This is a genomic window from Cellulosimicrobium sp. E-16, from assembly GCF_049913115.1.
Lineage (GTDB): Bacteria > Actinomycetota > Actinomycetes > Actinomycetales > Cellulomonadaceae > Cellulosimicrobium.
The window spans coordinates 3023518-3254203 of record NZ_CP183974.1; the positions used below are offsets into that span (position 1 = coordinate 3023518).

General features: G+C 73.5%; 181 protein-coding genes, 2 tRNA genes and 3 rRNA genes (2 of these 186 running past the window's edge). 63 read left to right on the forward strand and 123 right to left on the reverse strand.

The window, feature by feature from the left end:
• The 6 genes from ACN9MS_RS13430 to ACN9MS_RS13455 all read right to left on the reverse strand — a co-directional run.
• Nucleotides 1–177, reverse strand: the 5' end (the start) of a protein-coding gene (locus tag ACN9MS_RS13430) for a glutamate-5-semialdehyde dehydrogenase (protein ID WP_426309040.1). 1170 nt of this gene lie to the left of the window's left edge; only the first 177 of its 1347 coding nucleotides appear in the window; its start codon is at nucleotides 175–177; the stop codon falls past the left edge of the window.
• A gap of 53 nt (nucleotides 178–230) precedes the next feature.
• Entirely contained in the window at nucleotides 231–1358 is a 1128-nt protein-coding gene (gene proB / locus ACN9MS_RS13435) for a glutamate 5-kinase (RefSeq protein WP_426311896.1), read from the reverse strand.
• A gap of 148 nt (nucleotides 1359–1506) precedes the next feature.
• Nucleotides 1507–3027, reverse strand: coding sequence for a GTPase ObgE (gene obgE / locus ACN9MS_RS13440; RefSeq protein WP_426309041.1), 1521 nt, complete (start codon nucleotides 3025–3027; stop codon nucleotides 1507–1509).
• Between the two features lie 93 nt (nucleotides 3028–3120).
• Nucleotides 3121–3378: a 50S ribosomal protein L27 gene (gene rpmA, locus ACN9MS_RS13445; protein WP_047234735.1), complete on the reverse strand. Its 258-nt coding sequence runs from the start codon at nucleotides 3376–3378 to the stop codon at nucleotides 3121–3123.
• A gap of 86 nt (nucleotides 3379–3464) precedes the next feature.
• Complete coding sequence (rplU, locus tag ACN9MS_RS13450) at nucleotides 3465–3785, reverse strand: 50S ribosomal protein L21 (protein ID WP_047234734.1); 321 nt, start codon at nucleotides 3783–3785, stop codon at nucleotides 3465–3467.
• A gap of 229 nt (nucleotides 3786–4014) precedes the next feature.
• Nucleotides 4015–4221, reverse strand: coding sequence for a dodecin family protein (locus ACN9MS_RS13455; RefSeq protein ID WP_047234741.1), 207 nt, complete (start codon nucleotides 4219–4221; stop codon nucleotides 4015–4017).
• Between the two features lie 196 nt (nucleotides 4222–4417).
• On the opposite strand from ACN9MS_RS13455, the gene ACN9MS_RS13460 reads away from it, so the two are divergent.
• Entirely contained in the window at nucleotides 4418–5059 is a 642-nt protein-coding gene (locus tag ACN9MS_RS13460; protein WP_426309042.1) for a protein-L-isoaspartate O-methyltransferase family protein, read from the forward strand.
• Here the strand turns inward: ACN9MS_RS13460 and ACN9MS_RS13465 are convergent.
• Genes ACN9MS_RS13465 through ACN9MS_RS13480 form a run of 4 tightly spaced genes read right to left on the reverse strand, consistent with a single transcriptional unit; the run spans nucleotide 4999 to nucleotide 11394 of the window.
• The gene (locus ACN9MS_RS13465; RefSeq protein WP_426309043.1) at nucleotides 4999–5688 is read right to left on the reverse strand and encodes a thymidine kinase; all 690 of its coding nucleotides are present in this window, start codon (nucleotides 5686–5688) and stop codon (nucleotides 4999–5001) included. The two genes, ACN9MS_RS13460 and ACN9MS_RS13465, sit on opposite strands and share 61 nt — an antisense overlap.
• 55 nt (nucleotides 5689–5743) lie before the next feature.
• Nucleotides 5744–7243: a 5'-nucleotidase gene (locus tag ACN9MS_RS13470; protein ID WP_426309044.1), complete on the reverse strand. Its 1500-nt coding sequence runs from the start codon at nucleotides 7241–7243 to the stop codon at nucleotides 5744–5746.
• A gap of 51 nt (nucleotides 7244–7294) precedes the next feature.
• Complete coding sequence (locus ACN9MS_RS13475) at nucleotides 7295–7906, reverse strand: GNAT family N-acetyltransferase (protein ID WP_426309045.1); 612 nt, start codon at nucleotides 7904–7906, stop codon at nucleotides 7295–7297.
• Nucleotides 7903–11394: an Rne/Rng family ribonuclease gene (locus tag ACN9MS_RS13480; protein ID WP_426309046.1), complete on the reverse strand. Its 3492-nt coding sequence runs from the start codon at nucleotides 11392–11394 to the stop codon at nucleotides 7903–7905. Before ACN9MS_RS13480 ends, ACN9MS_RS13475 begins: the two co-directional genes overlap by 4 nt.
• Nucleotides 11395–11926: 532 nt before the next feature.
• Here ACN9MS_RS13480 and ACN9MS_RS13485 point away from each other — a divergent pair.
• Genes ACN9MS_RS13485 through cydC form a run of 4 tightly spaced genes read left to right on the forward strand, consistent with a single transcriptional unit; the run spans nucleotide 11927 to nucleotide 18197 of the window.
• Nucleotides 11927–13441 (forward strand): cytochrome ubiquinol oxidase subunit I, encoded by a 1515-nt coding sequence (locus ACN9MS_RS13485; RefSeq protein WP_426309047.1) that lies wholly within the window; start codon nucleotides 11927–11929, stop codon nucleotides 13439–13441.
• Between the two features lie 39 nt (nucleotides 13442–13480).
• A complete protein-coding gene (gene cydB, locus ACN9MS_RS13490) occupies nucleotides 13481–14593 on the forward strand; it encodes a cytochrome d ubiquinol oxidase subunit II (protein WP_389279723.1) in 1113 nt (370 codons plus the stop codon).
• A complete protein-coding gene (cydD, locus tag ACN9MS_RS13495) occupies nucleotides 14590–16356 on the forward strand; it encodes a thiol reductant ABC exporter subunit CydD (RefSeq protein WP_426309048.1) in 1767 nt (588 codons plus the stop codon). Before cydB ends, cydD begins: the two co-directional genes overlap by 4 nt.
• Nucleotides 16353–18197, forward strand: a complete 1845-nt coding sequence (gene cydC, locus ACN9MS_RS13500) for a thiol reductant ABC exporter subunit CydC (RefSeq protein WP_426309049.1) — start codon at nucleotides 16353–16355, stop codon at nucleotides 18195–18197. The genes cydD and cydC overlap by 4 nt, the downstream gene beginning before the upstream one ends.
• A gap of 86 nt (nucleotides 18198–18283) precedes the next feature.
• Here the strand turns inward: cydC and ACN9MS_RS13505 are convergent, their stop codons facing one another.
• From ACN9MS_RS13505 to ACN9MS_RS13515, 3 genes are read right to left on the reverse strand one after another with little or no spacing between them, the layout of a single operon-like run.
• Nucleotides 18284–19687: a dipeptidase gene (locus ACN9MS_RS13505; RefSeq protein ID WP_426309050.1), complete on the reverse strand. Its 1404-nt coding sequence runs from the start codon at nucleotides 19685–19687 to the stop codon at nucleotides 18284–18286.
• A complete protein-coding gene (locus tag ACN9MS_RS13510; RefSeq protein WP_426309051.1) occupies nucleotides 19684–20217 on the reverse strand; it encodes a hypothetical protein in 534 nt (177 codons plus the stop codon). The genes ACN9MS_RS13505 and ACN9MS_RS13510 overlap by 4 nt, the downstream gene beginning before the upstream one ends.
• Nucleotides 20214–21701: an APC family permease gene (locus tag ACN9MS_RS13515; RefSeq protein WP_426309052.1), complete on the reverse strand. Its 1488-nt coding sequence runs from the start codon at nucleotides 21699–21701 to the stop codon at nucleotides 20214–20216. Before ACN9MS_RS13515 ends, ACN9MS_RS13510 begins: the two co-directional genes overlap by 4 nt.
• Before the next feature lie 225 nt (nucleotides 21702–21926).
• On the opposite strand from ACN9MS_RS13515, the gene ACN9MS_RS13520 reads away from it, so the two are divergent.
• Nucleotides 21927–22868: an NAD(P)-dependent oxidoreductase gene (locus tag ACN9MS_RS13520; RefSeq protein WP_426309053.1), complete on the forward strand. Its 942-nt coding sequence runs from the start codon at nucleotides 21927–21929 to the stop codon at nucleotides 22866–22868.
• A gap of 79 nt (nucleotides 22869–22947) precedes the next feature.
• Here ACN9MS_RS13520 and mutM read toward each other — a convergent pair whose 3' ends face one another.
• The 6 genes from mutM to coaD all read right to left on the reverse strand — a co-directional run bounded on the left by mutM (nucleotide 22948) and on the right by coaD (nucleotide 26783).
• Complete coding sequence (mutM, locus tag ACN9MS_RS13525) at nucleotides 22948–23901, reverse strand: bifunctional DNA-formamidopyrimidine glycosylase/DNA-(apurinic or apyrimidinic site) lyase (RefSeq protein WP_426309054.1); 954 nt, start codon at nucleotides 23899–23901, stop codon at nucleotides 22948–22950.
• A complete protein-coding gene (gene rnc / locus ACN9MS_RS13530; protein ID WP_426309055.1) occupies nucleotides 23894–24658 on the reverse strand; it encodes a ribonuclease III in 765 nt (254 codons plus the stop codon). Before rnc ends, mutM begins: the two co-directional genes overlap by 8 nt.
• A gap of 5 nt (nucleotides 24659–24663) precedes the next feature.
• Complete coding sequence (gene rpmF, locus ACN9MS_RS13535) at nucleotides 24664–24858, reverse strand: 50S ribosomal protein L32 (RefSeq protein WP_021482203.1); 195 nt, start codon at nucleotides 24856–24858, stop codon at nucleotides 24664–24666.
• A gap of 2 nt (nucleotides 24859–24860) precedes the next feature.
• Nucleotides 24861–25379 (reverse strand): YceD family protein, encoded by a 519-nt coding sequence (locus tag ACN9MS_RS13540; RefSeq protein WP_426311897.1) that lies wholly within the window; start codon nucleotides 25377–25379, stop codon nucleotides 24861–24863.
• Between the two features lie 307 nt (nucleotides 25380–25686).
• The gene (locus tag ACN9MS_RS13545; RefSeq protein ID WP_426309056.1) at nucleotides 25687–26259 is read right to left on the reverse strand and encodes a hypothetical protein; all 573 of its coding nucleotides are present in this window, start codon (nucleotides 26257–26259) and stop codon (nucleotides 25687–25689) included.
• A 23-nt stretch (nucleotides 26260–26282) separates the two neighbouring features.
• Nucleotides 26283–26783, reverse strand: coding sequence for a pantetheine-phosphate adenylyltransferase (gene coaD / locus ACN9MS_RS13550; protein ID WP_426309057.1), 501 nt, complete (start codon nucleotides 26781–26783; stop codon nucleotides 26283–26285).
• Nucleotides 26784–26870: 87 nt separating this feature from the next.
• On the opposite strand from coaD, the gene ACN9MS_RS13555 reads away from it, so the two are divergent.
• Nucleotides 26871–27614 (forward strand): GNAT family N-acetyltransferase, encoded by a 744-nt coding sequence (locus tag ACN9MS_RS13555; RefSeq protein ID WP_426309058.1) that lies wholly within the window; start codon nucleotides 26871–26873, stop codon nucleotides 27612–27614.
• A 172-nt stretch (nucleotides 27615–27786) separates the two neighbouring features.
• Here ACN9MS_RS13555 and rsmD read toward each other — a convergent pair whose 3' ends face one another.
• The 3 genes from rsmD to ACN9MS_RS13570 form a co-directional block, all read right to left on the reverse strand.
• Nucleotides 27787–28419 carry a 16S rRNA (guanine(966)-N(2))-methyltransferase RsmD gene (rsmD, locus tag ACN9MS_RS13560; RefSeq protein ID WP_426309059.1) on the reverse strand — a complete coding sequence of 211 codons (633 nt, stop codon included), beginning with the start codon at nucleotides 28417–28419 and terminating at the stop codon, nucleotides 27787–27789.
• Between the two features lie 111 nt (nucleotides 28420–28530).
• Nucleotides 28531–30789, reverse strand: a complete 2259-nt coding sequence (locus ACN9MS_RS13565) for an ATP-dependent DNA helicase RecG (protein WP_426309060.1) — start codon at nucleotides 30787–30789, stop codon at nucleotides 28531–28533.
• On the reverse strand, nucleotides 30786–32672 hold the full coding sequence (locus ACN9MS_RS13570; RefSeq protein ID WP_426309061.1) for a DAK2 domain-containing protein: 1887 nt from the start codon (nucleotides 32670–32672) through the stop codon (nucleotides 30786–30788). The genes ACN9MS_RS13565 and ACN9MS_RS13570 overlap by 4 nt, the downstream gene beginning before the upstream one ends.
• Before the next feature lie 322 nt (nucleotides 32673–32994).
• Here ACN9MS_RS13570 and rpmB point away from each other — a divergent pair, with 322 nt between their 5' ends.
• Together rpmB and ACN9MS_RS13580 are read left to right on the forward strand one after the other, a co-directional pair.
• Nucleotides 32995–33186, forward strand: coding sequence for a 50S ribosomal protein L28 (rpmB, locus tag ACN9MS_RS13575; RefSeq protein ID WP_024840757.1), 192 nt, complete (start codon nucleotides 32995–32997; stop codon nucleotides 33184–33186).
• A gap of 176 nt (nucleotides 33187–33362) precedes the next feature.
• A complete protein-coding gene (locus ACN9MS_RS13580) occupies nucleotides 33363–33878 on the forward strand; it encodes a GNAT family N-acetyltransferase (RefSeq protein WP_053371462.1) in 516 nt (171 codons plus the stop codon).
• A gap of 9 nt (nucleotides 33879–33887) precedes the next feature.
• Here the strand turns inward: ACN9MS_RS13580 and ACN9MS_RS13585 are convergent, their stop codons facing one another.
• The gene (locus tag ACN9MS_RS13585) at nucleotides 33888–34919 is read right to left on the reverse strand and encodes a thiamine-phosphate kinase (protein ID WP_426309062.1); all 1032 of its coding nucleotides are present in this window, start codon (nucleotides 34917–34919) and stop codon (nucleotides 33888–33890) included.
• Between the two features lie 64 nt (nucleotides 34920–34983).
• Between ACN9MS_RS13585 and ACN9MS_RS13590 the strand changes: the two genes are divergently transcribed.
• Complete coding sequence (locus ACN9MS_RS13590; protein WP_426309063.1) at nucleotides 34984–35538, forward strand: DUF3515 family protein; 555 nt, start codon at nucleotides 34984–34986, stop codon at nucleotides 35536–35538.
• 24 nt (nucleotides 35539–35562) lie between these two features.
• On the opposite strand, the gene ACN9MS_RS13595 is transcribed toward ACN9MS_RS13590, so the two are convergent.
• The gene (locus ACN9MS_RS13595) at nucleotides 35563–36732 is read right to left on the reverse strand and encodes a D-alanine--D-alanine ligase family protein (RefSeq protein ID WP_426309064.1); all 1170 of its coding nucleotides are present in this window, start codon (nucleotides 36730–36732) and stop codon (nucleotides 35563–35565) included.
• 208 nt (nucleotides 36733–36940) lie between these two features.
• Between ACN9MS_RS13595 and ACN9MS_RS13600 the strand changes: the two genes are divergently transcribed.
• The 4 genes from ACN9MS_RS13600 to ACN9MS_RS13615 all read left to right on the forward strand — a co-directional run bounded on the left by ACN9MS_RS13600 (nucleotide 36941) and on the right by ACN9MS_RS13615 (nucleotide 41993).
• On the forward strand, nucleotides 36941–38371 hold the full coding sequence (locus ACN9MS_RS13600; protein WP_426309065.1) for a hemolysin family protein: 1431 nt from the start codon (nucleotides 36941–36943) through the stop codon (nucleotides 38369–38371).
• Nucleotides 38368–39399, forward strand: coding sequence for a hemolysin family protein (locus tag ACN9MS_RS13605; RefSeq protein WP_400555061.1), 1032 nt, complete (start codon nucleotides 38368–38370; stop codon nucleotides 39397–39399). Before ACN9MS_RS13600 ends, ACN9MS_RS13605 begins: the two co-directional genes overlap by 4 nt.
• A 97-nt stretch (nucleotides 39400–39496) precedes the next feature.
• On the forward strand, nucleotides 39497–40687 hold the full coding sequence (locus ACN9MS_RS13610; protein ID WP_426309066.1) for an acyl-CoA dehydrogenase family protein: 1191 nt from the start codon (nucleotides 39497–39499) through the stop codon (nucleotides 40685–40687).
• Between the two features lie 154 nt (nucleotides 40688–40841).
• Complete coding sequence (locus ACN9MS_RS13615) at nucleotides 40842–41993, forward strand: trans-sulfuration enzyme family protein (RefSeq protein ID WP_426309067.1); 1152 nt, start codon at nucleotides 40842–40844, stop codon at nucleotides 41991–41993.
• Between the two features lie 16 nt (nucleotides 41994–42009).
• On the opposite strand, the gene ACN9MS_RS13620 is transcribed toward ACN9MS_RS13615, so the two are convergent.
• Nucleotides 42010–42351 (reverse strand): DUF6191 domain-containing protein, encoded by a 342-nt coding sequence (locus ACN9MS_RS13620; protein WP_426309068.1) that lies wholly within the window; start codon nucleotides 42349–42351, stop codon nucleotides 42010–42012.
• Between the two features lie 228 nt (nucleotides 42352–42579).
• Here ACN9MS_RS13620 and ACN9MS_RS13625 point away from each other — a divergent pair, with 228 nt between their 5' ends.
• Nucleotides 42580–43242 (forward strand): AMIN-like domain-containing (lipo)protein, encoded by a 663-nt coding sequence (locus tag ACN9MS_RS13625; protein WP_426309069.1) that lies wholly within the window; start codon nucleotides 42580–42582, stop codon nucleotides 43240–43242.
• Nucleotides 43243–43275: 33 nt separating this feature from the next.
• Here ACN9MS_RS13625 and ACN9MS_RS13630 read toward each other — a convergent pair whose 3' ends face one another.
• From ACN9MS_RS13630 to ACN9MS_RS13655, 6 genes are all read right to left on the reverse strand, one after another.
• Nucleotides 43276–44334: an NAD(P)H-dependent glycerol-3-phosphate dehydrogenase gene (locus tag ACN9MS_RS13630; RefSeq protein WP_426311898.1), complete on the reverse strand. Its 1059-nt coding sequence runs from the start codon at nucleotides 44332–44334 to the stop codon at nucleotides 43276–43278.
• A gap of 20 nt (nucleotides 44335–44354) precedes the next feature.
• The gene (locus ACN9MS_RS13635; RefSeq protein WP_426309070.1) at nucleotides 44355–45080 is read right to left on the reverse strand and encodes a lysophospholipid acyltransferase family protein; all 726 of its coding nucleotides are present in this window, start codon (nucleotides 45078–45080) and stop codon (nucleotides 44355–44357) included.
• Nucleotides 45081–45112: 32 nt separating this feature from the next.
• Nucleotides 45113–45718: a response regulator transcription factor gene (locus ACN9MS_RS13640; RefSeq protein WP_205206099.1), complete on the reverse strand. Its 606-nt coding sequence runs from the start codon at nucleotides 45716–45718 to the stop codon at nucleotides 45113–45115.
• On the reverse strand, nucleotides 45715–47019 hold the full coding sequence (locus tag ACN9MS_RS13645) for a sensor histidine kinase (RefSeq protein WP_426309071.1): 1305 nt from the start codon (nucleotides 47017–47019) through the stop codon (nucleotides 45715–45717). The genes ACN9MS_RS13640 and ACN9MS_RS13645 overlap by 4 nt, the downstream gene beginning before the upstream one ends.
• A gap of 76 nt (nucleotides 47020–47095) precedes the next feature.
• Nucleotides 47096–48412, reverse strand: a complete 1317-nt coding sequence (gene murA / locus ACN9MS_RS13650; RefSeq protein WP_426309072.1) for a UDP-N-acetylglucosamine 1-carboxyvinyltransferase — start codon at nucleotides 48410–48412, stop codon at nucleotides 47096–47098.
• A 259-nt stretch (nucleotides 48413–48671) separates the two neighbouring features.
• Nucleotides 48672–49712 carry an adenosine deaminase gene (locus ACN9MS_RS13655; RefSeq protein WP_426309073.1) on the reverse strand — a complete coding sequence of 347 codons (1041 nt, stop codon included), beginning with the start codon at nucleotides 49710–49712 and terminating at the stop codon, nucleotides 48672–48674.
• 168 nt (nucleotides 49713–49880) lie between these two features.
• Here ACN9MS_RS13655 and ACN9MS_RS13660 point away from each other — a divergent pair, with 168 nt between their 5' ends.
• The 3 genes from ACN9MS_RS13660 to ACN9MS_RS13670 all read left to right on the forward strand — a co-directional run bounded on the left by ACN9MS_RS13660 (nucleotide 49881) and on the right by ACN9MS_RS13670 (nucleotide 53362).
• The gene (locus ACN9MS_RS13660; protein WP_426309074.1) at nucleotides 49881–50309 is read left to right on the forward strand and encodes a MarR family winged helix-turn-helix transcriptional regulator; all 429 of its coding nucleotides are present in this window, start codon (nucleotides 49881–49883) and stop codon (nucleotides 50307–50309) included.
• 131 nt (nucleotides 50310–50440) lie between these two features.
• Nucleotides 50441–51931 (forward strand): MATE family efflux transporter, encoded by a 1491-nt coding sequence (locus ACN9MS_RS13665; RefSeq protein WP_426309075.1) that lies wholly within the window; start codon nucleotides 50441–50443, stop codon nucleotides 51929–51931.
• Between the two features lie 72 nt (nucleotides 51932–52003).
• A complete protein-coding gene (locus tag ACN9MS_RS13670; protein ID WP_426309076.1) occupies nucleotides 52004–53362 on the forward strand; it encodes a lytic polysaccharide monooxygenase in 1359 nt (452 codons plus the stop codon).
• A gap of 88 nt (nucleotides 53363–53450) precedes the next feature.
• Here the strand turns inward: ACN9MS_RS13670 and lpdA are convergent, their stop codons facing one another.
• Nucleotides 53451–54857, reverse strand: a complete 1407-nt coding sequence (gene lpdA, locus ACN9MS_RS13675) for a dihydrolipoyl dehydrogenase (RefSeq protein ID WP_426309077.1) — start codon at nucleotides 54855–54857, stop codon at nucleotides 53451–53453.
• A 357-nt stretch (nucleotides 54858–55214) separates the two neighbouring features.
• Here lpdA and ACN9MS_RS13680 point away from each other — a divergent pair, with 357 nt between their 5' ends.
• The 4 genes from ACN9MS_RS13680 (at nucleotide 55215) to ACN9MS_RS13695 (ending at nucleotide 61241) form a co-directional block, all read left to right on the forward strand.
• Nucleotides 55215–57701 carry a leucine--tRNA ligase gene (locus tag ACN9MS_RS13680; RefSeq protein WP_426311899.1) on the forward strand — a complete coding sequence of 829 codons (2487 nt, stop codon included), beginning with the start codon at nucleotides 55215–55217 and terminating at the stop codon, nucleotides 57699–57701.
• A gap of 107 nt (nucleotides 57702–57808) precedes the next feature.
• Nucleotides 57809–58891 carry a DUF808 domain-containing protein gene (locus ACN9MS_RS13685; protein WP_426309078.1) on the forward strand — a complete coding sequence of 361 codons (1083 nt, stop codon included), beginning with the start codon at nucleotides 57809–57811 and terminating at the stop codon, nucleotides 58889–58891.
• 36 nt (nucleotides 58892–58927) lie between these two features.
• Entirely contained in the window at nucleotides 58928–60235 is a 1308-nt protein-coding gene (locus ACN9MS_RS13690; protein ID WP_426309079.1) for a hemolysin family protein, read from the forward strand.
• A gap of 94 nt (nucleotides 60236–60329) precedes the next feature.
• The gene (locus ACN9MS_RS13695; RefSeq protein ID WP_426309080.1) at nucleotides 60330–61241 is read left to right on the forward strand and encodes an LLM class flavin-dependent oxidoreductase; all 912 of its coding nucleotides are present in this window, start codon (nucleotides 60330–60332) and stop codon (nucleotides 61239–61241) included.
• Between the two features lie 73 nt (nucleotides 61242–61314).
• Here the strand turns inward: ACN9MS_RS13695 and leuD are convergent, their stop codons facing one another.
• Together leuD and leuC are read right to left on the reverse strand one after the other, a co-directional pair.
• Nucleotides 61315–61953, reverse strand: coding sequence for a 3-isopropylmalate dehydratase small subunit (gene leuD, locus ACN9MS_RS13700; protein WP_426309081.1), 639 nt, complete (start codon nucleotides 61951–61953; stop codon nucleotides 61315–61317).
• 57 nt (nucleotides 61954–62010) lie between these two features.
• Nucleotides 62011–63492 (reverse strand): 3-isopropylmalate dehydratase large subunit, encoded by a 1482-nt coding sequence (gene leuC, locus ACN9MS_RS13705; protein WP_426311900.1) that lies wholly within the window; start codon nucleotides 63490–63492, stop codon nucleotides 62011–62013.
• Between the two features lie 161 nt (nucleotides 63493–63653).
• Between leuC and ACN9MS_RS13710 the strand changes: the two genes are divergently transcribed.
• The 3 genes from ACN9MS_RS13710 to ACN9MS_RS13720 all read left to right on the forward strand — a co-directional run bounded on the left by ACN9MS_RS13710 (nucleotide 63654) and on the right by ACN9MS_RS13720 (nucleotide 65818).
• On the forward strand, nucleotides 63654–64373 hold the full coding sequence (locus tag ACN9MS_RS13710) for an IclR family transcriptional regulator (protein WP_024840729.1): 720 nt from the start codon (nucleotides 63654–63656) through the stop codon (nucleotides 64371–64373).
• Nucleotides 64374–64664: 291 nt separating this feature from the next.
• Nucleotides 64665–64832 carry a hypothetical protein gene (locus ACN9MS_RS13715; protein ID WP_168731655.1) on the forward strand — a complete coding sequence of 56 codons (168 nt, stop codon included), beginning with the start codon at nucleotides 64665–64667 and terminating at the stop codon, nucleotides 64830–64832.
• Nucleotides 64833–64834: 2 nt separating this feature from the next.
• Nucleotides 64835–65818 (forward strand): PH domain-containing protein, encoded by a 984-nt coding sequence (locus tag ACN9MS_RS13720; RefSeq protein ID WP_426309082.1) that lies wholly within the window; start codon nucleotides 64835–64837, stop codon nucleotides 65816–65818.
• 199 nt (nucleotides 65819–66017) lie between these two features.
• Here ACN9MS_RS13720 and ACN9MS_RS13725 read toward each other — a convergent pair.
• Nucleotides 66018–66090, reverse strand: a tRNA-Glu gene (locus tag ACN9MS_RS13725).
• Between the two features lie 99 nt (nucleotides 66091–66189).
• Nucleotides 66190–66261: transfer RNA gene (locus tag ACN9MS_RS13730), tRNA-Gln, on the reverse strand.
• 201 nt (nucleotides 66262–66462) lie between these two features.
• On the opposite strand from ACN9MS_RS13730, the gene ACN9MS_RS13735 reads away from it, so the two are divergent.
• Both ACN9MS_RS13735 and ACN9MS_RS13740 read left to right on the forward strand, forming a co-directional pair.
• On the forward strand, nucleotides 66463–67242 hold the full coding sequence (locus ACN9MS_RS13735) for a class I SAM-dependent methyltransferase (protein WP_426309083.1): 780 nt from the start codon (nucleotides 66463–66465) through the stop codon (nucleotides 67240–67242).
• The gene (locus ACN9MS_RS13740) at nucleotides 67239–67877 is read left to right on the forward strand and encodes a hypothetical protein (RefSeq protein WP_426309084.1); all 639 of its coding nucleotides are present in this window, start codon (nucleotides 67239–67241) and stop codon (nucleotides 67875–67877) included. The genes ACN9MS_RS13735 and ACN9MS_RS13740 overlap by 4 nt, the downstream gene beginning before the upstream one ends.
• Before the next feature lie 30 nt (nucleotides 67878–67907).
• Here the strand turns inward: ACN9MS_RS13740 and ACN9MS_RS13745 are convergent, their stop codons facing one another.
• Nucleotides 67908–68834 carry a LysR family transcriptional regulator gene (locus ACN9MS_RS13745; protein ID WP_426309085.1) on the reverse strand — a complete coding sequence of 309 codons (927 nt, stop codon included), beginning with the start codon at nucleotides 68832–68834 and terminating at the stop codon, nucleotides 67908–67910.
• 70 nt (nucleotides 68835–68904) lie between these two features.
• Between ACN9MS_RS13745 and ACN9MS_RS13750 the strand changes: the two genes are divergently transcribed.
• Nucleotides 68905–70092 (forward strand): YeiH family protein, encoded by a 1188-nt coding sequence (locus ACN9MS_RS13750; protein WP_426309086.1) that lies wholly within the window; start codon nucleotides 68905–68907, stop codon nucleotides 70090–70092.
• A gap of 83 nt (nucleotides 70093–70175) precedes the next feature.
• Here the strand turns inward: ACN9MS_RS13750 and ACN9MS_RS13755 are convergent, their stop codons facing one another.
• From ACN9MS_RS13755 to ACN9MS_RS13775, 5 genes are all read right to left on the reverse strand, one after another.
• Nucleotides 70176–70970 carry an HAD family hydrolase gene (locus ACN9MS_RS13755; protein ID WP_426309087.1) on the reverse strand — a complete coding sequence of 265 codons (795 nt, stop codon included), beginning with the start codon at nucleotides 70968–70970 and terminating at the stop codon, nucleotides 70176–70178.
• Nucleotides 70967–72469, reverse strand: a complete 1503-nt coding sequence (gene gltX, locus ACN9MS_RS13760) for a glutamate--tRNA ligase (protein ID WP_426309088.1) — start codon at nucleotides 72467–72469, stop codon at nucleotides 70967–70969. Before gltX ends, ACN9MS_RS13755 begins: the two co-directional genes overlap by 4 nt.
• A 66-nt stretch (nucleotides 72470–72535) precedes the next feature.
• Nucleotides 72536–72820, reverse strand: a complete 285-nt coding sequence (locus tag ACN9MS_RS13765; protein WP_426309089.1) for a hypothetical protein — start codon at nucleotides 72818–72820, stop codon at nucleotides 72536–72538.
• 2 nt (nucleotides 72821–72822) lie between these two features.
• A complete protein-coding gene (locus tag ACN9MS_RS13770) occupies nucleotides 72823–73605 on the reverse strand; it encodes a fumarylacetoacetate hydrolase family protein (RefSeq protein WP_426309090.1) in 783 nt (260 codons plus the stop codon).
• A 67-nt stretch (nucleotides 73606–73672) separates the two neighbouring features.
• Nucleotides 73673–74563 (reverse strand): methyltransferase domain-containing protein, encoded by an 891-nt coding sequence (locus tag ACN9MS_RS13775; protein WP_426309091.1) that lies wholly within the window; start codon nucleotides 74561–74563, stop codon nucleotides 73673–73675.
• A 140-nt stretch (nucleotides 74564–74703) separates the two neighbouring features.
• On the opposite strand from ACN9MS_RS13775, the gene ACN9MS_RS13780 reads away from it, so the two are divergent.
• From ACN9MS_RS13780 to ACN9MS_RS13790, 3 genes are all read left to right on the forward strand, one after another.
• Nucleotides 74704–75921: a heparan-alpha-glucosaminide N-acetyltransferase domain-containing protein gene (locus ACN9MS_RS13780; protein ID WP_426309092.1), complete on the forward strand. Its 1218-nt coding sequence runs from the start codon at nucleotides 74704–74706 to the stop codon at nucleotides 75919–75921.
• 9 nt (nucleotides 75922–75930) lie between these two features.
• A complete protein-coding gene (locus ACN9MS_RS13785; protein WP_426309093.1) occupies nucleotides 75931–76935 on the forward strand; it encodes an aldo/keto reductase in 1005 nt (334 codons plus the stop codon).
• A gap of 61 nt (nucleotides 76936–76996) precedes the next feature.
• Entirely contained in the window at nucleotides 76997–77377 is a 381-nt protein-coding gene (locus ACN9MS_RS13790; protein ID WP_426309094.1) for an MmcQ/YjbR family DNA-binding protein, read from the forward strand.
• Nucleotides 77378–77392: 15 nt separating this feature from the next.
• Here ACN9MS_RS13790 and ACN9MS_RS13795 read toward each other — a convergent pair whose 3' ends face one another.
• Together ACN9MS_RS13795 and ACN9MS_RS13800 are read right to left on the reverse strand one after the other, a co-directional pair.
• Nucleotides 77393–78325, reverse strand: a complete 933-nt coding sequence (locus ACN9MS_RS13795) for a hypothetical protein (RefSeq protein WP_426309095.1) — start codon at nucleotides 78323–78325, stop codon at nucleotides 77393–77395.
• A 29-nt stretch (nucleotides 78326–78354) separates the two neighbouring features.
• The gene (locus ACN9MS_RS13800; RefSeq protein WP_426309096.1) at nucleotides 78355–79431 is read right to left on the reverse strand and encodes a hypothetical protein; all 1077 of its coding nucleotides are present in this window, start codon (nucleotides 79429–79431) and stop codon (nucleotides 78355–78357) included.
• Nucleotides 79432–79642: 211 nt separating this feature from the next.
• On the opposite strand from ACN9MS_RS13800, the gene ACN9MS_RS13805 reads away from it, so the two are divergent.
• Nucleotides 79643–80656, forward strand: a complete 1014-nt coding sequence (locus ACN9MS_RS13805; RefSeq protein ID WP_426309097.1) for a 3-methyladenine DNA glycosylase — start codon at nucleotides 79643–79645, stop codon at nucleotides 80654–80656.
• Here the strand turns inward: ACN9MS_RS13805 and ACN9MS_RS13810 are convergent.
• Nucleotides 80634–81104 (reverse strand): peptidoglycan-binding domain-containing protein, encoded by a 471-nt coding sequence (locus ACN9MS_RS13810; protein ID WP_426309098.1) that lies wholly within the window; start codon nucleotides 81102–81104, stop codon nucleotides 80634–80636. The two genes, ACN9MS_RS13805 and ACN9MS_RS13810, sit on opposite strands and share 23 nt — an antisense overlap.
• A 124-nt stretch (nucleotides 81105–81228) precedes the next feature.
• Between ACN9MS_RS13810 and ACN9MS_RS13815 the strand changes: the two genes are divergently transcribed.
• Nucleotides 81229–82038, forward strand: a complete 810-nt coding sequence (locus ACN9MS_RS13815; RefSeq protein ID WP_426309099.1) for an aminoglycoside 3'-phosphotransferase — start codon at nucleotides 81229–81231, stop codon at nucleotides 82036–82038.
• A 77-nt stretch (nucleotides 82039–82115) separates the two neighbouring features.
• Here ACN9MS_RS13815 and ACN9MS_RS13820 read toward each other — a convergent pair whose 3' ends face one another.
• Nucleotides 82116–82511 (reverse strand): isomerase, encoded by a 396-nt coding sequence (locus tag ACN9MS_RS13820; RefSeq protein WP_426309100.1) that lies wholly within the window; start codon nucleotides 82509–82511, stop codon nucleotides 82116–82118.
• Between the two features lie 144 nt (nucleotides 82512–82655).
• Between ACN9MS_RS13820 and ACN9MS_RS13825 the strand changes: the two genes are divergently transcribed.
• Complete coding sequence (locus ACN9MS_RS13825) at nucleotides 82656–83444, forward strand: helix-turn-helix domain-containing protein (protein WP_426309101.1); 789 nt, start codon at nucleotides 82656–82658, stop codon at nucleotides 83442–83444.
• Between the two features lie 9 nt (nucleotides 83445–83453).
• On the opposite strand, the gene ACN9MS_RS13830 is transcribed toward ACN9MS_RS13825, so the two are convergent.
• The 3 genes from ACN9MS_RS13830 to ACN9MS_RS13840 form a co-directional block, all read right to left on the reverse strand.
• Complete coding sequence (locus ACN9MS_RS13830) at nucleotides 83454–84047, reverse strand: YdeI/OmpD-associated family protein (protein WP_426309102.1); 594 nt, start codon at nucleotides 84045–84047, stop codon at nucleotides 83454–83456.
• Between the two features lie 105 nt (nucleotides 84048–84152).
• A complete protein-coding gene (locus ACN9MS_RS13835) occupies nucleotides 84153–86288 on the reverse strand; it encodes a phosphatase PAP2 family protein (protein WP_426309103.1) in 2136 nt (711 codons plus the stop codon).
• Between the two features lie 176 nt (nucleotides 86289–86464).
• On the reverse strand, nucleotides 86465–89968 hold the full coding sequence (locus ACN9MS_RS13840; RefSeq protein ID WP_426309104.1) for a GH92 family glycosyl hydrolase: 3504 nt from the start codon (nucleotides 89966–89968) through the stop codon (nucleotides 86465–86467).
• A 469-nt stretch (nucleotides 89969–90437) separates the two neighbouring features.
• Here ACN9MS_RS13840 and ACN9MS_RS13845 point away from each other — a divergent pair, with 469 nt between their 5' ends.
• Complete coding sequence (locus ACN9MS_RS13845) at nucleotides 90438–93170, forward strand: DEAD/DEAH box helicase (protein ID WP_426309105.1); 2733 nt, start codon at nucleotides 90438–90440, stop codon at nucleotides 93168–93170.
• A 44-nt stretch (nucleotides 93171–93214) separates the two neighbouring features.
• Here the strand turns inward: ACN9MS_RS13845 and ACN9MS_RS13850 are convergent, their stop codons facing one another.
• Together ACN9MS_RS13850 and ACN9MS_RS13855 are read right to left on the reverse strand one after the other, a co-directional pair.
• Entirely contained in the window at nucleotides 93215–93640 is a 426-nt protein-coding gene (locus ACN9MS_RS13850; protein WP_426309106.1) for a carboxymuconolactone decarboxylase family protein, read from the reverse strand.
• A gap of 69 nt (nucleotides 93641–93709) precedes the next feature.
• A complete protein-coding gene (locus ACN9MS_RS13855; protein ID WP_426309107.1) occupies nucleotides 93710–94636 on the reverse strand; it encodes a GNAT family N-acetyltransferase in 927 nt (308 codons plus the stop codon).
• A gap of 105 nt (nucleotides 94637–94741) precedes the next feature.
• Here ACN9MS_RS13855 and ACN9MS_RS13860 point away from each other — a divergent pair, with 105 nt between their 5' ends.
• Together ACN9MS_RS13860 and ybaK are read left to right on the forward strand one after the other, a co-directional pair.
• Nucleotides 94742–95467, forward strand: coding sequence for a VIT1/CCC1 transporter family protein (locus ACN9MS_RS13860; RefSeq protein WP_426309108.1), 726 nt, complete (start codon nucleotides 94742–94744; stop codon nucleotides 95465–95467).
• A 25-nt stretch (nucleotides 95468–95492) separates the two neighbouring features.
• The gene (gene ybaK, locus ACN9MS_RS13865; protein WP_426309109.1) at nucleotides 95493–95996 is read left to right on the forward strand and encodes a Cys-tRNA(Pro) deacylase; all 504 of its coding nucleotides are present in this window, start codon (nucleotides 95493–95495) and stop codon (nucleotides 95994–95996) included.
• A 101-nt stretch (nucleotides 95997–96097) separates the two neighbouring features.
• Here the strand turns inward: ybaK and ACN9MS_RS13870 are convergent, their stop codons facing one another.
• On the reverse strand, nucleotides 96098–96496 hold the full coding sequence (locus ACN9MS_RS13870) for a YccF domain-containing protein (RefSeq protein WP_047232538.1): 399 nt from the start codon (nucleotides 96494–96496) through the stop codon (nucleotides 96098–96100).
• Between the two features lie 109 nt (nucleotides 96497–96605).
• On the opposite strand from ACN9MS_RS13870, the gene ACN9MS_RS13875 reads away from it, so the two are divergent.
• Nucleotides 96606–97352 carry a YggS family pyridoxal phosphate-dependent enzyme gene (locus ACN9MS_RS13875; protein ID WP_426309110.1) on the forward strand — a complete coding sequence of 249 codons (747 nt, stop codon included), beginning with the start codon at nucleotides 96606–96608 and terminating at the stop codon, nucleotides 97350–97352.
• Between the two features lie 73 nt (nucleotides 97353–97425).
• Here the strand turns inward: ACN9MS_RS13875 and ACN9MS_RS13880 are convergent, their stop codons facing one another.
• Complete coding sequence (locus ACN9MS_RS13880) at nucleotides 97426–98475, reverse strand: lipoate--protein ligase family protein (protein ID WP_426309111.1); 1050 nt, start codon at nucleotides 98473–98475, stop codon at nucleotides 97426–97428.
• A gap of 56 nt (nucleotides 98476–98531) precedes the next feature.
• Complete coding sequence (cimA, locus tag ACN9MS_RS13885; protein ID WP_426309112.1) at nucleotides 98532–100190, reverse strand: citramalate synthase; 1659 nt, start codon at nucleotides 100188–100190, stop codon at nucleotides 98532–98534.
• Between the two features lie 337 nt (nucleotides 100191–100527).
• Here cimA and ACN9MS_RS13890 point away from each other — a divergent pair, with 337 nt between their 5' ends.
• The gene (locus ACN9MS_RS13890) at nucleotides 100528–101121 is read left to right on the forward strand and encodes a hypothetical protein (RefSeq protein ID WP_426309113.1); all 594 of its coding nucleotides are present in this window, start codon (nucleotides 100528–100530) and stop codon (nucleotides 101119–101121) included.
• 105 nt (nucleotides 101122–101226) lie between these two features.
• On the opposite strand, the gene ACN9MS_RS13895 is transcribed toward ACN9MS_RS13890, so the two are convergent.
• Nucleotides 101227–102360: a branched-chain amino acid aminotransferase gene (locus tag ACN9MS_RS13895; RefSeq protein ID WP_426309114.1), complete on the reverse strand. Its 1134-nt coding sequence runs from the start codon at nucleotides 102358–102360 to the stop codon at nucleotides 101227–101229.
• 208 nt (nucleotides 102361–102568) lie between these two features.
• Nucleotides 102569–103612, reverse strand: a complete 1044-nt coding sequence (locus tag ACN9MS_RS13900; RefSeq protein ID WP_087469417.1) for a 3-isopropylmalate dehydrogenase — start codon at nucleotides 103610–103612, stop codon at nucleotides 102569–102571.
• Between the two features lie 131 nt (nucleotides 103613–103743).
• On the opposite strand from ACN9MS_RS13900, the gene ACN9MS_RS13905 reads away from it, so the two are divergent.
• Complete coding sequence (locus ACN9MS_RS13905) at nucleotides 103744–104961, forward strand: ROK family protein (protein ID WP_426309115.1); 1218 nt, start codon at nucleotides 103744–103746, stop codon at nucleotides 104959–104961.
• Between the two features lie 67 nt (nucleotides 104962–105028).
• On the opposite strand, the gene ACN9MS_RS13910 is transcribed toward ACN9MS_RS13905, so the two are convergent.
• The 13 genes from ACN9MS_RS13910 to ACN9MS_RS13970 all read right to left on the reverse strand — a co-directional run bounded on the left by ACN9MS_RS13910 (nucleotide 105029) and on the right by ACN9MS_RS13970 (nucleotide 120973).
• Nucleotides 105029–105568 (reverse strand): ASCH domain-containing protein, encoded by a 540-nt coding sequence (locus ACN9MS_RS13910; RefSeq protein WP_426309116.1) that lies wholly within the window; start codon nucleotides 105566–105568, stop codon nucleotides 105029–105031.
• A 288-nt stretch (nucleotides 105569–105856) separates the two neighbouring features.
• Nucleotides 105857–106882 carry a ketol-acid reductoisomerase gene (gene ilvC / locus ACN9MS_RS13915; RefSeq protein ID WP_426309117.1) on the reverse strand — a complete coding sequence of 342 codons (1026 nt, stop codon included), beginning with the start codon at nucleotides 106880–106882 and terminating at the stop codon, nucleotides 105857–105859.
• A 120-nt stretch (nucleotides 106883–107002) separates the two neighbouring features.
• Complete coding sequence (ilvN, locus tag ACN9MS_RS13920) at nucleotides 107003–107527, reverse strand: acetolactate synthase small subunit (protein ID WP_426309118.1); 525 nt, start codon at nucleotides 107525–107527, stop codon at nucleotides 107003–107005.
• Nucleotides 107528–107533: 6 nt separating this feature from the next.
• Nucleotides 107534–109447, reverse strand: coding sequence for an acetolactate synthase large subunit (locus ACN9MS_RS13925; protein ID WP_426309119.1), 1914 nt, complete (start codon nucleotides 109445–109447; stop codon nucleotides 107534–107536).
• A gap of 436 nt (nucleotides 109448–109883) precedes the next feature.
• Entirely contained in the window at nucleotides 109884–110891 is a 1008-nt protein-coding gene (locus ACN9MS_RS13930; RefSeq protein WP_426309120.1) for an ABC transporter permease subunit, read from the reverse strand.
• Nucleotides 110888–111871: an ABC transporter ATP-binding protein gene (locus tag ACN9MS_RS13935; RefSeq protein ID WP_426309121.1), complete on the reverse strand. Its 984-nt coding sequence runs from the start codon at nucleotides 111869–111871 to the stop codon at nucleotides 110888–110890. Before ACN9MS_RS13935 ends, ACN9MS_RS13930 begins: the two co-directional genes overlap by 4 nt.
• A 120-nt stretch (nucleotides 111872–111991) precedes the next feature.
• Complete coding sequence (locus tag ACN9MS_RS13940) at nucleotides 111992–113845, reverse strand: alpha-glucosidase (protein ID WP_426309122.1); 1854 nt, start codon at nucleotides 113843–113845, stop codon at nucleotides 111992–111994.
• Nucleotides 113846–113864: 19 nt separating this feature from the next.
• On the reverse strand, nucleotides 113865–114911 hold the full coding sequence (locus tag ACN9MS_RS13945) for a DUF4037 domain-containing protein (RefSeq protein ID WP_426309123.1): 1047 nt from the start codon (nucleotides 114909–114911) through the stop codon (nucleotides 113865–113867).
• A 108-nt stretch (nucleotides 114912–115019) separates the two neighbouring features.
• The gene (locus tag ACN9MS_RS13950) at nucleotides 115020–116003 is read right to left on the reverse strand and encodes an NAD-dependent epimerase/dehydratase family protein (protein WP_426309124.1); all 984 of its coding nucleotides are present in this window, start codon (nucleotides 116001–116003) and stop codon (nucleotides 115020–115022) included.
• Nucleotides 116000–117796: a class I adenylate-forming enzyme family protein gene (locus tag ACN9MS_RS13955; protein ID WP_426309125.1), complete on the reverse strand. Its 1797-nt coding sequence runs from the start codon at nucleotides 117794–117796 to the stop codon at nucleotides 116000–116002. Before ACN9MS_RS13955 ends, ACN9MS_RS13950 begins: the two co-directional genes overlap by 4 nt.
• Nucleotides 117793–119097, reverse strand: a complete 1305-nt coding sequence (locus tag ACN9MS_RS13960; protein WP_426309126.1) for a cytochrome P450 — start codon at nucleotides 119095–119097, stop codon at nucleotides 117793–117795. The genes ACN9MS_RS13955 and ACN9MS_RS13960 overlap by 4 nt, the downstream gene beginning before the upstream one ends.
• Complete coding sequence (locus ACN9MS_RS13965) at nucleotides 119094–119885, reverse strand: glycosyltransferase family 2 protein (protein ID WP_053371414.1); 792 nt, start codon at nucleotides 119883–119885, stop codon at nucleotides 119094–119096. The genes ACN9MS_RS13960 and ACN9MS_RS13965 overlap by 4 nt, the downstream gene beginning before the upstream one ends.
• The gene (locus tag ACN9MS_RS13970) at nucleotides 119882–120973 is read right to left on the reverse strand and encodes a 3-oxoacyl-ACP synthase III family protein (RefSeq protein ID WP_426309127.1); all 1092 of its coding nucleotides are present in this window, start codon (nucleotides 120971–120973) and stop codon (nucleotides 119882–119884) included. The genes ACN9MS_RS13965 and ACN9MS_RS13970 overlap by 4 nt, the downstream gene beginning before the upstream one ends.
• A gap of 128 nt (nucleotides 120974–121101) precedes the next feature.
• Here ACN9MS_RS13970 and ACN9MS_RS13975 point away from each other — a divergent pair, with 128 nt between their 5' ends.
• The gene (locus ACN9MS_RS13975; RefSeq protein WP_426309128.1) at nucleotides 121102–122421 is read left to right on the forward strand and encodes a cytochrome P450; all 1320 of its coding nucleotides are present in this window, start codon (nucleotides 121102–121104) and stop codon (nucleotides 122419–122421) included.
• A gap of 52 nt (nucleotides 122422–122473) precedes the next feature.
• Here the strand turns inward: ACN9MS_RS13975 and ACN9MS_RS13980 are convergent, their stop codons facing one another.
• Nucleotides 122474–123148: a 4a-hydroxytetrahydrobiopterin dehydratase gene (locus tag ACN9MS_RS13980; RefSeq protein WP_426309129.1), complete on the reverse strand. Its 675-nt coding sequence runs from the start codon at nucleotides 123146–123148 to the stop codon at nucleotides 122474–122476.
• 81 nt (nucleotides 123149–123229) lie between these two features.
• Nucleotides 123230–124948 (reverse strand): dihydroxy-acid dehydratase, encoded by a 1719-nt coding sequence (ilvD, locus tag ACN9MS_RS13985; RefSeq protein ID WP_426309130.1) that lies wholly within the window; start codon nucleotides 124946–124948, stop codon nucleotides 123230–123232.
• A 92-nt stretch (nucleotides 124949–125040) separates the two neighbouring features.
• Between ilvD (ACN9MS_RS13985) and ACN9MS_RS13990 the strand changes: the two genes are divergently transcribed.
• Complete coding sequence (locus ACN9MS_RS13990; RefSeq protein WP_426309131.1) at nucleotides 125041–125607, forward strand: hypothetical protein; 567 nt, start codon at nucleotides 125041–125043, stop codon at nucleotides 125605–125607.
• Between the two features lie 76 nt (nucleotides 125608–125683).
• On the opposite strand, the gene ilvD (ACN9MS_RS13995) is transcribed toward ACN9MS_RS13990, so the two are convergent.
• Nucleotides 125684–127549 (reverse strand): dihydroxy-acid dehydratase, encoded by a 1866-nt coding sequence (gene ilvD / locus ACN9MS_RS13995; protein WP_426309132.1) that lies wholly within the window; start codon nucleotides 127547–127549, stop codon nucleotides 125684–125686.
• A 320-nt stretch (nucleotides 127550–127869) separates the two neighbouring features.
• On the opposite strand from ilvD (ACN9MS_RS13995), the gene ACN9MS_RS14000 reads away from it, so the two are divergent.
• Nucleotides 127870–128475: a DoxX family protein gene (locus ACN9MS_RS14000; protein ID WP_426309133.1), complete on the forward strand. Its 606-nt coding sequence runs from the start codon at nucleotides 127870–127872 to the stop codon at nucleotides 128473–128475.
• An 88-nt stretch (nucleotides 128476–128563) separates the two neighbouring features.
• On the opposite strand, the gene ACN9MS_RS14005 is transcribed toward ACN9MS_RS14000, so the two are convergent.
• Nucleotides 128564–130195, reverse strand: a complete 1632-nt coding sequence (locus ACN9MS_RS14005; RefSeq protein ID WP_426309134.1) for a peptide MFS transporter — start codon at nucleotides 130193–130195, stop codon at nucleotides 128564–128566.
• A gap of 51 nt (nucleotides 130196–130246) precedes the next feature.
• Between ACN9MS_RS14005 and ACN9MS_RS14010 the strand changes: the two genes are divergently transcribed.
• The 3 genes from ACN9MS_RS14010 (at nucleotide 130247) to ACN9MS_RS14020 (ending at nucleotide 132587) form a co-directional block, all read left to right on the forward strand.
• Nucleotides 130247–131626, forward strand: coding sequence for a cryptochrome/photolyase family protein (locus ACN9MS_RS14010; protein ID WP_426309135.1), 1380 nt, complete (start codon nucleotides 130247–130249; stop codon nucleotides 131624–131626).
• 107 nt (nucleotides 131627–131733) lie between these two features.
• Entirely contained in the window at nucleotides 131734–132102 is a 369-nt protein-coding gene (locus ACN9MS_RS14015) for an ArsR/SmtB family transcription factor (protein ID WP_047232516.1), read from the forward strand.
• Nucleotides 132099–132587, forward strand: a complete 489-nt coding sequence (locus tag ACN9MS_RS14020) for an SRPBCC family protein (RefSeq protein ID WP_426309136.1) — start codon at nucleotides 132099–132101, stop codon at nucleotides 132585–132587. Before ACN9MS_RS14015 ends, ACN9MS_RS14020 begins: the two co-directional genes overlap by 4 nt.
• Before the next feature lie 124 nt (nucleotides 132588–132711).
• On the opposite strand, the gene allB is transcribed toward ACN9MS_RS14020, so the two are convergent.
• The 8 genes from allB to ACN9MS_RS14060 all read right to left on the reverse strand — a co-directional run bounded on the left by allB (nucleotide 132712) and on the right by ACN9MS_RS14060 (nucleotide 143348).
• Nucleotides 132712–134076, reverse strand: coding sequence for an allantoinase AllB (gene allB / locus ACN9MS_RS14025; protein ID WP_426309137.1), 1365 nt, complete (start codon nucleotides 134074–134076; stop codon nucleotides 132712–132714).
• A 42-nt stretch (nucleotides 134077–134118) separates the two neighbouring features.
• Nucleotides 134119–135894: a glyoxylate carboligase gene (gcl, locus tag ACN9MS_RS14030; protein WP_426309138.1), complete on the reverse strand. Its 1776-nt coding sequence runs from the start codon at nucleotides 135892–135894 to the stop codon at nucleotides 134119–134121.
• A gap of 43 nt (nucleotides 135895–135937) precedes the next feature.
• Nucleotides 135938–136822: a 2-hydroxy-3-oxopropionate reductase gene (locus ACN9MS_RS14035; RefSeq protein ID WP_426309139.1), complete on the reverse strand. Its 885-nt coding sequence runs from the start codon at nucleotides 136820–136822 to the stop codon at nucleotides 135938–135940.
• A 73-nt stretch (nucleotides 136823–136895) separates the two neighbouring features.
• Nucleotides 136896–137702 (reverse strand): hydroxypyruvate isomerase family protein, encoded by an 807-nt coding sequence (locus ACN9MS_RS14040; RefSeq protein ID WP_426309140.1) that lies wholly within the window; start codon nucleotides 137700–137702, stop codon nucleotides 136896–136898.
• A gap of 202 nt (nucleotides 137703–137904) precedes the next feature.
• On the reverse strand, nucleotides 137905–138735 hold the full coding sequence (locus ACN9MS_RS14045) for a bifunctional allantoicase/(S)-ureidoglycine aminohydrolase (RefSeq protein WP_426309141.1): 831 nt from the start codon (nucleotides 138733–138735) through the stop codon (nucleotides 137905–137907).
• Between the two features lie 81 nt (nucleotides 138736–138816).
• Nucleotides 138817–140163, reverse strand: coding sequence for a DUF6986 family protein (locus tag ACN9MS_RS14050; protein ID WP_426309142.1), 1347 nt, complete (start codon nucleotides 140161–140163; stop codon nucleotides 138817–138819).
• The gene (aceB, locus tag ACN9MS_RS14055; protein ID WP_426309143.1) at nucleotides 140163–141809 is read right to left on the reverse strand and encodes a malate synthase A; all 1647 of its coding nucleotides are present in this window, start codon (nucleotides 141807–141809) and stop codon (nucleotides 140163–140165) included. The genes ACN9MS_RS14050 and aceB overlap by 1 nt, the downstream gene beginning before the upstream one ends.
• Nucleotides 141810–141851: 42 nt before the next feature.
• Entirely contained in the window at nucleotides 141852–143348 is a 1497-nt protein-coding gene (locus tag ACN9MS_RS14060; protein ID WP_426309144.1) for an NAD-dependent malic enzyme, read from the reverse strand.
• A 131-nt stretch (nucleotides 143349–143479) separates the two neighbouring features.
• Between ACN9MS_RS14060 and ACN9MS_RS14065 the strand changes: the two genes are divergently transcribed.
• A complete protein-coding gene (locus tag ACN9MS_RS14065) occupies nucleotides 143480–144292 on the forward strand; it encodes an IclR family transcriptional regulator (protein ID WP_426309145.1) in 813 nt (270 codons plus the stop codon).
• A gap of 91 nt (nucleotides 144293–144383) precedes the next feature.
• Here the strand turns inward: ACN9MS_RS14065 and pucL are convergent, their stop codons facing one another.
• From pucL to ACN9MS_RS14125, 12 genes are all read right to left on the reverse strand, one after another.
• Entirely contained in the window at nucleotides 144384–145325 is a 942-nt protein-coding gene (gene pucL / locus ACN9MS_RS14070) for a factor-independent urate hydroxylase (RefSeq protein ID WP_426309146.1), read from the reverse strand.
• Between the two features lies 1 nt (nucleotide 145326).
• Nucleotides 145327–145695: a hydroxyisourate hydrolase gene (uraH, locus tag ACN9MS_RS14075; protein ID WP_426309147.1), complete on the reverse strand. Its 369-nt coding sequence runs from the start codon at nucleotides 145693–145695 to the stop codon at nucleotides 145327–145329.
• Nucleotides 145692–146189, reverse strand: a complete 498-nt coding sequence (gene uraD / locus ACN9MS_RS14080; protein ID WP_426309148.1) for a 2-oxo-4-hydroxy-4-carboxy-5-ureidoimidazoline decarboxylase — start codon at nucleotides 146187–146189, stop codon at nucleotides 145692–145694. Before uraD ends, uraH begins: the two co-directional genes overlap by 4 nt.
• 333 nt (nucleotides 146190–146522) lie before the next feature.
• Nucleotides 146523–147128 (reverse strand): GNAT family N-acetyltransferase, encoded by a 606-nt coding sequence (locus ACN9MS_RS14085; protein WP_426309149.1) that lies wholly within the window; start codon nucleotides 147126–147128, stop codon nucleotides 146523–146525.
• Nucleotides 147129–147132: 4 nt separating this feature from the next.
• Nucleotides 147133–148638, reverse strand: a complete 1506-nt coding sequence (gatB, locus tag ACN9MS_RS14090) for an Asp-tRNA(Asn)/Glu-tRNA(Gln) amidotransferase subunit GatB (protein WP_426309150.1) — start codon at nucleotides 148636–148638, stop codon at nucleotides 147133–147135.
• A complete protein-coding gene (gene gatA / locus ACN9MS_RS14095) occupies nucleotides 148635–150176 on the reverse strand; it encodes an Asp-tRNA(Asn)/Glu-tRNA(Gln) amidotransferase subunit GatA (RefSeq protein WP_426309151.1) in 1542 nt (513 codons plus the stop codon). The genes gatB and gatA overlap by 4 nt, the downstream gene beginning before the upstream one ends.
• Nucleotide 150177: 1 nt before the next feature.
• Nucleotides 150178–150474, reverse strand: a complete 297-nt coding sequence (gene gatC / locus ACN9MS_RS14100) for an Asp-tRNA(Asn)/Glu-tRNA(Gln) amidotransferase subunit GatC (protein WP_426309152.1) — start codon at nucleotides 150472–150474, stop codon at nucleotides 150178–150180.
• Nucleotides 150475–151056: 582 nt separating this feature from the next.
• Nucleotides 151057–151173, reverse strand: a 5S ribosomal RNA gene (gene rrf / locus ACN9MS_RS14105).
• A gap of 95 nt (nucleotides 151174–151268) precedes the next feature.
• A 23S ribosomal RNA gene (locus ACN9MS_RS14110) occupies nucleotides 151269–154375 on the reverse strand.
• Between the two features lie 458 nt (nucleotides 154376–154833).
• Nucleotides 154834–156355, reverse strand: a 16S ribosomal RNA gene (locus tag ACN9MS_RS14115).
• Together the 16S, 23S and 5S rRNA genes form the textbook arrangement of a ribosomal RNA operon.
• Nucleotides 156356–156989: 634 nt before the next feature.
• Nucleotides 156990–158663, reverse strand: a complete 1674-nt coding sequence (locus ACN9MS_RS14120; RefSeq protein WP_426309153.1) for a 5-oxoprolinase/urea amidolyase family protein — start codon at nucleotides 158661–158663, stop codon at nucleotides 156990–156992.
• Nucleotides 158660–159442, reverse strand: coding sequence for a LamB/YcsF family protein (locus ACN9MS_RS14125; protein WP_426309154.1), 783 nt, complete (start codon nucleotides 159440–159442; stop codon nucleotides 158660–158662). The genes ACN9MS_RS14120 and ACN9MS_RS14125 overlap by 4 nt, the downstream gene beginning before the upstream one ends.
• A gap of 82 nt (nucleotides 159443–159524) precedes the next feature.
• Between ACN9MS_RS14125 and ACN9MS_RS14130 the strand changes: the two genes are divergently transcribed.
• The gene (locus tag ACN9MS_RS14130; protein WP_426309155.1) at nucleotides 159525–160112 is read left to right on the forward strand and encodes a GNAT family N-acetyltransferase; all 588 of its coding nucleotides are present in this window, start codon (nucleotides 159525–159527) and stop codon (nucleotides 160110–160112) included.
• Nucleotides 160113–160231: 119 nt separating this feature from the next.
• Here the strand turns inward: ACN9MS_RS14130 and ACN9MS_RS14135 are convergent, their stop codons facing one another.
• The 15 genes from ACN9MS_RS14135 to ACN9MS_RS14205 all read right to left on the reverse strand — a co-directional run bounded on the left by ACN9MS_RS14135 (nucleotide 160232) and on the right by ACN9MS_RS14205 (nucleotide 186973).
• Nucleotides 160232–161125, reverse strand: a complete 894-nt coding sequence (locus ACN9MS_RS14135) for a hypothetical protein (RefSeq protein ID WP_426309156.1) — start codon at nucleotides 161123–161125, stop codon at nucleotides 160232–160234.
• Between the two features lie 110 nt (nucleotides 161126–161235).
• On the reverse strand, nucleotides 161236–166818 hold the full coding sequence (locus ACN9MS_RS14140; protein WP_426309157.1) for a ThuA domain-containing protein: 5583 nt from the start codon (nucleotides 166816–166818) through the stop codon (nucleotides 161236–161238).
• A 104-nt stretch (nucleotides 166819–166922) separates the two neighbouring features.
• Nucleotides 166923–167822 carry a sugar phosphate isomerase/epimerase family protein gene (locus ACN9MS_RS14145; protein ID WP_426309158.1) on the reverse strand — a complete coding sequence of 300 codons (900 nt, stop codon included), beginning with the start codon at nucleotides 167820–167822 and terminating at the stop codon, nucleotides 166923–166925.
• 215 nt (nucleotides 167823–168037) lie between these two features.
• Nucleotides 168038–169267 carry a substrate-binding domain-containing protein gene (locus ACN9MS_RS14150; protein ID WP_426309159.1) on the reverse strand — a complete coding sequence of 410 codons (1230 nt, stop codon included), beginning with the start codon at nucleotides 169265–169267 and terminating at the stop codon, nucleotides 168038–168040.
• 134 nt (nucleotides 169268–169401) lie between these two features.
• A complete protein-coding gene (locus ACN9MS_RS14155) occupies nucleotides 169402–170484 on the reverse strand; it encodes an ABC transporter permease (protein ID WP_426309160.1) in 1083 nt (360 codons plus the stop codon).
• The gene (locus tag ACN9MS_RS14160; protein WP_047234093.1) at nucleotides 170481–171527 is read right to left on the reverse strand and encodes an ABC transporter permease; all 1047 of its coding nucleotides are present in this window, start codon (nucleotides 171525–171527) and stop codon (nucleotides 170481–170483) included. The genes ACN9MS_RS14155 and ACN9MS_RS14160 overlap by 4 nt, the downstream gene beginning before the upstream one ends.
• The gene (locus ACN9MS_RS14165) at nucleotides 171524–173176 is read right to left on the reverse strand and encodes a sugar ABC transporter ATP-binding protein (protein WP_426309161.1); all 1653 of its coding nucleotides are present in this window, start codon (nucleotides 173174–173176) and stop codon (nucleotides 171524–171526) included. Before ACN9MS_RS14165 ends, ACN9MS_RS14160 begins: the two co-directional genes overlap by 4 nt.
• Entirely contained in the window at nucleotides 173173–174420 is a 1248-nt protein-coding gene (locus ACN9MS_RS14170; protein ID WP_426309162.1) for a Gfo/Idh/MocA family protein, read from the reverse strand. Before ACN9MS_RS14170 ends, ACN9MS_RS14165 begins: the two co-directional genes overlap by 4 nt.
• Before the next feature lie 271 nt (nucleotides 174421–174691).
• On the reverse strand, nucleotides 174692–175693 hold the full coding sequence (locus ACN9MS_RS14175; RefSeq protein ID WP_053369958.1) for a sugar phosphate isomerase/epimerase family protein: 1002 nt from the start codon (nucleotides 175691–175693) through the stop codon (nucleotides 174692–174694).
• A 41-nt stretch (nucleotides 175694–175734) separates the two neighbouring features.
• Nucleotides 175735–176457, reverse strand: a complete 723-nt coding sequence (locus tag ACN9MS_RS14180) for a hypothetical protein (protein WP_426309163.1) — start codon at nucleotides 176455–176457, stop codon at nucleotides 175735–175737.
• 256 nt (nucleotides 176458–176713) lie between these two features.
• Nucleotides 176714–181741 carry a ThuA domain-containing protein gene (locus ACN9MS_RS14185; RefSeq protein ID WP_426309164.1) on the reverse strand — a complete coding sequence of 1676 codons (5028 nt, stop codon included), beginning with the start codon at nucleotides 181739–181741 and terminating at the stop codon, nucleotides 176714–176716.
• A gap of 223 nt (nucleotides 181742–181964) precedes the next feature.
• Complete coding sequence (locus tag ACN9MS_RS14190) at nucleotides 181965–183137, reverse strand: Gfo/Idh/MocA family protein (protein ID WP_426309165.1); 1173 nt, start codon at nucleotides 183135–183137, stop codon at nucleotides 181965–181967.
• A gap of 110 nt (nucleotides 183138–183247) precedes the next feature.
• On the reverse strand, nucleotides 183248–184315 hold the full coding sequence (locus ACN9MS_RS14195; RefSeq protein WP_378234596.1) for a substrate-binding domain-containing protein: 1068 nt from the start codon (nucleotides 184313–184315) through the stop codon (nucleotides 183248–183250).
• A gap of 100 nt (nucleotides 184316–184415) precedes the next feature.
• Nucleotides 184416–185429 (reverse strand): ABC transporter permease, encoded by a 1014-nt coding sequence (locus tag ACN9MS_RS14200; protein ID WP_426311901.1) that lies wholly within the window; start codon nucleotides 185427–185429, stop codon nucleotides 184416–184418.
• Between the two features lie 23 nt (nucleotides 185430–185452).
• Nucleotides 185453–186973 carry a sugar ABC transporter ATP-binding protein gene (locus ACN9MS_RS14205; protein ID WP_426309166.1) on the reverse strand — a complete coding sequence of 507 codons (1521 nt, stop codon included), beginning with the start codon at nucleotides 186971–186973 and terminating at the stop codon, nucleotides 185453–185455.
• A 409-nt stretch (nucleotides 186974–187382) separates the two neighbouring features.
• Between ACN9MS_RS14205 and ACN9MS_RS14210 the strand changes: the two genes are divergently transcribed.
• From ACN9MS_RS14210 to ACN9MS_RS14225, 4 genes are all read left to right on the forward strand, one after another.
• Nucleotides 187383–188564, forward strand: coding sequence for an ROK family protein (locus ACN9MS_RS14210; protein ID WP_426309167.1), 1182 nt, complete (start codon nucleotides 187383–187385; stop codon nucleotides 188562–188564).
• 70 nt (nucleotides 188565–188634) lie between these two features.
• On the forward strand, nucleotides 188635–189300 hold the full coding sequence (locus ACN9MS_RS14215; RefSeq protein WP_426309168.1) for a ThuA domain-containing protein: 666 nt from the start codon (nucleotides 188635–188637) through the stop codon (nucleotides 189298–189300).
• A 40-nt stretch (nucleotides 189301–189340) separates the two neighbouring features.
• Nucleotides 189341–190255: a dihydrodipicolinate synthase family protein gene (locus tag ACN9MS_RS14220; protein ID WP_426309169.1), complete on the forward strand. Its 915-nt coding sequence runs from the start codon at nucleotides 189341–189343 to the stop codon at nucleotides 190253–190255.
• Nucleotides 190252–190710 carry an NUDIX hydrolase gene (locus ACN9MS_RS14225; protein WP_426309170.1) on the forward strand — a complete coding sequence of 153 codons (459 nt, stop codon included), beginning with the start codon at nucleotides 190252–190254 and terminating at the stop codon, nucleotides 190708–190710. The genes ACN9MS_RS14220 and ACN9MS_RS14225 overlap by 4 nt, the downstream gene beginning before the upstream one ends.
• Nucleotides 190711–190768: 58 nt before the next feature.
• On the opposite strand, the gene ligA is transcribed toward ACN9MS_RS14225, so the two are convergent.
• Nucleotides 190769–193186: an NAD-dependent DNA ligase LigA gene (ligA, locus tag ACN9MS_RS14230; RefSeq protein WP_426309171.1), complete on the reverse strand. Its 2418-nt coding sequence runs from the start codon at nucleotides 193184–193186 to the stop codon at nucleotides 190769–190771.
• Between the two features lie 7 nt (nucleotides 193187–193193).
• Nucleotides 193194–194231 (reverse strand): helix-turn-helix transcriptional regulator, encoded by a 1038-nt coding sequence (locus tag ACN9MS_RS14235; protein ID WP_426309172.1) that lies wholly within the window; start codon nucleotides 194229–194231, stop codon nucleotides 193194–193196.
• A gap of 113 nt (nucleotides 194232–194344) precedes the next feature.
• On the opposite strand from ACN9MS_RS14235, the gene ACN9MS_RS14240 reads away from it, so the two are divergent.
• Nucleotides 194345–195298 (forward strand): alpha/beta fold hydrolase, encoded by a 954-nt coding sequence (locus tag ACN9MS_RS14240; protein WP_426309173.1) that lies wholly within the window; start codon nucleotides 194345–194347, stop codon nucleotides 195296–195298.
• Nucleotides 195299–195316: 18 nt separating this feature from the next.
• On the opposite strand, the gene ACN9MS_RS14245 is transcribed toward ACN9MS_RS14240, so the two are convergent.
• Entirely contained in the window at nucleotides 195317–195898 is a 582-nt protein-coding gene (locus ACN9MS_RS14245; protein WP_426309174.1) for a M15 family metallopeptidase, read from the reverse strand.
• A gap of 196 nt (nucleotides 195899–196094) precedes the next feature.
• Between ACN9MS_RS14245 and ACN9MS_RS14250 the strand changes: the two genes are divergently transcribed.
• Complete coding sequence (locus ACN9MS_RS14250) at nucleotides 196095–197318, forward strand: sensor histidine kinase (protein ID WP_426309175.1); 1224 nt, start codon at nucleotides 196095–196097, stop codon at nucleotides 197316–197318.
• Complete coding sequence (locus tag ACN9MS_RS14255) at nucleotides 197315–198058, forward strand: response regulator (RefSeq protein ID WP_426309176.1); 744 nt, start codon at nucleotides 197315–197317, stop codon at nucleotides 198056–198058. The genes ACN9MS_RS14250 and ACN9MS_RS14255 overlap by 4 nt, the downstream gene beginning before the upstream one ends.
• Before the next feature lie 103 nt (nucleotides 198059–198161).
• On the opposite strand, the gene adhE is transcribed toward ACN9MS_RS14255, so the two are convergent.
• Nucleotides 198162–200906, reverse strand: a complete 2745-nt coding sequence (adhE, locus tag ACN9MS_RS14260) for a bifunctional acetaldehyde-CoA/alcohol dehydrogenase (protein ID WP_426309177.1) — start codon at nucleotides 200904–200906, stop codon at nucleotides 198162–198164.
• Nucleotides 200907–201116: 210 nt separating this feature from the next.
• Here adhE and ACN9MS_RS14265 point away from each other — a divergent pair, with 210 nt between their 5' ends.
• Nucleotides 201117–203345 carry a prolyl oligopeptidase family serine peptidase gene (locus tag ACN9MS_RS14265; RefSeq protein ID WP_426309178.1) on the forward strand — a complete coding sequence of 743 codons (2229 nt, stop codon included), beginning with the start codon at nucleotides 201117–201119 and terminating at the stop codon, nucleotides 203343–203345.
• Nucleotides 203346–203352: 7 nt separating this feature from the next.
• Here ACN9MS_RS14265 and ACN9MS_RS14270 read toward each other — a convergent pair whose 3' ends face one another.
• The 4 genes from ACN9MS_RS14270 to ACN9MS_RS14285 all read right to left on the reverse strand — a co-directional run bounded on the left by ACN9MS_RS14270 (nucleotide 203353) and on the right by ACN9MS_RS14285 (nucleotide 208637).
• Nucleotides 203353–203688, reverse strand: a complete 336-nt coding sequence (locus tag ACN9MS_RS14270) for a hypothetical protein (protein ID WP_426309179.1) — start codon at nucleotides 203686–203688, stop codon at nucleotides 203353–203355.
• A 482-nt stretch (nucleotides 203689–204170) separates the two neighbouring features.
• Nucleotides 204171–206648: a glycoside hydrolase family 65 protein gene (locus ACN9MS_RS14275; protein ID WP_426309180.1), complete on the reverse strand. Its 2478-nt coding sequence runs from the start codon at nucleotides 206646–206648 to the stop codon at nucleotides 204171–204173.
• Nucleotides 206645–207418 (reverse strand): HAD family hydrolase, encoded by a 774-nt coding sequence (locus ACN9MS_RS14280; RefSeq protein WP_426309181.1) that lies wholly within the window; start codon nucleotides 207416–207418, stop codon nucleotides 206645–206647. The genes ACN9MS_RS14275 and ACN9MS_RS14280 overlap by 4 nt, the downstream gene beginning before the upstream one ends.
• 169 nt (nucleotides 207419–207587) lie before the next feature.
• On the reverse strand, nucleotides 207588–208637 hold the full coding sequence (locus ACN9MS_RS14285; protein ID WP_426309182.1) for a hypothetical protein: 1050 nt from the start codon (nucleotides 208635–208637) through the stop codon (nucleotides 207588–207590).
• Nucleotides 208638–208798: 161 nt separating this feature from the next.
• Here ACN9MS_RS14285 and ACN9MS_RS14290 point away from each other — a divergent pair, with 161 nt between their 5' ends.
• On the forward strand, nucleotides 208799–209227 hold the full coding sequence (locus ACN9MS_RS14290; protein WP_378217038.1) for an ester cyclase: 429 nt from the start codon (nucleotides 208799–208801) through the stop codon (nucleotides 209225–209227).
• Here the strand turns inward: ACN9MS_RS14290 and mnmA are convergent.
• Together mnmA and ACN9MS_RS14300 are read right to left on the reverse strand one after the other, a co-directional pair.
• Nucleotides 209200–210390: a tRNA 2-thiouridine(34) synthase MnmA gene (gene mnmA, locus ACN9MS_RS14295; protein WP_426309183.1), complete on the reverse strand. Its 1191-nt coding sequence runs from the start codon at nucleotides 210388–210390 to the stop codon at nucleotides 209200–209202. The two genes, ACN9MS_RS14290 and mnmA, sit on opposite strands and share 28 nt — an antisense overlap.
• Nucleotides 210387–211658 (reverse strand): cysteine desulfurase family protein, encoded by a 1272-nt coding sequence (locus ACN9MS_RS14300; RefSeq protein WP_426309184.1) that lies wholly within the window; start codon nucleotides 211656–211658, stop codon nucleotides 210387–210389. The genes mnmA and ACN9MS_RS14300 overlap by 4 nt, the downstream gene beginning before the upstream one ends.
• 214 nt (nucleotides 211659–211872) lie before the next feature.
• Between ACN9MS_RS14300 and ACN9MS_RS14305 the strand changes: the two genes are divergently transcribed.
• On the forward strand, nucleotides 211873–212919 hold the full coding sequence (locus ACN9MS_RS14305; RefSeq protein WP_426309185.1) for an aminoglycoside phosphotransferase family protein: 1047 nt from the start codon (nucleotides 211873–211875) through the stop codon (nucleotides 212917–212919).
• 70 nt (nucleotides 212920–212989) lie between these two features.
• Here the strand turns inward: ACN9MS_RS14305 and ACN9MS_RS14310 are convergent, their stop codons facing one another.
• From ACN9MS_RS14310 to ACN9MS_RS14320, 3 genes are all read right to left on the reverse strand, one after another.
• On the reverse strand, nucleotides 212990–215125 hold the full coding sequence (locus tag ACN9MS_RS14310; protein ID WP_426309186.1) for a PhoX family protein: 2136 nt from the start codon (nucleotides 215123–215125) through the stop codon (nucleotides 212990–212992).
• Between the two features lie 238 nt (nucleotides 215126–215363).
• The gene (locus ACN9MS_RS14315) at nucleotides 215364–216371 is read right to left on the reverse strand and encodes an electron transfer flavoprotein subunit alpha/FixB family protein (protein WP_426309187.1); all 1008 of its coding nucleotides are present in this window, start codon (nucleotides 216369–216371) and stop codon (nucleotides 215364–215366) included.
• A gap of 13 nt (nucleotides 216372–216384) precedes the next feature.
• Nucleotides 216385–217200, reverse strand: coding sequence for an electron transfer flavoprotein subunit beta/FixA family protein (locus ACN9MS_RS14320; protein WP_426309188.1), 816 nt, complete (start codon nucleotides 217198–217200; stop codon nucleotides 216385–216387).
• 111 nt (nucleotides 217201–217311) lie between these two features.
• On the opposite strand from ACN9MS_RS14320, the gene glgX reads away from it, so the two are divergent.
• The 3 genes from glgX to ACN9MS_RS14335 all read left to right on the forward strand — a co-directional run bounded on the left by glgX (nucleotide 217312) and on the right by ACN9MS_RS14335 (nucleotide 222860).
• Nucleotides 217312–219681, forward strand: coding sequence for a glycogen debranching protein GlgX (gene glgX / locus ACN9MS_RS14325; protein WP_426309189.1), 2370 nt, complete (start codon nucleotides 217312–217314; stop codon nucleotides 219679–219681).
• Between the two features lie 84 nt (nucleotides 219682–219765).
• A complete protein-coding gene (locus ACN9MS_RS14330) occupies nucleotides 219766–221520 on the forward strand; it encodes an FAD-binding dehydrogenase (protein ID WP_426309190.1) in 1755 nt (584 codons plus the stop codon).
• A 107-nt stretch (nucleotides 221521–221627) separates the two neighbouring features.
• Nucleotides 221628–222860, forward strand: coding sequence for a hypothetical protein (locus tag ACN9MS_RS14335; RefSeq protein ID WP_426309191.1), 1233 nt, complete (start codon nucleotides 221628–221630; stop codon nucleotides 222858–222860).
• 53 nt (nucleotides 222861–222913) lie between these two features.
• Here the strand turns inward: ACN9MS_RS14335 and ACN9MS_RS14340 are convergent, their stop codons facing one another.
• Entirely contained in the window at nucleotides 222914–223918 is a 1005-nt protein-coding gene (locus ACN9MS_RS14340) for a type IV toxin-antitoxin system AbiEi family antitoxin domain-containing protein (RefSeq protein WP_426309192.1), read from the reverse strand.
• A 183-nt stretch (nucleotides 223919–224101) separates the two neighbouring features.
• The gene (gene glgP, locus ACN9MS_RS14345; protein ID WP_426309193.1) at nucleotides 224102–226708 is read right to left on the reverse strand and encodes an alpha-glucan family phosphorylase; all 2607 of its coding nucleotides are present in this window, start codon (nucleotides 226706–226708) and stop codon (nucleotides 224102–224104) included.
• Between the two features lie 171 nt (nucleotides 226709–226879).
• Between glgP and ACN9MS_RS14350 the strand changes: the two genes are divergently transcribed.
• Nucleotides 226880–228967: a maltotransferase domain-containing protein gene (locus tag ACN9MS_RS14350; protein ID WP_426309194.1), complete on the forward strand. Its 2088-nt coding sequence runs from the start codon at nucleotides 226880–226882 to the stop codon at nucleotides 228965–228967.
• Nucleotides 228964–230686 carry the 5' portion of a maltose alpha-D-glucosyltransferase gene (gene treS, locus ACN9MS_RS14355; protein ID WP_426309195.1) on the forward strand. 71 nt of this gene lie beyond the right edge of the window, so 1723 of the gene's 1794 nt are visible here — the first part of the coding sequence; the start codon lies at nucleotides 228964–228966; its stop codon lies off the right edge, out of view. Before ACN9MS_RS14350 ends, treS begins: the two co-directional genes overlap by 4 nt.

Here is a 230686-nt window from a genome sequence, read left to right on the forward strand (position 1 = left end):
AGCGGCGTCCTTGGTCGCGCGCGTAGCCGTGGCCAGCGTGCGCGAGGCGACCTTGGCGCGGCGCGCGACGTCCTCGACGGCGGTCGCGACGTCGGTCGCGGTACCCGCTGCGGCGGGACCGGCGGGCTGGGGCACGGCGGCGCCCGCGACGACGGGCGCGTCCTCGGTGGTGGTCATGGACCGAGCCTACGTCGATCGACCTCGCGCCGGGGGCGCCGTCCGACGGCCGGTCAGCGCGCTCGCTTGCGGACGAGGACGAGGTCGTCGCGGTGCACGACCTCGCGGTCGTAGCCCTCGCCCAGCTCGGCCCGCAGCTCGCCCGTCGACCGGCCGAGGAGGTCCGGGATGTCGCGGGACTCGAACGCGACGAGACCGCGGGCGACCACGCGCCCGTCCGCCGTCACGAGCTCGACCGGGTCCCCGGCGTCGAACTCCCCCTCGACGGCCGTGATCCCCGCGGGCAGGAGCGACGCGCGCCCTCCCTGCACGGCCTTCACCGCGCCGTCGTCGAGGACGAGCCGACCGCGCGTGCGCGCGGCGTGCGCGAGCCAGAGGCGCCGGCGCGTCGTCCGCTTGCCGGTCGCGGCGAACCACGTCCCGACGGCGTCGCCCGCGAGCGCGGCGGCGGCGTTCTGCGCCTTCGTCAGCACGACGGGGATGCCGGTGCCGGTCGCGATGGAGACGGACTCGAGCTTGGTCAGCATCCCGCCGGTCCCGACCGCGCTCCCCCGGCCCGTGACCTCGACACCCTCGATGTCGGCAGCCGAGGTCACCTCGGCGATCCGCCGCGTGCCCGGGCGCGACGGCGGTCCGTCGTAGAGGCCGTCGACGTCCGTGAGCAGGACCATCGCGTCGGCGCGCACGAGGTGGGAGACGAGCGCGGCGAGGCGGTCGTTGTCGCCGAACCGGATCTCGTCGGTCGCGACGGCGTCGTTCTCGTTGACGATCGGCACGACGCCGAGGTCGAGCAGCCGCTCGAGCGAGCGCTGGGCGTTGCGGTAGTGCCCGCGGCGCACGGTGTCCTCGGCGGTGAGCAGCACCTGCCCGACGCGCAGCCCGTGCCCCGCGAACGCCTCCGTGTAGCGGGCGACGAGCATGCCCTGCCCGACCGAGGCGGTCGCCTGCGCCGTCGCGAGGTCGCGCGGCCGGCTCGCGAGCCCCAGGGGCCCGATCCCCGCGGCGATCGCGCCGGACGTGACGAGCACGACCTGGCCGCCCGCCGCGCGTCGCGCCGCGAGGACGTCGACGAGCGCGCGCAGGGCGGTGAGGTCGAGGTGCCCGTCGGCGCCCGTGAGCGAGGACGAGCCGATCTTCACCACCACGCGGTGGGCGGAGGCGATCTCGGAGCGGGAGGACAGCGCGTTCACGCGTCCATCATCGCCGCCCGCCGCCCCCGGGCGCGCAGGATTTCACGGACCAGGACGCCCCGGGACCTGCTGTGGGCATGGAATGGGCCCGGTCCCCTCGTGGGGACCGGGCCCATTCCATGCCCACAGCGGACCAGCGTCAGTCCGCGTCGGGGTCCGTCCACGTGCCGGCCTCGCGCTCGGTCCACAGCTCGCGGCGCGCCTCGGCCTTGGCGTCCATGCGCTCGTGGTGCTCGCGGCGCTTCTCCGTGCGGGTGGGGCGCAGGCGCTCGTCGAGGCGGTTGTCGGAGCCGCGCGGACCGCCGAGCAGCTCGGAGCCGGTCATGAGCGTCGGCTCCCAGTCGAAGACGACGGCGTTGGCGTCGGTGCCGATGCGCACCTCGTCGCCCCCCACGGCCCCGGCGGCGAAGAGCTTCTCCTCCACGCCCAGGCGGGCGAGGCGGTCGGCGAGGTAGCCGACGGCCTCGTCGTTGCTGAAGTCCGTCTGGCGCACCCAGCGCTCGGGCTTGGCGCCACGCACCTCGAACCAGTAGTCCGTGGCCCCGCCCTTGCGCGTGACGGTGAACCCGGCCTCGTCGACGGCGCGCGGGCGCAGCACGACGCGCGTCGGCTCGGGCGCGGGCGCCTCGGCCCGGGCCTTCTCGACGAGCTCGGCGAGCGCGTAGGTCAGCGGGCGCAGGCCCTCGTGGCTGGCCGTCGAGATCTCGAAGACGCGCAGGCCGCGCGCCTCGAGGTCGGGCTTGACGAGGTCGGCGAGCTCGCGCGCCTCGGGCACGTCGATCTTGTTGAGCACGACGAGCCGCGGGCGCTCGGTGAGCGGCACGCGCCCGCCCTCGATGTCGAGGTCCTGGGCGTAGGCGGCGAGCTCCGCCTCGATGACGTCGAGGTCGCTGATCGGGTCGCGGCCCGGCTCGAGCGTCGCGCAGTCGAGCACGTGCACGATCACGGCGGTGCGCTCGATGTGGCGGAGGAACTCGAGGCCGAGCCCCTTGCCCTCGCTCGCGCCCGGGATGAGGCCCGGGACGTCCGCGACCGTGAACCGTGCCGAGCCGGCCTGCACCACGCCGAGGTTCGGCACGAGCGTCGTGAACGGGTAGTCGGCGATCTTGGGCCGCGCGGCCGAGATCGCGGCGACGAGCGACGACTTGCCGGCGCTCGGGTACCCGACGAGCGCGACGTCGGCGATGGTCTTCAGCTCGAGGACGACGTCGCGCTCCTCGCCCGGCTCACCCAGCAGGGCGAAGCCCGGCGCCTTGCGGCGCGGCGACGAGAGCGCGGCGTTGCCGAGGCCGCCGCGGCCGCCCTCGGCGACGACGTACTCCGCGCCGTCGCCCACGAGGTCGGCGAGGACGGTCCCGTCCGTCGCCTTGACGACGGTGCCGTCCGGCACGCGCAGGACCAGGTCGTCGCCGTTCGCGCCGTCGCGGTCGTCGCCCATGCCCTGCGTGCCCGACGTCGCGTGCCGGTGCGGCGAGTGGTGGTACTCGAGCAGCGTGGTGGTCTGCGCGTCGACGACGAGGCGTACGGTCCCGCCGTCACCGCCGTTGCCGCCGTCGGGGCCGGCGAGCGGCTTGAACTTCTCGCGACGGACCGAGGCGCACCCGTTCCCGCCGTTGCCGCCGGAGACGTGCAGGACGACACGGTCGACGAAGCTGGCCATGGAACGATCCTCTCAGAGGTGGGTGTGCATGAAACAGCAGGAGGGGCGCACCGCGTCGGTGCGCCCCTCCTGCTCGAAGCCTGTGGCTGTCGCTCAGCCCTCGACGGCGACGATGTCGATGACCTTGCGGCCACGACGCGTGCCGAACTGGACCGCACCGGCGGCCAGAGCGAACAGCGTGTCGTCCTTGCCGCGGCCGACGTTCTCACCGGGGTGGAAGTGCGTGCCGCGCTGGCGGACGATGATCTCGCCCGACTTGACGACCTGACCGCCGAAGCGCTTGACGCCGAGGCGCTGGGCGTTCGAGTCGCGACCGTTGCGCGAGGAGCTCGCGCCCTTCTTGTGTGCCATGACGAACCTGCTTTCGTGCTGGTTGCTGAGGGAGGGTGCCGGTCGGCGCGGGGCGGCCCGTGGCCGCTACCTCGCGCCGGGCGAGGTCACTTGATGCCGGTGACCTTGAGGCGGGTCAGCTGCTGGCGGTGACCCTGACGACGGCGGTAACCGGTCTTGTTCTTGTACCGCAGGATCGTGATCTTCGGACCCTTCTCGTCCCGCACGACCTCGGCGGTGACCTTGACCTTCGCGAGCTTCGCCGCGTCGGTGGTCACCTTCTCCCCGTCCACCAGCAGGAGAGCGGGCAGCTCGAGGGACTCACCGACCTTGGCGGACACCCGGTCCACCACGACGATGTCGCCGACGGAAACCTTCTCCTGACGGCCACCGGCCTTGACGATCGCGTACACCACGTTGCTGCTCATCTCTCCTAGTCTTGGCGTGCTCGTCACGGCGAGTTCGTCTTGGAGACTCCGGCCACGCCGCGGCGTGCGAGTGCGAGTCGTCCGTGGGCACACGGGACCGGCGCGCCTGGGCGCGCCGACGTTCAAGACTACGGAAATCGGCTGGGCAGGTCAAATGGCGCGGGCCGTGACCGCGCGCACGCCCACCCGTGCGCCACGGACCCGTCCCGCCGTCTTCCGACCGCCGTCCTTACTCGAGGACGAACGTGATCTCGAGGACGACCTGCCAGGTCGTGATGCGCCCGTCGACGATGTCGACCTTCTGCTCCTTGACCCACGCGCCCGAGACGTTGCGCAGCGTGCTCGCCGCACGCTCGACGCCGATCTTGACGGCGTCCTCGAAGCTCGTGTCCGACCGCGCGCTGATGTGCGTGATCCGTGCCACCGTGCCGCTCATGCCGGGCTCCCCCGTCCGGGGCGGGCGCACCGACGCGCCCGCGCACCCGTCGAGCATCCCGCCGCGCGTGCGCCCTCGCCACCGGGAGAGGTCCGGCCGCGCCCGTCGGGGTCCGACCTCACGACCGCCGACGGCCGCGACGACGGAGGGCGCGTGGGCGCGCGGCCGTGCCTACGCTGGCGGTGGAGGTGGTCGCATGCGCCCGGCAGACCCGCCCGACGGCGCGCGCCGTCGCGGGCACGACGCCGTCGCCGCCGCGATGCGCGCGCTCGACCGCCGCGCGTTCCTCCCCCGGGCGCAACGCCGCTGGGCCGGCCAGGACCGCCCGCTCGCGATCGGGCACGGCCAGACGAACTCGCAGCCCTCGACCGTCGCAGCGATGCTCCGGCTGCTCGACGTCGCCCCCGGCCACCGGGTCCTCGACGTCGGCGCCGGCTCCGGGTGGACGACGGCGCTGCTCGCCGTGCTCGTCGGGCCGTCGGGCGGCGTGCTCGGGCTCGAGCGCGACCCCGACCTCGCCGCGTGGGGCGCCGCGAACCTCGCGACCGCGCACGTCCCCTGGGCGCGCCTCGAGCCTGCACGGCGCGGCGTCCTGGGCACCCCGGGCGAGCAGTACGACCGGGTCCTCGTCTCCGCGGCGGCCGACGCGCTCCCCCAGGCCCTCGTGGACCAGCTCGCGCCGGACGGCCGGATGGTGGTCCCGGTCCGGCACACGATGCTGCTCGTCGAGGCCGACCCGGGCACGCCGGGCGGCGCCCGGGTGAGCGAGCACGGCTCCTACTCGTTCGTCCCGCTCGTCGAGGACCCGCCGGGTCCTCCGGGTTCGCCCGCCGGCTGAGCCCGCCACGGCGCCGCGGGCAGGTGCACGCGGCACCGCGCCTCGTAGCTCTCGGCGCCGCCGACGTGCGCGGCCACGGGCACCAGCGGGTCGCGCGGCCCGTCGTCGGCCGTCGCCGCCGGAGCCACCCGCACGTGGAACGCCGCGTCCTCCCCGCACACCGCGCACACGGCGGTCAGCTTGTCGACGCGCTCGGCGAGGGCCGCGAGCGTGGGCAAGGGCTCGAACGGCCGCGCGTCGAACGTCACGTCGAGGCCCGCGACGACCACCACGAGCCCGTCGTCCGCGAGGCGCTGCACGACGTCGACGAGCTCGGGCCCGAAGAAGTGGGCCTCGTCGACCGCGACGAGGTCGAGCGGGCCGCCGTCGTGGACGAGCCGCGCGAGGTCGGCCGCGTCGCGCGCCGTGCGCGACGGGATCGCCAGACCGGCGTGCGAGCTCACCGTGCCCGTGCCGCGCCGCGTGTCGAGGACGTGGCCGACCACCTCGACGCGGCGCCCCGCGACCTCGGCGCGTCGGACCCGACGCAGCAGCTCCTCGGTCTTGCCCGCGAACATCGGGCCGCACACCACCTCGACCCGGCCGCCCGCGCGGGGCGAAGGGTCCGGGAGACGTGCGGCGCCGCTCATGCGAGCAGTGAACCACCGGAACCCGACGGCGCGCGACGCGGGGCCGGTGCACCGGTCAGTGGTGCCGGGCCGAGCCGTTCGACGACGGGCGGACGGGGAGCGGCTTGGGCTCCCCCGCCGGGCCGAGCACCGACACGCGGTCGGGCGCCCCCGGGCGCGCGACGTCCCGACGGCTGAGGAGCGTGGTCCCGGTGGGCGCAGAGTCCTCGGCGTCCGACGGACGGCCGGCGGGCTCGGGGCTCGTCGCCCGCTCCGGCCCGGCCTCGCCGTCCCGCGGGGCAGCAGGAGCGGGGGCGGCGGGAGTCACGGGACCGGGGACCGGCTCGGGACGCTCGGCATCACGCGCCGGCTCGGCGGGCGGCACGACCGTCGACGCCCCGGCGAGACCGGCGAGACCCGCACCACCGATGCCCGGCACGGAGCGCACGAGCGGGAGCTCGCGCGTGCCGGTCCCCCGGGCGCGGACCTCGTCGCCGCGCGCGGGCGCCGGCTCCTCCTCGGCGTCGCGCTCGCCCGTCGGCGCGGCCGGTGCCGGCGGCGTGGCCACCTCGCGCCGCGTGGGTGCGGGAGGCACGGCGTCGGCCGGACTCGGGCGCCGGGTGTCGAGCGTCGGGTCCGCGGGCAGGACGCCGCGGTTGAGCTCGCCGTAGGGCACGTGGACCGACGGGGCGACGCGACGGGTCGCCTCCACGACGGCGCGCTGGTCGTCGAAGAAGATGTGCGGGCGCAGCACCTCCAGGACGCCGTCCTTGTCCACCCCGCCGAGGAAGAACGCGTCGTCGACGGTGACGCCCCACGACGACAGCGTCGCGACCGCGCGCTCGTGCGCCGGGGCCGAGCGCGCCGTGACGAGCGAGACGTGCACGCGCGGCCGGTACGACGGGTCGGTCGCGTTCCGCTCGCGCTCGACGACCTGCACCCGGTGGATGCCGACGAGCAGCTCGCGCAGCGGGCCGCGCCCGAGCGGCACGTCGGCGTTGAGCGCCTCGTGCTCGCGGAACGAGGCGAGGCCGCCGTCCTGGAAACGACGCTCGGACGAGTCGTCCGCGAGCACGCCGTCGAAGTCGAACGCGATGCGCAGCTCGTCGCCGGCCTCGTCCGCGAACGTCGGGTCCAGCACGTACCCGGCCGGCAGGCCGAGGTCGACCGCGTCGCGCACGGAGCGCTCGTCGGCCGAGAGGAACAGGTCGACGTGCAGCGGGCGGATGAACTCGTGCGGGCTGCGGCCCTGGCGGAACACGGCGCGCGTGATGTCGAGGTCGTGGTGCCGGATCGAGCGCATGACCCGCAGGCCCGTCTCGGGCGAGTTGCGCGACATGACGATGACCTCGACGAGCGGGTCGTCCGCCGCCGGCGCCAGGTCGTTCAGCGCGAGCAGGCGGCGCACGAAGCCGAAGGCGACGCCCGGGGCCAGCGCGTCGTCGCGGTGACGCTCCTGGAAGTCGCGGTACGCCGCCTCCCCCTGCGTGCGGAACACGCGGTCGGACTCGGTGAGGTCGAACAGTGCGGACGAGGCGACGCCGACGACGAGGCGGCCCGAGAGGTCGTAACCCATGGCGGCATGATGCCAGGTGCAGGTGACGGGGACGAAGACGCCCCGGAGCCGTCAGGCCCGGGCGGCCCACTCGCGGCGCAGGACGCCCAGGACGACGGCGTCGTGCCGCACGCCGTCGACGACGCGGGCGTCGCGGAACCGGCCCTCCTCGACGAGGCCGAGCGCTCGGGCTGCACCGAGCATCGCGGCGTTCCCCGACCACGTCGCGAGGTCGAGGCGGACCCAGTCCGTCACCGAGAACAGGTAGGTGATCCACGCGCCGAGCGCGTCGCGGCCCAGGCCTCGGCCGCGCACCGCGGGGTCGTACAGGCCGATCCCGACCCGCGCCCACTGCGTCTCGGCCGACTCCCAGTACCAGGAGCACGTCCCGACGAGCCGGTCCTCCTCGTCGGCGACGACGACGCGCCCCGGCGGGAGGCCGTCGTCGTCCAGGCCGTCGGCGCGGGCGGCCTGCGCGGCGGCCGTGCGCGCGAGGCGCGCGACCGCGGCGTCGGACGCGGCGTCGTCGGGCACGGGGTAGTACGGGCCGTCCCATCGGTGCCACTCGTGCTCCGGGCGCAGCCACGCGCGGTAGGCCGCGAGGTCGTCCGCGCGCCACCCGCGCAGGCGGGTGCGCGCCCCGGCGGCGTACAGCGGTACGCCGCCGGGTGCAGCCCCGGTCACTCCTCGCCGGGCTCCGTGCGCGCGTCGTCGCCGACGACCGGCGCGGGGGCCGCGCCGTCGTGCTCGTGCTCGTGCTCGTGCTCGTGCTCGTGCTCGTGGGCGTGCGCCGCGGCCGCCGCGATCGTCGCGAGCGTGGCCTTCACGGCCTCGCGCGCCTCGGACGAGACCTCCGGCAGGACCGGGACGGCCGGCTGCGGGAGCGTGATGGCGGAGTCCTTGCCGGCTGCGGCGGTGGCGGTGCCGCGCTTGCGGCGCGACCGCGAGCGCCCGGCCTCGGCCGGCTCCTCCGCGGCCGCCGGGCCGCTGCTCCCGCCGTGGTCGTGGCCTCCACGACCGTTGCCGCCCGACTTCTCGATCGGGTCGGTGTGCACGATGAAGCCGCGCCCGTGGCAGTGCTCGCACGTCTCGCTGAACGCCTCGACCAGGCCCTGGCCGACGCGCTTGCGCGTCATCTGCACGAGCCCGAGCGAGGTGACCTCGGCGACCTGGTGCTTGGTGCGGTCGCGGCCCAGGCACTCGACGAGGCGACGCAGCACGAGGTCGCGGTTGGACTCGAGCACCATGTCGATGAAGTCGATGACGATGATGCCGCCGATGTCGCGCAGCCGGAGCTGGCGGACGATCTCCTCGGCCGCCTCCAGGTTGTTGCGCGTCACCGTCTCCTCGAGCGTGCCGCCCGAGCCGGTGAACTTGCCCGTGTTGACGTCGACGACGGTCATCGCCTCGGTGCGGTCGATGACGAGCGAGCCGCCGGAGGGCAGCCAGACCTTGCGGTCCATGCCCTTGGCGAGCTGCTCGTCGACGCGGTGCACGGTGAAGACGTCCTGCGTGCCCGTCCACTTGGAGACGCGCTCGCGCAGGTCCGGGGCGAGCTCCTCGACGTACGACGAGATCTCGCTCCACGCCCCGTCGCCCTCGACGACGAGCGAGCTGAAGTCGTCGTTGAAGATGTCGCGGACCACGCGGATCGCGAGGTCGGGCTCGCCCTGGAGCAGCGCCGGCGCCGAGGCGCTCTTCGACTTCTTCTCGATGGCCTCCCACTGGCCGCGCAGCCGCTCGACGTCGGCCCGCAGCTCCTCCTCGCTCGCACCCTCGGCGGCGGTGCGCACGATGACGCCCGCGCCGTCGGGCACGACCTCCTTGAGGATCTTCTTGAGGCGGTTGCGCTCGGTGTCCGGGAGCTTGCGGCTGATGCCCGTCATGCCACCACCGGGCACGAACACGAGGTAGCGGCCCGCGAGCGTGATCTGCGACGTGAGGCGCGCGCCCTTGTGCCCGATCGGGTCCTTGGTCACCTGGACGAGCACGGAGTCGCCCGACTTGAGCGCCTGCTCGATCCGGCGCGGCTGGCCCTCGAGCCCTGCCGCGTCCCAGTTCACCTCGCCCGCGTACAGCACCGCGTTGCGGCCCTTGCCGACGTCGATGAACGCGGCCTCCATGCTGGGCAGCACGTTCTGGACGCGGCCCAGGTACACGTTGCCCGCCATGGACGCCTGCGACTGCTGGGAGACGTAGTGCTCGACGAGCACGCCGTCCTCGAGCACGGCGATCTGCGTGCGCCCCGCGCGCTCGCGCACGACCATCGACCGCTCGACCGCCTCACGGCGCGCGAGGAACTCCGCCTCGGTGATGATCTGACGGCGACGACCGGCGTCGCGCCCCTCACGGCGACGCTGGCGCTTCGCCTCCAGACGCGTCGAGCCCTTGAGCGCCGTGACCTCGTCGGCCAGGCTGCGCTCGCGCGGCCGCGAACGGGTCGAGGAGCTCTCGCCGCTCTCACCCCGTCCACCGCGGCGGCGGCGACGCCGACGGCGGCTGCCGCCCGCCTCGTCCTCGCCGGACTCGGCGTCGGCGGCCTCGTGCTCGGGCTCGTCGGCCTCGGCGGTCGCGCCGGCGTCGGCCGGCTCGTCACCCTCGGCGGGGGCCTCGTCGCTCTCGTCCTGCTCGCGACCGGAGTCGGGACGACCGCGGCGACCGCGGCCACCGCGGCGACGGCGGCGGCGGGGACCGGAGTCCGCGTCGTCGGACGCGGTCTGGTCCTCCGGGGCCTCGGGCTCGGCCTCGTCCAGGTCGGCGAAGTCCTCCGGGCCGAACGTGTCGTCGGGGAGCTCGATCCCCTCGGCGACGAGCTCCGACTCGATGGCCTCGATCTCCTCGACGGCGGCGGCGTCCTCGCCCGTGAGAGCGACCTCGACCGTCACGTCCTCCGTGCGCTCGGACGCCACCGGGGCAGCCGCGGACTCCTGCGGAGCCCGCTCGCGCGGCTCGGCCGCCACAGGGGCCTCCTGGGCCACGGGGGTCGGCTCGACGTGGCGCGGCGGACCGGCCGGGCTCTGGGCCCGGCGGGGACGACGCGGCGCGGCCGCGGGGTCGGGCGCCTGGAAGAGCAGGGCGGTCGTCGCGAGCCGCGGCGAGCTCGTGCCCGCGCCGGTGGCGGCGGGCGAGAGGGGGGCCTCGGGTGCGGCCGTGGGTGCCGGAGCGTCGCTCGACGTCGCCCCGGCCGCCTGCTGCGGCTCGGTCGGGGCCTCGGCGGGGGCGGCCTTCGAGGTGGCGCGGCGCGAGCGGCGCGCGGGCTTCTTCGGCGTCTCCTCGGAGGTCGCTGCGTCCGGCTCGACGAGCGGCGTGGTGGCCTCGGCCACGACGGGCGTGGTGTCGTCTGCCGTCGTGACCGGAGCCTGCGCGTCAGCGACCTTCGCGGTCGGGGCCTTCGCGGTCGGGGCGCCGGCCGCGGAGGTCGCGCGGCGCGAGCGGCGCGCGGGCTTCTTCTCCACGGCAGCCTCGGCCGCGGCCTGCGCAGGCTCGGTCGGGCCGGCGGGCTCCACCTCGGGCGCCGCGGGCGCGGCGACGTCGTCCGCCGGGGCCGCCTTGCGCGACGTCCGGGTGCGCTTGGCCTTGCGCGGCGCGTCGGACGCGCCGAGCAGCGCGTCGGCGTCCGGGCCGGTGGCCGCGGGCGCCGCCTGCTCCACGGCGGGGGCCGCGCTCAGCCCGAACTCCGAGAGCACGTCGAGCGGGGCGTCGGGGGCGGCGGTCGCGGGCTTCTTCGCGCCGCCCTGGGCGCGGCGCGCGGTGCGGCCACGGCCCTTCGGGGCGGTCGCCTCGGGCGCAGGCTCGGCGTCAGCGGGCGCCGGGGCGTCGGAGGACGCCGCGTCTGCGACGGGGGCCGCGGGGGCGTCGGCGGCAGGCTCGACGGTCGCGGACGTCGCGCGGGTCGCGCGGCGCGATCGGCGCGCGGGCTTCTTCTCGGCTGCGTCGGGAGCCGCCGCCTCGGCGACCGGCGCCGGGTCGGCGGGTGCCGTGGGCGCGTCGGCGGGGGTGGTCGCAGCCTCTGTCGGCGCGGCAAGGGCCTGGGGCGGCGCCGCGCTGCGGGTGGCGCGACGGCGGGCGGGCTTGCGCCCTGCGGTGGTCGGGCTCTCGGCCCGGTCGTGGGTCGCGGCGGCGTCCGCCGTCGACTCTGAGGGGGTGCTGTCGGAGGTGCTGTCGAGCGTCACGCGTCGTGCTCCTGCTGCCACAGGGACCGCCCCGCACCGTGCGGCCCTTCGGGGCGGTCGGTCGTCGCTCGTGACGAGCGCACCGGAGCGCGTCGTCCGGCGACGGAAGTCGTCGGCCACGGCCGCGGTCCGCGTGCGCGGCGCGGGCGCCTGCCACCGGGCCCTTCGCCCCGGTCGGCGCTCCGACTGCCGCGGTCCGCTGGTGCCGCGATCTCGTGCTCGTCGGGAGGGCGATGCGGAGCCCACCCGGCTCCGCCCAGTATCGCACAGGGGCGCGAACGAACCTCGGCGACACGCACCGCGCCCCGGGCCGCGGGTCCCGGCAGATCAGGACCATGGTCCCGGAGGCTTGTGAACATAGTCACAAGCGGCGTGTTTTCAGCACTTGGCGTCATCTCCCGCCCTGCCGATGGGGCAGATTGGGCCTACCGTCGGAGCACGGGCGGTCCTCCTCCGGACCGTTCTGACCGGCGTCGTAGCTCAGCACCTCCCCCTGAAGCCCGCCGACCCGTCGGCCCCCCGAGGAGCGCACGTGGAAGCCCTGGATCTCGCCCGGTGGCAGTTCGCCATCACGACCGTCTACCACTTCATCTTCGTCCCGTTGACCATCGGGCTGGCGCCCCTCGTCGCGATCATGCAGACGGCCTGGGTCCGCACCGGCAACGAGCGGTGGCTGCGCCTGACCAAGTTCTTCGGCAAGCTCCTGCTCATCAACTTCGCCCTCGGCGTCGTGACGGGCATCGTGCAGGAGTTCCAGTTCGGCATGAACTGGAGCGAGTACTCGCGGTTCGTCGGCGACGTGTTCGGCGCCCCGCTCGCGATGGAGGCGCTCGCCGCGTTCTTCATCGAGTCGACGTTCCTCGGGCTGTGGATCTTCGGCTGGGACCGCCTCAACAAGAAGGTGCACCTCGCGTGCATCTGGGCCGTGGCGATCGCGACCAACCTCTCCGCGTTCTTCATCCTCGCCGCGAACTCGTGGATGCAGCACCCCGTGGGCGCGGTCTTCAACCCCGAGACCGGGCGCGCCGAGATGAACGACATCGGCGCCGTCCTCACGAACAACACCCTCTGGGCCGCGTTCCCGCACCAGATCACGGCGACCTTCCTCACCGCGGGCACGTTCGTCACGGGCATCGCCGCCTGGTGGATGGTCCGGCTCGTGCGCACCAGGAAGGCCGAGAACGTCGAGCTCGCGCGCGACGTCTACCGCCCGGCGGTCACGCTCGGCGTCATCGCCATGCTGGTCGGCGGGATCGGCGTCGCCGTCTCCGGCGACATCCAGGGCAAGATCATGTACGAGCAGCAGCCCGGCAAGATGTCGTCCGCCGAGGCGCTGTGCCAGGGGCAGGAGGCCGCCGCGTTCTCCATCCTCACGATCGGCGACCTGTCGAACTCGTGCGAGAACGTCACGCACCTCATCGAGATCCCGGGCCTCGCGTCCTACCTCGGCACCGGCCACTTCTCCGGCCCCGAGTCCTACCTGCCGGGCGTCGAGGACGTCCAGGAGCAGATGACCGAGCGCTACGGCGACGTCACGGCCGCCGGCGACCCCGTCACGTACACGCCGAACCTCGCGATGACGTACTGGTCCTTCCGGCTCATGATCGGAATGGCCGCGGGCTCCGTGCTCCTCGCGCTCATGGCGCTGTGGCTCACGCGCAAGGGCCGGGTCACGGACAACACGTGGTTCGCGCGCGTCGGTCTCATCGCCATCCCCATGCCGTTCCTCGCCAACTCGTTCGGCTGGATCTTCACCGAGATGGGCCGCCAGCCGTGGGTCGTCGCCCCGAACCCCACGGGCATCGACCAGATCCGCCTGCTCACCGAACGGGGCGTGTCGACCGTGGTGAGCCCCGGCGTCGTGCTCACGTCGATGATCGTGTTCACGCTCCTGTACGGCGCGCTCGCCGCGGTCTGGTTCACGCTCATGCGCCGCTACGCGATCGAAGGCGTGCCGCTCGTCGTGCACGACGAGTCGCCCGAGGCGCAGGAGCCGCCCGACGACGGCACCGAGGCCGCAGACCGACCGCTGTCCTTCGCGTACTGACGCGCCCGGACCCGTCCAGAATCTCAGGAGAACACCACCGTGGATCTCGCCGTCGTCTGGTTCGTGCTCATCGCGGTCCTGTGGACCGGCTACCTCGTGCTCGAGGGCTTCGACTTCGGGGTCGGCATGCTGCTGTCGATCCTCCCGCGCGGTGACAAGGAGCACCGCGAGAAGGAGCGCCGCGTCCTCATCAACACCATCGGCCCCGTCTGGGACGGGAACGAGGTCTGGCTGCTCACCGCGGGCGGCGCGACCTTCGCCGCCTTCCCGGAGTGGTACGCGACCCTCTTCTCGGGCTTCTACCTGCCGCTGCTGCTCATCCTCGTCGCGCTCATCGTGCGCGGCGTGGCCTTCGAGTACCGCGGCAAGATCCGTGACGAGGGCTGGGCACGGCGCTGCGACGTCGCGATCCAGGTCGGGTCCTGGGTGCCCGCCGTGCTGTGGGGCGTCGCGTTCGCCAACCTCGTGCGCGGCGTGCAGCTCGACGCCGACCACCAGTTCGTGGGCGGGTTCTTCTCGCTCCTGTCGCCGTTCGCGCTGCTCGGCGGTCTCGTCACGCTGAGCCTGTTCCTGCTGCACGGCTCGGTGTTCGTCGCCCTGAAGACCGATGGCGAGATCCGCGCCCGGGCACGCCAGCACGCCTCGGTCTTCGGCGTCGCGGCGCTCGTCCTCGCGGGCGGCTGGGCCGTGTGGGCCCAGGTCGCGTACTCCGTGCCGTGGACGTGGGCGGCCGTCGTGCTGGCCGCCGGCGGCCTCGTCGCGGCGCTCGTCGCCAACCGCCGGGGCGCCGAGGGCTGGGCGTTCACCGCCTCCGCGGTGACGATCGTCGCGGCCGTCGTGCTCATCTTCGGGTCGATGTACCCGGACGTCATGCCCGCGGTCGACCCCGCGAACTCCCTGACGATCCACAACGCGTCGTCCACGGACTACACGCTCACGGTGATGACCTGGGTCGCGGTGATCCTCACGCCCCTCGTCATCGCCTACCAGTCGTGGACCTACTGGGTGTTCCGGCGCCGCCTGTCGACCAAGGACATCCCCGCGCCCGCCGGCCTCTCGCTCAAGAAGGTCCGCGAGGCGGCGTTCGGCGGGGCGTCCTCCGGCGGCTCGGCGGGCCGCGACCTCGGGACCGGCGGGTCGGGAGACGCGTGAAGCCGCTCGACCCGCGGCTCCTGCGCCACGCGCGGGCCGCGCGAGGGTACGTCGTCCTGACGGCGGTGCTGGGGTTCGCCACGGCGGCCCTGGTGGTCGCCCAGGCCGTCGTCCTCGCGTCCGTCCTCGCGCCGGCGATCCAGGGGACGGCCGACCTGGCCGACCTCGGGCCGCGGGTCGGGCTGCTCGCCGGGGTCGTCGCGGCCCGGACCGCGACGTCCTGGGCGCAGGAGCGGTTCGCGCTGCGCGCCGCGACCCGGACCGTGGCCGAGCTGCGCGAGCAGGTCGTCACGCACGCCGTGGCTCTCGGGCCGCGGTGGCTCGCGTCGGGGCGCGGCCCCGAGGTCGCCACGCTCGCGACCCGCGGGCTCGACGCCCTCGAGCCGTACATGGTGCGCTACCTGCCCCAGCTGCTGCTCGCCGCGACCGTCACGCCCGCGACGCTCGCCGTCGTGCTCGGCCTGGACTGGGTCTCGGCCGTGATCATCGCCGTGACCATCCCCCTCGTCCCGATCTTCATGACGCTCGTCGGGCGGCTCACCGCCGGGACGTCGGAGCGGCGCCTGGTCGTCATGCAGCGGCTCGGCGCGCAGGTCCTCGACCTGCTCGCCGGCCTGCCGACCCTCCTCGCGTTCGGCCGCGCGCGCGGCCCGGAGCAGCGCGTGCGCGCCCTCGGCGAGGCCAACCGGCGCGCGACCATGGGCACGCTGCGCATCGCGTTCCTCTCCGGCATGGTCCTCGAGCTCCTCACGACGCTGTCCGTCGCGGTCGTCGCGGTGGGCGTCGGCCTGCGCCTCGTGCACGGCGGCATGGAGCTCGAGCCCGCGCTCGCGGTGCTCGTGCTCGCGCCCGAGGTCTACCTGCCGCTGCGTCAGGTCGGCCTCCACTTCCACGCCTCGACCGACGGCATCGCCGCGGCGGAGCAGGCGTTCGCGGTGCTCGACGAGGAGGCCCCCGAGCCGGGGACGACCCCCGCGCCCGCGCTCGTCGGCACCGTGCTGGCCCTGCAGGGCGTGAGCGTCCGGGCGGGCGATCGCGACGTGCTCGCGCCCGCCGACCTCGACCTCACGCTCCGGTTCGGCGGGTCGGGCCGCGTCGTGGCCCTCACCGGCCCGAGCGGGGCGGGCAAGACGACGACCGCGCTCGTCCTCCTCGGCCTCGTCCGCCCCGACCAGGGCTCGGTCACCCTGACCGCTCCGGGTGCCGGGCCGCTCGACCTCGCCGACGTCGACCCCGCGACGGTCTGGCCCCAGGTGGCCTGGCTCCCCCAGCGCCCGGCGCTCGCCCCGGGCCGTCTGCGCGACGTCGTCGCCGGCGGGCTGTCGGTGAGCGCCGCGGACCTGGACCGCGCGGCCCGCACCACCGGGCTCGACGCCGTCCTCGCGACCCTTCCCGACGGCTGGGACACCGAGATCGGACGCGGCGGCGTCGGACTCAGCGTGGGCCAGCGCCAACGCGTCGCGCTCGCCGCAGCACTGCTCGGCGACCCCGCGCAGGTCCCGCTCGTCGTGCTCGACGAGCCGACGGCCCACCTCGACGCCCGCGGGGAACAGGTCGTGCTCGACGCCGTGCGGGCCTTCCGCGACCAGGGCAGGACAGTCGTCGTCGTCGCGCACCGGGCCTCGCTCGTCCGCGCCGCGGACGACGTCGTCGAGGTCCGCTCGGCGGCGCTAAACGACCGGCCGGCTCTCGCGGACGGCGGGCCCGAGGACGCGGTCGAGCTCGCCCCCGCCACCGCGCCCGTCGAGGGGAGGCACCCGTGACCGGTCCTCGTGCTCGCCTCGCGGACGACCCGCTGTGGCGCGCCGTCGGGCTGCTCGACGTGCGCTGGCGTCGCGTCGTGTGGGCCGTCGTGCTCGGCACGCTCTCGCTCGGGAGCGCCGTCGGCCTCGCGGCCGTCGCCGCGTGGCTCATCGCGCGCGCCTCGCAGATGCCGCCCGTCCTCACGCTGTCCGTCGCGGTCGTCGGCGTCCGCGCGTTCGGCATCTCGCGCGGGGTGTTCCGCTACCTCGAGCGCCTCGCCTCGCACGACGTCGCGCTGCGCGGCATGGCCGCGCTGCGCGCCAACCTCTACACCGCGCTGGCGGAGGGATCCCCGGGTGCGCTCGTCGGACTGCGGCGCGGCGACCTGCTCGCCCGGGTCGGCGCGGACGTCGACGCGGTGGGCGACGTCGTCGTGCGCGCGCTCGTCCCGGCGGGCGTCGCGCTGGCGATCTCCGTGGGGTCCGTGGTGCTCGTCGGGGCGTTCCTCCCCGCCGCGGGCGTCGCGCTCGCGCTGTGCCTGCTCCTCGCCGCGGTCGTCGCGCCGTGGCTCTCCGCACGGTCGGCGCGTGAGGTCGAGGCGCGCGGCGCGACGACGCGCGCGGCGATGACCGCGACGACGCTCGAGATCCTCGAGCAGTCCGGCCCGCTCGCCGTCTCCGGACGTCTCGACGCGCGCCTCGACGACCTGCGCGCGACGGACCGCGCCCTCGCCCGCGTGACCGACGACGGCGCCCGCCCCGCCGGGGTGGCCGCCGGGATCGCCGCGCTCGCGGTCGGCCTCGCGGTGCTCGCGTCCCTCCTGCTCGGCATCCCTGCGGTGACGGGCGGGACGCTCGCGCCCGTGGAGCTGTCGGTCATCGTGCTCACGCCGCTCGCGGTGTTCGAGGCCGCGAACGCCCTGCCCGCCGCCGCCGTCCAGCTCCACCGCTCGCGCCAGGCAGCGGCACGCGTCGTCGCGCTCCTCGACGGCTCCGCACCCCGCGTCACCGCGACGGCCCGCGCCGCGGACGGTTCCGTCCCCGGTCCGGCGGAGCCGTCGTCCACCGGGCAGACCTCGCTCGCGCTCGACGACGTCGCGGCGGGCTGGCCGGGCGCGGCGCGCGTCGTCGTGGCGGGCGTGGACCTCGACCTGCGCCCCGGGCGCGCGGTCGCGGTCGTCGGACCGTCCGGCGTCGGCAAGACGACGCTGCTCGCGACCGCCGCCGGGCTCGTCCCCGCGCTCGCGGGCCGGGTGACGCTCGACGGGACCGAGGCGAGCGCGCTCCCCCGCGAGGCCGCGGCGCGCGGCGTCGTGCTCGTCACCGAGGACGCGCACGTCTTCGACACGACGGTGCTCGAGAACCTGCGCGTCGCGCGGGGCGACGTCACGGCCGAGGAGGCCGCGACGACGCTGCACGACGTCGGCCTGGACACCTGGCTCTCCGCGCTGCCGGACGGTGTCGAGACGCTGCTCGGCCCGGACGCCACGACCGTGTCCGGAGGCGAGCGTCGTCGTCTGCTCGTCGCGCGGGCGCTGCTGTCGCCCGCACCTCTGCTGCTGCTCGACGAGCCGGCCGAGCACCTCGATGCGGCCGGCGCCGACGCGCTCGTGCGGCACCTCGTCGCGACGACCCGCGCGCCGGCGGCCGCGTCGGCCGGAGGTGGCCGGCGCGGCGTCGTCCTCGCGACGCACCGGCTCAGCGCGCTCGAGGCCGTCGACGAGGTGCTGCTCCTCGGTGTCCCCGACGGTGCGCCGGACGATGCTCCGGCTCGCGTCGTCGCGCGCGGGACGCACGCCGAGCTGCTCGGGCTCCCCGCCTACCGGTGGGCGCTCGACCAGGAGGCACCCGCACCGGGGTAGCCCCGAGATCGACCCGTACGGTCGAGATCGCCCCTCTGAGGGCCGATCTGGTGACGTACGGGTCGATCTCGGACGGTGTCAGCGCGTCAGCCCTCGCCGAGACGCGCGAGGAACAGCGCCTCGCCGACCGCGAGGGTCTCGATCTCGCTCGGCGCGACCGACTCGTTGGGCGCGTGGATGAGGCACGCCGGCTCCTCGACGCCGAGGAGCACGATCTCCGCGTCGGGGTACTGCCCGGCGAGCACGTTGCACAGCGGGATCGAGCCGCCCTGCCCCGCGGTCACCGTCTCGCTCCCGTACGCGTCCGCGAGCGCCGCCGTGAGCGTGTCGAAGACGTGCCCGCTGGTGCGGGCCGCGAACGGCTGCCCGACGGCGTCACGCTCCACGCGCACCCGCACCCCCCAGGGCGCGTGGGCCTCCAGGTGGGCGACCAGCTTGTCCTGCAGCTCCTGAGCGTCCGAGCCCGGCGGGACGCGCAGGTTGAGCCGCGCCGAGGCGCGGGGCTGGATCGCGGCGGCGGAGCCGACGACGCTCGGCGCGTCGATCCCGAGGATGGTCACCACCGGGCGCGCCCAGAGCCGGTCGGCGACGCTCCCCGTCCCGACGAGCCGGACGCCGTCGAGCACGCCCGCGTCGTGACGGAACTGGTCCTCGTCGTATGCCACGCCGTCCCACGTCCCGTGCGCGACGGCGGCCGGCACGCCGTCGATCGTCGTGTCGCCGTTCTCGTCGCGCAGGCTCGCGAGCACCGCGACGAGCGCGGCGAGAGCGTCCGGTGCCGCCCCGCCGAACATGCCCGAGTGGATCTCGCCCTCGAGCGCCTCGACGTGGACGACGACGTTCGCCGCACCGCGCAGCGTCACGGTGAGCGTCGGCAGGCCGAGCTCGGCGTTCCCCGTGTCCTGGATGAGCATCGCGTCGGCGGCGAGCGCCCCCGGGTTCGCCTCGACCCACTGGTCGAGGCCGCCCGTCCCCTGCTCCTCCGAGCCCTCGACGACGAGCCGCACGCCGACCGGGTAGTCCTCGCCACCGAGCGCGCGCAGGGCACGCAGCGCGGTGAGGTGCGTGACGATGTTCCCCTTGCAGTCGGCGGCACCGCGCCCGTAGAGGCGACCGTCGCGCTCGGTGAGCTCGAACGGCGGCGTCGTCCACGCGGCGTCGTCGAGGGGTGGCTGCACGTCGTAGTGCGCGTAGAGCAGGACGGTCGGTGCGCCGTCGGGGCCGGGACGGTGCCCGAGCACGACCTGCGACCCGTCGGGGGTGACCTCGAGGCGCGTGTCGATCCCCTCGGCGCGGAACGCGTCGGCGACCCACCGCGCGGCGCGCTCGCACTCGGCGCGCGGGAAGAGGCGCTCGTCGGCCACGGACGGGATGGCGACGAGCGTGCGCAGGTCGTCGAGCGCGCGGGGCACGAGGCCCCGTACGGCGGCACGCACCTCCTCGACGTGACCGGCGCCGTCGGGTCGTGCTCCGGTGCCCTGCTGGCTCATGCGTCCTCCTCGGTCGGGGTGCCGTCGGCGCCCTCGGTGGCGTCGCTGCCCGGCTCGGTCGTGCGGCCGGGGTCGAGGTCGAGCGAGTCGACGTAGGCGTCGAACTCGTCGAGCTGGTCGGGGCAGTAGACCTCGATGACGAGCCGGTCGCCCGCGAGGCGACGCTCGTCGAGCACGGACGGGCGCAGCCCCGGTCCGGCCGCCCCGTTCGCGGCGCCGAGGTTCGCCGTCGCCTCGACGAGCGCCGCCGGGTCGGTGCAGAAGCCGCCGCCGTCGTCGCCCAGGACGTCGGCGATCGTCTCCTCGCTGAAGGCCGTGATCCCGATCTCGGCGAAGCGGTCGTGCAGCTCGGCCGCCTTCTGCTCGGCCTCGCGCGCGTCGCGGTGGGACCGCACGTTGTCGAAGACGATCAGCATGACCGCGCCGAGTGCGACCAGCAGCAGCGCGGCGGCCGTGTACGTCACCCACCGCTTGGACGAGACCGGCTCGGGCTCGTGCACGGGGACGTGGTCGGGGCGTGTCGAGGTCATGCCGCCTCACCCTCCCCCGCCTCGTCCGCCGCCGCGATGGCCGCGGCCTCGGGGTCCTTCCAGGACGGCTTGCGCAGCAGGTAGAACAGCGCCGGGACGAGCAGGCCGATGATGCCGAGTCCGCCGCCCACGATGAGCACGTACACGCCGACGTTCCCGCTCGAGAACTGGGCGGGCGGCACGAACCCGATGATCATCGCGGCCACCGACGCGCAGAACCCGACGACGCACAGGAGCGTGAGCGCCGGGGCGCGGTAGCCGCGCGGGTGGTCGGGTGCGCGACGGCGCAGCCGCACGGCCGCGATGAACAGGAGCAGGTACATGACGAGGTACACCTGCGTCGTGATGACGGACAGGATCCAGTAGGCGCTCGACACGTCCGGGATGAACGCGTAGAGGAGCGCGATCCCGGTCGTGACGATGCCCTGCGTGACGAGGATGTTCTGCTGCACCCCGTGCTTGTTGAGCCGCTGGAGGAACGGCGGCAGGTAGCCCTCCTCGCGCGCGACCGTGAGCAGGCCCTTGGACGGCCCGGCGAGCCACGTGAGCATCCCACCGAGGGACGCCGCGATGAGCATGAGACCGAGGATCGGCGTCAGCCAGCTCACGCCGAAGTTGGCGAAGAACGCGTCGAACGCCTGCATGACGCCCGCGGTGAGGCTGAGCTGGTCGGCCGGGATCACCCAGCTGATGGCGACGGCCGGGAGGATGAAGATGAGGAGCACGAGCCCGATCGCGAGGAACATCGACCGCGGGAACTCCGTCGAGGGCTTGCGCAGGCTCGTCACGTGCACCGCGTTCATCTCCATGCCCGCGTAGGACAGGAAGTTGTTGACGATGAGCACCAGGGACGCGAGCCCCGTCCAGGCCGGCAGCAGGTGCTGGGCGTCCATCGGTGCGGCCGACGGGTTGCCCTGGCCGAGGAACACGATGCCGAGCACGACGAGGATCGCCGCCGGGATGAGCGTGCCGATGATCAGTCCCCAGCTCGACAGCCCGGCGACCGTCTTGGTGCCCTGCGAGGAGAGCCACACGCCCGTCCAGAAGAGCACGACGATGACGATCGCCACGTAGAGCCCGTTGCTCGCGAGGCTCGGGTTGATGACGTACGCGAACGTGCTCGCGACGTACCCGAGCAGGCTCGGGTAGTAGAAGATCGTCATCGCGAACTGGCACCAGATGGCGAGGAAGCCGAGCGGCTTCGAGACGCCGTCCGCGACCCACCGGTACACCCCGCCCGACCAGCCGGACGCCAGCTCGGCGGACACGAGCGACGTCGGCAGCAGGAACACGAGCGCCGGGACGACGTAGAGGAACACCGCCGCGAGGCCGTAGACCGCCATCGTCGGCGCGGCGCGCAGGCTCGCGACCGACGACGTGATCATGAACGCGAGCGTGAGCCAGGTGATGTAGTTCTTCGGCGTCCGTGCCGTGATCGCCGCGCGCACCTCTGCGTGCGTCGGCGCACCCGTGGACGAGCCCATCCCCACCCCCGAAGCCGTGACCCCGCGGGGCCGACCGGGACGGCGCGCGGAGGGCGCGTCGTCGGAACATCGCGAACATATCGCCGGGGGCCAGGTCGCGCCTGCGGAAGCGCAGGTGGGAGGGCCGAGCGCACCGGAGAGGCGACCGGCACGGTGATACGTTCGCGAGGCGGTCCGTCCCGCGCCGGGAGGCCGCGACCTCGACGGACGACCCCGGGAGCAGCGTTGAAGATCCTCGTGCCCAGCACCATCGCCCTCGACGTGCGCGGCGGCCCGGGCGACGAGGTCGTCGGCTACGACGCCGCGGCGCCCCTGAGCCCCGCGGACGCCGACGCCGAGGTGCTCGTGGCGTGGGCGAACACCCCCGCAAACCTCGCGGACGCCGCCGCGCGGCTCACCCGCCTGCGCTGGGTCCAGACGCTCGCGGCCGGTCCGGACGCCGTGCTGGCCGCCGGGTTCCGGCCCGAGGTGACCATCACGTCGGGCCGGTCCCTGCACGACGGCCCGGTCGCCGAGCACGCGCTCGCGCTCGTCCTCGCGGCGGTGCGGCGGCTCGACGTGCTCGGGGAGGCGCAGCGCGAGCACCGGTGGGACACCGCCGTCAACCGCGCCCAGGCCGACCCCGCGACCGCCGCGCGGTACACGCTCGACGGCGCGCGCGTGACGGTCTGGGGGTTCGGCTCGATCGCGGCGCGCCTCGCGCCGCTGCTCGCCGCCCTCGGCGCCCAGGTGACCGGCGTCGCGGGCAGCCGAGGCGAGCGCCACGGCTTCCGCGTCGTGACGGACGACGACCTCCCGGACGTCCTCGCGACGACCGACGTGCTCGTCTCCCTGCTCCCCGCCCTCGACGCGACCCGGCACGCGTTCGACGCCGCCCGGATCGACCAGCTCCCCGACCACGCGGTCTTCGTCAACGTCGGGCGCGGCGCCACGGTCGACGAGGAGGCGCTCGTCGCGGCGCTGCGCGACGGCCGTCTGGGTGGTGCCGCACTCGACGTCACGGAGAGCGAGCCCCTGCCCGCCACGTCACCCCTGTGGGACGCACCACGCCTGATCCTCACGCCGCACGTCGCGGGCAACCGCCCCCAGCGCGCGTCGGACCTCGTGAACGCCAACCTCGACGCGCTCCGCGCGGGCCGCGAGCTCCGCAACGTCGTCCCCCGCTGACCCGCTGAGTGCATGAAATAGTCGCGTCCGAGTCGATCGGGCGCGACTATTTCATGCACTCAGCGGAGCCGGGGGCGGGCTACCAGCGGCCGTTGCGCGGGCGCGGCTGGCAGCGCGGGCACGTGTACGACGACCGGTTCATGAACTCGTCGCGCCGGACGGGCGTGCCGCACCGGGGGCACGGCTCGCCCTCCTGCCCGTACACCGCGAGCGAGCGCGAGAAGTAGCCGGACTGCCCGTTGACGTTGACGTAGAGCGCGTCGAAGCTCGTGCCGCCCTGGGCGAGCGCCTCCGTCATGACCTCGGCGGCGGCGTCGAGCAGGCGGTGCGCCTCCGGGCGGCGCAGCGTGTCGGTGGCGCGCGCGAAGTGCAGCCGGGCGCGCCACAGCGCCTCGTCGGCGTAGATGTTGCCGACCCCGGACACGACGGTCTGGTCGAGCAGCGCGCGCTTCACGCCGGTCCGACGACGGCGGATCGCGTCCACGACGTCGTCGCGCCGCAGGGCGGGGTCGAGCAGGTCGCGGCCGATGTGCGCGACCGGACCGGGCACGGCGGCGAGGTCGGAGCCGAGCCCGCCCGGCGCGCCGTCGGGAGTGGGCACGAGGTCCTGGACCGAGAGGTGCCCGAACGTGCGCTGGTCGACGAAGTCGAGCGCGAGAGCGCCCGCCGGACCGGCGCCGTCGGGCTCGAGCACGAGCCGCACGCGCAGGTGGGGCGACCTCTCGCCGAGGCCGGGCCCCGAGCGCACGAGGAGCTGGCCCGACATCCCGAGGTGGGCCAGCAGGGCGGCCGCGGGGCCGTCGTCGGGCCCGTTCGTCGACCCGGCCTGCGCCAGCGGGAGCCACAGGAACTTGCCCCGGCGCACGGCCGCGTCGAGGCGCTGGCCCAGGAGCTGGTCCCGGAAGTCGGCGGGGCCGCCGTCGTGGCGCCGCACGCTGTAGTCGCGCAGCACCTCGACGTCGACGACCCGCGCGCCCAGCACGTGGCGGTCGAGACCGTCGCGGACGGTCTCGACCTCGGGCAGCTCAGGCACCGGTGTCCTCGACCGCCTCCGCCGTCACCGTCGCCGTCGCGTGCTCGTCGGACGGCCGCGACTCCGCCCGCTCGGTCGCCAGGGCCCGGTAGGCGCGCTCGGCGGCCTCCTGCTCCGCGTACTTCTTCGCGGTCCCGCTGCCGGTCCCGTAGAGCCGGCCGTCGAGGTGCACGTACGACGTGAAGACGCGTGCGTGGTCGGGCCCGACGGCGTCGCTCGAGTAGGAGGGCGCGCTCAGCCCCGCGGCCGCGGCCGCCTCCTGGAGCGACGTCTTCCAGTCGAGCCCCGCGCCGAGCCCCGCGGCGGCCGACAGCGTCGGCTCGACGAGCCGGAGCACGAGGCCGCGCGCGGGCTCGAGCCCGTGGCTCAGGTAGACCGCGCCGATGATCGCCTCGACCGTGTCCGACAGGATCGAGTCCTTGTCGTTGCCGCGCGTGCGGATCTCGCCCTTGCCGAGCAGCACGTACTGGCCGAGGCCGAGCCGGCGAGCGATCGCGGCGAGCGACTTCTGCGAGACGGTCGCGGCCCGCATCTTGGCGAGCTCGCCCTCCGACAGGTCGGGGTGGCGGCGGTAGAGGGTCTCCGTGACGACGAGGCCCAGGACCGTGTCACCGAGGAACTCGAGACGCTCGTTCGTGGGGATGCCGCCGTTCTCGTGCGCGAACGACCGGTGCGTGAGCGCAAGCACGAGAAGCTCGGGGTCCAGATGGACCCCGAGCTTCTCGAGAAGACCGGATGCCGGTGCAGCCGGTGCCACGCGCCTCAGCCTGCGTGCTCGGTGCGCAGCGCCTCGGCGTACTGGCGGCCCTTGTAGGTACCGCACGTCGGGCACGCCGCGTGCGACAGCTTGTCGCCCTTGCACTGCGGGCAGGTGGTGAGGTTCGCGGCGGTCGTCTTCCACTGCGAACGACGCGCACGGGTGTTGCTGCGCGACATCTTGCGCTTCGGAACAGCCACGGCTAGCTCTCTTTCGTCTCGTCGGACACGTTCGAGGTGTCGAACATGCTCTCCAGCGCCGACCAACGAGGGTCGGCAAGGTCGTGCGTGTGCCCCGGGTCGTCCGCCAGACGCGCCCCGCACTCGGAGCACAGCCCCGGGCAGTCCGCTCGGCACACCGGACTGAATGGTAGTGCAGTGACGACCGAATCCCGTAGCGCGGGCTCGATGTCCGCGAGGTCGCCGTCGAGGTCGTAGACGTCCTCGGCGTCCTCCAGGTCGTCGCCCGACTCGTGGGCCGCCTTCGCGCGCTCGGGGTAGGCGAAGAGCTCCCCGAGCTCGACCGTGACGTCCTCGCGGACCGTGTCGAGGCAGCGCACGCACTCCCCGACCGCGTGGCCCGACACCGTGCCCGAGACGAGCACGCCCTCCATGACCGCCTCGAGACGCAGGTCGAGCTCGAGCTCGCTGCCCTCGGGGATGCCGATCACGGCGGTCCCGAGGTCGGCCGGCGCAGGCACGGTCCGGCGGACCGTCAGCATGCTCCCGGGTCGCCGACCGAGCTCGTGCGTGTCGAGCACGAGCGGCGACGTCTTCTCGGCGGTGATGGCGGACTCCAGGATCGCCAGGCCGCGGGCGTGGGCGCCCGCGGACGGATGGTCAACGATGGTCGGGGGCCGACGGCCGCTCGACGGCGACTGCCAGGCACAGGCCGACGCGTGACGCGCCGAGCCAAACATCGATCTTACGTCACGCGACGGCCCGACCGCCACCTGCCCTCCGCGCCCGAAGAGCCGGGATCCCGACGTCGGGACGACGGCCCCACGGATCGGTCGCGGCCCGCGACCCTCAGCGCCCGGCGCGCTCGCGCATCGTCGCGGGGAACGGCGACTCCTCCGCCTCGCCGACCCGGTCCCCGAGGCGGTCCGCGAGCTTCGCGCGCCCACCCTGGACCTGCGCGAGCAGCTTGCCGAGGTCGACCTCGAAGTCCGCGAGCCTGCGGTCGCAGTAGTCGTCGGCGTCGCGCCGGAGCACGGCCGCCGCCTCGTCGGCCTCGTCGACGATCTCCCGGGCCCGCGACTCGGCCTGGACCACGACCTGCTCCGCCTGCACGAGCTCGATCGCGCGCGCCCGCGCCGTCGTGAGGATCTCCTCCGCCTGCCGGTGCGCGTCCTCGAGCACGGCGTCCGCCTGGGCGAGCACCTCGTCGGCGTGCGCGAGCTGCTCCGGCAGCGCGCCGCGCAGCTCGTCCAGGAGCGCGACCGCGTCGCCCTTGTGCACCAGCACCGACGCGGACATGGGCATCGCCCGCGCCGACTCCACGAGGTGCGCGAGGTCGTCGAGGATCGCGTTGAGCCCGACCTGCGCCTCCTGCGTCGCGTGGTCCTCGTGCGTCACCCGTCGGTCCTGCTGCTCGCTCACGTACCCGGTCCTTCCCGTCGTGCTCACCTGCTGCTCCCCTGCACCCGTGCCAGCGCCGCACGGACGGCGTCCCCGACCCCCGGGGGGACCAGGTCGTCGACCGGCCCCCCGTAGCGCGCGATGTCCTTCACGAGCGACGACGCGACGTGCAGGAGCGCGGCGTCGCCCGCGACGAACACGGTCTCGACGCCCGCCAGGTGCCGGTTCATGAGCGCCATCGGCAGCTCCGCGTCGAAGTCCGCGCCACCGCGCAGCCCCTTGACCACGGCGCCCGCGCCGATCTCCCGGCAGAAGTCCACCAGGAGCCCCGGCACGACCTCCACGCGGACCCCGTCGAGCCCGGCGTCGGCGACCGCCGCACGGGCCAGCGCGACCCGCTCGTCGACCCCCAGCAGCGCCGACTTCGACGCGTTCCGCGCGACGCCGACGACGACCTCGTCGAAGAGCGCGCGGGCACGTCGGACGATGTCGAGGTGGCCCAGGGTGATCGGGTCGAACGACCCGGGACAGACGGCTGTGGTCACCTCGTCACGGTAGTACACGAGGCCGTGCGGACCTCGGCGGCACGACCGGGCGGGCGCGGATCGGCGTCGCGCGCGACGATGGTCCGCGTGACCGCCCCGGAGGAACCCGCCGTCGTCCCGCTCACGACGCCCGAGCTCGTGCGCTCGCTCCACCGCGACGTGCTCGCGCCGTCGTTCCCGCCCGCCGAGCTCGTGGACCTCGACGAGCTCCTCGACGACCACGCGAGCGGACGTCTGCGCAGCCTCGGGGTGGTGGAGGACCGCCGTGTCGTCGCCGGCGTCGTCGGCGAGTGGTTCCCCGACGCGCGCGTCCTCCTCGTCCTCTACCTCGCCATCGCGCCCGGTCGGCGCGGCGGCGGGGTCGGCGGGCGGCTCGTGGCCGCTGCCCTCGACGACTGGCGCGCCCTGGACCCGCTCCTCGTCGTCGGGGAGGTCGAGCACCCCGCGCACCACGTCGGCAGCGAGGCGCACGGCGACCCCGTCGCGCGGCTGCGGTTCTACGCGCGCCTCGGCGCCCGCGTCCTCGCGCTCCCCTACTTCCAGCCCGGCGACGGCCCCGGCGGCGAGCGCGTGCCCGCGCTCCTGCTCGTGTCGTTCCCCCTCGGGCGGGGCACCCCCGACGTCGTCCCCGCCGCGCCGCTGCACGCGTTCCTCGCGGAGAACCTCCGCGCGAGCGAGGGCAGCCTGGCGGACGACGCCGCGACCCGCCGCCTGCTCGACGCCGCGTCCGGAGACCGCGTCGCGCTCGTCGACCCGGCCGACCCCGCCGCCCTCGCGGCCGTCCCCGTCGGTCTCCTCGCCCCTGACGAGGCCCACGCGCCCCGCGCCTGACGGCGGCGTCCGCCGAGGCCACCCGCCCGCCGAGGAGCGCTTCAGCAGACGACCGCCGCCCGCTGAACACGTGGTGCTGCCCGTTCCGCGCCGGGGACGAGCGACGGCCGCATGCTCGGCCTGAGCGAGGGCTCTGTCCCGGCAGGGCGAGGTCCTCCGGCGTGGTGGCGCGCTACGTCTCGTCGGGGAGCTCGGGGCCGACGAAGTACACCGCCGTCTCGCCGTAGTCCTTGTGCGCCACGAGCTCCCAGCCGGTCGGCCAGGTCGGTTCCGGGGTGCGGGTCGAGCGCTCGACGACGACGACAGCGGCCGGGTCGAGGACGCCGGGCACCGCGAGGTGGGCGAGGACGCGCTCCAGCGCCTCCGCGGTCACGTCGTACGGCGGGTCGACGAGCACGAGGTGGTACGGGCCGTGGCCCGCGCGACCGGCCGGTGTCCCGTCCGCGCCGCCGAGGGCCGCCCGCTGCGTCGCCTCCGCCGCCACGCCGGCGACGAACGTCTCGGCCGGCTGGGCGACGACCCGGACGCCGCTGAGCCCCAGGGCGGCGACGTTGCGTCGGGCGACGTCGGCGGCGACCCGGGCGGAGTCGACGAGCGTCACGTCGGCAGCGCCGCGGCTCGCGGCCTCCAGACCGAGCGCGCCCGAGCCTGCGTAGAGGTCGAGCACGTGCGCGTCGTCGACGACGCCGAGGTGCTCGAGCCGCGAGAAGATCGCCTCCCGCACGCGCTCGCTCGTCGGGCGGGTACCGCGGGGCGGGACCTGCAGAGTGCGCCCGCCGACTGTTCCCGCCACGATCCTCGTCACGCGCCCACCCTACGCACGGGCCGAGGGTCGCGACGCACGCGGCACCCCGCCGGGACGCACCTTGCCGGGGCACGCCCGGACGGCGGCGCGCGGAGCCGTCGCCGTCCCCCGTCACGCGCGCTCGAGGAACTCCTCGCGCTCGGGGTCGAGCTGGTCGCGGATCGCGTCGGCGAGCGCCGGGTGGCCGGTCAGGTCGGGATCCTCCGCCACGACGACGGCCGCGTCGGCACGCGCGGTCGCGATGACGTCCGCGTCCTTGACCACGCGCAGGAGCCGCAGCGAGCTCGCGCGCCCCGACTGCGCGGCGCCGAGGACGTCGCCCTCGCTGCGCAGCTCGAGGTCGACGGTCGCGAGCTCGAACCCGTCGGTCGTCCGGGCCAGCGTCTCGACGCGCGTCGCGGCGGGCGTGCCGGGCTGCGCCGTCGAGACGAGCAGGCACAGCCCCGCCGCGGAGCCGCGGCCGACGCGCCCGCGGAGCTGGTGGAGCTGGGAGATGCCGAACCGGTCCGCGTCGAGCACGACCATGACGGTGGCCTCGGGCACGTCGACCCCGACCTCGACGACCGTCGTCGAGACGAGCACCTGGACCGCGCCCGACGCGAAGTCGGCCATCACGGCGTCCTTGTCCGCCGGCGGCATCTGCCCGTGCAGCACCCCGACCTCGAGCCCCGCGAGGCGCGGGTGTCCGCGCAGCTCCTCGGCGACCTCGAGCACGGCGCGCAGGGGTGCGCGGTCCGACGAGTCCGGGGCGTCGGGGTCGAGGAGGAAGTCGGGCACCTCGTCGAAGTCGTCGGTCCCCTTCGGCGGTCCTTCCGCGTCCGGCTCGTCCGGGTGGATGCGCGCGCACACCACGTACGCGCGGTGCCCGGCGTCGACCTCCTCGCGCACGCGCGCCCAGGTGCGCTCCATCCACGCCTCGTTGCCGGCCGGCACGACGTGGGTCGTGATGCCGGCGCGCCCGGCCGGGATCTCCGTGAGCGACGACGTCTCGAGGTCGCCGAACACGGTCATCGCGACCGTGCGCGGGATCGGGGTGGCCGTCATGACGAGGAGGTGCGGGGCAGTCCGCGCCTTGGCCCGGAGCGCGTCGCGCTGCTCGACGCCGAACCGGTGCTGCTCGTCCACGACGACGAGGCCGAGGTCGGCGAACTGCACGTTCTCGGACAGCAGCGCGTGCGTGCCGACGACGATCCCGGCGGCGCCGCTCGCGGCGTCGAGCAGCGCCTCCTTGCGCGCCGCCGCGCCGAGCGAGCCGGTGAGGAACGCGACGCGCGTCCCGTGCTCCGCGCCGCCCAGGAACCCGCCCTCGGCGAGCGGTCCGAGCAGCGCGCGCAGGGTGCGCGCGTGCTGCGCGGCGAGCACCTCGGTCGGGGCGAGGAGCGCCGCCTGCCCCCCGGCGTCGATCACCTGGAGCATGGCGCGCAGCGCGACGACCGTCTTGCCGGAGCCCACCTCGCCCTGGAGGAGCCGCTGCATGGGCCGCGCGAGCGCGAGGTCCGCCACGATCTCCTCCCCGACCTCACGCTGACCCGTCGTCAGCGTGAACGGGAGGGCGTCGTCGAAGTCGGCGAGGATGCTCGGCTCCCCCGGTCCGCGGGGTGGACGGGCCGTCGCGGGCTCGGCGGCGGCACGGGCCCGGCGCTGGGCGAGCGCCGCCTGGAGGACGAACGCCTCCTCGTACCGCAGCCGGTCGCGCCCCCGCTGCCACTGCTTCTCGTCGTAGGGCTCGTGCACGTCGCGCAGCGCCTCGAGCCGCGTCCCGAGCCCGTGGCGCTCGCGGACGGCGTCCGGGAGCGGGTCCGGGACGTCCTCCTCGCGCAGGGGGTCGAGCACGGTGCGCACCGCGGGCTGGATCTTCCAGCTCGGGATGCTCGCGCTCGCGGGATAGATGGGGATGGGCCGGCTCGCCTCGAGCACGGCGCTCTCGGCGTCCTCGGCGTCGTCGTCGACCCCGATGATCTTGTAGTCCGGGTGCGTGAGCTGGCGCGTGCCCCGGTACAGCCCGACCACCCCCGTGAAGAGCCCGTGCCGCCCCGGGGCGAGCCGCTGCTCGTGGTAGCGCAGGACGTTGGGGCTCTTGGCGAAGAACGTGAGCGAGAGCTGCTGCGGGCCGTCGGTCACGACCGCCTCGAGGATCGCGCCCGCACGGTTACGCATGCGTCGGACCGTCGCGCTGCGGACCTGCGCGACGATCGTCACGTGCTCGCCGAGGGCGAGGCCGCCGAGGTCGGTGAGGCGGCCCGGGTCCCCGTAGCGACGCGGGTAGTGCCGCAGGAGGTCCCCCACGGTCTCGAGGCCCAGCTTCGCCAGCGGGCCCGCGCTGCGCGTCCCGACCGCGCGGGTCAGCGGCTCGGACAGGCGGTCGCTCATCCCTCGGCCCCCACGGTGACCTCGATGTCGTCCGCCGCGGCCTCCGGTCCCTCGACGGCGAGCGTGACGACACCGCCGTCGCGCCCCGAGCGCAGGACCACGACCTCGGCGCCGTCCCCGGTCGCGTGCGCCGCGAGCGCGTCGAGGGCCGCGCCCGGCACGTCGTCGTCGGCGAGCACCGTGACGAGCGCCCCGAGGAGAACCCGGATCGGTCCGAGCAGGTCCGTCAGTCGCTGCGCCAGCGCCGGGGCCGGCACGCCCGCGGTGTCGAGGCGAGCCCACCGTGCGGCGTCGAGGGCCGACCGGGCCGCCTCGAGCCGCTGCGCGCCACCGGGCTCCACGAGCTGCGCGGCGGCGAGCGCCACCGCGACGTGCAGGTCGGTCACGGCGGGCAGCACCTCGAGCGTCTCGACCCCGTCGTCGCGCAGGGTCGCGCGCAGGGAATCGACGTCGTCCTCCCGCAGGTCCGCGCCGGGCAGGAGCGCGACGTGCGACGCGCGGGCGTCGACCGCGACGCGGTGCAGGGCGGTCAGGTCGAGGGGGCCGGGAGCCTCCCGCAGCAGCACGACGGCCCCTGCCCGGGCGAGGTCCGCGACGAGCGCGGGCGCCGTGGTCACCGCGACCACCCCGGGGGTGTCGGCGACGGCGGACGCACCGGTCCGGGCGTCGTGCGCCCCGGCGGCAGCGGCGTCCGGGGCGTGGCCCGGCTCGTGGGGTCCCGGGAGGTGGCGGACACGCACCTGGCGCAGTGCGACGTCGGCACCGGCCGTGGACGGCACGCGGACCTCGTGGCCGTCCCGCGCGGACCGCAGGGTCGCGAGCGTGGCTCGCCCGACGGCGACCGCGGCCATCGGGTCGTCGGTGTGGACGTGCGCCTGCCAGAGGCCCGAGCCGTCGTCGCCCGGCCCGCCCACCACGACGACGGAGTCGCCGATCCGCGCGAGCTCCGCGCGGAGCGGCTCGGCGGGGTCCCCGACGGCCACGCCTGCAGGGTGCTCCGCACCGCCCACCGGGACGTCGACCACGTACATCACCTCGAACTCGCCCCCCTCGTGCCTGGACCGCGGTCCGGCGCCCGCGTCACCGGGCGAGCCCGGCACCGGCACCATGCCGGCCATCATGCCGAGCACCTCCGACACGCCCGCCCCGGCGGGCGCGGCGTCGTCGGGCGCGCCGGGCGCGGACCCCGGGGCGGACGCGGCGGCCGAGGGGTCGTTCCCGGCGACACGGGCGTCGAGCGCCGCGACGAGCGCGCCGAGGACCAGCACGAGGCCGAGGGCTCCGGCGTCCAGGACCTGCGCCCGGGCGAGCACGTCGAGCTCACCGGTGCTGCGCAGGGCCGCGGCACGCGCCGCGTCCCGGGCCGCGGCCGCGACCACCGCGGGCGAGGAGGCGCCGGGCCCCTCCGACGCGGTCGCCGCGGCGCGCGCCGCGGCGTCGGCCGCCGTGAGGATCGTGCCGGGTGCGGGACGGGCGACCGCGCCGCGCGCGGTGCGGGCGGCGCGCTCGAGGCCCGCCGCGAGGGCGGCACCGGTCACGGTCCGGTGCTCGGCGAGCGCGAGCGCGATCCCGCGGAGGTACTCGCTGAGGATGACGCCCGAGTTGCCGCGCGCCCCGACGAGCGCGCCACGGGCCAGCCGCACGAGCAGGTCGCCGGCGCCGCCCGCCGCGCCCGCCTCCGCGGCCCCCGCCGCGTCACCGCCCGGCAGCGCCCGGACGGCGTCGACGAGCGTGAGGTACATGTTGGTGCCCGTGTCGGCGTCCGCGACGGGGAACACGTTCACGCGGTCGAGCGACTCGCGCGCGGCGGCGAGCGCGCGGACGCCGCCGCGGCCCCACGCGACGACGACGGCGGCGTCGACCACGTCGGCTCCGGGGCTCACGTCGGACCGGCTCCTCGCGCTCGGGGGACGACCGGACCGGGCGGCCGGACGGTCGGACGGCACCGTGGGCCGTCGGGACCACGGTAGTCAACCGCGCGCGGCGTCGGGGCGCGCGGTGGGCCACCCCGGGCACCCGAGGGTGTGACGAGCGCCCGGTTTGAGCTCAGGCCCTCGGATCGGCTACCCTGACGAGGTTGCCCGGGTGCTTCGCGCGCCCTCGACACCGTCGAGGAGCCGCCGAGGAACACCGGGCGAGACACCCTACAGACCATTCAGGACGTCGCCGCTGCGTGCGCGACGTGCACGACGATCAGGAGAAACCGTGGCTGCCAACTGCGACGTCTGCGGCAAGGGCCCGGGCTTCGGGCACAGCATCTCGCACTCCCACATCCGGACGAAGCGCCGCTGGAACCCGAACATCCAGCGCGTGCGCGCCGTGGTCGCGGGGACGCCCAAGCGTCTCAACGTGTGCACCTCCTGCCTCAAGGCCGGGAAGGTCACCCGTCCCGCCTGAGCATCGCGAGACTTCCTGACGAGAGCGTCTGCCGGATCCCGGCAGGCGCTCTCGTCGTCTGTGCGCCTCGCACCCCGGCCCCGGCCGCGTCATGCCGCTCCCCGAGATGCGGAGATCTCCTGAAGATCAGGACAAACCGGTTTGGCGGATCCGGGCCGCGGTGGCAGTCTTTGTGCATGGTGACGGAACTGAGCGAGGTAACCATCCGCCCGGCCGCTCCCGCGGACGCGAGCGCCATCGCGGCCGTGCACATCGCGTCCTGGAGAGGCGCCTACGCGGGCATCGTGCCCGACGAGTACCTGGCCTCCCTGGACCACGACCAGCGTGAGCAGCACTGGGTCCAGAGCCTCGCCACCCCCGGCGCCCGCACGTGGCTCGCCGACGCCGACGGCCGCACGATCGGCTTCGCCACCCTCGGCCCCAGCCGCGACGAGGACGCCGAGCCGGGCGACCTCGAGATCTTCGCCATCTACCTGGACCCCGAGTCCTGGGGCCGCGGCGTCGCGCGCGACCTCATGCGCACCATGCTCGGCGAGGTCCGCCCCGGCACGACCGTCACGCTCTGGGTCCTCGAGGACGCGGAGCGCGCGCGCCGCTTCTACCGTCGCCACGGCTTCACGCCGGACGGCGTCGAGCGCCGTGACGACATCGGCGGCAAGGACCTCACCGCCGTCCGCTACCGCCGGGGCTGACCGCCGCGCTCACGCGCGGAAGTGGTCCCACCCGGTCGCGCGGTGCGCGACCCGGCCGTCGATCAGCACGCCGGCGCTGTCACCGTCCACGGTGCGCACCGTGCCGATCGCCCGGAACCCGTCGGGCACGCCGGCGTCGGCGGGGAACGTCGCGAGCAGCGCGTGGTCCTCGCCTCCCGACAGCACCCACCCCTCGGCGCGGTCGCCGACGTCCGTCCGTGCGTCGCCGTCCGCCACCCCTGCGCCGTCCCCGCTGACGCCGTCGAGCGCAGCGGATGCCGCGCGCAGCCGGTCACGGTCCGCGCCCAGGGCGGCGAGCTCGAGGTCCACGACGACGCCGCTCGCCCGCGCCATCCGGCCCGCGTCCCGCAGCAGCCCGTCGGACACGTCCATCATCGCGGTCGCGCCGGCGTCGGCGGCCGCGGGACCCGCGGCGAGCGGAGGGTCGGGACGCAGGTGTGCGACGACGAGCGCGTCGTCGAGGTCCGCCCGGTCGGCGTCGAGCAGCGCGAGACCCGCCGCTGACCGGCCCAGGCACCCCGCGAGGGCGACGACGTCGCCCGGCCGGGCGCCGGAGCGCAGCACGGGGGCGCGGCCCTCGAGGTCCCCGTGGACGGTGACCGCGACGACGACCTGGTCGCCCCCGGACAGGTCCCCGCCGACGACCGCGGCCCCGAGCGGCGTGCACGCGTCGGCGAGCCCCCGCGCCAGGCCGGTGACCCAGTCGACCGGCAGGTCGCCGGGCATGACGAGCGACACGACGAGCGCCGCGGGGCGCGCGCCCATGGACACGACGTCGGCGAGGTTCTGCACCGCGGCCCGCCACCCGACGTCGTACCCGGACGACCAGCGCCGACGGAAGTGCCGGTCCTCGACGAGGACGTCGGTCGACACGACGTAGCGGCCGTCGGGCGCCGCGACGACGGCGCAGTCGTCCCCCGGTCCGACGAGGGTGGTCGGCGCGGTGGGCAGCAGGGGGAAGATCCGGGCGAGGAGCGCCTCCTCGGGCACGTCGCGGACCAGCAGGGGCGTCTCGCTCACGCCGCCACCCTAGTCGCCGCCCGGGCGGTCACGGGCACCCTCCGCGGGCCGCTACGGTGGTCGCGTGCTCGACGCCGTCCCTCCCGCCTCGCCGTCCACCTCCCCCGGTGCGCGACCGCCCCGCCGCTCGCGACCCCTCGCCCGCGCCCTCGCCGTGCCGGCGCTCCTCGGCGTCGTCGCGGCCACGGCCGCGTGCGCGCCGCGCATCGGCGTCCCGGTGGCGGACGACGCCCAGAACCCGCTGTGCGCGGACGTCGTGCTCGCGCTGCCGGAGACCCTCGGCGAGGACCTGGCGAAGGTCGGCACGACGAGCCAGGCCACCGCGGCCTGGGGCGAGCCGGGCGCAGCGGTGACGCTGCGGTGCGGCGTCGAGGTGCCCGGGCCGACGACGACGGCGTGCCAGAGCGTCGAGTCCGAGGGCGGCACCGTGGACTGGCTCGTGGTCGAGGACCAGGGCACGTGGACGTTCACGACCTACGGTCGCGACCCCGCGGTGCAGGTCGTCGTGCCGCCGGCGGTGACCGAGGGCCACTCGACGGCGTTCATCTCGGACCTGGGTCGCGCGGTCATGGAGGTCCCGCAGACGCGCGCGTGCGTCGGCACGACCGACGTGGGCTGAGCCAGCCGGGCCGGTGCAGACGGGTCAGCGCAGGCCGGTGGGGCGCTCGAGCGCGAGCGCGACGAGCTCGTCGATGAGCTCGGGGTAGCTCAGACCCGACTTCTCCCACATGCGCGGGTACATCGAGAACGGCGTGAAGCCGGGCATCGTGTTGATCTCGTTGACGACGACCTGCTCGTCGGGCGTGACGAAGACGTCGACGCGCGAGAGGCCCTCGGCGCCGACCGCCTCGAACGTGCGGACCGCGATCTCGCGCACCCGCTCGACCAGGTGCTCCGGCAGGTCGGCGGGGCACGACAGCTCGACCCCGGCCTCGTCGAGGTACTTGGCCTCGAAGTCGTAGAAGTCGTGCGCCTCGCCCGTCACGACGATCTCGCCGGGCAGCGACGCGCGCGGACGCGCGCCCCCACGGCCTCCGAGGACGGCGCACTCGATCTCCCGGCCGACGACACCCGCCTCGACGATCACCTTGGGGTCGTGCGCCTGCGCGGCGGCGATGGCGGCGGGCAGGTCCGCGAGGTCGTCGACCTTGGAGATGCCGAGGCTCGACCCGGCGCGCGCGGGCTTGACGAACACCGGCAGGCCGAGGGCGGCGACGGTCTGCGTCCACGCCTCCGGGTCGCGCTCGAACGCGCCCGGGCGGATCACGGTGTACGGGGAGACGGGCAGCCCCTCGCCCGCGAGCACGAGCTTCATGAAGTGCTTGTCCATGCCGACGGCGGACGCCAGGACGCCCGCGCCGACGTAGCGGACGTCGGCGAGCTCGAGCATGCCCTGGAGCGTGCCGTCCTCGCCGTAGGGGCCGTGCAGCAGCGGGAAGACGACGTCCACCTCGCCGAGCACGCGCGGGACGTCGCCCGGGGTGAGGACGCGCAGCTCCCGGCGCCCGGTCGACAGGGGCAGGATCACCTCCTCGCCGGTCGGCTCGACCTGCGGCAGGCGCCCTTCCGTGATCTCCCAGCGCGCGGGCTCGTCGGCCGCGAGGACCCACTCCCCCGTCGGCGTGATCCCGACGGGGACGACGTCGTAGCGCGACCGGTCGATCGCGCGCAGGACGCCCGCGGCGGTCGCGGCGGAGATGGCGTGCTCGCCCGAGCGGCCCCCGAACAGCACGAGGACGCGGGGCTTGCGGGGCGCGCCGGTGGGGTGCTCGTCGGTGGACGGCACGGACCGGTCGGGGCTCTGGCTGGACATCGCGGACGACCCTACCGGACGCCTGCTCGCGCACCTGACGCGCCACCGGGAACGATCCGGGGACGTCCTGCGTTGGGAGTGCCGTGGAAGACACGACTCTCGAGGCCCCCGCGGCCGACGACCCCGACCATAGTCCCGGCCGCACCGACCCCGGCAGCGAGCGGACGCGCGAAAGCGTCCCCGACGACCGGAGGGCGGTGCGGGCACGATGACGACCTTCCTCTCCCTCCTGCTCGGGCTCCTCGTGGTTCTCGCGATCACGGCGGCGACGGCCTACTTCGTCGCCCAGGAGTTCGCCTACATGACCGTCGACCGCTCCCGCCTGGGGGCCAAGGCGGAGGCCGGCGACGAGTCGGCCCGGCGCGCGCTCGCCGTCACCCGGCGCACGTCCTTCGTCCTGTCCGGGGCCCAGCTGGGCATCACCGTGACGGGCCTGCTCGTCGGCTACGTGGCCGAGCCCCTGATCGGTGAGTCGCTGGGCACGATGCTCGGCGGCGTCGGCGTCCCCACGGGCGTCGGCGTGGCGGTGGGCACCGTCCTCGCCCTCGTGCTCTCGACGATCATCCAGATGCTCTTCGGCGAGCTGTTCCCCAAGAACCTCGCCATCGCGCGGTCCGAGCCGCTCGCGAAGGGCCTGGCGCGCTCCACGACCGCCTACCTCACGGTGTTCGGCTGGCTCATCGCGGTGTTCGACAAGGCGTCCAACGCCCTGCTGCGCCTGCTGAAGATCGAGCCCGTGCACGACGTCGACAACACCGCGACCGCGCGCGACCTCGAGCACATCGTGGCGGACTCGCGCGAGAGCGGCGACCTGCCCGACGAGCTGTCCGTGCTCCTCGACCGCATCCTCGACTTCCCCCAGCGCGACGTCGAGCACGCGATGATCCCCCGCTCGCGCGTCGGCACGGTGCGGCCCGAGGCGACCGTCGCCGAGGTGCGCGAGCTCATGGCCCGCGCGCACACGCGCTACCCGGTGGTCGACGAGACGGACCAGCCGCTCGGCGTCGTCCAGCTCGCCGACGTCCTCGCGACCGGTCTGCCCGACGACGCACCCGTCACCGACCTCATGCGCCCGGCCGTCGTGCTGCCGACGACCATGACGCTGCCCGACGCGCTCGGGCAGCTCAACTCCACGCGCAACCAGCTCGCGTGCGTCATCGACGAGTACGGCGGATTCACCGGCGTGCTCACGGTCGAGGACCTCGCCGAGGAGCTCGTGGGCGAGATCACCGACGAGCACGACCCGGAACAGCCGGTCACGGTCACGGCCGAGGACGACGGCGTGTGGGTCATGGGCGGCGACGTCCACGTCGACGAGGCGGAGCGCGCGCTCGGCCACGACCTGCCGCGCGGCGACCACGAGACGGTCTCCGGGCTCCTCATCTCCCAGCACGGCGCCCTGCCGCGCGCGGGCGACACGATCGAGGTCCCGCTCCCGGACGACCCTGCCGACCTCGTCCACGACGAGCCGGTGCACCGCACGCTCGTCGTCGACGTCCTGTCGGTCGAGCGGCACGTGCCGCGCCTCGTGCGCGTCCGGCTGGTCGAGCAACGGGGCGACGCCCCCGCCGCCGACGACGCACACCGCACCACGCACGAGGCTGCCCGCCCGACGGACGCAGCGGAGGAGACCCGATGAGCAACCCCTGGGTCGTCGTCGTGGCGACCGTCGCGATCATCGCGCTCAGCGCGTTCTTCGTCGCCGTGGAGTTCGCGCTCCTCGGCGCCAAGCGGCACCGGCTCGAGGACGCCGCACCCACGAGCCGAGCGGCGCGCGCCGCGCTGCGCAGCTCGAACGAGCTCACGCTCCTCATGGCGGGTGCGCAGCTCGGCATCACGGCGTGCACGCTCGCGCTCGGCGCCATCACCAAGCCGGCCGTGCACCACTGGCTCACGCCCGTCTTCGAGACGTGGGGCGCGCCCCTGTGGGCCGCCGACGTCGCGGGCTTCGTGCTCGCCCTGATCGTCGTGACGTTCCTCCACCTCGTCATCGGCGAGATGGCGCCGAAGTCGTGGGCGATCGCCCACCCGGAGCGCTCGGCCACCCTGCTGGCGCTGCCGATGCGCGGGTTCATGTGGGCGTTCCGCCCGCTGCTGCGCTGGCTCAACGCGCTCGCGAACCGCTGCGTGCGGGCCGTGGGCGTCGAGCCGGTCGAGAACGTCGAGGGCGGCGGGCAGGACGCCGCGACCCTGCGGCACCTCGTCGAGCACTCGGCGAACGTCGGCGCGCTCGAGGCGTCGTACCGCGTGCAGATCTCGGGCGTCATCGAGCTCGAGACCCTCACGGTCGACGCGCTCGTGCCGGTCGAGGGCCACCCGACGTCCGTCCCCGCGACGGCCACGGCCGCGGACGTGCGCGCGGCGTCCGCCCGGTCGGGGCACCTGCGCATCCTCGTCCAGAACGGGAGCGTCGTGCCGAAGGTCGTGCACGTGCGCGACACGCTCCTGGAGCCGGACGCCCGGCCCGCCGGGGAGCTCGCGCGCCCCGGGTTCGTGCTCGCGTCGGGGACGACCGTGCACGCGGCGCTCGCGCGCATGCGCGAGTCGAGCGAGCAGCTCGCGATCGTCATGGACGGCGAGCGGTTCGTCGGCGTCGTGACGCTCGCCGACGTGCTGCGCCGCATCCTGCCGTCCCCGGAGGAGCCGGCGCCGGTGCTCGTCGGCTGACCGGCTCGCCGGCCGACCGGCCCGGCGTACGGTGGAGGGGCCTCGGCGACGCACGTCGCCGGGGCCTCTCGCCGTCCGCCCCGACCGAAGGCAGGCCATGTCCACGCCCGTCGCTCCGCCGTTCGCTCTGCCGTTCCCACGACTGCGCACCCTCCTCACCGACGACCTGCTCGACGCCGTCCGCGGCCGCGCGGCGGGCTACGACCACGACAACGCGTTCTTCGACGAGGACCTCGCCGCGCTGTCCGAGGCGGGGTACCTGCGCGCGCTCGTGCCCACGTCGTTCGGCGGCGCCGGGCTCGGCCTGCGCGAGGTCGCGCACGAGCAGGCTCGGCTCGCGGGGGCGGCGCCCGCGACGGCCCTCGCGGTGAACATGCACCACGTGTGGACCGGCGTCGCGCGCTACCTGCACGAGCGCGGCGACGCCTCGCTCGACTGGCTGCTCGAGGAGGCCGGTCGCGGCGAGGTGTTCGGCTTCGGGTACTCCGAGGGCGGCAACGACCTCGTCCTGCTCGGGTCCCGCACCGAGGCGCGACCGGACGGCGCGGGCGGCTACACGTTCCACGGCCGCAAGATCTTCACGTCCAACTCGCCCGCGTGGACGCGCCTGGGCGTCCTCGGGCGCGACACGGTGTCCGACGACGCGCCGCGCCTCGTGCACGCGTTCGTCCCCCGGGACGCCGGGGTGGAGGTGCTCGACGACTGGGACACGATGGGCATGCGGGCGTCGCAGTCCCGGTCCACGGTGCTCGACGGCGCTCATGCGCCCGCCGACCGCGTCGTCCGGCGGCTCGCGCCCGGCCCCACGCTCGACCCGCTCGTCGTCGGGATCTTCACGACGTTCGAGACCCTTCTCGCGTCCGTCTACACCGGGATTGCGGAGCGCGCGCTCGAGCTCGGCGTCGCCGCGGCGCGCCGCCGCACGTCGATGAAGAACGACGGGGCGTCGCTCGCGCAGGACCCGGACATCCGCTGGCGCCTCGCGGACGCCGCGCTCGCGCTCGACGCGGTCTGGCCGCAGATCGACACCGTCGCAGGCGAGCTCGACGCGCTCGTCGACCGCGGCGCAGGCTGGTTCCGCGCGACCGCGGGGCTCAAGGTGCGCGCCACGGAGACGGCGAAGACGGTCGTCGACCAGATGGTGCGCGTCGCGGGCGGGTCCAGCTACTTCGCCGGGAACGAGCTGGGCCGCCTGTACCGCGACGTGCTCGCCGGGATCTTCCACCCGTCCGACGACGAGTCCGCGCACTCCACGGTCGCGCAGTCCCTCCTGGGCCCGCTCGACTGACGGGTCCACCCAGCGCCGAGCAGGCGGTCCTGGCTCGTCCCCGGCCCCGCGACGAGCCAGGACGACCTGCTCGTCCGGCCAGGATCGCCTGGCCGCACGGTCAGAGGGTGGTTGTTCGGGGCACGCGTCGTGCAGCCAGGCGTACGCTGCCGCCATGAGCGACCCGCACGTCCCTGCCGCCCTCTCCCCCGCGACCGTCGCCGTCGCCGCGGGGCGACCCGAGCGGACGCAGGGCGCGCCCGTGAACCCGCCGATCGTGCTCTCGTCGACCTACGTCTCGCAGGGTGTACAGCAGCCCGGTGAGCTCCTGTACACGCGCATCGACACCGAGACCTGGCACCCGTTCGAGGAGGCGCTCGCCGCGCTCGAGGGCGGCGACCACCCCGGCGTGGCCTTCGGGTCCGGGATGGCGGCGATCGCGGCGGTCTTCTCGGTCGTCCCGGCCGGTGGCAAGGTCGTCCTCCCCCGGCACGCCTACCAGGTGACGCTCGGCTTCGCCGACGACCTCGCCGTGCGCGCGGGCGTCGAGGTCGTCCGCGTCGACGTCGCGGACACCGACCAGGTCGTCGCCGCGCTCGACGGCGCCTCGCTCCTGCTCGTCGAGTCCCCGACGAACCCCATGCTCGAGGTCGCCGACCTGCCCGTGCTGCTCGCGGCCGCTCGCGAGCGGGGCGTCCTCACCGCGGTCGACAACACGTTCGCGACCCCGCTCGGGCAGCAGCCGCTCGCCCACGGCGCGGACGTCGTCGTGCACTCGGTGACCAAGTACCTCGCCGGGCACTCCGACGTCGTCCTCGGCGCCGCCGTCGCGCGCACGGCCGAGCTCACCGCGACGCTGCGCGCCTACCGGACGCTCCACGGGTCGATCCCCGGCCCGTTCGAGGTGTGGCTCGCGCTGCGCGGCCTGCGCACCCTCGCACTGCGCGTGGAACGTTCGCAGGCGAACGCGGCGGAGCTCGCCCGGCGCCTCGCCGACCACCCCGACGTCGTCGAGGTGCGTCACCCGAGCCTGTCCACGGACCCCGGGCACGAGCGCGCGTCGCGCCTCATGACCGGGTACGGCTCGATCCTCGGCGTGCGGCCGCGAGGGGGCGCCGCGGGCGCGGACGCCGTCGTCGGTGCCGTGCGTCTGTGGGTCCCCGCGACGAGCCTCGGGGGCGTGGAGTCGAGCCTGGAGCGGCGCCGCAGGTTCGCGACCGAGTCGCTCACGGTTCCCGAGGACCTGCTGCGGCTCTCCGTGGGCATCGAGGACGTCGAAGACCTGTGGCGGGACCTCGACCGAGCGCTGCGGGCACCGGCCGGCTGATCTCCCCCGAGGCGCGCTACCGCGCCTCCGCGTCCGGGCGCGCGGGCCGCGACGGGTCCGTCGGGACGTAGAAAACGCCGCCGTCCAGGTCGACGTCGAACGGTAGGCCCTCGGCGGGGCGCTGCACGATGTCGAGGCGCTGGCGCTCCTTCTCCTCCGTGAGGTGCGTGCGGCTCGGCTGGAAGATCTCGACGATCTCGCCGAACATGCCCGACGACGCGCTCTCGCCCCCGCCCGCGTCGCGGCGGGCGCGCGCCTCGGCGCCGGAGGTGAACCGCGTGATCCCGACGACGAGCAGCACCGTGAGCGCGACCGCGACGAGCACGCCCACCACGTCTGCGCCGATCCCCTGCCCCATCCTCCGAGCCTAGCGTCGACCACGTGGGCGGGGCCACGACGGCCAGGACCCGCGCACGCCGGACCTGCGAGACGACGGCGAATCTCGCCGAGACCCCTCCGTGACCGGACCGGGACCTCACCGTGGCCCGCCCGCCGCGCGAGCGTGACCTGCGGTTTCTACGATCGGTCCATGACGGCACGAGCAACGAGGCAGACAGACCGTGGCGACCGAGGGCGGCGCGGCGCCATGACGTCACCGCGGGCCGCGACGGCCGTCGTCGGGCTGCTGGCGCTCTCGCTCGCCGCGTGCACCCCCGGCGGCACGGACGACTCCCCGTCGCCGTCGGACACCACGACGAGCGGCTCGCCCACCCCCACGGACTCGCCGACCGACGCCCCGGGAGAGAGCCCGACGGACGACTCCACGGCACCGGCCGACGACGCGACCGAGGCACCGCTCCCGTTCCCGGCGAACACCGAGCCGGACACGCAGGACCCGTCCGCGGACGCGGCCCTCACCGTGACGGACATCCGGGTCGGGCACCACGACGGGTACGACCGGGTCGTCTTCGAGCTCGGCGGGACCGGGACGCCCGGGTGGCGCGTCGAGTACGTCGACCAGCCGGTCGACGACGGGAAGGGCGACGTCGTCGCGGTCGACGGCGACGCCTACCTCCAGGTCATGATCTCTGGCTCGGGGTACCCGATGGACACGGGCGTGGACGAGTACGCGGGACCCAACCCGGTGCGCGCGGGCGACGACGGCGAGGTCGAGGAGGTCCTGCTGCGCGGGGTCTTCGAGGGCTACACCCAGGCGTTCGTGGGCGTCGACGACGAGCGCCGCCCGTTCCGGGTGTTCTCGCTCGAGGACCCGACGCGCGTGGTGGTCGACGTCCGCGACGACGACTGACGCGGGCCCGCCGCGTCGGGGTGCCCGACGCCCTCAGCGCTCCGCCGAGATCCCCTCGGCCTTCTGCGGCCGGGCGAGCAGGCCGCGCGCCATCTCGTCGACCGGCATGCCCTCGTGCAGCACCGCGACGACGCCGGCGGTGATCGGCATCTCGACACCGACCTTCTGGGCGAGCTCGAGGACCGACCGGCACGACTTGACGCCCTCCGCCGTGCCGCCGGTCGCGGCGATCGCGTCGTCGAGGCTCAACCCCTGGCCGACGTGCTTGCCCAGCGTGTGGTTGCGCGACAGCGGGGACGAGCACGTCGCGACGAGGTCGCCCATGCCCGCGAGGCCGGGGAACGTCTCGGCGTCCGCGCCGAGCGCGAGGCCCAGGCGCGTGATCTCGACGAGGCCGCGCGTGATGACGGTGGCGGTCGTGTTGTAGCCGAACCCGCGGCCCTGGGCGATCCCCACGGCGAGCGCGATGACGTTCTTCACGGCCCCGCACAGCTCGACCCCGACGACGTCGCGGTTGGTGTACGGGCGGAAGTACGACGACGAGCAGGCCCGCGCGACGTACCGCGCCACGTCCTCGTCGACGCACGACACGACGGTCGCCGTCGGCTGGCGGTGCGCGATCTCCCGCGCCAGGTTCGGTCCGGACACCACGGCGACGCGCTCGGGCGGCAGCCCGAGCGACTCCGCGACGACCTCGCTCATGCGCCGGTCGGTGCTCAGCTCGACGCCCTTCATGAGCGAGACCGCGACGGCGTCGGGCTCCAGGTACGGGCGCAGCTCGGCGAGCGTCGTGCGCGCGACCTGCGAGGGGATCGCGACGACCACCAGGCCCGCCCCGGCGAGCGCGTCGCGCGCGTCGGTCGTGGCCCGGATGCCCGCGGGCAGCTCGATGCCCGGCAGCCGCTTCTCGTTCCGACGGGAGAAGTTCACCTGCGCGGCGACCTCGGGGTCGCGACCCCACAGGCGGACCTCGCAGCCGGCGTCGGCGAGCACGGCGGCGAACGTCGTGCCCCAGCTCCCCGACCCGAGGACCGCGGCGACGACACGCTCCGCGGCGGGGACGTCGTCGGCGCCGAGCGGCGCGGGGCTGATCTCGACGGTCTGGTCCCCGCTCACCGGCGGCGCTCCGAGCCCGGGTGCTGACGCAGGTCGAAGCGCTCCGCGGGCGCCTTCGCGCCGCGGATCTCCTCGAGCTGGCGCGTGATCGCCGTCATGATGCGCTCGGTCGCCTCACGCAGCGTCGCGGTGTCCTGCGGGCGGTCGTAGAGGTCGGACAGGTCGACGGGCGGTCCGGCGTGGACCGCGACCCGCTTGGGCGGGATCGGCTTGAACACCTTGCCGTACGGCGCGAGGAGCTGCTCGGCGCCCCACTGCGCGATGGGCACGACGGGCGCGCGGCTCGTCAGGGCGAGCCGCGCGACGCCGGTCTTGCCGACCATGGGCCAGCCGTCCGGGTCGCGCGTGAGCGTCCCCTCGGGGAAGAACACGACGCACTGCCCCTCGTCGAGCCGAGCCGTCGAGTCGACGAGCGACTGCGCCGCGCCCGCCGTGCCGCGGTGCACCGGGATCATGCCCGTGCTGGTGAGGATCCGGCCCAGGACCGGCACCTTCCACAGCGACGCCTTCGCCGTGATCTTCGGCGCGCGACCCTGGTCGTAGAGGAAGTGCGCGAGCGTCACGGGGTCGACCTCCGTGACGTGGTTCGCCGCGGCGATGAAGCCGGTCGGGGGCAGGTTCTCCGCACCGCGCCAGTCACGGCGGGTGATCGCGAAGAGGATCGGGCGCAGGAAGAACGCGAGGGTCCTGTACGCGCGCGGGGTCTCGGGCAGGCTCGGCACGGTCACCGAGCCTACCGGGCGCGGCCCTCCGCTCAGATCCAGCCGTGCCGCCGCGCCACGTGCGCCGCCTCGTGACGGTTCGCCGCCCCGAGCTTCGCGGCGGCCGACGACAGGTAGTTGCGCACGGTCCCCGGGGCCAGGTGGGCGCGCGTCGCGATCTCCTCGACGGGCGCGCCGTCGGCGGCGAGCTCGAGCACGTCCGCCTCACGGGCGGTGAGCGGGCTCGCGCCCGCCGCGATCGCCTCCGCGGCGAGCTCGGGGTCGACGTACCGACCGCCGTCGCGCACCTGCCGCACGACGTCCGCGAGCACGCGCGACGAGACCGTCTTGGGCAGGAACCCGCGCGCACCCGCCTCCAGCGCGCGCTTGAGGTAGCCCGGCCGGCCGTGGCTCGTGACGATCACGACACCGCACGACGGCAGGTCGCGCGCGAGGCGCTGCGCGACCTCGACCCCGTCCAGGCCCGGCATCTGGAGGTCGAGCACCGCGACGTCGGGCTCGTGCTTGAGCGCCGCCGCGACGGCCTCGGGCCCGGACGCGGCCTGGGCGACGACGTCGAGGTCGTCCTCGAGCGCCAGGAGCGACGCGACGGCGTCGCGGATGAGGTTCTCGTCGTCGGCGAGCAGGATGCGGATCACGCGCGCGTGGTCCTTTCGGGGGCAGGAGCGGGAAGGTCGCGGTCGGGCTGCCGCGCGGGCGCGCCCCGGGCCGCGCCGTCGTCGGGCACGCGCGCGACGAGGCCGAACCTCCCGCCGTCGAGCCACGTCCGCAGGCTCCCCCCGGCGCCCTCCAACCGCTCGCGGAGCCCGACCAGCCCCGAGCCGCGCCCGTCCCCCGCGCCAGCGGGTGCGCCGTCGTTGACGATCTCCACGACGCTCGACGTGCCGTCCCGGTGGACGGTGATCGTGCAGGTGCGCGCCGTGGAGTGCCGCACGACGTTCGTCACGGCCTCGCGCACGGCCCACGCGAGCGCCTCCTGCGCTGCGGTGCCGACCGGTGTCTCCTCGCCGTGGACGGTCGTCTCGATGCCCGCCGAGCGCAGCACCGAGCGCGCGCCCACGAGCTCGGCGCCGAGGTCGGCGGTGCGGTAGCCGGCGACGACGGCGCGCACCTCGCGCAGCGCGTCCTGCGCGATGCGGCGCACCTCGAGCATCTGCTCCTCCGCGCCGGGGCGACCGCGGGCGGCGAGCTCCGCGGCGAGCTCGCTCTTCACGGCGACCACGGACAGGGTGCGTCCGAAGACGTCGTGCAGGTCGCGCGAGAACCGCAGCCGCTCCTCCGCGACCGCGAGCCGGGCGTGCAGCACGCGCGTGCGCTCCTGCTCCCACACGATGCCGAGCATCCACACCGACACGCGGTAGGACCCGAAGATCGCGACGAGCATGACCGCGCTCGACACGCCGAGCCCGACCGCCATGCCCACGGTGGTCGAGGAGATCGGTCCGGTACCCACCCACACGGAGCACCCGGTGATCGCCCCGAACAGGACCGCGAGCAGGGCGAGCCGCCGGAACGTGAGGAGCGGCACGACGGCGAGCGTGCCGAAGCCGAACCCCACCAGGAGCGCGTAGTACCGGGCGCTCCCGGCGACGTCCTCTGCCGAGCCGACGGGAAAGGTCCAGAACCCGACCACCGCGACCGCGAGGGACACGGTCCCGTGAAGGGCGAGCAGCCACGGGCGCACGACCGGGCCGCCGAGGAAGTGCACCACCCCCGCACGCAGCAGGACGAGGCACGTGACGGTGTGCCCAAGCACGAGCACGAGCCACGCGTTGACGGCCCCCGGCCGGAACGTCGGGTCGGAACCGACGAGCACGAGCGCGAGGAACGGCTCGAACAGCGAGAGCAGGTACAGCGACCAGCGCGTGTAGGCGTCGAACCGCTCGGGGGCGGTCCGACGGCTCCACACGTCGAGGAACGTGCGCGGTCGGGTGATCACGTCGACCAGCGTCCCACGCAGGCGCGCCGGACCGCCGTGACAGGCGTCATGACCTGCGGCGACGGGCGCTCCCGGGTCAGCCGCGGCGGACGTCGGCGCCGAGCGCGACCAGCTTCTCCTGGAAGTTCTCGTAGCCGCGGTCGATGAGGCTGATCCCGCGCACGGTCGACGTGCCCTTCGCGGCGAGCGCCGCGATGAGGTGGGAGAAGCCGCCGCGCAGGTCGGGGACCTCGATGTCGGCTGCCGAGAGCGGCGTCGGGCCGGAGATCACGGCGGAGTGGTGGAAGTTGCGCTGGCCGAACCGGCAGTCGCGGCCGCCCAGGCACTCCTTGTAGACCTGGATCGTCGCGCCCATGCCCCGCAGGGCGTCGGTGAAGCCGAACCGGTTCTCGTAGACCGTCTCGTGCACGATCGACAGGCCCTTGGCCTGGGTGAGCGCGACGACGAGGGGCTGCTGCCAGTCCGTCATGAAGCCGGGGTGCACGTCGGTCTCGAGCACGATGGGGTCCAGGTCCCCACCCGGGTGCCAGAACCGGATGCCGTCGTCCTGCACGTCGAACCGGCCGCCGACCTTGCGGAAGGTGTTGAGGAACGTCATCATCTCGGGCTGCGTCGCGCCCTTGACCGTGATGTCGCCGCCCGTGGCGAGCGCGGCCGACGCCCACGAGGCCGCCTCGATGCGGTCGCCGAGCGCCGTGTGCGTGTACCCGTCGAGGCGGTCCACGCCCTCGATGCGGATCACGCGGTCGGTGTCGACCGAGATGATCGCGCCCATCTTCTGCAGCACCGCGATGAGGTCCATGATCTCGGGCTCGATCGCGGCGTTGGCCAGCTCGGTGATGCCCTCGGCGCGCACGGCGGTGAGCAGGAGCTGCTCGGTGGCGCCCACCGACGGGTACGGGAGCGCGATCTTGGTGCCCTGGAGGCGGCGCGGGGCGCGGATGTGGATCCCGTTCTCGCGCTTGTCCACGACGGCGCCGAACTGGCGCAGGATGTCCAGGTGGTAGTTGATCGGCCGGTCGCCGATCCGGCACCCGCCCAGGTCGGGGATGAACGCCTCGCCGAGGCGGTGCAGCAGCGGGCCGCAGAACAGGATGGGGATGCGGCTCGAGCCCGCGTGCGCGTCGATGTCCGCGACGTGCGCGGACTCGACGTTGGAGGGGTCCAGGTCGAGGATCCCTGCGTCGGGGTCGGACTTCACCGCCACGCCGTGCAGCTCCAGCAGCCCCGTCACGACGCCGACGTCGCGGATCTGCGGCACGTTGCGCAGCACGCTCGGCGACTCCCCCAGCAACGACGCCACCATCGCCTTGGACACGAAGTTCTTCGCGCCACGCACGGTGATCGTCCCGTCCAGCGGGGTCCCGCCGTTGACGTACAGCACATCCTTCATGAGCTCTGGTCGCCCTCTCGCCAAGCCGATGGTCCGTGGTGCCCCTGCGGGCCCGGGCCCGCGCGTCGGGCCGCGGACGGCTCGTCCGCGGCTGCGGGTCCCGAGTGCGCCAACGTGCGGCACCCGGAGATTATTCACCCCCCGCGGGCATGCTCGCCGCCATCCGGACGGCGGCGGCCGTCCCCGACACGTTACTCCCCGGTACGCCCGCCCGTGCCGCGCGGCTCGTGGGCCGAGACACGGGCAGGCGTCCGGCGTGTCAGACGGCGGCCGCGTCGAACCCCGCGACGTACCGGTCGACCTCGGCCAGGTAGGCGGCCCGCTGCGAGTCGCCCAGCCACGACGCCTCGAACGAGTTCCGCGCGAGCTGCACGACCTCCTCCGTCGTCAGCCCCGCCGCCTCCGCGAGCGCCACGTAGTTGTCCGCCACGTAGCCGCCGAAGTACGCCGGGTCGTCGGAGTTCACCGTGACGCGCACGCCCGAGCGCAGCAGGCCCGCGATCTCCGTCGCCTTCATGTCGTCGGTCACGAACGAGTTCGAGATCGGGCAGCACGTGAGGCCCAGCCCGCGCTCGCGCACGACGTCGACGAGCGCCGGGTCCTCGACGACGTTCGTGCCGTGGTCCACGCGGTCCACACCGATCTCGTCGAGCACGGTGCGGATGTTGTCGATGCTGCCGACCTGGTCGATGTCGCAGTGCATCGTCAGCCGGTAGCCGAGCTCGCGGGCGCGCGCGAAGACCTCGGCGAACTTCTGCGGCGGGTTGTCGCGCTCGTCCGAGTCGAGCCCGACGCCCAGGATCTTGTCCCGGAACGGCACCGAGGCCTCCAGGGTCTCGGCCGCGCTCTCCGCGGAGTGGTCGCGCAGGAAGCACAGGATGAGGTGCGCGTCGATGCCGTGCTTGCTCGGCGCCTCGGACGCGGCGCGGTGGTAGCCCGTCACGACCAGCTCGAACGGCACGCCGCGCGACGTGTGCGCCTGCGGGTCGAAGAACATCTCGACGTGCTTCACGCCGTCGGCCGCCGCGCGCGCGAGGTAGGCGTCGGCGAGCTCGTAGAAGTCGTCGGCCGTCTGCAGCACCTCCATCGCCGGGTAGTACACGGCGAGGAAGCTCGTGAGCGAGTCGAACGCGTACGTCGCCCGCACCTCCTCGACCGTCGACTGGCCGATGTCGATGCCGTTCCGCTGTGCGAGGCGCAGCTTGAGGTCGGGCTCGAGCGTGCCCTCCAGGTGCAGGTGCAGCTCCGCCTTGGGCAGGCCGGTGACGAACTCGCGGGTGGGCGTCGTGGGCGCAGGCATGGGTCTCCTTCTCGGGTCGGTGTCCCCCGCCCTCATCTTCTCCCGTGCCCGACGCCGGGGCGCACCGGCGCTCGTGGGGCCCGGCCGACCGTACGGCGAGCACGCGAGGGCTCGGCGTTGACACTTTGACCTCTAACCGTTAGATTTCTCATCATGAACGAGCAGTCCGTGCCCACCAGCAGTCTCGAGCTCGTCCGCTGGATCGGCTGGGCTCAGCGCAAGGCGGCCGAGGACTGGGTGCGCGAACGCGACCTCAGTCACGAGCAGGCCTTCGTGCTCGGCTTCCTGGCCCAGAACCCCGGCGCGATCCAGCGCGACATCGCCGCGGTGAGCCGCACCAGCGCGGCCAGCGTCACGAGCCTGCTCAAGGGGCTCGAGCAGCGCGGCCTCGTCGAGCGACGCCCGGATCCCGACAACGCGCGCGTCAAGCGCGTCGAGACCACGCCCGCCGGCGCCCGGCTCATCGCAGGTTTCCAGGACGCGATGGCTGCCGCCGACGAGACGATCCTGGCCCCGCTGGACGAGGACGAGCGCGCCACCCTGCGCGGGCTGCTCACCAAGATCGCCGCGGACCTCCCGCGGCCCACCCGGGACTGAGCCGGACGACGCCGGGCCCGCACGGATCCGGGCGCGACCGTCTCCCCGCCACACACCCTCACCAGCCACCGCTCCCGTCGCCGCGCCGGCTCCCGTCGGCGCGCGCTCGAGCCTGCCCGAACGGAGCAGCCATGAGCACCACGGACCTCGACACCCCGACCAGCTCCCCCGCCGGATCGTCGGGCGGAACGTCAGCCAGAGCGACCGGCGACGCGACCGCGGCGACGCCGGCTGCGCCCGACACCCCCGGCACCGACCGCTGGTACCTCTCCTCCGCGCCGATCGTCCGCGCCCTCGTGCACCTGTGCGTGCCGATGGCCGCGGCGATGATCGTCGGCGCCGTCTACAACGTCGTCAACGCCGGGTTCGTCGGCTCGCTCCACGACAACGCGCTCCTCGCCGCCGTCACTCTCGGCACGCCCCTCCTCGGCCTCGTCATGGCCGTCGGAGGAGTCTTCGGCGTCGGCGGCGGGGCGCTCGTCGCCCGGCTGCTCGGCGTGGCGGAGCACGACCCGTCCGCCACGGGCCAGGTCCGCCGCGTCTCGTCGTTCGCCGTCTGGGGTGCCGTGGCCACCGGCACCGTGCTCGGCGCGGGCGGCCTCCTCCTCCTGCGACCGCTCGTCACCCTCCTCGGGGCGGACGCCGCCACCGCTCCAGCGACGGCGACCTACGTCGCGGTCATGCTCGCGTTCGTCCCGGTCCTCACGGCGGCGTTCTGCCTTGAGCAGCTCGTCCGCGCCGAGGGCGCCTCGCGGCAGGTGATGTACGCGCTCGTCGGGTCGACGGTCCTCAACCTCGTGCTGGACGTCCTGTTCGTCCTCGTCCTGCCCTGGGGCGTGGGTGGCGTCGCACTGGGCACGGGACTGGCGAACCTCGCCGTCGTGGTCTACTTCGCCGTCTGGCTGACCTGCAGGAGCGAGCACATGAGCGTCGCGCCGCGGTGGTTCACGCTCTCGCCGAGCGTGCTCAAGCCGGTCTTCGGCGTGGGGGTCGGCGAGCTGCTCCAGGCGTCGTTCCTCATCGTCACGTCGCTGGTGCTCAACAATCTCGCGGCCGCGTACGGCGACGGCCCGCTCGCCGCGATGGGTGTGGCGGTCCGGATCGCGCAGGTGCCGGAGTTCCTCCTCATGGGAGTGACGCTCGGCGTCCTGCCGCTGCTCGCCTACTCCTACGGCAAGGGCGACCGCGGCCGGCTCACGGCGGCGCTGCGCGCTTCCGCGGTCACGGTGGGCGGCCTCGGGCTGCTGTTCTCCGCCGTCGTCATCCTGTTCCGCGACCAGGTGTTCGCCGCCTTCGTGGCCGACCCCGCCGTCCTCGCGATCGGGGCCACCATCCTCACCGCCCAGCTCGTCGCGATGGTCGCCAACGGCTTCGCCGGGCTCGTCACCTCGCTGTTCCAGGCGACCGGGCGCGCCGTCCCCGCGATCGTCATGTCCGTGTCGCAGGGAGTCCTCTTCGTGCCCGTCGTGCTGCTCGGCAACCACTGGTTCGGGCTGTCCGGCATCGTCTGGTCGCTCACCGTGACCGAGGTCGTCGTGTGCCTCGTCGGCACCGGGCTGCTCGTCGCCTCCCGCGGGGCCATCGATCGTGGCCTGACGGCGAGCACCGCCCGAATCGATTAGGCCGGTACCGCCGTCGCGCGTCCTGCGGCATCGTCACCGTGTTCGACATCCGAGAGCAAAGGAGCTGGAGAGATGCGACGCATGGCAGCGTGGGCCGCCGCGGTGGTCCTCGGCGCGGCGGGCCTGGTGGCGGCCGCCCCGCCCGCCCCGGCGGAGGCGCACGGGGCGGAGGTGTTCCCGGGGAGCCGTCAGTACCTGTGCTGGGTGGACGGCGGGACGGCGAACGGTCAGGTCGACCCGCAGAACCCGGCGTGCGCGAACGCCTACGCGGTCAGCGGGACCTCGGCGTTCTACAACTGGTTCGGGAACCTGGACTCGAACGGCGCGGGCCGGACCGCGGGCTACATCCCGGACGGGCAGATCTGCGACGGCGGCGGTCGCGGTCCGTACGACTTCAGCGGGTTCAACGCCGTGCGGGACGACTGGCCGCGGACGCACCTGACCGCCGGGGAGACCTACCAGTTCCAGCACAACAACTGGGCCGAGCACCCCGGGCGCTTCGACGTGTACGTCACCGAGCAGGGCTGGGACCCGTCGAGCCCGCTCGCGTGGGACGACCTCGAGCTGATCGACTCCGTGACCAACCCGCCCGACACCGGCGGACCGGGTGCCCTGAACTACTACTACTGGGACGTCGCGCTCCCCGCCGACCGCAGCGGCGACCACATGATCTTCACCCACTGGGTCCGCTCGGACAGCAACGAGAACTTCTACTCGTGCTCGGACGTCGCGTTCGACGGCGGCGACGGCGAGGTCACGGGCATCGGCGACGGCGGCGAGCCGACCGAGCCCGCGTGCCCGGACGAGGCGCCGGGCGCCCCGGGATCCGTCATGGCGATGTCTGTCACCGCCACGAGCGCGCACGTCATGTGGGGCGCGGCCGAGTCCGGGTGCGTCACCGGGTACGACGTGCTCGACCCCGCGACCGGCCAGGTGATCGCGAGCACCGACGGGTCACCCATGGTCGACCTCACCGGGCTAGAACCCGGAACCGCGTACACCGTGGTGGTCCGGTCCCGGAACGACCACACCGGAGCGGTCTCCGGGACCAGGAACGTCACGTTCACCACCCTGGACGACGGCGGCGTGCCCGAGCCCACCGGCGCGTGCACCGTCGACTACTCCGCGCCCGGCTGGGGCGGGAGCAGCAGCGGGTTCACCGCGTCGGTCACGGTGACCAACACGTCCGCGGCGACGGTGAGCAGCTGGGTCGTCACGTTCGACTACCCCGGGGGCCAGCGGGTCGACGTCCCGGGATGGAGCGCGACGGTCGCCCAGCTGGGCACGAGGGTCACGGCGACCCACCCCGCGTGGAAGACCAGCCTCGCCCCGGGCGAGTCCGTCACGTTCGGCTACAACGGAGCGACCGCCACGGCCGGGATCCACCCGGCGCCGACGAGCTTCGCGCTCAACGGCGCGGCCTGCGACTGACCCGCAGACGGCGGTGCGCCGGCAGGGACGTCCCTGCCGGCGCACCGTGGTGTCATGACGACCGGGCCGCGAGCAGCCCTGTCCCGTGTCAGAAGTTGATCATGTGCCCCGCGAGGCCGTGGATCGACTCCTGGACCGCCTCGGACAGCGTCGGGTGGGTGTGCACGTTGCGCGCGACGTCGTAGACGGTGAGGTCCCACTTCTGCGCGAGCGTGAGCTCGGGCAGAAGCTCGGACGCGTCGGGGCCGATGAGGTGGCCACCGAGGAGCTCGCCGTAGGTCTCGTCGGAGATGAGCTTGACGAAGCCGGTCGGGTCGCCGAGGCCGTGCGCCTTGCCGTTCGCCATGAACGGGAAGGTCGCGACCTTGACCTTGTAGCCCTCGTCGCGCGCCTGCTGCTCCGTGAGGCCGAAGCTCGCGACCTGCGGCTGGCAGAACGTCGCGCGCGGCATCATGCGGTAGTCGCCGAGCGTGAGCGTCTCGGCGCCGCCGATGGTCTCGGCGGCGACGACGCCTTGCGCCTCGGCGACGTGCGCGAGCATGAGCTTCGCCGTGACGTCACCGATCGCGTAGACGTGCTCGACGTTGGTGCGCATGACGTCGTCGATCGCGATGGCGCCGCGCTCGGTGAGCTGGACGCCGGTGTTCTCGAGGCCGAAGCCCTCGACGTTGGGCGCGAAGCCGACGGCCATGAGGACCTTGTCGACGACGAGCTCGCCCGGCTTGTCGTCCTTGACGCCCTTGTAGCTGACGGTGACGCCGGCCGTGCCGTTGTCCTTGACGGTCTGGACGGCGGTCGACGTGAGCAGGTTGATGCCGAGCTTCTTGTACTGCTTGGCGATCTCCTTCGACACGTCCGCGTCCTCGTTGGGCAGCGCGCGGTCGAGGAACTCGATGATCGTGACGTCCACGCCGTAGTTCTTGAGGACGTAGCCGAACTCCATGCCGATCGCGCCCGCGCCGACGATGGCGATGGAGCGGGGCAGGTCGCGCGTGAGGATCTGCTTCTCGTACGTGACGACGTTCTCGGACAGCTCGACGCCCGGGAGCAGGCGCACCTTCGAGCCGGTCGCGATGATGACGTTGTCGAACGTCACCTGGTCGGTCGAGCCGTCGGCGAGCTTCACGTCGAGCGTGTGCGCGTCGCGGAACGTGCCGCGGCCGTCGTACTCGGTGATCTTGTTCTTCTTCATGAGGAAGTGCACGCCCTTGACGCGCCCCTCCGCGACGGTGCGCGAGCGGTCGAACGCCGCGCCGAAGTCGAAGCTGACCTCTCCGGAGATGCCGAAGGTCTTCGCGTCGTGCTGGAAGATGTGCGCGAGCTCGGCGTTGCGCAGGAGCGCCTTGGACGGGATGCAGCCCACGTTGAGGCACACCCCACCCCAGTACTTCTCCTCCACGACCGCGACCGACAGGCCCAGCTGGGCTGCACGGATCGCGGCCACGTAACCACCGGGACCTGCACCGAGGACGACGACGTCGTAGTGGGATGCCATGGCGACCAGCCTACTGGCGCCGGATCGGCCCTGGGGTGCCCTCGCGCGCGACGTCCGCCACACCTGCCGGTACCGCGAGGGTTGACCCTGCGCCGTCGAGCGGGTCACGATGTCCGGGATGCGACACCTGCGGCTCCTCCTTCGCCGGCCGCGCTGAGCCCGCCGGGCGGGCACGCTCAGCGCGGCGGTGCCTGCGCGTCCCGGTCGAGCTACCGGCCAGCGCACGGCGAGTGCCCGACGACGAAGCCCACCTTCTCGAGGAGCCTCCCCGTGGACGCCGCACACCCACCCCACCCTTCCGCCCCCGCCGACCGTGCGGGAAGCGACCGTGTCGAGCCGATCTCGGGCGCCGACCGCATGCTCGACGGGTCGCCCCGCGAGATCGAGGACCGCTGGCAGCGGTACTGGGCCGAGCACGGCACGTTCCGCGCGCGCGACGACGGCGCGCGCCCGCGCCGCTACCTGCTGACGATGTTCCCGTACCCCTCGGGCGACCTGCACATGGGCCACGCCGAGGTGTTCGCCCTCGAGGACGTCGTCGCGCGGTACTGGCGCCTGCGCGGGTACGACGTGCTCAACCCGATCGGCTGGGACTCGTTCGGGCTCCCCGCCGAGAACGCGGCGATCCGCCGGGGCGAGAACCCTGCCGTCTTCACCGAGACCAATATCGCGACGCAGGCCGCGACGGCGCGCCGGTACGGGGTGGCGTTCGACTGGTCGCGCCGCCTGGAGACCCACCGCCCGGAGTACTACCGCTGGACGCAGTGGCTGTTCCTGCGCCTGCTGGAGCGCGGCCTCGCCTACCGCGCGACGGCCCCCGTGAACTGGTGCCCGGCCGACCAGACCGTGCTCGCCAACGAACAGGTCGTGGGCGGGCGGTGCGAGCGGTGCGGGGCGGCCGTCGTGCCGCGCGAGCTCACGCAGTGGTTCGTGCGCGTCACCGCGTTCGCGGACCGGCTGCTCGACGACATGGACGCGCTCGAGGGCGCGTGGCCCGCGCGCGTCCTGACGATGCAGCGCCACTGGGTCGGGCGCAGCACGGGTGCCCGTGTGCGCTTCGAGGTACTGCCCGACGGCGGCCCGCGCCCCTCCGCGAGCGCCTCGCCCGGGGTGGGCACCCGGCCCGAGCACGTCGAGGTCTTCACGACGCGTCCCGACACGCTGCCGGGGGTGACGTTCGTCGCCGTCGCGCCGGACGGGCCGCTCGCGGCGGCGCTGTGCGCGCCGGAGCACGCGGACGCCCTCGCCCGGCACCGCGAGGACGCGCTGGCGTCCGGGGAGATCGAGCGGACGAACGTGCAGCGCCCGAGCGCCGGGACGTTCCTGGGCACGTGGGTGCGCCACCCGGAGACGGGTGCGCGGCTGCCCGTCTGGGCGGCCGACCACGTGCTCCCCGGCTACGGGACGGGCGCGGTCATGGGAGTGCCCGCGCACGACGACCGCGACGCCCGCTTCGCCGCCGCGCACGGCCTGCCCGCGGGGTCGGGCGAGACGTGGCCCGGCGTCGAGGACGCGGTCGCCCGCCTGGAGGCCGACGGCGCGGGCCAGCGCGCGACGTCGTACCGGCTGCGCGACTGGCTGGTCTCGCGCCAGCGCTACTGGGGCGCCCCGGTTCCGGTCGTGCACTGCCCGGGCTGCGGCGTCGTGCCCGTCCCCGACGACGAGCTGCCCGTGCGGCTGCCCGACCTGGCCGGCGACGACTTGCTCCCCCGCGGCCGCTCTCCGCTCGCGTCCCCCGCCGCCGACGCGTGGCGGCGCGTGCCGTGCCCGCGCTGCGGCGCGGCCGCCGAGCGCGACCCGGACACGCTCGACACGTTCGTGGACTCGTCCTGGTACTTCCTGCGGTACTGCTCGCTGGGCGACGGCGCGCCCGACGACGTCCCGTTCCGGCCCGAGGACGCGCGGCGGTGGATGCCCGCGGCGCAGTACGTGGGCGGCGTCGAGCACGCGATCCTGCACCTGCTCTACAGCCGGTTCGTCACGAAGTTCCTGCACGACGAGGGGTGGGTGGACGTCGTCGAGCCGTTCGCGACGCTGCTCAACCAGGGACAGGTCCTGAACGGCGGGCGGGCGATGAGCAAGTCGCTCGGCAACGGCGTCGACCTGGGCGAGCAGCTCGACCGGCACGGCGCCGACGCGGTCCGCCTCGCGATGGTGTTCGCGGGGCCGCCCGAGGACGACGTGGACTGGGCCGACGTCGACCCGGGCGCGATGCGGCGGTTCTGCGCGCGCGTGCTGCGGCTCGCGGACGCCGTCGGCCCGGGCTCCTCGCCCGGCGAGTCCGGCCCCGGCGCACGGGCCGCCGTCGTGCCCGGGTCGCGCGCGCACGCGCTGCGCCGTGCCACGCACCGGACCGTGCACGAGGCGGAGGACCTGCTCGACCGGGACCGGTTCAACGTGGTCGTCGCGCGCGTCATGGAGCTCGTCACCGCCGCGCGGCGTGCGTCCGAGGACGGCCCGGCGGCGGGCGAGGACGCGGGAGCGCACGCCGCTGCCGTGCGCGAGGCCGTCGAGGCGGTCACGGTGCTGCTGAGCCTGTTCGCGCCGCACACGGCCGAGGAGGCCTGGCACCGGCTGGGCCGTGAGCCGTCGGTGGCCGAGGCGACCTGGCCCGCCGTCGACCCGGCGCTGCTCGTCGCGGACGAGGTCGAGGCGGCCGTCCAGGTCGACGGGAAGGTCCGCGCGCGGGTGCGGGTGCCCGCGGACGTCGACGAGCGCACGCTGCACGACCTCGCGCTCGCGACCGGCGGCGTCGCGCGGGCGACGGCCGGGCGCGAGGTCGTGCGCGTCGTCGTGCGCGCGCCGCACGTGGTGAACGTCGTGACCCGCGCCGCGACGTCCTGACCCGCCGACGCGAGCGCGGGGTGAAGTCGCTACGATGCTGCCGCCGCGTCCACACGACCAGCGGGCCCGTGCGCGGCGACGCGGGCCGGCGCACGGAGCACCTCCCCATGGCCTTCGGACTCGCTGCCCTCCTGGACGACATCGCGGCGTTCGCCAAGCTCGCCGCGGCGTCGATCGACGACGTCGGCGCGGCCGCCGGGCGCGCGAGCGCCAAGGCGACCGGCGTCGTCATCGACGACACCGCCGTCACGCCCCGCTACGTCGAGGGCCTGGCCGCCAAGCGTGAGCTGCCCGTCGTCAAGCGGATCGCGACCGGGTCGCTGCGCAACAAGCTGCTGTTCATCCTCCCGGCGATCCTGCTGCTGAGCCAGTTCCTGCCCCAGCTGCTCACGCCGCTGCTCATGCTCGGCGGGACGTACCTCGCGTTCGAGGGTGCCGAGAAGGTGTGGGAGCTCGTCTCGGGCAAGCATCACGCCGAGGTGGAGACGAAGGCCGAGAAGAAGGCCGTCGACGAGGACTCGGTCGTCTCGAGCGCGGTGCGGACCGACTTCATCCTCAGCGCGGAGATCATGGTCATCGCGCTCAACGAGGTCGCCTCCGAGGGCTTCTGGTCGCGCCTCGTCATCCTCGTGATCGTCGCGGTGCTCATCACGGTGCTCGTGTACGGGGTCGTGGCGCTCATCGTGAAGATGGACGACATCGGCCTGCACCTCGCGAAGCGCGACACACCGTGGGTCCGGTCGTTCGGGCGCGGCCTCGTCGGCGCGATGCCCAAGGTCATGGCCGTCATCTCGTTCGTCGGCATCATCGCGATGCTGTGGGTCGGCGGGCACATCCTGCTCCAGGGCGCCTACGACCTCGGCTGGCACGGCCCGTACGACGTCGTGCACCACCTCGAGCACGCGGTCACCGGAGTCGCGGGCGTGGGCGGGTTCCTCGGCTGGCTCGTCAACACGGCGTGCTCGGCCGTCGTGGGCATCCTCGTGGGTGGCGTCGTCGTCCTCGTCGCCCACTTCATCCCCCGCCGCAAGCACGGCGAGCCGGCCACCGCAGAGGCGACGACCGACGCGACCGGTGACTCGACGGCGGGGACGGGGACCGAGGCCACCGCGCCGGGGACCGAGCCGCGAGCCTCGGAGCCGACCGACCCCGACCCGACGGACACCGACCGGGAGCCCACCGACCGCTGATCCCGCGGCGGGCCGGACGGCCTGCTTGGATGAGGCATGGACTCCGGCACCTGGGCCAACATCGGCCTCGTCCTGCTCTTCATCCTCGTCGGCGGCGTGTTCGCGGGCACGGAGATCGCGCTCGTCTCGCTGCGCGAGAGCCAGGTCGCGCGGCTCGAGAAGCAGTCTGCACGCGGCGCGCGGGTGGCCGCCGTCGCGCGCGACCCGAACCGGTTCCTCGCCGCCGTCCAGATCGGCGTCACCGTCGCGGGCTTCTTCTCGGCCGCGTACGGCGCCTCGACGCTCGCCCCCGACCTCGCGCCCGCGCTGGAGGGCCTCGGGCTGTCGGGCGCGCTCGCGGACACGGTCGCGCTCGTCGGGCTGACGCTCGTCATCGCGTACCTCTCCCTGGTCCTCGGCGAGCTCGTCCCCAAGCGCATCGCGCTCCAGCGCTCGGCCGGGGTCGCGCTCGTCGTCGCGCCGCCGCTCGACCGGTTCGCGACGCTCATGCGGCCGGTCATCTGGCTGCTCTCGCGCTCGACGGACGGCGTCGTGCGGCTGCTCGGCGGCGACCCGTCCGCGCGCAGCGAGGAGATGAGCGAGGAGGAGCTGCGCGAGATCGTGCTCGCGCACGAGTCGCTGCCCGAGGACGAGCGCCGCATCCTCGACGACGTGTTCCAGGCGGGCGACCGGTCGCTCGCCGAGGCCATGACCCCGCGCGGCGAGGTCGCGTTCCTCAGGGCCGACACGACGCTCTCCGAGGCCGCCGCGACGGTCGCCGCGGGCCCGTACTCGCGCTACCCCGTGACCGGCGACGACTTCGACGACGTCGTGGGGTTCCTCCACGTGCGCGACCTCCTCGGGCGCGACTGCCCGGACCACCCGGCGACCGACCCGACGACCGGGCGTGCCCTGGCGGTGCGCGACGTCGTCCGCCCGATCCTCGCCCTGCCCGCGACGAACACCGTGCTCCCCGCGATGTCGCAGATGCGCCGCGAGGGCGTGCACATCGCCGTCGTCGTCGACGAGTACGGCGGGACCGACGGGATCGTCACGCTCGAGGACCTCGTCGAGGAGCTCGTGGGCGACATCCGCGACGAGTACGACCCGGACGAGCCGTCGCCGGCGCGCGAGCACGGCACCGCGACGAGCGTCGACGCCGGCCAGACCATCGAGGAGTTCGCGCGGCGCACCGGCGTCGCGCTGCCCGACGGCCCCTACGAGACGGTCGCGGGGTACGTCGTCGCGCAGCTCGGCCGGCTGGCGACGCTGGGCGACCACGTCGACGTCGACGACCGCCGCCTCACCGTGACCGACGTCGCCCGGCGCCACATCGTCCGTCTCGACGTCACCCCGCTCCCCTGACCGCTGAGTGCGTGAAATAGTCGCGCGTGAGGTGCTGGAACACGACTTTTTCATGCACTCAGCGGTGTGGGTGCCGGGGCGTAGCGTCGGGCGAATGAGCGCAGCGACGACGGAGACAGGGTCGGGGATCAAGGTCGGGGTGGTCGGGAGCTTCGGCTCCGCGGCCCAGGTGCTGGACATGGCGGTCGGGGCCGAGGAGTCCGGCTGGGACGGGTTCTTCTCGTGGGACGGGCTGAGCCTGCTGTCGATGCCGGTCGACACGTTCGACCCGTGGGCGGTGCTCGCCGCCGCGGCGGTCCGGACGGAGCGCATCGCGCTCGGGGCCATGGTCTTCGCCCTCCCGCGCCGCAGGCCGTGGGAGGTCGTGCGGCAGGCGCTGACGGTCGACCACCTGTCGGGCGGGCGCCTCGTCCTGCCCGTCGGGGTGGGCGTGCTCGACGACGGCGGCTTCTCGGCCGTCCCGGGCCAGCTCCAGCCCCTGCGCGAGCGCGCGGAGCTGCTCGACGACGCGATCGCCTACCTCGACCGCGCCTGGTCCGGGGAGAGGTTCGCCTTCGACGGCACGCACGTGCACGCGGGCGAGATGCTGTTCCTCCCGCGGCCCGTGGAGCGCCCGGTCGTCGGGCACCACGTTCCGGTGTGGCCGGTGGGCGTCTGGGACGCCGAGCGACCGCCGCTGCGCTCCCTCGACCGCGCGCTGCGCGCCGACGGGATCGTGCTCCAGCTCCGCGGCGAGCGCGGCTTCGACGTGCCCACGCCCGACGACGTCTCCGCCCTGGTCGCGTGGCTCACCGCGCGCCGCGCGGAGCTGGGCCTCGACGCTGGCCGCCCGTTCGACGTCGTCGTCCAGGGCGAGCTCCCGACCGACCGGACCGCGGCGGCGGACCAGCTCGCCGGCCTCGCCGACGCCGGAGCGACCTGGTGGGTCGAGTCCCGCTGGAACCCCGAGACCGCGACCCCGGAATCGCTCCTCTCCGCGATCGACGCGGGCCCGCCCCACCCCTGAGACGGCGAGAGGCGGGCGCGCGGAGACGACGACACGTCGGTTCCGCGCGCCCGCCCCTCGGCGGCGAGCTCCGTCAGCCGACGGGGCGCGCCGCCTCGATCTCGACCTTGGGCAGCGTCTTCGCCGGCAGCGTCTTGGGGCGCCACGACGCGCGCGTCGCCTCGAACGCGGAGATCTCGTCCTCGTGCTGGAGGGTCAGGCCGATGTCGTCGAGGCCCTCCATGAGACGCCAGCGCGTGTAGTCGTCGATCTGGAACGGCACGGTGACGTCCTGCGCGGACGCGGTGCGGTTGACCAGGTCCACGGTCACCTCGGTGCCGGGGTTGGTCTCGAGGATCTTCCAGAGGAGCTCGATGTCCTCCTGCGCGACGATCCCGGCGACGAGACCCTGCTTGCCGGAGTTGCCGCGGAAGATGTCGGCGAAGCGCGACGCGAGGACGACGCGGAAGCCGTAGTCCTTCAGCGCCCAGACGGCGTGCTCGCGCGACGAGCCGGTGCCGAAGTCGGGCCCGGCCACGAGGACGGAGCCCGCGCGGTAGGCGTCCTGGTTGAGGACGAACGCGGGGTCACCGCGCCAGGCGGCGAACAGCGCGTCCTCGAACCCCGTGCGCGTCACGCGCTTGAGGTAGACGGCGGGGATGATCTGGTCGGTGTCGACGTTGCTGCGGCGCAGCGGGACGCCGACGCCGGTGTGGGTCGTGAACTTCTCCATGGCAGGAACCTCTTCGAGTCTTCGGGGCGACGAGTGGGGCAGCGCGGCGCGGGTGGCTCAGACCTGCACGAGGACGCGCGGGTCGAGCGGCGCGAGCGGCGTGCCGTCGAAGGACGTGATGTCGGTGCCCTCGGGCAGGTCGAGGTCGCTCAGCGAGGAGAGCGTCCCGCGGAGCGCGGTGGCGGCGGCGACGAGCGGCGACACGAGGTGCGTGCGCCCGCCCTTGCCCTGGCGGCCCTCGAAGTTGCGGTTCGAGGTCGACGCCGCCCGCTCGCCCGGCTGGAGCTGGTCGGGGTTCATGCCGAGGCACATCGAGCAGCCCGCGTTGCGCCACTCGGCGCCGAAGTCGAGGAAGATCTTGTCGAGGCCCTCGGCCTCGGCCTGGAGGCGCACGCGCGCGGAGGCCGGGACGACGAGCACGCGCACGCCGTCCGCCTTCTGCTTGCCCTGCACGACCTTGGCGACCGAGCGCAGGTCCTCGATGCGACCGTTGGTGCACGACCCGATGAACACGGTGTCCACGGACACCTCGCGCAGCGGCTGGCCGGGCGTGAGGCCCATGTACTCGATCGCGCGCTCGGCGGCGACGCGCTCGTTCTCGTCCGCGATCTCCTCGGGGACGGGCACGGTCGCGGAGATCGGCAGGCCCTGGCCCGGGTTGGTGCCCCAGGTGACGAAGGGCTCGAGGTCGGACGCGCGGAGCGTGACCTCGGTGTCGAAGACGGCGTCGTCGTCGGAGCGCAGCGTGCGCCAGTACTCGACGGCCGCGTCCCAGTCGGCACCCTCGGGCGCGTGCGGGCGACCCTGGAGGTACTCGAACGTCGTGTCGTCCGGGGCGATCATGCCGGCGCGCGCGCCGGCCTCGATCGACATGTTGCAGATCGTCATCCGCGCCTCCATGGAGAGGCTGCGGATGGCCTCGCCGCGGTACTCCAGGACGTAGCCCTGGCCGCCGCCGGTGCCGATCTTGGCGATGATCGCGAGGATGATGTCCTTGCTCGTCGCGCCCGGGGGCAGCTCGCCGTCGACGTTGATCGCCATCGTCTTGAAGGGCGCGAGCGGGAGCGTCTGGGTCGCCATGACGTGCTCGACCTCGGACGTGCCGATGCCGAACGCGAGCGCGCCGAACGCGCCGTGCGTCGAGGTGTGCGAGTCGCCGCACACGACCGTCAGGCCCGGCATGGTGAGACCGAGCTGCGGCCCGACCTGGTGCACGATGCCCTGGTCCGCGTCGCCGAGCGAGTGGATGCGGACGCCGAACTCGCGCGCGTTGTTGCGCAGCGTGTCGATCTGCGTGCGGCTCGTGAGGTCCGCGATCGGCAGGTCGATGTCGAGCGTCGGGGTGTTGTGGTCCTCGGTCGCGATCGTGAGGTCGGGGCGGCGGACCTGGCGGCCCGCGAGGCGCAGCCCCTCGAACGCCTGGGGGCTGGTGACCTCGTGCACGAGGTGGAGGTCGATGTAGAGGAGGTCGGGCGACCCGTCGGTGCCTCGTCGCACCAGGTGCGCGTCCCAGACCTTCTCCGCCAGCGTGCCGGCCATGTAGCTCATCTCCTCGTCGTCTGTCACGGTGCTCCTGGGGGGTATGGAGAACCGCCTGGGTCGATCGTCCGCCGTCCGGCGGCCTGCCGGGGAGAACGTCCAGCGGGTGGAACATCCGTGCCGGACTTGCATCTCATTGCGTGAGACGTCAATATCGACCTATGGACAATACTAGCGGAGTCGGAGTGCTGGACAAGGCGGCCTCCGTCCTGGGCGCCCTGGAGTCCGGACCGGCCACCCTCGCCCAGCTCGTCACGGCCACCGGCCTGGCCCGCCCGACGGCGCACCGCCTCGCGGTCGCGCTCGAGCACCACCGCATGGTCGCCCGCGACATGCAGGGCCGTTTCGTCCTCGGCCCACGGCTCAACGAGCTCGCCACGGCTGCCGGCGAGGACCGCCTGCTCGCCGCGGCGAACCCCGTGCTCACCGCGCTGCGCGACCACACGGGCGAGAGCGCCCAGCTCTACCGCCGCCAGGGCGACCACCGCATCTGCGTCGCGGCCGCCGAGCGTCCGGTGGGCCTGCGCGACTCGATCCCCGTCGGCGCGACGCTCACGATGAACGCGGGCTCCGCGGCGCAGATCCTGCTCGCGTGGGAGGAGCCCGACCGCCTCCACCGCGGGCTGCGCGAGGCGGTCTTCACGGCCACGATCCTGTCGGGCGTCCGACGCCGCGGCTGGGCCCAGTCCGTCTCCGAGCGCGAGCTCGGCGTCGCCTCGGTGTCTGCGCCCGTCCGCGGGCCGTCCGGCCGTGTCGTCGCCGCCGTCTCCATCTCCGGCCCGGTCGAGCGCCTGAGCCGCCAGCCCGGCCGCCTGCACTCCGGCTCGGTCGTCGCCGCGGCGAACCGCCTCACCGAGGTGCTGCGCCGCGCCGGCGAGTAGCGGGACGCGCCGAACCCGGGGACATGGCCGGGCTCGGCCGCCGAGCCCGGCGACAACCCCGGGTTCGGCACGTCGGGTTCGGCGCGCGCCGCGGTCGGTGGGCACGGCCGGCCCCCGGGGTACGACGTCGCGCCGGGTCGGCGTCGGTCGGCGTGCCGCGGGCCGCAAACGGGACGTGCCCTGTCAAAATGTCACCGGCTGCTGCCATGCTGTGCGTGCCCCGGCGCCGGACGGCTCGGTGGCGGCAGGGGGCGAGCCAGACCGTCCGAACCCGAGACACGAGGAGTCCCGATGCATCCGAAGGTGAAGATGACCCTGATCTGGGTGCTCGTGATCTTCGCCGTCTACGCCGTCATCAGGAGCCCCGACCGCGCCGCCGACATCGTCGAGGGCATCTGGGACGTCATCGTCGGCGCCTTCAGCTCCATCGGGCAGTTCTTCAACTCGCTCCTGGACTGACCGTGGCCAGCGGCCGTCCCCGCAGCAAGATCCTCGACCGCTACGTGCTGAGCGGCGAGCGGGTCGTGGTGGCCACGCGCCACCACTGGGGGATGCTGCTCGAGCCCGTGGCCACCACCGTCGCGGGAGCGGTCGTCGTCGCCTGGCTCGTCGTGCAGGCCGGTCCCGCCGTCGGGGACGGCGTGCTGTTCCTGTGGTGGCTGTGGCTGATCCTCGCCGGGCGACTGGTGTGGAAGGTCTTCGAGTGGCGCAACGAGTGGTTCGTCGCCACCGACAAGCGCCTGCTCCTGCTCTACGGCCTCATCACGCACAAGGTCGCGATGATGCCGCTCACCAAGGTCACCGACATGAACTACGGGCGCTCGCCCGTCGGGCGCGTGTTCGGCTACGGGCAGTTCCTCCTGGAGTCCGCCGGACAGGACCAGGCGCTGCGCCAGATCGACTGGGTCTCGCACCCCGACGAGACCTACCGGCTCCTGTGCGACACGCTCTTCACGCCGGGCAGCCGCCCCGGCCAGGCACCGTCGAGCGGCTCCGGCCAGGTCCAGGACGGCCCCCAGGGCGCCGCCCCCGCGACGATCCCACCGCCGGGCCCGCGCCCTCCCCAGCCGGCCGAACCGGCGCCCGTCGAGCCCGCGCCCGCGTGGGACGGGCGCAGCCCGGCCGAGACCCTGCCGCCCGTCCCCGCACCGCCACCCACCGACCAGCGCGTCGTCGTGGTCCCGGGGCGCGCGGCCGGCGAGTCGAGCGGGCCGACGCAGCCCATCCCGGTCGCCGGGCCGTCGGAGGCGGCGCAGGGCGCCGCGGGACGGCGGGACGGGAGGCTCGGCAGCGAGCATCCTGCGGAGCCTCACGACGACGAGCCCGGCTGGGCGGTGTCCGGGGAGCACCGGGCGACCTACGTTCCCGTCATCCACCCGCGCCCCACGCCGACGCCGATCCCGAAGCCCTACGAGCCCGGGCCGGGTCGCGACGGCGCGCCCTGACGGCATCTCGGCGCGCCCACGGACGCGGGCTGACGGTTCCGTCGTGCCAGCACGGCGTTCGACCTCCACGGCTGCGGGCCGCGACCTTCGTCACACCGGCGCGCACCAGCACCACGCCGTATCCCCGTCACGCGTCGCTGAAGAGTCTGCGCTCATGACAAAGGCCCGGTCACCATGATGGTGACCGGGCCTTTCTCTGTACCCCCAACGGGATTTGAACCCGTGTTACCGCCGTGAGAGGGCGACGTCCTAGGCCGCTAGACGATGGGGGCCTGTGGATCTCCGTACCGTTTCCGGTCCGTTTCTCCGTCGAGAACTCTACCTCATGTTTCGCGCGGTCTTGACCGCTCGATCTGAGCCGGAGCTCTTCGCTGGGGTACCAGGACTCGAACCTAGACTAAGTGAACCAGAATCACTCGTGCTGCCAATTACACCATACCCCAAGGGGGTAACCAGCCACTGTCAGAGAGCCGTTGCGACGAGTCGAGACTCGTCCCCTGGCTCCCTCCCGTGGAGGTCCCACCGGCCGAGAACATTACCGGACATGACGACGCGGACCAAATGCGACCCGAACCACCGGGTCGGGCACGCGGAGGTGCGTCTCCGGGTCGACGCGCCCCGCCGCCGTCTGGCACCGTCGAGGCATGAGCTCAGGAGACTCCCCCGACCCCGGCTCGCGCGCCGACCGCGCGGCGTCGTTCGAGCAGGGCGCCGCCCAGTACGCGTCCACGCGCCCCTCGTACCCGGACGCGGCGGTCGACTGGCTCCTGCCCGACGGCGCCCGCCGCGTCCTCGACCTCGCGGCGGGCACCGGGAAGCTCACCGAGCGGCTCGTCGCCCGCGGGCTGGACGTCGTCGCCGTCGAGCCTTCGGACGCGATGCGCGCGCGCCTCGCGGAGTCCGTCCCGGGTGCGCGGGCCCTGCCCGGCTCGGCCGAGGCGATCCCGCTCCCCGACGCGAGCGTCGACGCCGTGCTCGTCGCCCAGGCGTGGCACTGGTTCTCCCCCGCCGCCCAGCCGGAGATCGCGCGCGTGCTGCGCCCCGGCGGGCGGCTCGGCATCGTGTGGAACGTGCGGGACAACGCGGTCGACTGGGTCGGCCGGTTCACGGAGGTCATCCACCGGGGCGACACCCTCGAGCACAGCTATCGCGAGCCCGTGCTCGCCGAGCAGCTCTTCACCCCGCCCGAGCACCGCACGGTGCCCTGGGCCGACCGCGTCCCGACGTCGTCGCTCCGCCCGCTCGCCGCGTCGCGCAGCTACCTCCTGACGCTTCCCGACGCACGCCGGGAGGAGCTGCTCGGCGAGATCGACGACCTCGTCGCGACGCACCCGGCGCTCGCGGGGCGCACGGACGCCGATCTGCCGTACCTCGCCGAGTGCTGGCGGGCCGACGTGCTCACGACGGCGTCGGACGACGCGTGAGCGCCCGCACCGACCGCTCCCCCGGCGCCGTCACCGGCGACGACGTCCGGACGGCGACGCGCTGGCTCGCGGACCACCTGGTGCAGCACCCGGTCACCGCGTTCGACGCACAGGCCGGCCCGGTCCGGTGGTCGTGCTGGACGACGGCGGAGCACGTCGTGGACGACCTGCTCGCCTACGCCCTCCAGCTCGCCGCGCTCCCACGCCTGGCGTACGTCCCGCTCGTCGGGCCGCGCGGGGAGGACGAGATCGCGCACGTCGACCGCGCGGCGGGGACGGCGGGCCTGTGCGAGGCGCTGCTCGGCGGCGGCGAGCTGCTCGCGACCCTCGCCGAGACCCGGCCCGTGGCCGCACGCGCCTACCACCCCTACGGGACCTCCGACGCCGCCGGCTTCGCGGCGATGGGGGTCGTCGAGGTCCTCGTGCACGGCCACGACGTCCTGCTCGGGCTCGCGGGCGAGCACGTGCCGTTCCCCGGGGGCCTCGCACCGCGGGTCCTCGCACGGCTCTTCCCGGACGTCGAGCCCGGACCGGACGACGACAGGGACCTCCTGCTCCTCTGGGCGACCGGGCGCGGCGAGCTGCCCGGGCGACGGCAGCGCACGCGCTGGCGCTGGGACGCGTCGGTGCGCTGAGGCGCCGCGGCGCCCCGGGGCGGAGCCCGGTCAGCCCGACGAGGCGGCCGCCGCGGCCGCGATACGGCGTGCGGCCGAGGAGAGCGCGGTGCCGTCCTTCCACACCATGCGGAGTCGCCGGTCGAGCTCGAGCCCCGGGACCGCGACCCGGACCAGGGAGCCGCGTGCGACGTCGTCGGCGACGGCGAGGCTCGACAGGACCGCGACGGCACCGCCGTGCTGCACGGCGGTCTTGAGGGCCGCAGTGGAGCCGAGGTAGGGCAGGTGGTCGGGCAGCCGCTCGCCGACCGCCGCAAGGCCGCGTTCGAGCGTCTCGCGCGTCCCCGAGCCGCGCTCGCGCACGACCAGCCCGCCCGCGAGCAGCTCGTCGACCCGCAGCGCGCTCCTCCGTGCCCATCGGTGCGCCGGCCCGACGACCACGACGAGCCGGTCGTGCGCGACGGTGCGGCTGCGCAGCCCACGACGCAGCGTCGCGCTCTCGACGAACCCCAGCTCCACTGCGGCATCGAGGACGAGGTCGGTCACCTCGCGCGAGTTGCGGACGACGAGCTCGACGTCCGGCGCTCCCCCCCCGGGGCCGGACCCCTCGAGCGCGAGGCGCGCGAGCCAGCGCGGCGCGAGGTACTCGGCGACCGTGAGGCTCGCCGCGACGCGCACCCGGGCGGCGGGGGCGTCCCGGAGCGCGGCGACCGACGTCTCGAAGCGGTCCGAGGCCTCGATCACCTCGCGCGCCCACGCCGCGGTGGCGCGGCCCGTCTCCGTGAGGCGGGAGCCGCGCGTCGTGCGCTCGAGGAGCTCGAGCCCGAGGCGGCGCTCCAGGGTCCGCAGGCCCGCCGACGCCGTCGGCTGCGCGACCCCGAGCGCCCGCGCCGCGGCGCTGATCGAGCCGTGCGAGTCGGTCGCGACGAGCAGCTCGAGCGCGGAGAGCGAGGTCCGGTCGCGGGAGGTCTGGGCCATAGGTCCACTCTATGGGTTGCGAGGCAGATCGGTCTTCCGTGGCGTCGCCGCGCGCAGCAGGCTCGTGAGCATGGCCCCTCCCGCACCCCGCACGACCACCACCCCACGACCCGTCGCGACGGCGCGCACGTCCCGCCGCGCCGCGGGCTCCCGTGCGCTGCTGCCCGGGCTCGGGGTGGTCGCCGCGGCGACGGTCGTCGTGCTGCTCGGGGCCCGGCTCGTCCCGACGGTGTCGCCGCTCGTCGTCGCGCTCGTGCTCGGTGCGCTCGTCGCGCCGGTCCTGGGCCGCGCGGGCAGGACCCGGCGCGGGACCGCGGCGGTCGCGGCGACCCGACCCGGGGTCGCGTGGACGTCTCGCGTCGTCCTGCGCGCGGGCGTCGTGCTGCTCGGGTTCCAGCTCTCGGTGCCCGAGGTCCTCGCGCTGGGCTGGCGCGGGCTCGTCGTCGTCACGACGACCCTCCTCGTCACCTTCACCGGCACGCTCGCGCTCGGTCGCGTGCTCCGGGTACCGCGCGTCACGACGCTGCTCGTCGCGACCGGGTTCTCGGTGTGCGGGGCCGCGGCGATCTCGGCCATGCAGGGCGTCGTCGCCGGCCCCGGGCGCACCCCCGGGCAGGTCCGCGAGGACGACGACGGCGTCGCCGCGTCCCTCGCGCTCGTCACCGTCTACGGCACGCTCGCGATCGTCGCGCTGCCGTGGCTCGCCGCGCTGGTCGGGCTCACCGACGAGCAGGCCGGGCTGTGGATCGGCGCGAGCGTGCAGGAGGTCGCGCAGGTCGTCACGGCCGCCGGGACGATCTCCGACCCTGCCCTCGCGACCGCCACGGTCGCCAAGCTCGCGCGCGTCGCCCTCCTCGCCCCGCTCGTCGCCGTGGCGGGGGTCGTCGTCGCCCGCGGCGCGCGTTGCGCCGCTCTCGCCCGGGTCGGCTCGGCCCGTCCGGACCACCCCGGCGCCGCCGGCACGGCCACGAACCCGACGGCGGACACCGCCACGCCGCGGGTCGCGCCGGTGCCGTGGTTCGTCGTCGGGTTCGTGGCGGCGGTGGCGCTGCGCAGCCTGGGCGTCGTGCCGGCCCCGTTGCTCGCCGCGCTCGCGACCGCGACGACGGTCGCGTTCGTGTCAGCGATGTTCGCGCTCGGGCTGGGCGTGGACGTGCCCTACCTGCTGCGCACGGGGCGGCGCGCGCTCGTCCTCGGCGGGCTGTCGGCGCTCCTCGTCACGACGACGGCGCTCGTCGGGGTCGTGCTCCTCACCTGACCCGTCTCCGCCGAGATAGAGGCCCCGTAAGCCGAGGTAGAGGCCTGGTCATGACCACACCTCGACCTCGGCGGACCAGGGCTCTACCTCGGCGCGGGGGCCTCGGCCGGGGCGGAGATGCCCAGCGTCGCGGGCAGCTCGGTGAGGCCGTGGACCACGTGCACGCCCGACGCGCGGGCCGACGTCGGGTCCTCGGGGTGCGGGCCGCCGCGGCGCGTGCCGGGGCGGTCGAGCCAGACGCCGACGAGGCCGGCCGCGCGCGCGGCACGCGCGTCGACGTCGAGCTCGTCGCCGACGTACGCCGTACGGGCCGGGTCGGTGCCGAGCCGTGCGCACGCCTCGGCGAACACGCGCGGGTCGGGCTTGCCGAAGCCGAGCGTGTCCACCCCGACGAGCAGAGGGACGTCGGGCAGGCCCGCTGCGGCGAGCTTGCGGGTCTGGAGCTCGACGCGTGCGTTCGTCAAGGACCCGACGCGGACCCCCGCCGCGACGAGCGCGTCGACGACCGGACGCGCGTCCTCGAACCCCGTCCACGACGCCTCGAACGTGCCCCAGAAGAGGTCCTTCCAGTCCACGTACGCGGCGTCGTCGAGCAGCTCGCCGCCGAACGTCGCCTGGAGCTCGTTGGCCCGCGCCATGCGCTGCGCGTCGAAGTCGACCTCGCCGCGCGTGTACGCGCGGTAGTGGCCGTTCGGGTCCGAGCGCCACAGCGCGAGGACCTCGTCGTACCGGTCCTCGGGCAGGTGCGGCAGCCACACGCGCGACGCGGCGGCGATCGCCTCCGCGAACGCGGCGCGCGTGTCGACGATCGTGTCGTCGACGTCGAACAGGACTCCCTCGAGCGGCGCGGGGGTCGCCGAGACGCCGAGGTCCGTCACAGCGCGTCCCGCAGGCGCACGAGGCGCTCCAGGGTCGAGCCCTTGCCGAGCAGCTCCATGGACTCGAACAGCGGCGGCGAGACGCGACGGCCCGTGAGCGCGACGCGCAGCGGCGTGAACGCGAAGCGCGGCTTGACGCCCATCCCCTCGACGATCGCGTCGCGCAGGCGCTCCTCGATCGCGGCGGTGACGAACTCGCCGTCCTGCAGCACGTCGAGCGCGGCGATCGCGGCGGCGAGGATGTCCTTCGCGTCGTCGCGCAGCGCCCCCCGCGCGTCGTCCTCGACCGTGAGGGCGTCGTCGGCCGTGAAGAGGAAGCCGAGCATCCCGACCGACTCCCCGAGCAGCACCATGCGCTCCTGGACGAGCGGCGCCGCCGCCGTGAGGATCTCCTGGTTGCGCGGGGACAGGTCGGCGAACGAGTCCGCGGGGACGAGGCCGCCCGCGTGCAGGTACGGGACGAGGCGGTCGCGGAAGTCCTCCGGCGCGAGCAGGCGCACGTGCGTCGCGTTGATCGCCTCCGCCTTCTTGAGGTCGAAGCGCGCCGGGTTGGGCAGGACGTCGTGGACGTCGAACGCCTCGACCAGCTCGGTGACGGTGAAGATGTCGTGGTCCGGCGAGATGGACCAGCCGAGCAGCGCGAGGTAGTTGAGCAGCCCCTCGGGTGTGAAGCCGCGCTCACGGTGCAGGAACAGGTTGGACTCGGGGTCGCGCTTGGAGAGCTTCTTGTTGCCCTCGCCCATCACGTACGGCAGGTGGCCGAACTCCGGCATCACCTCGGCCACGCCGATCTCCAGCAGCGCCCGGTACAGCGCGATCTGGCGCGGCGTGGAGGACAGCAGGTCCTCGCCGCGCAGCACGTGCGTGATACCCATGAGCGCGTCGTCGACCGGGTTGACGAGCGTGTAGAGCGGCTGGCCGTTGCCGCGCACGAGCGCGTAGTCCGGGACCGAGCCGACCTTGAACGTGATCTCGCCGCGGACGAGGTCGGTGAACGTGATGTCCTCGTCGGGCATGCGCAGGCGCAGCACCGGCTCGCGACCCTCGGCGCGGAACGCGGCCTTCTGCTCGTCCGTGAGGGTGCGGTCGAAGTTGTCGTACCCCTTGGTCTTGACGCCCGCGGCGGCGTTGCGCGCGTCGGACTCCTCGGGGGTCGAGAACGACTCGTACACGTACCCGCCCTCGACGAGCCGCGCGATGACGTCCTGGTAGATGTCCGCGCGCTGCGACTGCCGGTACGGCTCGTGCGGGCCGCCCACCTCGACGCCCTCGTCCCAGTCGAGCCCGAGCCAGCGCAGCGCGTCGAGGAGCTGCTGGTAGCTCTCCTCGCTGTCGCGCGCGGCGTCGGTGTCCTCGATGCGGAAGACGAACGTGCCGCCGGTGTGCCGCGCGTACGCCCAGTTGAACAGCGCGGTGCGGATGAGCCCGACGTGCGGCGTCCCGGTCGGGGACGGGCAGAAGCGGACGCGGACGGGCGAGGAGCCAGGTGCGGGGATCACGGTGCCCAGCGTAGTTGCCCGACGCCGCCCGACGCCCGGGCGTCCGGCGTCGCCTACGCCGTCGTCTCAGTCCCGGGCGACACCCGCCGACGGCGCACCGGTCGTCGCCGGGCGAGGTCCGCTACGCCGTCGTGAGCGCACGAGGACGACGAGGCCGCCGATCGCGGCGCCGACGAGCGCGCAGACCGGGACGCTGACGATCGCGAGGACGATCCCGTACGACAAGGCCTCCCCGGTGGGGACGCCTCCGGCGACCACGGCGAGGACCACGAGCACGACGACGACCGCGCACGGCACGACCGCGCCCCAGCCGGCTCCTCGCGCGACGGTCCGACCGGGGGCGGGTCGCACGCTCAGGCCCGCCGGACGACCGGGTTGCTCAGGACGCCGATCCCCTCGACCTCGCACTCGACACGGTCGCCCACGTCGATCCGGCCCACGCCCGCGGGCGTGCCGGTGAGGATGACGTCGCCCGGCAGGAGGGTCATCGCCTCGGAGATGTACGACACCAGGAAGGGGATGTCGAAGATCATGTCGCTCGTGCGGCCGTCCTGCTTCACCTCGCCGTTGACGCGGCTGCGGACGCCGACGTCCTCGGGGTTCAGGTCGGTGTCGATCCACGGGCCGAGCGGGCACGACGAGTCGAAGCCCTTCGCGCGCGCCCACTGGCCGTCGGTGCGCTGGGCGTCGCGCGCCGTGACGTCGTTCGCGACCGTGTACCCGAGCACGTACCCCGGCGCCGCGTCGGGCGAGACGTCCTTGGCGAGGCGCCCGATGACGATCGCCAGCTCGGCTTCGTAGGAGACCTCCTGCGAGAAGTCGGGCAGGACGATCGGGTCGTCCGGGCCGACGACCGAGGTGTTCGGCTTGAGGAACAGCAGCGGGCTCGTCGGGACGTCGTTGCCCATCTCCTTCGCGTGGTCCGCGTAGTTGCGGCCCACGGCGACGATCTTGGAGCGCGGGATCACCGGCGCGAGGAGCCGGACGCCGTCGCCCAGCTCGATGCGCTCGCCCGTCGGCGTGACGGGCATGTACAGCGGGTCGCCCGTGAGGACCGCGAGGTACGTGCGGTCCCCCTCCTGCTGGACGAGGGCGTAGCGGGGGTCGTCTCCGGTGGTGAATCTCGCGATGCGCACGGGCCCAGGCTATCCGGCCCGCGCCCGCGCGACCGCGCAGGGCCCTGCGGCAGCAGCACCCGCGCCGTCACGCCCGGGCGAGGACCTCGCCGTTGAGGACCGCGAACCAGCCTGCGGGCTCCTCGGCCCAGCGCAGCCAGTCCTGCGCGAGCTGCTCGAGCGCGACGTCGTCCGCGAGCGCCGACTCCTTCGCCTGCACCGCGAAGTTCGAGGCGACGCAGCGCTCGGCCCACAGCCCGCCCCACCACGTGCGGTCGGCGGGGGTCGCGTAGCACCACGTGCTCGCGGTGGGCACGATCCCTTCGAGGTCGAACCCGGCGTCCTGGACCCACGAGAACAGGCGACGACCGGCGTCGGCCTCGAACCCGTACGCGTGCGTGACCTCGTGGTAGAGCGTGTTCCACTCCGTCAGGCCCGGGGACTCGGGGTACCAGGTCATGGCGGCGTAGTCGGCGTCGCGCACGGCGACGAGCCCGCCGGGCTTGGCGACCCGCTTCATCTCGCGCAGCGCGCCGACCGGGTCGGACAGGTGCTGGAGGAGCTGGTGCGCGTAGACGACGTCGAACGTGCCGTCCGCGAACGGCAGCTCGTACGCGTTCGCGTGCTGGAACGTGATGTTCGCGGTGCCGCGCTGGGCGGCGAGCTCGCGCGCGCTCTCGAGGACGGCCTCGGACGCGTCGACCCCGACGACGCGTCCCCCGGCGACGCGGTCGGCGAGGTCGACGGTGACCGTCGCCGGGCCGCAGCCCACGTCGAGGACGCTCATGCCCGCGCGCAGGTGCGGCAGGAGGAACCCGGCCGAGTTCTCGGCGGTGCGCCACCGGTGCGAGCGCAGCACGGACTCGTGGTGCCCGTGCGTGTACGACTCGGACTCCTGCGCGGGGTCGCTGCCGGCCCCGGTGGGGGCGTCGGCGTGGTGCTCGGCGGCCGCGTCGGCGCCGTGGGGGGTGTGCGTCATACCCGCACCGTAGGCCGGACGTGCATCGTTCTCGACCCCGTTCTCACACTCTGGGCGCGCGGTCCGCGCGGGGATCGCACCGTCGTCCGCTCCGGCGTGGCGGCCGGGTGGGAGCGCGCCCGCGCGCGGACAATCCCCCCATGACGGCCGCGACCGGCACGACCCCCTCCTCGGGAGACCCCGCGCGCTCCCCCGGCTTCGCGCGGCGGCACGTCGCCCTCCTGCTCGGCGGGCCGGGGCGCGTCACCGGCCTCGACGTCGCACGCGGGATCGCGGTCCTCGGGATGTTCACGGCCCACGTCGGGTACACCTCCGAGGACTTCGGCGAGGTCTCCGGCTGGCTCTCGCTGTCCCACGGGCGGTCGTCGATCCTCTTCGCGCTCGTGGCGGGGGTGTCGCTCGCGATCGTCTCGGGAGCGCGGACGCCCCTCGACGGGCTCCCCGCGCTCCAGAGCCGCACCCGCATCCTCGTGCGCGCCGTCATGCTCCTCGGGCTCGTGGGCCTGCTGGACCTGCTCGGGACGCGCGTGCTGCTCATCCTCGGCTTCTACGCCGCGTACTTCGTGCTCGCCCTGCCGTTCCTGCGCTGGCGCCGCCGCGACCTGCTCGTGCTCGCGGGCGCGGTCGCCGTGGTCGGGCCGGTGCTCGCGTACTGGCTCCCCGAGGTGCTCGCGCGTGCCGGGCTGCACCTGCCCGACGACGGGTCGGGGGCGCTGACGGACTTCCTCGTGTCCGGGCACTACCCCGCGGTCGTGTGGATGGCGTACGTGCTGGTCGGGATCGCGATCGGTCGCTCCGACCTGTCCTCGACCGCCACGTGCGTCGGGCTCGTGGGCGGCGGGCTGCTCGCGCTGGGCATCGGGTACGGCCTCTCGGCGACGATGACCGGACCGCTCGGCGGGGCACAGGCCGTCGAGGACGCGGCGGCGGCGTGGTCGAGCAGCTTCCGGCCCGAGCCGCTGGACTGGTCCGACCCGTGGCCGACGAGCGCGTACCTGTGGCTCGCCGGCCCGCACACCGACACCCTGCCGGAGGTCGTGGGGTCGGGCGGGTTCGCCGTCGCGGTGCTGGGCCTGTGCCTGTTCGCGGGCGGGGTCGGGCGCTGGGTGCTGGCGCCCGTCGCCGCGGTCGGCGCGATGGCCCTCACGGTGTACTCGGCGCAGATCGTCGTGCTGTGGGCGTGGGGCGACGCGGCCTACGAGCAGACGACGAACGGCCCGCTCCTCGCGCTCGTCCTCGCCACGCTCGCGGTCGCGACGCTGTGGCGCTGGGCGCTGGGGCGAGGGCCGCTCGAACGGCTCTTCGCCGCGGTCGCGGCGCGTGCGTCGGCGGTCACGGCCGCCCGCGGCGCGTCGTAGGGTCGCCGCATGACTGCGAATGACGCGACCGCACCCCGCCCCGCCCTGCGCCGCCTCGGCCGGTCCGGACTCGCCGTGTCCGCTGTCGGGCTGGGCTGCAACAACTTCGGCCGCCCGCACACGGTGACCGAGACGCTCGACGGGACGCGCGCCGTCGTCGACGCCGCGCTCGACGCGGGGGTGACGTTCTTCGACACGGCCGACACGTACGGGGGCCGCCCCGGGCTGAGCGAGGAGCTGCTCGGCCAGGCGCTCGGGTCCCGCCGCGACGACGTCGTGGTCGCGACGAAGTTCGGCATGTCGATGCGCGGCGCCGCGGGCGACGACTTCGACGCGCGCGGGTCGCGGCGCTACGTCGTGCGCGCCGTCGAGGACTCGCTGCGCCGCCTCGGTACGGACCGCATCGACCTCTACCAGTTCCATACCCCCGACCCGCGGACACCGATCGAGGAGACGCTCGCCGCGCTCGACGACCTCGTGCGCGCGGGCAAGGTGCTCTACGTCGGGCACTCCAACCGGGCCGGGTGGCAGGTCGCCGAGGCCGAGTTCACCGCCCGCGCCGCCGGGACCGTGCGGTTCGTGTCAGCGCAGAACCACTACAACCTCGTCGACCGCGCGGCCGAGCTCGAGGTGCTGCCCGCCGCGGCCGCGTACGGGCTCGGGGTGCTCCCCTACTTCCCGCTCGCGAACGGCCTGCTCACGGGCAAGTACGCGCACGGCGCGCGGCCCGACGACGGCCGCCTCGTCACGAGCAAGCCGCACCTCCTGGAGTCGGCGCCCTGGGAGGCGCTCGCACGCCTCGGCGCGTTCTGCCAGGTGCGCGGGATCACCGAGGTCCAGGTCGCGTTCGGGTGGCTGCTGTCGCGACCGCAGGTCTCGAGCGTCATCGCCGGGGCGACGAAGTCCGAGCAGGTCCGGCAGAACGCGGCGGCGGGCGCCTGGACCCCCACGGGCGAGGACCTCACCGAGCTGGACGAGATCTTCCCGCCGCTCGGGAAGGTCGCGCCCTTCTGACGGCCCGCGGCCGGGTGCTGGTCGTGTGGTCCGTCGTCGACGGACGGCCTACCGTGGGGGCATGGCCTCGTGGGAGGACGTCGAGCGGATCGTGTCGGTGCTGCCGGACACGGACCTCAAGGGTCCGCGTCAGTGGACCGTGCACGGCAAGCTGTTCGTCTGGGAGCGACCGCTGCGGGCGAAGGACCTCGACGAGCTCGGCGACGCCGCGCCCGCCGAGCCTCCCGTCGCGTTCCGCGTCGCCGACGAGGGCGAGAAGGCGGCGCTGCTCGGCGACGACCCCGCGGTCTTCCTCACGACGAGCCACTTCGACGGGTACCCGATCGTGCTCGCCCGTCTCGACCGCATCGCCGTGCCGGAGCTCGAGGAGCTGCTCCAGGACGCGTGGCTCGCGCGCGCCCCGAAGCGGCTCGCGCAGGAGTACCTCGACCGCACGCAGTGACCGCTCCGCGAGCGGTCACCAGGAGAACACGGCCACCGCGTAGTTCGCCCAGGTCGGTTCGAGCCCGACGGCGACGTCCTCGGGGTCGTACACGTTGTACACGAGGTCCCACTCGGCGCTCGTCCCCCGGGCGATGGTGTCCGGGTCGTCGAGCAGCACGTCGGGCGCATAGTCGAAGACCCGGCGGGCGACGAGCCCGCCCGACACGGGCTGCAGGTCGAGCCCGCCCGGGTCGACCTCCTGACCGGTACCGTTCGTGACCCGCACGCGGAGGCGGACCGCGTGCGGGTGGTCGTCCTCGCGCACGGACGCGTCCTCGGTCGGCGTGTAGGGCTGGGGCGCCGAGACCGAGACGACGAGGCCGTCCGTGTAGCGCACGGACTCCCCGTACCAGACCCGGTCCGAGGCGGCGCCGATCTCGGGACCCTCGTCGTAGCCGCCACCCAGCGGGTACCCGCGCAGGGAGCTGCCGAGACCGTACCCGGTCCCGCCGCCCGTCATGACGTCGACCGTCACCCAGGCGGTGAGCACCACGGTGCCGGTGAGGAGCGCGACGAGCGCGCGCGTCGCGCCGGCCACGCCACGCGTGCCGCGCCGCCACACGACCGCACCCACCGCGACCACGACGGCGCCCGCGACCGCGTAGAGGCCCCCGACGTGCGCCCAGCCGCGCCGCGCCGTCACGGTCTCGGTGACGAGCACGGCGACGACGAGGAGGACGCCGAGCGTCGCGGCCACGAGCCCGGCCGTCGCCCACGACCACCGCCCACGGGGCCGCGCCGTCGTAGCGGCCGGGACGGGGTCGCCCTCGCCGGGTGCGGGTGGCGTCGCCGGAGTCTCGGGGTCCGGCGAGCCGCCGCGCTCGGCGGCAGCCGGCTCGGCCCCGGGCGCCGTGCCCCAGGCAGGCTCGGACGTCCTCGCCCCGGGCGAGGTCGTGGGGTCCTCCACGTTCGGTGCTCCGTCCCGCGTCGCCGTCGTCAGTACGCGCTCGCCTGCGTCACCTCGAACGTGGCCGTCTTCATGGCCTCGAGGTTCTCGGCGTCGATGAAGTCGAAGATCTCCACGGTCTCGGAGGCACCCGGCTCCAGCGTCTCGGAGTACGCCCAGTCGCTCTCGATCACGGTGCCGTCAGCGGCGACCGCGTCCACGTCGATGTCGAACGTGAGGGGCTCGTCGGACGTGTTGGTGAACGTGACCGGGAGCGAGGACTCGACCCAGCCGAGCTCGTCGGCCGTGCCGTCGAAGGTGCCGAACTCGACGCCGAGGTCGTTGGCGAGGACGTCCTCGGTGGCCTCACCGAACGCGCGGTCGGAGTCCTCCTGGATCTCGGACAGCGTCTGCTCGTACTGCGTCGACGCCTCGTTCGCCGCGACGACGAAGACCACCCACATGAGGATCGTCGCCAGCACGGACAGCACGCCGAGCACGATCGCCGTGATCGAGAAGCCCTTGCCCGACCGCCCCTGCTTCACCTGCGACAGCCCGACGAACCCGAGCACGACCCCGGTGATGCCGAGCAGGGCCGCGAAGATGTTGACGAACGGGATCCAGCTCCCGAGGAAGCCCAGGATCGCCAGGACGAAGCCGACGATCGCGACCGTGCTCGTCGCCGGGGCGGGCGCGGTGTACGCCGAGTAGCCGTTGCCGTACGGGCTGCTGCCGTACGGCTGCTGCGCCGGGTCGCCGTAGGGCTGGCCGTACGCCTGCTGCGCGGGGTCCGGGTACGGCTGCGGGTAGGGCTGCTGCGCGGGGTCGCCGTAGGGCTGGCCGTACCCGGGCTGCTGGCCGTACGCCTGCTGCTGGTCCGCGCCGTACGCGGGCGCCTGGCCGGCGCCGTAGGGTGCCTGGCCCGCGCCGTAGGGAGCCTGCTCCGGTGCCGCACCGTAGCCCGGGGCTGCGTACGCGCCGTCCGCCGAGCCGTACGGCTGCGTCGGCGCCTCGCCCTGCGGCGCCCAGGCGTCGTGCGACGGCGCCTGGTGCCCGGGCTCGGCGCCGTGCGGCCGGTAGGGGTCGAACTGGTACGGGTCCTGCGGTGCCGTGGGCGGCTGCGACATGGTGCTCCTCCGCGGCGGCGCCGCGAGATCGGTCCAACGGGTCGGGTGGCCGGTCGACGGGAGGTCGTCCGGTCGGGCGTGCCGGGCCTTCACAGCACGTTCACGAGCATTCTTCCCGCTCGCGCCCACATCGGGAAAACGCCCGCCCGGGTGAAACCGTCTCGTCGGCCGGCTCGTCGGCGCCGCCCCGGCGCTCTCGTACCCTGGAACCGTGCCCCCGACCGACACCGCGACCGCCCCGACGACCGACGTCGTCGGACCGGTCGTGCTCGCGGCCCAGGCATGGACGGCGCGCGAGCACGCCCACGCGGAGCGGGCGGACGCGTTCACCGCCGGGTGGCGCGAGCGCAAGCCGCGCGGCGAGAAGCACGCGATCGAGGACTTCCTCTTCACCTACTACCCCACGCGCCCGGCGCAGCTCCGCCGCTGGCACCCGGGCCCGGGCGTCGTGCTCGCCCCGCCGACGGGCCACGTGCCCGCCCCCGAGACCGCACCTCGGCCCGACGACGAGCCCGCCGACCCGTACACGGTGCGCGGCGCGTGGAGGTGGTACCGCGAGACCCCCGCGGGACTGACGCTCGACGCCGACGCGTTCCTCGCCGACCGCGGCGACACGGTGCGCTACCTGCACGCCCTGCTCGCCGCCACGGCGTCGCGGCCCGGCCGGTTCGGGTGCTTCGGGCTGCACGAGTGGGCGATGGTCTACCGCGACCGGGCCACCGGCCGCGATCACCGGCACCCGCTGCCGCTGCGCCTCGGGCACGACGGCACCGACCGCGTCGTCGAGTCCCACCCGGTGCAGTGCTCGCACTTCGACGCGTTCCGCTTCTTCACCCCCGAGGCCGGCCCGCTCAACCGCCTGCGACCGACGCGCGAGAGCCAGCCCGCCCTGGAGCAGGCCGGCTGCCTGCACGCGACCATGGACCTCTACAAGTGGGCCCTCAAGCTCACCCCCGCCGTGCCGGGCGACCTCGTTCTCGACTGCTTCGAGCTCGCGCGCGACGTCCGCGTCGTCGACATGCGGGCGTCGCCCTACGACGTGTCGTCGTACGGGCTCGACTCCGTCGCGATCGAGACGCCCGAGGGCAAGGCCGAGTACGTGCGCCACCAGCGCGCCTTCGCGGAGCGCGGCGCGGCGCTGCGCGCGCGGCTGCTCGCCGTGTGCGACGCGCTCGTCGGCAGCGAGCCGGACGCGCGCGAGGTCAGTGCGAGAGCATCCCGCTGACGAGGCAGCGCCAGGTCACGGGCCCGACGACGCCGTCGACGACGACCTCCGGGAAGCCCGCGTGGAGCGCGTCCTGGAAGCCGCGCACCCAGGCCTCGGTGCGCGGGCCGAGCTGCCCGTCGATGGCGAGCACCGGGTCCGGTCCGCCGGACAGGTCGCGCGCGACGGCCTCGCGCTGCACCGCGCGCACGGCCTCGCCGACGCTCCCCCGGCGCACCACCACGACGAGCGCGGCCCACGTCGCCGGCCCCGCGACGCCGTCGAGGTCGAGTCCGGCCGCGTCCTGGAATGCGCGGACGGCGCCCTCCGTGCGCGGTCCGAGCAGCCCGTCGACGGCGAGCTCGTGCCCGCGGTGGCGCAGCAGGTGCTGGAGCGTCTGGACCGGGTGCCCGTTGGCGCCGCGTCGCACGCGCGGCCAGGTCGGCAGTGTCGTCAGGACGGTCGTCATCGTCGTTCCCTCCGTCGTCGCGGGACCGGCGGGCTCTCCCGCCGTCGGATCCCGCGCCCCCGACCGGAGGGAGGGCCGACGCGCGCTCCCTGATGCCTGGGTCCGACGTGCGAGGATCGCGCGCATGACCCGCCCCCCGCTCGCCGCCGTCCCGTCCGGTCCGGTCGTCGTGCCCGCCGCCGTCCGCGCGCTCGCCGGTGACGACGTCGTCACGCCCGTGTGGCGCAACGAGCTCGGAGGGCTGACGTTCCGTCTCGACGGCGCCGACGGGACCCGGTTCGCCAAGTGGGTGCCCGCCGGGACGCCCGAGATCGACCTGCCGGGCGAGGCCGAGCGTCTCGCGTGGGTCGGTGCCCGTGCCCCCGTCCCGCGCGTCCTCGCGCAGGGCTCCGACGACGACGGCACGTGGCTCGTCACGCGCGCCGTCCCGGGACGGTCGGCGGTCGAGCCGCGCTGGGTCGCCGACCCCGTGACCGCCGCCGTCGCGATCGGGCGAGGGCTGCGTGCGCTGCACGACGCGCTGCCTGTCGCGTCGTGCCCGTTCACCTGGGCCGTCGAGGACCGCGTCACGAACGCGCACGCGCGCCTCGCCCGGGGCTCCGGCCCGCACGAGTGGTTCCCCGAGCACCGCAGCCTGCCCGTCGCCGAGGCGACGTCCCGGCTCGACGACCCGCCCGCCGTCGACCGGCTCGTGGTGTGCCACGGCGACGCGTGCGTCCCCAACACGCTCCTGCACGACGACGGTGCGTTCGCCGCGCACGTCGACCTCGGCTCGCTCGGGGTCGCGGACCGCTGGGCCGACCTCGCCGTCGCGGCGTGGAGCACCGAGTGGAACTACGGCCCCGGGTACGACGGCCACGTCTACGCGGGCTACGGCGTCGACCCGGACCGCGAGCGCATCGCCTACTACCGGCTGCTCTGGGACCTCTCCTGACGGCCCCGACCCCGCCGAGTGCATGAAATAGTCGCCGTCGTAGCGATGCGACAGCGACTATCTCATGCACTCAGCGGTCAGTGGTGGTGCGCGTCGAAGCCGTCGGGCGCGCGGTCGAGGAAGGTCGTCACCGACGACACGAGCCCGTCCGGCCGGACGTGCAGGACGTCGGTGCCCGTCGCGAACTCCGACCCGTCGGGTGCGAGTGCGCGCCAGCGCAGCCGCAGCCGGTCGTCGAGCAGGTCCGGCTCCGTCCGCGCCTCGAACCGGTGCCGCGCGACGTGCGTGAGCAGCTCGGTCGCGAACGCGAGGACGGCGTCGCACCCCACGGCGCGCGTCACGGGTGCGACGTACTCGACGTCGCGGGAGAACGTGTCGCACGCGAGCCGGTCGCGCTCGGCCGTGTCCGCCGTGTTCCAGAACTCCAGGTAGCGCTCGACCGCCGTCGCGGTCCGCGTCGTCGTCTCGGTCATGTCCCCTCCTCTGCCGGCGCCTGGTCCGCGGCGCCGTGGCGGTCCGGCGGGTGGCCGGACCACCACCGTCGGCCGGACCGCGACACGGTGTCGATGACCTCGGAGGTAGTTGGCCAGACCCCCGGGGAGCGGCAGGGTGGGTCCATGCCTCCCGTGGACGCACCCGTCGGATCGATGCTGCGCGAGTGGCGCGTGCGGCGTCGGCGCTCGCAGCTCGACCTCGCGCTGGGCGCCGACGTCTCGCCACGCCACATCAGCTTCGTGGAGACCGGCCGGGCGCAACCCAGCCGGGACATGATCGACCGGCTGTGCGACGAGCTCGACGTCCCGCTGCGCGCGCGCAACGACGTCTTCCTCGCGGCGGGCTACGCGCCGCGGCACCGCGAGACGCCGTTGTCGACCGCGACGCTCGCGGCCGCCCGCCGGGCCGTCGACCTCGTGCTCGCCGGGCACGAGCCGTTCCCCGCGATGGCCGTCGACGGGCGCTGGAACCTGCTCGCCGCCAACGCCGCCGCGGGCACATTCCTCGACGGCGTGCCGGGCGGGCTGCGCGAGCCCCCCGTGAACGTGCTGCGCCTGACACTGCACCCCGACGGCCTCGCGCCGCGGATCGCGAACCTCGCGGAGTGGGGCGGTCACGTCCGACGGCGTGTGCGGCGCCAGCTCGACCGCACGGGCGACCCGGCGCTCGTCGACCTGCTCGCCGAGGTGGAGGGCTACCTGCCGCGCGAGGAGCACCGGCGCGACGACCGCTCCCCGGCGAGCGACGCCGTCGTGCCCCTGCGCCTCGCGACCCCGCAGGGCGAGCTCGCGTTCCTCTACACGATGACGGTGTTCGGCTCCCCACGGGACGTCACGCTCGACGAGGTCGCGATCGAGTCGTTCTTCCCCGCCGACGACGCCACGGCCGCCGCCCTGGGCGTCGTGCGCTGAGCGTTCGGGCTAGCGGCGCGGCTGGTGCGCCGCGACGCCCTGCTCGGCCTGCTCGGCGGTCTCCGCGATCCGGCGCGCGCGGGTCTCCGGCCGCTTCGCCTCGACGATCCAGCCGAGGATCGACCGCCGGACCCCGGGCGTGAACGCGTCGAAGTGCTCGCGAGCGCCCGCCCTCTCGGCGAGCGCCGCGGCGAGGTCCTCGGGCACGACGAGCGCCTCGGCGTCGTCGTGCCGCGTCCACGACCCGTCGGCCTTCGCCGCGTCCACGACGGCGCGGCCGGCGTCGGTCATGCGCCCGTCCGCCTCGATGCGCGCGACCCGCTCCTTGCTCAGCCGGGTCCAGCGGCTGCCGCGCCGGCGGCGCGTGAACCACAGCGCGTGCCGGTCGGCGTCGACCGTCGCGGCCTGCCCGTCGATCCAGCCGTAGGACAGCGCCTCCTCGATCCAGGGCTCGTACCCGTAGGTCGCGCGGCCGCTCTCGCGCCGCCAGGTGAGGAGCCACACCCCGGGCTCGGGGTCGTCATGGTGCTCGGCGAGCCACGCCCGCCACTCCTGCGGCGTCTCCGCATGGATCGCCGGCCTGCCCTGGTACTCCTCGGTCACTGCGCCTCCGTCGTCGCTGCGGGGCACCAGCGTGCCCGACGGGTCGGTGAGGCGCCAGGGAGATGACCCGGGAGGCGTTCCCTCGGCGCCTCCCGGGTCGGTCTGTCAGCCGCAGGACGGGACGGCGACGTCTCGCGCGACCTCCTGGGTCGCGCCGCCCGGGCCGGTCGCCGTGACGGTCACGGGCACGTCCGCCCCCGTCTCCACGCCGCGCACGGCGAAGGACTGGTACGCGTTGGCGCCGGGGGCCACCGCGGCGAAGGACTTCTCCCCCGCGCCGGTGACGAGCGCGACGGCGAGCGCGCCGTCGGACACGTTCCGGGCGCGGACCGCGACGTACGGCGCCCCGGCGAGGCAGCGCGCGGAGGTCTCGACGTCGACGAGCGGTGCGGTCGGCTCGCCGACGACCTCGCCGTCCACGGTGAGCGTGCCGTCGGCGTTCACGACGACGTCCGCCGCCATGGCGGCCGCGAGGTCGAGTCGCTGCCACTCGGCCTCGCCCGCGACGTCGAGCGCGTAGCCCGAGTCGAGCGCGGTCGCGGCGAGGACGAGGCGGCGCTGGTCGCCCGTGAGGTCGGGGAACGCCGTACGCAGCAGGTCCTCGGCGCCGGCGGGCACCCGGACCTCGCGGCCCGCCTCGCCGACCCGCGGGAACCCGTACGTCAGGCGCTGGTCGTAGACCGCGAGCGCCTGGTCGGTGGGGAGGTAGGGCACCTGGTCCTGGGCGCACGCGGCGATCTCGTCGCCGCACGCCCGCTCCAGCACGGTGACGAGCTCGGTCCGGGCCTGCTCGAGGAGCACGCGGAACGCGGGGTCGGACCACCGGAGCTGTGCGATGTTCTGCCCGGCCATGCGCCCGCCCATGACGTCGAGCGGGTAGTGGAAGCCGAGCACGAGGCGGTTGTCGCCGTACTCGGACGCGCGCGCGAGGATCTGCGGCGCGAGCTCCGGCAGGAGGGTGGCGAGCACGGTGCCCTGCGCGTAGCCGTGGTTGGTGTGCCCGCTGGGGAACGAGCCGTTGTTACGGAGCCCCTCGTAGCTGCCGGAGGTCTCGAACGCGTTGACGTGGCCTCCCGCGGACGTGAAGCCGAACCTGACGAACGGCCGCTTGTAGTCGTACGCCGCCTTCGCGGGCTCGTGGTTGCCGACCGACTTCTCGACGCGCCCGGACAGCAGGGCCTTCGTCTTGGGGAGGCGGCCGTCGGCGAGCGCGTCGCGGTAGATCGGCCCCAGCTCGCTGCCGAGCGCGTCCGCCATGGTCTCGTACGCCGAGCCTCGCCCGTCGGTCAGGGCACGCTGGACCTGCGCGTCCCCGGTGACGTACGCGTTGTTGCGCGCGAGCGAGCCGAGGTCGTTGGCGCTCGTGGGCTGGCCGGGCTCGTTGGGCGAGAGGATCTCGGGGTGGTTCGCCCGCAGGTCGGCGAACCCGCGCAGCGTCCAGGTGAACCAGTCCTGCCCGGCCGGGGCCGACGGCGTCGCGTCGGACGCGTAGGTCCGGTCGAGGACGTCCTGCGGGAACGGCATCGACGGGTCGTCGGTGGTGGAGAGCGCGAGGGAGAAGAAGACGTCCGAGCTCGTCTCGTTGCACTGGTGGATCTCGACCGCGATCGTGTTCTCGCCGGGGACGAGCGCCTCCGCGGGGATCACGAGCGTCTCGCGCAGGGGCGCGGTCGCACCGGCCTTGTCCTGGTACTGGAGGTTCCGGGTGATCATCGCGTCACCCCACCCCGCGACGCGCTCGCCGTTGACGTACACGGTGGCGGAGTCGTCGTAGACGAGCGTGCCGCGCAGGCCGGTGATCTCGTCGAGCGTGGCCCCGTCGAGGGTCACGGTCGTGCGGAAGAAGTACGCGGGCACGACGACCCTGGGCGTCTGGGTGATCCAGTAGCTCAGCAGCGTCGTGATGGTGTTGCCGCCGCCGATGCCGCTCGCGGTCCCGTTGACCGCGCCGAAGCCCGGCTTGCCGGTCTTCCACGCCGCGTCGTCGAACGCCGGGTCCGCCCACGCGGTCCGGTCCGCGTTCCCCGCGGCCGGGTCGGTGTTGTCGTCCAGGTAGCGCCAGGTCGTGCCGGCGCCGACCACCTCGGTCGGTGTGAACGCCTCCGCGGCGCGCGCCGCGGGCGCCTGGAGCGCCGCGGCGAGCAGGAGCGCGAGCGTCGTGAGCGCCGCCAGCAGGGCGAGCGGTGCGGTGGTCCGGCGGTCGCGGGGTCGCGGGGCCGGGTACGTCGTCGTACCGGTCATGGGTCGTCCCTCTCGTCGTTGTCGTCGTGCTGGGCGTGGTCGGTGAGACCGCTCGTGCAGGTACGGCAGTCGTGCTCCTACGGCCGTCGCGCCGGTACGTCGTCGGTCAGGAGCAGCGGGCAGAACGCACATGGAGGACGGTGGTGCGGGACCGTACGGCCCCGCACCACCGTCGATCAGGAGCAGGCGACGGCGTCGTACGCGGCCGTGACCTGCTGGGGCTCGCCGTCGGGCGTCGTCACGGTCACCGTGACCTCGCCCGCCTCGACGGCGGAAGCGCGCGTGGCGAACGACTGGTAGGCGTTCGCCCCGGGCGCGACCTCGGCGAAGAGCTTCGAGCCGTACGGGGTCGCGAGCTCGATCGCGGCGGGCTGCTCGCCGGTGTTGAGCGCGCGCACCGCGACGAAGGCCTTGCCGCCGAGGCAGCGGGCCTGCGTCGTGACCTCGACCTGGGGCGCGGGGACGACCCCGGCCGCGTCGGTCGCGACCGCGAACACGTGGAACCGCGTGTTGCGCGGCAGGGTGAGGCTCGTCAGCACCTTGCCCTCGGGCACGGTGACGGGCGCGGTGGCGTAGAGCCCGCAGCCGAACCTGTCTGTCCCGGTCCCGTTGCCCCGTGCGCCCGGCTTGGCGACGAGGATGTTGCTCGGCTCGGGCGAGCCCGTGCACCAGTCGCTCAGGGCGACCTGGGCCGTCTGGCTCGTCCCGTCGGCGAACCCGAGCACGAGGTCGCCGCGCTGCGTGCCGTGGGTCGCCGTCCCGACGACCGAGAGCGTGCGCGTGCCGCGCTGCGCCTCGGGCACCTCGAGCACCTGGCCGTTCGCCGCGACGTTGTCGGGCTCGCCAGCGGGTGCGGCGCCGAGCAGGTAGGTCAGGTCGGTGCCCGGGACGGTCAGCTCGAGGCCCTGGACCACGCCGAGGTCGGCGAGCAGGTCGCGCAGGAGGTACGCACCGGACCCGTCGAGGTTCGCGTTGGCCGCCCCGGCATCGCCGATGCCGACGTTGTCGAACGCGCCCGCGATCCACGACTCCCCGGACACGACGACCGAGATCTCACGCACCGCCTCGGTCCCCGCGGCGTCGTGCACGACGAGCCGCACGGTGTGCACGCCCGGCTCGGCGTCCGCCGCCGCGGCAAGGGTGACCGTCCCCTCGACCGTGGCCGGCAGGCCGTCGGACTCGGCGGTCCACTCAGCGAGGTCGGTCGTCGCCGTCACGGCGCCGTCGGACGTGACCTCGAGCGTCCCCGTCGAGGTCCCCGCGCCCTGCGCGACGACCTGGACGGCGACGTCGGTCTGCCCGCCCGGCGCGAGGACCGGCTGCCGCGGCGTCGCCCCGACGAACAGGCGCTCGACCGTGCCGTCCGCGGGCACGACGGCGCCCGGTGAGGCCGCGGGGTTGGTCGCCCACGCGGACGGCTCGGAGCCGACCGCGACGTCGAGCGTGCCCGCCGCGGTGAGCTCGTCGCCCGTGACCCAGGCACGGTCGAGCGGCTCGCCGCCGAGCGAGACGGACTGCGTGTAGTGCGCGTCGGGCGCGACACCGTCCGCCGTGAGGTGCAGGGAGTCCCGACCGAAGACCTCGGGGTCGAGCGTGATCGTCACGTCGTCGAAGAGCGGGGTCGTCAGGCCCCACAGGTCGGTGCCCGGCACGATCGGGTACACGCCGATCGACGACAGCACGTGCCACGCGGACATCGTGCCGAGGTCGTCGTTGCCCGTGACGCCGTCGGGGCCGTCGGTGAACAGCGTCGACGCGGCGCGCACGACGTCCGTCGTCTTCCAGGGCTGCCCGGTCCACAGGTAGACGTACGGCGCGTGGAGGTTCGGCTCGTTGTTGGGGTTGTAGGTCTCCCAGCCGTAGTAGTCGTACGTGCCGTTGACCCAGACCTCGCTCGCGACGCGCGCGGGGTCGGCGACGAGCTCGTCGTACGCAAAGAACGCGTCGAGGCGCTCGATCGCGGCGTCGGTCCCGCCCATGAGGTCGAACAGGCCCGGCACGTCCTGCGGCACGAGCCACTGGTACTGCACCGCGGTGCCCTCGTGGAACCCGTCCGAGTGCGCAGGGTCCGCGTCGCCCACGAAGAACCCGTCGGCGTTGCGCGCCCGGAAGTTGTCCGTGCGCGGGTCGAACACGTTGCGGTAGCTCTGGCCGCGGGCCGCGTACCGGTCGGCGTCCTCGTCGTGGCCGAGGCCGCGCGCCATGGTCGAGAGCATCGCGTCGGCGACGGCGTACTCCATGGTCGCCGAGGCGCCGTGCTGGAGGTCGTAGTCGCCCGGCTTGCCCGAGCGCGCCGGCTCGTGCGGGACGAACCCGTCGCGCAGGTACTCGACGTTCGCCGCACGCCCGTTGAACGGCGAGTCCGCGGGTGGGACGCCGTCGGCGTTCTGCTGCAGGACGGCGTACGCCTCCTCCTCGTGGCCCGCGAGCAGGCCCTGACGCCACGCGCTGACGAGGAACGGCGTCGCCGGGTCGCCGGTCATGATGTTCGTCTCGACCGTGCCGTACCCCCAGCGCGGCAGCCAGCCGCCCTGCTGGCCCTGGCGCACGAGCGAGAGCGCCATGTCGGCCGACTCGTCGGGCGCGAGCAGGTACAGGAGCTGCTGCTGCGTGCGGTACGTGTCCCAGAGCGAGTAGTTCTGGTAGTAGGTGAAGTCCGGTTCGGCGGCGTGGACCTCCTGGTCCCAGCCGCGGTAGCGCCCGTCGACGTCGGAGCCGACGTTCGGCGCGAGGAAGCTGCGGTAGAGCGACGAGTAGAACGTGCGCAGGTCGTCCTCGGCCCCCTGCGCGACCTGCACGAGGCCGAGCCGCGCCTCCCAGGCCGCGCGCGCGGCGTCGTGCACGGCGTCGAACGTGCCGGCCTCCGCCGCGAGGTTCGCCGCCGCGCCGTCCGCGCCCACGTAGCTCATCGCGGTGACGGCCTCGACATCGAGGTCGCCGCCCGTGGTGTCGAACGTGACGTACGCACCACGGCGCCCCTCGCCGCCGGACGCGGCGTCCGAGCCCGCGGTGACGGTCGCGCCGTCCCACGTGCCGTGCGCGACGAAGGGGCGGTCGAAGGTCGTGCGGGTCCAGATCGTCTGCGGTTCGGTGTCCTGGCAGAACCCGCGCACGGTGATCCGGGTCTCGACCGTGCGGTCGTCGACGACGCGCACGTCGGACTCCGTCACGCGGTTGAGCGCCTGGCCGGCGTTGAGCAGGACGTTGGCCTGCGCCGTCGCGGGGAACGTGTACCGCTGGACGCCCGTGCGCGCGGTCGCGGTGAGCTCGGCCTCGATCGTGCCCGCGGCCGCCTGGAGACCGACGCGGTAGTAGCCGGGCGAGGCCTCCTCGTCGTCGTGGGAGAAGCCGAGGGCGTACTGGCCGTAGTCGGTCGAGGTGATCGCGCCGGTCGTCGGGAGCGTGGGCAACGGGCCGCCGAGGCCGCAACCGACGCCAGAGAGGTGCACGAGCGAGAAGCCGCGGACCGACGTGCGGTCGTAGTCGTACCCGACGTTGTGGCCGTTGTCCGGCGAGAGCTGCACCATGCCGAACGGGACGGCGGCGCCCGGGTAGGTGTTGCCGTCGTCCTTGGTCCCGATGAACGGGTTGACGTAGTCGACCAGCGGGCCGTCGACGGCGGCAGCGGCGGCATCGGACCCCGTCGCTGCCTCCGTCCCCGCGGTGGTCGTGGGCGACACCGCAGGCCCGGGCGCTGCGTACGCGGTCAGCGGGAGCGCGAGGCTCGCCGCGGTGGCCAGGGCGACGACGGCACCCGCGCGACGTCGACGCCCGCCGGGACGCGGCGGGCGAGAACGTGACGGTCCGGTACGTGCCGGGAATGGATCGCGATCAGCGTTGATAGCGCTGTCTGCCCGCATGTGGTGCTCCCCTTGGTCCCACGGCGGCGTGGGGTCGGTGGTCGTCGATGACTCGAAGGCCGGGACCGGCCTCGACGCTGGTCCCGCGGCATACCCTCGCATACGTTGACAGCGCTATCAACCCCCTCGCCCCGATCTCCCCGGACTCCCGAACCCGGGGTTGTTCCCCGGTTCGGCGGCGAACCGGGGAACAACCCCGGGTTCGGCAGCGCCCGGTCCGCGCCGACCCGGGTCGGGCGCGACCGGGCTGCCGACGACCCCGGCGCTCCGCACCTGACAGACTCGTCCCGTGACCACCACGACCGGCCGCACCCCGGCTCTCCTCGCGCACGTGCCCGCACCGACGGGCAAGGCCCCCGACCCGGACGCGCTCTACGAGGGGTTCACCACCTGGGCGACGGAACAGGGCCTCGAGCTCTACCCGCACCAGAGCGAGGCGCTCATCGAGCTGGTCACGGGCTCGCACGTCATCCTCTCGACGCCGACGGGCTCGGGGAAGTCGCTCGTCGCGATGGGCGCGCAGTTCGCGGCGCTCGCCGCGCACCGGTCGGGCCGCGGCGGCCGCACGTACTACACGGCGCCGCTCAAGGCGCTCGTCAGCGAGAAGTTCTTCGCGCTCGTCGCGGCGTTCGGGTCCAAGAACGTGGGCATGACGACGGGCGACTCCGCCGTGAACCCCGACGCCCCGATCATCTGCTGCACGGCGGAGATCCTCGCGAACATCGCGCTGCGCCGCGGCGGCGGGGACGCCGGGTCCGACGGCGAGGACGCGATCTCCCAGGTCGTCATGGACGAGTTCCACTTCTACGCCGACCCGCAGCGCGGCTGGGCGTGGCAGGTGCCCCTGCTCGAGCTCCCGAACACCCAGTTCCTGCTCATGTCCGCGACGCTCGGCGACACGACCCGGTTCGTCGAGGAGCTCGAGGAGCGCACGGGCCGTCCCGTCGCCGAGGTGACCACCGCCCAGCGGCCGGTCCCGCTGCACTTCAGCTACGTCGTCGAGCCGCTCACCGAGGTCATCGAGGAGCTCGTCAGCACCCGCCGCGCGCCCGTGTACGTCGTGCACTTCACGCAGAAAGACGCCGTCGAGCGCGCGCAGTCGTTGCTGTCGATGAACGTCGCGACGAAGTCCGAGAAGGAGGCGATCGCCGCAGAGCTCGGCGACTTCCGCTTCGGCACCGGGTTCGGCAAGACGCTCAGCAAGTTCCTGCGCCACGGCGTCGGCGTGCACCACGCGGGCATGCTCCCCAAGTACCGTCGCGTGGTCGAGCGCCTCACGCAGGCGGGCCTGCTCAAGGTCGTGTGCGGCACGGACACCCTCGGGGTCGGCATCAACGTCCCCATCCGCACGGTCCTGCTCACGAGCCTCGTGAAGTTCGACGGCGAGCGCATGCGCCACCTCACGGCGCGCGAGTTCCACCAGATCGCCGGCCGCGCGGGCCGTGCCGGGTACGACACCGTGGGCGAGGTGCTCGTCATGGCGCCCGACCACGTCATCGAGAACCGCAAGATGCTCGCCAAGGCGGGCGACGACCCGAAGAAGCTCAAGAAGATCGTCCGCAAGAAGGCGCCGCAGGGGTCGGTCAACTGGACCGACGCGACGTTCGAGCGCCTGCGCGACGCCGAGCCCGAGCCCCTGACCAGCCACTTCACCGTGACCCACGCGATGGTGCTCAACGTGCTCGCGCGCACGGCCCAGCACGGACGTGGGCACGTCGACCCCGCCGACCCCCGCCGCGACCCCGTCGAGGCGATGCGGCACCTGCTGCTCGCGAACCACGACAACGACACCCAGCGCCGCGAGCACGTGCGCCAGACGCTGCGCATCTACCGCTCGCTCCGCGTGGCGGGGATCGTCGAGCGCGTGCGCGTCGAGGACCCGTCGCGCCCGGAGGGCTACCGCCCGAGCGTGCGCCTCGTCGGCGACCTGCCGCGCGAGTTCGCGCTCAACCAGCCGCTCTCACCCTTCGCGCTCGCCGCCCTGGACCTGCTCGACGTCGAGGGCGCGACCCACGCGCTCGACGTCGTCTCCGTCATCGAGGCGACGCTCGACGACCCGCGCCAGGTGCTCTACGCGCAGCAGAACGCCGCCAAGGGTGAGGCCGTCGCCGCGATGAAGGCCGAGGGGTACGAGTACGAGGAGCGCATGGCGCTGCTCGAGGAGATCACCTGGCCCAAGCCGCTCGAGGAGCTGCTCGCGCCCGCGTTCGCGATGTACAAGCGGTCCAACCCCTGGGTCGCGGAGGCCGAGCTCTCCCCCAAGTCGGTGGTCCGCGACATGGTCGAGCGCGCCATGACGTTCGCCGAGTTCGTGTCCGTCTACGGCCTCGAGCGGACCGAGGGCGTCGTGCTGCGGTACCTCGCGGACGCCTACCGCGCGCTGCGGCAGGTGGTCCCGGAGGAGCACCGCACCGAGGAGGTGCAGGAGATCGTCGAGTGGCTCGGGGAGCTCGTGCGCGGCGTCGACTCCTCGCTGCTCGACGAGTGGGAGCGCCTGGCGCACCCCGTCGACGACGACGCGGACACCGAGGTCGGTGACGGCCCGCTCTCGGGCGCGGGCGCCGAGGCGCCGACCCGGCCGGTCACGGGCAACCCGCGCTCGTTCCGGCGGCTCGTGCGCAACGCGCTGTTCCGTCGCGTCGAGCTCGCGTCCCGCGAGGACTACCGCGCGCTCGGCGCGCTCGACGGCGGCGCGGGCTGGGACGCGGACGCGTGGGGCGACGCGCTCGACCCGCTGTTCGAGGACCAGGGCGGCGACGCGATCGGGATCGGCCCCGGGGCCCGTGCCGCCGCGCTGTTCCAGGTCGTCGAGGCCGGCGCGGAGGTCCCGGCCGGCCACGAGGGCCCGACGGCGGAGCACGCCCCGGGCGGGGTCGTCCCCGCGGGCACGTGGCTCGTGCGGCAGGTGCTCGACGACCCGGCGGGCGACCACGACTGGGCGGTCACGGCGAGCGTCGACCTCGCGGCGAGCGACGAGGCGGGCGAGCCGGTCGTCACCGTGCTGGCCGTCGGTCCGCTGTAGGCCGGCGCCGCGACGGGCGCGTCACCACCGGGCGCCGCGGCCGCTCAGTCGACCGGAAGCAGCCCGCGCTCGGCGAAGACCTGCTTCGCCACGGCCGTCGCGTTGAGCGCCCGCGGGAACCCGCAGTAGACGGCCGACTGGAGGAGCGCCTCGACGATCTCGGCCGGTGTGAGGCCGACGTCGAGCGCGGTGCGGACGTGGATCTCGAGCTGGGGCTCGCACCCGCCGAGGGCGCTCAGCATCCCGAGCGTGACGAGCTGCCGGTCGCGCGGCTCCAGGTGCGGGCGCGCGTAGATCTCCCCGTACGCCCAGGCCGAGATCTGGTGCTCGAGCTCGGGCGACACGTCCGCGAGCGCCTCCGCGAGGACGGCGCCCGCCGTTGCGTTGACCGCGCCGAACACCCCTCTCCCGTGCTCGTAGCGCTCCGCACGTGTGGTCGGTCGGTCGTCCGTGAAGTTCCCCTGCGTCACGCCGAGCAGCGTAAGGGACGGGGCGTGACCTGCGCCGACGGTCTCACTCCCGGCGTCGCGGGCGGGCGGTCAGCCGGCCTCGCGCCGCCGGTCGAACCGCTCCGGCAGGTGGGTGAAGCCCGCGGAGACGTACGTGGCGACGCCCCCGACGTTGGACGCCGGCGTCGCGACGAGCGCGCTCGAGGCACCCAGCTCACGGAGCGCCGCCAGCCCGGCGAGGGTGACCGCCCGGCCGAGACCGCGACCGCGGTGGTCGGCGTGCACCCCCATGGGCTCGATCAGCCCGGGTCGGCCCGGACCGGCCGACCACACGCCGATCACCGCCACGGCGGGCCCCAGGCCGACGTCCGCCGACTCGCCGTCGGACGGGCCGCCGACGAGCGGGCCGCCGACGGGCGGGCCGTCGTGCACGACGAGGCAGCGTGCGCCGGCGTACGGGAGCCCAGAGGCGAGCGCGTGCCAGCGCTCCGGCGCGGCCCGCGTCCCGCCGAACGACGAGCGGAGCGTCTCGGCCCACGCGCCGGCCTCCGGCGGCCCGACCTCACGCACCCGGACCCCCGGCTCCTCGACGGGGGCGGCCAGGTCACGGCGCAGGAGCGCCCACCGCTCGTCGACGCGCCAGCCCGCCGCGGCCAGGTGCTCGTCCACGCGGGCTCCCACCGGCGCCTCGACCGACGCCCCGCCCTCCCCCAGCACGCCGCGCTCGGGCCGGGTGGCGTCGTCGGCGAGCCGGTGCGCGAGCTCCTCGTCGTGCAGGAGGTCGGGTGCGATCGCGAACCGGAGCAGGTCCGGGCCGTCGAGCAGCCCGACGGCGAGCACCCGCCCGTCGCGGCGCCACGTCCGCAGCGCGGCGGCGGTCGCCGGAGCGCCGTACCGCCAGAACCAGCCCACGTCGCCGGGGTGCAGCTGGAGCGGCGCCGCGTCGTCCTGCCACGCGCCCAGCACGTCCACGACCTCGCCCAACCCGTCGACGCCCGGGGTGCTCGTCTCGATCATGCGTCGATCACACACCACCGCCCCGGGTCCGAGCCCGCTCTTTTCGGCGTGCCTGGTCGCGCGCCCCCCGCTCGCGCCGCGCCGGTGGGCCCCTACGGTGAAGCCATGAGCGACGCACCGCGCACCGGCCGGCACCCCGGCGAACCCCACCACCCGGAGAGCACGGGGTCACGGCTCAACCGGCTGCGTGCCGGGGTCCTGGGCGCGAACGACGGCATCGTCTCGACGGCGGGCGTCGTCGTGGGCGTCGCGGCGACGAGCACGTCGATCCCCGTCATCGCGACGGCGGGCGGCGCGGCGCTCCTCGCGGGAGCGCTGTCCATGGCGGCGGGCGAGTACGTGTCCGTGAGCACGCAGCGCGACACCGAGAAGGCGCTGCTCGCGACCGAGCGCCGTGAGCTCGCCGAGATGCCGGACGCCGAGCTCGACGAGCTCGCCGGGATCTACGAGGCGAAGGGGCTGGCACCGGACCTCGCCCGCCAGGTTGCCGTCCAGCTCACCGAACGTGACCCGCTCGCCGCGCACGCCGACGCCGAGCTCCACCTCGACCCGGACGAGCTCACGAGCCCCTGGGAGGCCGCCGGGGCGTCGATCGCGTCGTTCACCGTCGGCGGGCTGCTGCCGCTCGCGGCGATCCTCCTGACCCCCGCGAGCGTGCGCATCCCGCTCACGTTCGTCGCGGTCGTGCTCGCGCTCATGCTCACGGGGTGGGGGTCGGCCCGGCTCGGGAACGCGCCGACCCGGCGCGCGACGGCCCGGACCGTCGTCGGTGGCGCGGTGGCGATGGGCGTGACCTACGCGATCGGCTCGCTGCTCGACGTCAACGTGTAGCACGGCGCTGCGGCAGAATCGGCCCGTGGCCAAGAAGTCGAAGTCGTCCGCGCACGCCGGCACGCCCGCGGTCGCGCTCCTCGAGCGCGAGGGCGTCGCCCACACGCTGCACCCCTACGAGCACGACCCGTCGAGCGACCTGTCGTACGGCCTGGAGGCCGCGGCGGCGATCGGGGTGCCGGCGGAGCAGGTGTTCAAGACCCTGCTCGCCGTGGTCGACGGCGGGACGCTCGTCGTGGGGATCGTCCCGGTGGACCGCCAGCTCGACCTCAAGGCGCTCGCCAAGGCGGCGGGCGGCAAGAAGGCGACCATGGCGGAGCCCGCCGCGGCCGAGCGCGCGACGGGCTACGTCGTCGGCGGCATCTCGCCCCTGGGCCAGAAGCAGCGCCACCGCACGTTCCTCGACGACACCGCGCTCGCGTTCGACACCGTCTACGTCTCGGGCGGCCGCCGCGGCCTCGACGTCGGCCTCGCGCCGGGAGACCTCCTGCGCCTCACGGCGGGCACCACGGCCCCGATCGCGAGATAGAACCGAGGATCGCCGAGGGAGAACGCTGGTCCGTGCCAGCGTTCTCCCTCACGAGACCAGCGTTCTGTCTCGCGCGACCCGCGGTCCCCCTCGGCGGTGCGTCAGCGCTGGTATGCGGTGTACGGGGCGTCGGTCGGGACGATGTCCTTGCCGAGCGGCAGGAGCGAGACCGGGATCATCTTGAGGTTCGCGATCCCGAGCGGGATGCCGATGATCGACACGAACAGCGGGATCGCGGTGACGACGTGCCCGATCGCGAGCCAGATACCGGCCACGACCACCCAGATGACGTTCCCGATCGTCGACCACGCGCCCGCGGTCGGCTTGTCGACGACCGTGCGGCCGAACGGCCACAGCGCGTAGCCCGCGATGCGGAACGACGCGATGCCGAACGGGATCGTCACGATGAGGATGCAGCAGATGATGCCCGCCAGGACGTAGCCCAGGGCGAGCCACAGCCCGGCGAACACGAGCCAGATGATGTTGAGCAGTGTCTTCACGGCACCGTCCTTTCCCCACCATTCTCGCCGACCAGGCCGCCGGTGCCGATCCGGGACCACCCTGAGACGACCCGGATCTCGGGCGGCCCGCCCGACCTAGACTGACCGCATGCCCCTCCCCGAGCCGTCGTCCGTGCTGCCCGCGCAGATCGCGCAGAACCTCGCCCGGGTGCGGAACCGGGTGGACGACGCCGCGCGCGCAGCGGGGCGCGCGCCGTCGGACGTGCGCCTGCTCGTCGCGACCAAGACGCAGCCCGCGGACGCCGTGCGCGCGGTCGTCGAGGCCGGCGCGGACCTGGTCGGCGAGAACCGCGTGCAGGAGCTCGTCGCGAAGGCGCCCGACCTCGCCGACCTCGTGGCGGCGGGGCGTGTCGAGGTCCACATGATCGGGCACCTCCAGCGCAACAAGGTGAACCAGGTGCTCGCGACGGCCACGGGGGTCGAGAGCGTCGACTCGCTCGCGCTCGCCGAGGCGCTCGCGGCGCGCTGCGCGCGCGACGGCCGCGTGCTCGACGTGCTCGTCCAGGTGAACGTCTCGGACGAGGAGTCCAAGTCGGGTGCCCGGCCCGACGACGCCGCCGCCCTCGCGACCGCCGTCGCCGGGCTCGAGGGTCTGCGCCTGCGGGGCTTCATGACGATCGGCGCGAACTCACCGGACGAGACGGTGGTGCGCGCGGGCTTCGCGCGCCTGCGCGCCGTGCGCGACGCCGTCGCAGTCTCGGGCGCACCGGGGACCGCGGCCGCTGGCGAGCTCTCCATGGGCATGAGCGGCGACCTCGAGCTCGCCGTCGCGGAAGGCGCGACGATCGTCCGCGTCGGCACCGCCGTCTTCGGCCCGCGACCCACGCCGAGGTAGAACCCGCCGTCGCGACGTAGAACCCGGGGAGCTCTACCTCGCGACCGGGAGTTCTACGTCGCGAGGTACGGCGTCACGGGACGCGCGCGGTCCACTCCGGCGTCGAGAACTTCGTCCGCGCGAGCTCCTGGGCGCGCTCGCGCTCCTCGGGCGTGACCTTGCCCTCGACCGTGCGGTAGCGCGACCGGAAGTGCTCCTTGAACGCCTCGATGACGTCCTCGCGCGCCATGCCCGTCTGCGAGCGCACCGGGTCGACGCGCTTGTTCGCGCTCGTCGTGCCCTTGTCCGAGAGCTTCTCGCGGCCGATCCGCAGCACCTCGAGCATCTTGTCGGCGTCGATGTCGTACGCCATCGTCACGTGGTGGAGCACCGCTCCCCCGCGCAGCCGCTTCTGCGCCGCCCCCGCGATCTTGCCCGCGGGCGACGCGATGTCGTTGAGCGGCTTGTACGTCGCCTCGACGCCGACCTCGGCGAGCGCACCGAGCACCCAGTCGTCGAGGAACGCGTACGAGCGCTCGAAGCTCAGCCCCTCGACGAGCGACCCGGGGACGTAGAGCGAGTAGGTGATGGTGTTCCCGGGCTCGACGAACATCGCGCCCCCGCCGGAGATGCGGCGCACGACCGTCACGCCGTGGCGCTCCGCACCCTCGGGGTCGACCTCGTTGCGCAGCGACTGGAACGACCCGATGATCACCGCGGGCGACGCCCACTCCCAGATCCGCAGCGTGGGGCCGCGGTGACCGGCGTCGAGCTCCTCCGTGAGCACCTGGTCGAGCGCGAGGTGCATCGCCGGCTCCTCCGGGCCCTCGTGCACGATCTCGAACGTGTGGTCGTCCCAGCCCGTCGCGTGCCCGAGCGCCCGCCGGACGGCGATGGCCACGGCCTCGGGCGAGAAGCCGATCATCGTGACGTCCTCGCCGAGCGCGCCCTGCACGGCGCTCGCGAGCTGCGCGACCGTCGCCGTCTCGGGCATGCCCGTCAGCGCGCCGTCGATGTCCTCGAGCGCGTCGTCCGGCTCGAGGAAGAAGTCGCCGCTCACCGCGACGCGGGCGAGCCGCCCGGCCTCCACCTCGACGTCGACCGCCACGAGCTTGCCACCAGGAACCTTGTACTCACCACGCACCCGTCCACCCTAAGCCCGCGCGACTGCGGCTCGGGTCGCGGGACGGGCGCGGGACGTCAGCGGGTTTCGACGCCCGCGTGGACCAGGCCGTAGATCGCGGAGTCGGTCAGCGCCTCCCAGGCCGCCTCGATGAGGTTCGGCCCGACGCCGACGGTCGACCACGACGTCGAGCCGTCGGTCGTCTCGATGAGGACGCGCGTGATCGCGTCGGTGCCCTGCTCGGTGTCGAGGATGCGGACCTTGAAGTCGATGAGTTCGAACACGTCGATCTCCGGGTAGACGCGGCCGAGCGCGAGCCGCAGGGCGTGGTCGAGCGCGTTGACGGGCCCGTTGCCCTCGCCGGTCGTGACGATGCGCTCGCCCCCGGCGTGCAGCTTGACGGTCGCCTCGGCCGTGGCCTCGGTGCCGCGCGACCCGGCCCGCTCGACGATCGTGCGCCAGCTCTCGACCCGGAAGTACGGCGGGCGCTCGCCCGTGATCTCCTCGCGCAGCAGGAGCTCGAACGACGCGTCCGCCGCCTCGTACGTGTAGCCGTTCGCCTCGTCGTCCTTGACCCGGTTGGTCACGCGCGTGAGGAGCTCGCCCTGACCCGACAGGTCGAAGCCGAGCTCGCGGCCCTTGAGCTCGATCGAGGCGCGGCCGGCCATGTCGGAGACGAGCATGCGGATGTCGTTGCCGACCGCCGTCGGGTCGATGTGCTGGTAGAGGTCCGGGTCGACCTTGATCGCGCTCGCGTGCAGACCGGCCTTGTGCGCGAACGCGCTCGCGCCGACGTACGGCTGGCGCGCGTACGGGGAGATGTTGGTGATCTCGCTGATCGCGTGCGAGATGCGCGTGGCCTCCTCCAGGCCCTCGCCGGTCAGCGTGCGCAGACCGTGCTTGAGCTCGAGGTTCGCGACGACCGTCAGCAGGTCGACGTTGCCCGTGCGCTCCCCGTACCCGTTGACCGTGCCCTGCACGTGGGCCGCGCCCGCCTCCACGGCAGCGAGGGTGTTCGCGACGGCGCAGCCCGAGTCGTTGTGCGCGTGCATGCCGAGCAGCGCGTCGCCCGGCAGCGCGTCGCGCCCGTGCGGGAGCCCGACGGCGTCGCGCAGCTCCTCGACGACCTCGACCACCCAGGTGGGCAGCATCCCGCCGTTGGTGTCGCACAGCGCGACGACCTCGGCCCCCGCCTCGAACGCGGCCTGCACCGCGGACCGCGTGAAGGCGGCATCGTACCGGTAGCCGTCGAAGAAGTGCTCGGCGTCGACGACGACCCGGCGTCCCTCGCCCACGAGGAACGACACGGTGTCGGTGATCATCGCGAGGCCCTCGGCGGGTGTCGTGCGCAGCGCGCGCTCGACGTGCCGGACGTCGGACTTGGCGACGAGCGTCACGACCGGCGCCTCGGAGTCGACGAGCGCCCGCACCTGCGGGTCGTCCCACGCGCGCAGGCCCGCCTTGCGCGTCGAGCCGAACGCGGCGAGCACGGCGTGACGCAGGTCGAGCTCCTTGGCGGCGCGGCGGAAGAACTCCGTGTCCTTGGGGACCGCGCCCGGCCAGCCACCCTCGATGAACCCGACGCCGAGCTCGTCGAGCAGCGGGGCGATGGCGAGCTTGTCGGCGACGGAGAGGTTCATGCCCTCCTGCTGCGCGCCGTCGCGCAGGGTCGTGTCGTAGACGTGGAAGACCCGGGGCTCGCGGGGGCCGGTCACGGGGGTCGTCGCCGAGGTCATGGTGCCTCTTCCTGCCGTTCGTCGTGTCGCGGACGCCGCTGCGTCCGTCCCTCTGGTCCGTCTCCCAGGACGCCGGGCGGGGCCCTCGTGAGGCGGGAGGCCCGGCATCCGTGCCGCCGGGCGGGGGTGGTGCCCGGCAACAAAAAAACCCCCCGAGGGTGCGGGAGGTCTGCGCGTCCGGTGAGTGCTACCGGGCGCGCTACTCGATAATGAGCTGGGAGACGAGGTGTGTCACAGGGCACATGGTGCCACAGGTTCCGCGAGGATGGACACGAGCGTCCATCCACTGAGCCGCCCACCGCCCCCGGGCGCGGCGGCGACCGACCGAGGAGTGACGATGAGCGACCCGACGCCGGGCGGCTACGACCCGCAGAACCCCCCGACGCGCCGGTACGGGCAGCCACCCGTACCGCAGCACGCCCAGCCCCCCGCGATCCCCCCGACGGACCCGCAGGCCGGGTTCCCCGAACCGCGGCCTCCGGTCAACCCCGCGGACCCGCGCCTCGCGGTCGAGACGGGCCGATTCTGGGCGGGCGCCGCGGCGACGGCGCTCGTCGCCGCGCTCATCGGGCTGCTCGGCGTGATCATCTTCGAGCGCATCTTCGCGATCACGCTCGTCCCGCCGCCGGACCTGTTCGGCACGTCGTCGCGCCAGGCGGCGTGGGCGATCGACGGCGCGATCCTCGCCGTCCTCGCGGCGGGCGTCCTGCACCTGCTCATCCTCAGCACGCCGCGCCCGCGCGCGTTCTTCGGCTGGATCATGGCGCTGGTCATCGTGGTGATCGCCGTGCTCCCGTTCGCCTGGTCGAGCGACGTCACGGCAGCGGCCCTGTCCGGCCTCATCAACCTGCTGATCGGCATCGCCGTCTGGTCGCTGCTCGCGGGCGTCGCCGGGCGGACGATCGTCGTGCGGCCGGCGACCGCCATCTGACTCAGCGCCCGGCGCGCCCTGCGCGCCGACCGGTGCGCACGACGACGGGGCGCCCCTCCCGCGGGAGAGGCGCCCCGTCGTCGTGCAGGATGCGGAGGACGCGCCTCAGGCGAGGCGGCGCAGCCAGCCGTGGCGGTCGGCCGCGCGCCCGGTCTGGATGTCGGTGAGCTCGGTCCGGATCGCCATCGTCAGGGTCCCGGCCTCGCCACCGCCGATGGTGTGGTCGAAGTCAGAGCCCGCGAGGCGCCCGATCGGTGTGATGACGGCGGCCGTGCCGCACGCGAACACCTCGGTCACGGAGCCGTCCCGGATCCCGGCGAGGACGTCGGTGAGCGGGATGCGGCGCTCGACCACCTCGTGCCCGCGGTCGGTCAGGAGGCGGATGATCGACGAGCGCGTGACGCCCTCGAGGATCGAACCGCTGAGCTCGGGCGTCTCGACCGAGCCGTCGGCCTTGACGACGAACACGTTCATGCCGCCGAGCTCCTCGAGGAACGTGCGCGTCCCGGAGTCGAGGAAGCACACCTGCTCGCACCCGTGCTGCTGCGCGACCACCTGCGGGAGCAGGCTGGAGGCGTAGTTGCCGCCGCACTTCGCGTCTCCCGTGCCACCGGCGCCGGCGCGGCTGTACTCGCGGTCGACCCAGATCGACACGGGCTTCACGCCGCCCGAGAAGTAGGGCCCGACCGGCGAGGCGATCACCAGGTACTCGGCCTCGAGCGACGGGCGCACGCCGAGGAACGCCTCCGACGCGTACATGAACGGCCGCAGGTACAGGCTCGCCTCCTCGCCCGACGGGACCCAGTCCACGTCGGTGCGCACGAGGGCCGTGATCGAGCCGACGAAGTCGTCGACCGAGAGCGCGGGCAGCGCGAGCCGGTGCGCCGAGCGTGCGAAGCGGGCGGCGTTCGCCTCGGGGCGGAACGTCCACACCGACCCGTCGGCGTGGCGGTACGCCTTCATGCCCTCGAAGATCTCCTGCGCGTAGTGCAGGACGGCGGTCGCCGGGTCCAGCAGGAGGGGGCCGTACTTCTCGATGCGGCGGTCGACCCACCCGTCGGTCGAGTTCCAGCTGATCCGCGCCATGTGGTCCGTGAAGACCGTGCCGAACTTCGGGGCCGCGATCGCGGCCTCACGCTCGGCGGGCGGCGTCGGGGCGTCCGTGGGGCGGACGTCGAACAGGGCGATGAGGTCCTCCTCCGAGGAGGACGGCTGGTGCTGCGCTGCGAGGGTGCTCATCATGAGGCCTTTCACCTGGCGACCCGGGTGGTCTCCGCCTAGTTTTCCACGACCGTACGGCTCGTGCGGCGATCCGCGCGCGAGCACGACGACGGCAGGGCGTCACCGGGTCAGAACGGGAGGGATCCGGTCCTGGGGCGATGACGACCGAGGTGCGGGGACTGCGGGCGAACCGGTGCCCGGGTCCGTGCGGGACCCGGGCGGCGTGTCAGCCGGCGACGCGAGCGGCGAGCTCGCGGCCCACCTCGGCCGTCGAGCGTACTCGGCTCCCCCGCTCGGCGAGGTCGGCCGCGACGGCGGCCTCGACGCGCTTCGCCTCGTCACCGAGACCCAGGTGGTCGAGGAGCAGCGCGACCGACAGCACCGTGGCGGTCGGGTCGGCCTTGCCCTGGCCGGCGATGTCCGGCGCCGAGCCGTGCACGGGCTCGAACATCGACGGCGCGGTGCGGTCGGGGTTGATGTTCGCGGACGCGGCGAGGCCGATCCCGCCCGTGATCGCGGCGGCCTGGTCGGTGAGGATGTCGCCGAACAGGTTGTCGGTGACGATCACGTCGAAGCGCGAGGGCTTCGTCGTGAGGAAGATCGTCGCGGCGTCGACGTGCAGGTAGTCCGTCGTGACGTCGGGGAACTCGGCGTTGACGGCCTCGACCGTCCGACGCCACAGGTGGCCCGCGTGCACGAGGACGTTGTGCTTGTGCACGAGCGTGAGGTGCTTGCGCGGACGCGCCTGGGCGCGGGCGAACGCGTCGCGCACGACGCGCTCGACGCCGAACGCCGTGTTGAGGGAGACCTCGGTCGCGATCTCGTGCGGGGTGCCGGTGCGCAGCGAGCCGCCGTTGCCGACGTACGGCCCCTCGGTGCCCTCGCGCACCACGACGAAGTCGATCTCGCCCGGGTCGGCGAGGGGCGAGGTGACACCCGGGTACAGCTTGCCCGGACGCAGGTTCACGTAGTGGTCGAGCGCGAAACGCAGCTTGAGCAGGAGGCCGCGCTCGAGGACGCCCGACGGGACGCTCGGGTCGCCGATCGCGCCCAGGAGGATCGCGTCGTGGCCGCGGATCGCCTCGAGGTCCGCGTCGGTGAGCGTCTCGCCCGTCGCGTGCCAGCGGCGCGCACCCAGGTCGAACGGCGTCGTGGAGACCTTCACGTCCGAGCCGGCCACGGCCGCCTCGAGCACGGCGAGGCCCTGCTCGACGACCTCGGTCCCGATGCCGTCCCCGGCCACGACTGCCAGATCAATGGTGCGCGTCATGCGGTGAGCCTACGCCGCCCCGCCACCCCTCGGGACGGCGGTCTCACGTCTCGGACTGAGCCCGAGTTGCGCTGCGAGTCGAGAGCATGCACTATTAGGAAACTTTCCTAAAGCCCGCTCGAAGGAACGCCATGACCGCGCCCCCCTCGTCGAGGATCCCCGGCACCCCGGGGCTGCTCCGCACGATCAACGATCGCGCGGCGCTCGAGCTCCTGCTCGACGCCGGACCGCTCACCCGGTCACAGATCGGCGACAGCACGGGCGTGTCCCGTCCGACGGCCTCGCAGATCGTCGCACGGCTCGAGCAGTCCGGTCTCATCGAGCCGACCGGCTCCGTGCAGGGGGCACGCGGGCCGCAGGCGACACAGTACGCCGCTCGCACCGACGTCCTCGTCGGGCTCGCGCTCGACGTCGTGCCCGACGGCGTGCGGGCGAGCGTCGTCGACGCGCTCGGCCGGACGCTCGGCGAGACCACCGTCGCCGCAGGCCCGGACCGCGCCGCCGCGACCGACGTCCGCACCGCGCGCGACGAGGCCTGCGCGGACGCGGGCATCCCCGTCGCGCGCGTGGCGACCGCCGTCGTCGGCGTCCAGGCTGCCGTCGCCCCGCGCACGGGCGACATCGCCCTCGTCGGGGAGCTGCCCGGCTGGCCGCGCGAGGGGCTGCGGGGCCACCTCGAGGATGCTCTCGGCATCGACGTGCGTGTCGAGAACGACGTGAACCTCGCCGCGATCGCCGAGCGCGACGCCGGTCGGGACGAGCAGAGCTTCGCCCTCCTGTGGCTCGGCGAGGGCATCGGCATGGGAGCGTGGCTCGACGGCCGCGTCCACCACGGCACCACGGGCGGCGCCGGCGAGATCGGCTACCTCCCCGTGCCCGCCGCCGGGGTCGACGACTCCGTCAACGTGCAGGACCTCGTCGGCGGCCTCCGGCTCGTCGAGATCTGCACCCGGGCGGGCGTCCCCGGGGTCGCGGAGTCCACCTCCTACGCCGCGGCCGTCGCCGCCGTCCGGGAGCACCGCGACACCGACGCCGTCCACGGGCTCGTGCAGGACCTCGCGCGTCGCGTCGCGATCGTGCTCCAGCCCGTCGTGGCGATCCTCGAGCCCGATGCCGTCGTGCTCGGCGGGCCGACCGGGGTCGCGTGCGGCGCGGAGCTCGCCGCGGCCACGGCCGCCGTGCTCAGCGGCACCGACCAGCGCACGGGTGCGGTCCTCGCGAGCGCCGTCCCCGAGCTCGCGGTCCTGCGCGGCGCGCGCTCCGTCGTCGCGCAGGACGTGCGCACGCTCCTGCTCACCGCGGCGGGCCGACCGGACCACCGGGTCGGCGCGTCACCAGTCCCGGGGTAGACCTCTTCACTGCCCCGCGAGCGGTGGCCGGCCGACCGTGGCACGGCCGGCCACCGCTCATCCCCGCTCAGCGCGGGTAGCGCAGCTCGAACCGCTCGCACACGAGCGGCATGTCTGGAGCGAACTCTCGCTCCAGCACGCGCCGGAAGTACGTCTCGTGACCGTCGCGCCACGCCTCGAGCGAGCCGTCGTCCTCCCCCTCCGCCAGGGCGAAGTCCGCGTCGACGTCCTCGAACGCGACGATCTCGACCGACGTCGTGCGGACGAGGGCCCGCGGGTGGCCCTCACCGTCGAGCAGGATCGACAGCTCGCCGACGCGCGGGACGGGCTCTCCTGAGTCCTCGTACTCCCACAGAGCCGAGGACGTCGCCGTCTTCTCGCCGCTGAGGACCGCCGCGAGGAGGCCGTCCGCCAGCGCGGGGTTGTCTCCGAACGACCACGCCGGCGGCGGCACCGTCTCGGAGACCGTGGTGCCGGTGACCACGCCCACGCGCGCCATCCCGGCGCTCGGCCGCGCCAGCTCCCAGAACGCGAGGATCTCCGCCGCCCTCTCGTCCACCACCACGTCGTCCGTCACCGGTTCCCCCTCGTCCGCCTGTCGGGTCATGCCCCTATCGTGGCGCACCCGGGGTCGATCTGCCCGGTCTCCCGCCATTCGTCCCACCCGTGTCGCGCCGGCGCAATCCCCAACCTCCCCGGACGCCGCGACCAGTTGCGGGCCTGGCGGCCTGCTGGCCCGCGCCCGGGTGAGCCGACAGCAAGGGGGTGGGTGACCCCTGTCGCGCGATCGTGGCGGGCCTGGCGGGAGCGGTGCGAGGAACGAGCACCGCGGATGGTAGATCGCGCGACAGGGGTCACCCACCCCCAGAGGTGAGCCGGGCTCAGAGGTCGTGGATCAGCGTGCGGCGCTGCCCTCGGTGTAGTCGGCGTCCTGCTGCTTCCACGCGAACAGCGAGCGCAGCTCCTTGCCGACCTTCTCGATCGGGTGCTGCGCGGCCTTCTCGCGGAGCTCCGTGAACTCCGGCGCGCCGGCGTCCTGGTCGTCGATGAAGCGCTTGGCGAACGCACCGGACTGGATGTCCGCGAGGACGCCCTGCATGTTCTCCTTGACCTTCTCGTCGATGACACGCGGGCCGGAGACGTAGTCGCCATACTCGGCGGTGTCGGAGACGGACCAGCGCTGCTTGGCGATGCCGCCCTCCCACATGAGGTCGACGATGAGCTTCAGCTCGTGCAGCACCTCGAAGTAGGCGATCTCCGGCTGGTAGCCGGCCTCGGTGAGGGTCTCGAAGCCGTACTGGACGAGCTGCGACACGCCACCGCACAGGACGGCCTGCTCGCCGAACAGGTCGGTCTCGGTCTCCTCGGTGAACGTCGTCTTGATGACGCCGGCACGCGTGCCGCCGATCGCCTTCGCGTACGACAGCGCGACGTCCCACGCCTGGCCCGACGCGTCCTTCTCGACGGCGATGATGTCGGGGATGCCGCGGCCCGCGACGAACTCGCGGCGCACGGTGTGACCCGGGGCCTTGGGCGCGATGAGGATGACGTCGACGCCGTCGGGGGCCTCGATGTAGCCGAAGCGGATGTTGAAGCCGTGCGCGAAGGCGAGCGTCTTGCCGGCGCCGAGGTTCGGCTTGATCTCGTCGTTGTAGATGGAGCGCTGGTGCTGGTCCGGCGCGAGGATCATGATCAGGTCCGCCCACGCCGCGGCGTCGGCGACGGACTTCACCTCGAAGCCCTCGTCCTGGGCCTTGGCGGTCGACTTCGAGCCCTCGCGGAGGGCGACGACGACCTCGACGCCGGAGTCGCGCAGGTTCTGGGCGTGCGCGTGGCCCTGGCTCCCGTAGCCGACGATCGCGACCTTCTTGGCCTGGATGATGGACAGGTCGGCGTCGTCGTCGTAGAACAGCTCAGCCACGATGGATCTCCTCGGTTCTTCGTTTGCGGTGCAGGGGGTCTGTTGCGATGTCTCGCGGTGGAACGACGATCGGGTGCGCACCGACGCCCGTGCGGGTCTTGGTGCGAGGGTAGGCGATCGTCAGGCGGAGCGGACCACGCGTTCCAGCGCGCGGTCGGTGATCGAGCGGGACCCGCGCCCGACGGCGACGGTCCCCGACTTCACGATCTCGCGCACGCCGTAGGGCTCGAGCGCCCCGAGCAGGGCGTTCAGCTTCTCGCCCGTGCCCGTCGCCTCGATGGTCACGGCGTCGGGCACGACGTCGACGACCTTCGCGCGGAAGAGGTTGACGACCTCGAGCACGCCGGTGCGGTTCGCGCCGTCGGCGCGCACCTTGACGAGCAGGAGCTCGCGCTGCACGGACGCGCCCGCGTCCAGCTCGACGATCTTGATGACGTTGACCAGCTTGTTGAGCTGCTTCGTCACCTGCTCGAGCGGGCGCTCCTCGACGTCGACGACCACGGTGATGCGCGAGATCTCCTCGTGCTCGGTCGGGCCGACCGCGAGCGAGTGGATGTTGAAGGCGCGACGGGCGAACAGGCCCGCGACGCGCGTCAGCACGCCGGGCTTGTTCTCGACGAGCACGGAGAGGGTGTGGCGGGACATGGCGGGTCAGTCCTCTCGGTCCCACGCGGGCGAGATGCCGCGCGCGTACTGGATGTCGTCGTTGCTCACGCCGGCGGCGACCATGGGCCACACCATCGCGTCGCGCGAGACGTTGAAGTCGATGACCACGGGGCGGTCGTCGATCTCCATCGCGCGCTTGATCGCGGCGTCGACCTCGCCCATCGACTCGACGCGGATGCCCTCGCACCCGTAGGCGTCGGCGAGCTTGACGAAGTCGGGGACGCGCGCCGTGCCGTGTCCCGTGTGCAGGTCGGTGTTCGAGTAGCGCTTGTCGTAGAACAAGGTCTGCCACTGGCGCACCATGCCGAGCGAGGAGTTGTTGATCAGCGCGACCTTGATCGGGATCTCGTTGATCGTGCAGGTGGCGAGCTCCTGGTTGGTCATCTGGAAGCAGCCGTCGCCGTCGATCGCCCACACCGTGGCGTCCGGGCGGCCGACCTTCGCGCCCATCGCCGCGGGGATCGAGAAGCCCATGGTGCCGAGGCCACCGGAGTTGATCCAGGTGCGCGGGTGCTCGTACCGGATGAACTGCGCGGCCCACATCTGGTGCTGGCCGACGCCCGCGACGTAGATCGACTCGGGGCCGGAGATCTCGCCCAGGCGCGAGATGACGTGCTGCGGGGCGAGGTGGCCGTCGTCGGGCTCGGTGTACCCGAGGGGGTAGGTCTCGCGCCAGTCGTCGATCTGGCGCCACCAGGCCTCGACGTCCGGCTTCCCCTTGGCCTCGTGCTCGCGCTCGAGCTCGGGGAGCAGGTCGGCGATGACCTCCTTGAGGTCGCCGACGATCGGGACGTCCACGTCGCGGTTCTTGCCGATCTCCGCCGGGTCGATGTCCGCGTGCACGACCTGCGCGTGCGGAGCGAAGCTCGAGAGCTTGCCCGTCACGCGGTCGTCGAAGCGCGCGCCGAGGGACACGACGAGGTCGGCCTTCTGGAGCGCCGCCACGGCGGGGACGGTGCCGTGCATGCCGGGCATCCCGAGGTTCTGGGGGTGCGTGTCGGGCACGGCGCCGCGCGCCATGAGCGTCGTGACGACCGGCGCGCCCGACAGGTCGACGAGGCGCCGCAGCTCGGCCGACGCGTTCGCGCGGACCACGCCGCCGCCCACGTAGAGCACGGGCCGGCGGGCCGACGCGAGCAGGCGCGCGGCCTCCTTGATCTGCTTGCTGTGCGGCTTCGTCACCGGGTGGTAGCCCGGGAGCTGCACGTCCTGGGGCCACGAGAACGTCGTGCGCGACTGCATCGCCGACTTCGCGATGTCCACGAGCACCGGCCCGGGGCGGCCCGTCGAGGCGATGTGGAACGCCTCCGCGATGGTGCGCGGGATGTCGTCCGGGTCGGTGACGAGGAAGTTGTGCTTGGTGATCGGCAGCGTGATGCCGACGATGTCCGCCTCCTGGAAGGCGTCCGTGCCGATCGCGCCCGCGGCGACCTGGCCGGTGATCGCGACGAGCGGGATCGAGTCCATGTTCGCGTCGGCGATCGGGGTGACGAGGTTCGTCGCGCCGGGGCCCGACGTCGCCATGGTCACGCCGACCCTGCCGGTCGCGTGCGCGTAGCCCTGCGCGGCGTGGCCGCCGCCCTGCTCGTGGCGCACGAGGATGTGGCGCAGTCGCTGCGAGTCCATGAGCGGGTCGTACGTCGGGAGGATCGCACCACCCGGGATGCCGAAGACGACGTCGGCACCGACCTCCTCGAGCGAGCGGACGATCGACTGCGCGCCGGTCATCTCCTCACCCGTCGAGGCGCCCTGCGTGCTGCCGGCCGGGCGAGCCGTGGCAGCGCGCCGGACGTCGCCGCGCGGGGCGACCGACGCGGGTGTCGGGGCGGGCTTCGGCGCCGGCGCCGCGGGCGTCGGGGCCCCCGGTCGCGGAGGTGCCGGGGTGGGACCCTGGGCCATGGTGTCTCCTGCGTGTCGTGGCCTCGGCCCGGCGGGCGCCCCGTGGGGCGCTCCGCCGGGTACCGGAGCCGACCGTGGTGGTGCGGTCGTGCTGGTCGCGGTGTGCGGTGCCGATGCTCGCGGGTCTCGCGGGTGCGGCGCTCGCGGTGGCCGGGGTGGGCCGTCCGCGGTCCTGTGTGGTGTTGTCGTGCCGGTGTGGTGGCAACAAAAAACCCCTCGGACCCGGGATGCCGGGCTGAACGAGGGGTGAGCGCGCTGACGAAGCCTGGTGGCGTGGCCTCAGCCGGCGCGCTCAGGAAGTACTACAAGGAGGATCGTCTGCACGTCATGGGACTGTACGCCCATGTTTCGGGGATGTCACGTGTCGAGGCGCCCGTCTCACGAGATGGGACGAGCGCCTCGGCACGAGGAGGGGCCGACGCGGCGGGACGAGGTGTCAGGAGACGTCGCGCCGCCGGAACACGACCGCTGCTACCAGCGACAGCACGGCGGCGACCGCCAGCAGGTAGAGGCCACCCTGCGCCTGGGTGACGACCCGTTCCACGCCCTGGCACGTCATCCCCGTCGCGTCCGTGGTGCACTCCTGCACCCAGACCGTCGTGCCGCCCTGGACCCAGGCCGCGACGTTGGTCCGCACGAGCCAGGCCTGCGCATCCTGCACGGCGAGCGTGACGACCGTCTCCACGACAGCGACCCAGACCACGACCAGACCGAGCGCCCCCGCCGCGTTCTTCAGCAGCACGCCGAGCGCAGCACCCGCGGCCGCGACGAGCGCGGCAGCGAGCACCGCCCGTCCGCCGACGCCCGCGAGCCGCGTCCACGTCTCGGCGGTGACCGCCCCGAGCTGGCCGTTGATCGCGTAGGCCCCGTACGCACCGCCCACCATGACGAGGTAGGCGAGGACGACGACGGGCAGCACACCGAGCGCTGCGGCGGCGGCCTTGGACCAGTAGACGCGCTGACGGCGCGGCTCGAACGTGAGCCACAGCCCGATCGCCCCCGACGAGATCTCGGCGGTGAGGAACGACACCCCGACGACGAGCGCGAAGAGGAGTAGGAGCGGTGCGAGCTGGGTGACCGTCGTCGCGCCCGGGGCCGGCCAGGACTCCTCGTCGCCGTCGAACGTCGGGGTCTCGGAGAGGAACCACTCGAGCCGGGGCGCCATATCGTCGCACCCGTAGTCGACAGCGGGGTCGGTCTCGCGAGCGACCTCCTGGTCCGACTCGCACTGCGCGACGTACTCGTCGCCGTTCTCCTCCCAGTCGTCGAGCTGCTGCTCGTACGCGTGCTCCGCCTGCTCCACCTCGAGCTGCGACGGCGGCAGGCTCTGGGTGTAGGCGAGCAGCACGCTCAGCGCCGCGAGGACGAGGGTCGCCGCGCTCGCCCAGCGCACGAGGCGACGCGCGCGGAGGCGACGGAGCTCGACCCTCAGCAGGCGGCTCATGCGACGACCCCCTGCGTCGCGACGGCGTGGTCACCACGACGGTCGTGCCGCGTGCCCGCGGCCTCGTCCTTGCCGACGAGCTCGAGGAACACCGCCTCGAGGCCGGCATGGACCGGGACGAGCTCGGTGAGCCAGTGGTCGTGGGCGGCGAGCGCCCGGGTGACCTGCGCGGCGTCGGCGACCCCGTCCACGAGCAGGTGGGGCCCGTCCTCGCGGACCGTGTAGCCCTCGGCGCGCAGCACCGCGGCGGCGCCCGCCGGGTCGGGGACCCCGACCTGGAGCGTCGCGCCGCCGGCACCGATGAGCTCGCTCACGCTCCCCGACGCGATGAGGCGCCCGCGCGCGATGATCGAGACCGTGTCCGCGACCTGCTCGACCTCGGCGAGGATGTGGCTGCTCACCAGCACGGTCTTCCCGCGGTCCGCGAGCGATCGCATGGTGTCCCGGATCTCTCGGATCCCGGCGGGGTCGAGCCCGTTCGTCGGCTCGTCGAAGATGAGCAGGTCGGGGTCCTTGAGCAGCGTCGCGGCGATCGCGAGCCGCTGCTTCATCCCCAGCGAGTAGCCGCGGTACCGGTCGCCGGCGCGGTCGGACAGGCCGACCTCGGCAAGCACCTCGCCCACCCGGCCCGCGGGGGCGCCGATCGCCGCCGCGAGCAGGTCGAGGTTCTTGCGCGCGCTGAAGGCGGGGAAGAACTTCGGGGACTCGACGATCGCACCGACGCGACCGACGACGTCGGGCAGGTGCCGCGGCACCTCACGACCGAAGATGCGCGCGCTCCCCGCGTCGGCGCGAACGAGCCCGAGGAGCATGCGGATCGTCGTGGTCTTCCCGGAGCCGTTCGGCCCGAGGAACCCGTGGACCCCGCCGACAGGGACGACGAGGTCGAGTCCCTCGACGCCCACCGACCGCCCCTTGCGGCTCCGGTACGTCTTGCGCAGCCCCCGCGTCTCGATCGCGGGGGCTCCCGTGGTGTGCACCCGTGCGCCCCTCCCCGGCCGCGCCGCGGCCCCCTGCCCGGCAGCCCTGCCGACTGGGGTGAGCATAGGGCACTCTTGGCCCAGACGGAACACACCTCCTACCGTCGCATGACCTGCCTCCTACTCGGGGAGGACCTCGGTCGAGCGGCGGCGCACGACGGCCTCCCAGGGCTCCAGACGGCCGCTGCCCGGGAGCCCGCCGGCGGTCGCCGCGGTGTGCGTGGCCACCACGGTCGCCGCGTCCTCCCAGCCGGCGAGCACGCCGTTGGGGACGTCCTGCGGCTGCCCGCTCACGTTCACGAGGACGAGGAGCTCGTCCCGCCGGGTACCGCGCTCGGGGTCCGGGGTGTCGAGGGCACGCGTGAACGCGTAGAGCGCCTCGTGGTCCGGGAGGAGCATGTGGAAGTCGCCGAGCGCGACGACCGGCTCGTCACGACGCAGGGCGACGAGCCGGCGGTAGAAGTGCAGGACCGAGTCCTCGTCGGCCCACGCGGCCTCCGCGTTGATCGTGGTGTGGTTCGGGTTGACCTCGAGCCACGGCGTCCCGGTCGTGAACCCGGCGTTCGCGGTCGCGTCCCACTGCACGGGCGTGCGGGCGTGGTCACGGCTCGCGTGCGCGAGCACGGCGAGCATCTCGCCATCGGTGCGCAGCCGCGGGCCGCCCGTGCGGCCGGTGAGCTCGCGGAAGTACCCGAGGGACTCGACGTCCTGGTACTGCTCGACGCGCGTGAACGGCGCGTTCGTCATGCCGAGCTCCTCGCCCTGGTAGACGTACGGCGTGCCGCGGTGCAGGTGCAGCAGGAGCGCGAGCGCCTTGGCCGACGCGACGCGGTGCGCGGGCGAGTCGTCGCCGAAGCGCGAGACGACGCGCGGCTGGTCGTGGTTGTCCCAGTACAGGGCGTTCCAGCCGCGGTCGGCGAGGCCCGCCTGCCACCGGCCGAGGGTCGCCTTAAGGTCGGCGAGATCCCACCGGACCGGGTCGTAGCGCGTCGCCCCGTGGTCGATGCCCATGTGCTCGAACTGGAACACCATGTCGACCTCGCGGCGGTCGGGGTCGGTGTACCGGACGCCGTGCTCGACGGTCACGCCCGGCGTCTCCCCCACGGTGAGGATCTCGCGGCCCTGCGCGAGGTACGGCGCGAACACCTCGCGGTGCATCTCGGCGAGGAACTCGTGCACGCGCGGCCCGTCCGTGTAGTGCGGGCTCCCGTCACCGTACGTCCCCCAGTGCACCTCGCCGTCAGGCAACGAGCCGTCGGCCGCGACGTCCTTGGAGACCAGGTTGATGACGTCCATGCGGAACCCGTCGACGCCGCGGTCGAGCCACCGGCGCATCATGGCGTAGACCGCGTGGCGCACCTCCGGGTTCTCCCAGTTGAGGTCCGGCTGCTTGGTGTCGAACAGGTGCAGGTAGTACTCCCCCGACGCCTCGTCGAACCGCCACGCGCTCCCGCCGAAGAACGAGCGCCAGTTGGTCGGCTCGGCTCCGGGTGCCCCGGGCTCCATGCCTGCGCGTGGGGGGCGCCACCAGTACCAGTCGCGCCGCGGGCTCTCGGCGGACGACCGCGACTGGACGAACCACGGGTGCTCGTCGCTCGTGTGGTTGACGACGAGGTCCATGACGAGCTTCATCCCGCGCGCGTGCAGACCCTCGATCAGGGCGTCGAGGTCCGCGAGCGACCCGAAGAGCGGGTCGACGTCCTCGTAGTCGCTGATGTCGTAGCCGTTGTCCGCCTGCGGCGACCGGTACACCGGGGACAGCCAGACGACGTCCACCCCCAGCCGCTCCAGGTGGTCGAGGCGCCGGGTGATCCCGGGGAGGTCGCCGACGCCGTCGCCGTCGGTGTCCTGGAACGAGCGCGGGTACACCTGGTACACGACCGAGCGCGTCCACCAGGGCGCGTCACCGGGCGTCTCGGCGCCGGGCCACCCGCCGCGGGGCAGGGGGTCCGGGGTGGGTGCGGACAAGGTCATCGCACGGCTTCCTCTTGGGTCACGGGGTGGTCGTCCCAGCCTGCCCGACACCGCGCGCCGCGGCGACGCGACGGCCGGGGTCCGTGAGGACGTCGACGTCGTCGACCCACTGCTCGACCGTCCCGACGCCCGGTGGCAGCGCCCGCACCGCCGGGTCCTGGATCGCGGCCGTCACCGCGTCGGCCACCGGCCCGAGCCCCCGGTACGGACGGTCGAAGAACGGGACGACGACGTCGGCCACGGTCGGGAGGCCCACCTCGCCCTGGAGGTCGTGCAGGGTCTCCAGACCCCGGCACAGCGCCGCCTCGCGGGACCTCCAGTCGTCGGCCGCGAGCGCGGCCGCGAGGTCGGGACCGACAGCACCGGCACGCGGGAGCGCGGCGAACGCCGTCCCGAACCACTTCGCGTACGGCGGCCAGCGCCGCTCGAGCAGAAACCCGAGGTGCATCGCGACGCGCACGAGCCGGGCGGCGACGACGCGCGACCCGAGGTCGTCACCGCGCTCCGCCGTCCGGCCGACGAACGGCAGCTCCTGCCCGATCCGCGCCCAGTCGACGGCGACCGCGTACCGCCACAGGTCGTCGGGGTACCAGGCGAGGCGGTCGCGCGCGGCGCTCAGCGCGCCCTCGGTGTCCACGAAGACGGGGCCCGCCGTCACCTCGAGCACCGCCTGACCGGTCAGCGCGAGCCAGGCGTCGACGGCGAGCGGGCGCGTCGCGTCGACGCCGAGGCGCGACGTGACGAAGCCCGACGGCGACGCCGCCTCGACCTGGTGCGGACCGTGCGGGCTCCACGTGGTCGGGAACCGGGTCGGGTGCCCGGCGAACGTGCGAGGCAGGGCCGCGTCGAGCAGCGCGTCGACCTCGTCGACCATCGGCTCGTCGACCAGCAGCGTCAGACGCAGGCCCCAGTCGTGGTCGCGCGACGTCGCGTCGTCGAGCCCGAGGACGTCGGACCCGCTCCCGAGGCGTCCCGCCGCGTGCGGCAGCCCGGGCCATCGGCCGAGCACGATCGGCCCGACGACCTCGTCGTAGTAGCGCCGCGCCAGGTCGGTCCCGGTCTCCACCCGTCCATCCTGCCCGGTCGACGCCTCGGACGGACGCAGCCGGCGCCGAGCGCTGCGGTCAGCGTGCGAGCGCTGCGCTCGTGGACGCGTCGCTCGCGCGACAGCGCATCACCCGGCGCGGCCGAGCCAGGCGAACGACGTCGGGGCAGGGTCGACTCCCAGCACGTCGCGCAGGACCGTGAGGTCGTAGGTGCGCTCCATCGCGAGGTGGCTCAGCGCGTACCTGGTGAGGCGCGGCGGCTCAGGGCGTCGCAGCCGCCGTGCGACCGTCTCGACCGCGCCCGCGAGCGCCCACGCGGGGCGGACCGGGACGGCGACGACCCGGACGTCGGTGCCGCGTCGGCGCAGCGCGTCGGTGAGCGCGTCGCGCAGGACCAGCGGCTCGGCGTCGGCGACGTTCGCGACGAGCAGCCCCGGGGTGAGCCCTTCCCCGCCGCCGGACGCCCGGACCGTCTCGTCGGGCAGCGCGACGGCGGCGCGCACCGCGGCGAGCAGCGTGTCGACGTGCGTCAGCGCCTGGAGCACGCGCCCGCCGCCCGGCAGGAGGAGACGTCCGCGTCGCACAGCGGCCTCGACGCGTGGCAGGAGCGTCGTGTCGCCGGGACCGTAGACCGCGTGCGGGCGCAGGACCACGACCGCGCCCCGGTCGGGGTGGCGCGCGACGTCGCGCGCCAGCGCGCGCTCGGCCTCCGCCTTGGTCGTCCCGTAGGCGTCGAGGTACCGGTCGACAGGAGCCTCGTGCTCGCGGGCACGCACGCACGGGCGGTACGGGTCGTACACGCTGCCGGACGACACGTGCACGAACCGCGCACCGGGGAACGTCTCGCGGACCGCGAGCGTCCCGCCGACGTTGGTGGCGCGCGCGACGTCGAGCGCGCACCAGTCGGAGACGGCGGCGCCTGCGTGCACGACGGCGTCCACCGCGGGCGGCTCGGCGAGCGGACCGGCCGTGAGGTCCCACGCGAGGTGCCGGGCGCCCGGGACCCCCGGGTCGCGGCGGGAGGACGTCCAGACCTCGTGGCCGTCGGCGACCAGACCGCGCGCCACCGCCCCTCCGACGAACCCCGACGCCCCGGTGACGACGACCCTCACGCGCGGGCGCCGAGGGTGTCCCGGCCGACGGCGGTCGGCTCGGCGTGCACGAACGGCGCGGCGGCGCGGGAGAGCGCCGCGCGGTCGGGCTTGCGCGAGCGACCGGCGAGCGGGATGCGGTCGGCGTGCAGCACGGCGTCGGGCAGCGCGTCGTGGTCGAGCACGTCCGGCAGCGCGGCCCGCACTCGGTCGACGAGCGGGTGGTGCGGGTCGAGGCGGACCGCCGACCCACCGTCGGACCGTGGACCGCGCCCTGCGGCCCCGTCCGGCCGCGGTTCGCCCGTCACCGGGTCGCCCGTCGCCGCGGTGACGACCAGCGCGACCCGTTCGTCCCCGTCCACCTGCGGTACCCCGACGAGCAGCGCCTCGCCGACGCCGTCGAGCGCCGCGACGCGCGGCTCGAACAGACCCGGGTAGATGTTCGTCGTCCCGCGGATGATCATGTCCCGCGTGCGGCCGACGAGCACGATCCTCCCCGCGGCGTCGAGGCGCGCGAGGTCGCCGGTACGGTGCACCGCGGCCCGTGCGCCCGCGCCACGGGCGGGGGCGTCGAGGTCGTGCAGGTAGCCCGCCATGAGCGACGGCCCCGACAGCACGAGCTCCCCGACGACGTCGTCGCGCCCGGGTTCGCCGACGGCATCCTGGCCGTCCTCGGGCTCCTCTCCCTCGACCGGATCGAGCCGAGCGACCGTGCCTGGCAGGGGCACGCCGACCAGGTCGCCGTCCCCCGCGTACGCGAGCTTCTCCCGGGCCTCGACCACCGCGACGGGCAGGATCTCCGTCATCCCGTACACCGCGACCCAGCGCGTGCCGGGCAGCACGCGCGTGGCGCGCTCCAGCAGCGCACGCGTCACGGGCGCCCCGCCCACGAGCGCGACCCGCGGCCCGCGCGCGGGCACCGTCCCGGCCCCGACCGCGTCGAGCAGCGCCGTGACGTCCGCCGGCACGAGGTAGGTGCCCGCGGCGCCGTCGAGCTGGCGTGCGAACGTCGTGATGTCGCGACCCGGCGGGTCGGCGGGCACGGACCACGTGGCGCCAGCGAGCAGCGCGGGGACGCCGAGCAGCATCTGGTCGGTGTGCACGACGTCGCCCGGCGCGAGCGCGAACACGTCGCGCAGCAGGTCGCACCCGGCGAGCAGCGACCCCGCCGTGTGCACGACGGCCTTCGGCTGCGCCGTCGTACCGGACGTGAAGACGGTCAGGGCATCACGGTCCGGGTCGAGCGACGGCAGCGCCGCGTGGTCGAGCGGGCTCGCGGCGAGGCGGCGCGCGGCGCGCGAGCCGCGCGGTACCCCGGGGAGCCACGGCCCCGCGTGCACGTGCCGCAGCGGCAGGCTCGCGTAGTCCGGCAGGAGCAGGCCGCGCGAGCGGGCCAGACGGCGCAACGGCCCCCGCGACACCGCGTACAGCAGCGACTCGGTGGTCGCGAGCGACGGCCCGGCCGCGCCCACGCGCGCCGTGAACAGCTCGGGGGTCGAGCCGGGGTCGACGAACACGATCGTGCCGCCCGCGCGGACGACCCCAAACGCGAGCACGACGCCAGCCGGACGGGGCCGCACCGAGAACAGCGCCCGGTCCCCGGGCGCGAGACCGTCGGCTGCCAGCGCCGTCGCGGTCGCCTCGACGCGGCGCGCGAGGTCGGCATACGTGACCTCCTCGCGCACGCGCGCGCCCCGACGACCGGGCCGCGTCCAGCGCCGGAGCGCGACGGCGTCGGCGGACGCGTGCCCGGGGGCGCCCCGCTCGAGGACAGGGCCCAGCAGGTGGCGGGCCGCGTCGTCGAGCGCGGTCACGCCGCCTCCCCCGCGGGCGACGCGGCCGATCCCGCGCCCGGACGCGCGGCCACGCCCGACGCGCACACCCCACCGTCTGCCGCCCGCAGGACGAGCGAGCGGTACGCGGGGATGAGCACCCCGCGCGCGACGGCACGGTCGGCGACCTCGACGCTCCGCCCCGCGGCGGCGACGGGGCGCAGGGCGTCCAGCACCGCGTCGACCTGGGCCATGGCGAGCGGCATGCCGAGGCAGAAGTGCGGGCCGGCCCCGAACCACAGGTGCCGCACGGCCGGGTCGACGGGGGCGTCCGGGTCGAAGGGGCCCGCGTCCTTGCAGCAGGAGATCGTCGCGATCACGACCCGGTCCCCCGCGCGGACACGGACGTCGCCCACGGTCGCGTCGGTCCGCACCGCGCGCAGCATCGCGGGGGTGGGCGCCGTGACGCGGAGCGCCTCCTCGACGACGCGGCCGCGCAGCGCGGCAGGCTCCGGTCCGGCACCGGGGTCCGCCATGAGGAGCCGGTCGAGCCAGCCGGTGTCCGCGGAGAGCGCGACGAGGCGTGGCACGAAGGACTGGATGGTCTCGGTCCCCGTGAGGACGAACGCGCCGACCGCGCCCATCGCCTCGTCCTCCGAGAGCCCGAGCTCGCGCATGCGCCCAGGCACGGTCGCGGGGTCGCCCGCGCGGTAGGCGTCGCGGGCCGGGGCCGAGAGCCGGGCGAGGACGGCACGCGCGTGCCGCACCTGCGCGGGCGTGAGGCTGCGCCGGTGCAGCCGCACCAGGCCGACCACGGACTGCGCGGCCGTCATCGCCTCGCGGACGGCGGCGTCGGTGGGCGGCAGCCCGGTCATGGCACAGATGACGGTGCCCGCCATGGTCGCGGTCTCCGCGACGAGGTCGACGTGCTCGCCCGCGAGCAGGCGCGGGGCGAGGCCCGCGACGACGTCGGGGACGCTCACCGCGACGAGCTCACGCACCGCGCGGGGCGTGAACAGCCCGGACAGCGCCCGGCGCAGGCGCGCGTGGTCGGCGCCCTCCATGTTGAGCAGCACGGACGGGCCGAGCACGGGCGTCCAGAGGTCCGCCGGCGACCCCGGGCCCACCTTGGTGAAGCGCTCGGTGTCGAGCAGCACGGCTCGCGCGGTCGCGGCGTCGGACACGACCACCCCGATGCCCGGGACGCGCACGACGGGACCGCGGTGGCGCAGCGCCCGGATCGCCGGGTAGACGAGCGGGTGAGCCCCGCGCTGGACGCGCTCCTCCCAGCGCATCGCCGCGACGAGCCGGGTGGGCGCGGGCGCGGGCGTCGTCCCGGTCACCGGATGTCCACGACGTCGGGCCGGTAGCGATGGTCGGCGTACCAGCCGAGCGTGCGCACGAGGCCCCAGGCGTGCGCCCGGCGTGCCGACGCGAGCACGACGACCTCGCGGTGCGCGCCGTACCGCCGCGTGAGGCGGCGCACCGCGTTGACGAGCGCCCGGTCCTCGTGGACGTCCTCGATCGCCGTGCGCGGGAACCCGCCCGCGGCCTCGTAGAGCTCGGCCGTGATCGCCATGTTGCAGCCCGGCGCCATGACGTACGGGCCGAGGTAGGACGGGTCCTGGTTGCCGGGCCGGAAGCGCCCGAACGTGCTCGCGACGCTCACCGCCGCCGACAGCACCCCCTGCTGGACGCGCGAGACCGGCCGGTCGTCCGTCCGCGCCACGAGCCGGCCCGCGACGAGGTCGTGCCCGCTCGCGAACGCGGCCCGCACGCGCCGCGTCCAGTCCGGCAGCGGGAGGCAGTCGGCGTCCGTGCGCGCGAGGTGCGTCGCCCCCTGCTCGATCGCCGCGCGCATCCCCGTGTCGGCCGCCGCCCCCGTGCCCTTCTGCGGCTCGTCGACCACGCGCCACCGCGTCATGCCCCACGCCGCCGCCGTCTCCCGGACGAGGTCGCCCGTCCCGTCCGACGACCCGTTGTCGACGACGACGAGGTCGAAGTCGGTGTCCTGCTGGTCGCGCAGCGCCTCGAGCGTCGCGACGATCCCGTGCGCCTCGTCGCGCGCGGGCACGACGACCGCGAGCCGCTGCGGGCTCGCGACGTGCCGCGTGAACCGGCGTGCCGTCACAGCCGCACCACCGTCGCGCCGATGCTGATCCCGCCGGCGAGCCCGACGAGCACGACGACGTCCCCCGGCCCGACCCGCCCCGTCTCGATGGCGGTGGCGAGCTGGAGCGGGAGCGTCGCGGAGGCGACGTTGCCGTGGTCGGCGACGGTGACGAGCGTGCGGCCCGTCGGGAGGCCGAGCGCGGCGTGCACGTCGTCGAGGTACGCGACGGCGACCTGGTGGACCGCCACGAGCGCGACGTCGTCCCACCCGAGGCCCGCACGGCTCAGCGCGTCGAGGACGACGCCCGGCCCGAGGGCGAGGAACGCGTCTCGCAGGCGCGACCCGTCGATCTCGAAGTACGTCCGCTCGAGGTCGCGCGGGTGCGCGGTGCCGCCGCCCGGGAGCATGCCGACGTCCCAGTGCGCCGACTCCGCACCGAACGCGCTCGCGAGGATGCCGCGCGGCGCGGGCACGCCGTCCGCGTCGCGCGCCTCGGCCTCGACGGCGGTGGCGCGGCGCACGAGGACGGCCGCGCCGGCGTCGGACATCGTGTAGCCCGACGCGGAGAGCAGGTACGTCGCGCGGTCCGGGACGTCCCAGCGCACCGCGCGCGACGGCGCCTCCCCCGACGCGATCAGGACGGTCGTGTAGCGCCCGGTGCCGATGAGCGCCTCCGCGACCTCGATCGCGTTGAGCACCGAGTTGCACGCGTTCTTGACGTCCATCACCGGCGCCCGGACCCCGAGCTTCGCGGCGACGATGTGGCTCGTCGCCGGCTCGACCATGTCCTGGCTCGCCGAGGCGAAGAGCAGCAGGTCGACGTCGTCGGTCGCCAGTCCCTCGGTCGCGAGCAGCTTCTCCGCGGCCGCGACGGCGAGGTCGGACGCGTCCCAGTCGTCCGGGAGCACGTGCACCTGTCGCACGCCCGTGAGGCGCGAGACCATCGGGACGCGCGGCGCCGCGCCCGGGTTGCGCGCCGCGAGGGCGCGCTCCGCCTCGCGCACGTCGACCGTGCGCTCGGGCAGGTGGACCCCGACTGCGGCGAGCACGGCCGTCGGGGGCGCGAGGGGCGGGCGGGACGCCGTCCCGGCGGGGTTGTCTGGCACGCGCGACACAGTAGCCAAGCAGACCCGCTCCGACGGCGGTCGTCCACAGGATCCGATGGGGTGAACTGCCCATCCCCAGATCGCGACGCGCACGCCAGGAACCGCTGCGCGTGCGCCACACTGACCCGGTGACTGCGACCACGACCCCGCCGGCGACCACCCGCGAGAGGCGCCGCGCCCTGCCCACGACCCGGCGCGAGCTCCAGGTGCTCGCCGCCGCGCGGCCCGCGATGGCCGGCGTCCTGCTGGCGGGCGGGGCGCTCGCCGGCGCGCGCGAGGGTGGCGGGCTGCGCAAGGTCCCGGGACTCGGCTGGGTCACTGCCGACCCGACGGTCGGGCGCCGCATCCTCACCGACCATCGGCACTTCACGATCGTCGGCGAGGGCGGGGTCGGGCACCTGTGGGCACAGATCCTCGGCGACTGGGTGCTCGACCTGTTCGACGGCCCCGGCCACCACGACCTGCGCACGCGCTCGCGCGAACTCTTCACCGAGGCGAGCGCCGCGGCGCTCGTCGACGGCGCGTGGTCGGTCGCCCTCGACGACGCGCGCCGGACCCTCGCAGCAGGCGGCACGGTCGACGTCGGCCGGCTCGCCCGCGTGCTCGTGGGGCGGATGATGATCTCCCTGCTCGGCATCCCGACGCTCGGCGGGAGCGCCGCTCCCGACGACGCGGCCACCGTCGTCCCGGGCGACGACGACGCGCTCACGGCCTTCGCGACGGGAGAGCGCCTCGCGTCGATCGCGCTCGGCAGCGCCGGCTCGACCTACCTGTCGCCGGAGCAGGTCACCGCGGCGCAGGAGATCGTCGCCGAGCTGACCCGGGGCGTGCCCGACGGGTGGCGGCACGCCCCCGCCGACCGCCTGCTCGGCCGGTGCCGCGAGCTCGGCCTCGGGTTGGAGGAGACCACAGGGCTCGCGAGCCTGCTCATGGTGGCGGGCACCGAGACGTCGGCGTCCGCGATGGCCCGCACCACGGCGCTCCTGATCGACACGGGCGAGCAGCACCGCCTGCTGCGGCTCATGGCCGACGAGCGCGCGCACCCCGTCGAGCGCGCCGCGGGCGAGCCCGACGCCGTCGAGAACGCCGTGCGCGAGGGGCTGCGCGTGACCAGCCCGGCGTCGGTCATCGGTCGCGGCGTCTCCGCGGACGTCGAGGTCGCGGGGCGCACGCTGCGCGCCGGCGAGCGCGTCATGATCCTCACGTGGGCCGCGAACGTCGCCGCCGGGCCGTTCCGTGCGGACCGCCCCTACGTGCGCGAGACGCGCCAGCTCTGGTTCGGCGCGGGCCGCCACCTCTGCCTCGGGGCGGCGCTCGCCCGGGCCGAGATCGCCGCGCTGCTGCATGCGCTGTGGGACGACGGCGCACCCCTGCGCGTCGTGTCCCGCCGTGCCAAGCGGCAGGTGCTCGTCCCGGGCTACGACGAGCTCGTCGTCGTGCGCGCCTGAACCCTCGGCCGGGCCAGGCCGTGCCGCCGGGCCGGACGTGACGTCGCGCGCGTCAGTCGCGCGCCTGCCACGTGCACACGCACGCCTCGTTGCCCTCGGCGTCGGCCAGGACCCAGAAGGCGGGCGCGCGGCGGTCGGACACGAGGTGCCCGCCCGCCGCGATGGCGGCCGTCACGCGCGCCTCGGCGACGTCGTGCGGCACCGTCACGTCCACGTGGATGCGGTTGCGCTGCTCCCGCGGCGCGTCCATCTGCTGGAACCAGAACGCGGGAGCGCGGGTCGTCGGGTCCCGGAGCTCGGGCGCGGGCAGCTCCGGGGCGCCCTCGTCGAACCCGAGGACGGCGCGCCAGAACGGCTGCACCGCCGTGCCGACGAGCGTGTCGATCGCGATCTCCAGGTCCTGCACCGCCGTCGGGTCCGCGATGAGGTCGAGCTCGCGCGCCGCGGCGGAGATCTGCCGGGCGAGGTCGACGTCGCGCGCGCTCACGCCGCCGACGTCGTGCGAGGTCAGCCGGACCGTCACGGTCCCGTAGCGCAGGTCCACGTCGGGGTGGTGGTTCGCCGCCTCGGCGAGCTCGCCGATCGCGTCGATCAGCTCGACGCCGGCGGTGAACGACCCCGTGCGGAACAGCGTCTGCACCGTCCTGAGGATGACCCGCCAGTCCTCGACGCCGTCGCTGTCGTGGAACTGCCGCGCGGTGATGCGGTCGTCGGCGGTCTCGGTCATGGCGGTCCTCCGGGTCGGCGTCGCTGCGGCGAGGTGTGACACCACGCTAGTGCGCGCCTCCCCCGCCCGCGCGCCCCGGGGTCACTCCAGGATCGCGCCGCGCGACGCGGACTGGACGAGCTTTGCGTACTTCGCGAGCACGCCGCGCGTGAACGTCGGGGGCAGCGGGGCCCAGCCGTCGCGGCGCGCGGCGAGCGTGTCGGCGTCGACGAGCAGGTCGAGCGTCTTGTTCGCCACGTCGAGCCGGATCGGGTCGCCGTCGCGCACGAACGCGACGGGGCCGCCGTCGACCGCCTCGGGCGCGACGTGCCCGACGCACAGGCCGGTGGTCCCGCCGGAGAAACGGCCGTCGGTGAGCAGCAGGACGGTCTTGCCGAGCCCGGCGCCCTTGATCGCACCCGTGATCGCGAGCATCTCGCGCATCCCCGGACCGCCCTTGGGTCCCTCGTACCGGATGACGACGACGTCGCCGTCGGTGATCGTCCCGTCCTCCAGCGCGTCGAGCGCCGCGCGCTCGCGCTCGAAGACGCGCGCCGTCCCCTCGAACACGTCCTCGTCGAACCCGGCGGACTTCACGACGGCTCCCTCGGGCGCGAGCGACCCGTGCAGGATCGTGATGCCGCCCGTGTGGTGGATCGGGTTGTCGAGCGCCCGCAGGATCTTGCCGTCCGGGTCGGGCGGGTCGATGTCGGCGAGGTTCTCCGCCACCGTGCGGCCCGTGACGGTGAGCGCGTCGCCGTGCAGCAGCCCGGCGTCGAGCAGGGCCTTCATGACGACGGGCACGCCCCCGATGCGGTCCACGTCGTTCATCACGTAGCGGCCGAACGGCTTGAGGTCGCCGAGGTGCGGCACGCGGCTCGCGACCCGGTCGAAGTCGGCGAGCGTGAGGTCCACCTCGGCCTCGTGCGCGATGGCCAGCAGGTGCAGCACGGCGTTGGTCGACCCGCCGAACGCCATGACGACGGCGATCGCGTTCTCGAACGCCTCCTTGGTCATGATGTCGCGCGCGGTGATCCCGAGCCGCAGCAGGTTGACCACGGCCTCGCCCGATCGGTGCGCGAACGCGTCGCGGCGCCGGTCCGCCGACGGCGGCGCCGCCGAGCCGGGCAGCGACATGCCCATCGCCTCCGCGACCGACGCCATCGTGTTCGCCGTGTACATGCCGCCGCACGCGCCCTCGCCGGGGCAGATCGCGCGCTCGATGCGGTCCACGTCCTCGCGGCTCATGAGCCCGCGCGCGCACGCGCCGACCGCCTCGAACGCGTCGATGAGCGTGACGTCCTTCTCCGTACCGTCCGAGAGCTTGACCCAGCCCGGCATGATCGAGCCCGCGTAGAGGAACACGCTCGCCAGGTCCAGGCGCGCGGCCGCCATGAGCATCCCGGGGAGGGACTTGTCGCACCCGGCGAGCAGCACCGTCCCGTCGAGGCGCTCCGCCTGGACGACCGTCTCGACCGAGTCCGCGATGATGTCGCGGCTCACGAGCGAGAAGTGCATTCCCTCGTGGCCCATGGAGATGCCGTCGGAGACGGAGATCGTCCCGAACTGGAGCGGGTACCCGCCGCCCGCGTGCACGCCCTCCTTCGCGCCCTGCGCGAGCCGGTCGAGCGACAGGTTGCACGGCGTGATCTCGTTCCACGAGCTCGCGATGCCGATCTGCGGCTTGGCGAAGTCCTCGTCGCCCATACCGACGGCGCGCAGCATCCCGCGCGACGCGGTCGCCTCCAGGCCGTCCGTGACCTGGCGGGAACGAGGCTTGAGGTCGGGTCCGGCGTCGGCGCGCGGGGTCTGCCCAGTCATGCCCCCACTCTAGGAACGCTGCCCGTCGACGGCGCGCCGGGACGCTCCGAGACGCGCCGACCTCTCCGGGACCGGCACGGCATCATGGGGCCGTGCAGACACGATCCCTCGCCACCGGCGCCCTCGTCTCCGCCCTCGCGCTCGTCGTGACGACCGCGTGCACCGCCCCGGGGCCGTCGGGCGCGGACCCGGGCGACGCGACGTCGGCGGTGTCGCCGTCGCCGTCCGGCTCTCCGACCGCGTCCCCTGACGACGTCACGACCGCAGCGGAGGACGAGACCACCGACGACGTGGAGCCCGCGGGCGGGCCCGGCGAGACGCCCGAGGAGTCGTTCCGCGCGTGGCTCGCCGCGAGCCGGGTGCCGGACGTGGACGTCGCCTGCGGCTACCTCGCCCCGGAGCTCGTCGAGCGGATGGTCGCCGAGATGACGTCGCAGGGGTGGCCGGGCATCACGGACTGCGCGTCGATGACCACGACGACCGCCGGGCTGTACGCGGCCGTCGGCGACGTCCCGGACGTCGAGATCGCGGTCCGCGAGGAGCGCGCCGATGCGACGGTGCTGTCCGTCGTCTACGGCGGCGGCGACTGCGGCAGCGCCGTCATGGCGCCCGCGGGGACACGGTGGGTCGTCACGGAGCAGTCCGAGGAGGAATGCTGACGCCCTCCGCGGACGCACGTCCCTGGCACGACGACGGGCCCGCACCTCACGAGGTGCGGGCCCGTCGTCGGCCGGATCAGCGGCTGCGCTTGATGAGCGACACGTCGCGGACGGCGCCGCGGTCGGCGGACGTCGCCATGGCGGCGTAGGCCTGGAGGGCCGGCGAGACGTAGCGGTCGCGGTCGACCGGCTGCCACGGGTTCTCGCGCGCCTCCATCTTGGCGCGGCGCTCGGCGAGCACGTCGTCGGGGACGTTGAGGCGGATGAGGCGCGTGTCGACGTCGATCTCGATCTCGTCGCCGTCCTCGACGAGGCCGATGACGCCGCCCGCGGCGGCCTCGGGCGAGACGTGCCCGACGGAGATGCCCGACGACCCGCCGGAGAAGCGGCCGTCGGTGATGAGCGCCGTCACCTTGCCGAGGCCACGGCCCTTGATGAACGACGTCGGGTAGAGCATCTCCTGCATGCCGGGGCCGCCCGCGGGGCCCTCGTAGCGCACGACGACGACGTGGCCCGGCTCGACCTGCTTGGTGAGGATCTTCTCGACCGCCTCGTCCTGCGATTCGCAGACGAGGGCCTTGCCGACGAAGTGGAAGACGTCGGGGTCGACGCCCGCGGTCTTGAAGACGGCGCCGTCCTCGGCGAGGTTGCCGCGCAGCACGGCGAGGCCACCCTCGACGGTGTACGCGTGCTCGAGGTCGCGGATGCAGCCGTCCGCCGCGTCGGTGTCGAGCGACTCCCAGCGGTTCGACGTCGAGAACGCCTGCGTGGTGCGCACGCCTCCGGGCGCCGCGTGGAACAGCTCGATCGCCCGCTCGGTCGCCGTGCCGCCGCGGACGTCCCAGTCGTCGAGCCAGGCGCGCAGCGTCGGCGTGTGGACGCTCGTGACGTCGTGGTCGAGCAGGCCCGCGCGGTCGAGCTCGCCGAGGAGGGCGGGGATGCCGCCGGCGCGGTGCACGTCCTCCATGTGGAAGTTCGGGTGGTTCGGCGCGACCTTGGACAGGCACGGCACCTGGCGGCTGATGCGCTCGATGTCGGTGAGGTCGAAGTCGACCTCACCCTCCTGCGCCGCGGCGAGGATGTGCAGCACGGTGTTGGTCGAGCCGCCCATGGCGACGTCGAGCGCCATGGCGTTGGAGAACGCGGCCTTCGTCGCGATCGAGCGCGGCGCGACGGAGTCGTCCTCGTCCTCGTAGTAGCGCTTGGCGAGGTCGACGATCGTGCGGCCGGCCTCGAGGAAGAGCTCCTTGCGCGCGGCGTGCGTGGCGAGGGTCGAGCCGTTGCCCGGCAGCGACAGGCCGAGCGCCTCGGTGAGGCAGTTCATGGAGTTCGCGGTGAACATGCCCGAGCACGAGCCGCACGTGGGGCACGCGTTCTCCTCGACCTGCGCGAGCGCGGCGTCGGACACGTCGTCGTCCGCCGAGTAGTTGATCGCGTTGACGAGGTTGAGGGGGGTCTTGGCGACGCCGTCGGCGATGACCGCCTTGCCGGCCTCCATGGGGCCGCCGGACACGAAGATCACGGGGATGTTGAGCCGCAGCGCGGCGTTGAGCATGCCGGGCGTGATCTTGTCGCAGTTCGAGATGCACACGAGCGCGTCGGCGCAGTGGGCGTTGACCATGTACTCGACCGAGTCGGCGATGAGGTCGCGGCTCGGCAGCGAGTAGAGCATGCCGCCGTGGCCCATCGCGATGCCGTCGTCGACGGCGATCGTGTTGAACTCCTTGGAGACGCCGCCGGCCTCGCGGATCGCCGACGCGACGAGGTCGCCCATGTCCTTGAGGTGGACGTGGCCGGGGACGAACTGCGTGTACGAGTTCGCGATCGCGATGATCGGCTTGCCGAAGTCCTCCGAGCCCATGCCGGTCGCGCGCCAGAGGGCGCGGGCGCCGGCCATGTTGCGGCCGTGGGTGGACGTCCGGGAGCGCAGGGGGCGGCTCATGTCGGTTCAGCTCCTTCGACGGGTGGCCGCGGCCGATCCTCCGGCCGCCGGGTCACATTACGCCTGCCGGCGACCGGACGAACCGGGCGTCCGTCCCGTGGTCGTCGGGCTACGTACGTGGACCCCGTACCCACCGAGGGATCTCCACCTAAACGTTACGTAAGGGTTGAACCGCCGCAGGTATCCCTGCCACCGTGGACGAGCACGTCACGGCCAGGGACCTGCGCGACGCCTCGACGGAGAGCGACACCGCGCAGGGGCAGCAGGCCAGGTCCTGGCACCGACCCGATCCTCAGATCCCGTTCCCGAGGGGGCACCTCATGTCCACGTCCACCACGCGCACGACCTCACCGCCCGTCGCGTCGTCCGAGACCGCTCCCGGCGCGGCCACCCCGGCGTCGCCCGGCCTCGTCACCCAGGACGACGTCGTCACGCGCTCCTCCGCCCGGCACGCCCTCGCGCTCGCCCGGCTCGGCGGTGCCGTCGTCTTCCTCTGGCCGTTCGCCGACAAGCTCGTCGGCCTCGGGTACGCGACGCCGCGCGAGCGCGCGTGGCTCGCGGGTGCCGCCCCGGCCCAGGGCTACCTCGAGCACGGGGTCCAGGGCCCGCTCGCGGGGACGTTCACCGCGATGGCCGGCCCGGTCACCGACTGGCTCTTCATGCTCGGGCTGCTCGGCGTGGGGCTCGCGCTCCTGCTCGGGATCGGCCTGCGCGTGGCCGCGGTGAGCGGCGCCCTGCTCTTCGGGATGCTCTGGCTCTCGCAGTGGCCGTTCACGGCCGGGTCGAACAATCCGGTCGTCGACCAGCACGTCCTCGTGGTGCTGCTCCTCGTCGTCCTCGCGACGACACTCGCGGGCGACACCTGGGGGCTCGGACGTCGCTGGGCCGCGCTGCCCCTGGTCCGCCGGGCGCCCTGGCTGCGCTGACAGCGGGACGCCGGGCCCGGAACCGCGCGAGGTCGCAACGGCGCGACCTCGCGCGCCCGGTCGCGGTGCGCACGCCGGCACCTCCCCGTCAGGCCCCGGCGGTGTGCGCGCCCTCGAGCTCGTCGGCGTGCCGGATGTGCCGGGCCACCCACGGCGCGAGCGCGAACAGCGCGAGCGCGAACACGAGGGTCACGGCGCCGATGCTGCCGAAGTACGCGGTGTCCGACGCCCCCTCGGTGACCTGCACGACCTGGGCCGTGATGGCTTGCCCCGCCGCGGGCGCGAGGAACCACAGCGCCATCGCCTGGGAGCGGAACGCCTTGGGCGCGAGGAGGGTCGTGGCGGCGAGGCCGACGGGAGACAGGCACAGCTCACCGAGCGTCTGGATCACGTAGACGAGCACGAGCACCCACGACGGCGCCTTGCCGTCGCCGACGACCGCGGACGCGACCGCGAGGAAGAGGAACGACACCGACGCGAGCGTGAGTCCGATCGCGAACTTGTTGGCCGTCGTCGGGCGGTCGCCGGTCTTGAGCCAGATCCACGCGAACACCGGCGCGAGGACGATGATCGACAGCGGGTTGACCGACTGGAAGAACTCGGGGCTGATGCCGACCCCGAAGAAGGTGAGGTCGGTCCGGTTCTTCGCGAACGCGGAGAGCGTCGTCGCGGCCTGCTCGAAGATCATCCAGAAGAGCATCGCCGCGACGAACAGCGGGATGTACGCGATGACGCGGGGACGCTCGGCGTCGGTCACGCGCGGCGAGCGGTACATCACGACGAAGTACGCGATCGGCGCGAGGAACGCGAGGTAGGACATCGTGTCGATGAACGTCGAGATGTCGAAGCCGCCGGCCACCAGGACCGCGACCAGCCCCACGAGCACGACGCCCGCGGCGATGAGCAGGAAGATGCGCGCGATCTTCGCCCGCTCCTCGGGGCGCACGGGGTTGGGCACGTGCGCGCCCGCCTCGCCGAGGTAGCGGCGGCCGGCGACGAAGAACACGAGCGCGACGGCCATGCCGACCGCCGCGACGGCGAACCCCGCGTGGTAGCCGCCCCAGGCGCGCGCCGCCCCGACGAGGAACGGCGCGATGAACGACCCGAGGTTGATGCCCATGTAGAAGATGGAGAAGCCCGAGTCGCGGCGCGGGTCGTCGCGCGCGTAGAGCTCGCCGACCATCGAGGACACGTTGGGCTTGAGCAGGCCGGTCCCGAGCGCGACCATCGCGATGCCGGCCATCGAGAAGCCCGTGCCGGGGACCGTCAGGCTCACGTGCCCGGCCGCGATGATGATCCCGCCGTACAGGACCGAGCGCCGCGAGCCGATCACGCGGTCCGCGAGCCAGCCGCCGACGACAGAGAGCAGGTACACGCTCGTGCCGTAGATCGAGACGAGCGCGAGCCCGGTCGTCTCGTCGATGCCCAGACCGCCGTTCGCCACGGTGTCCGTGAGGTAGAACAGCAGGATCGCGCGCATCCCGTAGTAGCTGAACCGCTCCCACAGCTCCGTGGTGAAGAGCGTCAGCAGGCCGCGCGGGTGCCCGAAGAACGCGTGGTCCCCCTCGATCGCCCCGGCCGCCGGCCCCTCGGCCGCCCCGACACCCGCCGCGGTGCCCGTCCCGAACGGCGGCGCGCCCGGGTCGGGCTCGGTGCGCGCCTCGCGCCCGAGCGCGCGGCGCCGGGCGTCGTCCTGCCCCTTCGGGTCGTCACCGTCCATCCTGCGATGCTCCCACCGGCGTGCCCGACCGGCGACCGTTAGCGTGGCCGGATGCCGACCCTCTGGTGGTGCCGCCGCGACCTGCGCCTCGCCGACAACCCGGCCCTCGTGGCGGCCGTCGAGACCGCCCGGGAGGCCGGCGACGACGTCGTCGCGCTCTACGTGCTCGACCCGCGCCTCTGGGGCGCCGCGGGCGCCCCGCGCCGGTCGTACCTCGCCCGCAGCCTCACCGCGCTCGACGCCGCGACGGACGGCGGGCTCGTCGTGCGGCACGGGGACCCGCGCGCGGTCGTGCCCGCGCTCGCGCGCGAGGTGGGCGCCGAGGAGGTGCACGTCGCGGGGTCGTACGAGCCCTACGGCGTCACGCGGGACGAAGCGGTCGCGCAGGCGCTGACCGACGGCGGGGCGCGCCTCGTGCGCACCGGCTCCCCCTACGCCGTCGCACCCGGGCGCGTGCTCACGCGGACCGGGACCCCGTTCCAGGTCTTCACGCCGTTCCGCGACGCGTGGGTCGCGCACGGGTGGCGCGACCCGGTGCCGCGCCCGCGCGCCGTGCCGTGGGCGTCCGCGCGGTCCGACGGCGTCCCGGACGACCCGGGGACGGACGCGCTCCTGCCCGCCGCGGGCGAGGCGGCCGCTCGCCGCCGGTGGCGGGACTTCCTCGCGGACCAGCTCGCGGGCTACGCGACCGAGCGCGACCGGCCGGACCGGCCCGCGACGTCGGGCATGTCGATCCCGCTCAAGTGGGGCGAGCTCCACCCGCGGACCCTCCTCGCCGACGTGCGGACGGCACTGCACGACGGGCTCGCGCCGTCCGACGACGCGCTCGCCTACCGCTCCGAGCTCGCGTGGCGCGAGTTCCACGCGGACGTCCTGTTCCACCACCCGGGGGCCGCGCGGCGGTCGCTGCGCACGGTCGTGCCCGACGACGCGTGGGCGACCGGCGCGGACGAGGACCGGTACCTGTCGGCCTGGGCAGCCGGGCGCACCGGTTACCCGCTCGTCGACGCCGGCATGCGCCAGCTCCTCGGCGAGGGGTGGATGCACAACCGCGTGCGGATGGTCGTCGCGTCGTTCCTCGTCAAGGACCTGCACGTGCGGTGGCAGCGCGGCGCGGCGCACTTCATGGCGCACCTCGCGGACGGCGACGTCTCGCAGAACCAGCTCAACTGGCAGTGGGTCGCCGGGACGGGCCGGGACGCCGCGCCGTACTTCCGCATCTTCAACCCCGTCACGCAGGGCAGGAAGTTCGACCCCGACGGAAGCTACGTGCGCCGTTGGGTGCCGGAGCTGCGCGGCGTCGAGGGCCGGGCGGTCCACGAGCCATGGAAGCTCCGGGAGCAACCGGCCGGCTACCCCGAGCGGATCGTGGACCACGCCGTCGAGCGCACGGTCTCGCTCGACGACTTCGAGCGTGCACGAAGGACCTGACTCTCATCAACCGGAGGGTTGACGATGACACGACACGAGCGTAACGTCGTAGTCAACCAAACAGTTGACGAAAGGCCGCCGCTTGCGGCGTCCGACGAGGAGGTCCCGTGACGGCCGACCCGCTCTCGCGCGTGTTCTCGGCGCTCGCCGACCCCACGCGCCGCGACATGGTGGCCCGGCTCGCGTCGGGCGACGCCAGCGTGGGCGAGCTCGCCCGGCCGTACGACATGTCCGTCCAGGCGGTGTCCAAGCACCTGCGCGTGCTCGAGGACTCCGGCCTGGTGACCCGCACGACGGACGCCCGGCGCGCCCCCGTGCACCTCGAGGCGGAGGTCTTCGACCTCATGACGAAGTGGATCGAGCGCTACCGGCGCGAGGCGGAGGACCGCTACCGCCGCCTCGACGACGTCCTGCGCGACCTGCCCGACCCGGCGGCCGCACCCGAGAACGACCCGACGACAGGAGCAGCACCATGACCACCACCGGCACCCACGAGACCGAGATCGTCGTCCCGAAGGACCTCCCGCTCGTCCGCATCGTGCGCGAGTTCGACGCGCCCGCGGCGAAGGTCTTCCGCGCGCACCTCGACCCGGAGCTGTTCGCGCGCTGGAACGGCCCGCGCTACCTCACCCAGCGCAACGAGCACTGGGACGTGCGGACCGGCGGCGCGTACCGCTACGTCCAGGTCGACCCCGACGGCAACGAGTACGCGTTCTTCGGCAGCGTCCACGAGGTGCGCCCGGACGAGCTCATCGTCCAGACCTTCACGTACGAGGGGTTCCCCGACGGCGTCTCGCTGGACCGCCTCGTGTTCGAGGACCTGCCCGACGGCCGCAGCCGCCTCACCGCGACGTCGCTCGTCGACTCGATCGAGGGTCGCGACAGCTTCGTCGCGAGCGGCATGGAGGTCGGCGTGCGCGAGGGCTACGAGCAGCTCGACGAGCTCCTCGCGGAGTCCTGACCCGCCCTCTCCCCCACCCCGCGGAGACCGGGGCGGCACCCACCAACGGTGCCGCCCCGTCGCCGGCGGATCTCGTGGTTCCCCGTGCCCGGCCCCCGCGGCCGGGCACGGGAGTCTGCTCCCCTCAGGCCTCGCCGCGCGCGAGCAGGCGACCCGTGGGGCGGTCGAAGGTGATCTCCTCGCCCCGCAGGTAGGTCGCGACGACGGCGCCCGAGAGCGCGCGGTCGGCGTACGGCGTGATGGGGTTCTTGTGGTGCAGCGCCTTCGGATCGACGACGAACGCCGTGTCCGGCTCGACGACCGCGAGGTCGGCGTCGAACCCGAGCGCGATCGAGCCCTTGCGCTGGAGCCCCGCGATGCCGGCCGGGCGCGACGACATCCACTCGACGACGCGCGCGAACGGCACGCCCCGTGTCCGGGCCTCGGTCCACACGATCGCGAGCCCGAGCTGGAGCGACGAGACGCCACCCCACGCCGTCCCGAAGTCCCCCGTGTCGAGGTCCTTGAGGTCGGGCGTGCTCGGGGAGTGGTCCGAGACGATGCAGTCGATCGTGCCGTCGAGCAGCCCCTCCCAGAGCAGCTCGCGGTTGTCGATCTCCCGGATGGGCGGGCAGCACTTGAACTGCGTCGCGCCGTCGGGGATCTCCTCGGCCGCGAGCGCCAGGTAGTGCGGACACGTCTCGACCGTGAGGCGCACGCCCTCGCGCTTCGCGCTGCGGATCATCGGCAGCGCGTCGGAGCTGGACAGGTGCAGCACGTGGGCGCGCGCGCCCGTCCAGCGGGCGGCCTCGATCACCGCGGCGATCGCGACGTTCTCCGCGCCGCGCGGGCGTGACGCGAGGAACGTGTCGTAGTGGTCGCCGTGCGGCGTGGGCGCGTGCTCGATGGCGCGCGAGTCCTCCGCGTGCACGAGCATGAGCCCGTCGAAGTCGGCGAGGACGCGCAGGTCGGCCTCGAGCTCGTCGGGCTCGAGGTACCCGAACTCCTCGACGCCCGAGTGCAGCAGGAAGCACTTGAAGCCGAACACGCCCGCGTCCCACAGGGGCCGCAGCTCGTCGGCGTTGCCGGGCACGGCACCGCCCCAGAACCCGACGTCGACGAACGCCTGGTCGCGCGCGACCTTCTGCTTGGTCTCGAGCGCCTCGACGTCGACCGTCGGCGGGATGGAGTTGAGCGGCATGTCGACGATCGTCGTCACCCCGCCCGCGGCGGCGGCCCGCGTCGCGGACGCGAAGCCCTCCCACTCGGTGCGCCCCGGCTCGTTGACGTGCACGTGCGTGTCCACGAGCCCGGGGACCAGCACCTGGTGCGGCTCCAGGTCGACGACGCGTGCGCCGTCGAGCCCGGCGCCGAGCGGCTCGATCGCGCGGACCACTCCCCCGCTGACCCCGACCTCGCGCGGCTGCTCGCCCGACGCCACCAGCACGCGCTCGCCACGCACGACGAGGTCGTACTCGTGCTCGCGACCGCTCGCCTCACCCGCGCTCATCGCGTCCTCCTCCATGTCGTCTGCTCCTCCGGTGCGGCACGCTCAGTCGAGCAGCGCGACGGCGGTCGGCGCGTCGTCGGCCGAGATCGCGAGGTCCTCGAACTCGTTGACGCCCGTGAGCTCGACGCCCATCGCGATGTTCGTCACGCGCTCGAGGATGACCTCGACCACGACCGGCACGCGGAACTCGGCGGCCATGCCCTGCGCCTTGGCGAACGCGTCGCCGAGCTCGTCGGGGTCGGTCACGCGGATCGCCTTGCAGCCGAGGCCCTCGGCCACCTTGACGTGGTCGACGCCGTAGCCGCCCACCTCGGGCGAGTTGATGTTCTCGAACGAGAGCTGCACGTGGTAGTCCATGTCGAACGCGCGCTGCGACTGGCGGATGAGGCCCAGGTAGGAGTTGTTCACGACCACGTGCACGTACGGCAGGTTGAACTGCGCGCCCACCGCGAGCTCCTCGATCATGAACTGGAAGTCGTAGTCGCCCGAGAGCGCGACGACCGGCTCGTCCGGCACCGCCTTCGCGACGCCGAGCGCCGCCGGGCCGGTCCAGCCGAGCGGGCCCGCCTGGCCGGCGTTGATCCAGTGCCGCGGCTGGTAGACGTGGAGGAACTGCGCGCCGGCGATCTGCGAGAGCCCGATCGTCGTGACGTAGCGCGTCTCGGGGCCGAAGGCCTTGTTCATCTCCTCGTACACGCGCTGCGGCTTGATGGGGATCTCGGTGAAGTGCGTCTTGCGCTGCAGCGTGCGCTTGCGCTCGGCGCACTCGGCGGCCCAGCCGGAGTAGTCGCGCGCCTGCCCGGCGTCACGGCGCTCGCGTGCGACCTCGACGAAGAGCTCGAGCGCGGCCCTCGCGTCGGAGACGATCCCGTAGTCGGGCGCGAACACGCGCCCGATCTGCGTCGGCTCGATGTCGACGTGGACGAACGTGCGGCCCGCGCGGTAGGTGTCGAGGCCGCCCGTGTGGCGGTTGGCCCAGCGGTTGCCGATCCCGAGCACGAAGTCCGAGGCGAGCAGGTTCGCGTTGCCGTAGCGGTGCGACGTCTGGAGCCCGGCCATGCCGGCCATGAGCGCGTGGTCGTCGGGGATGACGCCCCAGCCCATGAGGGTCGGGATCACCGGGACGCCCAGCGTCTCGGCGAGCTCGACGAGCAGGTCCTCGCCGCCCGCGTTGACGATGCCGCCGCCCGCGATGAGCAGGGGGCGCTCGGCCGCGAGCAGCAGGTCGATCGCCTTCTCGGCCTGGGCGCGCGTCGCCGTCGGGCGGTGCACGGGCAGCGGCTGGTACGTCGCCGGGTCGAACTCGATCTCCGCGAGCTGCACGTCGATCGGCAGGTCGATGAGCACCGGGCCCGGGCGACCCGAGCGCATGAGGTGGAAAGCCTGCTGGAAGACCTGCGGCACCTGGCCGGCCTCGAGGACGGTCTTGGCCATCTTGGTCACCGGAGCGGCGATGCTCGCGATGTCGACGGCCTGGAAGTCCTCCTTGTCGAGCTTGGCGACCGGCGCCTGGCCCGTGATGCAGAGCATCGGGATCGAGTCGGCCCACGCGGCGTAGAGGCCGGTGATCATGTCGGTGCCCGCGGGGCCCGACGTGCCGATGCAGATGCCGATGTTCCCCGGCTTCGCGCGGGAGTAGCCGTCGGCCATGTGCGACGCGCCCTCGACGTGGCGGGCGAGCACGTGGTCGATGCCGCCGTGGGCGCGCATCGCGGAGTAGAAGGGGTTGATGGCGGCGCCGGGCAGGCCGAAAGCCTGGGTCGCGCCCTCGATCTCGAGGATCGCCACTGCGGCATCCACCGCACGCATACGAGGCATGGTTTCTCTCCTTGCTGGAGGTGACGTCGTCGTCAGGGGAAGGTCAGGAGCCGTCGCGGCCGGACAGGCGCTCGACGCCGCGGAACAGGCCGGAGTGGTCGAGGCCGCCGTCGCCGTTGGCGCGGGCGGAGGCCATGAGCTGGGCGACGAGGCCGCCGAGCGGCGCGACGACGCCCGCCTCGCGGGCCGCGGCGGTGACGATGCCGAGGTCCTTGTGGTGGAGCTCGATGCGGAAGCCGGGGCCGAAGTCGCGGTCGAGCATCTTGCGCGCCTTCTGGTTCAGCACGGCCGAGCCCGCGAGCCCGCCGCCGAGCACCTCGATCGCGGCGTCGGTGTCGACGCCGTACGCCTCGAGGAACACGATCGCCTCGGCCAGCGCCTGGATGTTCGCGGCGACGATGAGCTGGTTCGCGGCCTTGACCGTCTGGCCGGAGCCGTTCGGGCCCACGTGCACGACGGTCTTGCCGACGACGTCGAGGAACGGCTGGGCCGCCTCGAAGTCCTCGGGCGTGCCGCCGACCATGATCGACAGCGCCGCGTTGATCGCGCCCGGCTCGCCGCCCGAGACGGGAGCGTCGACGATGCGCAGCCCGGCGTCCTTGGCCTGCTGGGCGAGCGCGACGGTGACGTCGGGCCGGATCGAGGAGAAGTCGACGACGAGCGCTCCCGGCTTGGCGTTCGCGAGGACGCCGTCGGCGCCGGTGAGGACGGCCTCGACGTCGGGCGAGTCGGGGACCATGATCGCGACGACGTCCGCGCCCGAGACCGCGTCGGCGACGGACTCCGCCGCGCGACCGCCGGCCTCGACGAGCGGGGCGGCCTTCTCGGGGCTGCGGTTGTAGCCCGCGACGTCGTGGCCGGCGTTCTGCAGGTGGACGGCCATGGGGCTGCCCATGATGCCGAGTCCGATGAAGGCGATGGAGGCCATGGTGTGCTCCTCGGGGGTCTAGGTCGGGACGTTCAGGTGATGGCTGACGGCGGCCGGCCGGGTGCGCGGTGCGTCAGCGCTCGGCGGCCGGGAGCCACGCGAACGGGTCGGCGGCGTCGGTCTTGTACTCGAGGCCGATCCAGCCGTCGTAGCCGCCGGCGCGCAGGTCCTTGGTCCAGCGGTCGATCGGCAGGTCGCCCGTGCCGGGCTCGCCGCGCCCGGGCGCGTCCGCGATCTGCACGTGGGCGATGCGCCGGCGATAGGTCGAGAGCGCGGCGTCGACGTCGTCGCCGTTGACGGACAGGTGGTAGACGTCGAACAGGAGGCCGAGGTTCGTCTCGCCGTGGTCGGTCGCGACCCGGTCGATGACGCGCACGGCGTCAGCGGCGGTCTTCACCGGGTAGGCGGGCGCGCCGCTCACGGGCTCGACGAGCACCGTGCCCCCGATGCGCCCGACGGCCCGGGCGGCGAGCGAGAGGTTCTCGGCCCCCAGCGCGTCCTGCGCCTCGGGCGTCTCGCCCTCCTGGCGGTTGCCGTAGAGGGCGTTGAACGCGCGGCAGCCGGTGCGCTCGCCGATCGTGGTGACGACGTCCAGGTTCGCCCGCAGGTCGGCCGAGCGCGCGGGCCACGACACGAGACCGCGGTCGCCGCCGGGCATGTTGCCGGCGTCGAAGTTGAGGCCCGTGAGCTGGATGCCCGCCGCCTCGATCGCGCCGACGAAGGCGTCGACCTCGTCGTGGGCGGGCGTGGGCGACGCGAACGGCCACCAGAACTCGACGCCCCGGAACCCCGCGGCCGCCGCGGCAGCCGGCCGCTCGAGCAGCGGCAGGTCCGTGAGCAGGATCGAGCAGTTGACGGTGTACGTCGGTGCGGGGCTCATCGTCGTCTCCCTGGGTCTGTCCGCGTCTCGCGACCTTGCGATTCCATTCTGCGGAACTTTTCTTCTGCTGTATGGAAGTGTAGGCACGCTCATCCCGGAGCGTCAACAGCCGGTGCGCCACCCCGTCCGGTTGTGGGCATGGAAAGGGCCCGGTCCCGCATGCGGAACCGGGCCCTTTCCATGCCCACGACCGGGTGCTGCGTCAGCGGCGGCGGTCGAGCTTGACCTGCCGGTTCACGTCCTTGTAGAGCAGGTAGCGGAACGGCTTGGGGCCGCCCGCGTAGCAGGCCTGCGGGCAGAACGCCCGGAGCCACATGAAGTCACCCTCCTGCACCTCGACCCAGTCGCCGTTGAGGCGGTAGACCGCCTTGCCCTCGAGCACGTAGAGGCCGTGCTCCATGATGTGCGTCTCCGCGAACGGGATGGACCCGCCGGGCTGGAACGTCACGATGTTGACGTGCATGTCGTGCGCGAGGTCGTCGGGGTCGACGAACCGCGTCGTCTTCCACACGCCGTCGGTGTCCGGCATCGCGCGCGGCTCGACGTCCTGCTCGCGCGTGACGAACGACGTCGCGGTGTGGCCCGGGATCGGCTCGTACACCTTGCGGATCCACTGGAACGCGGCCTTGGCGTCCGATCGGTTGTGCAGCGCCCACCGCTCCCCCGCCGCGAGGTACGCGTACCCGCCGGGCTCCAGCACGTGCTCGACCCCCGCAAGGGTCAGCACGAGCGTCCCCTCGGTGACGAAGACGACGGACTGCACCGTCTCCTCGTCCTCGCCCTGGTCGGACCCGCCGCCGGGCGAGACCTCCATGACGTACTGCGCGAACGTCGTCGCGAACCCCTCGATCGGCCGGGCGAGCACCCACAGCCGGGTCTTCTCCCAGCCCGGCAGGTTGCTCGTGACGATGTCGCGCAGCACGCCGCGCGGGATCACCGTGTAGGCCTCGGTGACGATCGCGCGGTCGGTGAGCAGCTCGGTCTGGCCGGGCAGGCCACCCTGCGGGGTGTAGTAGGGGGTGGTCTGGGTCATGGGTGTCGCTCCTCGAAGATCGTGGGCCGTGCCGGTGGCGGTGCCACGGCTGCCGGCGGGAAGGGTGGGGAGGGTAGGCGCTCAGCCCGCGACGGGCTGCCGGGCGTGCCCCGAGACGCGGACGGCGTCGAGCCCCGCGCGGTCGAGACCGGTCGCGGCGCGGACCTCGGCCTCGGTGAGCGCGCCGCAGTCGACACCGCGCCCGAGGAACCAGGCCATCGCCTTGGCCGTGGCGGGCTCGTCGAGCACGCCCCCGGCGTCGGGCACGAACCCGACGTAGGCCGCGAGGCGCGCGAGCGCCGAGGCCGCGCCCTCGCGGTAGAACGCGTACGTCGCGGCGAACCGGCTCGGGAGCTGCGCGGGGTGCAGGTCCCAGCCCTGGTAGTAGCCGCGCTCGAGCGAGCGGCGCACGAGCCGACCGTGCAGGCGCCACGCCGCGTCGACGGCCTGCGAGTCGCCGACGGGGAGCACGTTCGTCGAGCCGTCCGACAGGCGCACGCCCGTGCCCGCGACCGCGAGCTGCATGACCGACTTCGCGTGGTCGGCCGCGGGGTGCTCCATCGACTGGTAGGCCGCCGCGATGCCGAGCGACGCCGAGTAGTCGTACGTGCCGTAGTGCAGCGCGGTGACCCGCCCCGGCGCCGCGTGCACGAGTCGCGCCACGGTCTCCGTGCCGTCCGCCGCGAGCAGCGCCTGCGGCGTCTCGACCTGCACCTCGAACCGCAGGCTGCCCGGCTCCAGGCCGTGCGCCTGCTCGACGCGCTCGCACGCGACCGCCATCGCCTCGACCTGCTGCGGCGCGGTGACCTTGGCGAGCGTGACGACGAAACCGTCGGGCAGGCCCGTCTGGCCCTGGGCCGCGCGGGCCGCGACGAGCTCCGCGACGAACAGCGCGAGCGTGCGCACGCCGCGCCGACGCGTCGCAGCCTCGAGGCACTTGATGCGGATCCCGCTGAACGGCGTCGCCGTGCCCTGCGCCTCGGCCCGGGCGAGCTCGCGCGCCGCCGCGACCACGGCGGTGTCCTCGGCCGCGTCCCCGCGGTCCCCGAACCCGTCCTCGAAGTCGATCCGCAGGTCCTCGATCGCCTCGACGGCGAGCTTGGCGCGCACGCGCTCGGCCACGGCGTCGGCGAGGCCGTCCCCGGCACCCGCACCGATCCCGAGCAGGTCGACGAGGCGGCGTACCCCGTCGGCACCGCCCCCTGAGGCGTCGACCGCCTCGCGCGCCCGGGCCGCCCACTCGGGCGCGAGGCCCGCGGTGTACCGGTCGCCCGGCACGTAGACGGTGTGCACGGGCTGACGCGAGCCGTCGTCGCCCGGGTACCGCGCCTCGAGCTCCGCGTCCCACGGCCCGAGCAGGCCGTCGAGCGTCGCGTGCAGCGCAGCGACGCCCTGCTCGCTGAAGCCCTCGCCGAACCCCGCCGGCATCAGGACGCGTCCTGCTCGTGCGCGACGACGTCCTCGTACGCCGGGAGCGTGAGGAAGTCGACGTAGTGCTCGTTGAGCGCGATGTCCTCGACGAGCGCCGTGGCGCGCTCGTACGGGCCGGCGTCGTACGCCTCGTGCCCGACGTCGTCGCGCAGCCGGGCGGTCTCCTCGCGCAGGAGCGTGCGGACCAGGTCGGCGGTGACGGTCGTGCCCGCGCTCCCGCCCGCCGTGAACGACGCGCCCGAGCGCACCCACTGCCAGACCTGCGACCGCGAGATCTCCGCGGTCGCGGCGTCCTCCATGAGGTTGTGGATCGCGACCGCGCCGTTGCCCGCGAGCCACGCCGCGACGTACGCGACGGACACGTAGAGGTTGTTGCGCAGCCCGGCCTCGGTGATGTCGCCCCCGGCGGTCGAGACGTCGAGGAGCTGCTGGGCCGTGACGTGGACCTCGGGGCGCTGCTTGTCGAGCTGGTTGGGCCGCTCGCCGAGCACGCCGTCGAACACCTCGCGGCACACCGGCACGAGGTCCGGGTGCGCGACCCACGAGCCGTCGAACCCGTCGCCGGCCTCGCGCTGCTTGTCCGCGCGCACCTTGTCGAACGCCTGCGCCGTGACCTCGGGCTCACGACGGTTCGGGATGACCGCGGCCATGCCGCCCATCGCGAACGCCCCGCGCTGGTGGCACGTCTGCACGAGCAGCTCGGTGTACGCGCGCATGAACGGCGCGGTCATGGTGATGGCGCCGCGGTCGGGCAGCGTGAACGACGGGCCCGAGTCGCGGAAGTACTTGATGACGGAGAACAGGTAGTCCCAGCGGCCTGCGTTGAGCCCCGACGCGTGGTCGCGGAGCTCGTAGAGGATCTCGTCCATCTCGAACGCGGCCGGGATGGTCTCGATGAGGACCGTCGCGCGGACCGTCCCGTGCGGGATCCCGAGCGCCTCCTGCGCATACGTGAAGACCTCGTCCCACAGGCGCGCCTCGAGGTGCGACTCCATCTTGGGCAGGTAGTAGTACGGCCCCGAGCCGCGCGCGAGGAGCTCCGCGGCGTTGTGGAAGAAGTGCAGGCCGAAGTCGACGAGTGCTCCGACGGCGGGCGTCCCGTCCACCGTCAGGTGCACCTCGTCGAAGTGCCACCCGCGCGGTCGCACGACCATGACGGCGAGCGCGTCGCCGTCGGCCTCGGGGCGCAGCGCGTACTGCTTGCCCTCCGGCGAGGTGAACGCGAGCGTGCGCCGCGTGGCGTCGTGCAGGGCGACCTGGCCCCCGACGACGTTGGCCCAGTGCGGCGTCGACGCGTCCTCGAGGTCCGCGAGCCACACTTTCGCGCCCGAGTTGAGCGCGTTGATCGCCATCTTGGGCGTCGGCGGACCGGTGATCTCCACGCGGCGGTCCTGGAGGTCGGCGGGCGCGCCGGCGACCGTCCAGTCCCCCGCGCGCACGTCGGCGGTCTCGGGCAGGAAGTCGAGGCGACCGGTGCGGGCGACCTCCTCGCGCCGCACAGCGCGAGCGGCGAGCAGCTCGTCGCGGCGCGCGCCGAACCGGCGCTGGAGCGCGGCGACGAAGTCGAGCGCGTCCGGGGTGAGGATCTCGTCGGACCGCTCGACGGCGGGTCCGTGGACGGCGACGGCCGTGGTGGTGGTCATGGTGTGTCCTTTCTGCGGGGCGGCCGGGCTGACGACGGTGCGTCAGGACCGGGGCGCCGACCCGACGTGGTGGCCCGACGTGGTGCTCCCCTGAGCCTGCTCCGCGCGGCCGCGCTCCGCGACCTCGGCGACGGCTCGCGCGACGGCCTTGGAGACCGCGGGCTCGAACACGCTCGGCACGATGTAGCTCGCGCTGAGCTCCTCGGGCGCGACGGCGTCCGCGATCGCGACGGCCGCGGCACGCAGCATCTCGTCGGTGATCTCGCTCGCGCCGACGTCGAGCAGGCCGCGGAACAGGCCCGGGAACGCGAGCACGTTGTTGATCTGGTTCGGGTAGTCGCTGCGGCCCGTCGCGACGACGGTCGCGTGCTGCGCGGCGGCGATGGGATCGACCTCAGGCGTCGGGTTCGCGAGCGCGAAGACGATCGCGTCGTCGGCCATCGTCGCGACGTCGTCGCCCGTGAGGATGTTCGGGCCGGAGACGCCGATGAACACGTCCGCTCCCGCGAGGCCCTCGCGCAGCGTGCCGGTGAAGCCCTCGGCGTTGGTCGTCTCGGCGAGGCGACGGCGGTGGTCGTCCGTGAGGTTCGCGCCCGGGTGGATCGCGCCGTGGCGGTCGAACGCGACGATGCGTCGCGCGCCCTGGCCCTGGAGCAGGGAGATGATCGCGTTGCCCGCCGCGCCCACGCCGGAGACGACGATGCGCACGTCCTCGATCGTCTTGCCGACGACGCGCAGCGCGTTCGTCAGCGCCGCGAGGACGACGATCGCGGTGCCGTGCTGGTCGTCGTGGAACACGGGGATGTCGAGCTCCTCGCGCAGCCGGCGCTCGATCTCGAAGCAGCGCGGCGCCGAGATGTCCTCGAGGTTGATCCCGCCGTACACAGGGGCGATCGCCTTGACCGTGCGGATGATCTCCTCGGTGTCGGTCGTGTCGAGGCACACGGGCCAGGCGTCGACGCCCGCGAACTGCTTGAACAGCGCGGCCTTGCCCTCCATGACGGGGAGCGCGGCGGCGGGGCCGATGTCGCCCAGGCCGAGGACGGCGGTGCCGTCGGTCACGACCGCGACCGTGTTGCGCTTGACCGTCAGGCGGCGCGCGTCCTCGGGGCGCTCGGCGATGGCGAGGCACACGCGCGCCACGCCGGGGGTGTAGGCGCGGGCGAGGTCGGCGCGGTGGCGCAGCGGCACCTTGGGGTTGACCTCGAGCTTGCCGCCGAGGTGCATGAGGAACGTCGCGTCGCTCACGTGGCGCACGGTGATGCCGTCGAGCGCGCTGAGCGCGTCGCGGATGTGCTCGACGTGCGCGGCGTCGACGGTGTCCGCCGTGACGTCGACGACGAGGCGGTCCGCGCCCGACTCCGACACGTCGACACCCGTGATCGCGGCGCCGGTCGCGCTCACCGCGGCGACGAGGTCGCTCGCGGTGCGGTGCCCGCTCGGGGCCTCGACGCGCAGCGTGATGGAGTAGCTCGGGCTGGTCGCGGCGGCCTTCACCGTCGAGGCCTGCGTCTCCGGAGCCTTCGTCTCGGACGTCATGTTCGTTCCTTCTTCTCGTATGCTGATGCGTGTCTTCCGTGATGCGGAAGGGAGCGCGGGACGGTCCCGCACTGCTCAGGCGAGGTACGCACCCTGCGTCGGGCGGCACCAGGTGGACAGGAGATCGTGAGATGGCCGAGATCTCGGCGGCGACGGAGCCGACGGAGAGCCAGCCGGGCGCACGGCCCGCGAAACCCTCCGGGGGCGTGCAGTCCGTGGACCGGGCGATCGAGCTGCTCGAGCTGCTCGCCGACTTCGGCGGCGAGTCGGGGCTCAGCGAGCTCGCGCAGCACGCCGGGCTGCCCCTGCCGACGATCCACCGGCTGCTGCGGACGCTGCTCGCCCAGGGCTACGTGCGCCAGACCCCGTCGCGGCGCTACACGCTCGGCCCGCGGCTCATCCGCCTCGGCGAGTCGGCGGGGCGCCAGCTCGGCGCCGGCGCCCGCCCCTACCTCGAGCGGCTCGCGCACGACCTCGGCGAGTCGGCCAACCTCGCGATGATCGACCGCGACATGGCCGTCTACGTCGCCCAGGCCTCGTCGAGCCACTCGATGCGGATGTTCACCGAGGTCGGTCGGCGCGTGTACACGCACTGCACGGGCGTCGGCAAGGCCGTGCTCGCGCAGCTCCCCGACCAGACCGTGCGGGAGATCATGGGCCGGGTCGGCATGCCCCCGGCGACCGACCAGTCGATCACCGACGTCGACGCGCTCCTCGCGGAGCTCGCGGCGACGCGCGAGCGCGGGTACGCGATCGACGACGGCGAGCAGGAGCTCGGCGTGCGCTGCTTCGCCGTCGCGGTACCCGACGCCCCGACCCCCACGGCCCTGTCCGTCTCGGGCCCCGCGGCCCGCGTGACGTACGAGTTCGGGGAGCGGGCCGTGCCGGTGCTGCACCGCGTCGCGAGCGAGCTCACGCGCGAGCTCATCACCGCCGCGCCCTGAGGCGACGCCGGGGTGCGACGGTGCGGGCGCGCCCTGCCGGACCGCGGGTGCCCCGCGGCCGGGCAGGGCGCGTCCGTCCGTCACGGTCGGCTCAGCAGAACCCGGTGACGGTCGCCCAGGCGCGCGGCTCGGCCGGCTCGCCCTCGCGCTGGACCGTGGCCTCGATGAGGCCGTACGGGCGGTCGGCCGCGTAGAAGACCTCGTTCGGGTTGTCGAGGCCGAACGGCGCGAGGTCCACGAGGAAGTGGTGCTTGTTCGGCATCGAGAACTTGATCTCGGCGATCTCGGGGATCGCCTCGAGGACCGCCTTGCCCATCGCGAACAGGGTCTGCTGGAGCGCGAGCGAGTGGGTCGTCGCGAACGCCTCGAGCTGGATCGCGCGGACCTTCGCGTACACGGTGTCGAAGTCGACGTCCGTCGTCGTGTAGCGCCACCGCGAGGTGACCGACGTCGCGAGGATGCGGTCGTTCGTCTCCACGAGCGTCGTGTAGCGGTCGCGCGGGAACCCGTGGAACTCCGAGCCTGTCGACTTGAGCACGACGAGGTCCGTGAGGCCTGAGACGACGAAGACCTCGTCGCCGTCGCGCTGCACGACCGTCGTGCGCGTCTCCTGGTTGTTCCGGACGAACGCGTGGTCGTGCTCGCCGTCCGCGGTCTCGATGCGGTTCCACGTGTACTGCTCGATCTCCCAGCGGCCGCCCTCGATCCACTCGAAGTCCTCGACGAAGTGCTGGCCGAGGCGGATCGCGAAGTCCTCGATCGCGCCGACGCCGTCGCGGGCGAACGCGTAGATCGTGTTCTTCTGCGTGTCGGTGGCGACGCACCTGGAGTTGTCGCCCTCCAGGTGCGTGGCCTCCTGCCCACCCCGCAGCTGCGAGGAGACGTCGAGGTCCGTGATCTCGTGGCGAGGCGTGGCGCGGTCGACGCGCACGAGGCGCACCTCCGCCTTGCCCCACTGGTTGTCGCCCAGGACGATGGCCCCGCTGCTCTGCGTGGCCGCCGGCTGCTCGGCGGTCGTGGTGGTGGTGCTCATGTCAGCTCCCTCGATAGGTCGAGTAGGCGAACGGGCTGAGCAGGACGGGGACGTGGTAGTGCTGCTCAGCGCTCGCCACCCGGAAGACGATGACGACCTCCGGGTAGAAGGACACGGTGTCTCGCCGGTCGAAGTACTCGCCCGTGTCGAACACGAGGCGGTACGTACCGGGGACGAGGGTCTCGGGCCCGAGCTCGGGCACACGACCGTCGTCGTTCGTGCGGGAGGACGCCACCAGGGACCAGCCCTGCCCCGTCGTCCTGTCCGCGATCTCCGGAGCCGCCTCCAGGCGGACGGTGATCCCCTCGGCGGGCCTACCGCTGGCCGCGTCGAGTACGTGCGTGGTGATGTGGCTGGCGTGGGTGCTCATGCCCTCAGCATTCCCTTCAGCCGCAGCGCGGCGATCTCGCGCAGGTTCCGGGCGGCGTTCGCCCGCTCGGTGTCGGCGTCGTTGCCGAGCCGCTCGGTGAGCTGCTCGAGGATCTCCTCGGCGCTGCGGCCGGCGGCCCGGATGAGGAACACGTGCCCGAACCGCTCCTCGTACGCGCGGTTGCCCTCGGTCAGTCGGCGCTGGACGTCGTCGTCGGACGTGTCGACGCCGGACTGCTCGGACCGCGACATGCTCGCGTCCGCCGCGTCTCCCTGCGCCCGCTCCCCGATCCGGGGATGGCGAGAGAGCGCCGAGTCGACCTCGGCGTCCGTCCAGGGGTCGGCCGCGGCCAAGGCGGCGTCGGCCGCGTCCTCGACGCTCGCGTAGGGGCGCCCAGCAGCGACCGCGTCGGCCCACCGCGCGACGTGCGCGCACGCGAGCAGCGCCTCGCGCGCCTCCTCCGGTGACAACCGGTTGAACTCGTCCAGCGTCATCGCTGCGTGTCCCTCTCCGCGTCAGGCCGGTCGGCGGTGTCCTACACCGCCTGACCTCTGTATTCCACATCTCGGAAGTTTGTTTCCGTCTTATGAATGTACGTCGTGGCCGTCGCTCATGTCAACCACGGTCCCCCGCACCGGGCACCAGCGCACCTCGCGCGCCCGCGCACCACGGGACCACCCGGCCCCGCCGCACGTCCCAAGTCCGCGCATTCCCAAGTCCGCACGGCCCCGAGAACCGCCCGTCCCTGGGAACGGCGAAGGGCCCGGCAGCTGATGCTGCCGGGCCCTCCCGTGTCGTCCTCGCGCGCGACCGCGCCGTTCGACGGTTCAGGGCGCGCCGAGCCCCGCCCGGAACTCGTCCTCGAGGATGCTCATCACCGTCGCGTCCGCCCACCCGTCGCCGTCGCGGTAGACGTCGCGCAGCCGGCCCTCCTCACGGAAGCCCAGCGACTCGTAGAGCATCCGCGCCCGCGGGTTGATGCTCAGCACGTCGAGGCTCACGCGGTGCAGGTGCGGGCCCTCGTGCCGGACCCCCTCGACGTCGGTCGCGCCCTCGAACGCGAACCGCAGCACCTCGAAGATCGCCTCACGACCGTAGCCGCGGCCCCGGTAGTTCGGGAGCAGCGCGAGGCGCAGGTTCGCCGAGCGCGCGTCCTCGTCGAGGTCGTTGAGCACGATCTCGCCGATCATCTCGTCACTCACCAGCTGGCCGTCGCGCACCGCGCCCGCGGTGATGGCCCAGTCGTAGCGCCCCTCGCGGTCGCTGATCGTCGCCGACCACTCGTCGATCTGGTCGCGCGTGAACGTCGCCGTCGTCCCCGTGAGCCGGTTCGACTCCGGGTCCTGCAGCGACTCCCACATGCGGTCGGCGTCCCGCGCCTCGATCGGGCGCAGGCGCACCATCTCCCCGAGCAGGACCGGTCCGCGCGTCACGGCGTCAGCCGATCCGCTCGAGGATGAGCTCGCGCACCCGACCGGCGTCCGCCTGACCGCGCGTCGCCTTCATGACGGCCCCGATGATCGCGCCGACCGGACCGAGGTTGCCGCCCCGGACCTTCTCGACGACGTCCGGCTGCGCGGCGAGCGCCTCGTCGATCGCGGCGAGCAGCGCCCCGTCGTCCGAGACGACCTCGAGCCCGCGGGCGGTCACGACCGCCTCCGGGTCGCCCTCGCCGGCGAGCACGCCGTCGAGGACCTGGCGCGCGAGCTTGTCGTTGATCCGGCCCGCGTCGACCAGCCCCTGGAGCGCCGCGATCTGGGCGGGCGTCACCGGCAGCTCCTCGAGGGTGACCTCGTCCTGCTTGGCGCGACGGGCGAGCTCGCCCATCCACCACTTGCGCGCACCGGCCGGGCTCGTCCCGGCGGCGACGGTCGCCTCGATGAGGTCGATCGCGCCCGCGTTGACGACGTCGCGCATCTCCGCGTCCGCGTAGCCCCACTCGCCCTGGAGGCGACGGCGACGCGCGACAGGGAGCTCCGGGAGCCCGGCGCGGATCTCCTCGATCCACTCGCGCGGGGGCGCGATCGGGACCAGGTCCGGCTCCGGGAAGTACCGGTAGTCCTCGGCGTCGGACTTCACGCGCCCCGACGTCGTGACGCCGGTGTCCTCGTGCCAGTGCCGCGTCTCCTGGATCACGGTGCCGCCCGCGTCGAGCACGGCGGCCTGGCGCGAGACCTCGTACCGGACGGCCCGCTCGACGGAGCGGAAGGAGTTGACGTTCTTCGTCTCCGTCCGGGTGCCGAGCGGCGACTCGGGCGTCGGGCGCAGCGAGAGGTTCACGTCCGCGCGCACGTTGCCGCGCTCCATGCGGGCCTCGGACACGTCGAGCGCGCGGAAGATGTCGCGCAGCGTCTGGACGTAGGCGCGCGCGACCTCAGGGGCGCGGTCGCCCGCGCCCGTGATGGGCCGCGTGACGATCTCCACCAGCGGGATGCCGGCGCGGTTGTAGTCGACGAGCGAGTACTCCGCGCCGTGGATACGGCCGGTCGCGCCACCCACGTGGGTGTTCTTGCCGGCGTCCTCCTCCATGTGCGCGCGCTCGATCTCGACGCGGAACACGGTCCCGTCCTCGAGCTCGACGTCGATCCACCCGTCGTACGCGATGGGCTCGTCGTACTGCGACGTCTGGAAGTTCTTCGGGACGTCCGGGTAGAAGTAGTTCTTGCGCGCGAACCGGCAGGTCTCGGCGATCTGGCAGTTGAGCGCGAGGCCGATGCGGATCGCGTACTCGACGGCCTTGCCGTTGACGACCGGCAGCGCGCCCGGGAGCCCGAGCGAGACCGGGGTCACCTGGGTGTTCGGCTCCGCGCCGAAGCTCACCTCGGCCGGGCAGAACATCTTGGTCAGCGTGCCGAGCTCGACGTGCACCTCGATCCCGATGACGGGGTCGTAGCGGCGCGTGGCGTCGGCGTAGTCGACGAGGTCGACGGTCGTGGCGGTCATCCGACCTGGCCTTCCTTCTCGATGGTGGCCGTGGGCAGCGCCGGCGCGCGGTCGAGCAGCGGCCCACCCCACGCGCTGAGGAGCGCCGACTCGAGCGCGGCGCCCACCCGGTACATGCGGTCGTCGGCCTTGGCCGGCGCGAGGATCTGGAACCCGACGGGGAGGCCGTCGTCCGACAGGCCCGCCGGCACCGACATGCCGGGAACGCCCGCGAGGTTCGCGGGGATCGTCGCGACGTCGTTGAGGTACATCGCCAGCGGGTCGTCGAGCTTCTCGCCGAACCGGAACGCCGTGGTCGGTGCCGTCGGGGAGACGAGGACGTCCGCGTGCTCGAAGGCCGCGGCGAAGTCGCGCTGGATGAGCGTGCGGACCTTCTGCGCGCTCCCGTAGTAGGCGTCGTAGTAGCCCGCCGACAGCGCGTACGTGCCGAGGATGATGCGACGCTTCACCTCGTCGCCGAAGCCCGCGCCGCGGGTCGCGGCCATGACGCGCTCCGCGGTCACCGGGCCCTCCTCAGGCTCGACGCGCAGGCCGAAGCGCATGCCGTCGAACTTCGCGAGGTTGCTCGACGCCTCCGACGGCATGATGAGGTAGTACGCGCCGAGCGCGTACTCGAAGTGCGGGCACGAGACCTCGACGATCTCCGCGCCCAGACCGCGCAGGAGGTCGAGCGACTGCGCGAACCGCGCGCTGACGCCCTCCTGGTAGCCCTCACCGGTGAGCTCCTTGACGACACCGACACGCACTCCCGACAGGTCGCCCGTGGCACCCTGCACCGCCGCCTCGACGAGCGCCGGCGCGCGGCCGGGGATCGACGTCGAGTCCCGCGGGTCATAGCCCCCGATGAGCTCGTGCAGCAGCGCGGAGTCGAGCACGGTACGAGTGACGGGACCCGCCTGGTCGAGCGACGACGCCATCGCGATGAGGCCGTAGCGCGAGACCCCGCCGTAGGTGGGCTTCACGCCGACGGTGCCCGTGACGGCACCAGGCTGGCGGATCGAGCCGCCCGTGTCGGTACCGATCGCGAGCGGCGCCTCGAACGCGGCCACCGCGGCGGCCGAGCCTCCGCCCGACCCACCCGGGATGCGGTCGAGGTCCCACGGGTTGCGTGTGTTGCCGAACGCCGAGTGCTCGGTCGACGAGCCCATGGCGAACTCGTCCATGTTCGTCTTGCCGAGGATCGGCAGCCCCGCGGCGCGGATCTTCTCGACGAGCGTGGCGTCGTAGGGCGGGATCCAGCCCTCGAGGATCTTGGAGCCGGCGGTCGTCGGCATGCCCTGGGTCACGACGACGTCCTTGACGGCGATCGGGACGCCGGCCAGCGGGTGCAGCTCCTCGCCCGCGACGCGCCGCTCGTCGACCGTGCGCGCCGTCGCCAGCGCCTCCTCGGCGTTCACGTGCAGGAACGCGTTCACGGCGCCGTCGACGGCGGCGATCCGGTCCAGGTGCGCCTGGGTCGCGTCGACGCTCGAGAAGTCACGAGCGGTCAGGCCCTCCGCCAGCTCGGCGGCGGACAGTCGGGTCAGGTCCTCGCTCATCTCACTCCTCCCCGAGGATCTGCGGGACGGCGAAGCGCCCGTCCTCGGCCGACGGCGCCGAGGCGAGGACGTCCTCGACCGGCAGCGGCGGCTCGGGGATGTCGTCCCGGAAGACGTTGGTCATCGGGAGCGGGTGGCTCGTCGCAGGGACGTCGGGCGTCGCGACCTCGCTGACCTTGGCGATGGCGTCGACGATCACGTCGAGCTCGCCGGAGAGCCGGTCCAGCTCCTCGGGTCGCAGATCGATGCGGGCCAGCGCGGCGACGCGCGCGACCTCGTCACGGGAGATGGTGGACATGGTCGCCATTCTAGTGGGGCCCGACGCCGTGCCCACCGCGCCACCGGCCCTCCCGTCGCGGGCGCGTCCGAGGCCGTGCCGCTGAAGAGAGCGCGCCAACCGACGAGGTAGATCCGGTCGCGCGAGGTAGAACCGCGGTCAGGTCTCGTGCCCGCAGGGTCGGGTCCGCGGCGCGCGACCCTCGAGCCCGGCCCTCTCCCGCAGCGCCGCGGCCGTGCAGCGGTGCAGCGGCAAGCGACAGCGGGAGCGGGAGCGGGAACGTACTGGCGAAGCCGACGCCGCGGGCAGTCGCCCGGGTGAGCACAGACCAGGGCGAGACGACGTAGGGCGGGGTGGGTGGTGGTGCCGCGTCGTGGCGGGCCTGGCGGGAGCCGCGAGGAACGAGCGGCGGATGGTAGACGCGGCACCACCACCCCACCCAGCCACACGCCGTCGAGCACGGTCGCGAGCGTTCCACCCGACGTGACCACGGTTCTGTCTCGCGCGACCACGGTTGCGTCAACGCCGGCCAGCGGGCGTGGAGAGGGTATGCGGAAATGCCGAAGGCCCACCCCGTGTGGGGTGGGCCTTCGGTGAAGGGTTGTCCGGCGGCGTCCTACTCTCCCACCCCGTCTCCAGGGCAGTACCATCGGCGCTGAAGGGCTTAGCTTCCGGGTTCGGTATGGGACCGGGCGTTTCCCCTTCGCTGTGACCGCCGTAACTCTGTGAACCTGTCCAACACTGGGGCACCCCGTGGGGGGTGTGGTGTTGGTGGTTCGGGAACCGCACAGTGGACGCGTAGCAAAAGATTGTTGGTGTTGAAGTTGTCGGCTGATTAGTACCGGTCAGCTGCACGGGTCTTTCGTCCCCGCTTCCACGTCCGGCCTATCGACCCAGTGTTCTGCTGGGTGCCTCTCACCCCGTAGGGTATGGAAACCTCATCTTGAAGCAGGCTTCCCGCTTAGATGCTTTCAGCGGTTATCCCTTCCGAACGTAGCCAACCAGCGGTGCTCCTGGCGGAACAACTGGCACACCAGAGGTTCGTCCGTCCCGGTCCTCTCGTACTAGGGACAGCCCTTCTCAAGTTTCCTGCGCGCGCAGCGGATAGGGACCGAACTGTCTCACGACGTTCTAAACCCAGCTCGCGTACCGCTTTAATGGGCGAACAGCCCAACCCTTGGGACCTACTCCAGCCCCAGGATGCGACGAGCCGACATCGAGGTGCCAAACCATGCCGTCGATATGGACTCTTGGGCAAGATCAGCCTGTTATCCCCGGGGTACCTTTTATCCGTTGAGCGACGGCGCTTCCACAAGCCACCGCCGGATCACTAGTTCCGACTTTCGTCCCTGCTCGACCTGTCAGTCTCACAGTCAAGCTCCCTTGTGCACTTGCACTCGACACCTGATTGCCAACCAGGCTGAGGGAACCTTTGAGCGCCTCCGTTACATTTTAGGAGGCAACCGCCCCAGTTAAACTACCCACCAGGCACTGTCCCTGGTCCGGATCACGGACCGAGGTTAGACATCCGAAGCGGCCAGAGTGGTATTTCAACGTTGACTCCACCCGCACTGGCGTACGGGTTTCACAGTCTCCCACCTATCCTACACAAGCCGCACCGAACACCAATACCAAGCTATAGTAAAGGTCCCGGGGTCTTTCCGTCCTGCTGCGCGTAACGAGCATCTTTACTCGTAGTGCAATTTCGCCGAGTTCGCGGTTGAGACAGCGGAGAAGTCGTTACGCCATTCGTGCAGGTCGGAACTTACCCGACAAGGAATTTCGCTACCTTAGGATGGTTATAGTTACCACCGCCGTTTACTGGGGCTTAAATTCTGAGCTTCACCCCGAGGGGTTGACCCGTCCTCTTAACCTTCCAGCACCGGGCAGGCGTCAGTCCGTATACATCGTCTTGCGACTTCGCACGGACCTGTGTTTTTAGTAAACAGTCGCTTCTCCCTGGTCTCTGCGGCCGTCCACGCTCCCCGAGCAAGTCGGTTCACGCTTCGGGCCCCCCTTCTCCCGAAGTTACGGGGGCATTTTGCCGAGTTCCTTAACCACGATTCTCTCGATCGCCTTAGTATTCTCTACCTGACCACCTGAGTCGGTTTGGGGTACGGGCGGCTAGAACCTCGCGCCGAGGCTTTTCTTGGCAGCATAGGATCACCCAGTTCGCGCTTGTGCGCTCACCGTCAGCTCTCAGCCTCATGTCTGGCGGATTTGCCTACCAGACGGCCTACAGCCTTGGACGTGGTCTACCATCGCCACGCCGGGCTACCTTCCTGCGTCACCCCTGTTAATACGCTTACCTACTACCGGTTCGGGTCCCGCGCGCCCCTGTCCGGTGGCCCCGAAGGGCCGGTGGACAGGTTTGGGCGGTCAGCATCACCGGGCTCGGTATGGGCGGTTCTTCGCCGGTAGGAGAATATCAACTCCTTGTCCATCGACTACGCCTGTCGGCCTCGCCTTAGGTCCCGACTTACCCAGGGCGGATTAACCTGGCCCTGGAACCCTTGGTCATTCGGCGGACGGGTTTCTCACCCGTCTTTCGCTACTCATGCCTGCATTCTCACTCGTGTGGGCTCCACCACTGGGTTCCCCCGCGGCTTCACTGCCCACACGACGCTCCCCTACCCACCTGCGCCTCTGGACCACGAAGGCCTGAGTTGAGCGCAGATGCCACGGCTTCGGCGGTGTACTTGAGCCCCGCTACATTGTCGGCGCGGAATCACTTGACCAGTGAGCTATTACGCACTCTTTCAAGGGTGGCTGCTTCTAAGCCAACCTCCTGGTTGTCTGTGCAACTCCACATCCTTTCCCACTTAGCACACGCTTAGGGGCCTTAGCCGGTGGTCTGGGCTGTTTCCCTCTCGACTACGGAGCTTATCCCCCGCAGTCTCACTGCCACGCTTCCACTTACCGGCATTCGGAGTTTGGCTGACGTCAGTAACCTTGTAGGGCCCATCGGCCATCCAGTAGCTCTACCTCCGGCAAGAAACACGTGACGCTGCACCTAAATGCATTTCGGGGAGAACCAGCTATCACGAAGTTTGATTGGCCTTTCACCCCTAACCACAGGTCATCCCCCAGGTTTTCAACCCTGGTGGGTTCGGTCCTCCACGCGGTCTTACCCGCGCTTCAACCTGCCCATGGCTAGATCACTTCGCTTCGGGTCTAGACCCAGCGACTATGGGCGCCCTATTCGGACTCGCTTTCGCTACGGCTTCCCCACACGGGTTAACCTCGCCACTGAGCACTAACTCGCAGGCTCATTCTTCAAAAGGCACGCTGTCACCCCAACCAAGGAGGCTCCAACGGATTGTAGGCACACGGTTTCAGGTACTATTTCACTCCCCTCCCGGGGTACTTTTCACCTTTCCCTCACGGTACTGGTCCGCTATCGGTCACTAGGTAGTATTTAGGCTTAGCAAGTGGTCTTGCCAGATTCACACGAGATTTCTCGGGCCCCGTGCTACTTGGGATCCCCTTCGGGAGGCCGCACCATTTCGTCTACCGGACTCGCACCGTCTGTGGTCCGCCTTTCAATGCGGTTCGACTATGACACGACTTTCTGACTCCCCGGCGGACTGTCAGATCCACCAGAAGGGTCCCACAACCCCGAACACGCAACGCCTGACAGCTTTAACACGCGCCCGGTTTGGCCTCATCCGCTTTCGCTCGCCACTACTCACGGAATATCTCTTCCTGTCGGTACTGAGATGTTTCACTTCCCGACGTTCCCTCCACACACCCTATATATTCAGGTGCGGGTCACACGACATGACTCGTGCGGGGTTCCCCCATTCGGAAACCCTCGGATCACAGCTCGTTTGCCAGCTCCCCGAGGCTTATCGCAGGCTACAACGTCCTTCTTCGGCTCCTAGTGCCAAGGCATCCACCCTGTGCCCTTAAAAACTTCAACAAAAACAACAAAACTGCAGAGAACCAAGAACCACACCCGAAGGTGTGTCTTGATCTTTACAAAGATGCTCGCGTCCACTGTGCAGTTCTCAAACAACCAACGACCCCGACCCCCACCAGGACCCGCCTACCCCATCAGCTCCCGAAGAAGCAGACGACGCGGTTCGAGGTCCGGAGACCGGCCCGTACCAGGCACCCCACCAACCGGTGGCCGGTGACCTGAGGACCCAACAGTGTGCTCGACAAGCCCCCCACCCTCACCCGTGATGTTCCACCACCACCCACCCGACCCCGAAGGACCAGGCAGGCCGGCAGGTACTGACACCAGCAAGACCAGAAGACTCTTTCGTCAATGTTCCACCCATGAGCAACCACCCACCACACGTACGGCGATGGCGTGGCACCTGAACGACCCACCCACCAGCAAAGCCGGCGAGGCGAGCGTTGGTAGCTCCTTAGAAAGGAGGTGATCCAGCCGCACCTTCCGGTACGGCTACCTTGTTACGACTTAGTCCCAATCGCCAGTCCCACCTTCGACCACTCCCCCCGCGAACGGTTGGGCCATGGGCTTCGGGTGTTACCGACTTTCGTGACTTGACGGGCGGTGTGTACAAGGCCCGGGAACGTATTCACCGCAGCGTTGCTGATCTGCGATTACTAGCGACTCCGACTTCATGGGGTCGAGTTGCAGACCCCAATCCGAACTGAGACCGGCTTTTTGGGATTCGCTCCACCTTACGGTATCGCAGCCCTTTGTACCGGCCATTGTAGCATGCGTGAAGCCCAAGACATAAGGGGCATGATGATTTGACGTCATCCCCACCTTCCTCCGAGTTGACCCCGGCAGTCTCCCATGAGTCCCCGGCATAACCCGCTGGCAACATGGGACGAGGGTTGCGCTCGTTGCGGGACTTAACCCAACATCTCACGACACGAGCTGACGACAACCATGCACCACCTGTGCACGAGTGTCCAAAGAGACCACCATCTCTGGTGGCTTCCCGTGCATGTCAAGCCTTGGTAAGGTTCTTCGCGTTGCATCGAATTAATCCGCATGCTCCGCCGCTTGTGCGGGCCCCCGTCAATTCCTTTGAGTTTTAGCCTTGCGGCCGTACTCCCCAGGCGGGGCACTTAATGCGTTTGCTGCGGCACGGAACTCGTGGAATGAGCCCCACACCTAGTGCCCAACGTTTACGGCATGGACTACCAGGGTATCTAATCCTGTTCGCTCCCCATGCTTTCGCTCCTCAGCGTCAGTTGCGGCCCAGAGACCTGCCTTCGCCATCGGTGTTCCTCCTGATATCTGCGCATTCCACCGCTACACCAGGAATTCCAGTCTCCCCTACCGCACTCTAGTCTGCCCGTACCCGATGCAAGCTCGAGGTTGAGCCTCGAGTTTTCACACCAGACGCGACAAACCGCCTACGAGCTCTTTACGCCCAATAATTCCGGACAACGCTTGCGCCCTACGTATTACCGCGGCTGCTGGCACGTAGTTAGCCGGCGCTTCTTCTGCAGGTACCGTCACTTGCGCTTCTTCCCTGCTGAAAGAGGTTTACAACCCGAAGGCCTTCATCCCTCACGCGGCGTCGCTGCATCAGGCTTTCGCCCATTGTGCAATATTCCCCACTGCTGCCTCCCGTAGGAGTCTGGGCCGTGTCTCAGTCCCAGTGTGGCCGGTCGCCCTCTCAGGCCGGCTACCCGTCGTCGCCTTGGTAGGCCATCACCCCACCAACAAGCTGATAGGCCGCGAGCCCATCCCTGACCGAAAAACTTTCCAACCACCCCCATGCGAAGGCGGCTCATATCCGGTATTAGCCCCGGTTTCCCGGAGTTATCCCGAAGTCAGGGGCAGGTTACTCACGTGTTACTCACCCGTTCGCCACTAATCCACCCAGCAAGCTGGGCATCATCGTTCGACTTGCATGTGTTAAGCACGCCGCCAGCGTTCGTCCTGAGCCAGGATCAAACTCTCCGTAAATGAACAACGCCCACCACCAGGACAAACCCAGCAGTGAACAATCCATACGAAGCGAACCCCAACAGGGTTCACAAAACTGGCATCAACACGAAAGATGACATCATCTTCCGAAATCAACCAAAGGAATCCCAGACACAACCAACCACCCTACCCGACGGGTAGAGAAGATCAGCCATGCCACAGGGACAAAAAATTGGCATTGACTAACAAGCACACTGTTGAGTTCTCAAACAACCGACACACACCAACTCAGCACCACCCGACCGGGCAGAACCTCGCTTGGGGCAACCCTTCAACCTTACCAGGTCTTCCCCGGCTCCTCAACCCCGGCTGTTCGCCGGAGTCCAGTCACCGTGGTCTTCCTCGTTGCGGGCAGGAGAACATCCTACGCCATGCGGTGGAAGGGTTTCGACCCCGGGACCAGCCACCCTCGATCGTTCGAGGCGGTGTCTGTTCCTCCCTGTCGGGCCGACATCCAGAACATTACGCGGCCCGTCGCGCCAGGGTCAAGCCGGGCTCGGGTGACCCGGCACACAGGCGGTCGGCCCACCATTCGCGGTCTCGCCCCAGGTCCGGACGCCTCGCGTCTCGCCACCCTCCTCGGGCCGACAGCGCTGCGACGGGCCCCGGCCCCTCACGACGGCCGCGCCGCACGCAGCACCACGCGGTCGCCCGGCCGGAGCTGGGCCGCCCGGTCGACGTCGTCGGCACGCAGCACCCCGAGGACCGGATAGCCGCCGGTGACCGGACGGTCCGCCAGGAAGACGACGGGTCGGCCGTCGGGCGGGACCTGCACCGCTCCGCGCACGAGGCCCTCGGAGGGCAGCTCGCCCGCACGGCGCGGGACCGCCTGCCCGTCCAACCGGATCGCGACCCGGTCGCTGTCCGCGCTCACGGTTCGCAGAGCCCGCAACGCCTGCCACGCGCCGGGGAGGAACCAGTCGGCGCGCGGCCCGGGCAGGACCTCGAGCACCGCGCCCGCCCGCTCGCCGGGGCGCAGCTCCCCGGGGACGTGGCGCACGGGTGCGACACCGAGCACGGGCCAGCGACCCGCCACCGGGGCGCCGACCGTCAGCTCGTCCCCCGGCAGCAGCGGCACGGGGCCGATCCCCGCGAGGGTGTCGCGCGACCGCGACCCGAGGACGGCGTCCGGGGTGACGCCGCCCCGCACCGCGACGTAGGTCCGCAGCCCCCGCACCGCGAGGCCGAGCCGCAGCACGCCTCCGGCCGGCACCGGGACGGGCGCGTTCATGCCCACCGGCACCCCGTCGACCGTCGCAGGCACCGCAGCCCCGGCGAGCGCGACCATCGCGCGCCCCCGGAACCGGAGCGCGAGCCCGCCGAGCGCGACCTCGAGCGTCGCGGCGGTCGCCGGGTTGCCGACGAGACGGTTCGCGAGCGCGTGGGACGTACGGTCGGCGGCCCCCGACGGTCCGACGCCGATCGCCGCGAGACCGGGGCGCCCCTCGTCCTCGACGAGCACGAGCGGGCCCGTCGCGAGGACCTCGACGGCGGGCGTCGGCCCGGTGCCCGCACCCGCGCGCCGGCCCTCGGGGCCCTCCCCCGGCCTCCGGCCCGCGAGGTCCTCCCCCGTGGTCGCACCGGGCGTCGCGGTGCCGCGCCCGTCGCCCCCGCGCACGACGTCCGCACGCGCCGCGAGCGCCGTGGCACCGGCGCGGGACGGCACGAACCGCACCCGAGCGCCGGGCGCGACGAGCGCCGGCGGGTCACGCTCGACGTCGAACATCCGCGCGTCCGTGCGGCCCAGGAGCCGCCACCCGCCCGGGGACTCGCCGGGGTAGACCGCGGTGAGCTCGCCCGCGAGCGCGACGGACCCCGCGGGGACGCGCGTGCGCGGCGTCGCGAGCCGAGGCGCCGCGATGAGGGGGTCGACGCCGGCGAGGTAGGTGAACCCCGGCGCGAAGCCGCCGAACGCGGCCTCGTACTCCCGCCCCGAGTGGCGGGCGACGACCTCCTCGACGCTCACCCCCGCCCAGCGGGCGACGTCTTCCAGGTCGGGACCGTCGTAGTGCACCGAGATCTCGACGACGGCCCCGGCGGGCGCCGGCCCGTCATCGGACGGCGCCCGGAGCAGGACGTGCTCGACCCAGGCGCGGGCGTCCGCGACGTCGGCGGGCGCAGCGCACCGGACGAGCACGGTCCGCGCGGCCGGGACCACGTCGACGACCCCGGCCGGGGCGTCGGTCGCGAGCGCGCGGTGCAGCGACCGCACGGCCGCCAGGTCGGGCAGGTCGACGAGCAGCGCCGTCTCCCCGAACCGGTGCACGTCACCGGCCGCTCCCGTCACGGCGCCGCGCCCTCGGCCGTGCCGACGAACGGGCGCACCTCGACGCCGGCGTCCTCGAGCGCGGCGCGGACGGCGACCAGGAGCCCGACGGCGCCGGGTGTGTCGGAGTGGACGCACACCGAGTCGGCCTCCACCCGCACGGGCGAGCCGTCCGCGGCCGGCACCGTGCCCGACGTGGCGAGCTCCACGACGCGCCGGGCGACCTGCTCGGCGTCGTGCACGACGGCGCCCGGCAGGCCGCGCGGGACGAGCTCGCCCGTGGGGAGGTAGCCCCGGTCGGCGAACGCCTCGCGCACCGTCGGCACCCCCGCGGCGTCCGCGAGGCGCAGCACCGTGGACCCGGGGAGGCCGACCACGGGGAGCGAGGGGTCGTAGGCGCGGACGGCGTCGACGACCGCGCGAGCCTGCGCCTCGTGATGGACGATCGCGTTGTAGAGCGCACCGTGCGGCTTGACGTAGCGCACCCGGTCCCCCGCCAGGCGCGCGAAGCCGTCGAGCGCCGCGAGCTGGTAGAGCACGTCGTCGGCGAGCTCGACGGGGTCGACCTCCATGAACCGACGCCCGAAGCCCGCGAGATCGCGGTAGCTCACGTGCGCCCCGACGCGCACGCCGCGCGCGACCGCGTCGCGCGTCACGGCCCGCATCGTCGCCGGGTCGCCCGCGTGGAACCCGCACGCGACGTTCGCGCTGGTCACGAGGCCGAGCAGGGCCTCGTCGTCGGCGAGGGTCCAGCGGCCGAAGCCCTCGCCGAGGTCGGCGTTGAGGTCGATGCGCGTCACCCGACCATCATGCCCGGAACGGTCCGGCGCCAGGGCGCGAGGGCCGACCGCGTCCTCAGCGTCGGGGCGTAGATTCGCGGGCATGCCCGAGGACCTCCCCACCGCTCCCGCGACCGTGCGCGTCCGCCGCGCCACGACCGAGGACGCACCCGCGCTCGCCGGGCTCGCGGCCCTGACGTTCCCGCTCGCGTGCCCGCCGGGCACGTCGCCCGAGGCGATCGCCGAGCACGTCGCGACGCAGCTCTCGCCCGAGCGGTTCCGCGCATGGGCCGCGAGCGCCGACCACGCCCTCCTCCTCGTCGAGCCGGTGTCGGACGGGGTCATGCACGACGCCGCAGCCCCCCTCGGGTACGCGCTCCTCGTCCGGGGTGTGCCGGACGACCCCGACGTCGCGGCGGCGGTGGGACCGGGCGAGGCGGTCGAGCTCTCGAAGATCTACGTGCACCCGGAGGCCCAGGGGACGGGTGCGGCGAGCGTGCTCATGATCGCGTCGACGCAGGCGGCCACACGGCTCGGGCTCGGCCTGCCGGTGTGGCTCGGCACGAACGTGCTCAACGCCCGGGCTCAGGCGTTCTACCGGAAGCACCGGTTCGACGTCGTCGGGCACCGCACCTACGTGGTCGGCGGTGAGACGCATTCCGACGTCGTCATGGCCCTTCCTCGGGACTGACTCCCGCGCCGCGCGTCGTCGCGGGTGCTGGAGGTCAGGTCCCGGTCGGGCTCGGCCTGCACCCCGGAGGGCGCCCGACCGGGAGGTCGGTGGGGCGGCCCGCCGTGGGCCGCCGTCGGTCAGTGGTCGTGGTCCTCGTGCGCGTCCTCGTCGTCCGTGGGGCCGCCCTCATGACCGAGGTCCATGCCGCCGTCGAGCGAGTCGTCCGGGTGCACGGGCAGGAACACGTGGACGTGTCCCTGCCCACCGGCGGTCGAGCGGAGGTCGAGCTGGATCGCGGCGAGGCCCCACGCGTCGACGGCGCGCGTGCGCAGCTCGCCGGCGAGGGCGTAGAGGTCGGACGCGGCCGTCGGGTCGCTCGCGTCCGCGGCGGCCGCGAGGCCGACGGCATCGAGCGTGTCGCCGACGAGCTGGAGCGAGGTGAGCATCCCGTTGCGGACGATGTTGTGCTCGGAGGAGCCGCTCTGGAGCGACTCGGTCTCGGCCACGAGGCCGTCGACGGTCGCTCGCCACTCCGCGACCTCGGCCGGGTCGGCCGGGACGGCGGTCGAGCCGTCGACGGGGAGCACCGCGTGCAGCCCGTGCAGGACGGGGACGAGCTCGGTCTGCACGTGCTCGGCGTGCTCGATCGAGGCGACGAGGTTGTCGGCGTCGCGCGCCTCCTCGGCCGCCTCGAGCTCGGCGACGCGCGCGGGGTCGACGGCGAACCCCTCGTCGGTCGCGGCCGGCGCCTCGCGGGTCAGCACCACGACGAGCGCGACCACCACCGCGACCACGGCGAGCGCGGCGAGGGCCAGGAGCACCCGGCGCCAGGGGTCGAGACCCGCGAACCACCGGCGCGCGCGGACGCGCGCCGGCGGTCGGGGCTCGGGGCGGCCGGCACCGCCCCGGTCTGCGGGACGGGAGCGGGCGGGCGTCGTCGTCGGGCCGCCTGTGCGGCCGGAGCCCTTCCGGGTGTCCCTCGCCGCCGGCGTCCGGGCCGAGGACGTCCGTCCTGCGGTGCGCTGTGCCACCTGTCGCTCCTGTCCCTGGTCGTCCCGCTCGGTGTGCGCCGGCCCGGCCGCGAGGCCGGGCCGGCGCGGTGGCCGGTGACGGGAGCGGGTCGCCCGTCACCGGCCCGCCGTCAGCCGCAGCTCACGGCGTCGTACGGCACCTCGATCTCGGTCGTGACGTCGCCGAGCGTCGCCGTGACCGTGGCCGTGCCCGCGTCGAACGACGTCGCACGCGACGCGAACGACTGGTAGGCGTTGCCGCCCACCTCGACCGCGCCGAACTCCTTGGAGCCGAACGGCGTGGTCAGGGTGATCGCGACGGGCGCCTCGTCGGCGTTCGTCGCGCGGAGGGCGAGGTACGCCTTGCCCGCGAGGCAGCGGGCGGAGGCGGTGACCTCGACGTCGACCGTCGGCTCCGGCTCGGACTCCGTCGTGAGACGGAACCAGTCGAACGCCACCGTGACCGGCGTCTCCTGCTCCGGGCCGATCGCCATGAGGCCGACCTTGGTCAGCGCCGCGTCGTTGGTCACCGGCGCGCCGAGCGGCGTCCAGTTCACCCCGCCGTCGCTGACCCAGCCCTGGTACGTGCTCCCCACCTTCTCGAGGCGCACGTACCAGTAGCCCGACTCCGTCGAGTCGGCGAGCTCGAGCTGGCGGTTGCCGCCGTTGCCGAACTGGCCACCCTTCTCCGAGACGAGCTCGGCGCCGAGGTTGAGCGCCGCACCCGGTGCGTTCTTCGCGAGCACGTCGGCCTTGACGTAGTTGTCGTCGTCGCCGTACGCGATGAGGCCCGCGAGCTGCCACCGGTGCACGAGCGGCGCCTTGAACCGCGTCTCGACGACCCAGTCGCCCTCCGGAACGGTCTGGAGGACGAAGTTGCGCGGGTCGCCGTTGTTCCCGGCGTTGATGTCGCCCGGCTGGGTCGTGATGCGCAGCTCGCCGCCGGCGACGGCGACCTTCGACCCGTCGTAGCGCACGATCGCGTCCCAGCGGCAGCCGTCGAGGGCGTCGCCCTCGAACTCGTCGCTCGGCTCGCGCACGCCGTCGTCGGGCTCGGCACCCGTGACGTGGACGTAGTCGACCTTCGCGACCGTGTTCGCGGTCGCCGTGTCGCCGCCCGCCATGACGCCGAACGTCGCGTCGGGCTTGACGGGCGCGGAGCCCGCGAGCGCCGTCCACGCCTGACCGTCCGCCGAGTACGCCGCCGTGATCGCCGACCCGTCGGAGACGAGGCGCAGGTGGATCGTCGACGGGAAGCCCGTCGCGACGTCCGTCTGGCCGTGCCACGTCCGGGACCCGCCGGTCTCGGTCTGGAACTCGAGGAAGCGGGCGCCGCTCTGGTTCTTGGTGAACGCGAGCTTGGTGTACTCGTCGTCGTCCACGTGGACCAGGAGGCCGGCGTGCTGCCAGTGCCGGGCGAGCGGGACGTCGAGCTTGGTCTCGAGCGTCCACGCCCCGGCGGGTGCGGGCTGACCGAGGTAGCTGATCGGCCCGGTCACCGCCTCGTTGATGTCGCCCTGCACGACCGGCAGGACGGCGTGGCCGTCGGCGACGGTGATCGGCTGGCCCTCGGCCTGACGGACGACCGTCCACCGCGGGTCGAGCGCGTCGCCGTCGAACTCGTCGGACGAGTCCGCGAGACACTGCGGCGGGTTCTCGCCGCCGGGCTCCTCGGTCTGCGGGTCGTCGTCGAACGCGAAGTCCTGGAACTCCACCGCGCTCGTCGCCGTCGTGCTGTGCGCCGTGACGAAGAGACCCACGTCCTGGACGGACGCCGCACCCGGCAGGGCCTGCGGCTCGCCGATCTGCGTGAAGTTCTCGCCGTCCTTGCTCCAGGAGGCCGTGTACAGGTCGCCGTCGCGCACGATCCGCACCCACGCGGGGTAGCTCGTCGAGCTCGCGGCGCTCGACGTCGCGAGCTGACCGCTCGAGTTGCCGCGCAGCCACTCGAAGCCACCGCTCGGGCGCATCCCCAGGGCGGCGTAGCCCTGCGAGTTCGCCGTCTGCGTGACGTCGTTGCGGACGATGATCCCGGCCTTGGCGGACCCGTTGGAGTTGCCCTGGCTGTTGATCTTCACGGTCGCCGACCAGTTCTCGTCGGCGCCCTGCTCGCGGTAGATGGTCGAGTACTCGTTGGTGCCCTGCCACATGTTCGCGCCGCCCGACGTGACGAGGTACTTGCCCTCGGCGAGCTGCTCGAACGTCCCGTTCGCGTTGGTGAAGGTCTTCATCCCCGCGAAGAGGTCACCGACCTGGGCGAGGACGACGCGCGAGCGCGTGTACAGGCCCTTGTCGTTCGTGGCGACGGCGGTCAGCTCGTAGTAGTTGTCCGCCGTGGGGTTCCACGTGGCCTCGTACGGGGCCGTGTCGTCGACGCCGATCGACTCGCCGTCGACGAAGAACTCGACCTGCGTCACGGTGTTCTCGGTGTCGTCCGCCTCCGCGGTGACCGTCATCTCGCCCTGCTCGAGGCGGACGCCCGCCTCGGGGGACGCGATGCGGACCTTGGGCCGGGTCGTGCCCGAGACGCCCTTGCCGTCTGCCTCGATGAAGTTGAGGCGACGCTCGCCCTCGCCCGGGAACACGACGTAGAGCGTGAACGGCTCCAGGGGGTCGGTGACCTCGACGGTGACGTCCGTGAAGGTGCCGAGGCCGGTCTGCGGGATCTCGGCCGTGCCGAGGAGCTCGCCGTCGGCCGCGTCACGACGCAGCTCGATGGTGCCCTCGGCCGCCGCCGCGACGCGCAGGTTCAGCGCCTGCACGCCGTACAGGCTCACGGGGTCGTACGACGCCCAGGAACCGTTGGACCCCGTGATGACGGACCCGCCGCCCTCGACGTCCCGGCTCGGGATCGTCGTGGTGCCGTCGGAGGCCGCGTGGAACTCCGCCTCGCGCTTCTTCGGGAAGATCAGCGTGGTGTCCGACCCGGTGAGCGCGGGCACGTCGCCCTCGCCGCCGCGGTCGGTGTAGCGCGCGTCGATCACGTAGAAGACGTTCATGTCCTCGCCGTGGCCGCCGCCGAGGCTCGTCGCCACGGTGCCCGTGCGGCCGTGGAGCGGCTCGGCGGGGTGCGCGTGCGCGTCGTGCCCGAGCGCGGGCTGGATGATGACCTGCTCGTCGTCGATCGCCTCGCCGTCGGGCGAGTCCTCCGCGTCCGTCACCGAGACGTCCCACGTGATGTCGTCGCCGAAGGTGAAGAACGAGCCGGTGGGCGGCAGGCCGAAGTCGACCTCGGGCCGCGTGTTGCCCACCGTGATCGGGACGGTCGCGGTGCCCACCTTGCCGGCGGGGTCGGTCACCGTGAGGCGCGCGTCGAAGACGCCGTTCTCGGTGTAGGTGTGGCTGGGCGCGGCGGACGTCGAGTCCGTCGTGCCGTCACCGTCGAAGTCCCACGCGTACGTGAGCTCCTCGCCCTCGGGGTCGGTGCTCCCCGTGCCGTCGAACGTCACCTCGAGCGGCGCGATGCCGGAGTCCGGCGTCGCGACCGGCTTCGACACCGGCGAGCGCGAGCCCGACAGGTAGTCGATGCGGTGCAGGCCCGAGTTCGGGTTGTCACGGCCGAAGCCGCCGCCCCAGTCGAGCACGTACATCGCGCCGTCGGGGCCGAACTTGGAGTCGATCGGGGCGAGGAACTGCTCCTGCGGGAGGAACGGGTTGACCTTCTCGACGTCGGTCGCGCCGGGCGCGGCCTCGGGGTCCTTGAGGTCGATCGTGTACATCTTGTTGCGGGCCCACTCGTAGAAGAAGGCCTTGCCGTCGTAGGACTCCGGGAACTTCGTGTCCGAGTCGAGCTCCGGGTCGAACTGGTAGAACGGGCCGCCCATGGGCGCGAGGCCGCCGCCGGCGTTGATCGCGCCGGGGACGGACGAGCGCTGGTAGCCGTACCAGAGGTCCGCCGGCTGGGCCGGGGGCAGCTCGGTGAGGCCCGTGTTCTTCACGGAGTCGTTGACGGGCGCGTCGCAGTCGAAGAAGTCGCCGACCGTGACGGGGTTCGTCCGGTAGTCGACGTCACGGAACGGCTCGTTGTTGCCCATGCACAGGGGCCAGCCGAAGAAGCCGGGCTCCTTGATGAGGTTCCACTCGGCGATCCCGGCCGGGCCGCGGTTGGCCAGGTTGTCCGACCCGTTGTCGGGCGAGTAGTCGGCGACGCCGAGGTTGCCCGTCTTCGCGTCGATCGTGAACCGGAACGGGTTGCGGAAGCCCATCGCGTAGATCTCCGGCAGCGTCTTCTCGGTGCCCGGGGCGAACAGGTTGCCCTCGGGGATCGAGTACGTGCCGTCGGCCTCGGGGTGGACGCGCAGGACCTTGCCGCGCAGGTCGTTCGTGTTCGCGGACGTCGCGCGCGCGTCGTGCCACGTGCCGTCCCGCTCCGAGATCGGCGCGTAGCCGCCCGACGGCTCGGAGTGCGGGTTCACGTCGTCGCCGACGCCGATGTACAGGTCACCGGTCTCGTGGTCGACGAGGAGGCCGCCGCCCGTGTGCCCCGGCTCGTCGGGCAGGCGCCCGGCCGGGATCTCGAGGAGCACCTTCTCCGACGCCGGGTCGATCACCGTGGAGCCGGGCCCCTCGGAGGAGACCGTGAACCGCGAGACGCGGCTGAAGAAGTTGGCCGGGTCGGAGTCGTTCGAGCTCGCCGGCGAGTAGTACTGGTACAGGTACCCGTTCTCGGCGAAGTCCTTGTCGAGCGCGATGCCGAGCAGGCCGTCCTCGCCGCCCGAGTACACGGGGATCGTGATGGCGGTCGTGGTGTTCTGCGTCCGCGGGTCGTACACGCGGATCTGCCCGCGCACGAGCTCGGTGTAGAACACGCGGCCGTCGGGCGCGACGTCCATGCCGAAGGGAGCGCTCGTGTTGGAGTCGAGCGCGATCTTCTCGAACGAGCCCCAGTCGGTGCCGCCGCAGTCGCCCTCGACGAGGCCCGCGGCCCACTGCACGCCGCCGACGATGTGCTGCACGAGGTCGGGCTCCTGCGTGTAGTGCGCCCCGAAGTGGCCCATGCCGGTCATCCAGGCACGGCCGCCGTCGTAGGGCTTGCACCACGAGATCGGGTGGTCGTAGCCCATCTTGTTGCTGCCCGCGTCGTACGTGGACTCGTCCATCGTGGCGAGCACGTGCGCGCTGCCCCGGACGTTGGCCGAGTAGTTGTACCACTCGTCCGCGCGCGTCCAGCGCTGGGACAGGTGCTCGGTCGACGGGTGCGTGCGGTCCTCGACCCGGACCGTGCCCGGGAGGCCCGGGCTGTTGCCGGTGGCGGCGTGACCGGGCATGAGCGCCCCGATCATGTCGTCCCACCAGCCGTAGCTGCCGCGCATGTCCGTGGCGTTGTGGATCGCGACGATGCCGCCGCCCGCCTGCTGGTAGCGCTCGAGCGCCGCCTTCTCGTCGGCGTTCCACGGGTCGCCCGACGTCTGGAACATGACCAGGGCGTCGTACTGCGCGAGGGTCTCGTCGTTGAAGACGGTCGAGTCCTCCGTGTGGTCGGACGCGATGCCGACCTCGGCGAACGCCGCCTCGAGCACCGGGGTGCCCTGCGTGATCGCCTCGCTGTGCCGGAACTGGGTCGTCTTGGTGAAGATGAGCACCTTGTGCTCTTCGTCCGCGGGGACGGGGTCGTCGGCGGCGCTGGCCATCGTGACGGGCGCGAGCGTGAACGCGAGCGCTCCGATGGTCAGAGCCGCGACGGACCTCGCCCTGCGTGGGCGTCGTGCGGTCATCGTGCTGCCTCCAGGGCATGACGTGCGGACCCGGACGTCGTCGTCCGGGAAGGGTGGTCGTCATCCCGCGGCGTGCCGGCGCTGCGGTCGTGGATCGACTACGGCTACGGGTGCTCCGGCGTGGGCATCAGTCCCTTCAGGTGGGCCAGGCCATCGACGGCGATGGCGTCCTGGGTCGGTGCCAGCGGCCGCCAGATGGAGGCGGCCGTGGCGATCGTCGCGTTGTCGGCCGTGAAGGACTCGATGACGAGGGGTCCGTCGTAGCCGGTCGCGTCGAGCGCGGCGAGGAGGGCGGGCCAGTCCAGGTGGTCGTTGCCGGGTGCGCCCCGGTCGTTGCCGCACACCTGGACGTGCGCGATGCGCTCGCCTGCGCGCGCGACCGCCGCGGGCAGGTCCGTCTCCTCGATGTTCATGTGGTAGACGTCGAGCATGAGGCCGATGCCGGCCGCAGGCAGGAGCCGCACGACCTCCAGCCCCTGGTCGACGGTGTTGACGAGGCTCGTCTCGTAGCGGTTCAGCGGCTCGAGCCCGACGACGACGCCCGCCGCGATCGCGTGCTCGACGACCGGGGCCAGGTTCTCGGCGAGCTCCTCGTACGCCGCCGCGCGCTCGGCGGGGCTCAGGCGCCACGTGCGCCCGACGGACGCGTAGGCCGGCCCGCCGATCACCGGGGCGCCGACCGTGCGCGCGACGTCGACGACGTGCCGCAGGTAGTCCTGCGTGGCGCGCACCGTCGCGGCGTCCGCGGCGACGAGCTCGCGGCCCTCGCCCATGACGAGCGAGACGCTCGCGCCGAGGCCGTGGTCGGCGAGGACCGTCGCCGCGGTCGCGGGGTCCCAGTCGCCCGGGTTCTCCACGGGCAGCTCGAGCACGTCGAAGCCCCACCCCGCGACGCGGGGCGCGATGCCGCGCAGCGCGTCGTCGGTGAGCGGGGAGGTCCAGACCCACGTGTTGACGCCGAGCGCTCGGCGGCGCAGCGGCAGGGTCGGGGCAGGAAGAGCCACGTCGCTCTCTCTCGTCGGGTCCGAGCGCTCGGCCGTCCCGCCCGCGTGCCCGACGCCGCGGGGCACCTCCCCACGGGAGGTGCGCCGCGTCGTCGGGCGGGCGGGCGGGGCGCCCGGCCGGTCGGACGGCGACCGGGCGGCCCCTGGGTGGTCCGACCGCGAGGGTCGGACCGGGTGGTTCTGCGGAACCTCTCAGGTCCCGTGCGGACGACCGGTCAGCGGTCCGTCCAGGCCTCCGGGAAGCCCGGCAGGTCCTCGCCGCCGAACTTCGCGTAGTGCAGCGACGGCATGTCCTTGTTCGCCTCGAGGTACGCGTCCAGCTCCTCGGCGTCGATCGGCGACTGCGGCAGGACCCACTCCGAGGGCACCTGCTCGCCGGCCCAGATCATCTGGGCCGCGAGGATCGGGGTGCGCCACTGGAAGTTCGAGTACACGGCGCCGAGGGCGGTCATGTCCGTGTCCTTCCACTTGCGCAGGAAGCTCATCTCGTCCTCGCCCATGAAGACCGGGTAGGGCTTGCCGGCGTCCTCGAACGCCTCGACCGCCGCGACGGCGCCGTCGCCGGCGTCCATCCAGATGCCGTCCACGTCGCCACGCTGGAGGTACTGGGTGACGATGTCCTTGATCTTCGCACCGTCACCGCCGGTGAACTCCGCGCCCACGACCTCGAGCTCGGACTCCGAGAAGATCTTGTCGGCCGCGGCCCAGCGGTTCTCCAGCACGTCCACGCCGGGCAGGATGCGCAGCGCGAGCACCTTCGAGCCCGGCTCCAGGTTCTCGACGAGGAACTCGGCGCCGTCGGCGCCGTACGCGTAGCCGCCGATCGGGTGGATGAACGTGACCATGCAGTCGGTGTTCACGCCACGGTCGAACACGATGACCGGCTTGCCCGACTCGCACGCGGCCTCGACCGCGGGCGTCAGGGTCGCCGTCGTCGACGGGGAGATGACGATCGCGTCGCAGTCGCCCGCCTCGACGAACGCCTGGATGTCGGAGATCTGCTTGTTGTCGTCGTCCGCCGCGTCCGAGACGCGGAACTCGCCGATCACGCCCTCCTCGGTGAGGACGTCGACCTGCTGCTGCATCGTGATCCAGCCGGTCACGCGCCACGGGTTGGACACCGAGGCGTTCGAGAAGCACAGCGTCTTGCCGCCGCCCTCGCTCGCGTACTCGCCGGTGTCCACGTACTCCGGCTCGATCGCCTGGAGCCACGGCTGGTCGGCCGGGCCCTCGGGCACGACCTCGCGCTGGGCGAGCTGACGGTCGTAGTCCGCCTGGACGAACCACTCGGAGTCGGCGCCACCGGACTCCTCGCCCGCGGGGCTCTCCTCGGCCGAGGTCTCGCCGCCCTCGCCGGCGTCGGTGGGGGTGTCGGTCGTGCAGGCGGCCGTGAGGAACAGCGTGGCCACCGCCGCGCCGGCCAGGAGTGCTCGTGTACGTCGCATGTCCTTCTCTCCTTGGGGGTGAGACGTCGTCGTCCCGCAGCGTGCGGGGGAAGGGGGTACAGCTCGGAAGGGGGTTCTTTCGGGCGTGGTCGGGTCGAGGTCGCGCGGGCGGGGGTCCGCCGGGGCGCCGGTGCTCAGGCGTTCGCGGGGGCGGGCTCCTTCGGTGCGGGGGTCGGGCCCGCGGCAGGCGGGGCGTCCGGGGTGGACGCGCGGCGCCGCGACCGGCGCGGCAGCGCGGCGTAGGCGACGGCCGCGATGATGATCACGCCCTGGATCGCCGGACGGATCGTCGACGGGAGGCTGAGCTGGTTGAACAGCGTGAACAGCGCCTCGAGCGTGAGCGCGCCGGCCATCGCGGCGATCACGGTGCCCCGCCCGCCGCCGAGCACGACGCCCCCGAGCACGACGGCCGTGATGGCCATGAACTCCAGGCCCTGCCCGACCTGCGCGGTCACGCCCGCATAGCCGCCGATGAGGATCGCGGCGACGGTCGCCATGAAGCCCGAGAGGAGGAACGCACGCGTGCGCACCCACCAGACCGAGCTCCCGGCGTAGCCGGCCGCGACGTCGTTGTCGCCCGTGGCGACGAGCGTGCGGCCGAACGGCCGGCGCATGAGCAGGGCGGCGAGGACGCCGAGGACCACGACGATCAGCAGCGCGTACGGCACCTGGAACTGGCCCGGGTTGTCGGGGATGCCCCCGCGTCCCCACTGCCGGAAGCCGTCGGTCAGCGCGCCCGTGGGGGCGCCGCCCGTCCAGAGCCGGATCGCTCCGTACAGCACGAGCATCATGCCGAGCGTCGTGATGAACGACGGCACCTTGAGGAGCGTCGTCACGAGGCCGTTGACGAGCCCGACGGCGAGGCCGAAGACGATCATGAGCGCCATGACGGGCCACGTCATCGAGTCCTCGCCGTCCATGAGCTTCGCCGCGATGACGACCTGGGCGCCGACCAGGGAGCCGACCGAGAGGTCGAACTCGCCCGAGACGATGACGAAGTACTGCCCGATCGCGAGGATGACCAGCGGCGCCGCCTTCTTGACGAAGGCCATGAGCGACATGGGCTCGCCGAACGACGGGTTCATCACGAGGATGACCGCGAAGACGAGCACGAGCAGCGCGAACACGGTCCAGCTCCCGCCGGCGGTGAGGCGCTCGAGCCAGCCGGCCCGCGGCGCGCGCGCGGGGATCGTCCGGCGCGTGGTGTCGGTGGTCATGCGGACGCACCTCCGGTGCGGGTCGGGCGGAAGCGGGCCCGGCTGCTCGCCGGGTCGATCTGGCGCCGGGCGTACAGGGCGACGGCGGCGATGATGATGACGCCGCGCAGCACGTCCTTGAAGAACGGGTCGACGTCGAGCACGTTGAACACCGTGTCGAGCACGGCGAGGATGAGGACGCCGCCCACGGTCCCGACGATCGAGCCGCGCCCGCCCATGAGGAGCGTGCCGCCCAGCACGACGGCGGCGATCGAGTCGAGGTCGAGCCCGTAGGAGTAGACGAGCGCGTTGCCGGTGCCGAACCGCGCGGCGATGAGGAGGCCCGCGACGCCCGCGCACACGGAGCAGAGCACGTGGGCGAGGATCAGCGTCCGGTCGGTACGGATGCCCGAGAGCCGCGCGACGTCGGTGTTCCCGCCGACGGCGAACATGTGGTACCCGGGCCGGGTGCGCGTGAGGAGCACCACGCCGACGGCAGCGACGAGCAGCATGACGATCGTCGAGACCGGGACCGGGCCGACGCGCGTGTACCCGAACATCTGGAACGAGGCGGGCACCTCGCCCGCCGGGCCCTTGAACTGCGTGTCGAGGTAGCCCTTGATGATGAGGCCGACGCCGAGCGTCGCGATGAAGGCGTTGACGCGGAGCTTCGCGATGACGAGCCCGTTGACCAGGCCGACGACCGCCGCGACGCCCACCGCCGCGAGGACGCCGAGCCAGACGCGCGAGGGGTCGCCCGCCATGGTCGTCGCGCCAACGATCGAGCTGAGCGCCACGACGTACCCGACGGACAGGTCGAGCGACTTGCACAGGATGGCGAACGTCTGCCCGATCGCGACGAACCCGAGCAGGCTCGTCTGCGTGAGCATGTACGCCGTGTTCGCGGTGCTGAACAGGTTGCCGCCGCCGACGGCGACGAGGACGCCGGCGATCACGAGGATCCCGACGAGGGCGAGATAGACGATCTCCGTCGACCCCAGGCGGCGCCGGCGCGCGGGGGCGCGGCGCGCGGTGGGGGCGGCGGTCGCGACCGCGGTGCTCATCGGTCCTCCTGCGGGCCGTCGGTGTCGGTGTCGTGCGGGGCGCCGGGCTCGGCGCCGGGCAGGTCGTCCGCGTCCGCCAGGGCGCCGAGGTCGACCTGGACGTGCTCGCCCGACGTGTCCTCCCCCGCGCCGGTCGCGAGGGCCATCACGGTCTCCTCGTCGCTGCCGGCGGGGAGCTCACCGGCGAGGCGGCCGTCGCGCATGACGAGCACGCGGTCCGCCATCGCGACGACCTCGGGCAGCTCGGACGAGATGAACAGGACGGCGACGCCGCTCGCGGTGAGCTCGCGCATGAGGTCGTAGACGGCGCGCTTGGCACCCACGTCGATGCCGCGGGTCGGCTCGTCGAGCACGATCACCTGCGGGTCCGTGACCAACCACTTCGCGAGGACGACCTTCTGCTGGTTGCCGCCGGACAGGTACTGGACCTCGGCCTCCTGCGAGCTCGCGACGAGCTCCAGCGAGGAGAGGATGCCCGGGATGCGCTTCGCGCGCCGGTCCGCCTGGCCGGGCACGACGGCGTCGAGCACGAGGCGCGCGTTCGCGAGGATCGACTGCCCGAGCGCGAGGCCCTCCGCCTTGCGGTCCTCGGTCACGAGCGCGAGCCCCGCACGCACCGCCTGGCGCGGCGAGCGCACGTCCGCCGGCTTGCCGCCGACGAGCACGCGGCCGCGCGTGAAGCCCGCGATGCCGAAGATGCCGTGCGCGATCTCGGTGCGGCCCGAGCCCTGGAGACCGGCGAGCGCGACGATCTCGCCCGCCCGCACCTCGAGCGACACGTCGTCGACCTGCGTGTTGCCCACGCCCTCGAGCGCGAGGCGCACCTCGCCCGGGACGGTCGAGGGGTCCTTGTCCGGGAAGTACCCGGCGAAGTCGCGGCCGACCATGGTGCGCACGAGCCCGTCGGGGTCGATGTCCGCCGTCGGGGTCGTCAGGACGTGGTTGCCGTCCTTGAGCACCGTGATCGTGTCGCAGAGGTCGAAGATCTCCTTGAGGCGGTGCGACACGTAGAGGATCGCGACGCCGCGCTCCTTGAGCCGGTGGACGAGCTCGTAGAGCAGCTCGACCTCCTGGTCGGCGAGGGCGGCCGTGGGCTCGTCCATCGAGATGATGCGCGCGTCGTAGGACACGGCCTTGACGATCTCGACGATCTGCTGCTGAGCGACCGAGAGCGACCCGACGCGCGTCCACGACGCGAGGCCGGTGAGGCCCAGGTCGGCGAGGAGCGCCGTGGTGTCCGCGTGCATGCGGCGGCGGTCGACGAGACCCGCGCGGCGCGGCTCGCGGCCGAGGTAGACGTTCTCGGCGACCGAGCGCTCGGGCAGGAGGTTGAACTCCTGGAAGACGGTCGAGACGCCCGCGTGCTGCGCGGCGAGGGGCGACGCGAAGGTCGTGGTCTCGCCGTCGAGCTCGATCGTGCCCGCGTCGGGGCGGTGCACGCCCGCGATGATCTTCATGAGCGTCGACTTGCCGGCGCCGTTCTCGCCGACGAGCGCGTGGACCTCGCCCGGCCGCACGTCGAGGTCGATGCCGCGCAGCACGGAGTTGCCGAAGAACTCCTTGCCGATGCCGCGCAGCCGCAGGATCGGCTCGTCGCCGCCCTCCCCCGTCGCCGGCGGCCGGGGCTCGCGCGTGGTCGTCGCGGTCATGCCGGCACCTCCACCCAGCCGCCCGAGCGCACCGACTCGCCCACGGCGGCGGCGAGGCGGGCGGCGCGCAGGCCGTCGTCGAACGTGGGCAGGCCGTCCGGGACGCTGCCGCCGATCGCCGTCGCCGTGTCGGCGACGAGCGCGTCGAAGCAGTCCTGGTAGCCCTGCGCGTGCCCGGCGGGCAGGCGCGAGTAGCGGGCGGCGGCCGCGGAGAGCGCCTCGGGGTCGCGCACGAGGAGGCGCGACACGTCGCGGCGGCCCTCCCACAGCGTCTCGGGCTGCTCCTGGTCGAACGCCAGCGTCGACTCCGAGCCCGAGATCTCCAGGTACAGCCGGTTCTTGCGGCCCGCCGACACCTGGGAGATGACCGCGGTCCCGAGCGCCCCGCGGTCCGTCGCGTACTGGAGCGTGACGGCGTCCTCGGTCGCCACCTCGTGCACGACGCCGTCCGCTCCCCGGCGACGCGGGTTGACGGTGGCCGACTGCGCGACGAGGCGGGCGATGCGGTGCCCGGTGGTGAACTCGAGCAGGTCGCAGAAGTGGGAGCCGATGTCGCCGAAGGCCCGGCTCGCGCCGCCGAGCGCGGGGTCGACGCGCCAGTTGTCGTCGGACTCCCGCAGGAGCCAGTCCTGGAGGTACGAGCCGTGCACGAGCGAGATGGTGCCCACCTCGCCCTGGCGCACGCGCTCGCGCGCCTCGCGCACCATCGCATGGAACCGGTAGGTGAACGGCACGACCGCGACCCGGCCGTCCGCCGCGCGCGCCTCCGCGGCCAGCGCCGCGAGCTCGACCGCGCCCTCGACGTCCGTCGCGAGCGGCTTCTCGCACACCACGTGCTTGCCCGCCGCGAGCGCGGCGCGGGCGAGCGGGACGTGCAGGTGGTTGGGCGTGCACACGTGCACGACGTCGACCTCAGGGTCGGCGAGCAGCTCCTCCGCGCTGGCGACGGCACGCTCGGCCCCGAGTCCGGGCGCCGCCGCGCGGGCGATCTCGAGGTCCGCGGCCGCGACGCTCACGACCCGACCGCCGCCGGTGCGCACGGCGCGTGCGTGGACGCCGCCCATGAACCCCGCGCCGAGGATCCCCGCGCGGTAGCCGGAGGCCGGCAGACCGCCGTCGTCGGGCGCGCTGGCGGGGAAGGTCGTACGGGCGGCAGGGGCCCCTGTCGTGGTCGCTCCGGGGAGGTGCGCACCCGGTTCCAGCACCGGGGTGCGCACGTCCTGCGCGACGTCGTCGGCTCGCATGGATGACAACGTAGGGGCACTTCTGTCGAGCGTCAAGCAAAAGCCGAACATCAATCGTCACGGTTATATAACCCAAGCCGCAAAACAAATGTGAAGGATCACATGAGCCCAGCCTGCGACGACGCCCGCTGCGCGGCGCCGGCCCGGACGGCCTGCCGGAGGCGGGCACGCCACCGCCCCCGGCCGTCGAGGGGCCGGGGGCGGTGGCGTGTCGGACTGTCCTCCCCCACCCGCCGGCCGGCCGAGCCGGCCGACGGGGAGACTGCGCGTGCTACTTGGTCGAGAACGCGGCGTCGAAGGCGGCGTCCGGGGCGTCGAAGGCGTACTTCTTGACGAACTCGAGGGCCTCCGGCGCACCGACCAGGCGGTCCATGCCGGCGTCCTCCCACTCCACGGAGATGGGCCCCTCGTAGCCGATGGTGTTGAGCATGCGGAAGGCGTCCTCCCACGGCACGTCGCCGTGGCCCGTGGAGATGAAGTCCCAGCCGCGGCGCGGGTCCGCCCAGGCCAGGTGGGAGCCCATGCGCCCGTTGCGGCCGTTGTGCATCCGCTTCTTCGTGTCCTTGCAGTCCACGTGGTAGATGCGGTCCTTGAAGTCCCACAGGAAGCTCACCGGGTCGAGGTCCTGCCACACCATGTGGCTCGGGTCCCAGTTGAGGCCGAACGCCTCGCGGTGCCCGATCGCCTCGAGCGTACGGACGGTCGTCCAGTAGTCGTACGCAATCTCGCTCGGGTGCACCTCGTGGGCGAACTTCACGCCGACCTCGTCGAAGACGTCGAGGATCGGGTTCCACCGGTCGGCGAAGTCCTGGTAGCCGGCGTCGATCGCCTCCTGCGAGACCGGCGGGAACATCGCGACGTACTTCCAGATCGCCGAGCCCGTGAAGCCCACGACCGTCTTCACGCCCAGCTTCGCGGCGAGCCGCGCGGTGTGCTTCATCTCCTCGGCGGCACGCTGGCGCACGCCCTCGGGGTCGCCGTCGCCCCACACCACGTCCGGGAGGATGTCGCGGTGGCGCTGGTCGATCGGGTCGTCGCAGACGGCCTGGCCCTTGAGGTGGTTCGAGATCGCGTAGACCTTGAGGTCGTACTTGGCGAGGAGGTCGAGCTTGCCCTGGACGTACTCGTCGTCGTCCCAGCGCCACGGGTCGAGGTGGTCTCCCCAGCAGGCGATCTCCAGGCCGTCGTAGCCCCAGCCGGACGCGAGCCGCGCCACCTCCTCGAACGGCAGGTCGGCCCACTGCCCGGTGAAGAGGGTGATCGGTCGTGCCATGGTCGTGTCTCCTTCGGTCGTTCTCGGTATCGCGCCCGGGGTCACCGGGCGGACGTGCTGGTCAGGGAGCGGGGCTTGCCGTCCGACGACTCGTCGGCGGCGGCAGCGCGCGAGCGGCGGCGGACGACGACGTAACCGCCGACGAGGAGGAGCGCGGCGACCACGGCGACCGCGATCCACACGCCGGCGCCGCCGCCGGTCGACTCCTCGGCCGCGGTACCGGTCCCGTCCGCCGCGGCGGCGTCGTCCTCGGCCTCCGTGCCGGCCGCACCGTCCTCGGCACCGGCCGCGGCCTCGTCGTCCGCGTCCGGGGCCGGCTCGGGCAGGGGCACGACGTCGACCTGCGCGGACGCGGTCGCCTCGGACGGGTGCGTGATCGTGGCGGTGAGGGTCCAGTTGCCCTCGGCGAGGACGCCGGGCTCGGACGTGTACCAGCCGACGCCCTCCGACGCCGACGAGAGCGTGAGGGGGCCGACGGTCTCGCCGTCCGCGGACTCCGCCGTCACGGAGACGTCGGCCGCCTCCTCGACCGGGTGGCCGTCGAGCTTCCAGGTCAGGTTGGCGGAGATGCCGCCCTCCCCGTCGGTGCCGAGGGAGATCACGACGTCGCCGCCGTGCGCGGCCGCCGGGGCCGCGACGCCCAGCAGCGCGACGACGCCGCCGAGCAGCACGCCGAGCGCCGCTGAGAGAAGTGCGCGCGCCCCGACCCGGGATCGGGTGCTGGAGCTGGTGGTGCCGCTGGGCTGCGCAGACGTACGGGACATCGGGTCATCACCTCGTCGTGGTCCGTGTGGTGGCTCCGGGGCCGACGGCGGTCGTCGGTCCCCGGGGTGCCCCGGCGCCGGGCCGGAGCGCCCGTTCCCGGGCGCCGGGGCCGGAGACCCGGAGGTCCCCGTCGTGCTCGTCGTGCGGGCAGCGTACGGTCGGCCCGGCCGATGGGCCGCCCGTCCGCCGAGCGCCCGCACGCCGAGCGCGGTGCCCGGCGGGCCGGTGCTCAGGGCACCGGCCCGCCGGAACCTGTCAGGAGCAGGCCCGGGCGGCGTAGTCCGCCGTCCCGGAGAACGTCCTCCCCTCGGCGTCGGTCGCGGTCACCGTCACGGTGCCCGCGTCCACCCCTGCGGCACGCGACGCGAACGACTGGTAGGCGTTCGCCCCGGGCGCCACGTCCGCGAACTCCTTCGACCCGTACGGGGTCTCGAGAGTGATCGCGAGCGGGACGGCGTCGTCGTTCGCCGCACGGACCGCGACGAACACCTTGCCGGCCATGCAGCGCGTCTCCGCGGTGATGGTCACCGCGATCGGCTCGGCCTCGTCGCCGACCACCCGGAAGTAGTCGAACGACGCGGGCGCGCCCGTGGCAGCCGACGCACCGAGCGCGAAGAGCCCGACCTGTGCGTCCGCCGCGGCGGCGTTGGTCACGCTCTGGTCGAACGTGGTCCACGTCTCGCCGTCGGCGCTGTACGCGCCGGTGAACGTGTCACCGGAGCGCGTCAGGCGCAGGTGCCAGACCGTCTCGGCCAGGCTCGCCGTCTGCGGCTGCGGGTTCTGGACGACCCCGCCGACCTCGCTGCGCAGCTCGATCCGGGCGTTCTTGGCCTGACCCGCCTGGTTGTCGACCACGTAGTCGAGCTTGACGTAGTTGTCGTCGTCGCCGTACACGATCAGACCACCCTGCTGGTACTGGCGGTCGAACGCGGAGCCGTCGACCTTGGTCTCGACCGTCCACTCGTCGCCCGGCTGCTCCTGGAGCAGGATGTTCGGCACGTCCGTGTTGCCCGTCCCGTAGATGTCGGTCGGGGTCGTGTCGATCTGCAGGGAGCCGTCCGCCACGCGGTAGCCGGTCGGGTCCTCGCGGACGATCGACCAGCGGCACGCGTCGAGGGCGCTGCCGTCGAACTCGTCGTCCGGCCCGGGGGCGGACGCCGTGTCGTCGGGCGTGATGGAGAACCAGTCGAACTCCGCGTCGACCACGGGCGCGGCGGTGCCGTTCCCCTTGAGCGACACGAGGCCGATCTTCGCGTTCTCCAGGTTCGCGATCGACTTGGTCTCCGACATCGTCGTGAAGTCGACGCCGTCGGCCGAGTACGCCGCCTGGAGGTTCTCGCCGTTGCTGACGAACCGGACGTAGACCGTGTCCGGGTAGGCCGCGCCGAGGGCGGCGGTGTTGGAGGCGCCGACCTCGTTGGGCTGAGCGTTCTCCTCACGGATGAACTGGAAGATGCGCGTCGCCGGGTCTGCGGGGTTGGAGCGTCCCTGCAGCACCATCTTCGCGTAGTTGTCCTGGTCCTCCCAGATCAGCAGGCCGGCCTGCTGGTACTGCTGGCGCGCCGGCAGCGTGAGCTTGGCCGTGGCCGTGAACGGCCCGTCCGGAAGGTCCTGGAGCACCAGGTTCGGCACCGTGGTGTTGTCGGTGCCGTAGAAGTCGGTCGCCGTCGTCGGGATGACGAGGTGACCGTCGCGCACTGCGAGGTTCTGGTCGCGGTTGGCCACGGTCCAGCGGTCCTCGTCGAGGTCCGTGCCGAGGAAGTCGTCCGAGCGGCCCGAGAAGCACATCCCCGGTCCCGTCTGGGTCTCCTTCACCGTCACGGTCGTGTACTCCACCGAGTACGCGCCGCGCGCGTCCGTGGCCCGCACCTGGAGCCGGTACGTGCCCGGCTGGTCGTACGTGACCTCGAACGAGTCCGTGCCGTCGACGAACCCGTCGCCCAGCCCCGCGTCCCACGCGAACGTGATCGCGTCGTCCTCGGGGTCGGAGGCGGTCGCCGTCGCCGTCACCGTCAGCGGGGCGGTGCCCGTCGTCGGGGTGACGTCGAACGTGTCGATCGTCGGCCGGACGTTGTCCGTCACGCCGCGCCCGTTGACGACCATCCAGTTGACGTTCGACTGGCCGGCGGTCTGGACGAAGTACAGCGTGCCGCTGCCCGACGGGACGTCGTGCAGCTCGGCGGTGACGTCGGTGTAGACCTGCCAGTCGCCCGTGGCCGGGACGCTGACGCTGCCGATCTCCGGGCCCTCGGGGTCGTCCCACCGCAGCGAGATCGGACCGCCGCCGCCCGGCGAGGCCGCGCGCAGGGTGATGGAGTCGACGTTCGCGAGCGACACCGGCTCGTGCGCCCACCAGTCGTCCGGCTCGATGAAGCCGATGTTCAGGCCGCCGCCCGCGGAGTCTCCCGTGGTCTCGGTCTGGACGCCGGGGTCGCCGGTGCTCGTGGAGCCGGGGAGCCGGCCCGTCGAGGTGAAGAACTCCGACTGGAGCAGCTTCGGCTGCAGGATCTGCAGGTCGTTCGCCGGGAGCGGCACGCCGACCTCGCCACCGTCGTCGGTGTACATCGCCTCGACCACCCAGAAGATGTTCGACTCGATGCCGTGCCCCTCGTCACGCGCCGTCTGGAGCGTGCCCGAGCAGCCGGAGAGCTCCTCCATGGGGTGGGCGTGCGAGTCGTGGCCGAGCGACGTGAACAGCGTGACGTTGTCGCACGTGACCTCGCCGTCCGGGTCGTCCACGGCGATCTCGTACTTCACCTGGTCGCCCCACTCGAAGAAGCCACCGTTCTCCGGGAACGTGATCGAGACGGTCGGGGCCTGGTTGCCCACGACGACCGACACGTTCGCCACGCCCACGGCGCCGGACTCGTCGGTCGCGACGAGCTGGGCGGTGTAGCTGCCGTTCTCCGTGTACGTGTGCACGGGGTTGGCCTCGGTCGACGGCGCGGAGCCGTCACCGAAGGTCCACTGCAGCGTGATCGGGTCGCCCGCCGGGTGGCGCGTGCCCTCGGAGGAGAACTGCACCGTCAGCGGCGCGGCACCGCTCGTCACGTCCGCGCTCGCGCGGGCGATCGGGGCGGGGTCGCCCTGGACGTAGTTGACCTTGTAGACGCCGCTCGAGTCGTTGTTGCCGCCGAAGCCCGAGCCCCAGTCGACGACGTACAGCGCGCCGTCGGGACCGAAGTCGAAGTCCATCGGCCGGTCGAAGCCGGCCGAGGGGTCGAAGATCTTCGGCAGGACGCGGTTGATGTCGACGAGGTCGTCGCGCTTCTCGCCGTCGAGCTGGAACGAGTACATCCTGCCCTGGTTCCACTCGCCGAACAGGGCCTTGCCGTCCCAGTACTCCGGCCACTTGACGTCCGAGTCGAGCTCGGCGTCGTACTGGTAGACCGGGCCGCCCATGGGCGCGCCGCCGCCACCGATCTCCGGGAACTCGGGGTTCCCGCCGCCGGTGTACCAGACCTCCGCCTCGATCGCCGGGGGCAGCTGCTGCAGGCCCGTGTTGTTCGGCGAGTTGTTGACGACGCCCGCGGCGCAGTCGAACGCCGCGCCGGACTGGCCGGTCGCGAAGTTGTAGTCGACGTAGTTGTTGTTCGACCCCGTGCAGTACGGCCAGCCGTAGAAGCCCGGGTCGCTCACCACGTTCCACTCGACCGCGCCGCGCGGCCCGCGCGCCGGGTCGGCCGCACCGGAGTCGGGACCGTAGTCCGCGACGAGCGCGTTGCCGGTCGTCGGGTCGACGCCGATCCGGAACGGGTTGCGGAAGCCCATCGCGAAGATCTCGGGCTTCGTCTGCGCGGTGCCCGACGCGAACATGTTGCCCGCGGGGATCGTGTACGTGCCGTCGTCCTCCGGGTGGATCCGCAGGACCTTGCCGCGCAGGTCGTTCGTGTTGGCCGACGTGCGCTGCGCGTCGAAGTTCTGGCGCCCGGCGCGCTCGTCGATCGGCGTGAAGCCGCCCGACTCGAACGGGTTCGTGTTGTCGCCGGTGACGACGAACAGGTTGCCGTCCGCGTCGAAGACCATGTCGCCGCCCGCGTGGCAGCACGTCTCGCGCTGCGTCGGGATCTTGAGGACCGCCTTCTCCGAGGCGAGCGACACCGTCTTCGTCGCCGCGTCGTAGTCGAACCGGGACACCCGGTTGTGCGGGCCGTCAGCACCGACGTCCTGCGGCGACCAGAAGAGGTAGACCCAGCCGTTCGTGGCGAAGTCCGGGTCGAGCACGACGCCCGTGAGCCCGTCCTCGTTGGCCTGCGTGACCGAGAGGGTCGCCGCCGTCGTGGTCTGGTTCGTCGCGGGGTCGATCACGCGCACGCGCCCGTCGCGCTCGACGTAGAAGACCGTCCCGTCCGGGGCGACGTCGAGCATCATCGGGTTCGCGGTGTTCTCGTCCAGCGGCACGAGCTCGTAGCTGTCGGACTGCGTGGCGTTGCAGTCGGACGGCACGACGCCGGCAGCGGTCTGGATGCCGCCGAGCAGGTGCTGGAGGAACTCCGGCTCCTGGTACGACTCGTCGGTGTGGCCACCGCCGGTGTACCAGGACCGACCGCCGTCGTAGACCTGGCACCAGGCCGTCGGGTGGTCGGCGCCCATCGCGCCGGAGCCCGCCGAGTACGACGTCTCGTCGAGGCTCGCGAGCACGTGCACGGTGTCGCGCGGGTTGGTGCGGAAGTTGTACCACTCGTCGTAGCGGTCCCAGCGCGAGGGCAGGTGCGCCGTCGACTCGTGGGCGTGGTCCTCGACCTTGATGGTCGCGTCCTGGTTCTGGGGGTGGGCGCTGAAGTACGCGCCGACCAGCCCGCCGTACCAGGGCCAGTCGTACTCGGTGTCGGACGCCGCGTGGATGCCCGCGTACCCGCCCCCGTTCTGGATGTAGCGCTCGAACGCGGCCTGCTGGTCGTCGTTGAGGACGTCGCCGGTCGTGGACAGCCACACGACGGCGTCGTACTGCGCGAGGTTGTCGTCCGTGAACGCTCCCGCGTCCTCGGTCGCGGTGACCTCGAAGTTGTTCTCGGCACCGAGCTGCTGGATCGCCGCGATGCCCGCGGGGATCGACCCGTGGCGGAAGCCACCGGTCTTGCTGAAGACGAGCACGTCGAACGGGACGGTGTCCGCGGCGGCCGCGAGGGGCGCCGTGGCCTGGCCCGCCTGGACGCTCGCTGGGGCCGGTGCGGCCGTGGCCGACACCGCCGTCGCGACGGTCAGGGGGAGAGCGACCGCTGCCGCGGCGAATGCCGCGACCGTGCGCCTGACGGCGAGCGATCCTCCTAGCACGTTTCTCACAAGGTCTCCTCGTCGAGATGGGGAACTGTGCTGCGCTCCGCCGGGTCGGCGCCATCGGCCTGCCGTCCGTCCCGGGCTCGTCGGCGGAAAGACGTCGGTGCTCCGCCGGGCACCTTCTCGCCGCGCGTGCGGCGGTCCTACCTCCTCTCGTCGTCCCGGTCGTCGGCCGTGCGCCTGCGCGCGGCCGACGACCGGAATCCTGTCCGGAGGACCGGTCCGTGCCCTAGGGCTGGACCCAGCCTCCCGACGCCGCGCTCCGCTCGACGGCGTCGAGCACGCGCTGCACCACGAGGCCGTCCGCGAAGGTCGGTGCCGGGTGCGTGCCGGCAGCGATCCCCTCGACGAGGTCGACCGCCTGGTGCGTGAACGCGTGCTCGTACCCGAGCCCGTGGCCCGCGGGCCACCAGTGCGCGACGTAGGCGTGCTCCGGCTCCGTCACGACGATGCGACGGAAGCCGGCGACGGCCGCGTCGTCCGCGGCGTCGAAGAAGTGCAGGACGTTCATGTCCTCGAAGTCGAACGCGACGGAGCCCTTCGAGCCGTTGATCTCGAGGCGGATCGCGTTCTTGCGACCGTAGGCGAAGCGCGTCGCCTCGAACGTCCCGATGCCCCCGCCGGACAGCCGGGCGAGGAAGACCGCCGCGTCGTCCACCGTGACGGGGCCGCGCTCGGTGCCGCCCTGGCCGGACAGCCCGGCGAACTCCGTAGCGACCGGGCGCTCCTTCACGAAGGTCTCGAGGAGTCCCGAGACATCCGTGATGCGCTCGCCCGTGATGAACTGCGCGAGGTCGATGACGTGGGCGCCGATGTCGCCGAGGGCCCCGCTGCCGGCCTTCGACTTGTCGAGCCGCCACGACAGCGGCGCGTTCTCGTCCGCGATCCAGTCCTGGAGGTACTGCGCGCGGACGTGGCGCACGGTCCCGATGCGTCCGTCGGCGACGAGCTGGCGCGCGAGCTGGATGGCCGGCACGCGGCGGTAGGTGAAGCCCACCATCGCGACCTGACCGCGTGCGGCCGCGGCCTCGGCGACCGCGACCATCTTCTCGGCCTCGGCCACCGTGTTGGCCAGCGGCTTCTCGCACAGCACGTGCTTGCCGGCCTCGAGCGCAGCGATCGCGATCTCCGCGTGCGTGTCGCCGGGCGTGCACACGTCGACGAGGTCGACGTCGTCCCGCGCGACGAGCGCCTGCCAGCTCGTCTCGGTGGACTCCCAGCCGAGCCGCTCCGCCGCGGCGGCCAGCGCCTCCGGGTTGCGGCCGCCGAGCACCCGCATGCGCGGGACGAGGGGGAGGTCGAAGAACCGGGGGGCGGTCCGCCATGCCTGCGAGTGCGCTGCCCCCATGAACGAGTACCCGACCATGCCGACGCCGAGCTGAGCGCCGTCGTTTCCTGCCATGACGTTCCTTCCGTGCTTCTCACGGCGCACGCCCACGGTCCGGCCGGGGGTCACCCGGGCGGACCGTGGGCGTGGTCCGCGTGCTTCCTGCGAGGTGCGGGACCGGTCCGTCAGGACTGGAACGCGGTGGGCAGGTACTGGTCGACGTTGTCCTTGGTGACGACCGGCGCGAAGAGCTGGGTCGTGCGCGGCACGCCGGACGACGCGAGGTCGCTCATGCTCTTGTCGTGCGCGACGAGGCGGGCGAGCTTGATGCCGTCCGCGGCCTGGGTCGAGGGGTAGACGACGGTCGCCTGGAGGACCGAGTCCTCGGCCTTGATGTGCTCCATGACCTGCTGGGAGCCCGCGCCGCCGACCATGAAGAACTCGTCACGACCAGCGTTCTCGATGGCGGAGAGCACGCCGACGCCCTGGTCGTCGTCGTGGTTCCAGATGGCGTCGATCTGCGGCGCGGCCTGGAGCAGGTTGGCGGTCGCGGCCTCGCCGCCCTGGACGGTGAAGTCCGCGGCGACGCGGTTGTCGACGTCCAGGCCGCAGTCGCCCAGCGCGTCGGCGAAGCCCTGGCTGCGGTCCTGCGTCAGCGGCAGCGAGTCGATGCCCGCGATCTCGGCGACGACGGCGTCGGGGTTGTCCCCGAGCTGCTCGCAGATGTACTGGCCGGCGCTCACGCCCATGCCGTAGTTGTCGCCGAGGATCGTGGCGCGCGCCGCGAACGGGCTGGAGAACTCGCGGTCGACGTTGATGACGGGGATCCCCGCCTCCATCGCCTTGGTCGCGACCTCCGTGAGCGCGGCGCCGTCGAACGGCAGGAGCACGATCGCGTCGACGCCGTCGTTGATGAAGCCCTCGATCTGGCTGATCTGGACGTTGACGTCGTTCGTGCCGTCGGCGACGCGGAGCTCGACGTCCTCGTACTCGGCGGCCTCGGCCTCGGCGGCGGTCGTGATGGCGCCCATCCAGCCGTGGTCGGCGGCGGGGGCCGAGAAGCCGATGACGATCGGGTCGCCGGGGGCGTCGTTGTCGGAGACGGCCTCGTTCGCGCTGCCGCCACCGCCCCCGTCACCGGTCTCCTCGGTGGTCGGGGTGTTCGACGTGCAGGCCGCGGCGACCAGCGCGATCGAGGCGGCGGAGACCGTCGCGAGCGTGATGCGACGGCGGAGGGTGGTACGTGCGGACATGGGATCTCCTTCGATGCTGTCCTGCTGGAGGAACTCTGCGGAACTGTGGGGTGCTGTCAGTGCTGGTGAGGCACGACGAGGTCGTGCCACGAGTGGGTGGCTAGGTGGTCCGTCGGGAGAGGCGCTGCTGGAGCAGGACCGCGCCGACGATGATCGCGCCCTTGGCGATCTGCTGGACCGAGCTGTCGACGTTGTTGATGATGAACACGTTCGTGAGCGTGGTGAAGATGAGGACGCCCAGGACCGTGCCGACGATCGTGCCGCGGCCACCCACGAGGAGCGTGCCGCCGACGACCACCGCGGCGATCGCGTCGAGCTCGAGGAGCAGGCCGTTGGTCGAGGAGCCCGCGCTCGTACGGGCGAGGATCATGACGCCGGCGATGCCCGCGGTGAGCCCCGAGAGCGCATAGACGTACATGAGGTGGCGCTTGACCTTGATGCCCGCGAGGCGTGCGGCCTCGGGGTTGCCGCCGACCGCGATCGTCCGGCGGCCGAACGTCGTGCGGTTGAACAGGAACCAGCCGAGCACGGCGACGACCGCGAAGATCCACACGATCTTCGGGACGCCGAGGAGGTTGCCCCGGAAGATGTCGTTGAACGCCGCGACGTCGACGATCTGCGTGCGCTTCTGCGCGATGAGCTCGGCGAGGCCGCGTGCGGCGACGAGCATCGCGAGCGTCGCGATGAACGCCACGACCCTGCCGTAGGCGATGATCAGGCCGTTGAGGAGCCCGGCGCCGATGCCGACCGCGAGCGCGCAGATGACCATGACGACCCATCCGTACGACTGGGTCGCGAGCGTCGTCGCCCAGACGGAGGCGAGCCCGAGCACGGAGCCGACCGACAGGTCGATCCCGCCCGTCGTGATGACGAACGTCATCCCGATGGCCACGACGCCGAGGACCGACCCCAGGCTGAGGATCGTCATGAGGTTGCTGACGCTCAGGAACCGCTCGCCGCCCGTCGCGAAACCCACGACGCACAGGAGCAGCAGCGCGACGACGAGGCCGATGTTCCGGCCCGCCGCCCCGGACAGGAACCCGCCCGTGCGGCGCTCGCTCGCGGCCTTCTCGACCCGGGCCGACTCGTCGGCGTCCGGCTTTCCCGTCGGCATCGGGGCCGACACCTGCTGCTCGCTCACGCGACACTTCCTTCCATGACCATGTCGAGCACCTGGTGCTCGTCGATGGAGCTCGAGGGCCCCTCGTGCACGACGCGACCCTCGGAGACGACGAGGACGCGGTCGGCGAGGCCGAGGACTTCGGGGATCTCGCTGGACACGACGACGACGGCGGCACCCTCGTCGGCGAGCCTGCGGATGAGGGCGTAGATCTCGGCGCGCGCCCCGACGTCGACGCCGCGCGTGGGCTCGTCGAGGAGCAGGACACGGCAGCCGTGGACGAGCCAGCGGGCGAGCATCGCCTTCTGCTGGTTGCCGCCCGAGAGGGTGCGGATCGCGCGGTCGACGCCGGCGGGCCGCAGCTCGAGCGAGTCGGCCTGCTCCTTGGCCGCCTTGCGCTCGGCACGCTCGTCGAGGAGGCTGAAGCGCGCGAAGCGGGCGAACGTCGAGAGCGTGATGTTGCGGTAGACGGGTTCGTCGAGGAGCAGGCCCTGGCTCTTGCGCTCCTCGGGCGCCAGTCCGATCCCGGCGTCCACGGCAGCGGCCACCGAGCCCGCGCGAAGTCGCTTCGAGTCCACCGTGACCGTGCCCGCGGTCGCCCGTCGCGCGCCGTAGATCGTCTCGATGATCTCGGAGCGGCCCGCGCCGACGAGGCCCGCCAGGCCGACGATCTCCCCGGCGCGGACCCGGAGCGACACGTCCTCGAACACGCCCCGCAGGGCCAGGCCCGCGACGTCGAGCACGAGGGGCGTGTCGTCATCGATCTCCGGGGAGTCGGGGAAGAGGTACTCGACGGATCGTCCGGTCATGAGAGTGATGAGCTTCGCCGTCGGCGTCTCGGAGACGGGGAGGTTCTGCGCGACGGTCCGGCCGTCCTTGAGGACGGTGATGCGGTCGCCGATCTCGCGGATCTCCTCGAGCCGGTGCGAGATGTAGACCACCGCGACCCCGGCCTTGGTGAGCTCCTTGACCACGCGGAAGAGGTTGCTCACCTCCTCGGAGTCGAGCACGGCGGACGGCTCGTCCATGATGATGACGCGCGCGTCGTGGGACAGCGCCCGCGCCATGGAGACGATCTGCTTGCCCGCGGCCGAGAGGTGCTCGACCTCCTTGGTCGGCGAGATCTCCGAGTGCCCGAGCCGCTTGAGCAGCTCGCGCGTCTTGCGCACGGCCTCGCGCCGCTGGGAGAACCCGAGGGTCGAGAGCTCATGGCCGAGGTACACGTTCTCCGCGACGGTCAGGCCGTCGACGACGTCGAGCTCCTGGTACATGGTCGCGACGCCGTGCCGCAGCGCGGCGACGGGGTCGGAGATGGTGATGGGCTCGCCGTCGAGGAGGATCTGACCCTCGGTGGGCTGGTGGGCACCGGCGAGCACCTTGATGAGGGTGGACTTGCCTGCGCCGTTCTGCCCGAGGAGGCAGTGGACCTCGCCCGGGAGGATCTCGAGATCGACGCCGTCGAGCGCTCGAGCCCCGGGGAAGACCTTGACGATGCCCTGCATCTGCAGGAGCGGCTGGGGAGGGTCTGCGGTGACCATGCGGTGAACCTAGCGGACCTTTTGACGACGGTCAATCATAAGGTCTCGGTCTTTTGCTGCTGTTACAACTTCGTTACCAGCAAAAGTGAGCAGCCCTGGACGCCCCGATGGGAACGCTCCCCCACTGTCCGCGGGGGCGGGCGGAGCATGTACCGGGAGTTGCGTCGCGACGGCGCGTGACGAGCCACGACGGGCGGAAAGTCGGCCTGTGGTCGGGTCTGCACGAGAGATGAGGGGCGGTGTCCGCCCGGACGAGAGGCCCTTCCTCGGACCTCCACACCTTCCGACGACGTCTATGTCGCCTTGGGAGGGGACAGTAGGGTACCTTTTGGCGATCGTCAAGCAAAAGCCGATGACTCGTCCGGCACGTACGGACGACCGACGAGAGGCCCCGTGATTCACTGTGCCCATGGAGGAACTGCTGAAGTTCGCGCCGCGCCCGACCGGCGCCGGCGACATGTTCCAGCTGCTCCGGGACGGTCAGCCGCGCACGCGCGCGGACCTCGCAGCGATCACGGGACAGGCGCGCTCGACCATCGCCGCCCGGATCGACCTCCTCATGTCGGCGGGCCTCATCGCCCCCGCGGGAGAGGCGAGCTCGACGGGCGGTCGACCGCCCGTGACCTTCGCCTTCAGCCCTGAGGCGCGCATCGTGCTCGCCGTCGACCTCGGCGCGACGCACGCACGCCTCGCGGTGACCGACCTCGCGTCCAACGTGATCGCGGAGACCGACGCGGCGCTCGCGATCGCGGACGGCCCGGAGGTCGTGCTGTCGTGGGTCGCGGACACGGGCGAGAAGCTCGTCGCGACGACGGGGCGCAGCCTCGACGACCTCGTGAGCGTCGGCGTCGGCCTGCCCGGACCCGTCGAGCACTCGTCCGGCCGCCCCATCAACCCGCCGATCATGCCCGCGTGGGACGACGTCGACGTCCCCGGGATCCTGCAGAAGCGGTTCAACGCGTCCGTCCTGGTGGACAACGACGTGAACATCATGGCGCTCGGCGAGCACCGGACCGCCTGGCCCGCCGTCACGGACATGCTGTTCGTCAAGGTGGCCACCGGCATCGGCTCCGGCATCATCGCCGACGGCGAGCTGCGGCGAGGCGCCCAGGGCGCCGCCGGCGACATCGGCCACGTCGCCGTCCCGAGCGCCGCCGACGTCCCGTGCCGCTGCGGGAACGTCGGGTGCCTCGAGGCCGTCGCGAGCGGCCAGGCGGTCGCCGCGGCTCTCGCGGCCGCGGGCCTCGACGCCACGAACAGCTCCGACGTCGTCGCGCTCGTGCGCGGCGGCGACCTCGCCGCGAGCCAGGCCGTGCGCCAGGCCGGGCGCGACATCGGCTCCGTGCTCGCTGCCTGCGTGAGCCTGCTCAACCCCTCGCTCATCGTCATCGGCGGCATCGTCGCCGAGGCGGGCGAGCACCTCATCGCGGGCATCCGCGAGATCGTGTACCAGCGGTCCCTCCCCCTCGCGACGCAGCACCTGCGCATCGTGACCTCGCAGGCCCGCGGCCAGGCCGGCGTGCTCGGTGCGAGCGCCATGGCCGTGGATCACGTACTCTCGCCCGCAGCGATCGACGCGCTCATCGCCTGAGCGCGGTCGCCGGGGGCCGCTGCCCGCGACACGCGGGCGTGACGAGTGTGACGAGGCACGAGGAGGAGTCATGACCGAGCGGGACCGTCGAGCGCTCGTGGTCCGGGGCGGTTGGCCCGGGCACGCACCCGAGGAGGCGGCGGAGCTGTTCGTCCCGTTCCTGGAGGCGTCCGGCTACGACGTGACGCTCGAGGGATCGTTGGAGTCGTACGCCGACGAGGAGTTCATGGCGAGCCTGGACCTCGTCGTGCAGTGCTGGACGATGGGCGAGATCCTGCCCGACGAGATGCGCGGGCTGCGCACCGCGATCGCGAACGGCACCGGGTTCGCCGGCTGGCACGGAGGGATCGTGGACTCGTTCCGGCTCGCGACCGACTACCTCCAGATGGTGGGCGGGCAGTTCGCGGCCCACGCGCACGACCTCATCGACCACACGATCGAGATCGTCCCCGAGCACGCGGACCACCCCATCGTCGCCGGCATCAGCTCGATCGCGCTGCACTCCGAGCAGTACTGGGTGCTCGCCGACTCGTACAACGAGGTCCTCGCGACGACGACGATCGTCCCGCGCGACGGCGACCCCTGGCACGAGCCCGTCGTCTCCCCCGCCGTGTGGACGCGCCGGTGGGGCGCGGGCCGCATCTTCGTGTGCGCAGCGGGCCACCAGCTCGCCGACCTCGAGGTCCCGCCCGTCCGCACGATCGTCGAGCGCGGCATCCTCTGGGCGAGCCGCTGACGCCCAGCCTGCCGCCCGCAGCGTTCCCTACACTCGGCGCGTGACCTCGTTCCGCGGCCTCCTCGCCTACCCGATCACTCCGCTCACCCCCGCCGACGCACCCGACCTCGACGCGCTCACCGCCCTCGTGGACGGCGCGGCACGGACGGGGGTCGACGGCGTCGTCGTGCTCGCGTCGTCGGGTGCCGGGGTGACGTTCGCGCCGGAGGAGCGTGACGCCGTCGTGCGCGCGGCGGTCGCGGCGGGATCCGTCGCGGGATCGCCGCGCGCCGCCGTGCACGTCGCGGTGAGCGGCACGTCGACGCATGAGGTGGTGGCGCGTGCGCGCTCGGCGCGCGACGCGGGCGCCGACGGGCTCGTCCTCGCGCCGTTCTCCTACCTCCCCCTCGACGAGGACGAGGTGGTCGCGGTCTTCGAGGCAGTGGCCGCCGCCGTCGACCTGCCGGTCTGCTACTACAACCGGAGCGTGCAGACCGCGTACGACCTCGCGCCCGACGCGCTCGCCCGGCTCGCGCGCACCACGACCGTCTCGGGGGTCAAGGACCCGGCGTCCACGCCCGCGCGACCCTCCGGCCGGGTCGCGACGCTCCGGGCGGCGACCGAGGGCCTCGGCGTGAGCGTCGGGCTGAGCGGCGACGCGGCGATCGTCGGCGGGGCGGAAGCGGCCGACGCCTGGCACACCGGACTCGCCGCACTCGTCCCCGCGGAGTACGTGGCGCTCCGGCGGGCCCGGGCCACGGGCGCGCTGCCCGACGCGCAGCGTGTCGCCTGGCTGCGCGACCTCGCAGAGGTCCTGGCCGGTCTGCGCCCGGTGAGCGGGCTCCACGCGCTCGCGACCCTGCTCGGCGTGCCGACCGCTCCTCCGCGCGGCCCGTCGCTCCCCGTCCCGCCCGACGGCGTCGCGCGGCTGCGCGAGGTCGTGGCCCGGCGGCCGGGACGCCCGACCGACGGATGACGGCGTCCGAGCAGATCGTCAGGACCGTCGCGGACGCGCCGTGGCTGCCGCCCGGCGGGCGCGCCGACGTCGTCCGGACCGTGGGCGGGAGCTGCCCCGAGCCGGCGAGCCTCGTCCGGCTCCTCGTCGAGCGCGACGACGCCGTGCTCTGCGTCCCCCGGTACGGCACCGGGAAGCTGGACCTCCCGACCACGCCGGTCGCGCCCGGCGAGTCGGGGTGGGGCGCCGCGCGACGGTTGGCCGGTGACGTGCTCGGCACGGCCCGCGACCTCACGGTCGTCGGCTACGTCCGCAACACGGTGCGCCCGGGCCCGGGATACCCCTGGCCGAGCCCGCACGCGCACTTCGTCGTCTTCCGCACCGGTGCCGGCGACGTGCGGGTCCCGGGCGCCTGGGTACCCCTGGCAGCACCGGGTGATCTCGTCGAGCGCCACTGGTGGCCGCTCGTCGGGTAGAGGATCTCGCTCGGCACGTCAGTCTGCCCGGGGCAGCGTGGCGCGGCGTGCGGCCGGATCAGCCGTCCGCGCCCGGATCCTCCTCGTCGGCGGCGTCGCCGGTGCGCACGCGGTCGGCCACGGCGTCCGGGCCGCCGGCGAGCAGCGCGACGAAGCCTTCCTCGTCGAGGATCGGCAGACCGAGGTCGCGCGCCTTCGTCTCCTTCGACCCCGCGTTCGCGCCGACGACCACGAAGTCGGTCTTCTTCGAGACCGACCCCGACGCCTTGCCGCCCGCGGCGATCACGGCCTCCTTGGCGCCGTCCCGGCTGAAGCCCTCGAGCGAGCCCGTGACGACGACGGTCAGGCCCGCGAGCGGGCCCGTCGGTTCCTGGCGCGCACAGGGTCCCGGGTGGCCCGGGATGTCGAACCGGACGCCCGCGGCACGCCAGCGGTCGACGATCTCGACGTGCCAGCCGACCGTGAACCACTCGACGACCTGGTCCGCGATCACCGGGCCCACGCCCTCGACCGCCGCGAGCTCGTCGCGCGACGCCGCGCGGATCGCGTCGAGCGAGCCGAACCAGTCCGCCAGGGCGCGCGCCGCGACCGGTCCGACGTGGCGGATGTTGAGGCTCACGAGGATGCGCCAGAGGTCCTTGGTCTTGGCGAGCTCGAGCTCCTCCACGAGCTTCGTCGCGTTCGTCGACGCCTCGAAGAGCGGCTCACCCGCCTCGACGGCCTCGCGCTCCGCGGCCTTGGAGAGCTTCCGCTTCTTGCGGAACGGCCAGACGGACTTGACGGTCGCGGTCGAGCCGTCGGGCATCGTGATCTCGGCGGGCTCGCCCGTGCCGTCGTACTCGCGCGGCAGGCCCGTCTCGGAGTCGCGCACGACGACACGGATCGGCACGAGCTGGTCCACGCTCAGGTCGAACAGCCCCGCCTCGGTCCGCAGCGGCGGCTCGGCGGGCTCGAGCGGCTGCGTGAGGGCCGCGGCCGTCACCTCGCCCAGCACCTCGACGTCCAGGCCCCCGCGCGAGCCGACGTGCTCGACACGGCCGCGCACCTGCGCCGGGCACGACTCGGCGTTGGGGCACCGCAGGTCGACGTCCCCCTCCTTCATCGGCCGCAGCGGCGTGCCGCACTCCGGGCAGTCCGCGGGCATGACGAAGTCCTCGCGCGGGTACCCGTCGTCCGCGAGCGCCGCGACGGGCCCGAGGATCTCGGGGATGACGTCGCCGGCCTTGCGCAGCACGACCATGTCGCCGATGCGCACGCCCTTGGCACGGACCACGTCCTGGTTGTGCAGGGTCGCCTGGCGCACCGTGCTGCCCGCGACCTTGACGGGCTCCATGACGGCGTACGGGGTCGCGCGGCCCGTGCGCCCGACGCCGACCTGGATCGCGAGCAGGCGCGTGTTGACCTCCTCGGGCGGGTACTTGTACGCGATGGCCCACCGGGGCGCGCGGCTCGTGGCGCCGAGCCGGCGCTGGAGGGCGAGCTCGTCGACCTTGACGACGATCCCGTCGAGCTCGTGCTCGATGTCGTGGCGGTGCTCGCCGAAGTAGGCGATGCGGTCCATGACCTCGTCGAGGCCGCGCACCACCCGGTTGTGCGGCGAGACGGGCACGCCCCACTGCTCGAACAGCGCGTACGCGTCGGACTGCCGCGCGAGCTCGGCGTGCTCGCCCGCCTCCCACTGGAGCGCGCCGACGCCGTGCGCGTACATGCGCAGGTTGCGGCTCGCGGTGACGGCCGGGTCCTTCTGCCGCAGCGACCCGGCCGCGGTGTTGCGCGGGTTGGCGTACGGCGCCTGGCCCGCGGCGACGAGCTTCTCGTTGAGCGCCGCGAAGTCGGCGACGCCCATGAACACCTCACCGCGGATCTCGATGACGTCGGGGTGGGTCGCCGGGTCGCCGCCGAGGCGCTGCGGGATGCTCTCGATCGTCCGCACGTTGGCGGACACGTCCTCGCCCGTGCGCCCGTCCCCGCGCGTGGCCGCCCGGACGAGCCGGCCCTTCTCGTAGAGCAGCGCGATGGCGAGGCCGTCGATCTTCACCTCACACAGGTAGTCCACCTCGGCGTCGGCGGCCACGCCGAGGTCGCGGTGCACGCGCGCCGCCCACGCCGCGAGGTCCTCCTCGCTGAACGCGTTGTCGAGCGACAGCATCGGCTCGAGGTGCTGGACCGTCGCGAAGCCCGCCGCGGCCCGGCCCCCGACCCGCTGCGTCGGCGACTCGGGCGACTGGAGCGCGGGGTGCGCGGCCTCGAGCGCCTGGAGCTCGTGCATCCGGGCGTCGTACTCGGCGTCCGAGGAGACGGGCTGGTCCTCCTCGTAGTACGCGCGCTGGTCGGCCTCGACCTGGGCCACGAGCTCGGACCACCGCCGCTGCGCGGCGGCCTCGTCGAGCTCGGCGGCGGACGTGGCCGTGGGGACCTCCTCGTCCGTCACGGTCGGGGTGGTCGGGGCGGAAGTCGCGGGGGTGCTCTCGCTCACCCGCACATCATCGCGCGGACCGCCGACATCCGCCGCCCTCTCCGTCGGGCGGAGCCATCGCGAGGTCGTCGCGCTCAGGGCCGACGCCGGTTGCGAGGTGGGCGGCGAGGCGGTCGACGGCCTCCGCGAGGTCGTCGGGCTCGACCACGCGCACGGGGACGCTGAGGGCCAACCGCGCGACCGTCATGGCCAGCCGCCCGACGTCCTCGCCACGGACCCGGACCACCACGGTCCCCGACGCGGCGTCGACCACGTCGTGGTCCACCCACCGCAGCACCTCAGCGAGGTCGTCGGCCCCGGCGTCCAGGACGAGGGTGGCGACCCGCTCTCGAGGGGTCGCGCCGAGGGCGTGGGCGACGAACGCGGCCGCACCACCGCGAGGGATCTCCCGGGCCGTGAAGCGGCCCCCGGTCGGTTGCGGACGCGCGAGCCGGTCGAGCCGGAAGGTGCGCCAGTCGTCGCGGTCCCGGTCCCACGCGACGAGGTACCAGCGTCGGTCGGCGGTGACGAGCCGGTGCGGCTCGACCAGGCGTCGGGTGGGCGTGCCGTCGCCGGCACGGTAGGCGAAGCGAACGAGCTCGTGGTCGCGGCACGCGGCCGCGAGCACGCTGAGCGACCCCGGGTCGACCAGGTCCTGGTCGGTCGGCGACGGCACGGACCGGACGCTGGAGTGCAGCGCCGCCACCCGCCGGCGCAGCCGGTGCGGCAGCAGGCTCTCGACCTTGGCGAGCGCACGCAGCGACGTCTCCTCCATGCCGTCGACGGCGGCGACCGCCGCGCACCCGAGCCCCACCGCGAGCGCGACGGCCTCGTCGTCGTCGACCACGAGCGGCGGCAGGTGCGCTCCCGACTCGAGCCGATAGCCCCCGTACCTGCCCGAGGTGGCGCCGACGGGATACCCGAGCCCCCGGAGACGGTCCACGTCGCGGCGCACCGTCCGCTCGGTCACGTCGAGCCTCCGGGCGAGCTCCGCACAGGGCCAGAACCGGTGGGTCTGGAGCAGCGAGAGGAGCGAGAGCGCGCGGCCGGTGGGATCCGTCGACATGTTCCCAGCCTCCCGCGCACCGCGGACAGCTCCTGTCCGCGATGGTCTCTACGGTCGCACCGATCGATCGCCGCACCGCGCGCATCGGCACGTCACCGGAAGGACCGACACCCGTGTCACACGCCATCGACTTCCCTGAACCGACCATGGTCGCCGTCAACGGCATCGAGCTCGAGGTCTTCGAGGCGGGGCAGGAGAACGCCGGCAGGCCCGTCGTCCTCTGCCACGGCTGGCCGGAGCTGGCCTTCTCGTGGCGCCACCAGATGGCTGCGCTCGCCGCCGCCGGACACCACGTCATCGCCCCCAACCAGCGCGGCTTCGGCAGGTCGTCCCGCCCCGCCGAGGTCTCGGACTACGACGTCGTGCACCTGACCGGCGACCTCGTCGGGCTCCTGGACCACTACGGGTACGAGGACGCCACGTTCGTGGGCCACGACTGGGGCGCGAACGTGGTGTGGAGCGCCGCGGTGCTGCATCCGACCCGCGTGCACGAGGTGGTCGCGCTCAGCGTGCCGTACCTGGAGCCCGGCGACGTCCCGCCTCTCGCGTTCATCGAGGCGGTGGTCGGCAGCGACTCGTACTTCGTCCACTTCAACCGCCGGCCCGGCGTGGCGGACGCCGTCTTCGACGCGAACGCTCGCCGGTTCCTGCGCAACCTGTACCGCACGGACGAGCCCGCGGCCGAGCAAGCGGCGGGTATGTGGCTCCTCGAGCTCGCACGCGCCGAGGCTCCGCGCGGCGAGCCGGTGATGACCGACGCCGAGCTGGAGGTGTTCGTCGACGCGTTCGAGGCGTCGGGCTTCACCCCGAGCGTGAACTGGTACCGCAACGTCGACCGCAACTGGGAGCTGATGAAGGAGGTCGACCCGGTCGTCCGCCAGCGCGCGCTGATGGTCTACGGCGCGCGGGACACGGTCATGCGGGCGCCGAACCTCGCGGCGTTCGTCCCGCGCGTCGAGGTCGTGGAGCTGGACTGCGGCCACTGGGTCCAGCAGGAGCTCCCGGAGGAGACCACCCGCCTGATCCTCGGATGGCTCCATCGGCAGGAGGTCGCGGAAGGGTCGTGACACCCGGCCGACGGGCGGTCACCCCCAGCCGTGGGACGCGTCGTCGTGCATCGGCGGGCACGTGCCGCCGGGCTCGGTCACGGCCTCGAAGTGCCACAGCTCGTTCGCGTAGGTGCGGCACAGCCCGAGCTCCGCGCCGTGCTGCTCGAGCCACAGCGCGCCCTCCGTCGGCCCCACGTCGATCGCGAGCCCCGCGACGTGCTCGGACGACTCGGGCGGCAGGACCCACCGGTGCGCCTCTTCGGCCGAGCCGTAACGCTCCAGCGCCGCGTCCACGAGCTCCTGCTGCTCGGCCGCGGTGCGCCACCCCGACGTGAGGGTGAGCTCGACGCCGTCGGCGTCCGCGGCGGCGCGTGCCGCGTCGAAGCGGCGCTCGAGCTCCGGGTCGAGCCCGGTCGCGGTCTGCGGGCGCAGCGTGGGCGACGGGTCGGCGACGGCGCCGTCGCCGCGCGTCGTCACGGAGAGGTAGGTGAACGCCCCCACCGCTCCGAGCGCCCCGACGACGAGGACGCCGGCCACGGCGCGGGCGGTGCGGCGGGGACCGGGACGACCCGGGACGTGGCGGGCAGGGCGGGCGGGGCGCAGGGGTGTCGTGGTCATGCTCCGAGGCTCGCCCGCCGCGACCCGTCGTCGCATCGGCCCGACGGCGACTCCTCGGCCCCGCCGTCCGGCGCACGGACGCGCCGCGGGGTCAGTCCCCGGCCCGACGCCGTTCCGCCCCAGGGCGGAGGGTCCGTGGCGGGCCCTCCCACCCCGGGCGGTGCCGCGCGGACCGGGCCCCGGCTACCGTGGTCGGGTGCACCGGCTCACCCGTCTGCCCGTGTGGGCGCAGGACCTCATGACCGCGCTCGCCGCGGGCCTCGTGTGGTTCGCGGTCATCACGGTGATGGAGAGCGGCGACTACTGGTACCCCCGCCACCCCGAGTCGTACCGCGTGGCGGGGCTGTGGATCGTCCTGACCCTCGCCCTGCGCCGGGTCGTGCCGGGACCGCTCTTCTGGGCGACGGCGATGCTCTACCCCCTCGCCCTGCCGTGGACCATGCAGACGCCGTTCGAGCTCCTCCCGCTCCTGGTCGCCGGGTTCGCCGCGACCCGCTCGGGCGCCGTCCCGTGGGCGCTCGCCGGCCTCGCGGGCGGTCTCTCGGCCTTCGCGACGCAGCTCTGGGAGCGCCCGCACCTGACGTTCCCCCCGGCTCCCTTCTACCCACGATGGACCGGGCTCGCCCAGTCGCCGTCGGACGTGCTCCTCGCCCTCGCGCTCGTCCTGGGCGCGGTCGCGGCAGGGTACTTCTTCCGTCGCCTCGCGCTGACGTCCGAGCGCTTGCGCGAGCGCAACGCCGAGCTGCAGGCGCTGCAGGCCGAGCTGGCCGAGCGCGCGGTGCTCGCCGAGCGCACGCGCATCGCGCGCGAGCTGCACGACGTCGTCGCGCACCACATGTCCGCGATCGTCGTGCGGGCGCAGGCCGCGGACCGCGTCGCGGCGAACCAGCCCGACGCCCCCGCCGAGGCCGTCCGCTGGATCAGCGACGAGGGCAAGCAGGCGCTGACCGCGATGCGCTCGGTCGTGCAGGTGCTGCGCCGCGGCACCGAGGCGGACGGCGGGACTGCGGCCCTCGCGCCGACGCCGGACGGCACCCGCGCCCCCGACGAGCTCCGCGCCGCCGCGCGCCGCCTGCGCGACGCCGGCCGCGACGTCGACCTCACGCTCCCCCGCCCCTGGCCGACGACGAGCGCCGAGACCGGCCTCGCCGTCGTCCGCATCGCCCAGGAGGCCCTGACCAACGTGCTGCTCCACTCGCTCGCCCGCGGCGTCACCGTGACCCTGACCGACGACGCCCCCGGCCTCTGCCTGCGCGTCCACGACCCGGGCCCTCCCCTGCCGAGCACCGAGGGGCGCCAGGGCCACGGGCTGACCTCGATGCGCGAGCGCGCGCTCGCCGCCGGGGGCGAGCTGTCCGCCGGGCCGGACGGACGCGGCGGCTGGACCGTCGAGGCGTGCATCCCCCGGGAGGCCGCGTGACCGCCCCGGCACCGGGCGCCGACGCGAACGGCGCCGCGCTCCCCCCGGTCCGGGTCGTCGTCGTGGACGACCAGTCGACGATCCGGCTCGGCCTGCGCATGATCCTCGACAACGAGCCCGACGTCACGGTGGTCGGCGAGGCCGGGGACGGCGAGACCGCGGTGACGATGGCGCGGGCGCTGCGTCCCGACGTCGTGCTCATGGACGTGCGCATGCCGCGCCTCGACGGCATCGAGGCGACCGCACGGATCGTCGCCGACCCCGAGCTCGCCGACGTGCGCACGCTCGTCCTGACGACCTTCGACGACGACGAGTACGTGTACGGCGCGCTGCGCGCCGGGGCGGCCGGGTTCCTCCTCAAGGACGCGGACCCGCAGACGCTCGTCGACGCCGTGCACCGCGTCCGCGCGGGCGACTCGCTGCTCGACCCGGCCGTCACCGGACGCATCATCTCGACGTACGTCGAGCTCGCGCGGATCGCGCCGCTCGCGCCCGACGCCGCCGGGACCGGCGCGCCCGCGACCGGGCTGGACGCCGCGACGCCCCGCGAGCGCGAGGTGCTGCTCGCCGTCGCGCGCGGGCTGTCGAACCGCGAGGTCGGCGCGGAGCTGCACCTCACCGAGGCGACCGTGAAGAGCCACGTGCGCTCGCTGCTCACCAAGGTCGGGCTGACCAACCGCGTGCAGCTCGTCATCCTCGCCTACGAGGCGGGCCTGGTCCGCCCGGGGGCGCACGACTGACGCGGCGCCCCCGCCCCCGGCGTCGGGCCCCGAGCGCGACGGAGCCCGACGGCGGAAGGGGACTCGCGCCGTCGGGCTCCGGGTTTCGTGGGGCCGGGAAGGGTCAGCCGGCCGCCACGGTCTCGGCAGGCGGGGTCGCCGCCTGCCCGTCCTCGGCGCTCGCGGCCTCGTGGGCCGCGAGCCGCTCCGCGCGCACGACCTCGCGGCTGCTGCCGCGGTAGGCCGCGACGAGGATGTCGCGCATGTCCTCCAGGACCGGCATCCGCGGGTTCGCGGGGGCGCACTGGTCCTCGAACGACCGGAGCGCGAGGTCGTCGAGGCGGCTCAGGAACGCCGTCTCGTCGACGCCCTGCGCGGCGAACGTCGACTCGATGCCCACCTTGGCGCGCAGCTCCTCGACCGCCTTCGCGTACGACTCGACGCCCTCCTCCGGGGTGGAGGCCGGCAGGCCGAGGTGCTTCGCGATCTCCTGGAACCGCTCGGGGGCCACGTAGCGCTCGTACTTGGGCCAGCTCGTGAGCTTGGTGGGCACCTGGCCGTTGTAGCGGATCACGTGCGGCAGGAGCACCGCGTTGGTGCGCCCGTGCACGAGGTGGAACGTCGAGCCCACGGTGTGCGCCATGGCGTGCACGATGCCGAGCATCGCCGAGCCGAACGCCATGCCCGCGATGGTGGCCGCGTTGTGCATCTTCTCGCGCGCCTTCGGGGCCGCCGCACCCTGCGTGACCGAGTCCTCGATGTGCTCGAAGACCATCTTGATCGCCTGCAGGCACAGCCCGTCGGTGAAGTCGTTCGCGTAGACGGAGACGAACGCCTCGGTGGCGTGCGTGAGGGCGTCGAAGCCCGAGTCGGCCGCGAGCTTCGCCGGCATGGTGTCCGTGAGCACGGGGTCGACGATCGCGACGGTCGGGGTGAGCGCGTAGTCCGCGAGCGGGTACTTGAAGCCCGTCTCCGGGTCGGTGATGACCGCGAACGGCGTCACCTCCGCGCCGGTGCCCGACGACGTCGGGATGCACACGAGCTTCGCCTTGCCCCCGAGCTCCGGGAACTTGTAGGCGCGCTTGCGGACGTCGAAGAACTTCTCGCGCATGTCGGAGAACTCGATCTCCGGGTGCTCGTACCGCAGCCACATGACCTTCGCCGCGTCCATGGGCGAGCCGCCGCCGATCGCGATGATCGTGTCGGGCTCGAAGTCCCGCATCGACTCGGCACCGCGGTTCACGGTGCCGACGCTCGGCTCCGGCTCGACGGCGTCGATGATCTGGATCGCGACCTTCTCCTCGCGGCGGGCGAGGACGTCCAAGACGCGGTCGACGACGCCGATGCGGCTCATGACCTTGTCGGTGACGATCGTGACGCGGTGCACGTCGCGCATCTGCGCGAGGTACTGGATCGAGTTCGGCTCGAAGTAGGTCTTGGCGGGCACCTTGAACCACTGCATGTTGTTGTTGCGCCGCCCGATCCGCTTGACGTTGATGAGGTTGACCGCCGACACGTTGTTCGACACCGAGTTCGCGCCGTAGCTGCCGCACCCGAGCGTGAGCGACGGGAGCAGCGCGTTGTAGATGTCGCCGATGCCGCCGAGCGACGTCGGGCTGTTCCAGAGCACGCGCACGGCCTTGACCCGCGAGCCGTACCGCTCGACGAGCTCCTGGTCCGCCGTGTGGATGGCGGCCGAGTGGCCCAGGCCGTCGAGCTCGACCATGCGCTCTGCGAGACGGACGCCGTGCTCGGTGTCCCGCGCGCGCAGCACCGCGAGGACGGGCGTGAGCTTCTCGCGGCTCAGCGGCTCGTCCGGGCCGACGTCGTCGATCTCCGCGAGGATGATCGACGTGTCGTCGGGGACCTCGAAGCCGGCCTCGCGCGCGATCCACACGGGCGACTTGCCGACGACCTTCGGGTTGAGCTTCGCGCCGGCGCAGTTCGCGCCGCTCGCCTCGACGCCGAAGATCAGGCGCTCGAGCATCGCCTTCTCGGCGGGCGTCGTGCGGTACGCGTGCAGGCGGGCCAGCTCGCGCATCGCGTCGTCGTAGATCACGTCGTCGAGGATGAGCGCCTGCTCCGAGGCGCAGACCATGCCGTTGTCGAACGCCTTCGACATGACGACGTCGTTGATCGCGCGACCGAGGTCGGCGCTCTTCTCGACGTAGGCGGGGACGTTGCCCGCCCCGACGCCGAGCGCGGGCTTCCCGGCCGAGTAGGCGGCGCGGACCATGCCGTTGCCGCCCGTGGCGAGGATGAGCGCGACGCCCGGGTGGTGCATGAGCGTGTTGGTCGCCTCGATCGACGGGTGCTCGACCCACTGGATGCAGTCCTCGGGCGCGCCGGCCGCCACCGCGGCGTCGCGCACGATGCGGGCCGCCTCGACCGACGAGCGCTGCGCGCTCGGGTGGAAGGCGAACACGACGGGGTTGCGCGTCTTGAGCGCGATGAGCGACTTGAAGATCGTGGTCGACGTCGGGTTGGTCACCGGCGTCACGGCGCACACCACGCCCACGGGCTCGGCGATCTCCACGACGCCCGTGAGCTCGTCGCGGCCGATGATGCCGACCGTCTTGAGGTTCGCCATCGAGTTGGGCACGTGCTCGCACGCGAAGATGTTCTTGGTCGCCTTGTCCTCGAAGACGCCGCGCCCGGTCTCGGCGACGGCCATCTGCGCGAGGTGGCCGTGCTGGTGCAGGCCCGCGACGGACGCCTTGAGGACGATCCGGTCGACGTCCTCCTGCGTGAGGCTCATGTACTGGTCGAGCGCCTTGCGGGCTCGCTCGACGAGGACGTCGATCTCCTGCGTCGTGCGGGTGTCCTCGGTGCGGTTCTCGACCTTCGTGCCGGCGCTCTTCGCGCTCATGCGTCCCCTCCGGTGCCCGGCCGGGGCCGGGCGTCGGGCCGCGGGTGCTGCCGGGGCCGGATTGCCCCGGCTCCTTCAGCGGTCTCTCTACTTGTGAATGTTTTCACAAGCCGTCGGGTCCGACAAGGCCCGGCGGCCGTTCGAGGCCCAAGGTCCCGGTCCCCCGGTGACCTCCGCACCACCGTCCGCACCGCCGTAGGGTGGGGGACCATGACCGCCGAGCAGACGACGAGCCCTGCGCCCGCGCCCCAGAACACCGCCGAGACCCCTCTCCCCGACGACGGCGCGCCCCACGACCCGTACCTCTGGCTCGAGGCCATCGAGGGCGACGAGGCCCTGGCCTGGGTCCGCGCGCGCAACGCCGAGGTCGCCGACACGCTCGAGGTCGCGGAGGAGTTCGCGACGACGGAGCGCGCGATCCGCGAGGTGCTCGACTCCGACGCCAAGATCCCCGAGGTCTCCAAGATCGGGGACCGGTACTACAACTTCTGGCGCGACGCGCAGCACGAGCGCGGGCTCTGGCGCCGCACGACGCTCGACTCCTACCGCACGGACGACCCCGCGTGGGAGACCGTGCTCGACCTCGACGCGCTCGCCGCGTCCGAGGACGAGTCGTGGGTCTGGCACGGCGCGAGCGTCCTGCGCCCGACGCCCGAGCAGCTCGCCGCGGGCGAGCCGTGGCGCCACGCGCTCGTCGAGCTCTCCCCCGGCGGCTCGGACGCCGACGTGACCCGCGAGTTCGACCTCGTCGAGAAGCGGTTCGTCGCCCCCGAGGACGGCGGCTTCCACCGCGCGGAGGCCAAGGGCTCGCTCGGGTGGATCGACGCCGACACCGTCTACGTCTTCACCGACTTCGGCGAGGGCACGCTCACGCCGTCCGGGTACCCGCGCGTCGTGAAGCGCTGGACGCGCGGCACGCCGCTCGACGCCGCGGTGACCGTCTACGCGGGCACCGAGGAGGACATGTACATCTCCGCCTGGCGCTCGCACACGCCCGGCTTCGAGCGCGACTTCGTGCACCGCTCCAAGGCGTTCTACTCCGACGAGCTCTACCTCGCCGAGCGCACCGGCACGCCCGAGCAGCGCCTCACGAAGATCGACGTGCCCGACTCGGCCGAGGTCGGCGTGCGGCGCGAGTGGATGCTCGTCGAGCTGCGCGACGACTGGACCGTCGGCGGCACGACCTACCGCGCGGGCTCGCTGCTCGTCGCCCGGTTCGGCGACTTCCTCGCGGGCGACCGCGGCTTCACCGTGCTGTTCGAGCCCACGGCCACGACGTCGCTCGCCGGCGCCACGTGGACGCGCCACCACCTCGTGGTCAACGTGCTCGACGACGTGAAGAACCGCCTGCACGTGCTGACGCCGCCCGACGCCGCCGCTCCCGGGGGCACCGGGACCGCCGTCGGGCAGGAGACCGCCGACGCGCCGTGGGTGCGCTCCGAGATCCCCGGCCTGCCGGAGCTCGGCACGGTCGCCGTCGGGGCCGTCGACCCCGTCGACACCGACGACCTGTGGCTCGTCACGACCGACTACCTCACGCCCACGACGCTCTCGCTCCTGTCGCTCGGCGAGCGGCCGGGCGACGCGGGTGCACCGGAGGTCGTCAAGTCCAACCCCGCGTTCTTCGACGCCGACGGCATGACCGTCGCCCAGCACTTCGCCACGTCCGACGACGGCACGCGCGTGCCGTACTTCGTCGTGGGTCGCGCGGACCTCGTCGAGGGCGCGGGCGACGGCGGCACGGGGTCCGCACCGACTCTCCTGTACGGGTACGGCGGCTTCGAGATCTCGCTGACCCCCGCCTACTCCGGCGCGCTCGGCCGGGCCTGGCTCTCGCGCGGCGGCGTGTACGTCGTCGCGAACATCCGCGGTGGCGGCGAGTACGGCCCGGCCTGGCACCAGGCCGCGCTCAAGGCGAACCGGCACCGCGCGTACGAGGACTTCGCCGCCGTCGCGCGCGACCTCGTGGCCCGCGGGATCACGACCCACGAGCACCTCGGCATGGAGGGCCGCTCCAACGGCGGCCTCCTCGCGGGCAACATGCTCACGCAGTACCCCGAGCTCTTCGGCGCCGTGATCGTCGGCGTCCCGCTGCTCGACATGCGTCGGTACACGAAGCTCCTCGCCGGGGCGTCGTGGGCCGCGGAGTACGGCGACCCCGACGACCCGGAGCAGTGGGCCTTCATCCGCACGTACTCGCCGTACCACCTGTTCGACGCGGAGCGCGAGTACCCGCCCGTGCTGTTCACGACGTCGACCAAGGACGACCGCGTCCACCCGGGCCACGCGCGCAAGCTCGCCGCGAGGATGCTCGGCGAGGGCAAGGACGTCACGTACTACGAGAACATCGAGGGCGGCCACGGCGGCGCGGCGAACAACGCCCAGGCCGCGCACATGGCCGCGGTCCACTACCGCTTCCTCGCCGAGCGCCTCGGCTGACGCCGGCTCAGGAGTCGTCGTCCGCGACGACGGGGACCAGCACCACCTCGTCGTCGCGGACCACGATCCTCTGGTCCGGGCACACCGGCCCGTCGACGACCTCCTCGGCGCCCGACACCCGCACGACCGTCACGGCAGCCGGCGTGCAGCCGTAGTCGAGGAGCACGACGCCGCCGTCGGCCGTCACCTCGGCCTCCTCGTCCCCCGTACGGACGATCACGTCACCCCCGCTGTCGTTGGCGACCTCCAGGTCCCCGCCGCCGTCGCACGCCGACAGCACCGCCCCCACGCAGACGACCGCGACCGCGACGACCCACGCGCGCCCGTACCGACGACCGTTCATCTCTTCCCCCGCGCTCGACCGACCCGCTCTCGTCGGCAACCTACCGCCGTCGGCGCACCGCGACCGGTGACGACGCGAGGAGGTTCCTGGCAGTTCCCGCGAGCGTCCCCGGCGCGTTGCCAGGTCCGGTGCCGGCGTGATCGGGCCCGCGGCGCGTGGTTGGGCCTCGGGCCCGCGGGGCCGGGTCCGCGGCGGAGACCGCATGCGGCAGTGGGAAGGTGGAGGCGAACCCGACACGGCGGGCGGTCGCCCGGGTCAGTGCCGACCAGGGTGAGACGACGTAGGGCGGGGTGGGTGGTGGTGCCGCGTCGTGGCGGGCCTGGCGGGAGCCGCGAGGAACGAGCGGCGGATGGTAGACGCGGCACCACCACCCACCCCGACCACCCGACCCGACCACACGCCGTCGAGCACAAGAACCACGGTTCTACCTCACGCAACCACGGTTCTACCTCACGCGACCACGGTTCTACCTCGGCGTGGGGTCAGGAGTGCGGGACCGTCGCCGTGATGAGGGTGCCGTCGTCGCGGCGGTTGCCCGAGAGCGCGCGCAGGCTCGGGCGGCCGGGCTTCACCGGGCCCTGACCGTCGAGCGTGATGCGCGCGACCTCGCCCGGCACGACCTTGACCTTCTCGCCGCGCACGGTGACCTGCGCGCCGTCGCCGGTCTCGGCGTCGAGCTCGACCGCGTCGGGGAGCACGGTGACGCGCAGGCGCGAGCCGTTCCACTGGACGCGGAACGTCAGCGACTCCCAGCCCTGGGGAAGGCGCGGGTCGAAGCTCAGCTCGCCGTCGGAGTCGCGCATGCCGCCGAACCCGCACGCGAGCGCGGACCACGTGCCGCCCGCGGAGGCGACGTGCACGCCGTCGGCCGCGTTCGCGTGGAGGTTCGCGAGGTCGACGAACAGCGACGACACGAAGTACTCGAGCGCGAGCTCGTGGTACCCGACCTCCGCCGCGACGATCGACTGCACGACGCCGGACAGCGTCGAGTCGCCCGTGGTCAACGGGTCGTAGTACTCGAAGTCGGCGAGCTTCTCCTCCGCGGTGAAGTGCTGGCCCTGGAGGAACAGCGCGAGCACCACGTCGGCCTGCTTGAGCACCTGGTAGCGGTAGATGACGAGCGGGTGGTAGTGCAGCAGGAGGGGGCGCTTGTTCGCGGGGGTGTGCGCGAGGTCCCAGATCTCGCGCTCGAGGAAGTGCGAGTCCTGCGGGTGGATGCCGATGCTCTCGGCGTACGGGATCGACATGTGGTCGGCCGCACGGACCCACTCCGCCGCCTCGTACGCGCCGAGCCCGAGCCGGTCCACGAGCAGCGCGTAGTCCTCGGGGTGCTCGGCCTTCATGCGCTCGACGACGATCGCCGCCGCGCGGAGGTTGAACCGCGCCATGACGTTGGTGAAGAGGTTGTCGTTGACGACGGTCGTGTACTCGTCGGGGCCGGTCACGCCGTGGATGTGGAAGTTGTCGTCGCCGTTCGCGCGCCAGAAGCCCAGGTCCTCCCACATGCGCGCGGTCTCGACCAGGATGTCCACGCCCTCGCGGCGCAGGAAGTCCACGTCGCCCGTCGCGCGCACGTACTGGACGAGCGCGTAGCTGACGTCGGCGTCGATGTGGTACTGCGCGGTGCCCGCCGCGTAGTAGGCGGACGCCTCCTCGCCGTTGATCGTGCGCCAGGGGAAGAGCGCGCCCTTCTGCGAGAGCTCGGCCGCGCGCCGCCGGGCGGCGTCGAGCATCTGGTAGCGGAACCGCAGCGCGTTGCGGGCGTACCGGGGGCTCGTGTACGTGAGGAACGGCAGGACGTAGATCTCCGTGTCCCAGAAGTAGTGCCCGCTGTACCCGGAGCCGGTGAGCCCCTTGGCGGGGACGCCGTTGCCCTCGGCGCGCGCCGTGGCCTGGGCGAGCTGGAACAGGTTCCAGCGCACGGCCTGCTGGATGCCGGGCTGGCCGGGGACCTCGACGTCGGAGCGCGCCCAGAAGTCGTCGAGCCACTCGCGCTGGAGGGCGACCTGGGCCTCGACGCCGGTCTCGCGCGCGCGGTCGAGCGTGCGGCGGCAGCGGTCGACGAGCTCGCGCGACGGTACGCCGCGCGAGGTGTGGTACGCGACGAGCTTGGTGAGCCGGACGGGCCGGCCGGGCTCGGCATGGACGCGGAACACGTGCTTGGCGAGGTCCTCGTCCACCTGCGTCCGGACGTCCCACTCGTTCTCGGTCTCGAGCAGGTCGTCCGCCGCGACGGCGAGCGTCATGCCGGAGTTCGTGGCGCGGTAGGAGAGCACGAGCCGCTCGTCGTCGCCCCACTGGGACTGCGGTTGGAGCACCCGACCGGAGAACTGGTCGGTCTTGCGCGGGTCGAACCCCTCGCCGAGCGACGCGGAGCGCACGTGGTACTCGTCCTGGCCGTCCTGCCGGTTGAGGATCTGCGACGAGATCGCGACGGGTGCTGCGGCGTCGAGCAGCGTGACCTCGAACGTCATGATCGCCAGGTGTCGCTCGACGAACGACACCATGCGCTCGGAGCGGATCTGCACGCGCTTGCCCGACGGCGTGCGCCACACCAGCTCGCGGCGCAGGACGCCGTCACGCAGGTCGAGCGACCGCTCGTAGTCGACGAGGTCCGCGACGGGCAGCAGGAGCGGCTCGTCGTCGACGTACAGCCGGATGACCTTCGCGTCGGGGACGTTGACGATGGTCTGCCCGACGCGCGCGAACCCGTACGCCTCCTCGGCGTGCCGGATCGACCAGGTCTCGTGGAACCCGTTGACGAACGTGCCGTGCGAGTGGGACTCCCGGCCCTCCTCGACGTTGCCGCGCATGCCGAGGTAGCCGTTCGCGACCGCGAAGAGCGTCTCGGTCACGCCGAGGTCCTCGGCGGAGAACTGCGACTCGACGAGCCGCCACGGCTCGGCCGGGAAGCGCAGGCGGTCCACGGTGCTCTGCTCGTCGGCGGTCTTGCGGATCACGCGCTCTCCTCGTCGGGCCGTGCGGTCGTGGTCGACGCCGCGGCGGTGCGCGGCCGGTCGAGGACCGTCGCGTCCAGCTCGCCCAGGTCGGTCACGACGACGTCGGCCCCGTGCGCGCGCAGCGCCTCGGCACCCACGCCCCGGTCGACGCCGAGCACGAGCCCGAAGTCCCCGGCGGCGCCGGCCTGGACGCCCGAGAGCGCGTCCTCCACGACGATCGCCTCCGCGGCCGGGACGCCGAGGAGCTGCGCCGCGTAGAGGTACGTGTCGGGGGCCGGCTTGCCGGCGATGTGCTCGCGGGCCGCGACGTTCCCGTCGACGACGACCGCGAACCGTTCGGCCAGGCCCGCCGCCGCGAGGACCGCGGGCGTGTTGCGCGACGACGACACGACCGCGACGGAGGCGCCCGCCCCGGTCACGGCGTCGAGGAAGCGCACGGACCCGGGGTAGGGCGTGATGCCCTCGTCCTCGAACATGCGGTTGACGATCTCGTCCTTGCGGTTGCCGAGCGCGCACACCGTGCCCTCGCCGGGCGTGTCCGTGACCTTGCCGCGCGGCAGCTCGACGCCGCGCGACGCGAGGAAGGTCGCGACGCCGTCGTACCGGGGCTTGCCGTCGATCGACGCGAAGTAGTCCGCGGCGGTGTACGGGGCGAGGCCGTGCGCGGCGCTGTAGGGCGCGAACAGCCGTTCCCAGGCGCGCATGTGGAGCTCGGCGGTGGGCGTGAGGACGCCGTCGAGGTCGAACAGCACGGCTCGCAGCAAGGGCATGGGGGTCCTTCGCGGTGAGGGGACGGGTCGGCGCCGGGCCACGTCCGTGCCGTCCGGAGAGCCGGGGCGCGGCCGTCCGCACGTCGCCGTTCGTGACCGCCGCGCGAGGTCAAGCGTACGCACGAGGAGCGGTGTGCGGGAAGCCGCCGAGCCGACGCCCAGGCAGCGCTCAGGCGTGGGCGCGCTCGGCCAGGACGTCGGCGACGCGGCCGAGGTTCGCGAGCAGCGCGCGATGCTCGTCGGGGGTGCCCACGACGCCGCGGCCCGGCCCTCCCCCGACCGCGCGCGAGGCGCCCAGGAGCGTCACGTCGTCGAGCGCGGCGAGCGGGAGCCCGATGCGGCGCCACGGCACGCTCACCGCGTCGGCGAGCTCGCCCAGCGCGGGGCCGGCGCACTGCGACACCCTCGCGGGCGGGAGCGCGGCCCAGAGGCCGACGCCCCGCTCGACCGCTCGGGCGACGGTCTCCCAGAGCCGCTCGTCCCACGGGCCGAGCGCGAGGCCGACGGCGTCCGCGCCTGCGAGCACGACGGGCGCCACGCCCGCCCACGCCGGACCCACGTGGACGACCGTCGACGCCGACGCGGCGCGCGCGGCGTCGAGCACGGGCCGCAGCCCGTCCACGAGGTCCGGGCCGGGGACCGCGCGCAGGCGCGAGTAGCCCGAGAACGACGGGAGCACGCCCGTCCCGACCTGGGCGAGCAGCGGCTCGTCGACCTGCACGACGACGTCCGCCCCGGGGACCTGCCGGCGCACCTGCGCGACGTGGTCACCGACGGCCACGGCGAGCGCCTGCACGACCTCGCGCACGGCCCCCGCGTCGGACAGCACGCGGTCGCCGCGCGCGAGGTAGAGCTCGGCGGCGAGCGTCCACGGCCCGGTGACGGTCACGGCGAGCGGCCCCGAGTACCCCGTGCCCGCGATGGCGAGCGCCTCCAGGTCCTCGCGCAGGTACGCGTCGGCACGGCGCAGGTCCGCACCCCCGTGGTCGGCGAGCTTCCACCCGTGGGGCCCCAGCTCGACGGGGAGGCCGGGCAGCAGCGCAGCCGTCCGCCCGGTCGCGTCCGCGCCGGGGCCGCGCCCCGGGAGCTGGACGAGGAACGGCACCCCGCGCACGCCCGTCGGGACCTCGGCGAGATCGCCGAGCACCGTGAGCTGCGCCTCCAGCACGTCCGCGCCCTCGCCGCCGGGCCACGGGCCGAGCCCGCTCACCGCGGTCATGCCGCGCCCCCGCGCGAGCCCTCGACCCGGGCGCCGCCCGACCTCTCGTCACGAACCACGTGCCGACCACCTCTCTCCAGGAGCACACTGGGAAACCGAGCCGTGCCGCGACCCCGCCGGGGTCCGGGGGCCGCGCGGCCGCCTGGCGGAAGGGCTCCGACATGGGCACGCACGAGAACAAGGCCACGGCGGTCGCCGTGCACACGCGGGCGATCCCCGGCAACCACGGCGACGCGCTCGCGACGCTGCTGGCGCCCGGGTTCCGCAACCACGACACGTCGCCCGGCTGCGAGGGCGGCGCCGACGCCCTCCTCGCGACGATGCACTGGTACGACGAGGCGTTCGAGGACCAGCGCGTCGAGGTCCTGCACGCGGTCGCCGAGGGCGACCTCGTCGCGCTGCACGTCGAGCTCAGCGCGCGGCACACCGGGTTCTTCCGCGGCGTCGCCCCGACGGGACGCCGGTTCCGGGTGCGCGAGATGCACGTGCTCCGGTTCGCGGAGGGCCAGGAGGCCGAGCACTGGTGCGTGCGCGACGAGTCCGCGCTCGTGCGGGCGCTGGCTCACCCCGCGCCCGTCGGCGTCGGCTGAGCGGTCGGTCGCGCGGTCGCCTCGGCGGTCGGTCGCGCCGCGGCGCGGTAGGCCCGGTCCACCGTGGCCTGGCCGAGCACGCGCGGGCCGGCGTAGACGACGAGCGACTGCCCGGCGGCGACGCCCCGCAACGGCGTCCCCGTGAGCTGGACCTCCATCGTGTCGCCGACGGCCCGGACCCGGGCCGCGACCGGGGCGCCGTGCGCGCGGACCTGCACCTCGACGTCGGCCTGCTCCCCCGCCGCCGGGCGCGCGTCGTCGAACCAGACCGCCGCGCCGGCCTCGATGCGGTCGACGCTCAGCAGCTCGGCCGGCCCGACGACCACGCGGTTGCTCGCGGGCTGCACGTCGAGCACGTACCGCGGGCGGCCGTCGGCTGCGGGACGGTCGATGCCCAGGCCCTTGCGCTGACCGACCGTGTACGCGTACGCACCGTCGTGCTCGCCGAGCACCGTCCCCTCGGCGTCGACGATCTCGCCCGGCCGCGCGCCGAGGCGGTCGCGCAGGAATCCCTGGGTGTCGCCGTCGGCGACGAAGCAGATGTCGTACGAGTCGGGCTTCGCGGACACGGAAAGCCCGCGCCGCGCGGCCTCCGCGCGCACCTCGTCCTTCGTCGCGAAGTCCCCGAGGGGGAAGACCGCGCGCGCGAGGCGCTCGGGACCCATGACCGCGAGGACGTACGACTGGTCCTTCGCCGTGTTCGGGGAGCGGTGCAGCTCGCGCACCGTGCGCACCCCGCCCGGGGCGGACGCGTCGACCTCCTCGCGTGTCACGACGCGCGCGTAGTGGCCCGTCGCGACGGCGTCGAAGCCGAGCGCCGTCGCCTTGTCGAGCAGCGCCTCGAACTTGATGTGCTCGTTGCAGCGCACGCACGGGTTGGGCGTGCGGCCCGCCTCGTACTCCGCGAGGAAGTCGGCGACGACCGTGTCCTCGAACCGCTCCGAGAGGTCCCAGACGTAGTACGGGATGCCGAGCACGTCGGCCGCGCGCCGCGCGTCCCCCGCGTCCTCGATCGAGCAGCACCCGCGCGAGCCGGTGCGGAACTGGTCGCGGTCGCGCGACAGCGCCATGTGGACGCCCACGACCTCGTGCCCCGCCTCGACCGCGAGCGCCGCGGCGACGGCGGAGTCGACGCCGCCCGACATGGCGGCGAGCACCCTCACGCGGCACCTCCCGCACGGCTGGGGACCGCGGTGCGGGTCGGGCCGGACGCGAGCCCCGCGGCCCGCGCGCGCTCGACGGCGGGGGGCAGGGCGTCGAGGAGGCGCGCCACGTCGTCGGGCGTGGACGTGACGCCGAGCGTGAACCGCAGGGCGCCGCGCGCGTCGTGCTCGGGCACGCCCATGGCGAGCAGCACGTGCGACGGCTGCGGCACGCCGGCCTGGCACGCGGAGCCCGTCGAGGCCTGCACGCCGGCGGAGTCGAGCAGGTAGAGGAGCGAGTCGCCCTCGGCACCGCGGAACGTGAAGTGCGCGTTGCCGGGCAGGCGGGCAGCGGCACGGTCGCCGGGCCCCGGCTCGGGACCGCTGAGCACCGCGTCAGGGACGCGCTCGCGGACGCCCGCGACGAGCGCGTCCCGCAGGCCCCTCAGGTGGGCCGCACGCTCCTCGCGGTGCGCGACGGCCTCGGCGACCGCGACGCCGAACGCGCGGATCGCGGGCGCGTCGAGCGTGCCGGAGCGCACGCCACGCTCCTGGCCGCCGCCGTGCAGCACCGGGGTGAGCGGCGCGTCGCGGCGCGCGACGAGCGCGCCGACGCCGACGGGGCCGCCGAGCTTGTGCCCGGACACCGTCATCGCGTCGAGGCCGCTCGCCGCGAAGTCGACGGGGACCTGCCCGACCGCCTGGACCGCGTCGGAGTGCACCGGGATGCCGTGCGGGCGCGCGAGCTGCACGACCTCCTGCACGGGCTGGAGCGTGCCCACCTCGTTGTTGGCCCACATGACGGAGATCAGCGCGATCTCGTCCGCGTGCTCCGCGATCTCCGCGCGCAGCGCCGCGAGGTCCACGCGGCCCTCGCCGTCGACGGGCAGCAGGACGATCTCCGCGCCCGCGTGCTCGGCCATCCAGAACGCGGGGTCGAGCACCGCGTGGTGCTCGACCGCGGAGACGACGATCCGCCGGCGGCGCGGGTCGGTCGTGCGCCGGCCCCAGAACAGGCCCTTGATCGCGAGGTTGTCCGCCTCGGTGCCCCCCGCGGTGAACACGACCTCGCTCGGGCGCGCGCCGAGGGCCGCGGCGATCGACTCGCGCGCCTCCTCGACGGTGCGGCGGGCGGCACGCCCCGCGGCGTGCAGCGACGACGGGTTGCCGGTGCGCGACAGCTCGTCGACGAACGCCTCGCGCGCCGCCGCGGACAGCGGCGTCGTGGCGGCGTGGTCGAGGTACGCGGCCGCCGCGGGGACAGGGCCGGAAGGGTGGGTCACGGTCACCCAGTCTACGAACCGTCGCGGCGCTCGCGGTCCGAGGAGTGGGCGGCGCTGGACTTCCCGGCGAGAAGCGCTAGGTTGTGGGAGGTCTGCGCCCGGCCGTCGCCGGGCGCTCGTCCCGGTCGCAGGACCGCCGTCGCGCGCCACACGTCGCCGCGGGACGGAAACGTGCCGAGGACGAGACCGTCCAGCCACCGACAGGGGAAGTGGCATCTCGATGCCCGACGACGCCGCACCGCCCGCCGTCGAGGCCGCCGGGGACGTCCCGGTCGCCTCGGGCGGCGGCCGCCTGCTCTGGGGAGACCTGCCGCTCGCGCTGCGCGACGAGCTGGAGGCCGTCGCCGGCGGTCGGGTCGTGCAGGAGCGCTCGATCTCCGCCGGGTTCAGCCCCGGTCTCGCGTCCGTCCTCACGCTCGACGACGGCACCCGCCTCTTCGTCAAGGCTGCCCGGACCGCGGACGAGCCCGTGGCGGCCAACCTCCACCGCGCCGAGGCGAAGGTCGCGACCCGGCTGCCGCGCGCGGTCCCCGCCCCGCGCTTCGCCTGGGGCCACGGGGACGGCGACTGGATCGCCCTCGCGTTCGACGTCGTCGACGGGCACGTGCCCGCCACCCCCTGGGACCCCGACGAGCTCGACCGGGTCCTGACCACGCTCGTCCGCGTCGCGGCCGTCCCGGGGGCGCGCGCGATGCGCCTGCCGCCGACCGGGCCCGACTTCGCCGACATGGCGACCGGGTGGCGCGCGCTCCGTGCGGACCCCGACCCGCGCCTGCCCGCCGTCGCGCCCTGGGCGGCCACGCACCTCGACGCGCTCGCGGAGGCCGAGCGCGGGGCGCTCGTGGCGTGCGAGGGCGAGTCGTTCGTGCACGGCGACCTCCGCGCCGACAACGTGCTCCTCACGCCGGAGAAGGTCTACCTCGTCGACTGGCCGCACGCGTCGCGCGGCGCGGCGTGGCTCGACCTCGCGATGTTCCTGCCCAGCGTCGTCATGCAGGGCGTCGTCGGCGTGTGCGAGCCGGTCACGGTGAGCGCCGACGCGGCCCGCCGCGCGCGCGGCGGCGCGTGGGCGGCGTCGACCTTCGACGCGCACCCCCTCGGGCGTGACGTGCACCCCGCCGACCTGCGCTCGGTCGTCGCCGGGATCGCGGGGTACTTCCTGCACTCCGCCCGCAAGCCCGCCGTCCCGACGATCCCCCGCCTGCGCGCGTTCCAGCGCGCCCAGGGCGTCGCGGCCGTCGCCTGGCTGGAGCACCTCGGTCTCTGAGGGTCCCTTCCGCGGACGACGGAGGGCCCGGAGCCGTCGCGGCTCCGGGCCCTCCGTCGGACAGGAGACGTCAGTCGCGCCAGACCTGGACGACGGACGGTCGCGGCCCCGCGAAGGCGCCTGTCGGCACCGGGGCTCCAGGCGTCAGGTAGTCGGGGAAGTACGACGCCTGGGCGTCGAACGACCCGTCCTCGCCCGGGTGCTGGACCGCGACGTAGACCATGCGGTCCGTCGAGTCCACGAGGGGCCCGCACGTCTCGGCGCCGCGCGGCACCGAGAGGAACTGCTCGACCCGGCCGCGCTCGCGGCCGTCGAGCGTGACCTTGAACAGCCCGTCGCACTTCTGGATCGTGCTCGGCTGGCCGTCGGTCGAGATCCAGAGGTTGCCCTCGGCGTCGAACGCGAGGTTGTCCGGGCAGGAGATCGGGGAGACCTTCTCCTTCGGGTAGCCCGAGAAGTAGGTGGAGGTGTTCGTCGTGGGGTCGCCCGCGACGAGCAGCAGGTTCCAGCGGAACGTCAGCGACGCGGCGTCGTCGCGGTCCTCGACGATCTCCACGACGTGCCCGTCGCGGTTGGTGTTGCGCGGGTTCGGCTCCGTCGCGGCCTCGGCCGCCGCGGGCCCGCGCGACGTGTTGTTGGTGCACGCGACGTAGACGCGACCCGTGACCGGGTTGGGCTCGACGTCCTCGGGACGGTCCATCTTCGTCGCCCCGACCTTGTCCGCCGCGACCCGCGTGTAGACGAGCACCTCCTCGAGGCTCATGCCCTCGACCTCGCTGCGCCCGTCGAGGACGAGCGGGACCCACTCGCCCCGGCCGTCGAACGCGCCGTCGGACGGCACCGCGCCCGACCCGTCGATCTCGGACGCGGGCGAGTCGCCGCGGAACCGCGCGACGTACAGAGATCCCTCGGTGAGCAGCGTCTTGTTGTGACGACGCGCCGCCTCGCTGTTCCCCGGGCGCATCGTCCGCGACGAGACGAACTTGTAGACGTAGTCGAAGCGCTCGTCGTCGCCCATGTACGCGACCGCGTTGCCGCGGCGCGAGAGGATGACGTTGGCGCCCTCGTGCTTGAAGCGACCGAGCGCGGTGTGCTTCACCGGCGGCTCGTCGGGCGCGTACGGGTCGATCTCGACGATCCAGCCGAACCGGTTGGGCTCGTTCTCGTACCCGGGGTTGCGGGCGTCGAACCGCGGGTCGTCGAGCTCCCAGCCGTACCCCGTCGCGGCGTCGCGCAGCCCGTAGCGCGCGTCGTGGCCCGCGCCCGACGTGCGGAAGTAGCCGTTGTAGTTCTCCTCGCCCGACAGCACGGTGCCCCACGGGGTCGTGCCGCCCGCGCAGTTGTTCAGCGTGCCCAGCACGCGCGTCCCCGACGGGTCGGCGACGGTCCGGACGAGGTCCGAGCCGGCCGCCGGACCGGTGAGGCGGAACTCGGTCGTCATGTGCACGCGGCGGTTGTACCGGCTGTCGGCCACGTAGTCCCACGGCGTGCCCGTCCGGCGGCGGCGCACCTCGACCACGGACATGCCGTGGGCGGCACGCTCGATCGCACGGCGGGTCGCGGCGTCGTACGAGGCGTCGAACATGATCGCCGGGTTCGTGTACTCGTGGTTGGCGACGAGCAGCCCGCGCGTGCCGCGACCCGGACCCTTGCCCCGGCCCTGGGCGCCGGCGAGGGCGTGCGGGCGCTCGAACGGCAGGATGTCGAGGTAGTCGTTGTTGTAACCGAACTGCCGGGCCTGGGCCTCGGGCGTCTGGCGCGCGACGTCGAACGGCCGGGCGCCGCGCAGGATCGGGTCGCCCCAGCGGATCACCGGGCGCCACCGGTAGCCCTCGGGCACGACGAAGGCGTCGCGCGCCGCGGGCTGGGGCGAGATCGCGCCGAAGGCCAGGCCCTTCTGCGGGCGGCCGCCACCGTGGCCACCACCGTGGGCGGGCAGCGCCTGGGCCGCGGCGGGCGGGGCGCCGACCGTCTGCGCGCCGAGCACGACGGCCGCGGCGCCGACCGCGAGCCCGCCGAGCAGCGCGCGGCGCGACATCGCGCCGGCGACGACGTCCCGGAACGTCTCGTTGGCGCTCTCGTTGGGGACCGGGTGCGAGCACGCGTCCGCGCACTTCAGCCGGCAGGTGACGGGACTGCGCTTGCCGCGCGCGTGCGGCGCGACGGAGAGCAGGGGGCGATGCTCGGGGGCAGGCGTGATCGTCATCGGTCGTCTCCACAGGTCGGGGGGCTTCCCCGTCACCGGGGAGTCGGCCCGACGCTAGGAACGGTCGATGACCGGCCGGCCACCACCCGGAGGACGCCGGGTGAATTCTCGGCACCGGCTGTCCGCCACCTGGGCGGGGGCCGCGCAGACGGACCGGTGCCCGCGCGACGCGCGGCTCGAGTCCGCGAGCTGGTCGGCGAGGTTCGACCGCCCGTCCTCCCACCAGGCCATCGGGCCCCTAGCCCTGGGACGCCCGGTGCTCGCGCAGGACCTCGGCCGCCTGCGGCAGCACGTCCGCGAGGTCGCCGACGACAGCGAAGTCCGAGATCTCGAACAGCGGGCACTCGGGGTCGTTGTTCACCGCGACGATGACCTGCGACGCCTGCATGCCGCCGCGGTGGTGCGGGGCGCCGGAGATGCCTGCGCCGATGTACAGCCGCGGGGCGACGGTCACGCCCGTCTGCCCGACGAACTGGTCGTGCCAGCCCTCGTAGACGGCGTCGCGGGTTGCGCCCACGGCCGCGCCGAGCGCGTCGGCGAGCTCGGTGACGGGGCCGAAGTCGCCGTTGGTGCCGCGGCCCCCGGCGACGACGATCGCGGCCTCGCCGAGCGCCGGGCGACCCGCGCCGGCCGACCCGTCGACCGTGCGGGACACGACGCGCGTCGCGGTCGCGGCGGGCGAGAGCTCGAGGCGCAGCGCGCCGACCTCGGTCGCCACGGCGGCGTCCGCGGGCTGCGGGACGACGGAGTTCGCCCGCAGGGTGAGCACGGCGGGGTCGGTGACGATCTCGCTGCGCACGTCCCAGGACCCCGCGAACACGCGCTTGTCCGCGACGAGGTGCGTGCCGCCGTCGGTCAGCGCGGACGCGTCGACGACGAGGCCCGCCTCGGTGAGGAACGCGAGGCGCGCGGCCGCCTCCTTGTTCGGGAAGGACGACGTGAGCAGGACGGCGTCCGCGTCGGACGCGCGCGTCGCGGCGGCGAGGACCTCGGCCACGACGGGCGTCAGGTGCAGCGCGTCGCCGGTCACGACCTCGCCGCCCGACGACGGCTCGGCCTGGCGCACGAGCGCGACGCCGTAGGCGCCGAGCTGGGCGAGCACGTCGACGCTCGGCGCCTCGAGGGCGACGGCCTCGACGCGCCCCAGCGAGCGCCCGACGGTGATCAGCTCCAGCACGGGCGAGCGCAGCTCGGTGCCGGCGGAGTCGAGGAGGACGAGGACGGTACGGGTCCCGGGGGTGCTCATGTGCGGACGCCTCTCAGACCAGGTCGTTGCGGATGAGGAACTCGGCCAGGGCGCGCCCGCCCTCGCCCTTGTCGACGACGATCTCGGCGTCGGGGCGCGGCGGGCGGGGCGACGCGTCGAGCACGCGCGAGCGCGCGCCGGCGTCGCCGACGAGCGCCGGGTCGACGTCGAGGTCGGCGAGGCTCCACGCCTCCACCGGCCGGGTGCGCGCCGCCATGATGAGCTTGAAGTTGGGCATGCGCGGGTCGTTCGCGTGGTCCGTCACGGACACCACGGCGGGGAGCGGCGCCTCGAGGACCTCCTCGACGCCGTCGAGCTCGCGCGTGACACGCGCGGTGCGCGCGCCCGGCTCGCCGTCGACCTCGAGCTTGCCGGCGAGCGTGAGCTGCGGCAGGTCGAGCTCCGCCGAGAGGAGGGCCGGGACGACCGAGCCGAGCCCGTCGAGCGCGGCCATGCCGGTGACGACGAGGTCGACCGGCGCCTCGTCCGCGAGACGGCGCACCGCGGCGGCGAGCACGCGCGCGGTGCCGAAGTAGTCGGAGCCCGCGACCGCGTCGTCGCTCACGCGCACGCCGCGGTCCGCGCCGAGCTGGTACGAGCGGCGCACCGCGCCGTCGGCGTCGGGACCGGCCACCGTGAGGACGATCACCTCGCTGGTCTCGCGCTCCGCCTCCGGCAGCGCCTCCTTGAGGCGCAGCGCGGCCTCGACCGCGTTCTCGTCGAGCTCGTTGAGCGTCCCCTCGTCGGCCCGGCGCACGACGCGCCCGCCCTCGAAGCCCCGGTCCGCATGGATGTCCGGGACGTACTTCACGGCGACGACGATCCGCATCGGCTGCTCTCCCTGTGCGCTGGGCGGTCGGCCGGAGAGGTTCCCGGCCCGCTCCGGGAAGCCTACCGGCGGGCGGCGGGAGGGGTCGGTGACACCCGCCACAATGGACGGGTGCACGTGCCCCCCGACCCGAGCCCCGTCTCCCCTGCCACCCGCGAGCCCGCGCTCCCGGCCGCGCCGGGACGCGCCGACCGGCACGCCCTCGTGCCGCCGCTCGGCGTGCGCGTCGCGGGCGACGGCGTGGACGTCGCAGTCCTCGCGTCGCACGCGACCGCTGTCGAGCTGTGCCTCGTGGACGTCGTCGACGAGGCGCTGCCCTCCCACGACCCGGCCCGCTACCGCGAGCGCCGCGTCGCGCTCGCCGGGCCGGCGTACGGCGTCTGGCACGCCCACGTCCCCGGCGTCCGGCCCGGGCAGCGCTACGGGTTCCGCGCGCACGGCCCGTGGGAACCCGCGGCCGGGCTGCGGCACAACCCCGCGAAGCTGCTCGTCGACCCGTACGCGCGCGGCCTCGTGGGCGAGCTGGTCGACGACCCGGCGATCCACGGCCAGTTCGGGAGCGACCCGTACGGCCCGGCGGACGCGCGCGACTCGATGCCGTTCGTGCCGCACGCGGTGGTCGTGGCCGAGCCCGCGGGGACCCTCGCGCCCCGGCCGCGCGTCCCGTGGCGCGACACGGTGGTCTACGAGGCACACGTGCGGGGCCTCACGCAGCGGCTCGAGGCCCTGCCCGAGCACCTGCGCGGCACGTACGCGGGCGTCGCGCACCCGGTGACGATCGAGCACCTGCGGTCGCTCGGCGTGACGACGGTCGAGCTCCTGCCCGTGCACGCGAACGTGCCCGAGCCGCACCTGCTCGCGAGCGGCAGGACGAACTACTGGGGCTACTCGACGCTCGGGTTCTTCGCGCCCCACGCCGCGTACGCGACGCGCGCGGCGCAGGAGGCCGGCCCCGGCGCGGTCCTCGACGAGGTGCGCGGCATGGTCCACCTGCTGCACGAGGCGGGGATCGAGGTGCTGCTCGACGTCGTGCACAACCACACGTGCGAGGGCGGCGCCGACGGGTACCACCTGTCGTGGCGCGGCCTCGACAACGCCGGGTACTACCTGCACGACGGCGGCTCGCCCGCGCGCCTCGCGGACGTCACCGGGACGGGCAACTCGCTCGACTTCCGGCGCCCTGCGGTCGTGCGCGCCGCGCTGGACTCGCTGCGGTACTGGGCGGACGCCGTGGGGGTCGACGGGTTCCGGTTCGACCTCGCGGTCACGCTCGGGCGCGGGAGCGCCGGGTTCGACCCGGACCACCCGTTCCTCGTCGCGCTCCAGACCGACCCGGTGCTGTGCGGGCTCAAGCTCGTCGCGGAGCCGTGGGACGTGGGGCCGGGCGGCTGGCGGACCGGGCAGTTCCCGCCGCCGCTCGCCGAGTGGAACGACCGGTTCCGCGACGCGGCGCGGCAGTTCTGGCTCGCCGACGCGCGCGAGGCCTCCCACGGGCGGCCCGGCCACGGCGTGCGCGACCTCGCGACCCGGCTCGCGGGCTCGGCCGACCTGTTCGGTCGCTCCGACCCGCCGCTCCTGCGCGGACCCGTCGCGTCGGTGAGCTACGTGACCGCGCACGACGGCTTCACGCTCGCCGACCTCGTCGCGTACGACCACAAGCACAACCTCGCGAACGGCGAGGACAACCGCGACGGGACCGACGACAACCGCTCCTGGAACCACGGTCTCGAGGGCCCGGTCGCGGCACCGGACGCGCGGGCGGGCGGGGGGCCGGGCGCGGGACTCGACGCGCTCGGGATCGGCGTGGAGATCGCGCCCCTGCGCCGCCGGTCGATCCGCAACCTCCTCGCGACGCTCGTGCTCGCCGCAGGCACCCCGATGCTCACCGCGGGCGACGAGATGGGGCGGACGCAGCGCGGCAACAACAACGCCTACGTGCAGGACGACGAGACGTCCTGGGTGTCGTGGGACCTCTCGCCGTGGCGCAAGGACCTGCTCGCGACGGCGCGGTACCTGCTCGCCCTGCGGCGCGAGCACCCCGCGCTGCGTCCCGACACGTTCTACACCGGCCGCCCCCGGCCCGACGCCTCGACCGCCGGTGCCGAGGCACGGGCCCCAGGGGGCGACGTGGGCGTGCCCGACCTCGTGTGGTTCGACGCCGACGGCGAGCTCCTCGACCACTCCGCCTGGCACGACCCCGCCGTCCGGACGCTCCAGATGCTGCGCACCGCCCCGGAGCCCGGCGACGCCGACGTGCTCGTCGTGCTCGCGGGCGGCCTCGACCCGGTCGACGTCACGCTCCCGGGCGTGCGCGCGGCGTCGGGCGGCGACGCCGAGCGCTGGGACCTCGCGTGGGACTCGGACTGGGAGCACCCCGAGGACCGGACCCGCGCGAACGGTGACGGCACAGCGCGCGCGGGCGACGTCGTCGGGCTCGAGGCCCTGAGCGTGCGCGTCTACGTCTCCACCGCGCCGAGGTAGAGGCCCGGTCGGACGAGGAAGGGGCGTGGTGGCACACGACCACCGGGCCTGCCGGGGGCTGGACACGTGCTCTACTCTTCCCGCATGAGTGACAGCGCGGTCGACTCCTCCGTCAGCTCCCCCACGATCGAGAACCCCGAGGTCGTCGTCGTGGGGGCCGGGCTCGCCGGGCTCGTCGCGGCGACCGAGCTCACCGCGGCCGGGCGGCGCGTCGTCCTGCTCGACCAGGAGCCCGCCGCGAGCCTCGGTGGTCAGGCGTGGTGGTCGTTCGGCGGCCTCTTCCTCGTCGGCTCGCCCGAGCAGCGGCGCATGGGCGTCACCGACTCCGCGGAGCTCGCGTTCGACGACTGGCTCGGGTCCGCGCGGTTCGCGCCCGGCGCCGACCGCGGCGAGGGGCCCGACCGCCACGGGTACGCCTGGGCGCGCGGTTTCGTCGACTTCGCGGCGGGCGAGATGCGCGGCTGGCTGCACGACAAGGGCGTGCGGTGGTTCCCGCTCGTGCAGTGGGCCGAGCGCGGCGGGTACCCGGTGACCTCGGGCGCCGACGGGACGGCCGCCGGAGGGCACGGCAACTCCGTCCCGCGCTTCCACGTCACGTGGGGCACCGGACCGGCGATCCTCGAGCCGTTCGTGCGCGCGGCGCTCGACGCGCGCGCCGCCGGGCTGCTCGACCTGCGGTTCCGGCACCGCGTCACGTCGCTCGTCGTGACGGACGGCGCGGTGACGGGCCTGCGCGCGGAGGTCCTCGCGCCGTCGGACGTCGAGCGCGGCGCGCCGTCGTCGCGCGACGTCGTCGGCGAGGTCGAGATCGCGGCGAGCGCCGTCGTCGTGACGTCGGGCGGGATCGGCGCGAACCACGAGCTCGTCCGCTCCCGCTGGCCGCAGGCAGCAGGTCACCTGCCGTCCCGCATGCTCTCCGGCGTCCCCGACTCGACAGACGGGCTCATGATCGGCGTCGCCGCCGACGCGGGCGCCGCGCTCGTGCACGAGGACCGCATGTGGCACTACCCCGAGGGCATCGCGAACCACTCCCCCGTCTGGACCGACCACGGCATCCGCATCCTGCCCGGCCCGAGCTCGTTGTGGCTCGACGCCGACGGCAACCGGCTGCCCGCCCCGCTGTTCCCCGGGTTCGACGCGCTCGGCGCGCTCCAGCACGTCGCCGAGCGCGGCGACGACCACTCCTGGTTCGTGCTCAACAAGGCGATCATGGAGTCCGAGTTCGCGCTGTCGGGGTCGGAGCAGAACCCCGACCTCACCGGCAAGGACGTCCGGCTGCTCGCGCAGCGCGTCCTGCCGGGCGCCGTCGGGCCGGTGGCGCGGTTCGCGGAGCAGTCGCCCGAGTTCGTGTGGGCCGACACGCCCGAGGAGCTCGCAGCCGGGATGAACGCGCTCGTCGACGCGACGCCGGGCTCGCGCGGGCACGTCGACGCCGACGCCCTCGCGCGCATCGTCCACCTGCGCGACGAGCAGGTCCGCACCGGTCTCGGCAAGGACCCGCAGGTGGTCGCCACGGCGATGGCGCGGCGCTACCGCGTCGACCGGCTCATCCGCGTCTCGCCCCCGCGTCCGCTCACCACGCCCAAGGACGGGCCGCTGCTCGCCGTCCGCCTGTCCGTGCTCACGCGCAAGACGCTCGGCGGGCTGTGGACCGACACGTCCGCGCGCGTGCTGCGCCAGGACGGCTCGGTGCTGCCCGGGCTCTGGGCCGCGGGCGAGGCCGCCGGGTTCGGTGGCGGCGGCGTGCACGGCCACCGCGCGCTCGAGGGCACGTTCCTCGGCGGCTGCCTCTACTCCGGCCGCGTCGCGGGTCGTGCCCTCGCAGCCGAGCTCGGCTGACCCCACTCGAGAGAGAACCCGGGTCGCGCGAGACAGAACCCTGGTCCCGGAAGACCGACTGCCGGAGCCCGCCGCGCGTCGTGCCACGGCCGGTAGGGTCACCGAGCATGAGCGTGCACGACGACGCGTCCCGACCCGGACGACCCGACCCGGCCTCGGGCACGGTCGGGCACGACGAACCGGCCGTGCCCGGCGTCGTCGACCAGCCCGGCCCGGATCCACAGGCTGACCCGCCCGACGTCGCCGCGTGCGAGCGCGTCTTCCGCCGCAACGGGCTCCCGCTCCTGGTCGAGGGGCACTCCGTGGACCGCGACGTGTTCGGGCGGTCGGCGCCGTTCCTGCTCGTGGTGCTGCTCGCCGAGCTGAGCGGCGCGATCCGGTCCGGCTGGCCGGCCTGGGCCAACGCGCTGGCGCTCCTGGGGGGCGCCGCGATCGTCGCGGGCGCGTACGCAGGCCTCAACGTGCTCCGCGGCCGCCCGTGGTCGACCCTCCCCCAGTCGGTCGGCGTGCCCGAGCTCGCGTTCTTCGTCCTCGTCCCGGCGCTCCTGCCGCTCGTGTTCGGCGGGCAGTGGGGCGACGCGCTGCTCACCGTCGTCGGCAACCTCGTCCTGCTCGCGGTGGTGCGCGTCGTCGTCGGGTACGGCGTGCTGTCGTCGCTGTGGTGGGGCCTCGCACGCGTCACCGACGAGCTCGGGGCCGCGCTCCTGCGGCTCGTGCGGCTCCTCCCGCTGCTGCTCGTGTTCTCCCTCGTCCTCTTCTACAACGCCGAGGTCTGGCAGGTGTTCGACCGCACGCACGGCGTCGCGGACCTCGTGCTCGGCGCGTTCTTCGCGCTGCTCGTCGTGCTGTTCGTCGCGCTGCGCTCGCCGGCCGAGGCGCGCGAGGCGCTCGCGGAGACGGCGGCGAGGCTGCCCGGCCACGAGCGCGCGACGCGCTTCAGCCGCGGGCAGACGGCGAACCTCGCGACGATGATCGCGAGCAGCCAGCTCCTGCAGGTCCTCGTCGTGAGCCTCGGCATGGGCGTGTTCTTCATGGCGCTCGGGACCCTCACGGTCACGCCCGAGGTCATGGCGCTGTGGGACGTCGACGGCGGCACGTGGCAGCAGACGCTCTCGCTCGCTGGCGGGGGCGGCGTCGGCGGGGCGGACCTCGTCGTCACGCAGACGCTCCTGCGCGTCTCGGTCGCGATCGCGACGTTCACCGGGCTGTACTACGCGATCTCCGTCCAGGTCGACGCGGTCTACCGCGAGGAGTTCGTCGACGGCATCGAGACCCAGCTCGCCGAGGTCGTCCGCACCCGCTCCCGCTACCTCGCCCTCCTGGACACACCCGCGAGGTAGAGCCCCCGGTCGCGAGGTAGAGGTCGCGGAGCTCTACCTCGCGGCAGGAGCCTCTATCTCGCGGCGCGTCGCGCGAGCGCTGCCCGGATCCGACGCAGGAGAACGTCAGGTTCGGCGAGGTCGTTCCACGTCACCCGCAGCACGAGCCAACCGGCTTCCACCAGCACGTCGTGCCGAGCCTTCTCCGCGAGCAGGCGGCCTCGCAGGTCGCCGTACTCGCCGCCGGAGTACTTGACGGCACCGTCGAACTCCACCGCGACACGGTGCGCCGTCCATGCGAGGTCCAGCCGATACGTGCCCCGCCAGGCGGTCACGGTGAGGTTCGGCTCAGGGTGCGGGAGGCCGGCGTCGACCACCAACCAGCGGACCAGGCTCTCGCCCGGCGACTCCGAGCGCGCATCTGCCTCGGCGAGCACTCGGCGCGCCCGCCGGACGCCACGCCCGCCGACGGCCGCTCTCAGAACCGCCTCGACCTTCCGGACGTCAGCCCCCGCGCGAAGCCCTGAGTCCGCGACCACGATGCCGGCCGCCGGGCTGAGAGAGCGGGCGCAGTCGACGATCGTGCGCTCCAGCGATGTGACCGGGAGGCCGTCGAGCTCGCAACGGTCGCGCTCGGGCAGCGCCGTCCAGTGCCTGCGGAGCCCTGGGTCGGTCCGGCGCACCGACGGGTTCCCGAGCTGCGTCACGTGGACCTCGTCCGCGAGGCGCCAGGTCCACAGGCCGTGCAGGACGGCCGCGGTCGAGTGGCTGAACCAGTAGTCCGTCGTCAACCGTCCAGCGAGCGCCACGGAACGCGCGACGACGGCCTCGCGCCGACGCTGGGCCAGCGAGGCCGCCGGGTCCGGCGGGGCCGCGTAGACGCCCTGACGCACCCGGACGAGGGTGCCGCGACGGACGCCCGCCACGATCTCCGCGCGCCGCTCCGCCGAGAACCGGACCACCGACGGCAACGGCGTGCCGGCACGCGCGTCGTCGTCCCGCCCCGGCGGGCGGCGTGCGTTCCGGGGACGGTTCACCGTCCGACGCGTCTGTTCGACCTCGTGCTCGTCCGCGCTCATGCGCACACCCTGGCCGAGCGCGCCGGCGCCAGCCAGAGGAGGGCGAGAGCCTGTGGAAAACCGCCAGCCGGCTGCGTCAGCCTGGTCGCCACCACGCCCCCGCGAGGTAGAGCCCCCGGTCGCGAGGTAGAACCCCGTGAGTTCTATCTCGCGACCGGAGGCTCTACCTCGGCGGCGGAGGCGTCAGGCGTTGGCGACGAGGCCGAGCTCGGCGACGCTGGGGAGGCCGGTGTGCGTCGGGACGACGCGCACCGTGTAGCCGAACGGGCCGGACGCGTCGAGCACGACGTCGCCGGCGAACGCGTAGCGACCGGCCTCGTACGTCTCGGCGAGCGTGAGCGGCTCGGCGGTGAACTCCTCGATGACGTCGGCCTCGCTGACGCGCCCGTGCACGACCTGCACCTGCACGTCCTCGGGGCGCAGGTCGCCGAGCGACACGTAGGCGCGCACGGTGAGCCGGTCACCGACCTGCGGGACCTCGCCGATGCCGGACGAGTCGACGTGGTCGACGCGCACGCGCGACCACCCGGACCGCACGGACTCCTTCCAGTGCGCGAGCTCGCGCGCGGGAGCGAGACCGTCGGCGGCGAGCGTCCGCCCCGCAGAGGCAGCGGGCGCGTACAGGCGCGTGACGTACTCCCCGACCATGCGCGTCGCCTGGACCTTGGGCCCGAGCGTCGCGAGCGTGTGGCGCACCATCTCGAGCCACCGGCCGGGGACGTCGTCCGTGTCGCGGTCGTAGAAGCGGGGCGCGACCTGCTGCTCCACGAGGTCGTAGAGCGCGGCGGCCTCGAGGTCGTCGCGGCGGTCGGCGTCCTCCACGCCGTCGGCGGTGGGGATGGCCCAGCCGTTCTCGCCGTCGAACCACTCGTCCCACCACCCGTCGAGGATCGACAGGTTGAGGCCGCCGTTGAGCGCCGACTTCATGCCCGACGTCCCCGACGCCTCCAGCGGGCGCAGCGGGTTGTTGAGCCAGACGTCGCAGCCCGGGTAGAGCGACTGCGCCATGGCGATGTCGTAGTTCGGCAGGAAGACGATGCGGTGGCGCACCTCGGGGTCGTCGGTGAAGCGGACGAGCTGCTGGATGAGCCGCTTGCCCTGGTCGTCCGCGGGGTGCGACTTGCCCGCCACGACGAGCTGCACGGGCCGCTCGGGGTGCAGGAGCAGCGCCTTGAGCCGGTCGGGGTCGCGCAGCATGAGCGTGAGCCGCTTGTACGTGGGCACGCGGCGCGCGAAGCCGATGGTGAGCACGTCGGGCGACAGGACGTCGTCGACCCAGCCGAGCTCGGCCGGGGTCGCACCGCGCTCGCGCCACGACTTGCGCACGCGGCGGCGTGCCTCGTCGACGAGGCGGCCACGCATCTCGCGGCGGATCGCCCACAGCTCGCCGTCGCTCACGCCGCCGTCCCCGGCACCGCGCAGCCAGCCCGACGACGCGGCGTCGGCCGTGAGCTCGTCGAGCCCGAGCCGGTCGGCCTCGAGGGCCGCGAACGCGGGATCCACCCACGTGGGCGAGTGCACGCCGTTCGTCACGGACGTGATGGGGACCTCGCGCGCGTCGAAGCCCGGCCACAGCCCCTCGAACATGCCGCGCGAGACCTCGCCGTGCAGCAGCGAGACACCGTTCGCGCGGCCGCCCAGGCGCAGGCCCATGACGGCCATGTTGAAGACGGTGGGGTCGCCGCCGTCGTAGTCCTCGGCGCCGAGCGCGAGGACGCGCTCGACCGGGAGCCCGTCGACGGCCATGTCGCCGCCGAAGTACTGCGTGACGAGGTCGCGCCCGAACCGGTCGATGCCCGCGGGGACGGGCGTGTGGGTCGTGAAGACGGTCGCGGCGCGCACGGCCTCGAGCGCCTCGTCGAACGTGAGGCCCTGCTCGACGAGCTCGCGGATGCGCTCGACGCCGAGGAACCCCGCGTGGCCCTCGTTGGTGTGGTAGACCTCCGGCTCCGGCGCGCCGGTGAGGCGCGACCACAGGCGGAGCGCGCGCACGCCGCCCACGCCGAGCAGGAGCTCCTGCTGGAGGCGGTGCTCGCCGCCGCCGCCGTAGAGGCGGTCGGTGACTTTGCGCGCGGCCTCGTCGTTGCCGGGCACGTTCGAGTCGAGCAGCAGCAGGGGCACGCGTCCGACGGCCGCGACCCACACGTGCGCGTGCAGCGTGCGCCCGCCGGGGAGGGCGAGGGTCACGCGCGCAGGCGTGCCGTCGTCGTCGCGCAGCAGGGTCAGCGGGAGGCCGTCCGGGTCGAGCAGCGGGTAGGTCTCGACCTGCCAGCCGTCGCGCGTGAGGGACTGCTTGAAGTACCCGGCGCCGTACAGGAGCCCGACGCCGACGATCGGCACACCGAGGTCGCTCGCGCTCTTGAGGTGGTCGCCCGCGAGGATGCCGAGGCCGCCGGAGTACTGCGGCAGCACCGACGTGATGCCGAACTCGGGCGAGAAGTAGGCGATCGCGGCCGGGAGCGCTCCGCTCTCCTCCGCCGACGCCTCCGCGGCGCGCTGCTGGTACCACAGCGCGTCGTCGAGGTAGTGGCGCAGGTCTGCGGCCGCCGCGCGCACGCGCTCGACGAACGCGCCGTCCGCGGCGAGCTCCGCGAGGCGCTCCGGGCCGAGCGCACCCAGCAGCGCGACGGGGTCGCCGTGCGCCGACGCCCACGCCTCGGGGTCGATGCCGGCGAACAGGTCGCGCGTCGGGGCGTGCCAGGACCAGCGCAGGTTGTGCGCCAGCTCGTCCAGGTCGCGCAGCTCGGCGGGCAGCAGGGTGCGGACGGTGAACCGTCGGATCGCTCTCACGGGGACGAGACTACGGGGGCTCGGGCCGCGGCACACCCTCGCGCCGTCACCCGCACGTAACGCTTGCATGAACTTTCACCCGGGTGCGCGCCGCCTGCGGGCACGGACGTGCGACGCGCCGACCCCCGCTCCCAGGTGCCTGGCCCCCGGGGGCCTCGATACGTTGTGCGTGTGACGACGACCCCTCCGGCCCGCGCGCCGCACCGCTCGCCCGCCCCCGCCGCCCCGATCGGCCGCATCCCCGTGCTGGACGTCTCGCCCGTCGTCGAGGGGGGCCGGTGGCCCGCGAAGGCCGTCGCCGGCGAGATGGTGCCCGTCGAGGCCACCGTCTTCCGCGAGGGGCACGACGCCGTCGCCGCGACGGCCGTCCTCGTCGCCCCCGACGGGTCCGAGCGCACCGCGCCGATGGTCGACGTCGCGCCCGGCCTCGACCGGTTCCGCGCCACGCTGCACCCCGACACGGTCGGCGACTGGTCGCTGCGCGTCGAGGCGTGGAGCGACCCGTACGGCACGTGGGCGCACGACGCGACGGTCAAGATCGCGGCGGGCGTCGACGTCGACCTCATGCTCGCCGAGGGCGTGCGCCTCTTCGAGCGCGTCCTGGCCGACGCCGTCCCCCTCCCGGGCGCGGACGGCACCCCGGGCACCCGCTCCCCCGAGGACGCGCGCGCGATCGCCGACGCGGCCGCCGCGCTCGCCGACGCGAGCCGCCCCGCCCAGGCCCGCCTCGCCGCCGCGACGTCGCCCGAGGTGCGCGACGTCCTGGACCGCGCGCCCCTGCGCGACCACGTGACGGCGTCGGCCACGTACGCGCTGCGCGTCGAGCGCCCGCTGGCGCTCGCGGGCGCGTGGTACGAGATGTTCCCGCGCTCGGAGGGCGCGCGCCGGCTGAAGGACGGGCGCTGGCGCTCCGGCACGTTCACGGCTGCGGCCCGCCGCCTGCCGGCGATCGCCGCGATGGGCTTCGACGTCGTCTACCTCACGCCCGTCCACCCCATCGGCACGACCCACCGCAAGGGCCGCAACAACTCGCTCACCGCCCTGCCGGGCGACCCGGGCAGCCCGTACGCCATCGGCTCCAAGGACGGCGGCCACGACGCGATCCATCCCGAGCTCGGCAGCGACCGCACGTTCCGGGCGTTCGTCAAGGAGGCGCGGCGCAACGGGCTCGAGGTCGCGATCGACCTCGCGCTCCAGTGCTCGCCCGACCACCCCTGGGTCGCCGAGCACCCCGAGTGGTTCACGACCCGCGTCGACGGCTCGATCGCGTACGCCGAGAACCCGCCCAAGAAGTACCAGGACATCTACCCGCTCAACTTCGACAACGACCCCGAGGGCATCTACGCCGAGGTCCTGCGCGTCGTCCGGGTGTGGATCGACCGCGGTGTCACGGCGTTCCGCGTCGACAACCCGCACACCAAGCCGCTCGACTTCTGGGAGTGGCTGCTCACCGAGGTGCGCGCGACGAACCCCGAGGTCGTGTTCCTCTCGGAGGCGTTCACCAAGCCCGCGATGATGCACACGCTCGCGCGCATCGGGTTCCACCAGTCGTACACGTACTTCACGTGGCGCAACACGCGCGACGAGCTCGCCGAGTACCTCGAGGAGGTCTCGGGCGAGGCGGGCGCGTACATGCGGCCGAGCTTCTGGCCGACGACGCACGACATCCTCCCGCCCTACCTCCAGCACGGCGGGGTGGCCGGGTTCGCGGTGCGCGCGGTGCTCGCCGCGACCGGGTCGCCCACGTGGGGGATCTACTCCGGGTACGAGCTCGTGGAGAACGTGCCGCGCCCGGGCGTCGAGGAGCAGATCGACAACGAGAAGTACGAGTACAAGCCGCGCGACTGGGCGCTCGCGGAGGAGATCGGCATCTCGACGCTGCTCACGCGGCTCAACGAGGTCCGGCGCGACCACCCCGCGCTGCGCCAGCTCCGCAACCTCACCGTCCACCCGACGACGAACGACCAGGTGCTCGCGTTCTCGCGGCACCTGCCCGCCGAGCACTCTCCGACGGGCGAGGCGGACACCGTGGTCGTCGTCGTGAACCTCGACCCCCACTCCCCGCAGGAGTCGAACGTGCACCTCGACCTCGCGGCCCTCGGGCTGCCACCGCTCGCGGACGGCCAGGACCCGTGGGCGCCGTCCTTCGTCGCGCACGACGAGCTGTCCGGCGAGAGCTACGGCTGGGGCCAGGACGTCTACGTGCGGCTCGAGCCGATGCGCCAGGTCGCGCACGTCGTGAACGTGAGGCCTGCATGACGTTCCCTCGCGATGCTGCACCGGTCCCCGTGCGCGGACCCGCCGCCGGCCCCGCCCCCGTGCCGCCGATCACCGCGCCCGTGCCGGTCGCGGCGCTCCCGCCGCGCCGCCAGCCGGCCGCGCCCGTCGACGCGCGCCCCGGCCTGTCCGACGACCCGGACTGGTACCGCACGGCCGTCTTCTACGAGGTGATCGTCCGGGCGTTCTCCGACTCGGACGGCAGCGGGACGGGCGACCTGCGGGGCCTCATCGACCGCCTCGACTACCTGCAGTGGCTCGGGATCGACGCGCTGTGGCTGCCGCCGTTCTACCCGTCGCCCCTGCGCGACGGCGGCTACGACGTCTCCGACTACACGGCGATCGCACCGCAGTACGGCTCGACGTCGGACTTCGCCGAGCTGGTGAGCGAGGCGCACGCGCGCGGGATGCGCGTCGTCATCGACCTCGTCATGAACCACACGAGCGACCAGCACCCCTGGTTCCAGGCGTCGCGCGCCGACCCCGAGGGCCCGTACGGCGACTTCTACGTGTGGAGCGACGACGACACGCGCTACCAGGACGCGCGCATCATCTTCGTCGACACCGAGACGTCCAACTGGACGTTCGACCCCGTGCGTCGTCAGTTCTTCTGGCACCGGTTCTTCTCCCACCAGCCCGACCTCAACTTCGAGAACCCGCGCGTCGCCGACGCGATGCTCGACGTCGCGCGGTTCTGGCTCCAGATGGGCGTCGACGGGTTCCGCCTCGACGCGGTGCCGTACCTCTACGAGGCCGAGGGCACCAACTGCGAGAACCTGCCGCAGACGCACGAGTTCCTGCGGCGCGTGCGGCGCATGGTCGACGCCGAGTTCCCGGGGCGCATCCTGCTCGCCGAGGCGAACCAGTGGCCGCGCGAGGTCGTGGACTACTTCGGCACCGAGGAGGAACCGGAGTGCCACATGTGCTTCCACTTCCCCGTGATGCCGCGCATCTACTACGCGATCCGGGACCAGCGCGCGAACCAGGTTCTCGAGATCCTCGCCGACACGCCCGACATCCCGCCCGGCGCCCAGTGGAGCACGTTCCTGCGCAACCACGACGAGCTCACGCTCGAGATGGTCTCCACCGAGGAGCGCGCGTCGATGTACGGGTGGTACGCGCCCGACCCGCGCATGCGCGCGAACGTCGGCATCCGGCGTCGGCTCGCCCCGCTGCTCGACAACTCGCGCAAGGAGGTCGAGCTCGCGCACGCGCTCCTGCTCTCCCTGCCGGGCAGCCCGTGCCTCTACTACGGCGACGAGATCGGGATGGGCGACAACATCTGGCTGCCCGACCGCGACTCGGTGCGCACCCCCATGCAGTGGACGCCCGACCGCAACGCGGGGTTCTCCACCGCCGACCCCGGCAAGGTGTACCTGCCGCTCGTGCAGTCGCTCGTGCACCACTACGGCTACGTGAACGTCGAGGCGCAGCTCGAGCAGTCGACGTCGCTGCTGCACTGGGTGCACGGGATGCTCAAGGTCAGGCGCCGCCACAAGGCGTTCGGCACGGGCGACTTCGTCGCGCTCGAGTGCGACAACGAGTCGATCCTCGCGTTCCTGCGCCGCACCGACACCGAGACGATCCTGTGCGTCGCGAACCTCTCCGCGACCGCGCGCTCGGCCGCGGTGCACGTGCCCGGGCACGCCGGGGCGACGCTCACCGACGTGTTCGGCGGCGCGCACTTCCCCGCGGTCGACG

What these genes read in the sequence shown, in the direction of transcription:
- leuC (WP_426311900.1), bottom strand. Translation starts at nt 63,492, where the DNA reads ATGGCCGGCACGCTGGCGGAGAAGGTCTGGGACGCGCACCTGGTGCGA.
- ACN9MS_RS13905 (WP_426309115.1), top strand. Translation starts at nt 103,744, where the DNA reads ATGACCGCGCCCCCCTCGTCGAGGATCCCCGGCACCCCGGGGCTGCTC.
- ACN9MS_RS14205 (WP_426309166.1), bottom strand. Translation starts at nt 186,973, where the DNA reads ATGGTCACCGCAGACCCTCCCCAGCCGCTCCTGCAGATGCAGGGCATC.
- gatA (WP_426309151.1), bottom strand. Translation starts at nt 150,176, where the DNA reads ATGAGCGAGGACCTGACCCGACTGTCCGCCGCCGAGCTGGCGGAGGGC.
- ACN9MS_RS14210 (WP_426309167.1), top strand. Translation starts at nt 187,383, where the DNA reads ATGGAGGAACTGCTGAAGTTCGCGCCGCGCCCGACCGGCGCCGGCGAC.
- ACN9MS_RS13615 (WP_426309067.1), top strand. Translation starts at nt 40,842, where the DNA reads ATGAGCGACCCGCACGTCCCTGCCGCCCTCTCCCCCGCGACCGTCGCC.
- ACN9MS_RS13680 (WP_426311899.1), top strand. Translation starts at nt 55,215, where the DNA reads ATGCTCGACGGGTCGCCCCGCGAGATCGAGGACCGCTGGCAGCGGTAC.
- ACN9MS_RS13825 (WP_426309101.1), top strand. Translation starts at nt 82,656, where the DNA reads ATGCCTCCCGTGGACGCACCCGTCGGATCGATGCTGCGCGAGTGGCGC.
- ACN9MS_RS14140 (WP_426309157.1), bottom strand. Translation starts at nt 166,818, where the DNA reads ATGACCGCACGACGCCCACGCAGGGCGAGGTCCGTCGCGGCTCTGACC.
- ACN9MS_RS13790 (WP_426309094.1), top strand. Translation starts at nt 76,997, where the DNA reads ATGGCCTCGTGGGAGGACGTCGAGCGGATCGTGTCGGTGCTGCCGGAC.
- ACN9MS_RS14010 (WP_426309135.1), top strand. Translation starts at nt 130,247, where the DNA reads ATGCCGACCCTCTGGTGGTGCCGCCGCGACCTGCGCCTCGCCGACAAC.
- ACN9MS_RS14020 (WP_426309136.1), top strand. Translation starts at nt 132,099, where the DNA reads ATGACCACCACCGGCACCCACGAGACCGAGATCGTCGTCCCGAAGGAC.
- ACN9MS_RS13750 (WP_426309086.1), top strand. Translation starts at nt 68,905, where the DNA reads ATGGCCCCTCCCGCACCCCGCACGACCACCACCCCACGACCCGTCGCG.
- ACN9MS_RS14040 (WP_426309140.1), bottom strand. Translation starts at nt 137,702, where the DNA reads ATGAGCCCCGCACCGACGTACACCGTCAACTGCTCGATCCTGCTCACG.
- leuD (WP_426309081.1), bottom strand. Translation starts at nt 61,953, where the DNA reads ATGGAGAAGTTCACGACCCACACCGGCGTCGGCGTCCCGCTGCGCCGC.
- ACN9MS_RS14330 (WP_426309190.1), top strand. Translation starts at nt 219,766, where the DNA reads ATGAGTGACAGCGCGGTCGACTCCTCCGTCAGCTCCCCCACGATCGAG.
- ACN9MS_RS13710 (WP_024840729.1), top strand. Translation starts at nt 63,654, where the DNA reads ATGGACAATACTAGCGGAGTCGGAGTGCTGGACAAGGCGGCCTCCGTC.
- gatC (WP_426309152.1), bottom strand. Translation starts at nt 150,474, where the DNA reads ATGTCCACCATCTCCCGTGACGAGGTCGCGCGCGTCGCCGCGCTGGCC.
- ACN9MS_RS14155 (WP_426309160.1), bottom strand. Translation starts at nt 170,484, where the DNA reads ATGACCACCGACACCACGCGCCGGACGATCCCCGCGCGCGCGCCGCGG.
- ACN9MS_RS14170 (WP_426309162.1), bottom strand. Translation starts at nt 174,420, where the DNA reads ATGCGAGCCGACGACGTCGCGCAGGACGTGCGCACCCCGGTGCTGGAA.
- ACN9MS_RS14000 (WP_426309133.1), top strand. Translation starts at nt 127,870, where the DNA reads ATGTCCACGTCCACCACGCGCACGACCTCACCGCCCGTCGCGTCGTCC.
- ACN9MS_RS14035 (WP_426309139.1), bottom strand. Translation starts at nt 136,822, where the DNA reads ATGGCCTCCATCGCCTTCATCGGACTCGGCATCATGGGCAGCCCCATG.
- ilvN (WP_426309118.1), bottom strand. Translation starts at nt 107,527, where the DNA reads ATGTCCCGCCACACCCTCTCCGTGCTCGTCGAGAACAAGCCCGGCGTG.
- ACN9MS_RS13715 (WP_168731655.1), top strand. Translation starts at nt 64,665, where the DNA reads ATGCATCCGAAGGTGAAGATGACCCTGATCTGGGTGCTCGTGATCTTC.
- ACN9MS_RS14265 (WP_426309178.1), top strand. Translation starts at nt 201,117, where the DNA reads ATGACCGCCGAGCAGACGACGAGCCCTGCGCCCGCGCCCCAGAACACC.
- uraH (WP_426309147.1), bottom strand. Translation starts at nt 145,695, where the DNA reads ATGAGCACCCACGCCAGCCACATCACCACGCACGTACTCGACGCGGCC.
- ACN9MS_RS14150 (WP_426309159.1), bottom strand. Translation starts at nt 169,267, where the DNA reads ATGCGACGTACACGAGCACTCCTGGCCGGCGCGGCGGTGGCCACGCTG.
- ACN9MS_RS13460 (WP_426309042.1), top strand. Translation starts at nt 4,418, where the DNA reads ATGCGCCCGGCAGACCCGCCCGACGGCGCGCGCCGTCGCGGGCACGAC.
- pucL (WP_426309146.1), bottom strand. Translation starts at nt 145,325, where the DNA reads ATGAGCACCACCACCACGACCGCCGAGCAGCCGGCGGCCACGCAGAGC.
- ACN9MS_RS13775 (WP_426309091.1), bottom strand. Translation starts at nt 74,563, where the DNA reads ATGACGCACACCCCCCACGGCGCCGACGCGGCCGCCGAGCACCACGCC.
- ACN9MS_RS14200 (WP_426311901.1), bottom strand. Translation starts at nt 185,429, where the DNA reads ATGCCGACGGGAAAGCCGGACGCCGACGAGTCGGCCCGGGTCGAGAAG.
- ACN9MS_RS13595 (WP_426309064.1), bottom strand. Translation starts at nt 36,732, where the DNA reads ATGTCCAGCCAGAGCCCCGACCGGTCCGTGCCGTCCACCGACGAGCAC.
- ACN9MS_RS13855 (WP_426309107.1), bottom strand. Translation starts at nt 94,636, where the DNA reads ATGATCGAGACGAGCACCCCGGGCGTCGACGGGTTGGGCGAGGTCGTG.
- ACN9MS_RS13835 (WP_426309103.1), bottom strand. Translation starts at nt 86,288, where the DNA reads ATGACCGGTACGACGACGTACCCGGCCCCGCGACCCCGCGACCGCCGG.
- ACN9MS_RS13665 (WP_426309075.1), top strand. Translation starts at nt 50,441, where the DNA reads ATGAGCACCACGGACCTCGACACCCCGACCAGCTCCCCCGCCGGATCG.
- ACN9MS_RS13695 (WP_426309080.1), top strand. Translation starts at nt 60,330, where the DNA reads ATGAGCGCAGCGACGACGGAGACAGGGTCGGGGATCAAGGTCGGGGTG.
- ilvD (WP_426309130.1), bottom strand. Translation starts at nt 124,948, where the DNA reads ATGACTGGGCAGACCCCGCGCGCCGACGCCGGACCCGACCTCAAGCCT.
- ACN9MS_RS13925 (WP_426309119.1), bottom strand. Translation starts at nt 109,447, where the DNA reads ATGGCCCAGGGTCCCACCCCGGCACCTCCGCGACCGGGGGCCCCGACG.
- ACN9MS_RS13690 (WP_426309079.1), top strand. Translation starts at nt 58,928, where the DNA reads ATGGACTCCGGCACCTGGGCCAACATCGGCCTCGTCCTGCTCTTCATC.
- ACN9MS_RS14315 (WP_426309187.1), bottom strand. Translation starts at nt 216,371, where the DNA reads ATGAGCACCCCCGGGACCCGTACCGTCCTCGTCCTCCTCGACTCCGCC.
- gcl (WP_426309138.1), bottom strand. Translation starts at nt 135,894, where the DNA reads ATGCCTCGTATGCGTGCGGTGGATGCCGCAGTGGCGATCCTCGAGATC.
- ACN9MS_RS14045 (WP_426309141.1), bottom strand. Translation starts at nt 138,735, where the DNA reads ATGACCCAGACCACCCCCTACTACACCCCGCAGGGTGGCCTGCCCGGC.
- ACN9MS_RS13580 (WP_053371462.1), top strand. Translation starts at nt 33,363, where the DNA reads ATGGTGACGGAACTGAGCGAGGTAACCATCCGCCCGGCCGCTCCCGCG.
- ACN9MS_RS14195 (WP_378234596.1), bottom strand. Translation starts at nt 184,315, where the DNA reads ATGTCCGCACGTACCACCCTCCGCCGTCGCATCACGCTCGCGACGGTC.
- ACN9MS_RS14335 (WP_426309191.1), top strand. Translation starts at nt 221,628, where the DNA reads ATGAGCGTGCACGACGACGCGTCCCGACCCGGACGACCCGACCCGGCC.
- ACN9MS_RS13455 (WP_047234741.1), bottom strand. Translation starts at nt 4,221, where the DNA reads ATGAGCGGCACGGTGGCACGGATCACGCACATCAGCGCGCGGTCGGAC.
- ACN9MS_RS14190 (WP_426309165.1), bottom strand. Translation starts at nt 183,137, where the DNA reads ATGGCAGGAAACGACGGCGCTCAGCTCGGCGTCGGCATGGTCGGGTAC.
- ACN9MS_RS14290 (WP_378217038.1), top strand. Translation starts at nt 208,799, where the DNA reads ATGGGCACGCACGAGAACAAGGCCACGGCGGTCGCCGTGCACACGCGG.
- ACN9MS_RS14280 (WP_426309181.1), bottom strand. Translation starts at nt 207,418, where the DNA reads ATGCCCTTGCTGCGAGCCGTGCTGTTCGACCTCGACGGCGTCCTCACG.
- ACN9MS_RS13940 (WP_426309122.1), bottom strand. Translation starts at nt 113,845, where the DNA reads ATGACCTTGTCCGCACCCACCCCGGACCCCCTGCCCCGCGGCGGGTGG.
- ACN9MS_RS14160 (WP_047234093.1), bottom strand. Translation starts at nt 171,527, where the DNA reads ATGAGCACCGCGGTCGCGACCGCCGCCCCCACCGCGCGCCGCGCCCCC.
- ACN9MS_RS13875 (WP_426309110.1), top strand. Translation starts at nt 96,606, where the DNA reads ATGCCCCTCCCCGAGCCGTCGTCCGTGCTGCCCGCGCAGATCGCGCAG.
- aceB (WP_426309143.1), bottom strand. Translation starts at nt 141,809, where the DNA reads ATGACCACCACCACGGCCGTCGCCGTCCACGGACCCGCCGTCGAGCGG.
- ACN9MS_RS13780 (WP_426309092.1), top strand. Translation starts at nt 74,704, where the DNA reads ATGACGGCCGCGACCGGCACGACCCCCTCCTCGGGAGACCCCGCGCGC.
- ACN9MS_RS13685 (WP_426309078.1), top strand. Translation starts at nt 57,809, where the DNA reads ATGGCCTTCGGACTCGCTGCCCTCCTGGACGACATCGCGGCGTTCGCC.
- ACN9MS_RS14270 (WP_426309179.1), bottom strand. Translation starts at nt 203,688, where the DNA reads ATGAACGGTCGTCGGTACGGGCGCGCGTGGGTCGTCGCGGTCGCGGTC.
- ACN9MS_RS13465 (WP_426309043.1), bottom strand. Translation starts at nt 5,688, where the DNA reads ATGAGCGGCGCCGCACGTCTCCCGGACCCTTCGCCCCGCGCGGGCGGC.
- ACN9MS_RS13820 (WP_426309100.1), bottom strand. Translation starts at nt 82,511, where the DNA reads ATGACCGAGACGACGACGCGGACCGCGACGGCGGTCGAGCGCTACCTG.
- ACN9MS_RS13540 (WP_426311897.1), bottom strand. Translation starts at nt 25,379, where the DNA reads ATGCTGACGGTCCGCCGGACCGTGCCTGCGCCGGCCGACCTCGGGACC.
- ACN9MS_RS13620 (WP_426309068.1), bottom strand. Translation starts at nt 42,351, where the DNA reads ATGGGGCAGGGGATCGGCGCAGACGTGGTGGGCGTGCTCGTCGCGGTC.
- obgE (WP_426309041.1), bottom strand. Translation starts at nt 3,027, where the DNA reads ATGGCCAGCTTCGTCGACCGTGTCGTCCTGCACGTCTCCGGCGGCAAC.
- ACN9MS_RS14130 (WP_426309155.1), top strand. Translation starts at nt 159,525, where the DNA reads ATGCCCGAGGACCTCCCCACCGCTCCCGCGACCGTGCGCGTCCGCCGC.
- rpmA (WP_047234735.1), bottom strand. Translation starts at nt 3,378, where the DNA reads ATGGCACACAAGAAGGGCGCGAGCTCCTCGCGCAACGGTCGCGACTCG.
- ACN9MS_RS13625 (WP_426309069.1), top strand. Translation starts at nt 42,580, where the DNA reads ATGACGTCACCGCGGGCCGCGACGGCCGTCGTCGGGCTGCTGGCGCTC.
- ACN9MS_RS14165 (WP_426309161.1), bottom strand. Translation starts at nt 173,176, where the DNA reads ATGACCGCGACGACCACGCGCGAGCCCCGGCCGCCGGCGACGGGGGAG.
- ACN9MS_RS13600 (WP_426309065.1), top strand. Translation starts at nt 36,941, where the DNA reads ATGACGACCTTCCTCTCCCTCCTGCTCGGGCTCCTCGTGGTTCTCGCG.
- ACN9MS_RS14005 (WP_426309134.1), bottom strand. Translation starts at nt 130,195, where the DNA reads ATGGACGGTGACGACCCGAAGGGGCAGGACGACGCCCGGCGCCGCGCG.
- ACN9MS_RS13510 (WP_426309051.1), bottom strand. Translation starts at nt 20,217, where the DNA reads ATGACCTCGACACGCCCCGACCACGTCCCCGTGCACGAGCCCGAGCCG.
- ACN9MS_RS13980 (WP_426309129.1), bottom strand. Translation starts at nt 123,148, where the DNA reads ATGACCGAGACCGCCGACGACCGCATCACCGCGCGGCAGTTCCACGAC.
- ACN9MS_RS13735 (WP_426309083.1), top strand. Translation starts at nt 66,463, where the DNA reads ATGAGCTCAGGAGACTCCCCCGACCCCGGCTCGCGCGCCGACCGCGCG.
- ACN9MS_RS14310 (WP_426309186.1), bottom strand. Translation starts at nt 215,125, where the DNA reads ATGACGATCACGCCTGCCCCCGAGCATCGCCCCCTGCTCTCCGTCGCG.
- ACN9MS_RS13505 (WP_426309050.1), bottom strand. Translation starts at nt 19,687, where the DNA reads ATGAGCCAGCAGGGCACCGGAGCACGACCCGACGGCGCCGGTCACGTC.
- ACN9MS_RS13815 (WP_426309099.1), top strand. Translation starts at nt 81,229, where the DNA reads ATGACCCGCCCCCCGCTCGCCGCCGTCCCGTCCGGTCCGGTCGTCGTG.
- ACN9MS_RS13810 (WP_426309098.1), bottom strand. Translation starts at nt 81,104, where the DNA reads ATGACGACCGTCCTGACGACACTGCCGACCTGGCCGCGCGTGCGACGC.
- ilvD (WP_426309132.1), bottom strand. Translation starts at nt 127,549, where the DNA reads ATGAGCCGCCCCCTGCGCTCCCGGACGTCCACCCACGGCCGCAACATG.
- allB (WP_426309137.1), bottom strand. Translation starts at nt 134,076, where the DNA reads ATGAGCGCGGGTGAGGCGAGCGGTCGCGAGCACGAGTACGACCTCGTC.
- ACN9MS_RS14285 (WP_426309182.1), bottom strand. Translation starts at nt 208,637, where the DNA reads ATGACCGCGGTGAGCGGGCTCGGCCCGTGGCCCGGCGGCGAGGGCGCG.
- ACN9MS_RS13910 (WP_426309116.1), bottom strand. Translation starts at nt 105,568, where the DNA reads ATGACCCGACAGGCGGACGAGGGGGAACCGGTGACGGACGACGTGGTG.
- ACN9MS_RS14225 (WP_426309170.1), top strand. Translation starts at nt 190,252, where the DNA reads ATGACGGCGTCCGAGCAGATCGTCAGGACCGTCGCGGACGCGCCGTGG.
- ACN9MS_RS14180 (WP_426309163.1), bottom strand. Translation starts at nt 176,457, where the DNA reads ATGTCCCGTACGTCTGCGCAGCCCAGCGGCACCACCAGCTCCAGCACC.
- ACN9MS_RS14245 (WP_426309174.1), bottom strand. Translation starts at nt 195,898, where the DNA reads ATGACCACGACACCCCTGCGCCCCGCCCGCCCTGCCCGCCACGTCCCG.
- ACN9MS_RS14305 (WP_426309185.1), top strand. Translation starts at nt 211,873, where the DNA reads ATGCCCGACGACGCCGCACCGCCCGCCGTCGAGGCCGCCGGGGACGTC.
- ACN9MS_RS13610 (WP_426309066.1), top strand. Translation starts at nt 39,497, where the DNA reads ATGTCCACGCCCGTCGCTCCGCCGTTCGCTCTGCCGTTCCCACGACTG.
- ACN9MS_RS13890 (WP_426309113.1), top strand. Translation starts at nt 100,528, where the DNA reads ATGAGCGACCCGACGCCGGGCGGCTACGACCCGCAGAACCCCCCGACG.
- murA (WP_426309072.1), bottom strand. Translation starts at nt 48,412, where the DNA reads ATGAAGGATGTGCTGTACGTCAACGGCGGGACCCCGCTGGACGGGACG.
- ACN9MS_RS14175 (WP_053369958.1), bottom strand. Translation starts at nt 175,693, where the DNA reads ATGGCACGACCGATCACCCTCTTCACCGGGCAGTGGGCCGACCTGCCG.
- ACN9MS_RS13670 (WP_426309076.1), top strand. Translation starts at nt 52,004, where the DNA reads ATGCGACGCATGGCAGCGTGGGCCGCCGCGGTGGTCCTCGGCGCGGCG.
- ACN9MS_RS13930 (WP_426309120.1), bottom strand. Translation starts at nt 110,891, where the DNA reads ATGAGCCGCCTGCTGAGGGTCGAGCTCCGTCGCCTCCGCGCGCGTCGC.
- gatB (WP_426309150.1), bottom strand. Translation starts at nt 148,638, where the DNA reads ATGACCGCCACGACCGTCGACCTCGTCGACTACGCCGACGCCACGCGC.
- ACN9MS_RS14065 (WP_426309145.1), top strand. Translation starts at nt 143,480, where the DNA reads ATGGCCGAGATCTCGGCGGCGACGGAGCCGACGGAGAGCCAGCCGGGC.
- ACN9MS_RS13895 (WP_426309114.1), bottom strand. Translation starts at nt 102,360, where the DNA reads ATGAGCACCCTCGCAGCGCAGCACCAGCCGTCCTCCTCGGAGGAGGAC.
- ACN9MS_RS13515 (WP_426309052.1), bottom strand. Translation starts at nt 21,701, where the DNA reads ATGGGCTCGTCCACGGGTGCGCCGACGCACGCAGAGGTGCGCGCGGCG.
- ACN9MS_RS13900 (WP_087469417.1), bottom strand. Translation starts at nt 103,612, where the DNA reads ATGACGCGCACCATTGATCTGGCAGTCGTGGCCGGGGACGGCATCGGG.
- lpdA (WP_426309077.1), bottom strand. Translation starts at nt 54,857, where the DNA reads ATGGCATCCCACTACGACGTCGTCGTCCTCGGTGCAGGTCCCGGTGGT.
- adhE (WP_426309177.1), bottom strand. Translation starts at nt 200,906, where the DNA reads ATGAGCGCGAAGAGCGCCGGCACGAAGGTCGAGAACCGCACCGAGGAC.
- ACN9MS_RS13565 (WP_426309060.1), bottom strand. Translation starts at nt 30,789, where the DNA reads ATGAGCGACCGCCTGTCCGAGCCGCTGACCCGCGCGGTCGGGACGCGC.
- ACN9MS_RS14215 (WP_426309168.1), top strand. Translation starts at nt 188,635, where the DNA reads ATGACCGAGCGGGACCGTCGAGCGCTCGTGGTCCGGGGCGGTTGGCCC.
- ACN9MS_RS14235 (WP_426309172.1), bottom strand. Translation starts at nt 194,231, where the DNA reads ATGTCGACGGATCCCACCGGCCGCGCGCTCTCGCTCCTCTCGCTGCTC.
- ACN9MS_RS13800 (WP_426309096.1), bottom strand. Translation starts at nt 79,431, where the DNA reads ATGTCGCAGCCGCCCACGGCACCGCAGGACCCGTACCAGTTCGACCCC.
- ACN9MS_RS13785 (WP_426309093.1), top strand. Translation starts at nt 75,931, where the DNA reads ATGACTGCGAATGACGCGACCGCACCCCGCCCCGCCCTGCGCCGCCTC.
- ACN9MS_RS13745 (WP_426309085.1), bottom strand. Translation starts at nt 68,834, where the DNA reads ATGGCCCAGACCTCCCGCGACCGGACCTCGCTCTCCGCGCTCGAGCTG.
- ACN9MS_RS14050 (WP_426309142.1), bottom strand. Translation starts at nt 140,163, where the DNA reads ATGCCGGCGGGGTTCGGCGAGGGCTTCAGCGAGCAGGGCGTCGCTGCG.
- rplU (WP_047234734.1), bottom strand. Translation starts at nt 3,785, where the DNA reads ATGAGCAGCAACGTGGTGTACGCGATCGTCAAGGCCGGTGGCCGTCAG.
- ACN9MS_RS13605 (WP_400555061.1), top strand. Translation starts at nt 38,368, where the DNA reads ATGAGCAACCCCTGGGTCGTCGTCGTGGCGACCGTCGCGATCATCGCG.
- cimA (WP_426309112.1), bottom strand. Translation starts at nt 100,190, where the DNA reads ATGACCTCGGCGACGACCCCCGTGACCGGCCCCCGCGAGCCCCGGGTC.
- ACN9MS_RS14340 (WP_426309192.1), bottom strand. Translation starts at nt 223,918, where the DNA reads ATGAGCGCGGACGAGCACGAGGTCGAACAGACGCGTCGGACGGTGAAC.
- ACN9MS_RS13655 (WP_426309073.1), bottom strand. Translation starts at nt 49,712, where the DNA reads ATGCCTGCGCCCACGACGCCCACCCGCGAGTTCGTCACCGGCCTGCCC.
- ACN9MS_RS13860 (WP_426309108.1), top strand. Translation starts at nt 94,742, where the DNA reads ATGAGCGACGCACCGCGCACCGGCCGGCACCCCGGCGAACCCCACCAC.
- ACN9MS_RS13470 (WP_426309044.1), bottom strand. Translation starts at nt 7,243, where the DNA reads ATGGGTTACGACCTCTCGGGCCGCCTCGTCGTCGGCGTCGCCTCGTCC.
- uraD (WP_426309148.1), bottom strand. Translation starts at nt 146,189, where the DNA reads ATGACGCTGGACGAGTTCAACCGGTTGTCACCGGAGGAGGCGCGCGAG.
- ACN9MS_RS14060 (WP_426309144.1), bottom strand. Translation starts at nt 143,348, where the DNA reads ATGACGTCCGAGACGAAGGCTCCGGAGACGCAGGCCTCGACGGTGAAG.
- ACN9MS_RS14320 (WP_426309188.1), bottom strand. Translation starts at nt 217,200, where the DNA reads ATGCGGATCGTCGTCGCCGTGAAGTACGTCCCGGACATCCATGCGGAC.